Origin of the sequence: Streptomyces sp. NPDC090442, assembly GCF_044769405.1 — a bacterium.
Taxonomy (GTDB): Bacteria; Actinomycetota; Actinomycetes; order Streptomycetales; family Streptomycetaceae; genus Streptomyces.
Genome location: NZ_JBIVXW010000001.1, coordinates 57,672 through 284,050 on the forward strand (window position 1 = coordinate 57,672; position 226,379 = coordinate 284,050).

Genomic DNA, 226,379 nt, shown 5'->3' on the forward strand with positions numbered 1-226,379 from the left:
TCCAGGTCCGACAGGATGCCTCTCTCGGTGAACCGGGTCTTCAGCGCGGTGCCCAGATTGTTGAGCCCGCCAGCCCGTTCGGCAGAAGGTCTCACCGCCGCTTGGACTGCCAGTCGACCAGTCTCGATTGCATTGTCCAGGTCCGCCGCCATACCTGCATGAGTGAAACGCTCCATCAGCACACCTGACAGGTTGACCAGCATGACCGACCGGTTCAGGTGCCCCGTTGCCGTACTTTCCACCGCCTCCCACGCCGCGTCGATCGCCGCGTCCAGATCCGCCGGTTCGCCACCCATGTCGAAATGGGTTTTCAGGATGACGGCAAGATTGGACAGCGTTTCCGCGTGCTCGCTTTCGCCACGGGGGATAACGGCCGCGATACGCCGTAGGAGATCGGTCACCCTTGCGCGCAGCTCTGGGCTCGGCGAAGCGTACATTCCTTGCTGAATCTTCCAGACGAAGCCCAGCGCTTGCTGGGCTATATCCGGAAGTAGTTCGTCCGGCAAATCCTCCGCACCAGCGTCGCCGAACACGAAGCAGGGCGTGAACCTCGCGACGGCCTCCTCTCTGTCCCGCTGCCCAGTCCCTCCGAGAAGTGCCCGGTACCTGAAGATGTGCAACCAGCCGAGGGCGTAATGACCTTCCAGGTCGGACGCGTCGTTTCGGAGGATCGCTGCGAGTTGGCGGGACTCGGCCAATGCTTCCGGCTCCAGCACCACACCGATGTCTTGTTCGCGGGCCATCCGATCCAGCCGTAACCCCACTGCGGCAATCCGGTTCTCCAGTTCGAGTTGTCTTGCGAAGTCCTGCTCACGACCCTGCATGAACTGTCCTGTCACTTCTCGTTCTCGGGTAGATCAGGTGGCTGCACCATCCAGGTCCGCCGCGGCGAGCCTCTGAATTCGGCGAGCTCACGAAGCCGGTTCCACCGGCGCCGGGCTGCTGAGCCGTCGCATGACCGCACGACCGAGCGGTGGGCCCATCGGCTGTTCCTCGATGCGCATTTTGTCGGCCAGGTCCGACAGGTGAAGACGCACGGATGCCTCCAGCAGCGTGGCGTATGTATCCGAGGCGGCGCGGAGGCGACGTGCCGAAATGACCACCAGCGTGGCAGCGAGCGGCGCCGCGGGCCACCACCACCAGGCCAAAAGCAGGTAGAGCAGGGCCCATCCACTGAGGACGGCAGCTCGCGTCAACGCGGCGCGGGCCCTGCCGATATCACCGCGTATTTCTTCTGGCAGCACGAGCCAGAGGTGGGGCCAGACGGTGAGGAGATTGACGTATGCGTCTCGGTCCAGCCGGACCGCGGCGGCGTGGATCCGGTCACCGCTCCAGGTCGGCCGTTCAGGCCGCTCCACGGAAATGCGTTCGCACCTGTGAGTCGCACGGTGACGATCCCGTGGCCTGGGGCGGTCGGCCGGACGGGGAGCGCGTTCCCGGAGCCGCAGGGCTTCGTACTCCGCCCGTGCTGCGTCCCAACGACGCTGCCTGCGTGCCACATGGCGCTCGGCCAACTCGCCAAACGGCCACGGCCATGAGCCCCAGCCGGCGGCCAAGGCGACACGCTCGACAACGGACCCCAGGGACTGGGCTGCCAGCCCGGCGCCGGCCGCACCTGCCAGCACCGCAGCGAGCAGCAGGGCCTGGCCGCCTACCGCGGTTACCTGGGGAGCCCGGGCGGCCTCTGAGATCGCGTGAGCGAGCCGCCCCACGTCCAGGGCGGCACTCTGCCCGAGGGTGTGTCCGGCTACGGCGATCGCCAGGTAGAGGGCGCCTGGCAGTACGAGGAGGGTCAGCCATCGCTCGGCCAGCTTCTTGCCGAGTTCGCCGAGCAGCCCTCCCATTACGGGAGCCTCTCCCGGATCAGCGCCGTATCAGCGAGGGCTAAGCGGCAGTGTGGCACGTCGTCCACTTCGTGACCCGATCTGCCGATGCACAGCTGCAACGGACACCGGTACACGACGTCCAGATCAGCAACACCGGCCGGCATCACGCTACGGTCTGCTTCTCCGTACACCCCCGACGGGTCGCCTGCGCGTCGAACCGCTGCGTGCAAGGCGCCCAGAAGGGCCGTGAGTGAGCCGTCCTCCGCGGCCGGGCTGCCGACTGCGGTTTCGACAGCACGCAAGGTGGCGTCGTCCTCGTCGAGCAGCTCAGCAAGTTCATCCCGATGCCTACACACGTACGACAGTGCCTTGGCGACCTTCAGGCCGACTACTTCCCCCTGGCTCGTCATATAGAACTCCGCCCCCTGTGCCTTGTTGATCCCTATGACCCAGGCAGCCATTCTCGCTCCAGACGCGAAGGTGCACGCCCGGGTTCGGCGAACTCCTTCAGGCATTCCCGCTGCAGGAGCCCCAGCCACAGCCCAACTCTCATGCCGGTCGGCCGACGAATCTCGACTGCCCTCCTACCAGTACGAGAAGGCGCCTCAAGCAGAGGGAGGGAGGCGCGGCAGACCCTGAAAGGGCTGTTCAGCCGGTCCCCTCTGAGCGAGAGATGCCTAAGCGGATGGTGCACCACCGGCCACGCGGCCGCTGACACCGCACCGCGTCATACAAATTCGCCCGCGCAACGTGGGGCATCGATATGACCGTCGCGCTGCCGCTCCTCCGCTTGGGAGAAATCTGGGAGAAGACCTTCTCCCAGAGCCACTGCGACCCACGCCAGACCAACCCACGCCAACCCTCTGACCTGGGCAGATACCAGAACATGCAGGTAAGGATCTTGCCCGTACTCCATTCGGGACGAAGAGGTCGTGGGTTCGAAGCCAGCCCCCGTCGCCGTCAGCGCTCTGCCTCCTGACCGCCACCCAGGACCTGCTCTCCCTCTCCCGTTCATCACCGTTCCTCAGCGAAGGGTTCATCCACTGCGTAGGGGTGGACGTACCGGTCGTCGTTGAACGGCTGGAACCAACTCGCCAGCCTCATGGGCGCGATGCCGAGGTACTCACCTACCGGACTCTCGTCGATGCCGTCCTTCGAGTCGTCGTACAGCCACTCGTGGTCCATGTCCTCGTAGACCAGCTCGGTAAAGCACTCCAGAGCCGCCGAGACCCTCTCATCGAGGAGACCGAACGTTTCAAGGGACACCTCGGCCCGGTCGAGAAGGAGCCGCAGTACCAGCTCCTCCGCTACACAGCCCAGTTGCTGGAAGCTGCCCTCCGTAAAGCGTGTGGTCAGGGCAACGGCCGTCACCAGGAAGTGTCGGGCGAAACGGGCGTCGTACTGAAGGGCGTAGCGTGGCGGCAGTTCATCGAGCAGCCACATCGGCCGGTCGCACTCAGCGACGTTCGTCTCTTCCGCGGCCAACGCGTACGCGTCCTGGAACAGCTCGTCCAAAAGGACATCGGTCGCCCACACCAACGCCCCGGCCGCCAGCTCCACGTCTTCGACCGACACCCGGGAGCCGTAGTCGGCGACGTCGTCGTCCTTCTCCTCCTCATCGGGGGCGCCGAACATCTCCGGCCCGAAGGCCCGCAGCTGGCTGGCCATGGAGCGCATCCTGCGTTGAGCCGTCTCGGTATCAACGGCGTCGCTCATCGCGTCAACCGCGACATCGCCAGCAGCCGACTCGGTCAGTCGGGCTCGTCGCGAGGCAAGATCGTCCGGCGGGGCGTCCGGGCCGTCCGCCGCCTCCAGGCTCTCCTTCGCGAGGTCGGGATGCAGCTCGACCTCGCACCGCTCGATCGTCCAGTCGGCGAGCAACTCCGAGTGCTCCAGCAGTTCCTCTGCCAGCGCACGGACCGCCTCCTCGGCGAACTCCAGCGTCGGCGCATCCACGAACACCTTCAGCAACGCGCCACCGGGATGGACGCCCACCCACGTGTCGGCGATCTCGACTTCCACACCATCCGGACCGTCGATCGACTCGACCGAGTCGAAGCCCTGCTCCAGAAGCGCCCGGGCACCGACCCGATGCAGCTCGTCCATCTCCGAAGCACCGCTCGGGATCTGCGTATCCACTGTCACTGCGTACGTCACGACGCCCAGCCTTGCAGGACAAGCCATCGCTTGCCGCAGCAATGTCGACTTCGAACCGCCCTTGCGCACACCCGCCGAGCAAAGCCTCGGGGACAGCGCGAGCCCCTTCAGCGGCAAACCCACCCGCCGTGCCACTGTCGTGCCAGGCAGAGCGGTAAACGGCGGTCAGAGGGAGACGGAGCCGCACGTCCGCGTACAGCACGATGCGGAGTATCTTCGCAGGTCAGGCCGGCATTGACTGTCAGATGCCCCCTGATTCCCAAGCTCAGAGCGCGGGTTCGATTCCCGTCACCCGCTCCAGAGTTGAGGCCCAGGTCAGAGACCTGGGCCTTCTTTGTTGTCTAGGGCGCTTTAGGCGTGCGTGCCATTCGTGTGCGGTAAGAGGCCGTTGGCCGCATCGAGTTGGGCGACCACAAGTCTCGCGGGACGGGCCTTCACGGCGATCGTCTCGGATACCGAGACACACTGCGCGTGGCCTGCACCACAACAGGCGAACCAGGCGTCGGCTCGGGCTGGCGCAGGCCCCACCGGACGGTGGGGCCTGTCCGCTGGCGGCAGCGGCGGAAGCGACAACCGACGTTCAGCGGCGTGCCCGCCGGGTACGGATGCGGAGGTCCCGGATGACCCAGGCGGTGGTGGTTCCGCCGAGGACCAGGACGCCGGCCCCGAGCAGGAGCGGGATGGTGCTGTTGTCGCCTCCGGTGTGGGCGAGAGCAACGGGCCGGGAGCGCTTCGGTCGGGTGGTCGTGCCGTCACGGGTGGGGATGGTCCAGGTCTGGGCCGCGTTGCCGGGCGTGCAGGACTCGGTCCCGGGCCTGCCGTCGGGTGCGGCGGTGAGGCAGCGACCGGACCGCGCGTTCCTGAGGGTTCCCGAGGCCGTGTCATACGCCCAGCGCTTGGCTGGGTCGTCGACCTTGCCGTCCCCCGGAGCTCCGGCGCAGTCGCGGACGAACACGGAGGAATTCCGCTCTGTCAGGCAGTAGTTGGACGCCATGCGCAGTGTCTGGTCAGCGGCGTGTACCCAGGCCCGGTCGGTGGCAACGGTGCAACGGGACAGTGCAGTCGTGGCGTGGTTGCCGGGAGCCCGGGCGGTCAGGCACGCGTGACCGTTCCGCAGCGGGCCCCTTGCGGTGTTGCCGATGGCGTTGCGTTGCACGCTGCCTTCCTCGGTGACCTCGACCTTCACACCTGACGTGCAGGACGTGCCGGTGTCGGTCGAGTCGACAGCGGCGGTGACGGTGTCTCCGTTGCCCTTCGGCAGGCCGAAGGCTACGGCGGAGTTGGGCTGGTCGTAGCAGGTGGCTCGGGGGTCGTTCCACTCGAAGTACTCGGTCCAGTCGACCATGTTGTCCGGGGAGATGCCGGTAGCGGTGGTCTTGATGCTGCCGAGGTCGGTGGTGGTACCGCTCGTGGTGTCGGTGACGGTTGCACGGAACCAGCCCTGACCGGACGCGGCGACCGTGAACCGGTAGGTGTGGCCCGCCCGCCAGTCCAGGGACACCGAGCAGTGCTGGCCGCTGCCCTCACCGCCGAACGCCCCACAGCTGCCGGCGGGGTCGCCCGGCCGGGCCTCGGTGGTATCCCAGGCCGAGAACAGCAGCTTGCGTGGGGAGCCGCCGTTGCTCTGCATGCCGATGTAGCCGGTCTTGTGGTTGTCGAACTCGAACTGGTGGCTCCAGAAGACGTCCGAGGTGTAACCGGGGTCGTAGGCCGGGGTGGTCGTCCAGCTGACATCGCGCAGGGAGCTGGTGCCGTGGGGGAACGAGTAGTTGGTGTAGGTGCCGGGAGTGTGGCCGTTCTCGGCGGCGGCCGGTGACGTGGCCAAGGCGCTGCCGAGCCCGACGGCCAGGCCGAGGAAGAGCGCACCCGTCAGGAGGCGGCGGCGTGCCAGGTTCTTGTTCATCGGTCTTGCCTTCCTGTGGCTTCGGGCCGGAGGAAGGAACCACCGGCCGTACCAAGGGCGTTCGCGTGCCTGGTTCACGGCAGAAGCCGGGCAACTCGGCCACCGGCAGCGCGGAAGACGGGCGCGGCGACGGCGGGCAGCACGGTGGTGCCCGTGGGCGTGCTGGCGACTTCCGCAGCGGAGCGAGCTCTCAGCAAGTCGTCTCCGGCTTCACGGCCTTGAGGTCGACGAGGTAGCTGTCCACCGCATTGGTGACGCAGTCGCTGCCGCGCCCATAGGCGGTGTGGCCCAGGCCCTTGTAGGTGAGCAGCATGCCGCCGGGGAACTGTGCGGCGAGGCTCTGCGCGTCTTCGTACGGGGTCGCCGCGTCACCGGTGGTGCCCACCACCAGGACGGGCGGAAGGTCGTCGGCCCGGACCCGGTGCGGCTTGAGCGGACCGGACGGCCAGTTCCGGCAGTTCAGTTCGGTGAGCACTTCGGAGGAGCCGAACACTCCCAGCTCCTGGTGGGCGCGCTCCAACAGGTCCCAGTACGCCTGGGGGTCCTTGGGGTGCGGCGTGTCGAGGCAGTTGACGGCGGTCAGGATGTCGCCGGAGTTGTCGCGCGGGCGTGCATCCGCCCCGTCATGGCGGTCCGAAGCGGTGGATGCACCGGCATCGCCGCGGTCGTCGGCATCATCCGTGGCGCCCGAGCCGTCGTCCTGAAGGCCCTCGCCCTGGTTCGCGATCGCGGCCAGTTTCGTGCCGTCGCCCTCGCGCGCCGCGCTCAGGGCCTCGGAGAGCCGCTGCCATTGGGTGTCCGGCGTGTACATCGATGCGGTGATGGCGGAGTGCAGCATGGTCTGGTCGAGCCGGTCGGTGCTGTTCTTGATGGGCAGAGGGGTGTGGGCTGTTTCCGCAAACAGGTCGGTGATGAGCGTGCTTACCCCGTCCGGTGTGTCTGCGGGGCAGGCGTCCCCCACCACTTGGGCGCAGTTGTCGGCGTAGTCGTCGACCGCCTTACGGAAGGCCCTGCCGCTGCTCAGGGCCTGCTGAGCCCAGTCCTTCGAGGGGTCGAGGGCGCCGTCGAGGACCAAGGCGCGCACTCGCCGGGGGAACTGCTCGGCGTAGATGGTTCCCAGGTAGGTGCCGTAGGACCAGCCGAGGTAGGTGAGCTGGTCGTCGCCGAGCGCGGCGCGCAGCACGTCCATGTCGCGGGCCGCGTCGAGGGTGCCTATGTGGGGCAGGATCTCGCCGCTGCGCGCCTGGCACTGGGCTGCGGTGTGGTCGGCGTCCGCGAGCGCGGTCTGGCGCTCGGCATCGGTACGCGGATACAGCGGCCGCGCCGCGTCCGACCCGCTGTCGGCCTGGTCGGCCCCGTCTGTCGTGCCGTCCCGCGGGGAGCAGTCCACGGCGGGTTTGCTGCCGGCGACACCGCGCGGGTCGAACCCGACGATGTCGAAGTGTGCCCTGGCCTGTTTGCCGAAGGAGGCCACACCGTCCGACTTCAGTGTGTCCACACCGGAGGCACCCGGGCCGCCCGGGTCGAAGACCAGCGAGCCGATCCGCTGGCCCGGTTCGGTGGCGGCGGACTTGATCACGGGGAGGGCGAAAGTCTTCCCGTTGCTCGGGTGCGCGTAGTCCATGGGCACGGTCAGCGTGGCGCACTGCAGCTCGCCGCACCGGCTCCAGGCGAGTTTCTGCTGGTAGAAGGTACGCAGCGAGGGTTGGTCAGCTTGCTCCGCGGTGACCGGTGACGCCCGCACGCCCGACGGGTCCGAAGAGCAGCCGACGAGTTGGGCGGCGCCCAGTGCGGTCAGGGCCAGGACGAGGGCACCGCGCCGCCGGGGTATGCGGCGCAGTGCCCCCGCACCTCGGGCACCGGGGGCGCGGCCGAGGAATCGGAAGGTCGATGCGGCGGTGGGGCGGTCCACGGACTCGGCCTGGCCCTCCTCTGTGCCCGTGTTCCTGCTCTTCCGGGAGATGCGCTGCACGTCTTCGTTCCGTCCCTCGTCGGTCACCTGGTACGTCGCAGGAGCATCGCCAGGGCACCGTGAGGATTTGATGAGGGCAGCGATTACCCTTGGGCCGCGTGCGTGTACTGGTGATCGAGGACAACGACGACCTACGCTTCACCGTGGCCGCCGCGCTGCGCGCCGAGGGCTTGGCTGTCGACGAGGTGGCAGACCTGCCCGCCGCCGATGAGGCGCTGTTCGTCACCGAGTACGACTGCGCCGTCTTCGACCGAATGCTCCCCTCGGGCGACGCCCTCGACTACGTCCAAGACCTGCGCCGGGCCGGACGCACCGTGCCCGTGCTCTTCCTCACCTCCCGCGACCGGGTCGCCGACCGGGTCGACGGATTCGCCGCAGGAGGCGACGACTACCTGGTCAAGCCGTTCGCCGCGCCCGAGTTGGTCGCCCGGGTGCGCAGTCTGTGCCGCCGGGCCGGACACGTCCGCCCGCCCATTCACCGCCTCGCGGACCTGGAGATCGACACCGCTCGCCGGCAGGTGCGCCGGGACGGCGTACTGCTGATGCTGACGAGCAAGGAGTTCGCGCTGCTTGAGTTGTTGGCAACTCGCACGGACCAGGCCATACCCCGCGCCGAGCTGATCGAGAAGTGCTGGGACGAGATGGCCGAACCCAACTCCAACGTCGTCGACGTCCTCGTGTCACAGCTGCGCCGCAAGCTCGGCGACCCGCCGCTGATCCACACCGTCCGCGGTATCGGCTACCGACTGGCCACCGGCGAGGACGGGCGGTGAGTCCAGCACTCCGGCCTGCCCGGAAGACCTCCCACCGGACGGCGCCGACGCCCGCGGCGCGCCGGGCCCACAGACTCCGCTGGCGCCTGACCGCACTGTTCGCCCTCACGAGTGCGGTCGGCCTGATCGGCCTGGCGGCCTTCGCCGTCCACAACGACGACGCCTCGCGACGCCGCCAGACCGATGCCGACCTGAAGCTGGAGATCACCCAGGCCATTTCGGGCCTCGACTACGACGACAACGGCCAACTGGATACCCACGCCGTGGTCGACTACGTGGAGACCGCGTGCCCAGCACTGACAGTCCTGTCCGCCACTGACGGCAACGGCGGCAAGCTCCAGCCGGCCTTCACGCCGCACCAGCCCTGCGCGCACGCCCGCCCGGCCGACATCCAGGCCATCGCCGCAGCCTCGGCGCATCAGGAGACCAGGGTCCTCACCGACGCCCGCGGCACGGACGGGCGCCCGCTCCGCCTCGCGGCCGGCATCTTCACCGGACCTGACGGCCAGAGCATCGGCGGCGTGATCATCGCGGCCACCGACCTCACCGCCCAGCAGGCCAACCACCGCGAGCTGACCGGCCTGCTGGCCGCCGGCTGCGCCGTTCTGCTGGCCCTGTCCGCCCTCGTGGGCCACCTGCTCTCCGGACGCGCCATCAGGCCCGCCCTCACCGCACTGCAGCAGCAGGAAGCCTTCCTCGCCGACGCCGCCCACGACCTGCGCACCCCCGCCGCCTCGCTGCGCCTGCTCGCCGATACCACCCTGCGCGACGACACCTCACGCACCGCCGCGCTGGAGCGCACCGTGCGGTTGGCCACCCGCATGGGCGACCTCATCGACGGCCTGCTCACCCGCGCGCGCCTCACCGCCGGCGTCGCCACCCTCGCCCGCGAACCCCTGCGCCTCGACCAGCTCGTCGAAACCGTCGTCGACGACGCCCCCACCGACGGACACCACATCACCGTCGAAACCCGACCCGCCATCGTCAACGCAGACCCCGACCTGCTGCACCGCGCCGTCACCAACCTCTTCAACAACGCGCTCACGCACGGACACACGGCGGACCAGCCGGCCGAAATCAAACTCGCCGTCACCCCCGACGGAGTACTCACCATCGACGACGCAGGCCCCGGAATACCGCCCGACCTTGCCGACTCGCTCTTCGAACGCTTCCACAGCGGCGCCGGCTCCACCGGCCTCGGCCTGTCCATCGCCTCCTGGGTCGCCCAGGCCCACGGCGGCACCCTCACCGCGACCGGCAGCCCCCTCGGCGGCGCCCGCTTCACCCTCCGGCTACCCACACACAACAAGTAGAGGGCGGTCCGGACGACCGAGCGCCAGACCGGTCAAGAGCGGCCCGGCGCGATCAGCCCGGCGCGCGCTCGGGCGTCTCCGAACGCCGAAAGATTCCCGACACCGCGGGCCCGTGGCACGAGGGGAGAGCGCGTCGCGCCTTCCCGGTCATCGACTGCATCCCCCCACCTGCCATCGCCGCCACCCGCGCCGCGGGCGAGCTCGCCACCGGTCCGTCCCCCCTCCACGGTCAAGAGCCCAGCTCAGGGAGGCAACTCCCCGGCCGGGCTTTCTTGTCGTCCGGGGCGCTTCGGGGGCGGTGCGCCGTGGTGCGCGCCAACTCGGCTGTCCGGAGCGGCCGTTGATCGGGCGCGCCCGGTGGTGGGTGGGCGCGGCGCCGGGGGTCAGACGGACTTGGTGACGCGCAGCAGCTGCCAGATGGCGGCGAGGCTGGCGCGGCCGTGGAAGGCGAGGTACTCGGGGAGCACCAGGTCGGGGCCCCACTTCTCCTTGTAGGCGAGCTGGCTGGCCGAGGGGTAGACCTTCTCGCCGCGCTCGGCCATCAGGCGCATGAAGCGCGTGGTCAGGCCGCTGGCGCCGGTGACCTCGTGGTCGGCCGACAGGCCGACGAACGGGGTGAAGCCGAAGTGCAGCCACTCGGCGCCCTCGCCCCGGAAGGTCTCCATGGCGTGCTGGTTGAGGGCCTCCATCACCCCGGGCGGGGAGGTCGCCCGCCGGCGGCTGAGGTCGTGCAACCAACCGGGCCGCGCACCGTACGCCGGCGAGTAGGAGATGTAGCCGATCACCGTGCCCTCCAGGCGTCCCAGCAGCAGCCGGCGGTGCGGCTGCGCCGGGCCGCCGCGCTCGCCGACCAGGAACTCGATCTCCTTGACGTGGCGGCCCTTGGAGCGCAGCCATTCGCGGTCGATGTCGGCGAGCTCCGCGGCGACCTCCTCGTGCTCCGCCTCGGTCACCTCCAGACCGCTCCGCTTCGCCTTGGAGATCTTGTTGCGCAGCTTCATGAACCTGCTGCCGCGCAGCGTGTGATCGCGCAGCCGCACCGCGTACGAGGAACCGACCTGGTTCACGGTGAAGCCGCACCGGGCGTACAACTCCGCGTCGGAGCGCTGGAGTTGGACGGCGACCACCTTGCGCCGGGCGGCGCGGGCGAAGTCGAGGAAGGACCGCAGCAGGCCCTCCCGCTCCGCCCCGGGGGCGAAGGCGCCCCCGAGTTGGATCAGATAGCGGCCGGCCTCACGATAGGCGATCACCCCGTCCACCGACGGGTCGGTGAAGTAGGCGTTGCCGTCGTTGAGCGCGAGGAAGGCGCTGGGGTTGTCGGCGTGCTCCCGGAGGGCCGTGACCACTCCCTCGCGGTCGATCCTCTGGTGGACCGTGGTCATCGGATCCCCCTGTCGTCGGGAAAGCGGCGGCGAACTCCCGGCCGATGGTGGCGGGTTCCGCTCTCATCGGCCTGACACGTCGGTCTCAGGTCCGTCTCCGCGGTTTGTCAGGCCGTGCTGTGACAGTCGGAGGCGAGGCACCGACCTCGGACATTTCTTCCCGACCTCCGCGGTCGGGGGCGGGAGAGCGGAGGATCTGCGTGAGCAGTGCCCGTACGACGCCCCGGGCGTCGCACCATGAGGACGCCGTCGGCGCTGCGGCGGGCGGCGGTCTGCTGACCTACACCTCGCTGGTCGACGGCAAGAGCGTGCCGAGCGACCAGTGGGTGTACGTGGTCGACTCGGACGCGCTGCTGAAGGACGCGTTCTCAAGCCTGACCCTGAAACGGAAACTGGAGAGCGGCCGGCTGACCCCCGAGGAGGCCCCCGGGGACAGCATCGTCGGCCGGGTGGCGCGGGCCGATTCCGAGACCGTGGTGCAGGCCGTCGAGGCCGCGTCGCGCGCGAGCGTCGAGTGGAACGCGTTCCCGCTCGACGTGCGGCTGGACCGGTTCGGCGCCCTGCTGCACCGCCGGCTGGCCGAGCAGGCCGACCGCACCATCGAGATCCTGCTGCGCGAGGGCCACCCGCTGGAGCTGGCCCGCTGGCAGGTGTCCGGGGCGCTGGAGTGCTTCTCGCCGGAGTCGCTCGCCTTCTACCGCAGCCAGATGCTGCACGAGACCCGGCACGGGGACCGGCGGATCTCCGTGCGCCGCCGGCCGGACGGCGTGGTCTGCCTCAACCCCCCGCAGAACGCCCCGCTGTCGAGCGCCCTGCTCGGCGTCACCTCTCTCATGGCCGGCAACTCCCTGGTGGTCCGCGCCCCGCGCAGCGCCCCGTTGGGGGTGATGTACGTGCTGCACGAGGTGGTCGCCCCGGTCCTCGCGGAACTCGGCGCTCCCGGCGGCACGTTGAACGTGGTCTGCGGGGACCCGGCCCCGATGCTCTCGGCCTGGCTCGACAGTCCGCTCGTCGACGACGTCATGTACTTCGGCAGCAGCGAGGCCGGCGTCCGCTTCCAGGAGCGCTGCGTGGCGGCGGGCAAGAAGCCGATCCTCGAACTCGCGGGCAACGACGCGGTGGTGGTCTGGAAGGACGCCGACCTGGAGTACGCCGCCGAGGCGCTGACCGAGAGCTTCTACGGCTCCGGCCAGTTGTGCATGATCCCCAACCAGGTTGTCGTCCACCCGGACGTCGTGGAGCCGCTGGTGGCGCTGCTGGCCGAGAAGGCCGCGGGCGTCCGGGGCGGTTCGGTCCGGGAGGAGGGCGTGCTGCTCACCCCCGTGCTGCGCAACGAGAAGTTCTTCGCCTGCCTGGACGACGCCCTGGCCGGCGGCGCCGAACTGGTCTGCGGCGGCCACGCGATGCAGGACGACGGTACCCGCAACCCCACGGGCATCTTCCTGGAGCCCACGGTGGTCCTGGTCCGGGGGCTGGCCGGGGCCCGCGAGATCCAGGCGGTGCGCCACGAGACGTTCTTCCCCCTGCTGCCGGTGATCGCCGCCGAGCCGGCCCCCGACGCCGTCCTGCTGGACCGGTTCGTGGAGTTCGTCAACAGCAACGCCTACGGGCTGCGCAACTCGGTGTGGGCCCGTGACCCGGAGGTGGTCGACCAGTTCGTCACCCGGATCACCAAGGGCGGCCTGCTGAAGGTCAACGACTCCCACATCGGCTTCCTGCCGGGCCTGCCCACGCACGGCGGCACCGGACTGACCGGCGGCGTGTACGGCGAGGCCAACTACCCCATCCTGCGCACCTCGCACATCCAGGGCGTGAGCGTCTCCGGGGGCGGCATCCGTCCCCGGGACGCCGTGTTCGGCGCCTGGCACGCGATGCGCGCGGCGGCCGCGGGGACGCCGGAGGCCTGACACCGCCATCGGCCGCGTCGCCGGCGGACCGTCCGACGGACCACCGGCGACCGGCGGTGGCAGACGAGACAACTGACAGAGCAGAGAGAGACCATGCGCCCACTGGAAGCGGCACGTGCTGCTTGTGAATCCTTCCTGCCCGGCCTGCTCGACCGCCTCGCCGACGTTCCGCTGCCGGAGCTGGAGGCGCCGGGCAGCCCGGCCCTCGACCACTTCCGCGCGTGCGGCGGGCCCGCGCTGGTGATCCCCAAGGAGTACGGCGGGTACGGCGCCGACCCGTTGGAGGCGATGGCCGTGACCCGGGCGCTGGCCTCCCGCGCGCCGTCCCTGGCCGTGGCGACCACCATGCACCACTTCTCCGTGGCCACCCTGTTCAGCCTGGCGGCCAGCGTGCGCAGCAGCGGCATGGAGTGGGCGCTGCTCGAAGGGGTCGCGGAGCAACGGCTGTTGGTCGCCTCCGGGTTCGCCGAGGGGCGGCCCGGCCAGGGCATCCTGTCCCCGACCATGACGGCCCGGAAGGCCGAGGGCGGCTATCTGATCGACGGCGCCAAGAAGCCGTGCAGCCTCGCCCACTCCATGGACCTGCTCACCGCCAGCGCCGCCCTGCCCACCGACGACGGCGGCTCGCAGATGGCCGTGCTGCTGATCCCCCGGCAGACGGACGGGTTGACGGTGCACCCCTTCTGGGCGAGCCGGGCCCTGGCGGGCGCCGAGAGCGACGAGGTCCGGCTGACCGACGTCTTCGTGGACGAGCAGTTGCTGATGCCGAACACCGCGGACCCCGGTGAGCTGGACGACCTCCAGACCGTCGGCCTGATCTGGTTCGAACTGCTCATCTCCAGCTGCTACTTGGGCATGGTCAGCGCGCTGGTCGAGCGGGCCGTGGACGGGCGTCGGGGCGCCGAGTCGGACCGGGCACGGGCCCTGATCCGCCTGGAGACGGCGGCGCAGCTCCTGGAGGGCGTGGCCCGCCGGGTGCGGGACGGCGAGACCGGCAACGGGGCCCTCGCCCAGGCGCTGGCCGCCCGTTACGGCGCGCAGGACGCCCTGGGCGACGCCCGCGACCAGGCCGTGGAACTCCTCGGCGGCACCGCGTTCATGGGGTCCTCCGACATCTCCGTGCTGGCCGCCGCCTCCCACGGCATCGGCTTCCACCCGCCGTCCCGCACCAGCTTCACCGGCCCCTACCTGGAGCACGTGGCGGGCGCACCGCTGCGGCTGGCCTGAGGAGACCCCCATGACCGTCACCCCCAGCACCGCCACCACCCCGGCGCCCGCGGCCCGTTCGACGGGGACCGGGACCCGTCCCCTCCCCGGCCGGGAGGAGCTCGGTCGGCTGTACCGCGCGCACATGAACCAGGGCCGGGCCACGCTCGGCGAGATGTTCGGCGGCCACGTCGAGGTGGAGTCGCAGGGCGCCTGGGTCACCACGGCCGGCGGGGACCGCTTCCTCAACTGCGGTGGCTACGGCGTCTTCCTGGCCGGCGCCCGGCATCCCACGGTGATCCGGCACGTCACCGAGCAGTTGCACCGCCACCCGATCGCCACCCGGCTGTTCCTGGAGCCGCAGGCCGCGCTGGCCGCCGAGGCGCTGACCGCCGCCGCCCCGCCCGGGCTCTCGCGCGTCCACTTCGCCGGCTCCGGCGCCGAGGCGGCCGAGACCGCGCTGAAGATGGCGCGCACCAAGGGCCGCCACCGCCTGGTCGCCACCGTCAACGGCTACCACGGCAAGACGGCCGGCGCCCTCAGCCTCACCGGCAACGACGTCTTCCGCACCCCGTTCCAGCCGCTGCTGCCGGGGACCACGCACGTGCCGTTCGGCGACGCGGAGGCCCTGGAGGCGGTGCTCGCCGGGGCGCCCGGCGAGTGCTGCGTCTTCGTCGAGCCGGTGCAGGGCGAGGCCGGCGTGGTCCTCCCCCCGGACGGCTATCTGCGCGCCGTGCGGGACGCCTGCGACCGGCACGGCGCGCTCCTGGTGCTCGACGAGGTCCAGACCGGCCTCGGGCGGCTCGGCACCTGGTGGGGCGCGGACCGGGAGGGCGTCAGCCCCGACATCATGCTGGTCGGCAAGGGGCTCAGCGGTGGCGTCGTGCCGGTGTCGGCGGTGCTGGCGACCCGCGAGGCGTTCTCCGTCTTCGACCGCGACCCGTACCTGCACACCTCCACCTTCTCCGGTGCCCCGCTCGCGATGGCCGCCGCCCGCGGGGCGCTCGCGGCGATCCAGGAGGACGACCTCGTCACGCGGGCCCGCGAACTCGGCGACGAACTGCTGCCGGAGCTGCGCCGGATCGCCGTGGGGCACTTCGGGGACGTGGTGCGCGAGGTGCGCGGCCGGGGGCTGATGCTCGGCATCGAGTTCGCCGAGCCGGGCCCCGCCGGGGACCTGCTGATCGAGCTGATCGCCAACGGCGTGATCGCCAACCACTCCCTCAACTCCCACTTCGTGCTCCGCCTCACGCCGCCCGCCGTCCTGGTCCGCAGCGATCTGGACTTCCTCTACGAGGGCTTCGACCGGGCGTGCCGTGCACAGGCGGCCCGCTACCCATCCGCCGCAGGAGGCAGCCGAGACCATGCGTAACGCATCCGTAGTGCTGCGGATCGAGGGCATCGCCCCCGAGACCGTTTTCGAGCGCATCCACGACTTCGCCCGCTACCCGGAATTCACCGACGTGGTCCGGAACGTGACGGTCCATCAGGTCTCGGAGCGGGAGGAGACCAGCGACTGGGAGGTCTACTTCCGCAACGGCATCCTGCGCTGGACCGAGTCCGACCGCTTCGACCGGGCCGGCCTGGCCATCGCCTTCGAGCAGGTCGACGGCGACTTCGCGGAGTTCACCGGCTCCTGGCGGATCGGCACCGACGGGCCGGACAGCCTGGTCGACTTCTCCGCGGACTTCGACTTCGGCATCCCCAGCCTGGCCGGCATCCTGGACCCGGTGGCGCAGCGGGTCTTCAAGGAGACCATCACCCGGGTCGTGTTCGGCCTGTTCGAGGGCAGGGTGTCGGTGGTCGGTGACGACGCGGTGGCCCGGGCCGTCGCGGCGCCCACCGCACCCGTACCGAGCGCCAGGGTGCGGGGCTGATGGACGCCAAGAACTTCTTCGAGACGCCCACCACCTCCCGGCTGGTCCGTGCCGAGTACGGGCTCGGCCTGGTGGTGGCCGCCGCCTTCTTCTTCGCCCACCTCGGCGAGGTGCGCTGGCTGCCGGCGATCGGGCTCTTCGTCTACATCGACCTGATCGGGTACCTGCCCGGTGCGCTCGCCTACCACCGCAGCCCGGACAAGCAGGTCCCCAAGGTCTACTACGTCCTCTACAACGTGATGCACAGCCTGGTCACCCAGGGCCTGGTGGTCCTCGCCTGGATCTGGCTGTTCGGCGCGGAGTGGGCGCTTCTGACCGTCCCGATCCACCTCTTCGGGGACCGCGCCCTGTTCGGCAACTTCCTCAAGCCGTTCGGCGTGCGCTTCGAACCCGAGGCCCACCCGGCGTACGCCGCCTTCCGCGAACGCTACGAGCGGCCCGGTGCGCCCTCGCCCTCCGGCACGCCGGCCGGGGTGCCCGCCCACCACTGACCGCGCGCGCCGCCGCCCGCGCTCCCGCCACGGTCCGCACGGGCCGGCCGTACGACATCAAGGAGCCTGTCATGAGTAACGTCTACGACCGTCTGGTCAAGCTGATCGCCGAGGGGTTCGGGCTGGAGCCCGGCGAGCTCAACCCGGACGACACGCTGGGGGGGCTGGAGATGGACTCGCTCGCGCTGGTCGAGCTGACCGTCGCCGTCGAGGACGAGTTCGGGGTCGCGCTGACCAACGAAGAGGTCGGCCCGGACGCCACGTTGGCCCGGGCCGCCGAGTGCATCGAGCAGAAGATGGACCCGGCGTGACGGGGGAGCGGAGCGGGGGCCGCCGGCGGTTCGACGCGGCCATCACCGGGCTCGGCATGATGACCCCGGCCGGGAAGGGGACCGCCGCTTCCTGGGAGGGCATCAGGCGGGGCGCCGGCACGGAGGCCGTCCGGGCGCCCGAACTCGTCGGGATCGCCCCCGAGTTCGTCTGCCAGGTCCCCGACTTCGATCCGGTCGCCGTCGTGGGCCGGCGCCGGGCCGGGCAGTTCGACCGCTCCAGCCTGCTGCTGTTGGCCGCCGCGACGGAGGCGGTGGCCGACGCGGGCCTGGACCCGCAGACCTGGGACGGCACCCGGGTCGGCGTGGTGATCGGCAACGGGATCGGCGGCGCCGAGACCTGGGAGGCCCAGCACCGGCGGCTGCTGGAGCGGGGGCCGCGCCGGGTCTCCCCCCGGCTCATCCCCATGCTCTCGCCCAACATGGCCGCGGGCTATGTGTCGTTGGAGTTCGGCGCGCGCGGCCCGTCGCTGGTGACGGCGACCGCCTGCGCCTCGGGCACGACCGCCGTCGGGACGGCCCGTGAACTGCTGCGGTCCGGGGCCTGCGACGTGGTGATCACCGGGGGCGCGGAGGCTCCGCTGACGCCCTCGCTGGTCACCGGGTTCCAGCAGATGGGCGCGCTCTCCGGACGCGGCCACGACATCCGTGCCGCCTCGCGCCCCTTCGACGCCGACCGGGACGGCTTCGTCGCCGCCGAGGGCGCCGCCGTACTGGTCCTGGAGCGGGCCCGGGACGCCCGGGCCCGCGGCGCCCGGATCCGGGCGATGGTCAGCGGCTACGGCGCCTCCGCCGACGCCTACCACCCGACCGCCCCGGACCCGGAGTGCACCGGCGCCTCGCTCGCGCTGCGGGCCGCGCTCCGGGACGCCGGCGTCGGCCCGGACGAGGTGGACCACGTCAACGCGCACGGCACCGCGACCCGGATCAACGACGCCACCGAGGCCCGGCTGATCCGCCAGGTCCTCGGGGACCGGCCCCTGGTCACCTCCGTCAAGGGGGTCACCGGGCACTCGCTCTCCGCGGCCGGGGCGATCGAGGCGGCGGCGTCCGCGCTCACGCTGCAGGACTCCTTCGTCCCGCCGACCGCCAACCTGGAGAGCCTGGACCCGGAGATCGAGCTGGAGGTGGTGGCCAAGGAGGGCCGCTGGACGTCGGCCGAGGTGGTCGTCAGCAACTCCTTCGGCTTCGGCGGGCAGAACGCGGTGCTGCTGCTCACCCGGGCCTGACACCCGCCCGCCCCATCCGCCATGGTGTCCGTTGACACCACACCGCCACGACGGGCCGAACCCGACGCCGCGCAGCCGGGCCGGCGCGTGCTTCGTCCCAGGAGGGAGCCGATGGTTCCGGTGGAACGTCGCTGGGAGATCGAGGAGAGCGTCTTCATCGAGGCCGCTCCTGAACAGGTCTACGCCGCCGTGGCCGACGTGCGGTCGATGGGGCGGTGGAGCCCGGAGTGCCGGGCGGTGCGCGGGGTGCCGCCCGGCCCGGTCGCCGCCGGAGCCCGTTTCCTCGGCTTCAACCGCAAGGGCGCGTTCGTGTGGTTCACCTCGTGCCGGGTGACCGACGCCGAGCCGGGCGAGGCGTTCGCCTTCCGGGTGAGCGCCTTCGGGCTCCCGGTGGCCCTGTGGGGCTACCGGTTCACCGCGGAGGCCGACGGCGCCCGGGTGACCGAACACTGGCAGGACCTGCGCACCGGCCGGCGCGGCGCGCTCGCCGCGCTGCTCGGCCGGATCTTCACCGGCACCCGGCCCGACCGTCGCCACCTCGCCAACCGGGCCGGGATGCGCGCCACCCTCGGCCGGCTCAAGCAGACGCTGGAGGGCCGGGAGGGCCGGCTTCCCTAGCGCCGACTCCCGTGTTTCCGCGGCGCGTTCGGTCGCCCAGCGCCCGTACCACCGCCGCCGCCGTCACCGCGTGCCCCCGGCTGTTCAGCGCCGTACCGGTGCTGCCCCACACCTCGGCCCCCGCCTCCGGAGGGCCGGCCGAGAGGTCCACGTGCAGGGCCCCGTGCCGCAGGGCGAGGGTCCGCGACTGTTTGGTGCGGGCCCGCTGCCGGGCCCGCACCGCCGCCGTGTCCGCCCCCCGCGCCGCGGGCGAGTGCGCCAGGTCGAAGGGGTCCACCCACAGCACGTCGTAGCCGCGCTCACGCAACGGGGCGATGATCCGGACGAGTTCGGTCCGCACGGCGCCGGCGTCGAGACCGGGCCGCAGCAGATCGTGTCCGGTCAGATGGACCACCGCCAGGTCGCCGCCGAAGGCCAACGCCTCCGGCACCTGCCGCGAGCGCACCTCGGCGACCTGCCGCGCCGGGCCGCCCAGCAGATCGAGACAGGCCGCCCCGGGCGCCACCTCCCGCAACGCGCCCGCGACCCGCGCGGTCCACGGCGTCCCGTCGTAGCCGACGACCCGCTCCGGGCGCCGCCCCGCCCGGCCGTCGCCGAGCACCACCATCCGGCGCCAGCGCACTCCGGCCAGCAGCCGTCGCGCCTCGCCCGCACCGAGACAAGCGGGGTCGTCCCGCTCCCCCGTGACGGCAATCGGTGGTTCCAGCACCAGACTTCTCCCTCGTCGCGGCCGATCCGTGCGGCGTCGACCCACGGGTCGGCGCCGCGCTGCGCGACTCCCTCTTACTCCTGTCCCGACCGTTGATGCCAGTGATCCGGGCATCTCAGGACCGTCTCAGCGGAATGTCAGGGGGCCTCGGCAGAATCGTGTTCACCGGCGAGCGGGCAAGCAGTGCGCGGCTCGCCGAGAGGAGAGGTACCCGAAGCGGCCCAACGGGGTGCCGGGGCAACCTGGTTCGGGCGAAAGTCCTCGCAGGTTCGAATCCTGCCCTCTCCGCGTCGGCCCTCCGGGACGGACCGTCAAGGCCCCGTCCCGGAGGGCCGGAACGCGCCACGGTCCCGCCGCCGGCGCACCGGGACGACGACGGCCACGGGCCGGACCCGTCCGCCGGTGCCGTTGCCGGCCGGGAACCCCGGCGGCCCTTCTCGCGCCGTCGGCCAGGGACGCCTGCCAACCCGCAAGCCGCGAAGGGATCCCGGATGATCGGCTCGCTCCTGAAGAAACCCCTGGAAGTCGTCGAGGCGAACTTCCGGCAGCCCAACGGCACGGCCGGACAGCTCGTCGGCCACCTGATGACCCTCCAGCACCGCTCGTTGACGGTGTGGGCGATCGAGCACATGGACGTGCGCCGCTCCCAGCGGGTGCTGGACGTGGGATGCGGCGGCGGGATGGCGGTCCGGCTGCTGTCCGAGCGGACGCCGCGGGGCTTCGTCGCGGGCGTCGACTACTCGATGGACATGGTCAGTCAGGCCGTGCGGCGCAACGCGGACGCCATCGCCCGCAACCGCGTCGAGATCCGGCACGGCGACTCCGCCGCGCTGCCCTACGACGACGCCAGCTTCGACCACGTGAGCGCCGTCGAGACCTTCTACTTCTGGCCCGACCCGATGCGCGGCCTCGCCGAGGCCCACCGGGTGCTGCGGCCGGGCGGGCAGGTGGCGATCACCCTGGAGATGAGCCGGGAGGCGGCGGCCGACCCCTCGCTGCTCCAGCGGTTCTTCGGCCGGCGGTTCACCGAGCGCTCGGAGCGGGACGGACTGCACATCCTGTCCGGCTCCGAGCTGGCCGGGAAGCTGTCCGCGGCCGGGTTCAAGGACGTCCGGTTCGTCGCCGAGCCGCGTCGCTCGCTCGGCTGGGTCTGCGCCTTCGGGCGCAAGTGACGCGCGGGGAGAGGGCATTGGCGATGACATCGGGGCAACGACCCGACGGGCCCGCGCCGGAGGCCGGTGGCCTGCCGCTGCTGGGCAACGTCGTGGACTTCCGCAAGGACATCCTGGACGCCCTGCACCAGGGCTGGCAGGCACACGGCGACCTGGTCCGCTACCGGCTGGGAACCGTCGTCGTACACGGCGTCTCCAGCCCCGAGTTGGCCGGGGAGGTGCTCACCGACAGCGCGACCTACGGCAAGCTCGGCCCGGACAACCCGCTCCGGCTCATCCTCGGGGAGGGGCTGCTCACCAGCGACGACCACGAGAGCTGGATGCGCAACCGCCGCATGATGCAGCCGATCTACTCCAAGCAGGCGCTCTCGGGGATGTACCGCGCGATGGTGGACTCCGTCGCCGAGCAGCTCACGCACATGGCCCGGGCCTATCCGTCCGGGGCCGAGGTCGACGTGCACGGCGAGATGATGCGGGTCACCTTGGACATCGTCAGCCGCTGCATGTTCAGCACCGACGTCAGCCGTACCCGCGACAAGCTCAGCCCCGAGGCCGTGGACGTGGCCGTCAACTACGCCTTCGACCGGCTGCAGAACCCGTTCAGCCCGCCCACCGCCTGGCCCACCCCCCGCAACCGGCGCTTCCAGCGGGTGATGGAGGGCCTCGACGGGATGATGTACGGCCTCATCGAGGAGCGCCGGGCGGCCGGCGCCCCCGAGGGCGGCGCCAACGACCTGCTCGACATGCTGCTCGCCGCCCGGGACGCGGACACCGGGGAGGGGATGACCGACCGCGAGCTGCGCGACGAGATCATCACCACCTTCGCGGCCGGCCACGAGACCACGGCCGTCACCCTCACCTGGGCCTTCTACCTGCTCTCCCAACACCGGGAGGTGCTGCGCCGGGCGCAGGAGGAGGTGGACCGGGAACTCGGGGACCGGATGCCCTCGGTGGCGGACCTGCAGCGGATGCCGTACCTGCTGCAGATCTTCGAGGAGGCGCTGCGGATGTACCCCTCGGCGCCCATCGTGCCGCGGCTGACGCTCAGGGACACCGTGCTCGGCGGCCACCACGTGCCGAAGGGCTCCCGGATCATGGTCGACCTGTTCAACATCCACCGCCACCCGGGCCATTGGGCCGATCCGGAGCGCTTCGACCCCGACCACTTCACCGCGGCGAACAAGAAGGGCCGTTACCGCTTCGCGTACCTGCCCTTCGGTGCCGGCCCGCACCTGTGCATCGGCAAGCACTTCGCGCTGCTGGAGGCGCACCTGCTGCTGGCCGCGCTGATCCGGCGGTACGACTTCCGGCACATCCCGTCCCACCGGGTGGTGAACCACGCGACCATCACCCTGCGGCCCAAGTACGGAATGGCCATGACGCTGCACGAGCGCCACCGCGCCCGGCGGGCCGCGGGGGTACCGGCCACCGCGGGCACCACGACGGACTGACCGGCCGACCGACCGCCACATCTACCGTGTCCGCGCGCTGCGGCAGACCGGAGGAGACGGATCCATGCACATCGACTACACCACCGCCGACGCGAACACCCTCAACCGCACGTTCTACCGGCCCGGGCAGCGCGAGGGGCACTACGAGAGCTTCTACCAGCGCGGCAACCACCCCACGGAACCAAGGGCGTTCTGGATCCGGTACACCATCTTCAGCCCGACGGGCATGCCCGAGGCGGCCATCGGTGAGCTGTGGGCGATCTACTTCGACGGGGTCACCGGGGAGCACGTGGTCGCCAAGGAGGAGTACCCGATCGCCGAGTGCGCCTTCGACCGGGACACCTTCGGCGCCCGGATCGGCGACCGGGTGCTCGAACCGGGCGCGCTGCGCGGCGAGGCGGTGGGCACCAACGCCAGGATCGCCTGGGACCTGACGTACAAGGGCGACGAGCCGCCGCTCCTGCTGCTGTCGCCGAAGATGTACACCGGCGGCTTCCCCAAGGCCAAGAACCTGGTGGGGGTGCCGCTCGCGGAGTACGACGGCACCCTCACCGTGGACGGCCGGACCGTCGACATCGACGGCTGGACCGGCAGCCAGTGCCACAACTGGGGCAGCCGGCACACGGATTACTACGCCTTCGGTCAGGTCGCCGGCTTCGACGACGCCCCCGACAGCTTCCTGGAGATCGTCACCGGGCGCACCCGGATCGCCGGCCCGCTGACCACCCCGATGGTGACCTTCGCGGTCCTGCGCCACCAGGAGCGGGAGTACGCGCTGGTGTCGCTGCGTCAGGCGCTGGCGGCCAAGGCCGACTTCGGCTACTTCTACTGGAACTTCGCCGGCGGCGACGACACCGTCGCCATCCGCGGGCGCTTCGACGCCCGACCCGAGCAGTTCGTGGGGCTGAACTACTACAACCCGCCGGGCGGCATCAAGCACTGCCTCAACACCAAGATCGCCAGCTGTGAGTTGACGATCACCAACAAGATCACCGGGCGCACCGACCGGCTCCGGACGGGCCACCGCGCGTTGATGGAGATCCTCACCGACGACCGCACGCACGGAATCGCGCTGCGTGCATGACCCGGCCCGCGGACGCGCTCGGCGGCGGCCGAAGGTCCCGCGCCCGGCGAGAACCCCTGACGTCGAAAGAGGTGACGCGGTGCGTGAACCGACGGCCGGGCCCGCGGTGGCCGAACGGCTGACCGTCGAGGTGCCGCCCGAGACCGCCTGGGCGGCCGTCAGCGATGTGCGACGGATGGGCGAGTGGAGCCCGGAGTGCCGCGGGGCCTGGCTCCTCGGGGGCGGCGTCCCCTTGCGGCCGGGGGCCCGCTTCCTCGGCCGCAACCGCGCTTCCTGGCTGCCGTGGGTGACCCTGTGCCGGGTGGTCGCGGCCGTCCCCGGCGAGGTGTTCGCCTTCGACGTCAGCTTCTTCGGTGTCCCGCTCTCCCGGTGGACCTACCGCTTCACCGCGGTGCCCGTCGGGTGCGAGGTCACCGAGGAGTGGCACGACCGTCGGCGCGGGCTCCCCGGCCGGCTGCTCACGGCCACCGCCCCGCTGCTCACCGGAGTGGTACGGCGGCGCGACCGCAACCGGCTCACCTCCCGCGCCACCCTCGTCGCCCTGCGCACCGCGCTCGAAGCGGGGCGATGACCCCCAACGCCCCCGGCGCCGGCCCCCGGTGGCCCCCGCCGGACGGCCCGGCGAACGAGCGACCCCGAACCGGAACGCCACCTGACGGATTCCAGAAAGGAGCCCCGTGATGCGCCAGGCCACCGCCGGAGCACTGACCGGTGAGCCGACCGCGGCCGTGCCCGCCCCCCTCACCGAGGCGCCGGACGCCGGGGCGGCGGCCTGCCGGGACTTCTACGCCAAGCTGGCGTCCGGCGTGACGGTGGTGACCACGCGGGGCCCGGACGGACCGGCCGGCAGCACCGCCTCGGCGGTCACCTCGCTCTCCGCCGACCCGCCCCTGCTCCTGGTCTGCCTGGGCACCGGCTCGCGCACCCTGGCCGCGATCGAGGCGGAGGGCCGGTTCGCCGTCAACCTGCTACGCCAGTCGCAGCGGGCGCGCGCGGAACTCTTCGCGGACCCCCGGGCCGGCTCCGCCGAGCGGTTCGCCTCGGTGCGCCACCGGCGGGTGCTCACCGTGCCCGTGCTGGAGGACAGCCTCGGCTGGTCGGTCTGCCTGACGGAGGACCTGCGCCGCTACGGCGACCACTGCCTGGTGGTGGGCCGGCTCGCGGCGGTGGGCACGGCCGCCGGGCGCCCCCTGCTCTGGCACGGCCGGTCCTTCCACGCCCTCGCCGACCGGGGCGTGGCGCGCACCGCCGGGCCCGAGCACCGACCGCCCTTGGAGGAAGCATGACCAGGCCCCCGGCCGGCCGGCCCTGTTGGCCGGGCCCCGACCCCGACCCCACGGCGCCCCCCGGCGCGGAGCCGTCCCCGCCGCCCCGGGTGCGCGGCGTGGTCGACGCGGACGTGACCGTGGTCGGCGCCGGTCTCGCCGGGCTCTCCACCGCCTACCACCTGGCCGACCGCGACCCGTCGCTGGACATCCTGGTCGTCGACGCCGAGGGGCCCGCCGCGGGCGCGAGCGGACGCGGCACCGGGCTGCTCGGACCGCGGGTCGGCCCACCCGTCGACCGGGCGGTCGCGCGCTTCGGGCCAGACACCGCCCGCCGGATGCACCGGGCCAGCGTCGACGCGGTCGAGCAGGTCGTCGAGTTGTGCGCCCGGCTGGGGGTGACGACCACCGTCCGCACGGGCGAGCAGCTGGTGGCCACCCGCACCGCCGACGGACTGGCCGCGCTCGCCCGACAGTCCGCCGCCTACCGCGCGTTGGGCCTGGACGTGCCGGTCCTCTCCGCGGCGGAGATCCGCGACCGGCTGGACGTGCCGTACCACGCCGGACTCCAATACCGCGCCGCCGCCCTCGACCCGTCGGCGCTCACCGGGGCGCTGGCGCGCGCCTGCGCCGCCAAGGGCGTCCGCTTCCTGGGCAACAGCCGGCTGCTGGCCCTGCGGCCCGGCCGGACCGCGGCCGAGACCCAACTCGCCTTCCCCGGCGGCACGGTGCGCACCCGCAGGGCGGTGCTGGCCGTCAACGCGGCAGCGGGGGAGCTCAAGCTGCCCGTCGGAACGGTGCTGCCGCTGCTCGTCCACGCCGTCGCCACCGAGCCACTGCCGGAAGCGGCCCGTGCGGCGTTCGGCGGCCGGGGCGACTGCGCGCTGATCGACGCCCACGCGCTGGCGCCGTACTTCCGGCTCACCCCCGACGGGCGGCTGGTGCTCGGCGGCGGCAGACCGCTGCTCGCGCCGGTGGCCGACGACGCGGGCGCGGCGGCGGTGTGGGCCTGGTTGGAGAAGCGGCTGCGCCGGTTGCATCCGGCGCTCGCCGACGTCGAGGTGACCCACCGCTGGGCCGGGCAGATCGGGATGACCGCCGACGGGCTGCCGGTGGTCGGCCCGCTCACCGGCCACCCCGACGTCTGGTACGTGGGCGGCTGCTGCGGCCACGGCCTGGCCATGTCGGTGGCGCACGGCGCCCACGTGGCACGGGCGTTGACCGACGGCGCACCCGCGAGGTTGCCCTGGCACCGCTCCCGCGCTCCCCGGCTCCCCCTCCCCCGACCGGCCCGGCCGCTGCTGAGCGCCGCGCTGGGCCTGATGGACCGGGGCGCCCGCCGGGCGGCGGCCTGACCGCGTCGCTCCCGCCCCCGGGGCGGGGGCGGGAGCCCCGTCGCGTCCGCTCAGGCGTGCTTGCGCCAGACGAGGACCGCGGCCACCACGAGCAGCACGACGGCCGCGATGTCGATGCGGGCGACCCGCATCGTGGCGCCGTTGAGCGCGGGCGTGGCGTAGGCGAACAGCAGGAAGGTGCCCATGCTGACCCCGCCGGCGGTCATCGCGGGCACCCGCAGCGACGGGATGAACGCCGCGCACAGCAGGCCGATGCCGACCAGCGCCAGCAGCACCGCGCGGTGCCGCAGCAGCAGCACCAGGTCGGGACTGTCGCCGCCGTCGACGTCGACTCCGTAGGCGGTGCCGATCCGGGACGGGGCCACCGCCACGAAGCCGGGCAGCAGGTTGATCGCGCCCACGAGGAACAGCAGCGCGGCGGTGAGGCGTTCGGTCGTCATGACGTCGTCTTTTCCGTTCTCGGACGGTGCGCGGCCGGGGCCGTGCGGCGCGGCGGACAGGGGGATGACCTCAGCGGCTAGCATGCCCGCATGCGACCCGCGCCGCTTTCAGAAACGTGCTGCGACCAGGCCGCGTTGTGGCTGTGGCCGGGCCAAGCCCTCTATCTCGGGCCCGCGTTGGGACTCGGCTTCCACTCCGGTGCGGTGAGCTGCCTGGCGGTGGGCGTCGACGGGTACTTCACCGTCGAGCTGGAGCACGGCCCCCGACACCGGGCCCGTACGGCCCTGGTGGCGGCCCGGGTGCGGCACCGCATCGTCGCCGGGGAGACCCGGATGGCCTTCTGCTACCTCGACCCGGCGTCGGCACGGGAGCGGGCCTGCCGCCGGCTGATGGGCGGCGGCGCCGAACTGGCCCTGGGGCACGCGCGGGAAGCCGAACTGGCGCTGACGGCCGCGTCGTTGGCCGGGGGCGCGCCGCTCGGTCAGGTCCGGCGCTGGCTGGACCTGACCGGCCCGGACGGGCCGGACGGCACCCGGGACCCGCGCATCCTCGTGGCGACCGCCCGGCTGGACGGGCCGTTCGGACAGCGGGCCTCGGCCCGGGACCTGGCCGCCGAGGCCGGCCTCTCCGTCTCGGCGTTCCTGCGGCTGTTCCGCGCGCAGACCGGCACCACCCTCCGCCGCTACCGGCTGTGGGTCCGGATGCTGCGGGTGGCCGAACTGCTCGGCACCTGGCCCGACTTGAGCACCGCGGCCGTGGAGGCGGGGTTCGCCAGCCCGTCCCACTTCAGCAGCGCCTTCCACGCCATGTTCGGCCTGCGCCCCAGCACCCTGTTCTCCCGGCGCACGGTGATCAGCGCCGTCGGCCGGCCGGTCGACGAGTCGACCCCGTCCGCGGTCTGAGCGAGGGCCGGGCCGGCACCGGACGCGAAAGCGAAAACCACCGCCGATAAGTCGCACTCCCCGCGCGGCCCGCGACAAGTCGAAGACAAGAAACGTGGGACAAGATGCGTTCATCTATGTGCCACCGCTTCAGGGGGGAAGCTTGAGGGTCGGCACCCAGGATACTGACCAGTAACGCGTCGCGCGAGGCGCGACAATATCCCACGACACGATGAGCACTTGAGGCCAATGGTCGGCGAGCACCCGCCGCCCCGCTTCGGACACATTCTGTCGAGGACTTCTCTTCTCTTGCGTGGTTGGCTGGCAGTCTGCGCTTCATGAAGGAGAATTTCGTGGAAATCAAGCTCCTCGGCCCCTTAGAGGTATGCGAAGAAGGGGTGTTCCTCCGAATCCCCGGGGAGAAACTAAGGTCCGTCATCGCCGTCCTCGCCCTGTCGCCCGGGCGTCCGGTGTCCCGGCATGTCCTGATCGACGAATTGTGGGGGGAAACGCCGCCCAGAAACGCCGAGAATTCACTGCACGGTCACATCGCACGGCTCCGCCGCGTGCTCGCGGCCGGCAGCGGGAAGCCCGGACTACGGGACGTCATAGCGACCTCACCCTCCGGATACGCCCTGACCGGGACGGACATCGAGGTCGACGCCGTCCGCTTCGCGGAACTCGTCCGGCGGGCCGAATCCCTGGGCGACGGCAGACCGGAGGAGGCGGCCGCGCTGCTCACCGAAGCCACCGATCTGTGGCGCGGCCCGGCGCTGGTGGACACCGGACAGGGCGACACCTGCCGCATGGCCTTCAGTCGGCTCCAACAAACCCGGATCACCGCCGCCGAGAAGCTCTTCGACCTCAGGCTCCGACTGGGCCAACACCTCTCGATCCTCTCCGAGTTGGAGCACCTGCACGCCATGTACCCGTTCCACGAGCGGTTCTGCGCCCAGCTCATCACCGCGCTCTACCGCTCCGGCCGGCAGGCGGACGCGCTGGACGCCTACAGCCAGATGTCCGAGCGGCTCTCCCACAGCCTGGGCCTCGACCCCGGCCGCGACCTGCAGAGCAAGTTCTACGGGATTCTGCGCCAGGACCCGGCGCTGCTCTGAGGGACGGCCCTCGCCCGCGGGCGACGCCGACGGCCGCCGCCCGGCGCTCTGCCGCCGCGCGACGCGGCACGTTCGCAAGACCGTGGAAAACGACGCCCGTTCGGCATTGACCGGGAACCACATAACTATCGGGAGCGTCCGCGCGAGCGACTCGAAGTGGAGTACGTGAATTCTCTGGAGAAGGTGTGAATACCTGCGCTGCACGGAGCTAGCTCGATGCTTCAAAGATCTACTAGCATCTAGTCATCGACCTGAAATTCGCGCGACGTGATCGGGGGCCACGTGTCTACTTTCGAGTTCGGGCTGCTGGGACCGTTGGCCGCGCACTCTCGGGACGGGGTCCTGAGACTCGGCCCCCCGAAACGGCGTGCGCTTCTGATCCGGCTGTTACTCGGACGGGGACACGCTATTCCGCTGGAGTCCCTGTGCGAGGACCTGTGGCCCAACCGCCACACGCGGGGGGCCGTTTCCTCCGTCCACGCCCACATCAGCAGACTCCGCGACACGCTGGAGCCCGGGCGGGCCCGGCGGGGGGACGCGAGCGTGCTGGTCCGCGAGCCCGGAGGCTACGCCCTGCGGGTGCCCCCGGAATCCCTGGACGTCTTCCGCTTCGAGCGGAAGCTGGGGCACGCCCGGCGACGGCTGGACGAGGGCCAGGTCGCCGCGGCGCACCAGGAGGTCGTCACGGCACTCTCCCTGTGGCGGGGGGCGCCGCTCGCCGAGGCGGCGGACTACCCGTTCGCCTCGCAGGAGATCGCCCGGCTTGAGGAAGCGCACATGCTGGGGCGGGAGTTGATGGTGACGGTCCTGATCAGGGAGGGGAATCTGGAGGAGGCGGTCCTGTCGGCCGAGGAGCTCGCCGCGCGCACGCCCCTGCGCGAGGTCGCCTGGGAGCTGCTGATCTACGCGCTGTACCAGTCGGGCCGGCCCGCCGTGGCCCTGCACCGGTACGCGAAGCTGCGCGAGTTCCTCATGGACGAACTCGGCATCGCCCCCGGCCCGCGGTTGCAGCGACTGCAGTCCGTGATCCTGCGACAGGAGGACACCCCGCTGGACACCGCCTGCGCCCCGCCGCTCAGGCGCCAACTCCTGCCCTAGGGCACCCGGGAGAGACCCCGACCGGCCGTGCCCCTGCCAACACCGCCGCGCACGGCCCGACTTGGCGCGCCGCGGACGGGTCCCCGGCCCGCATCGCTCGGCGGCGGTGCGGGCCGGGGTCCGGCGGCATCGGGGGCCCGCCGGCCGAGTCGTTGCGTCCTCATGAGGAGTCGTACGCTGGGAGTGGCGCCGGAGCCCTCGGCTCCGGTGGTCGGTCGGGGCGCCGAGGAGCGGAGTGGGCACCCATGGCAGTGGCGTACGAGCGGATCGCGGACGAGCTCCGGGCGGCCATCCGGGCCGGGCAGCTGCGGCCCGGTGACCGGCTGCCGGCCGAGACCCGGCTCGCGGAGCGGTTCGGGCGCAGCGTGCCGACCGTCCGGGAGGCGCTGCGGGCACTACGGGACGAGGGGCTCATCGAGAAGCGACACGGCGTCGGCACCTTCGTCCGGCGTCCGCGGACCCCCGCCCGGCGCACCAACCTCCGGCACCAGTGGGAGAAGGACCGCGCCCGCGCGCCCCTGGAGCGGCGGGCCCGGACCGGCGCCACCGAGTACGACACCGGGCTCCGGGTCGACGACCTCGTCTTCCGCGCCCGTTACCGCGAGGTCGCGGCCGACGCGGAGCTCGCCGGGGCGTTCGGCGTCCCCGAGGGCACCGAGTTGGTGGAGCGCGGCTACCGGACCCGGTGCGCGGCCGAGAGCGCCCCGTTCGCCCTGGTGACCTCCTACCTCGTGCGCGCCGTGATCGCGGCCGACCCCGACCTCCTGGACGCCTCCAACGAGCCCTGGCCGGGCGGCTCGCAGAGCCAACTGCACGCCGTCGGGATCGAGCTGGACCGCGTCGAGGAACACGTCACCGCGCGCCCGCCGACGCCCGAGGAGGCGGCGGAGCTGGAGCTGCCGCCCGGGACGTCGGTGCTGGTGCTGCGGAAGGTCTCGTACGACACCGACGGGCGCGTCGTGGACGTCTCGGACGTCATCCTGCCCGGCGACCGCACGGAACTGCTGTTCGTTACTCCCTTGGAAAGGTGGTGAGCCGTGCCCCGGCGCATCAGCATCGTCACGGCCGTCCATGCCCCGTCCGCCCCGTTCCTGGCGGACGCCTACCGCTCGCTGAGGCAGCAGCAACTCCCCGAGGGGTGGGAGTGGCAGTGGGTCGTCCAGGAGGACGGGCGGAGCACGGAGGTCGCGGGGCAGCTGCCGGATGACGCGCGGGTGTCGTTCCGGCAGGGGCGACCGGGCGGGCCGGGCGTCGCGCGCACCATCGCGCTGGCGCGCGCGGAGGGCGAGTACGTCAAGGTGCTGGACGCCGACGACCAGTTGACGCCCGGCGCGCTCGCCCGCGACCTGGCCGCGCTGGAGGCCGACCACGGCCTCGGCTGGGCGACCTCGCGCGCCCTGGACCTGCTGCCCGACGGCTCCACGGTCGGCTTCGACGGGGACCCGGCGGCCGGCCCGGTCGAGCGGGGCACGGTCCTGGACTTCTGGGCAGCCCACGACTTCCGGGCACAGGTCCACCCGGCGACCCTCTTCGTCCGCCGCGAGCTGCTGCTCGCGCTCGGCGGCTGGATGGCGCTGCCGGCCTCCGAGGACACCGGCCTGCTGCTGGCGCTGAACACCACCAGCCGCGGCTGGTTCACCCCCGAGACGGGCCTGCTGTACCGGAAGTGGCCCGGCCAGGTGACCGGCCAGGCGTCGCACACCGAGGCGGCCGAGCGGGAGGCCCGCATGGCGGTGGTGCAGGCCCGGGCCCGCCAACTCGCCGCGCTCGGCTGGAAGTATCCGTCCCGACCCACCGACGACGGCCGGCCCGGGCCCGGTTCGAGCCCGTCCGACGGATCGGGGTCAGCAGCGCCCTAGGGCAGGCGCTCCGCATCGACGCGGGAGAAGACGAGGTCGCTCTCCTCCACCACGGGGGCGCGCCAGCGGACCGCGGCGGAGGCCGCCGAGGCGCGCAGGGACGCCGGATAGCCGCCGGCGGCATAGGAGTTGGGCAGCCGGTAGGTGTGGAAGCCGTGCCGGGCCATGGTGTCCAGGAGCTCGTCGAGCGAGTCGCCCAGGCGCGCCATCCGCTCGGGGGTGACCTCGACGGTGATCTCGGCGTCCGGCCGCAGCCGCGCGAGGAGCGGTTCCAGGCCGCGCACCACCGCGCCCTCCGCCCCCTCCACGTCGATCTTGACGACCCGGGCGGCGGCGATCTCCTCGGGCTTGACGAGGGCCAGCAGCGGCTGCGCCTCGACGTCGAGGGTGATCTCGGCCGGTCCGTCGTACGGGACGATGCTGGCGGCGCCCATGTTGCGGGAGCTGGCGAGGATGAACGTCAGCGTCCGCTGGGCGTCGGAGACGGCCGCGTTGACCGTGCGGACGTTGCCGAGGCCGTTGAGCGCGAGGTGCTGTTCGAGCCGGCGGTGGAAGGTCGGCATGGCCTCGATCGAGACCACCTTGCCCTCCGGGCCGACCAGGTGGGCGGCGAGCAGGCTGAAGTAGCCGATGTTGGCGCCGACGTCGATGAAGGCGTCGCCGGGCCGCAGCCGGCGGCGGAGCCAGTGCGACAGGTGCGGCTCCCAGAGGCCGAAGAGGTAGAGGTAGCGCTGGATGAGGTCCTGGGTGTCGACGGCCATCCGGGCGCCGAACCGCGTGGTGACCACCCGGCGCCGCGGATGGTCCCGCAGGTAGGGGTTGACCAGCCGTTCCGCCAGCGCGGCCTTGCCGCACAGGCCGGGCGCCTCGCGCAGGTAGCCGCGGCCCAGCGTGGCCAGGACCTCGGCCATGGTGTCGCTCATCCGATCGCCTCTCAGCGGGTTGGTGAACCGCCGTGCCGGGAGCCGGCGCCCCCGGCACCCCACCGCCGCGCGTGGTCGGCGCCGGCGGTGGTCACACGGCCGCTCGCGCACGGTCGAACGGCAGGTCCAGCATACGAATCGCGTTGCCGCGCAGGAGCTTGTAGGTCACCTCCTCGGACAGGTGGCCCACGTGGTCGGCGGCCACCTCCTTGGTGTGCGGCCAGGTCGAGTCGACGTGCGGGTAGTCGGTCTCGAAGGTGGCGTTGTCCACGCCCACGGTGTCGATCGCCGCGACGCCGTGCTTGTCGCGGAAGAAGCAGCAGAAGATCTGCCGGTAGTAGTACGTCGACGGCGGCTCCGGGATGAGGTCCTTGACCCCGCCCCAGGCGCGGTGCTCCTCCCAGACGTCGTCGGCCCGCTCCAGGGCGTACGGGATCCAGCCCATCTGCCCCTCGCTGTAGGCGAGTTTGAGCCGCGGGAACCGCACCAGCACCCCGCTGAAGAGGAAGTCCATCATCGAGGCCATGGCGTTGTTGAAGGAGAGCGACGCCTGGACGGCCGGCGGGGCGTCCGGGGAGGCCGCCGGCATCTGCGACGACGACCCAATGTGCATGTTGACCACCGTCCCGGTCTCCTCACAGGCGGCGAAGAACGGGTCCCAGTAGCCGGAGTGGATGGACGGCAGCCCCAGGTAGGTGGGGATCTCGCTGAAGGTGACCGCCCGCACGCCCCGCGCGGCGTTCCGCCGGATCTCGGCGACCGCGAGGTCGACGCCCCAGAGGGGGATCAGGCACAGCGGGATCAGCCGGCCGCCGCTGTCCCCGCACCACTCCTCCACCATCCAGTCGTTGTACGCCCGCACGCAGGCCAGCCCGACCTCCTTGTCCTCCGCCTCGGCGAAGGTCTGCCCGCAGAACCGCGGGAAGGTCGGGAAGCACAGCGACGCCTCGACGTGGTTGAGGTCCATGTCCGCCAGCCGGGCCCCGGGGTCCCAGCAGCCGCGCCGCATCTGGTCCCGGGTGATCCCGTCGAGCGTCATCTCGTCGCGGGAGAAGCCGACGGCCGCGATGATGCGCTTGTACGGGAACAGCAGCCCCTCGTACTCCCACCAGTCGGTGATCTGGCCCTCCGGGTCCGTGGTGAACCGGTACTTCCCGCCGACGTAGGCCAGTTCGCCGATGCCGGCGGTGAAGGGCTTCGGGCCGCGGTCCCGGTACTTCCGCGGGAGCCAGGTTCGGAAGAGGTGCGCCGGCTCGATCACGTGGTCGTCCACGCTGATGATCCTCGGAAGCTCCCCCGTACCGCTGTTGCCGCTGGTCACGTTGTACCCCCAACTGCCGCGCCGGTGGGTCACGCCGGTCCGATATCTGACGACCCATCAGTTCGGAGGTTAGGAGCTCGCCCCCGCAACCACAAGGGACGCCGGGAAACTCGACCCCTTGCGCGCTCGGGGCGCATCCGCTGAACTGACGCCTCGTCAGAATTCTGGAGGGCGGAGGGCGGTTCACATGCAGACGATCTGGCTCGGCGGCGCCGCGTGGTTGGCGGTGCTGCGCATCGGCCTCGGTCTGTGGTGGCTGGAGAGCTGGCGCCACAAGGACAAGAAGAGCTGGTTCGCCGGCGGCGGCATCACCTGGGCGGCCGGGATCGCCGACGCACACCGCTGGCCCGTGGTCCGCAGGGGCTTCGACCGCGTCGTACGGCCGCGGCCGCGGCTGATGGCGCACCTGGTCGCGCACGCGGAACTGGCGCTCGGACTCGGCCTGACCGTCGGCCTGTTGACGCCGATCGCCCTGGCCGCAGGGCTGCTGCTCAATCTGGTCTACCTGGTGCTGATGATCCACGACTGGGCGGAGCAGGGCCAGAACCTGATGATGGCGCTGGTCTCGGCGGTCGGGCTCGGCGCGATGTGCTGGCAGGGCTGGTCGCTGGACGCGGCGCTGGGATGGTTCGGCTGAGGGGGCGTTGGGGGCAGGGAACGTGGGAAGTGTGGGGAGCGCCGGCAGCGGAGAGGCGTTGGGGGCGGGGCCGGACCGCCGCGGTCAGCACGCGGCGATGGTCCGGCCCCCGCTCCCTCCCCCGCGCGCTCCCCGTCAGAGCGTGCGGAGGGCGCGGGCGGCGACGCCCGGGTCCTGGAGCGGCCGGAGCGCCAGGTGGACCAGGGCCCGGGGGCTGTCGTCGCCGGCGATGCGGTTGGTGCTCAACTCGCCGCAGGACAGGCACTGGTGGATGAGCAGCCACTCGCCGTCCGGCCGGACCGTCATCCCCAGGGCCGCCATCCGGCCGCCGCAGTCCGCGGCGCGGTCGCCCGGGACCCTGCGGTCGACATGGCGGCTGGCCAGGCAGTTCGGGCAGTGGTTGCGGTGCGCGGTCCCCGGTGCGTCCAGGGACACCTCCAGGCGGCAGCCCACGCAACGGAACGCGGGCGCCCGGTGGCCACCGGGGCCGTGCAGCACGGTCTTGTGCCGCTGCGGACGACGGTCCCGGCCGCGGCCACCGTCGCGGTTGGTGCGTCGGGGCATCTGCGGTCCCTCCTTCCGGGCGCGGTCAGAGGGTGCCGAACGCCTCTAGCGGGAACGGCGGTTGGGCCAGCGGGCGGACGGCCATCCGCATCAGGATGAGCTGGTTGTCGTCGGCGCAGACCGGGTTGGAGGTGAGCTCGTCGCAGCGCACGCAGCGGTGGATCACCCGCCAGTCGCCGGTGCGCAGGACCGCGATGGCGATCGGGGACATCCGGCCGTGACACGCGCTGGGGCCGCCCTCGACGTGGTCGAGGACGTGCCGGGAGTGCAGGCACGACGGGCAGTGGTTGCGCCGGGCACCGTCGGCGGCGCACGCGGAGACGGTCAGGCCGCACCACGCGCAGGCGAAGGTGTCGAGGGCGAGGGTGGAGGGAGTGGTGGTGTGGGACACCCGGAGCTCCTTGCTGAGAAGTGGTTCGGAACAGCAAGAGCAGGCCGAGCGGCCCCGCCTCGGGGCGGTACGAGAGCACCGGAGAACGCGTCCGGCGGCCGCGACGACGAGGTGCGACGCGGGGAAGGCGGACGGTTACGCGGTACGACGGGGCGCACTCGGCGCAAGCCGGAACATAAACACCTTTTCCAGGGCACAACGACCCAGAGCAGAACGAATGGAAGGGCACCAGCTAACCCGGGGGGCGCGGGGGGTGTCAACGGATTTATCGGCGGGCGAGAGGGCGGCAACGGGACAACGCGGGTGCCCGACCCCAGAGTTGGCGGACCCGACCGACGCCCGCCACCCTTCCCCGCCGCTCACCATTCGTGATCAACGGCACACATACTGCCCGGTAACAAGCGGGGGGCGGCGGGCCTAGAGTGTGCGCCGTTGGCCGGCTCCGGGTGGCGGGGCGGGTGGTGGGTGCGTTGGGAGGCAGGGTGCGCTCTCCGAAGGACTTTTTCCGTCCGTTGGCCGTGGGGGCTCCGGAGCCGGTCCGGGAGGTACCGTTCCGGCCGTCACGGATGATCCACTTCTTCGATCCGGGCAATCCGCGGATGGCGGCCAAGGTGCCGGCCATCGCGCCGGACGTCGACGTGCTGCTGGGCAACCTGGAGGACGCGGTCGCGGCGGACCGCAAGGAGGCGGCGCGGGCCGGGCTGGTCGAGGTCGCGCGCGGCACCGACTTCGGTGCCACGCAGCTGTGGACGCGGATCAACAGCCTTGATTCGCCCTGGGCGTTGGACGATCTGCTGACGCTGGTCACCGAGATCGGCGACAAGCTGGACGTGATCATGGTGCCGAAGGTGGAGGGCGCCGAGGACATCCACTACGTCGACCGGCTGGTGGCGCAGTTGGAGGCGAGGGCGGGGGTGCGGCGGCCGATCCTGCTGCACGCCATCCTGGAGACGCCGCGCGGGGTCGCCAACGTGGAGGAGATCGCCGGGGCCAGCCCGCGGATGCAGGGGATGTCCCTGGGGCCGGCGGACCTGGCGGCCAGCCGGCGGATGAAGACGACGCGGGTCGGCGGCGGCCACCCCGACTACCTGGTGCGGGAGGACCCCCGGCCGGGGGCGGCGGACGGGCCGCGGGCGGTGTTCCAGCAGGACCTGTGGCACTACACGATCGCGCGGATGGTCGACGCCTGCGCGGCGCACGGAATCCTGCCGTACTACGGGCCGTTCGGCGACATCAAGGACACCGTGGCCTGCGAGGACCAGTTCCGCAACGCGTTCCTGCTGGGGTGCGTGGGGGCATGGAGCCTGCACCCGGTGCAGATCGGGATCGCGAGGAAGGTGTTCTCGCCGGCGCCGGCGGAGGTCGCCTGGGCGCGCCGGGTCATCGCGGAGATGGGCGACGGCACCGGTGCGGTGATGATCGACGGGAAGATGCAGGACGACGCCACGGTCAAGCAGTGCCGGGTGGTGAGGGATCTCGCCGAGGCGCTGGCGGCGCGCGACCCCGAACTGCGGGACGCGTACGCGGCGGCGAGCGACGGAGATGGGGAGCAGGTCCGTGGGTGACGAGGGCTACGAGGACGCGGTGCGGGCGCGGCGGTCGGTGCTGTACATGCCGGGCGCCAACGAACGGGCGTTGGCGAAGGCGGCGTCGCTGCCGGCGGACGGGCTGATCCTGGACCTGGAGGACGCGGTCGCGCCGGACGCCAAGGAGGCGGCGCGGGAGCGGGTCGCGGCGGCGGTGGCCGCCGGCGGGTACGGCGGCCGGGAGGTCACGATCCGGGTCAACGGGCCGGGCACGCCCTGGTTCGCGGACGACCTGCGGGCGGCGGCCCAGGCCGGCCCGGACGCGGTGGTGGTGCCGAAGGTGGAGTCCGCTCAGACCGTGCGGGAGGTCGAGCGGCGGCTGGAGGAGGCCGGGGCGCCGGACCGCACGGCGATCTGGGCGATGGTGGAGACCCCGCGGGCGATGCTGGACGCCCGGGCGGTGGCCGGGGCGAGCGAGCGGCTGACGGTGCTGGTGATGGGCACCAACGACCTGGCCAAGGAGTTGCACGCGGCGCATGTGCCGGGCCGGGCACCGCTGTTGACGGGGCTGTCGCTGGCGCTGCTGGCGGCCCGCGAGGCGGGGAAGGCGATCCTGGACGGGGTGTTCAACGACGTCACGGACGCGGCCGGGTTCGAGGCGGAGTGCGTCCAGGGGCGGCAGTTCGGGTTCGACGGGAAGACGCTGATCCATCCGTCGCAGATCGAGCCGTGCAACCGGGCGTTCGCGCCGGCGGAGGCGGAGGTGGCCCGGGCCCGGCGGATCATCGACGCGTTCGAGGCCGCGAGCCGGGAGGGGCGCGGGGTGGTCACCGTAGACGGGCGGATGGTGGAGAACCTGCACGTGGAGGAGGCGCGGCGGGTGCTGGCACTGGCCGCGGCGGTGGCGGGCGCCGGGCGGTAGGCGAGCGGTGGCCGGGCCCAACGGGCCCGGTGGGCCGGGCGGTTCAGGCCGGCCGGAGGCTCAGGGCGGGTGCCGGGTCGAGGGCGAGGACGCCGGGGGCGAAACCGCGGGCGAGCCGGTCGAAGAGGGCGGCGAGCCAGCGGGCGTCCCCGGCACCGGCGTGGCGCAGCCGCATCCGACGGGTCTGGAAGGGGACGATCCGCAGCTCCACGAGGTGGCCGGTGTCCGGCTCCAGCACGGCGAGGTAGAGCGGGCGCAGGTCGTCGCGGTAGCGCTCGTAGCCGGTGATGCCCTCGTAGTCGTCGATGAAGTCGCCGCACCCGTGCAGGATGAGCTTGCCGGCGTAGAGCTCCAGGGGGCGCGGGTGGTGCGAGGAGTGGCCGTGGACGAGGTCCACGCCGGCGTCGACCAGGGCGTGTGCGCAGGCGGTCTGGGCGCGGGGGACCCCGTAGCCCCAGTTGGAGCCCCAGTGCACCGAGACCATCGCCAGATCGCCGGGGCGCCTGCGGGCGCGGAGCAGGGCGGCGGCCTCGGCGGCGGTGGCGGGCGAGGGGCCGGCCGCCCAGTGGACGCCGCCGTGCCCGGCGGTCGCGGCCCAGGTGCGGGGGACGCCGCTGGACGGCATGCCCAGGCCGAGGACGAGGAGGCGGCGGCCGTCGGGCAGCGGGACGACCGCGGGGGTGCGGGCCGCCTCGCCGTCGGCACCGGCGCCCGCCGTGCGCAGGCCGACCGCGGCCAGGCTGCGCAGGGTCTCGGCCAGCCCCTCGCGGCCGAAGTCCAGGACGTGGTTGTTGGACAGCACGCAGACGTCGGGGCGGGCGGCGGCCAGGCAGGGGAGGTTCGCCGGGTGCATCCGGTAGTGGATCTCCCGGCCGGGGGCGAAGGTGCCGTACCGGGTGACCGCGGTCTCCAGGTTGAGCACCCGGGCGGCGGGCGCGGCGGCGTCGAGCGCGGCCAGCGCGTCGCCCCAGGGGTAGCGGAAGCCGACGGGGCGGGGGATCGGGCCGCCCGCCGCCTCGGCCAGTCCGGCGTAGACCCGGGCGTCCTCGACATACGCCTCGCGCAGCTCGGGGGCGCCGGGGAAGGGCAGGATCTGGTCCACCCCGCGGCCGAGCATCACATCGCCGCAGAGTGCGAGCGTGACGGGATCAGCGGTCATCGACGCTCACCGGCTTCCCCTTCCAGGTTAGGGGTCGGGCGGCGGGCCCGTCGTACGGCCGTCCGGGCGGTGGTTCACGGGAAACGGCGTGTCTCACGGGGAACGGCGCGGTCTTCCGCACGCTCCGGTCCGAAGCGGCGGCGGTAGGCGGACGGGGTCAGCCCGGTCTCCCGGCGCATCAGGGCGCGCAGATGGGCCGCCGTGCCCAGGCCGCTGCGGTGGGCGACCACGTCGAGGCGGGCCTCGCCACGCTCGATCAACCGGCAGGCCAGGGCGATCCGTTCGGCGGTGAGCCAGGCCAGCGGGGTGGTGCCGAGCTGGGCGCGGAAGCGGCGGTGCAGGGTGGCCGGGCTGACCGCGGCGCGGGCGGCCAGGTCGGCCACCGACAGCGGGGCGTCGAGGCGCTGTTGGGCCCAGGCCAGGAGCGGGGCGAGCGACGCGTCGGGGACCCGGGGCACCGGGCGTTCCACGAACTGCCGCTGGCCGCCGTCCCGGTGGGCGGCGAAGACCAGTCGGCGGCTGACCGTATTGGCGATCTCCGCGCCGTGGTCGCGGCGGACCACGTGCAGCCCCAGGTCGAGCGCGGCCGCGCTGCCCGCCGCGGTGAGGATGTCGCCGTCGTCGACGAACAGCACGTCGGTCTCCAGGCGGACGGCGGGGAAGCGGGCCCGGAAGGCGTCCGCCCACTGCCAGTGGGTGGCGGCCCGCCGGCCGTCGAGGACGCCCGCCTCGGCGAGGGTGAAGGCGCCGGTGCAGAAGCTGAGCAGCCGGGCGCCGCGGGCGTGGGCCCGGCGGACGGCGTCGAGCAGCGCGGGGCGGCGGGGCACCTCGACGTCGGGGCGCTGCGGGACGATCACGGTGTCCGCGTCGTCGGCCGCGTCCAGCCCGGCGACCCCGGCGAGGGTGAAGACGCCGTCCCGCATCGCGGTCCGCGGGGAGGGCGCGCAGAGCGCGAAGTCGTAGAGCCGGTGGCCTATTTCGGGGCGTGGGAGGCCGAACACCTCGATGGCGCAGCCGACTTCGAAGGCGTTGGTGTTGTCGTCGACGAGGGCGACGACGCGGTGCGGACGGGACGGGCGGCCCGGGGCGCGGCGGGGGTGCGAGGATCGTTGCGGCATGTGCGATTCCTAGCACTCGTGGCGGCCGGCCCGGCGGGACAGGATCGCCCCATGAGCACACACCCCGACCGACCGCAGCAGCTCGCGGCGGCGCTGGCCTCCTTCGACGCGCTGTGGAGCCCCCGGATCGTCACCCGGGTCAACGACTACGACGTCCGGGTCGCCAAGGTCGCCGGCACGCACCTGTGGCACGCGCACGACGACACCGACGAGTTCTTCCTGGTGCTGGAGGGGGAGTTGTTCCTCTCGTTGCGGGAGGAAGCCGGGGAGCGGACCGTCCGGCTCCCCAAGGGCGCCGTCTTCACCGTCCCCCGGGGCGTCGAGCACAGGCCCCACTCCCCTTCTGGCGCCCACCTGCTGCTCTTCGAACCGACCGGCACCTCGACCGTCGGCGACCGGCACGAGGAGGTCCCCGACCACGTGGACGCGACCACCGGCCACCCCCTGGGGTGAGCCGCGCGCGCGGCCCGGCGGCGGATGCCGGGCCGTGCCCGCCCCCGACGACCGGCCCCGGCTCACCCGGCGCAGTACACGTCCCGCTGCGGGCGGCGGCCCGAGGAACGGCGTCGCCGGGTCCCGGAGGTTCTGCACCATCAGGATGTTGGCGGGGCCCCGCGCCCCCGGTAACTCGTCATGCCCCAGGGCTCGTTGCGCGGCTGGCACCCGCCCATCCGGCGGGCCGCCCTCTCCCGGTGGGGTTGTCCCCCGTATCCGCCGCGGCCGGGGCGGCGGGCTGCTGGGCCAGCCGGCTGAATGTGGCCCGCAAGCGTTTGGCTCCCTGCGGGTTGCCGAGCCGCCGTATGCCCCACCGCAGCACGATACGTCCGGGATCAACAGGCCGATCGGGCAGGTGGCGGCACCGAGCAGATCGACCAAGCCCGAAGTGCCGCCACCCGCCCGCGTTCACCCTGACCGCCCACCGGATTCACCATGACGGCCGCGCCTTCCGCTCAGCCCCGCAGGCGCAGTTGTTGACCCGGGTGAATGCGGTTCGCGCCTTGGGCGAGGCGGTCCTTGTTGAGGGTGTAGAGGGCGGAGGAGCCGCCGGGGACGTGGGTGCGGCGGGCGATCGCGGAGAGGCAGTCACCGGCGTGGACGATGTAGGTGGCGGTGCGGCGGGTGCCGGGGGCGCGCTGGGCCGAACGGCGGCCGTGTTGGCCGCAGTTGGGCCAGGGGGACAGGCCGAGGTCCTGGGCGATGCGCTCGCCGACGGCGATCTGCTCGTCGCGGGTGGCGAGGTCGGCGCGCGGGGCGTAGCGGTGGCCGCCGTAGGCACGCCAGGTGGACGGCGAGATCTGGAGGCCGCCGTGGTAGCCGTTGCCGGTGTTGGTGTGCCAGTCGCCGCTGCTCTCGCAGGCGGCGATCTGGTCCCAGTCGGTGCCCGTCGGCGGTGGGTCGGCGGCCGCGGGGCCGGCGACGCCCACCAGCGCCAGGAGGGAGGCCAGGGCGAGCAGGGCGGACGGGATGGGTCCGGTGGTGCGTCCGGCGAGCGGCGACGGCATGGGTACTTCCTCCTGCGCAAGCGGCGTCGCGGCGTCGTGCTCGCCACGACTCGAAGCACGCAACAGGTAACCCGTCAAGAGGCCCTACGGAAGTCCGGGCGGGCCAAGCGGATTGTTTTTCACCCGGGCGGGCCCCTGCCGGAGGATTGCCGGGTTGCGCAAACGAACTGTCGCGGCGCGCGGCGGGATTCCTTTTTCCGCCGGGGAGGCGGCGGAAAAAGGAAGGCGGCCGGCGCCGCGACGTCAGCGGAAGGAATAGGCGAAGGACGGGATGACGCAGGGCGGTTCGGGGGTGGCGACCGCGAACTCGTAAGCGGCCGAGAAGCGGAAGTTCCGTACGCGGACCGGGATTTCGCTGCCGCAGGGGCCGGGGACGGCGACCGTGCCGGTGTCGGAGGGGAAGCCGGCCTCGATCCGCTCCGGGGCGAGGGAGAGGCCGCTGCCGACGGCCTGGAGGGCGGCGTCCTTGCGGACCCAGTAACGGGTGATGAGGCGTTCGCGTTCGGCGGCCGGGCGGGCGGCGGCGGTGCGGGACTCGTGCGGGGTGAGGATCTCGTAGGGGGTGTGCAGCGGGGAGGACTCCCGGCGTACGTGGCGTACGGACTCGACCGAGAAGCCCATCTGGCGGGCGCCGTCGCCGCAGGCCACGACCAGGAGGCCGTGCGTTCCGTACAGTTCCCAGTGGGCGGCGGCGGTCATCGCGGTGCGCACCCGGGAGGGGAGTCGGGCGAGCAGCCAGCCGCGCGAGGCGGCGTCGAGGGTGGCTCTGGTATGGCCGTTGAGGCCCGGACAGCTCTCGGCGGTGAGCTCGCTCCCGGAGCCGGTGGGTGGGGCGGATCCTGCGGGGCCGGGGCCCACGGGGACCACGAAGACGGGCACCTGGTCGGTGCCGTCCTGGCCGGGGAGACCGTGGTCGGCGAGTTCCGGGGCGAGATCGAGAAGAGCGGCGTTCGTTTCCACGTACTTTCCGTCCTCCACAGTTGAGCGGCGGCTCGGCCGTTCCGGAAGGCGACGGCCGTCAATCGGTGGCGACTTCGGCCTCCCCCTTTTTCGCCTACATCGATCGATACAGTCAGGCCAAGGTTTGCATGTCCTCCGTAACCTTGGAGTCATCCCTCCTGCCGATGTCCGGCTACATACTTCGATGTACGGAACAGCGACCCAATTCGGCAGTCAGGGCAAGGCGTCCGCGCATGTCACGGACGTACTGTCCTGGTGTGTGGTTACGCCAATTCGCATCGCCCCGGCCACCCCGTACGCCGATACCGCTGCGCGATCTCCGGCTGGCCGTGGGGTTCTTCGCCGGCTGTCTGATCCTCTACGTGGTCGGCGGGGCCCGGGTCATGGGCGGGCAGGTCCCCGTGTGGCAGGCGGTGCTGCCGGTGGCGGTGTTGTGTGGCTCGACCGCCTTCCGCAGCGTCGCGCCGGGCCGGGCGGTGCTCGTCGGCACGGTCACCGTCACCCTGGAGGCGGCCGTCAGCGGCGGGTTGGGGCCGGTACTGATCTACACGGACCTGCTGTACGCGGCGGCGCTGTACGGGGCGCCGTGGCTGTGCCGGGCGCTCCAGTTCGGGACCGTCGCGGCCACCATGGCGGCCACCGTGGTCTTCCTCGTCATCGGCGACCGGTCGGAGGGGGTGACCACCGGGCTCATCGTGGCGCTGCTGCTCATCTCGCCCGTCTGGACCGGGGTGTTGATACGGAACCACAAAGAACAGGCGGACGCCGAACGGCAACGGGCGGCGCAGATCAACCGGCTGGCCGAACTGGACCGCAAGACGGTGCTCCAGACCGAACGCACCCGGATGGCCCGGGAGTTGCACGACCTGGTGGCCAACCACCTGAGCGCGATCGCCATCCACTCCAGCGCGGTGCTCTCGCTCCAGGAGGCCAAGGGCGCCGACGGGGCGGGGCCGGACGCCGACGACCCGGTGCTGCGGGCGCTGGCGGTGATCCGCGAGAACAGCGTGCAGGGACTGGCCGAAATGCGTCGCATGGTGGTGCTGTTGCGCTCCGACCGGGCGGTCGACGACGACTGGGACCGGCCACAACTGGGCGCGCTGCCCACGCTGGTGGAGCAGGCCCGGCCGGCGGCCGACGCGGCGGCGCTGACGTTGGTCACGGAGTTCCCCGAGCACTTCCCCGAGGTGTCGTCGGTGATCGAGGTGACCGCGTACCGCATCGTGCAGGAGGCGTTGACCAACTGCCTCAAGCACGCGGCGGCCGGGCGGGTGCGGATCCGCTGCGAGGCCGGCCCCGAGGAGCTGACCCTGTGGGTGGACAGCCCGTTGGCCCGCCCGGGCGGGCGGGGGCAGCAACGGCCCGGGGACCCCCCGACCACCGGGGCCGGCGCCGGGCTCGCCGGGATGTCGGAGCGCGCGGCGCTGGTGGGCGGGGTGTTCGACGCGGGCCCCGACCGCTCGGTCCCCGGACGGTGGCGGGTGAGGGCGGTGCTGCCGCTGGACCGGAACTCCTGAGAGGAAGGCCCGCGGGCGCGGGCCGATTCCACACCGGGCAGCGAGCGAGAAGGGGAAGCAGACAGTGGAGCGAGCGGCACAGCAGGCGGAGCAGGCGGCGGGACGGGCCGTGGAGGAGGTACGGGCGGCGGGCCCCGCGGGTACCGGGGAGGGCATCCGGGTGCTGGTCGCCGACGACCAGGCCGCGGTGCGGTCCGGGCTGGTGCTGGTGCTCCAGACCGACCCGGACCTGACGGTGGTGGGCGAGGCCGGCGACGGCGAGGCGGCGGTGCGGATGGCCGACGAACTCCGGCCCGACGTGGTCCTGATGGACGTGCAGATGCCGCTGCTCAACGGCGTCGCGGCCACCCGCCGGATCGTCGAGGGCGGGCTGGCGCAGGTGCTGGTGCTGACCACCTTCGACCTCAACGAGTACATCTTCGGGGCGCTGCGGGCCGGCGCGGGCGGCTTCATCCTCAAGAACGCCGAACCGGCCGTGCTGGTGCGGGCGGTGCGCGACGTGGCCCACGGGGACGGCTTCCTCACGCCGGCCATCGCCCGGCGGCTGATCGGCGAGTTCGCGCACCAGGCGCCGGTGCCGGCGGACGGGCCCGCGCTGCCCGACGGGGCGGCACAGGCGCTGGAGTCGCTCACCAAACGGGAGTTGGAGGTGCTGGCCTGCATCGCGCGCGGCCAGGCCAACAGCGCCATCGCCGAGACCCTCCACCTCGCGGAGGGCACGGTCAAGACGCACACCAGCCGGATCCTGTCGAAGCTGAACCTGCGCAGCCGGGTGCAGGCGGCGATCCTGGCGCAGCAGTACGGGCTGACGCCGCGCGGCTGAGCGGTCCGGGCGGGCCGCGCCCGCGCCGCGTCAGCCGCCGGTGAGCAGGCGGCGGGCGAGGGCGTCGGTCTGCCGCAGCGCCGTGGCGTTGGCGCCGGGCCGGGGGAACTGCGCCGGGCCGAGCACGAAGCGGTCCCGGTGGACGGTGCCGTCCGCGTCGACCGGGTGCAGCGCGGGGCCGTCCAGCCGGGGCAGCGCCGCGCCCTCGCCGCCGGGGCCCGGGACCAGTTCGCCGCGCTGCCACAGGGCGCGCAGCAGCGGATCGGCGAGGCGGTCGGGGGCCGGCATCGCCAGCCGGGCGTCCAGGAGGACGGCCGCCTCGTGGACGGTGCCGGGGACGGCGGGACTGGTGGCCCGGAAGGCGTCGCGGTCGGCCGTCACCCGCAGGTCGGGGCCGGTGAACGTGACGATGCCCGCCTCGGCCAGCGCGAGCAGTTGGGCGGCCCGCAGCGGCGGCGGTCCGGAGCTGAGGTAGGTGCCGAGCGCGAGCCGGCGCAGCGCGTCGGCGAGCGCGGTGCCGGCCAGGTCGCCGGCCCGCCACAGCTCCTCGACGACCTCGCCGGTGCGGCGCAGGGCGTCCACCAGGGCGCGTTCGGTGCCGGCGGCCGGGCCGGTGCGGCGGCGCAGGGTCGTCACCAGGTGGGCGCGCAGCCGGCGTTGGAGGTCGTCGGAGTCGGCGAAGGTGTGGCCGGCCAACGGGGCGGCCAGCCGGTCGAGGTCGAGCCGGTCGGCGGGGTCGGGGACCGCCGCGGCCGCCAGTTTGGCGAGCCGGCCGGGGTCGGTGACCAGTACGGCGTACTGGGCGTCGAAGTCCGGCCAGGTCATCCGGGTGCGCTCGGGGGCGGCGGCGAACAGGGCACGGTAGTGCCACCAGCCCAACTCGGCCCGGAACAGCGGCCACAGGTCGCGGTCGAAGTCCGCGCCGGGACGGTCGAGCGCGGCCCGGCAGGCGGCGGCGGTGGCGAAGCGCGCGACGTCCTCGGCGGCGGACGGGCCGGCCGGGTCCGGGGCCGGTTTCGGGGGGAGCGGGACGCCGCGCCGGGAGCCCGCGTACAGGCGCGGCTCGCGGCCGGAGGGGAGGTAGCGCAGCGGCCCCTCGGGCGTGCGGACGAAGCGGCCGCCGCGGCCCTCGGTCAGCAGTGCCAGGCAGTCGGTGAAGACCAGGCCGAGGCCGCGGGCGAGGACCGGCGCGCCGGGCGGGATGCGCTCCAGGGCGGCCGGGTCGGCCGGTCCGGGGCCGATTCGCAGCAGGCCGGGCGGGGCGGGCTCGGGAAGGACATCGGGGTGCCCCTGGGCAAGCACCACCCGGTCGGCGCGGACGGGCCGGCCGGAGTCGAGGAGCACCTCCTGGCGGCCGTCGTCGGTGCGCCGCAGGTCGACCGCGCGCGCCCGGTGCGGATGCAGCCGGACCGAGGCGGGCGCCGCGGCGGTCACCTCGGCGAAGAAGCGGCGCAGATAGCGGCCCTGGTCGCGGCGGGCGGCGTAGGCGCCGTCGTGCAGCGGACCGTCGAGCCAGGCGGCGGTGGTGGGGCCGGGGCGCGGCGGGCCGGCGCAGTCGACGGTCGCGTCGGGGTAGACGGTGACCTGGTCGGCGGCGGAGTTCATCCACAGCAGGCCGGGCTGGTCGGTGTGCCAGGTGCGTCCGGCGCCGGGCGGGTAGGGGTCGACGAGGTGCAGCGTGAGCGGCCGATCGCCGTACAGCGCGGGGACGTTGGCGAGGATCCGCTCGACGAGACTGGCGCCGCGGGGGCCGCAACCGATGACGCAGAGGGCGAGCGGTGCGCCGCCGTCCGCGGGGTGCTGCCCGGCCGTGTCCATCGTCGTCCTCCCCGTGCCGTCTGCCCTGGACCGTCCGCCGTCGGTCCGTTGGTGCCCGACGCGAGGGCCCGGTGACCCGCACCGCAGGGCGGGTCACCGGGCGCGATGTCAGCAGCCGGTGCTGACGGTGGAGCCGAGCGCCTGAGCCTCACGCTCGCCCGGCACCTCCAGGCCCTGAAGGTCCATGATGGTCATCGAAAACACCTCCCTTCCTAAGTCCCTTGCTACTGTGTACTGTTGACAGTTCCGGTGTTCCCGGACACCGGACGGTGCGTCAGCAGCCGGTGCTGACGGTGGAGCCGAGCGCCTGAGCCTCACGCTCGCCCGGCACCTCCAGGCCCTGAAGGTCCATGATGGTCATCGAGAACACCTCCCTCCGGGGGTGAGCAGGAGCGGTGGACAGCAGCGCTGATGCGTCGGGTGCCGTTGCGGGGCACCCCGTCCGGCGGGCCGTGTCACGACGGGACGCGGTCCGCCGGCGTCATTCAGCAGCCGGTGCTGACGGTGGAGCCGAGCGCCTGGGCCTCACGCTCGCCCGGCACCTCCAGGCCCTGAAGGTCCATGATGGTCATCGAGAACACCTCCCTTCCGCGTCTTCCGTGGGGCCCGCCGTCCCGGAGGGGACGGCGGGGGTCGCGGCACCTCGGGCGCCGCTGGCGCGCTCCGGGACGGCCGGGTTGACGGCCGCGGCGGACCGCGAGTCGGTGAGGAACGGCAGCAGCGGGGTGCCCCGTTCGGCGGTGGCGACGGCCAGCAGTACGCCGGCTCCACCGGTGGCCACGTCCATGGAGATCCGGGCCCGGCCGTCGCAGGGGAAGACCGTCGCGCCGTCCAGCGTCATGGCGTGGTGCTGAAGGTTGGTCAGATGGCGGGCGAGTTGCCGCTCGGCGGTCTCCGCGGGCTGCGGGACCAGCGCGCGCAGGGTGGCCAGGGTGCCGATCAGTCCGGCGCGACCGCCCCACAGGCCCGACTCGATGACGAAGTCGGAGGAGCAGGCCCGCAGCAGGGCCGGCAGCGCCTCGCGGATCCGGGCGTCCTCCCGGTACCGCAGGAGTTCGGCGGCGACCAGGGCGATGCCCGCGCTGCCGTTGTCCAGGTAGGGCAACAGCCGGAACCCCTCGTCCACTTGGAGGGTGTCCCCCGGACCGGAGGAACAGCGGTCCAGGTCGCGGTGGACGGCCCGCACCGCCTCGTCCAGCAGGCCCGGATCACCGGTGGCCCGGTGCGCGCGGAGCAGGAACAGCGCCGGTCCCGACCAGCCGTACATCAGGCCGGCGGCGTGCGCGGAGCCGGTGCGGCGGCGGTGCTCGACCGGTTCCCGGCGGGCGGCGGCCAGGGTGTCGGCGAGCCGGTCGGCCAGGTGCAGGGCGTGCTCGCGCGGGGCGGGGTCGTCCCAGGCGTCGGCGAAGTGCAGCAGGGTGAGGCCGGAGCCGGCCAGGCCGCGGTAGAGGCTGGGGCAGCGGCGGTTGGCCAGCTGGCCCCGGGCCCGGTCCAGGGACTCCAACGCCCCGTCCACGTCGCCGAGTTCCGCGAGGACGTAGGCGATGCCGTGGAGTCCGTCGTAGAAGCCGGTGCGTTCGGCCGGCACCCGGCGGGCGGCGGCCCGCAGCCAGGCGGTGTGCGCCTCGTCGCGGACGCCGAGCGCGGTGTGCCGGGCCCACAGGACGCCGGCCGCGCCGTGCGCGAACCCCGCGCCGCCCTCGGCGAACTGCGCGAAGTCACCGGGGAACAGCCGGTCCTCGCGGTCCGGGGTGGCGCTGGCGCGCAGCCCGCGGTCGAGCGAGGCGAGCAGGTCCGGGGGCGGGAACGGGCCGGGGGCGCTGGCCAGGGTGCGCGGCCGGGTGCCGTCGGCCGGTGCGGCCGGGGCGAGTTGGGCGGCCAGCCGGGCGACCAGCTCCTCGGGGAGGCGGAACCGGCGGGCCGCGATCTGGAGCAGCGCCGACGCCTTGTCGGGGGCCAGGCCGCAGAGCGCGGCGAGCGGCAGGAAGAGCCAGAGCGCGATGGCCGCGAGCGCGTAGTGGTCGCCGTCCGCGCCGGTGGCGTCGGCCCGGTGGAAACCGGGGGCGCCGAGGCTGCTGGGGGTGGCCAGGTCGATCGCGTCGGCGACCTCGAAGTCCAGCAGGACGGGGATGTCGCCGTCCTGGATGACGAAGTTGCCGGGGTGCAGGTCGCCGATCCGGACGCCGCGGGCGTGCACCGAGGCGATCAGCTTCTCGATCCGGCCGAACAGGGCCAGCGCGCGGTCCCGGTGGGCGAGCACCGCCGCCTCGTCCGGTTCCGGCACGGTCAGCGGGTAGCCGCCGGCGAGCCAGGACTGGAGGTCCTTGCCCTCGATCTCCTCCAGGACCAGGAACAGGTGGTCGCGGACCTGGAAGGTGCCGAAGGTGCGGGGGATGCCCGGGAGTCCGTCGAGCCGGCTGAGGATCTCGTGCTCGTGGGCGAGCCGGGCGACCGCGTCCCGTCCGACGCCGTCGGTGCCGGAGTGCGGCCGGCCCTCCTTGAGGACGACGGTGCGCTGGCCGGCGCCGAGGGCGTCGGGGCCGGTCGGCTCGGCGCGGTAGACGCCGCCGCCGTGCGAGAAGTGCAGCGCCCCGGTGATCCGGTAGGGGAAGGCGTCCACGGCCTGGCGGGCGGCCAGGGAGTCCTTGAGGACGTCCGGGAGGTCGACCCACTCGGGGGTGCGGAAGACGGGGGCGCGGCGGTCCGGTTCCCAGGTGCCGTCGGGCCGGCGGATCGCGGGCACGAGGTCGCCGTGGTCGTCCTCGGTGTGGTGGGTGCGGAAGCCGCCGTAGCGGACGTACAGCGGGCCCTCGCGAAAGCGCAGGTCGGTGAGGACGTACGGGCCGGGGCGGCCGCCGACGACGGCCTCCAGTCCGTCGAGGGTGCGGGCGAACTCGGCCTCGTCCACGGGGTAGACGGTCAGCAGCTTGCCCGCGGAGGAGCGCTGGGCGTACTTGCGGCTCAGCGCGCGCACGACGTTGGCGCTCTTGAGGTACTTGAAGTGCAGGCCGTGCGCCGTGCAGTAGGCGGCGACGTCGACGAGGGTGCGCTCGGCGTCCTCGGGGACCGCGGAGACGTGGATCTTCCAACCCTGGTCGGGGAGTTGGGGGCCGTCCCCGGTGGGCGGACGGCAGATCGTCCAGGTCTCGTTGTCGTCGCGGGTCCAGCCGTCGGGGAGCGGCGGGGCGGGGAAGCGGGTGGCCGCCAGGTCCCAGTTGCCGGGCCAGTCGAAGAAGACCCGGTCGGCCAGGGCGAAGCTCTCGGCGCCGTCTCTCATGCCGCACCCCGCCCGTCCTCGGCGGCGTCGCGCAGCGGGCGCGGGCCGGCCTCCTGGAGGAAGGCGGCGACGGCGCTGCGACCGGTCTCCGCCAGGTGCCCGGCGAGGATCTCGCGGGCCTGGGCCTTGTCCTCCTCGGGCACGAAGTCCTCCAGCCCGACGGCGAGGACACGGTTGGTCTCGCTGGGCTTGAGCGAGGCGTAGTGCTCGTCGCGGAGGATGCCCCACACGATCGCGTCGTGGTACTCGCCGTCCAGATAGCAGTGGTCCCGCAGGATGCCCTCGACCACGAACTGGGTCTTGGTCATCAGCCGGATGATGCCCTTGTTGTAGGCGGCGGTGGTCACCTGGACGCGGTGCGCGTTGAGTTGGTGGAAGAGGTAGTCGACGAGGAGGACGACGGCCTCCGCGCCGTAGCCGCGGCGCCAGAGCTCGGGGGTGCCGATCGCGCCGCCCACGGAGTAGCCGCCGATCCGGCCGGTGCGCTGGTAGCTGACGGTGCCGATGCGGTCCCCGTTGTGGGTGCGGATCACCATGTGGCTGACCCGCCCGGAGCGGTTGGCCGCCTCCACGTCGGCGGCGCCGAGCAGCTCCCAGTCGCCGCTGAGCACGGCCGCCGGCGAGCCGGGCCGCAGCCAGTCGGCGATCGCCGCCCAGTCGTCGTCGCCGGGCCATTCCAGGGTGACCAGTCGTCCCCGCATGGTGCGTCGCTCTCCTTCAGCCGGTGTAGCGGGTGAGTACGAGTACGGCGTTGTGGCCGCCGAAGCCGAACGAGTTGCTCAGGACCACGTCGCCGTCCCAGTCGCGGGGGCCCTTGGTGACCAGGTCGAGGTCGGGCTCGTCGGGGTGGTCGCAGTTGCGGATCGGCGGGACCACGCGGTCCCGTAGGGAGAGCACCGCGGCGGCGGCCTCGGCGGCGCCGGACGCGCCGAGCATGTGCCCGGTCATGCTCTTGACCGCGGTGACCGGGGTGCGGCGCAGGACGTCGGGGCCGAGCACCTCGCGCAACGCGGCCGCCTCGATGCGGTCGTTGAGCACGGTGCCGGTGCCGTGGGCGCTGATCTGCCCGACGTCCTCGGGGGCCCGTCCGGCGTCGGCGAGCGCGGCCCGCATGGCGCGGACGGCGCCGGCGCCGGTGGGGTCGGGGGCGGTGGCGTGGTGGGCGTCGGTGGTCGCGGCGTAGCCGGCCACCTCGGCGAGGATCGGCGCCCCCCGCCGCTCGGCGTGCCCGGCCTCCTCCAGGGTCAGCACGGTCGCGCCGACCGCCATGACGAAGCCGTCCCGGTCCCGGTCGAAGGGGCGGCTGGCGCCCTCGGGGTCGTCGTTGCGGCGGGAGAGGGCCTTGGCGTTGGCGGTGCCGGCCAGGTCGACGGCGGTGAGCGAGTCGTCGGTGCCGCCGGCCAGCGCCAGGTCGGCGCGGCCGTGCCGGATCAGTTCGACCGCCTCGCCGATGGCCACCGCGCCGGTCGCGCAGGCCGCGGAGACCGCGTGGCTGGGGCCGGCGATGCCGTGCTCGATGGAGAGCAGGCTGGTCGGGTGGTCGATCGCGGTGAGCACCGAGTGGTACGGCGAGACCCGGCGCGGGCCCTGCTCCTTGAGGATGTCGTACTGCTGCTGGATCGCGGGGGCGGCGCCGTAGCCGGAGCCGATCACCGCGGCGAAGCGGTGCGGGTCGACGTCGGCCGGCGGGTGCAGTCCGGCGGCGGCCAGGGCCTGGGCGGCGGCGACCGCGGCGTACTGGGTGAAGCGGTCGGTGCGCCGGGCCTGTTGGGGGGTGAGGACGCCGGTGGCGACCGGGTCGAAGTCGGTGACGTCGCCGCCGATCCGGACCGGCAGCTGGCCGGCGTCGAAGCGGGTGACGGCGCTGACGCCGCTGCGGCCGGCCAGGAGGGCGGCCCAGAAGTCCGCGGTGGTGTTCCCCAGCGGGGAGACCACGCCGCAGCCGGTGACGACGACGCGCCGCCGTTCTGCCGCCCGTAACTCCATGAGACCCTCCTACTTTTCTGCCCCTTGTCACGCTCAGGGCGTCCGCATGACTAGAAAGATGACAGTTGAGTCACTGAACTGTCAACAGTCTCATCGGAGTCAAACCGCAAGAGAGGGCCGGTCGGAGCCGCAAAGAAGGGCAGCTACCAGCGGAAACGTCGATCCGGGAATGACTACAAGAGTCACGAAATTTGACTGACGAGGCGTCGAAGCGATGCGGTACTGCCGACGGCGTGCCCGGCGCGCCCCGGGTACGCGCCCGTACGCCGACCCCCGGGGAGGGCCCGGCGTACATAGAAAGTGACAGGGGACGCCCGGCAAAGTGCCTACCTGCGGATGATCCGCGGCACCGGATCCGGACGGGACGCTGGAGCGGTCAACCTGCTCGACATCGGCAACAAGGGACGAGGGAACTCATGAAGGGCATTGCCGTCGGTATTTTCCTGGCGATCGTCGGCGTCATCCTGTGGCTCACGACCAAGGAAGTGGAGACGCCGTACGTCTCGCTCCACAAGGCCGGACTGGTCCTGGCGATCGTCGGCGGCGCGGAGGCGTTGTTCGCCCTCCTGGGATTGGGGAAGAAAGCGAATAAATAGCGACGCATTGGCGGCGCAATGACGGCAGCGCGGCATCGACCGCGCTTTTGGCCGTGGCCGCCACCAGGGCCCGGTGCGCCCGGCGGACGTCAGTTGTGCTTTTCGAGGAGGTCCGCCAGCCGTTCCCGGGCCCGGTCCGCGTGCCGGTACGCCTGGGCCCGCCGGAACAGTTCCGCGGAATACCGGAAGTGCCCGGCCGCCCTTTCCCGGTCCCCCAACCGCGCACAGGCCGCCGCGAGCTCCGAAAGCGCGGCGGCTTTCTCATGGCACCGCCCGGTATCGGGCAGCCCGGCCAGTTCCGCGCCCAGCGCGTAGACCCGGTCGCGGTCGCCGGCCGCCTCGGCGCAGACCGCCTCGGCGGTGGTCAGCCAGAGCGGGAAGTCCGGATCCTGCGTCACCGAGGCGACGACCAGCCCGCGCTCCACGATGCTCCGCGCCGCGCTCCGTTCGCCGCGGCCGAGCAGCAGCAGCGCATAGCGCCCGTTGACAGCCTCCCAGAGCCGGAAGCCGGCCGCGGGGGTCACCCGGCGGGCGGTCTCGGCCAGCAGCTCGGCGGCCCGGTCGGTCTCCCCCCGGTCCCACAGGTCCAGCGCCCGGTGCAGCGCGATCCGGGCGCGCGGCCCGGGCAGCACCCCGTCCGGCGAGCGCTTGTGGCCGGCGGCCTCCGGGGCCCAGTGCGCGCAGCCGCTCCAGTAGGCGCAGCGGGTCAGCACGTCGAGCACGAGCAGCGCGTGGAAGGCGCTGCCGGGCGCCTGGGCGGCGGCCACCTCCAGGGAGCCGGTGAGGGCGTGGCGCAGCCCGTCCTGGACCCGGCCAGCGGACTCCAACAGGTCGGCCAGGGCGGTCAGGGCGCGCAACCGGGCCTCGGCGAACGCGGCCGGGGCGAGCCCGTCCAGCATCCGCAGCAGGACGTCCGCGCCCTCGTCGGCGCGGCCCAGCGAGCCGAGTATTTCGGCCATGGCGAGTTGGGCCTCGGTGGATACGTCGTCCGGGCGGCCGCCCGTTTCGACACCGGCCAGCGCGCGGAATTCCTCCAACGCCCCTTCGGCGTCGCCGCCCTCCCATTGCCGACGGGCCGCGACCAATCGTCCGACCAGGTCGAGCCGGCGGACCCGGCCGGCAGATTCCGTCGACTCGGCGGCGCCGGATATTTCCGTGACGTCGACCCCGAGCCGTTCCGCCAGGATCTTCAGAGCACGTCCGCTGGGAATGCGCTTACCGCGTTCGACGAGGGAGATGTAGCTGGCGGACATTTCGGACCCGGCGAGTTCGTGCTGGGTCATTCCCGCGCTGACTCGTAGCTCTTTGATTCGCCGCCCGGTGTCCGCCGGCTCAGGCATTCGACTAACCCTCCGGATTCGAACGTTTTGAGGACTCCGGCCAGTTGTCCAAATCGCCGAGTCACAATGAGTGCTGGGCACTTTACCAACCAGTCAACTAGAAGTCGATACGGATTCCGTATTCTTCACTGCCCTTCACACTCCGGTGACACGGACATTTCGCTGGTGCCCGGAGCATTAAGACACGGGGCCGAGAGTGCGCCACCGGTACCCGTAAAACCGGGCGGCTGGTAGGACGAAGAACGGTGCCCGGAGGGTTGACTGCACCTTTCGATGTAGTACCGGACGCCGATGCCCGCACCCCGCGTGACGTGGTCGGATGGGGTGCACAAGGGGGGCACCCCGGCCCGCACCACTACCGCCCGACCAGCGGAGGCACACCCGATGACGCAACCCCAACGCCCGGATCTGCACAAGGAATTAGGGTCCGTTTCGGACGCGCCGAAGCAGGGTGCGATGCTGGCCTCGGACGCCGAGCGCGAGGAGATGATCGAGCGCCTGCGGGAGGCCACCGCGGAGGGCCGGCTCACCCTGGAGGAGCTGGCCGAGCGGTACGAGGCGGCCTATCTGGCGCGCACCCGCGAGGAGTTGGCCACCGTCGGCCGGGACCTGCCGACCGCGGCGCCCCCACCGGCCGCCGGCGGCGGTTCCCAACAGCGCGTCTTCAAGGCCCTGTTCGGCGACCTCACGGCCAACAGCCCGGCCCTGGACCAGGGCATCGAGGCCACCGCCGTCTTCGGCGACCTCCATCTCGACCTGTGCGCCTCCCCGGCCCCGCCGGACGGCGGGGTGACCATCACGGCCCGCGCCATCGTGGGCGATGTGCACCTCCTCCTCCCCGAAGGGGTGCGGGTCGAGTTGGCGTGCAGCAAGGTCTTCGGCGACCTGCGCGACCTGACCCGGCCGCCCTCCGGCCCGGAGTCCGCGACCCCGGTCGTCCGCGTCACCGGCTCGGCGGTCCTCGGCGACATCGTGCTCGCCCACCCCAGCAGCGACCGCCGCACGTACTGGCAGAAGTGGTTGGACGAGCGCCGGTCCTGAGCGCAGTGGCGCCACAGGCCGCGCACGGCAGAGGAGAGGGAGAAGAACCATGGCCATGTCCGAGGTGTTGCCGCACCCGGCGCCCCCCGTCCCGTCCGAGGACGAGCGCCGCCTGCCGCTCCGCTCCCACCTGCGGCACATCGGCGCGCTGTCCCGCCGCAGCCTCCTCCACATCCGGCAGAACCCGGAGTCGATGATCGACGCGCTGCTGATGCCGATCGTGCTGACGCTGCTCTTCGTCTTCGTCTTCGGCGGGGTGCTCGGCGCCGGCGGGTCCCGCCGGCAGTACACCGCGTTCCTGGTGCCCGGCCTGATGGTGATCCTCGGGATGACCGTCGCGATGGCCGTCGGCACCGGCGTCAACGACGACTTCCGCACCGGCCTGATGGACCGCTTCCGGGCGATGCCGGTGGCGCGCTCCTCGGTGCTGATCGCCAAGGTGGTGGTGGAGACCGGGCGGATGCTCCTCGCCCTCACGGTCCTGCTGGCCGTCGCCGCGCTGCTCGGCTTCGACGTCGTCGGCCACGGCCCCGGGGTGCTCGCCGCGATCGGTCTGACCACCGTGTTCGGCACCTCCCTGATCTGGGTCTTCATGCTGCTGGGGCTGACGCTGCGCAGCGCGCAGGCCATCCAGGGGCTGTCGGTGCTGGTCCTGACGCCGCTTCAGTTCGCCTCCTCGATCTTCGTGTCGCCGGCGACGATGCCCGACTGGCTCCAGGCCGTCACCCGCGTCAACCCCCTGACCCACATCGCCGACGCGGCCCGCGGACTGGCCCTGGGCACGGGCCCGGTGGCCGGCCCGGTGGCCTGGACGCTGCTGTGGTCGCTCGCCCTGACCGCGGTCACCGCCCCCCTGGCGCTGGCCAAGTTCACCACCAAGACCTGACCCGGACCCGTACGGAGCGCGGCAGCCCCCACACGCCACGGCGTGGCCCTCCTCCGTACGAAGAAGCCGTGCCCCGGCCCCGCCCGGTATTCCCCCGTGACCGGCGGGCCGGGGTACGCACCTCAACGGGTCCGGCGGGGACCGTCGTTGGGGCGGCCCCCGCCGGACCTGCACGGCAAACGGGCGGGCGCTCGCAAGAGCGCCCGCCCGCAGGGGTGTCAGGCCGGCTCAGCCGCCGTCGGTGCCCTCCCGCTCGGGGAAGTCGCCGGCCGCACCGGCCATCCCCGGTGGGGTGTCGGACAGCGCGACCGCCACCTCGACCACCGACGTGGTGCCGGAGGCGACCTCGCGCCAGGCGGCCGCCAGCGCGGCGTCCAGCTCCCCGGGGTCGGTCACCCGTCGGTGGCCCATCCCGTAGGCGGCCGCCAGCCCCTCGGTCCCGGTGGGGCGGGCGGCGGTGAAGGAGAAGCGCGAGCCGGTGCCGGAGACCCGGTCGAGGTTGGCCTGGAGCCAGCCGTAGCCGCCGTTGTCGAGCACCACGTAGAGCACCGCGACGCCGGCGTCCGCCAGGGAGGGCAGCTCGGCCCGGAAGAGGTGGAAGGCGCCGTCGCCGGCGAGCGCCACCACCGGGCGGTCGGCCGGCAGGGCCAGCCGGACGCCGGCCGCGGCGGCCGCGCCGAAGCCCAGCGGCGTCTGCTCGCTGGGCACCACGGACCCGCCGGCGGCGCCGAGCGTCCAGTGGGGGAAGTAGTACGACCACATGTCCTGGAGGCCGTTCTCCTGGACGAGCACCCGGCCGGCGGGGACCGCGCGGTCCAGGGAGGACAGCACCGCGGCCACCGGGACGGTGCCCGCCGGCGCGGCCTTCGCCGCCCGTTCGGCCCGGTCCGCGGCCCGCTCCCCCAGGGCGGCGCGCACCGCGCGCACCCGGTCCGCCCAGGCGTCGTCCGCCCGGTGGTCGGCGAGGAGTTCGGTCCAGCCGGCCACGATCCGGGCGGCGTCCCCGAGGACGTGGTCGCCGGGCCGTTCCAGCGCCAGGCCGTCCTCGCCCACTACGGCCTGGACGACCGGGAGTTGCTCCTTTGCTCCGTCCGGCCAGCCGAACGTCGCGGTCTCCTCCAGGCGGCTGCCGAGCGCGACGACCAAGTCCGCCTCCCGCCAGAGCGCGTCGGCCGGCGGGACCGCGTACAGGCCGCTGACGCCGCAGTACAGCGGGTGGTCCTCGGCGACCGTGCCGCGGCCCGAGGCGGTGGTGAACAGGCCCGCGCCGAGCCGTTCGGCCAGGCGCTCGATCCGGCCGTCGGGGTTGCGGTGCCGGGCGCCGCCGCCGACCAGCAGCAGCGGCCGGCGGGCCGCGGCGATCCGGCGGGCGGTGGCGTCCAGCGCGTCCGGGTCGGGCCCCGGGCGCTGCGGCGCGGCCGACCGCCACCGCCCGCTCCGCGGCACGGCGGCGTCCACCACCTGCTCGGCCAGCTCCAGGTAGACGGGCCCCGGCGTCCCGTTGACGGCACGCGCCGCGGCCGTCTCCAACAGGGCGGGCAGCCGCTCCGGGGTGTCCGCGCGGGCCGCCCACTTCACGTACGGGCGGATCGCGGTGAGTTGGTCCAGCTCCTGGAACGCGCCGGTGCCGAGGTGGTCGAGCCGGGTGCCGTCGGCGATCAGGATCAGCGGGACGGCGGCCGAGCGCGCCTCCAGGACGCCGGTGAGGGCGTTGGTCAGCGCCGGCCCCTTGCCGACCACGCACACCCCGGGGCGGCCCGCGGCGAGTGCGTGCCCGGTCGCCATGAAGACCGCGTTGCGCTGGTCGCGGCAGAGGACGACGCGGGTGTCGGTGCGCTCCAGTTCGCCGAGGAGGGCCATGTCGTCGCCCGGTAGCCCGAACACCGCGCGGGTGCCCAGGTGGTGGAGGTAGTCGGCGACCGCCGCCCACGCCGTCGGGTAGGGACGTGCGGTCACCGGGCGGCCCCCGGGCGGTGGGCGGCGACGGCCTTGGAGACCAGGACCGGTTCGGCGCGCACCTCGTGGCCGTCGAAGACGTAGTTGGCCATCCGGCCGTAGCCGCCGAACGGTGCGTTGCCGTCGTCGATGGAGAGCAGGGTGGTGTCGAGGGTGACCGTGGTGCGCCGGCGCAGCGCCTCGACCAGGGCCGGTGCGGCACCGTAGACGCTGGAGCCCAGGGCACGTTCGGTGAACATGCCGGTGGTCAGGGTGGCGGCCAGGGCCTCCTCGTCGCGCCAGGCGGCGACGTTGAAGATCGGGGCGAAGAACTCCGGTACGTGGGTGCGCGGGCTGAGGTCCTCGCCGACGACGACGGTCGGGTCCAGCCGCCGGGCGCGGAAGTCCACGTGCCCACCGTGGACGATGCCCTCCCGGTTGCGGGCCAGGAACTGCGCGGCCTCCTCCAGCGCCCCGTCGTAGAAGATCGGCCCGAAGTCGGCGTCCGGGTCGGTGTACGGGCCGTACCGCAGCCCCTTCAACTCGGCGACCAGCGCGTCGAGGAAGCCGTCCAGGAGGGAGTGGTGGACCGCGAACAGGTCGGGGCCCAGGCAGTCCTGACCCGTGTTGAGCGTCCGGATCTCGATGGCGTCACGGGCGGCCCGCTCGACGTCCGCCCCGGGGGCGACGACGAACGGGTTGACGCCCGAGCCGAGGAAGAGCAGCAGTTGCTCGGGGGAGAGCTGGGCACGGATCTGCTCGGCGTTGCGGTAGGCGCCGGTGAACACCACGACGTCCGCGGAGCGCACCTCCTCGCCGAGGAACTCCCGCTGGCTGGCGCCGCTGAGGGTGATCGGCAGGTCGTGCCGCTCGGCGAGCAGCTCGTGCAGCCGGCGCATCTGGTCCTTGACCCGGCTGGCCGGGCGGAAGACCAGCGCGTCCGTATAGAGCGCGGGGACCAGGAGGTAGAGGGCGTAGGAGTAGAGGATGACGTTGGACGGCATGAATGCGGCGAGCCGGGGGACCCGGCCGGGCCGGTGGGCGGCCACCTCGTCCAGCGCCCCGTCGAGGGTGGCGATGGTGGATTCGATCTCGTAGCGCGCGGCGCGGTGGGTGGAGATCTCGCACAGCACCTCGTGGACCGCTCCGCCGTCCTCGGCCAGGAAGTCCCGGACCCGGCGTAATGCCGTCGCGGCCCGGTGCTCGCTGCGGCCCGGGGTGCCGCTCTCCTCCTCCGACTCGGCGGCCACGGTCGGCGATGCGGGAGCGGAGCTCATATGTCCCTCCTCGGGGCGTAGTCCATGGAGGGTCAGCGTCAGCCAATTGTCATTTATTGTCAAGTAGAGTCATAGCATTCAACAGCCAGCCATGACAGTCGATCGGCTCGCAATGCCGACAAAGAGCCCTTGACGCCGCGGCCACAACCTGGCGACCAGGGTGGCTGCCGTACGCTGCTCGTGACAAAAAATGACTCACGCCGATCCTGCGAGCTTCCTACCCCGACCGCGTGCGGTTGTCCACAGGCCGCCCCCGCGCAGGGGGCCGGTGAGTACACTCAGCGTCACCGCGGAGTCCGACCCTCCCACCGGGCGTCCGCACCCCGTCACTGTCCGTCCCACCGACCCAACTGCGAGCGATTCCGTTGACGATTGAGCAGCCTGCCTTCGGGAAGCGAGTGCGGGAGGTCCGGCGCGCTCAGGGCCTGTCCCAGGGGGACCTCGCCGGGGACGACCTCTCCCCCAGCTACGTCTCGCTGGTCGAGAACGGCCGCCGGATCCCCGGCGCCAAGATCGCCCGCTCCATCGCGGAGCGGCTGGGCACCACCGTCGACGCGCTCAGCACCACCGACCGGCCCGCCGATCGGCTCGCCCAACGCCTCGGCCTGGTCGGCCAGTTGGTGGCCGCCCGCGCCAGCCAGCTGGCCGGTGACTGGCCCGATGCCCGGCGCCAGCTGGAGGCCGTGGTCGCGCAGGCCGAGGGAACCGACCACGACGAGGTCCGCTGGGAGGCGCACTGGGAGCTGGCCACCGTCCTCGGCCGGCTCGACGACCCCGCCCGCCACGAGACCGCGCTGCGCCGGCTGCTCGACGACCCGGTGACCCGCGCCGCGCCCGTGCTGCACGCCCGGGTCGCCATGGAGCTCGCCCAACTCCTGCGCGCCGCCGGCCGGCTGTCGGACGCGGTCCGCTCCGCCGAGGACGCCGTGCGGGTCACCGGCGAGCTGGCGGCCGGCCGCCCGGAGCGGGCCCAGGCCCAGGTGGCGCTGCTCTCCGCGTCCGTCGACAGCGGCGAGTGGAGCCGCGCCGACGAGCTCGGGGCGCAGGTGCGCGCGGAGGTCGGGCCGCTGCCCGCGGGCGAGTTGCGGGCCAGCGCCCTGTGGGCGGCGGCCGGCGCGCAGTACCTCACCGGCGACGCCACCGGCGCGCTGGAGCTGCTGGCCGAGGCCGAGGCCCTGATCGCGTCGACGGACGGGGTGCGCCTGCGGCTCCGACTGGCCCGCGCCCGGACGCTGTTGACGCTCACCGCCGGCTCCCCGGCCGACGCGGACGCCCTCCTGGCGCGCGCCCGCCAGGCCGCGGCGCTGGTGGACACCCCCTCGACGCGGACGTGGCTGGCTGTGCTGGAGACGGCCGGCGCGCTGCGGCACGGCGATGCCGCGGCCGCGGCCGAGCACGCCGCCGCGATCGACCCCGCGGCCGCCGAGCTCTCCCCGTTGGACCGCGCCCGCTGCCTGCTCTACGTGGCCCGCGCGCACCGCGCCGGCAAGCGCCCCGGGGACGCCGAGGAGTCCTTCAAGGCCGCCGCCGCGGGGTACGAGCGGGCCGGCGCCTTCCGGCTGGCCCTGGAGACCTGGCGCGAACTGAGCGCCGGCACCCGGGACACCGGGGGCCCGGACCCGCACGCGGTGGTCATGCCGTAGGGGGCCGCGACCGGCGAGCGGCCGTCAGGCGGCCGACCCTCCGGGGGCGTTGGCGCCCCAGAGCCGTAGGCCGCGCGCCGGGGTGGGGGTCGCCGCACAGGCCACCCATTCCGGGCCGGACGGCAGGTCCCGGACGTGCGCGACCGGGCCCAGAGCCCCGCCGGCGTCCGTCAGGGCGGGCGGCAGCCGCACCGTGCCGTCGTCGGCCGGTGCCCCGCTGAGCGCGTCGATCTCGTCGGCCGCGGCCAGCCCGCCCCGCCCGGCCAGCCGCAACACCGCCTCCTTGCGGGCCCAGAGCCGGGTCAACTGCCGGGCCCGGTCCGCCGCCGGAGCCCGGCGCAGGCTCTCGCGCTCCAACGGGGTGAAGGGGAGCAGCAGTTCACCGAGCGGGCCGCGGGGGACGGGGTGGACGCTGAGCGCCACCGGGAGGTCGCGGGCCAGCGCCAGCAGGCGGTGGTCCGGGTCGTCGCCGACGGCCAGGAAGAGCCCGGCGTCCGCGGGCCAGTCGGCGTCCGCGGGCGGCCGGACGGACACCGGGCGCCCGAAGTCGTCTCGGGTCAGGGAAATACCGTCCGCCGGGCAGTGCAGCAATGCGGCCAGGAAATCAAGTAAACCGGCCGGGTGCCGAATATCCGTGGTTTCCGCCGCGAAGATGTGCAGCCGGCCGTCGGCTAATTCGGTGGAACGCGCCGGCCCCCAACGCCCCTCTCCGCAAGGGATGTTGCCGGCTCCGGCGGTCTGGTTGAGCGTATGCGCGTCACAGAAAGACTCGTCCCCCCGCATAGGTCCCCTCGCACCACGGCTCCTTTCTCCGGACAGGTCACGCCCGGGAAAGCAGTGCATTGAGTCGTCTCTTAATTACCCTCCGGAGATCCTCAAGGTAACCCTGGCCTTTGCCTGAGTCAACAAGCGACGACAAGACATCGACTTTGGTTTACTGACCGGCATTACTACTTTTCGCCAAAGTGCCTCGCGCTATCGCTCGGCACCGTTTCCGCGGTCCGCGAGCGGCCGCGCCCGGCGGCGACGCGACGGCGGCGCCGCCCCGCCGCGACGGTGTGCTCCGGCCGGGCGGCCCGGCCCGTCCGGAGCACGCCGGCCGGCGCTCCGACTCAGGAGGCCAGCCGCTTCTCGACGCGGATCACCAGGTCCAGCACGGTGTGCAGATCGGTCATCTCCTCCTCGGGCAGTTCGATCCCGAAGCGCTCCTCGGCGATGACGATGACCTCGGCCATCGCCAGGGAGTCCACATCGAGCTCCTCGACCAGGGACTTCTCCGCGGTCACCTCGGCCGGCACCACGCCGGCCACCTCGTTCAGGATCTCGGCGAGCTGGCCGACGATCGCTTCTCTCGTCATGGCGGTCCCTTTCTCCACTGCGACTCCGCTGCGGGCGGGGGCGGGCGGCCGATCCTGGCAACGGACGGACCGGCGCGGTCACAAACGCCCAGTCAACCGATTGACTAAACTTGACTGTTGTAGTCAACTGGAGGTCGGATGCGATGTCAACGAGTTCTCTGACTACCTCTCAGACTGCAGTCATGGCGCCAGACTTGCCCGTCGGCTCCGGCGACGCTCGGTGACTCCATGGTCGGAAGCAAGTCAGGATGAGTCAGACGGAGGAGCGATGAGTGGGCTGCTCGACGGCAAGCGACTGCTGATCACCGGGGTGATCACGGAGCGCTCGATCGCCTACGCCGTGGCCCGGCTCGCCCAACAACAGGGCGCCCGGATCGTGTTGACCGCATACGGCCGGCCCACCCTGGTCGCCCGGCTCGCCCGGCGCCTGCCGGTCGAGCCCCCCGTCGTGGAACTGGACGTGACCGACCAGGAACACTTGGACAGCCTCGCCGACCGGGTCGGCGCCCACCTCGACGGGCTCGACGGCGTCCTGCACTCCGTCGCCCAGGCACCCGCCTCCTGCCTCGACGGCGGCTTCCTGACCGCCCCGTGGACCGACGTCGCCGGTGCCCTGCACACCTCCACCTACTCCCTGGTGGCGCTGGCCCGGGCCTGCCGCCCGCTGCTGCGCCCCGGCTCCGCCGTCGTCGGCCTGGACTTCGACGCCGCCCGCGCCTGGCCCGGATACGACTGGATGGGCGTCGCCAAGGCGGGACTTGAGGCGTGCTCCCGCTATCTGGCGCGCGAGCTCGGCGGCCACGGCGTCCGGGCCAACCTGGTCGCCGCGGGGCCGCTGCGGACCCTGGCCGCCAACGGCATCGGCGGGGACGGCCCGTCGTTCGAGGAGGAGTGGGCCGCCCGCGCCCCGCTCGGCTGGGACCCCAAGGACGCCGAACCGGTCGCCCGCACCTGCCTGGCGCTGCTCTCGGACTGGCTGCCCGCCACCACCGGCGAGATCGTGCACGCCGACGGTGGCCACCACGCGATCGGCGCCTGAGACCCGATGCCCGAGGAACCGGTGGGCCCGGCGCCCACCGTGACCCGCACGTACACCCTCGACCGGGACCACCTCGCCGCCTACGCCGCGGCGCTCGGCGGCACCCCACACCCCGCGCACACCGACCGGGCCGCCGCCCGCGCGCTCGGCCACCCCGACGTGATCGCACCACCCACCTACCTCGCCGTCCTGGCCGCCGGGGCGGAGGACCAACTCCTCGCCCGGCAGCCCGGGTTCACGCCCGAGGGCGCGATGCACCGGGAGCAGTCGGTGCGCCTGGCCCGCCCGGTCCACGCCGGGGAGACCCTGCGGGCCACCGTCCGGATCGCCGCCGCCGGCACCCTCGCCGGCCGCCCGCTGCTCACGGTGGAGTCCGCCTTCCACGCCCCCGACGGCACCTGGGTGGCCACCACCACCGCGTCGCTGCTGGCCCCCGCGGCACCGGAACCGGCCCGGCGCCCCCTCGACCCCACGGGATCGGAGCACCCATGACCGACACCATCGCGCCCGCCCCGCCGGTCGCCGCGGCCCACCTGCTCGACGGCGCCGCGGCCCCCGCCGACGGCACCGCCCGCCTCGGCGGCCCGGCCCTCGACCACCGGATCCACGCCGCAGCCCGCGCCCTACGGACCCTCGGCGTCCGCCCCGGCGACCGGGTCCTGGTCCAGGGCGACAACAGCGTCGACTACGTCGTGACGCTGCTGGCCCTGATGCACCTGGACACCTCCCTGGTCCCGCTGGACCACCGGCTCCCCAAGCCGGACGCCACCGCGGCCGCCCGCCAGTCCCGCGCCCGCTGGCAGGTCACCGCCGACCCCGCGGCGGCCCTCCCCGACCTCCCGGCCCACCGCGTCCTCCCCTACCCCCGCCCGGCCGCCGACACCCCGCCGCACCCCGACGACGCCGTCGACCTGAGCGCCTGGTTCCACCGCGAGGACGCGCTGGTGCTGTGGTCCTCGGGCACCACCGGGCGCCCCAAGGGCGTGGTCAAGCCCGGCGCCGCCGTGCTGGACAACTCGCTGCGCACCATCGAGGCGTTGGGCTACCGCCCGGACGACGTGATGGCCCCACTGCTGCCCTTCTCGCACCAGTACGGGCTCTCCGTCATCCTGCTCTGGTGGCTGTCCCGGTGCACCCTGCTGGTCACCCCCTACCAGCGGCTGGACGCGGCCGTCGGCCAGGCCGCGGCGCACGGCGCCACCGCCATCGACGCCGCCCCGTCCACCTACCACTCGCTGCTCGGCGTGCTGCGCCGCCGCCCCGAGGCGCGCGCCGCGCTCAGGCGGGTCCGCGTCTGGGGCGTCGGCGGCGCCCCGCTGCCCGCCCCGCTGGCCGAGTCGTTCCACGCGGCGCTGGGCCGCCCGCTCCTCGACGGCTACGGCCTGACCGAACTCGGCAATGTCGCGCTGGCCACGCCCGATGTGCCGCACGGCTGCGGGCGTCCACTGCCCGGCGTGCGGCTGCGCGTCATGCGTCCCGACGGCACGGTCGCCGATCCCGGCGAACTCGGCGCCATCGAGGCGCTTTCCCCCGGTCTGATGGCCGGTTACCTCAAGGAGGACGGCTCGCTCGCACCGGTAGACCGGGACGCCTGGTATCCGACGGCCGATCTCGGCAGCGTCGACACCGACGGCATCGTGCGGGTCGTGGGCCGCCACCAGGCGGTCCACCGGCTGGGCTTCACGCTCTACCCCGAGAGCCTGGAGCGCCGCGCCGAGACCTGCGGTCGGCCGGTCAAGGTGCTGGCCGTCCCCGACCAACGCCGGGGCAGTGCGCTGCACTTCGTCGTCGCGGACCCCGAGGGCGAGGCCCCGCTCCTCTGGCGCCGGCGGCTCGCCCCGCACCTGGCGGAGTACGAGCAACCCAACGCGGTCCATGTCGTCGACGACTTCCCGCTCACCGCGAACGGAAAGACCGACACCCGCGCACTCCGTGCCCGGTTGGGCCTGGCGCCGGGACCGATCCCCGGTTCCGGAGGCTGAACGGCCGCCCGCCACACGCGGTTTCACGTGAAACCACGGCTAGCGCGTGCCCGCCGACGTCGAACGCAACGTCACATCAAAGTCTGTGGGTACTGCTCTGGGTACTGCTGGGAGTCACTGCGGTCCGTCGTGCTCCGTACCGTGCTGCGCGGTGCTCTCCCGCGCGCTGTGCCGCCGATCGGTCCTGCTCGTCGTGCCGCTCGCGCGACGCTCTTGCCTCTCGCCGCCCACCAAGTGCCCGTCCCAACAGGTGACGTGGGACTGCAGGTGACCAACTCGTGTGCTCCGCGCCGTGACTGCCGGCGCGCAGGCGCGGACGCGGCTCAGGCGGCACCGGCGGTGGTGTGCGCACGGCGGCGGGCCGCCGGAATGACCGGGGCGGCGCCGGTGCACGGCGCGGTGGACAGCGGCTGGACTCCGGCGGCGCGGCTGTGGCGCGCGGTGGGGGAGGAGCCGTGTGCCTCGGCGCGGATCCGCTGCTTGATGGTCGGCGGCAGCGTCGGCAGCGGGAACCTGCGACGGACCAGGCCGTCCTGACCGTGCCAGGGCGCGGTGCGCGCGGCGGGCACGAACGGCCTGACGGACTCGTCGGCAGGCATCAACGGCCGTGGTTCGTGGTCCGGTTCGGCGCCCGCCGCCACCTCGGGGCGAGCCGGGTCGGGGGCGGTGGTGCCCAGGGTGCGCTGGTGGACGGCGGCCTCGCGGCGGGCCGCGGAGGCGGCGGCGGAGACGCCCAGTGATGCGAGCAGTTTGCCGAGCACCGCAAGGCACACCGCCCAGAACTTCATGACCTTGGTCGCAGCCATGGTCCCTCTCCTTCGGTCGGGATCCCTGGGAGGGATCCACGCGTTCCTTCTGTTGCGTTTTCTTATGATGAGTACGCAATGGGAGGATTCGCGGACCGACGCCCCCGGATCGGCGTTCTTCTGATGAACACCACTCGTCCGCAGTAGTCGCCCCCGCAAAACCGCAGGCCGAAGGCGGGCCGGGCGGCGGTGGGCGGCCCGTTCCACGGTGTTGCGGGTGGGTCGGGGCGGGCTCGGCGGATGCGCGCATCGGGTTCTGGGGGTATGCCGATGACCAACGGGGTGCGGGCGGGAGGTGACCCGGCGTCAGGCGGGCGCGGGCGTCCCCGTCCGCGCCATCTCCGCCATCGTCCGGACCGCCGCGGCCTCGGGCGTCGCGGGCGGGAGGAGCAACAGGTCCCAGCGGCCGTCGCCGGCGGCGACCAGGCAGAGGGTGTCCGGTCCCGGGCGGTTGGTGGTGCGGCGCAGGCGGACGACGTGGCCGGCGACCAGGATGTGGCCGGGCAGCGCGGACCAGCCGGTGCCGTTGACCGTGGCGTGGGTGATCCGGGGCCAGTCGAAGGGCAACGCGGCCAGCAGTTCCGGGAGTTCGGCGAGCAGGTCGGTGGAGCGCGGCCACCACACCCCGTCGATCCGCCGGGCCACCTCGGCGTGCGGTGCGATGGCCAGGCGGGCGACCGGGGGCGGTGCGTGGTGCCGCGCGGGGCGGGGGTGCGGGGAGCGGCCCTCGGGGGCGGTGGTCATGTGGCGCTCCTGACGCGACGGGCGACGACCGCTGCGGTCGCGGCCGTCGGCAACGGAAGGGGCCAGGCGGAGCCCGTCGTTGAGGGGCGTGGGGCCTCCCCTGCTCGAACGGAGGGGAGAGCTCGGGGAGGGGTAGGCGACGGGCGGGCGGTGCCGGGGACCGGGGTCACCGGTCGTCGTCCGGCTCCCCGGTGGGCGGGGCCGGGCCCGTCGTGCGCGCCTCCGGGCGGGCGTCGTGCACGTGCCTGTGCCGCCGCTGCCCGAACGACTCCTTCAGATGCGCGTACCGGTGCGGTGCTGGGCGGCCGGCCGTCTGGCCGTTGACCCGGACGATGAACAGCACGCCCATCGCCACCAGGGCCAGCAGCACGATCACGCTCAAGAAGGTCTGCATGGCGTTCACCCGCATACTCCCGGATGTCCCCTAAGCCGACACCACGGGCATTTGTGGAAATCCTTCGCCTTCCGGTGGTTTTTCCACCGTACTCCGGGCAGCGGGAACGTATCGCGCCAAAGCCGGCTATGCCGACGGGGGGTGGCATCAGCGCACCTTCTACGGGGCAGTAGATTTTACTTCTGCATGACCAAACGCATGCCTGAAGCATGCCCAGGGCTCGCCCTCCGCATGCTCGCCGCACGACCAGCCGAGGAGATCCAGATGGCGCTGTGGGACCGCATCAAGGAGTCCGCGACGACGATGCAGAGCCAGCTCGTCGCCAAGAAGAACGACCTCAAGAGCGGGGCCTTCCGCGACGCGAGCATGGCGATGTGCGCGCTGGTGGCCGCCGCCGACGGGGTCGTCGACCCGACCGAGCGGCGGCGGGTGGCGCAGTTGATCGCCACCAACGAGGTGCTCCAGAACTTCCCGGCCGAGGACCTCCGGGTCCGCTTCGAGGGCTGCCTGGACAAGTTGGCCGCCGACTTCGACTTCGGCAAGGTCGCGCTGATGCAGGAGATAGGGAAGGTGAAGAAGAAGCCGGTGGAGGCGCGGGCGGTGCTCCAGATCGGCGTCGTCATCGGCGGCGCGGACGGGGACTTCGACCCGACCGAGCGCGCGGTGGTGCGCGAGGTGTGCTTCGCGCTGGGCATCCCCCCGGCCGAGTTCGACCTCTGACAGCGCGGGCGGGGCGGGCCTCCGTGGCCCCGCCCCGCCCGTTGTGCCGTCCCGTGTGTCAGACGTTGACGCCGTAGTCCGCGGCGATGCCCGCCAGGCCGGAGGCGTAACCCTGGCCCACGGCGCGGAACTTCCACTCCGCGCCGTGCCGGTAGAGCTCGCCGAAGACCATCGCGGTCTCGGTCGAGGCGTCCTCGGTCAGGTCGTAGCGGGCGAGTTCGGCGCCGCCGGCCTGGTTGACGACGCGGATGTAGGCGTTGCGCACCTGGCCGAAGTTCTGGCCGCGGCCGGCGGCGTCGTGGATCGAGACCGGGAACACGATCTTGGTGATCTCGGCCGGCACCCCGCTCAGCGTGACGTTGAGGGTCTCGTCGTCGCCCTCGCCCTCACCGGTGAGGTTGTCGCCGGTGTGCTGGACCGAACCGTCCGGGCTGGTGAGGTTGTTGTAGAAGACGAAGTGCTGGTCGGAGGCGACCTTGCCGGCGTCGGTGCACAGCAGCGCGCTGGCGTCGAGGTCGTAGTCGGCGCCGGTGGTCGTGCGCACGTCCCAGCCGAGGCCGACCGAGACCGCGGTCAGGCCGGGCGCCTCCTTCGACAGCGAGACGTTGCCGCCCTTGGCGAGCGAGACTCCCATGCTTCCCTCCAGGTGATGGCCGGTGCCGGTTGCCGTTGGCGGTCCCCGGCGGTGAACTAGGACGTGGCGGAAAAACTACAGGACTGTAGAAGTTGGTGGCGGGGCGCGGCGCCGTCGGGGTGCACCCGGAAAAGCCCGCCGGAGCGCGGCGGCCACCGCCGTAAACTGCCCCGGCGTCCCAGCCCGCGGGACGCCCGGTGCGACGGGAGGCGACGACATGGGCACCACCCCCTTCGGCAAGGCCCTCGGCGGCAACGGGCGGGAGCGGGCCCGGCGCGGACAGGGCCAGTTGGAGGCCCAGGTGCTGGCCGCGCTGCACCACGCGCCCGGGCCGGCCACCGCCGCCTGGGTGCAGGAGCGGCTGGGCGACGACCTGGCCTACACCACCGTGATGACGATCCTGTCCCGGCTGCACGCCAAGGGCGCGGTCACCCGCGAACGCACCGGCCGGGCCTACGCCTGGACCCCCGCGGCCGACGAGGCCGGGCTCGCCGCGCTGCGGATGCGCCGCGTCCTGGACGGCGAACCGGACCGGGACGCCGTGCTGACCAGCTTCGTCTCCGCGCTCTCGGCGCACGACGAGGACGTGCTGCGCAGCCTCCTGGCCCGCGCCGAGGACGACGACGGCACCGCGGGCCGCGGCCCGGGCACCAGGTGCGCGGGCCGCTCGGACGAAGCACGCGGGGGGTGAGGAGGTGGGCGTCTTCGTCTTCCTGCCGCTGATCCTGCCGCTCACCGCGCTGCCGATCGCCCGGCTCGCGGAGCAGCACCTCCATCCCCGGGTCACCACCCGGCTGTTGACCCTGCTGGCCGCGGTCCTCGGCCTGTGCAGCACGCTCTGCCTGGCGCTGCTGGTGGTCGTCGGCACCGCCCAACTCCCCGGCAATCCGCTGCCGGACGGCTGGTCGGACCCGGAGGTGCGGGCCGCGGTCCCGTACGCCGAGGTGGCCGGCGTCGCGGCGATCTTCGCGCTGACCGGGGCGTTGGTGGTGGGCGGCGGCGCGCTGCGCCGGGACCGCCGGATCCGGGAGCGGGCGCACCGCGCGCTGGCCGTCCTGCCGACCGGCGCCGATCCGGTGGTGCTGCCGGACGACGAGCCCTACGCCTATGCCGTGCCCGGTACGCCCGCGCGGCCGGGACGACCGGCCCGGCCCGGCCGGATCGCGGTCTCCCAGGGGATGTTGCACAACCTGGACGACGACGAGCGACGGGCCCTGTTCGCCCACGAGCAGGCGCATCTGCGCTGCCGTCACCACCGCTCGCTGCTCGCCGTCCGGCTGGCCGGCTGCGTCAACCCGCTGCTGCTGCCGCTGCGTTCGGCGGTCGCCTTCAGCGCCGAACGCTGGGCGGACGAGGAGGCGGCGCGGGCGGTCGGCAACCGGCGGCTGACCGCGCGGGCGGTGGGGAAGGCGGCGTTGCTCTCGCGGCCCGCGCCGTATCCGTTGGTGACGCAGTTCGCGTCACCCGAACCGGGGCCGGTACCACGGCGGGTGGCGGCGCTGCTCGGGCCGGTGCCGTCGGCCCGCACCTGGCCGCCGGCGCTGACGCCGGCGGGGCTGGCCGCGCTGGTCGCGGCGGCCGGCACCGCGGCCTCCGCGCTCTCCTCGTTGAACGCCGCGGTAGCTCTGTTCCTCGTTCTGAAGGCAGCAACGCCGTGGTGAGTGCACACTGATCCCGGGCTCTCCAGGTCGCCATGCCACGGACATAGTCTGTGATCCGTAGCACACCAACCAACTTCTACAGCGTTGTAAAAGTTGCCGGTAGGGTTGCGGCTGACATGCGCAACGGGCGCTGCCGGAGGGGGAGATGGCGACGAGGTGCGGACCCCTGACCTGGGACAGCCCGCCTCCAGAGGCGGAGGTGCGATGGGTCTATCAGCCGGTCGAGGTCCAATATCCCGACGGTGCCTGGGAGTTGGGCCGGATCAGCGCGTGGTGGACGGACGACGCGGGCGAGACCTGGTGCCTGCTGCGCACCGTGCCCGGCGGCAGCAGTCCGCAGTGGCTCCGTTACGACCCGGAATCCGTCCGGCTGTTGCCCACCGAGGGCATCTGAGACACCGGTGCGGGCCGCCGCCCCACGGCCCGCTGCGTTCGCCGTTCCCGCCGTTCCCGGCATCCGGTGGCGCACCCTCCCCCGCACCCGCATTCACCTCCACCCGGCAAGACCAGTTCCAGAAGGACCATCGGCGTGCATGACAGGCAGACGCACAAGCAGGCGGCCCGGCGGGGCGACGGCAACCGGGGCGGCCGGGCCGCGGCGGAGGGCGGCCGCGCCGAGCGCCGGCGGTCGGGCCCCGGGCGGCGGGCCGGCGGCTCCCGCAAGGCCGGGAAGGCCCGGATGACCCGGCGCGGTCGGATCGTCGCCTGGGTCGGCGGGGTGCTCGGCGTCATCCTGCTGGGCACCCTCGGAGCCGGCGCCTGGGTGTACCAGCACCTCAACGGCAACATCCACGGCGCGGACGTGAACAGCGAACTGGGCACCGACCGGCCGGTCAACCTCAGCCCCGGCTCCAAGAACATCCTGGTCGTCGGCTCCGACAGCCGGGCCGGCACCGGCGACAAGTACGGCAGCGGCCTGACCACCATGCAGTCGGACACCCTGATGGTGCTGCACATCGCGGCGAACCATAAGTGGGCCACCGCGGTGTCCTTCCCGCGCGACTCCTGGGTGCGGATCCCGGAGTGCGACAAGGGCGACGGCGGAAAGTCCACGCCGCACCACTTCAAGATCAACGAGGCGTTCTCGATCGGCGGGCTCAGCGGCGACGTCCGCAAGGCAGCGGCGTGCAGCATCAAGACCGTCGAGAAGAACACCGGGCTGCGCATCGACCACTTCGTCTCGGTCGACTTCCAGGGCTTCAAGGGCATGGTCAACGCGCTGGACGGCATCGAGGTCTGCCCCAAGCAGGCCATCCACGACAAGAAGGCCCACCTCGACCTGGAGGCCGGGTGCCAGACCATCAAGGACGAGAAGGCGCTCGGCTACGTCCGCACCCGCTACAGCGTCGGCGACGGCTCCGACCTCGGACGGATCGGCCGCCAGCAGGAGTTCATGAAGGCGCTCGCGGCCAAGGCACAGTCCAAGCTGACCAGCCCGACCGACCTCTACGGCTTCCTGGACTCGGCGACCAAGTCCCTCACCACCGACCAGGACCTGGCCGGCATCAAGCCGCTCTACGACCTCGCCGCCACGGTCAAGGACATCCCCTCCGACCGCCTCACCTTCCTCACCGTGCCGACCTACCCGCGCGAGGCGGACGTCCCCACCGACAAGGCCAACGTCATCTGGCAGTACCCGCAGGCCGGCGAGTTGTTCGGCGACCTCGCCCACGACCGGGAGGTCGGTGCCGAGGGGAAGCAGAAGTTCGCGGAGGCCGCCAAGAACCCGATCACCGCGCACTCGGTCCGGGTGCGGGTGCTCAACGGCACCACCCAAACCGGCCTCGCCGGAGTGGGCGCGCAGAAGCTGCGCCAGCTCGGCTTCACCGTCGTCTTCACCGACAACGGCAAGCCCACCGACAAGACCACCATCACCTACCCGCCGGCCCTCAAGGCCCAGGCCGAGGTGCTCGCCGCGCGACTGCCGGGCGTCAAGGCGGTGGAGTCGGCGCAGGCGACACCGGGAGCCGTGACGCTGACGGTCGGCCCGGACATCTCCTCGATCGAGAGCTGACGCGCGGCGCCCGGGCGGGCCGGCCCCGTCGGCCACCGTCCGCCCGGGCGCCGCGCTCCCCTTTCGTCAGGCGTGCAGCCGCTCGACGGGGCGGGCGGTGTGCACCTCGATGTCGTGCGCGGCGCGGCTGAGGAGCTGATGGCTGAGGTCCGACAGCGCCCGCGCCACCGACAACTCGTCCCCGATGGCGGGGACGTTCTCGTCCGCCGGATTGCACTTGGCGGTTCCCTCGCCGACGATCTGCCCGCCCTCCTTGCCGCGCAGCCGGGCCTCGCACCGCACCTCGGTCCCGGCCTCGACGATGCTGATCTCGGCGTTCCACGTCTTCCTACGCTCACCCGTGCCGGTCACCGGAAGCCTCCTCCTACCGCAGGGGAACAGTCCCGACCACTTCAGCGTCGCACCGGCTCCCAGGGGTCGCACCCGGAAGCCCGCACCCGTCTCTTTGCGGGGGATAGCCCCATGGTCGGGCGGGCCGCGGGCTGCCTAGAGTCTTCGTCATCCAGCCCGGAGCGGCGGCCGGCACGCCGTCCACCCGGGCTCGGGACACGGGGCGACGGGCACCACCCGGAGCCGTGAACGGAACGGATTCCGGGGGGATTTCATGCACAGGAGCGTCCGCTTCATCGGGACGGCGGCGCTGGCCGGGGCCGGGGTACTGGCCCTCGGCGCGTGCAGTCTGGTGGCCGGCAAGACCTTCTCCGACGACGCCACGCTGTCGCAGAAGATCACGTCGGTACGCGTGGACACCGGCAACGGCGGCGTGACGCTGCACGGCGGCAAGGGCGGGGACGCCGTCGGCGTGCACCGCAAGGTCACCTACCCGGGCGACAAGCCGCAGGGGCCCACGCACAAGGTCGAGGGCGGGACGCTGGTGCTCGGCGGCTGCGGCGACGGCTGCTCGGTGGACTACACCGTCGACCTGCCCGGCACCGTCCCGGTGACCGGCGGGACCTCCAACGGCTCGCTGAGCCTGTCCAAGGTGGCCGCGGTGCGGGTGACCACCAGCAACGGGGAGATCGACCTGGACGGGGTGTCCGGGCCGGTGAACGTGCGCACCAGCAACGGCGCGATCACCGGAAAGGGCCTGGCGGGCAAGGGCGTCGAGGCCAGGACCAGCGACGGCGAGATCAACCTCACCACGACCGCCCCGCAGAACGTCCGGGCCGAGACGTCGAACGGCGCGCTCACGGTCACCGTGCCGGACACCCCCTACCGGGTGTCCGCGCAGACCGGCAACGGCGCCAAGCGGATCGGCGTCCATGACGACCCGGCCGGGCCGTACCGGCTCGATCTGAGCACCGACAACGGAGAGCTTCGCGCCCGGACCGCGGGAAGCTGAGGCCGGCCTTCGCCCAACGGCCCCAGCGGCAGGGAGAGTTGCGGAGCGGCCGCGCTCATCCGACGTGCGCGGGGCGGTGTTTCACGTGAAACACCGCCCCGTCGCTCCGTGCCGGACCGTCAGTCCTCGCCCTCCAACTCGCCCTCGGTCTCCAGGAAGGCTTCCCGCAGCGCCGCCAGCGTCTCCGCGTCCGGCTTCTCCCACATGCCGCGGGACTCCGCCTCCAGCAGCCGCTCGGCGATGCCGTGCAGCGCCCAGGGGTTGGCCTCCTGGAGGAAGGCGCGGTTCTCCGGATCCAGGACGTAGGTCTGGGCCAGCTTGTCGTACATCCAGTCGGCGACGACTCCGGTGGTGGCGTCGTAGCCGAACAAGTAGTCCACGGTGGCGGCGAGTTCGAAGGCGCCCTTGTAGCCGTGGCGGCGCATCGCCTCGATCCAGCGGGGGTTGACGACCCGGGCGCGGAAGACCCGGGAGGTCTCCTCCACCAGCGTCCGGGTGCGGACCGTCTCCGGGCGGGTCGAGTCGCCGATGTACGCCTCGGGGGCCTTGCCCTTGAGCGCCTTGACGGTGGCGACCATCCCGCCGTGGTACTGGAAGTAGTCGTCGGAGTCGGCGATGTCGTGCTCGCGGGTGTCGGTGTTCTTGGCGGCCACCGCGATGCGCTTGTAGGCGGTCTCCATCTCCTCCCGGGCCGGGCGGCCCTCCAGCCCGCGCCCGTAGGCGTAGCCGCCCCAGACCGTGTAGACCTCGGCGAGGTCGGCGTCGGTGCGCCAGTCACGGGAGTCGATGAGCTGGAGCAGGCCCGCGCCGTAGGTGCCGGGGCGGGAGCCGAAGATCCGGGTGGTGGCGCGGCGTTCGTCCCCGTGCGCGGCGAGGTCCGCCTGGGCGTGGGCCCGGACGAAGTTGCCCTCGGCGGGCTCGTCGAGGCCGGCGACGAGCCGCACCGCGTCGTCGAGCAGGCCGATGACGTGCGGGAACGCGTCGCGGAAGAAGCCGCTGATGCGGAGGGTGACATCGATGCGGGGACGGTCGAGCTCGTCGAGTGGGATGGCCTCCAGGCCGTTGACCCGGCGCGAGGCGTCGTCCCACACGGGGCGGACACCGAGCAGCGCCAGCGCCTCGGCGACGTCGTCGCCGGAGGTGCGCATCGCGCTGGTGCCCCACAGGGACAGGCCCACCGACTGCGGCCAGTCGCCGTTGTCGTCGCGGTAGCGGGCCAACAGCGAGTCGGCGAGCGCCTGTCCGGTCTCCCAGGCGAGCCGTGACGGCACCGCCTTGGGGTCGACGGAGTAGAAGTTGCGGCCGGTCGGCAGGACGTTGACCAGGCCACGCAGCGGCGAGCCGGACGGGCCGGCCGGGACGAAGCCGCCGTTCAACGCGTGGACCGCGTGGTCGAGTTCGGCGGTGGTGGCGGCCAGCCGCGGGACGACCTCCCGGGCGGCGAAGTCGAGGATCGCGGCGACCGCCTCCGGGTGGCCCTCGGCGACCCGGGAGACCGCGGCCCGGTCCCAGTCGACGTCCTCCATGGCCTGGACGAGGCCGCGGGCGACGGCCTCGGCGTCGTCGGCCGCGGTGCGGGTGGCGGCCGACTCGTCCAGCCCGAGCGCCTCGCGGAGCCCGGGCAGCGCGGAGGTGCCGCCCCAGATCTGCCGGGCGCGCAGGATGGCCAGGACGAGGTTGACCCGGGCCTCGCCGGCCGGGGCGGCGCCCAGCACGTGCAGGCCGTCGCGGATCTGCGCGTCCTTGACCTCGCAGAGCCAGCCGTCGACGTGCAGCAGGAAGTCGTCGAACCCGTCGTCCTCCGGGCGCTCCTCCAGGCCGAGGTCGTGGTCCAGCTTGGCGGCCTGGATCAGGGTCCAGATCTGCGCGCGGATGGCGGGCAGCTTGGCCGGGTCCATCGAGGAGATCGCGGCGTACTCGTCGAGCAGTTGCTCCAGGCGCGCGATGTCGCCGTAGGAGTCGGCGCGGGCCATCGGCGGGACGAGGTGGTCGACCAGGGTGGCGTGCACCCGGCGCTTGGCCTGGGTGCCCTCGCCCGGGTCGTTGACCAGGAACGGGTAGATCAGCGGCAGGTCGCCGAGGGCCGCGTCCGGGCCGCAGGCGGCGGACAGGCCGGCGTTCTTGCCGGGCAGCCACTCCAGGTTGCCGTGCTTGCCGAGGTGGACCATGGCGTCGGCGCCGAAGCCGCCGTCGGCGGCGGGTGTGGCGATCCAGCGGTAGGCCGCCAAGTAGTGGTGGGAGGGCGGGAGATCGGGGTCGTGGTAGATCGCGATCGGGTTCTCGCCGAAGCCGCGCGGCGGCTGGATGAGGATCAGCAGGTTGCCGCGGCGCAGGGCGGCCAGCACGATGTCGCCCTCGGGGTTCCGGCTGCGGTCGACGAACATCTCGCCGGGCGGCGGGCCCCAGTGCTCCTCCACGGAGTCGCGGAGCGCCTGCGGCAGCGTGGCGTACCAGCGGCGGTAGTCGGCGGCCGGTATCCGGACCGGGTTGCGGGCCAACTGCTCCTCGGTCAGCCACTCCTGGTCGTGGCCGCCGGCCTCGATGAGGGCGTAGATCAGCTCGTCGCCGTCGCCGGACGCCAGGCCCGGGACCGGCTCGGTGCCGAAGTCGTAGCCCTCGGACCGGAGGCGGCGCAGCAGCTCGACGGCGCTGGCCGGGGTGTCCAGGCCGACCGCGTTGCCGATCCGGGAGTGCTTGGTGGGGTACGCCGACAGCACCAGCGCCAGCCGCTTCTCGGCGGCCGGGATGTGCCGCAACCGGGCGTGCCGGACGGCGATCCCGGCGACCCGGGCGGCCCGTTCGGGGTCGGCGGCGTAGACCGGGAGGCCGTCCTCGTCGATCTCCTTGAACGAGAACGGCACGGTGATCAGCCGCCCGTCGAACTCGGGCACGGCGATCTGCGAGGCGGCGTCGAGCGGCGAGAGCCCCTCGTCGTTCGCCTCCCAGTCGGCCCGCGACCCGGTCAGGCAGAGCGCCTGGAGGATCGGCACGTCCAGGGCGGCCAGCGCGCCGGCGTCCCAGGACTCGTCGTCGCCGCCCGCGGACGCCTCGGCGGGCTTGGTGCCGCCGGCCGCCAGGACGGTGGTCACGATGGCGTCGACCCCGCGCAGCTCCTCGATCAACTCCGTCTCGGGGGCGCGCAACGAGGCGACGAAGAGCGGCGTCGGCCGGCCGCCGGCCCGCTCGATCTGGTCGCAGAGGTCGTGGACGAAGCGGGTGTTGCCGCTCATGTGGTGGGCGCGGTAGTAGAGCACGGCCACCCTCGGACCGGTCGCCTCCGAGGCGGGACGCTCCAGCGGGCCCCAGGACGGCGCGGCCGCGGGCGGCTCGAAGCCGTGGCCGGTGAGCAGCACGGTGTCGCTGAGGAACCGGGCCAGTTGGTCGAGGTTGGCCGGGCCGCCGTGCGCGAGGTAGGCGTGAGCCTCGGCCGCGATGCCGACCGGGACCGTGGACGCCTCCATCAACTGGGCGTCGGGGGCCTGTTCACCGGTGAGCACGACGACCGGGCGGTGCTGGTCCGCGGCCAGCAGCACGTCCAGGCCGTCCTCCCAGGCGCGGATGCCGCCGAGCAGGCGGACCACGACGAGGTCGGTGCCCTCCAGGAGCCCGGGGAGTTCGGCGACGTCGAGGCGGGCGGGGTTGGCGAGCCGGTACGGCACGGGCCCCGTGGCCGCGCGGGCGCTGAGCAGATCGGTGTCGGAGGTCGACAGCAGCAGGATCACGGCGCAGCCCTTCCTCGGGGATTCCACGCCCCGGGTGGTCGTATGGACGGCGGGAGTTCCTGGCTCACCCGGCGCTGGCCGGGTTCACAGTGGCGGGACCGCGCCGGATTCTCACCGGGCTTCCTCCCTTGGCGCCGTCGCTGGCGTCCGGCGGGTCAGCCGACCCGCCGACCTGCATAGTAAGGGCTGCGGCCGGGCCGCGGGAGCGCGCCTGGAGGGGCCGCCCGTACGCCCCCCTCGCCCCGGTTCCGGGATCCGACGCGTAGGTATGCTCGCCGCCATGCCGCCCTCCCCCTCTCGACGCCCCGACCGGGCCGGACCGCCCGTGCGGGACCGCGGTGACGCCTGCCCGGGAGCGCTGCGGCTGCACTCCGCCGCCGACGGCGAACTGGCCCGAGTCCGGCTGCCCGCAGGGGACTTGACGGCAGACCAGGCCCGCGCGCTGGCGGACGCCGCAGAGCGCCTCGGCGACGGTCACCTCTCGCTCACCTCCCGCGGCAACGTCGAACTCCGCGGCCTGCCCGACGACTGCGCCGACCGCCTGGCCGCCCTCCTCGCCGACGCCGGGCTGCTGCCGTCGGTACGTCATGAGCGGATCCGCAACGTACTGGCCTCGCCGCTGGCCGGGCTGGACCACCACACCCCCTCCGACGTGCGGTGGTGGGCCCGGAGCCTGGACGCGCTGCTGTGCGCGAGCGAGCCGGCGACGGCCCTTTCGGGCCGTTTCCTGTTCGCCCTCGACGACGGGCGGGGCGATGTGGCGGGGCTCGGCGGCGATGTGACCTTGCTCGCAGAATCCGGCCGACGGGCTCCGGCGGGCACCGCGTTCGCGCCGGGGGCCGCGTCCGGGCACGGGGCGTTGCTCCGCGTCGGTGCGGACCCGGCGGCGCTGCGGATCGCGGCGGACGACGTCCCGCGGGCGGCGCTGATCGCCGCCGAGACCTTCCTCTCCGCCGCGGCGGAGAGCGACAGCGGCGCCTGGCGGGTCACCGAACTCCCCGCCGCGCGCCCGCTCACCGTCCACGACGTGCGCGGCGCACTGCGGGCCGCGGGCATCACCGCCGAGCCCGCCACATACCCCGCGGCGCCCGGCCCGCGGCCGGCGGTGCCGTACGCCGATGCCACCGTCCCCGGCCCGGTCGAGGGCCCGGACGGCCGCCGCGCCCTGGTGGTCCTGGCGCCGCTCGGCCGGCTGACCGCGGCCCAGTGGCGGCTGCTGGCCGAGGTCGCCGCGGCGGACGGCTCCGGCGCGCTGCGCCTCACGCCCTGGCGCGGCATCGTCGTCCCCGGCCTGCCGGCGAGCGCGGCGGACCGACGGCTGGGCGAGCTCGCCGCCGCCGGTCTGGTCACCGACCCGGCCTCCCCGTGGCGCGGGGTCACCGCCTGCACCGGCCTCCCCGGCTGCGCCAAGTCCCTGACGGACGTGCGGGGGGATGCGTCGGCCGCCCTCGCCGCGGGCCGGCCCGTCCCGGCGGACGGGTCCACCCCGCCCGTCGGCCCGCCTGTCCACTGGTCGGGCTGTGCACGGCGCTGCGGGCATCCGCACGGCGCCTGGATCGACGTCCTGGCGACGCCCGACGGATACCGCACCACCGCCGTGCGCCCCAACTCCCCCGCCCCGACGGATGTTTCACGTGAAACGCCCCGACCGAGCGCCGTTTCACGTGAAACACCACAGGACCCGGCTTCCCGCGTACGGGCCGAACCGGCCGCGGACACACGGGACTTGGCACCCTCCGCCGACGCCCCACGCCCCCCTTCCACCCCTCAACCCACGACCCCGAGGCTCAAGTGACCGCGTTCGACTACGAAAAGGACGGGGCGGCCATCTACCGCCAGTCCTTCGCCACCATCCGCGCCGAGGCGGACCTGTCCGAACTGCCCGCCGATGTCAGCCGGGTCGCGGTCCGCATGATCCACGCCTGCGGCATGGTCGATCTCGTCCGCGATCTGGCCTTCACCCCGGGCGTCGTGGCCAGTGCCCGGGCCGCGCTGCGCGCCGGTGCGCCGATCCTGTGCGACGCCACCATGGTGGCCAGCGGCGTGACCCGCAGGCGACTGCCCGCGGACAACGAGGTGCTGTGCACCCTCGGCGATCCGGCCGTTCCGGAGCTGGCCGCCCGGATGGGCACCACGCGCAGCGCCGCCGCGCTCGAACTGTGGCGGGACCGGCTGGAGGGCGCCGTGGTCGCCTTCGGCAACGCCCCCACCGCCCTCTTCCGGTTCCTCGAAATGATCGAGGAGGGGGCGCCGCGCCCCGCCGCCGTCCTCGGCATCCCGGTCGGCTTCATAGGCGCGGCCGAGTCCAAGGACGCGCTGATCGGCCACCCGTCGAAGCTGGAGCACATCGTGGTGCGCGGGCGGCGCGGCGGCAGCGCCATGGCCGCGGCGGCGCTCAACGCCCTGGCGAGCGAGGAGGAGTGAGCGTGCGCGAGCAGCAGTCCCACAGCGGCGCGCCGGACCAGCCGGCCGCGCACTCCCCGCGGCACTCCGCCGGGCGCCTCTACGGCGTCGGCCTCGGCCCCGGCGACCCGTCCCTGATGACCGTGCGGGCGGTGGAGGTCATCGCCGAGGCCGATGTGGTGGCGTACCACAGCGCCCGGCACGGCCGCTCCATCGCGCGCTCCATCGCCGCCCGGCACCTCCGCCCGGACCACGTCGAGGAGGCCCTGGTCTACCCGGTCACCACCGAGTCGACCGACCACCCCGGCGGCTACCGCGGCGCCCTGGACGAGTTCTACGAGGCGGCGGCGGCGCGGCTCGCGGCCCATCTCGACGCCGGCCGCACGGTCGCGGTGCTCTCCGAGGGCGACCCGCTCTTCTACGGCTCGTACCAGCACATGCACAAGCGGCTGGCGCACCGCTACCCCACCGAGGTCGTGCCCGGCGTCACCTCCATCAACGCCGCCGCGGCCCGGCTGGGCACCCCCCTCACCGAGGCCGACGAGGTACTGACCGTCCTCCCCGGCACGCTGTCCGAGGAGGAGCTGACGGCCCGTCTGAGCGCCACCGACTCCGCGGTGGTGATGAAGCTGGGCCGCACCTTCCCCACCGTCCGCCGCGCCCTGGAGCGCTCCGGCCGGATGCCGGAGGCCCGCTACGTCGAGCGCGCCACGATGGCCGGGGAGCGCACCGGCGCGCTGTCCGACGTCGACGCCGACAGCGTTCCGTACTTCTCCGTCGCGGTCGTCCCCAGCCGCATCGCCACCGCGACCGAGGAGCCGGAGCCGGCCGCCACGGACGCCGGCGAGGTGGTCGTGGTGGGCACCGGGCCGGCCGGGCCGCGCTGGCTCACCCCGGAATCCCGCGGCGCCCTGGCCGCCGCCGCCGACCTCGTCGGCTACGCCACGTACCTGGACCGCGTCCCGGTGCGCCCGGGCCAGCGCCGGCACGCCTCCGACAACAAGGTCGAGTCCGAGCGCGCCGAGTTCGCCCTCGACCTGGCCCGCCGGGGCCGCCGGGTGGCGGTGGTCTCCGGCGGCGACCCGGGCATCTTCGCGATGGCCACCGCGGTCCTCGAAGTAGCGTCCCGGGAGCCCTACCGCTCCGTCCCGGTGCGGGTGCTGCCCGGTGTCACGGCCGCCAACGCCGCCGCCGCCCGCGCCGGCGCCCCCTTGGGCCACGACTACGCGGTGATCTCGCTCTCCGACCGGCTCAAGCCCTGGGAGGTGATCGCCGAACGGCTGCGCGCGGCGGCCGCCGCCGACCTGGCGCTGGCCCTCTACAACCCCGGTTCCCGCAGCCGCACTTGGCAGGTGGCCAAGGCCCGGGACGTCCTGCTGGAGCACCGCGCGCCGGACACCCCGGTCATGCTCGCCCGCGACATCGGCGGCCCCGAGGAGTCGCTGCGCACCGTCCCGCTCACCGACCTCGATCCCACCCAGGTCGACATGCGCACGATCCTGCTGGTCGGCTCGTCACAGACACAGCGGGTGCGGCGCGACGACGGCACGGAGGCGGTCTGGACGCCGCGGCGGTACCCGGAGCGCTGACCCCTCACGGGGCGTCAGCCGAGCAGCGCCCGCACCCACTCCACCGCCGCGTCCGGTTCCGCGGCCACCGGCACGCCCTCCGGGACCGGTGGCCGCTGGACGACCACCACCGGCACCCCTGCCTCCCGGGCGGCGGCCAGCTTGGGCGCGGTCGCCGCGGCGCCGCTGTCCTTCGTCACCAGGACGTCGATGCGGTGGCGGCGCAGCAACTCCCGTTCCCCGTCGAGGGTGAACGGGCCGCGGTCCAGGAGCGTGGTCATCCGGGGCGGGTGCGGGGGCTCGGGCGCGTCCACCGACCTGACCAGGAACCACTGGTCCGTGAGGTGGGCGAAGTGCGCCAGCCCCATCCGGCCGGTGGTCAGGAAGACCCGGCCGCCGAGCGCGGGCAGGACGGCGGCGGCCTCGGCGAGGGTGGGGACCGGGTGCCAGACGTCGCCGGGCTGCGCGCCCCAACCGGGGCGGCGGAGCGCCAACAGGGGAACATGGGCGCAGGCGGCAGCCCGGGCCGCATGGAAACTGATCGTGCCGGCGAAAGGATGGGTGGCGTCGATGAGCGCGTCCACCGCGTGCTCCCGCAGCCAGCGGGCCAGGCCCTCGGGGCCGCCGAACCCACCGATGCGCACCTCCCCGGCGGGCAGCCGCGGCGCCGCCACCCGACCGGCCAGTGAACTCGTCACCCGCACCCCCGGCTCCGCCGCCAACGCCGCGGCCAGCCGGCGGGCCTCCGTGGTGCCGCCGAGGATCAACGCATGGCGGACGGAGTCATGGACGGGTGCGGACGACATGAGCGGCGGGATCCTCCGTGGGTGAAACGCAACCGAAGGGTACGGGAGGCCGCAGCGCACAGCTCGCGCACACCGGGCTGCGGCACGGGTGGACCACCGGGGCGTGCGCGACCGCGGCCGGCACGGCCGCCTACACCGCGCTGCTGAGCGGCGAGTTCCCGGACCCGGTCACCATCACGCTGCCGAAGGGGCAGACGCCGGCCTTCGCACTCGCCGTCGAGGAACTGACCGCCGCCGGGCCGGAACCTGCCACCGCCATGGCCGGGGTGGTGAAGGACGCCGGGGACGATCCCGATGTGACGCACGGGGCGCTGGTGCGCGCCACGGTACGGGCGCTGCCGGCCGGGACCGGCGTGGTCTACCGGGCGGGCCCCGGCGTGGGCACGGTCACCCGCCCCGGACTCCCGCTGGACGTCGGCGAACCCGCCATCAATCCCGTACCGCGCCAACTGATCCGGGAGCATCTGACGCGGGTCGCGGAGGCGCACCGCGGACCCGGCGCGACCGCGGACGTCGAGGTCACGATCTCCGTCGACCACGGCGAGGAGATCGCACGCAGCACCTGGAACCCGCGCCTGGGCATCCTGGGCGGGCTGTCGATCCTGGGGACGACCGGGATCGTCGTGCCGTACTCCTGCTCGGCGTGGATCGACTCGATCCGGCGCGGGGTGGACGTGGCCCGGGCCGCGGGCCGGCGGCACGTCGCCGGCTGCACCGGCTCGACGTCGGAGAAGGTCGCGGTCGCCCTGCACCATCTGCCGGAGGACGCGCTGCTGGACATGGGGGACTTCGCGGGGGCGGTGCTCAAGTACATCCGCCGCCACCCCGTCGACCGGCTGACGATCTGCGGCGGCTTCGCCAAGCTCTCCAAGTTGGCGGCCGGGCACCTGGACCTGCACTCGGCACGGTCCCAGGTGGACAAGGGCTTCCTGGCCGAGCTGGCCCGGCGCGGCGGTGCCGACGAGGCGCTGGCGGAGGCGGTGGCCGGCGCCAACACCGGCCTCGCCGCACTCCAGTTGTGCACGGCGGCCGGCGTTCCGCTCGGCGACCTGGTGGCGGCCACGGCCCGGGACGAGTCGCTGGCCGTCCTGCGCGGCGCGCCGGTCGCGGTCGACGTCGTCTGCATCGACCGGGCGGGACTGGTGGTGGGCCGGGCGGAGCCGCGGGGGCCGGGTGCCTAGCGCGGCCGGCGCTGGAGGTTTCACGTGAAACCCACGCCGGCCGGCCAGGACCCGGCCCCCGCCGTACGCCGCTCGTCACATCCGCGGCAGCATCTCCCCGGTGCCCAGGCCGTCCTCACGGCCGGTGCCGCTGGAACGCCCCATCTCGTCCGCGCGCCCGGCGCCGCGACCGAGCTTGTCCTTACGCTGCCCCTTCCGGCGTTGGTCCTCGCGGGCCCGATCCATCCGGTCCCGCACACAGGTGGCGTCCCCGCCGGTGAGCGAGCCCAGTGCGGTCCCAAGGGCACAGGCGACCATCTGGATGGGGCTGTCCTTCAACCGGGGCTGGTTGTCCTTGCCGTTGGCACTGGCGACAGTGCTACCGGTGAGGGTCAGTAGGGTCGCGGCGACGACCGCGCCGGCGGCCATTCTGGTACGCATCGTGGACATGCTCCTTTAGCGTCGGATCCCCCTGGGTGTCGACGCTTCCTTACCGGCGTCCGAGGTCGGGAAAACAGACTTTCACCCCGATGCGGTCATACAATTCAGTCGGATAGGCCAGGTATGCGCGGCTCTTGACGCCTCCTCAGGCGCCCTCGCCGCAGGGTGCGTGCGGCCGCTCCCGCTCCGGCGAGTAGAGGTGGCTGTCGCGGAACTGCTCGGCCCCCAGGGTGCGGCCGACCATGATCACTGCGGTCCGGACCACCCCGGCGGCCTTCACCTGCCCGGCGATGTCGCCGAGCGTGCCGCGCAGGACGAGCTCCTCGGGCCGGGAGGCCATCGCCACGACGGCTGCCGGGCAGTCCGCGCCGTAGTGCGGCAGCAGTTCGTCCACGATCCGGTCGACGTACATCGCCGCGAGGTGCAGCACCAGCAGCGCCCCACTGCGGCCCAGGGTCGCCAGGTCCTCGCCGTCCGGCATGGGCGTGGCGCGCTGGGCGACGCGGGTGAGGACGACGGTCTGGCCGACGGTGGGCACCGTCAGTTCGCGCTTGAGGGCGGCCGCCGCCGCGGCGAACGCCGGCACGCCCGGCACGACCTCGTAGGGCACCCCCGCCGCGTCCAGCCGGCGCATCTGCTCGGCCACCGCGCTGAAGACGGACGGGTCACCGGAGTGCAGTCGGGCGACGTCGTGCCCCTCCTCGTGCGCCCGGACCAGCTCCGCGGTGATCGCGTCCAGGTCGAGCTGCGCGGTGTCGATCAGCCGGGCCCCGGGCGGGCATGCGGCGAGGAGTTCGCGCGGCACCAGGCTCCCCGCGTAGAGGCACACCCCGCAGGAGGCGAGGGTGCGGGCGCCGCGCAGGGTGATCAGGTCGGCGGCACCGGGGCCCGCGCCGATGAAGTGAACGGTCATGCTGTCGGTCTCCTGGGGAGGTTACGAAGGGTCCTGGGGACGGGACGGCGCGGCGGCCCCCCGCGGGCCGGGCTCCGGCGCACCGGGCCGCGCGGGCTTCGCCGCCGACCACTGGGTGACCGGCATCGCCTGCCGCCACCCCGTGAAGCCGCCGACCGGCACCGCGTGGGCGACCGCGAGCCGCACCAACTCGCCGCCGTGCCGCCGGTACCACTCGGTCAGCAGCGCCTCGGACTCCAGCGTCACGGTGTTCGCGACCAGCCGGCCGCCCGGGGGCAGCGCCTCCCAGCAGGCGTCCAGCAACCCCGGCGCGGTCAGCCCGCCACCGATGAACACCGCGTCCGGCGAGGGCAGTTCGGCCAGCGCGGCGGGCGCCGCCCCGTGCACCACCCGGAGGCCCGGGACGCCGAGCGCCCGCGCGTTGCGGTCGATCCGCGCCGCCCGCGCCGCGTCCCGTTCGACGCTGACCGCCCGGCAACTGCGGTGCGCGCGCAGCCATTCGACGGCGATGGAGCCGGAGCCGCCGCCGACGTCCCAGAGGAGTTCGCCGGGCGCGGGGGCGAGCGCGGCCAGCGTGGCCGCCCGGATGTGGCGCTTGGTCAACTGGCCGTCGTGCTCGTAGGCGTCGTCGGGGAGCCCGGGCACGACCGGCAGCCGCGGGGCGTCCGGCTCCCGCGTGCAGTCCAGCGCGATCACGTTGAGCGGGTCGCCGGCGGGTGCGTCCCACGCCCGCGCGGTGCCCTCGACCAACCGCTCGCGCGGGCCGCCGAGTTGCTCCCACACCCGCATCCGGCTCGGGCCGAAGCCCCGCGCCCGCAGCAGCGCCGCGACCTCGCCGGGCGTCCCGGCCCCGGCCGACAGCACCAGCACCCGCCGCCCGTCGTGCAGCGCCCGCACCAGGTTCTCCGCGGGCCGTCCGACGAGCGTGACGACCTCGGCGTCCTCCACCGCCCAGCCCAACCGGGCGCAGGCGTACGCCACCGACGACGGATGCGGCACCACCCGCAGCGGCCGCCGCACCGCGGGGTCCTCCGCCATCACCTCGGTCAGGGTCCGCCCGATCCCGTAGAACATCGGGTCCCCACTGGCCAGCACGCAGACCCGCCGTCTGGCGTGCGCCGCGAGCAGTTCGGGGACCGCGGGTCGCAGCGGCGAGGGCCACGCCACCCGCTCGCCCGTGCACGCGTCCGGCAGCAACGCCAACTGTCGCGCCCCGCCGATCAGTACCTCGGCCGCGCCCAACTCCCGCCGCGCGGCCGGCGCCAACCCGTCCCAGCCATCGGCCCCGATACCAACGACGGAGAGCGGAAGCGGGGGAGTCACGGCGGGGTACCTCGGGGCGCGAAGGGGCGGGTCTTGCGGAGCGGAGTCCCGTCGGGGGACGGGTGCCGAACTCTACTGACCGGCCGGGCCGTCGCGGCTTCCGGGGAGGTCCCCCGCGCCGCGGCACGTCCCGGTGCGCCCACCCCGCACCATCTTGCACGCGATGCGCAATTACTTGCTATTACTGTCCGGGGGCCCGGAACGAGGCGGGCCCGGCCATGGACCGGACAGCGCGCGAGGGGGATCCGCGCGCTGTCCTCTTTTCTCCCGCCCGGTCGCCACTGCCCGCCGTGAGACCGCACACATGTTTCACGTGAAACCGGGTGTCTCCCGCGAAACGCCGGACGCTCCGCTCCGTGACCGGATCCCGCCGCCGCCCGTGCGCTCCCGCAAGACACCGCTCTGACCAGGCACGATAGCCCGTTCGACGGTAATGACAACGGTCACCGATGCAGCCTTTGGATCTTTCGCCGAAGTGCGGTTTGCTTCGCAGCGACGAGCAAGGTGGAGCCGAGAAGGAGCGCGCCATGACCGAGCACGCCCACAGTGGGCACAGCCATGCACACAGCCACGCCCACGGGGTCTCCCCCGACGCCGACCGGCGCTGGCTGCGGGCCGCGCTCATCCTGCTGACCGCCTACATGGCGATCGAGGTCGTCATCGGTTTCCTGGCGCAGTCGCTGGCGCTGATCTCGGACGCGGCCCACATGCTGACCGACGCGGTCTCGATCGTGCTGGCCCTGGTGGCGATGCGCCTGGCCGCCAAGCCCGCGCGGGGCGGCTACACCTACGGCCTCAAACGCGCCGAGATCCTCTCCGCGCAGGCCAACGGCATCACCTTGCTGGTGCTCTCCCTCTGGCTGGCCTACGAGGCGGTCCAGCGGTTGATCTCGCCACCCGAGGTCACCGGCGGCCTGGTGGTGATCACCGCGCTGTCCGGTGTCGTGGTGAACCTGATCTGCACCTGGTTCCTGTCGAAGGCCAACCGCTCCAGCCTGAACGTCGAGGGCGCCTACCAGCACATCCTCACCGACCTGTTCGGCTTCATCGCCACCGCGATCTCCGGGCTGATCGTGCTGACCACGGGCTTCGCCCGGGCCGACGCGATCGCCTCGCTGGTCGTCGTCGCGCTGATGCTGAAGGCCGGCACGGGGCTGGTACGGGAGTCCGGCCGGATCTTCATGGAGGCCGCGCCGGCCGGGATCGACCCGGACGCGCTGGGCGACCACCTCGTCGCCGCCGAGCAGGTCGTGGAGGTGCACGACCTGCACATCTGGCAGATCACCTCCGGGCAGCCCGCGCTGTCCGCGCATATCCTCGTGGCCCCGGGCGGCGACTGCCACAAGGTCCGCCGCAGCCTCCAGGAGCTGTTGCGCACGGAGTACGGCATCACCCACGCCACCCTCCAGGTCGACCACCTCGGCGAACAGGACGAGGACGAGCTGCTCACCCTGGGCCCCGGGCCCGGCCCCGCGCAGCCGTCCGGCAGCCACTGCGACGACTCCCACGGCCCCGTCCACCGCCCCGGACCGCACCGGCACTGACCCCGCGCCCCGACGGTCCGGCTGAGCACCGCGCGAGCGCCGTGCCGCCGCACGTCCCCGCGGTCACCCGTTGGCACCGGCCCCGCTCGCGACCGCCCCCCGCACCGACTTGCCTGGAGGGTGGCAGCAACCGCCGGGGCAGGAAGGACTGCGACGCGATGTCAGCGAGTGCACCCGCACGCGCCGACGGCCGGGAGGCGGAGGCACGTTGCCCGCCGGGACGGCCGCGCCGGGCCCGCTCACTGGCCGGCGGAGCGCTGCTGGTGCTCGGAACGCTGCTGCTGCCGCTGAGCTTGGCCGCCGCCTGGGCCCGCACCGAACTCACCGACACCGACCGCTATGTGGCCACGGTCGCCCCGCTCGCCGACAACCCCGCCGTCCAGGACGCCATCGTCCACGACGTCACCAACGGCGTGATGCCGCACGTCCGGCTCGACGGACTGCTCAAGGTCGTCCCCTGCGCCGAACGACCCGCGCTACGACGGAAGTTCACCCTCGGCATCCGCGAGTTCGTGGACAAACAGGTGCGTCAGGTCGTCACCGCCCGCACGTTCCCCGCGCTCTGGACCGGGGTGCACCGCACCGCCCACCGGACCCTGGACGGCACCCTCACCACCTCCGGCAACGGCCCCGTCACCCTCGACCTCGCACCGGTCCTCGCCCGCGTGCGGCACCAACTCGCCGGCAACGGCCTGGGCATCGACATCGTTCGCCACGTGCCGCCCACCGGCACCTCGATCGTGCTGCTCAAGTCCCCCGACGTGCCCCGCCTCCGGACCGGCTTCCAGGCCGCGCGCACCGGTGCCCGGCTGCTGCCGCCGGCCGCCGCCCTCTGCCTCCTGGCCGGACTGCTGCTCGTCCGCCGCCGACGCCGCGCGCTGGTCGGCACCGCGCTCGGCTGCGCGCTGGCCTGCGCCCTGCTGTCCGCGGTGCTGGCGCTGCTCCGCACCCGCCTCCTGGACGCCCTGCCCACCGCGATCTCCCGCCCCGCCGCCGACGCCTACACCGACGCCCTGACCGCCTCCCTGCGCACCGGTGTGTGGACCACGATCGGCACGGCCGCGCTGGTCATCGCCCTCGCCACGGCCGGCCCGCTGGCCGCCCGCCTCCGCCGCACGACGGTGCCCAAGCATCGACCGCGGACGGTGCCGGGCCCCGAGGCGACGTCCCGGGCCGCCCGGCTCAGATCGCCAGGACGGTCTTCCCCTGCGCCCGCCCGGTGCGGCTGGCCGCCAGCGCCCCCGGGGCCTCCTCCAGGGGGACTTCGAGGCCCACCAGGACCGTGAGGCGCCCCGCGTCGAGGTGCCCGGCGAGGATCTCCAGGAGTTGGGGGGAGGGGCGGTTGACGAAGTTGAAGCCGCGCAGATTGTGTTCGGTCAGGACATCGGCGTCGGCGGCACCGATCAGCGAGACCGCCACCCCGCCGTCCCGCACGGCCCGGGTCATCTCGACGAAGCCCTTGGCGTCGCTGGTCATGTCGATCAGCACGTCCACCCCTTCCGGGTGGGCCGCGAGAACCTGGTCGGCGATCGGGCCCGCGGTGTGGTCGACGGTCTCCGCGGCGCCCAACGTACGCATCAACTCCGCCTTGGCGGGGCGGGCGGTGGCGATGACCTCGGCGCCGCGACCGGCCGCGATCTGGGTGGCGAAGGTGCCGACCCCGCCGGTCGCACCGACGATCAGTACCCGCCGCCCCTCACCGACCCGGGTCTCCTCGATGAGGTTGTATGCGGTCATCCCGGCCGTCGGCACGGCCGCCGAGGTCGCGTAGGTCACGCTGCGGGCGGCCAGCGCGATGTCGCCCTCCCGGGCCGCGGCGAACTCGGCGTAGGAACCGCCGCCCCGCTCGGGCCGCTGGAACTGGCCGAACACCGGGTCCCCCACGGTGAACCGCCGTACGCCACTTCCCACCGCGACCACCTCCCCCGCCCCGTCCGCTCCCAGCACCAGGGGGAAGGTGGCCTGCACGGCCTTCCCGAAGTGGCCGTCGGCCAGCTTCCAGTCGATCGGGTTAAGGCCGGCCGCGGCCAACCGCACCAGGACCTCACCGGGTCCCGGCTCAGGCTGCGGCAGCTCCATCAGCTGCGGGTCCTCACCGAAGGCGTTGATTGCTACGGCTCTCATGTGGCGTTCCCTTCCACCCTTCCGAGGAGGCGGCCGAAGTGGATCGTAAGCACGCCGAACGGGCCGGGCGCGGGAGGACGAGAGGCGGTGCCCCCGAAGCACTCGTACGGCCCCCGCCACCGTTCCGTTTCCCCACTCGATTGCCCGCATGACGGGAACGGCGACGGGGCGCGGGATTCAATGGCGCAATGATCCGGTTCGAGTCGGTCACCAAGCGCTATCCCGACGGGACGACGGCCGTCGACGACCTCTCCTTCGAGGTCGGCAAGGGCGAGTTGGTCACGCTGGTCGGCCCGTCCGGGTGCGGGAAGACGACGACCATGATGATGGTGAACCGGCTCATCGACCCCACCGAGGGCCGGATCCTCGTCGACGGTGCGGACGTCTCCGGAGTCGACCCGGTACGGCTCCGCCGCCGGATCGGCTACGTCATCCAACAAACCGGCCTCTTCCCGCACCGGACCGTCCTCGACAACACCGCGACGGTGCCGGTGCTGACCGGTTGGAAGCGGGCCAAGGCGCGGGAGCGGGCCGCCGAGCTCCTGGACCTGGTCGGCCTGGACCCGGCCGTCTACGGACCGCGCTACCCCGACCAGTTGTCCGGCGGGCAGCGCCAGCGGGTGGGGGTGGCCCGCGCGCTGGCGGCCGATCCGCCCGTGCTGCTCATGGACGAGCCGTTCGGCGCCGTCGACCCGGTCGTCCGGGACCGCCTCCAGAAGGAGTTCCTGCGGCTCCAGGCCGATATGCACAAGACGGTGCTGCTGGTCACCCACGACATCGAGGAGGCCATCCGGCTCGGCGACCGGATCGCGGTCTACGGTGCCGGCCGCATCGAGCAGTTCGACACCCCGGCGCGGGTGCTCGGCGCTCCCGCGACGCCCTATGTCGCCGAATTCGTGGGCGCGGACCGGGCGTTGAAGCAGCTCTCGGTGACCTCCATCGACCGCGACGACCTCGAACGACCGCCGTTCGCCCGGCTCGCCGAGCCGGCCGCGGAGGCGGTGACCCGGCTGCGGGGCGAGGAGGCCCGTTGGGCCGTGGTGCTGGACGCCGACGGTGCGCTGCACGGCTGGGTGGGCACGGAACGCCTGGCGGGCGCGGGCGGGACCGTCGCGGACCACGCCCGCCGCATGGAGGCGTGGATCCCGGTGACCGGGACGCTCAAGGACGCGTTCAGCGAGATGCTGAAGCACGACGCCGGGTGGATCGCGGTCCTGGACGGCCCACGGCTGGTGGGCGTCCTGACCCCGACGACCCTGCACGAGGCGCTGCGCCGCACCATCGCACCGGAGGTGCGGGGAGTGTCGCGGGGGCGGCCGGAGGTGGATTCCGTCCCTACGGAGTGAGGCGGGCGCGGGGCGGACGCGACGTTTCACGTGAAACGGCCTTCGCAGCGCGGTGTTTCACGTGAAACACCGGCTCGGGCGGTGTCAGCCTTTCCTCAACAGCCCTTTCTCCATGAGGTAGTTGTGGGCCACGTCGGCGGGGAGCCGGCGCCAGCTGTCGACCTGTTCGTTGAGCCGGGCCAAGTCCTCGGTGGTCAGCACCGTGTTGAGGCGGCTCAGCGCGGCGACCGGGCGGGCACCGCCGGCCCGTGCGTGGTTGACGACGGGGACGATGTAGTCGGCGTTCTGGAGCTTCCGGTCGTCGATGAGGACGACCAGTCCGAACTGGTCGAGGGTGGCGTCCGTGCTGGTGGTCAGCACCATCTGGTCCTGGCCGTTCTGCACGGCCTGTTTCGCCGGTGTGGTGCCGACGCCCTTCGGGTCCACGGCGGTGATGTCGATGCCGTAGGTCTTCCGCAACCCGGGTGCGCAGAAGGGCCGTTGGACACACTCGTCGCCGGCCGCCAGCCGCACCGGCAGCTTGGCGCGACCCAGGTCGCTGAGGGTGCGGAGGCCGTGCTCGGCGGCGTAGGAGGCGCGTACCGCGAAGGCGTTCTGGTCGACGGCGCGGCCCGGCGGGAGCACGGTCAGCCCGCGCGGCGCGGCGAGCCGGCGCAGCGCGGCCATGGTGACGTCCCGGTCGGGGGAGGCGACCGGGACCGCCTCGGGCCCGTGCTCCTTGGCGTTGAGCCAGTCCGCGAAGGTGGCGGCGTATTCGGGGACGACGTCGATCTGGCCGGCCTCCAGCGCCGGTTCGTACAGCTCGCGGTTGCCGACGGTGAGCAGGTGGGTTCGGTATCCGGCCTGCCGGAGCAGCGTCGCGTACATCTGGGCGAGCAGCTCGCTCTCGGTGAACCCGGCCGAGCCGACGGACAGTTCGTGGCTGTCGCCGGGCGCCGCGGTGATCGCCCCGCGGTGCTCCAACGACGGACCACCGACGCAGGAGGCCAGCCCGGCCAACACGGCCAGGGCCACCAACGCGGTCCGCGGACCACGGTGCGGGCGGCGGGTCGGACGGGCCACGCTCACGGGGTCCGTCCGCGTGCCCGGGCCGGCGCGTACCGCTGCACGAGCTCGAACACTCCCTCCATCAGCAGCGCGAACACCGCCACCACCACCGCACCGGCCACCACCTGCGGGGTGCTGGCCAGGTTGAAGCCCGCGGTGATGATCCGGCCGAGCCCACCGCCGCCCACCAGCGCGGCCAACGTGGCGGTGGCGACGAGCTGCACGGCGGCGATCCGCACGCCGGTCAGCACCAGCGGCAGCGCCAGCGGCGCCTCCACCCGCCACACCAGTTGGGCCCCGGTCATCCCCATGCCCCGCGCGGCCCGGACCACGTCCTGGTCCACCCCTCGCATCCCGACGTAGGCGTTGGTGAGCAGCGGCGGGATGGCGAACAGCACCAGCGCGATGATCGTCGGCCACTGCCCGTGCCGCCCGATCGGGGTCAGCAGGAGCAGCACGAGGACCGCGAAGGTCGGCACCGCGCGGCCGACGTTGGCCAGGTTGACCGCGAGCGCGCCGCCGCGGCCCAGGTGTCCCAGCGTCAGCGCCACCGGCAGCGCGATCAGGGCGCTGAGGACGAGGCAGGCGAAGGTGAGGACGACGTGTTGGGCGAGGCGGTGCCAAATACCGTTATCCCCCGACCAGTTGGCGGCGGTGGTCAGCCAGGCCCAGACCGCGGCGAGGGTGCTCATGCCCGCCGTCCGGAGGCCGCCGACAGCGCGCGCCCGCGGGCCGACCGGGGGCCCCGGTCGGCCCGCCGCCAGGGCGTGAGTAGCCGTTCCGCGCCGAGCAGCAGCAGGTCGAAGGCGACCGCGATGAGCACGCAGAGCACGGACGCGGTCAGCACCTGCGCCTTGAAATAGGAGTTCATCCCGGCGTAGATGAGGTTGCCCAGCCCGCCGTACCCGACGATCGCGCCGACGGTGGTCAGGGCGACCGCGGAGACCGTGGCGATGCGCAGCCCGGCCATCGCGGCGGGCACCGCCAACGGCAGCTCCACCGTCAGCAGTTGCCGCATCGGCCCGTACCCCATGCCCCGGGCGGCCTCCTTGGCCTCGACGGGGACTCCGCTCAGCCCCGCCAGGATGTTCCGGACGAGCAGGGTGAGGGAGTAGAGGGCGAGGCCGACCACGACGAGGGTGGCGGAGAGCCCGTAGGCCGGCAGCAGCAGGGAGAACATCGCCAGCGACGGGATCGTGTAGAGCACGGTGGTGAGGCCGAGCACCGGGCCGGCCGTCCAGCGCCGGCGACGGGCCAGCAGCGCCAGGGGGAGGGCGATCACCAACCCGAGCCCCACCGAGACCACCGTGAGCTGCACGTGCTGGCCGACCGCGTCGAGCAGGATCTGGCGGCGGGAGGTCAGGTAGTCGCCGCAGATCCAGTCGTTGCGGGCCAGGCAGTCGTCCGGCGGGGCGGTCACAGCAGAAGTCCACCGCGGGCGCGACGGGGTGTCGCGCGGAGTGCGCCCGATCGGGCTGTCGCCCGGGTCACACCGCCCTTCCCACACCTCTATACACATGGTGTGTACCTGGTCTGTATAGTCGCTGAAGTCCGTTCGACAGACGGTCGGCGCGCCGGGCCACGACTCCGTCCGCGCCCGTTTCGTCACACCCGGAAAAACGGGTCGCGAGCGCTCCCGGCCACCGCCGGCGAGCACCGGACCACGCGGAAGAGCGCCGAAAAAACCACAGCAGCCAGCGAACGACTCCAGGAAAGATCTCGCATGCCGAAGCAGATATCCGCGGCCCGCCGCTCGTCCACAGCCGGGCTGCTGACGGCCGCCTCCCTGGCCCTGGCCCTCAGCGGCTGCGCCTCCTACGACGTCACCGCGCCCGCCGACGCGCGGGCCGAGGCCGCGTCGTCCGACGCCAAGAACGCCAAGGCCGGGGACGCCGGCAGCGGCGACGTCGACTGCAGCAAGGCCAAGTGCGTGGCCCTGACCTTCGACGCGGGCCCGAGCGAGAACACCAACCGGCTGCTGGACATCCTCAAGGAGAACAAGGCCCACGCCACGTTCTTCATGCTCGGCAAGAACCACATCGCCGAGCGCCCCGCCGAGGTGAAGCGGATCGCCGCCGAGGGCCACGAGCTGGCCAACCACACCTGGTCCCACCAGATCCTCACCGACATCAAGCCGGACGAGGCCAAGCGCGAGATCTCCCGCGTCCAGGACGAGGTCCACAAGATCACCGGCAAGACGCCCACGCTGATGCGCCCGCCGCAGGGCCGGACCGACGAAGAGGTCTCCAAGATCAGCAAGGAGCTCGGCGTCGCCCAGATCCTGTGGAGCGTGACCGCCAAGGACTACCAGACCACCGACTCGGACCTGATCACCAAGCGGGTGCTCGACCAGACCAAGCGCGACGGCATCATCCTGCTGCACGACATCTACAAGGGCACCGTGCCGGCCGTCCCCGGCATCCTCAAGGAGCTGAGGAACCGCGGCTACACGGTCGTCACCGTGTCCCAGCTCCTCTCGCCCGCGAAGCCTGAACCGGGGATGGTCTACCGCCCCTGAGCCGGGGCCCGTTGGGGCGGGATCCCGACGAAGGGCGCGGGCGACAGTGGCCGGGAGCGGCATGCCACCCACGGCCGCACAACGAAGGGGGCGCCGGACCATCCCGGCGCCCCCTTCCGCGCGCCGCCGTCGCCGGCGGCGCTCACCTCACCCCTGGGGGTGCTCCGCCTCGACCCGCTTGTGGGACCGGTCCTCGGCGGGCGTCTGCGCCTTGGACACGCCCTTCGCCTGACCCGGCGTCGGCTTGTTCGGCTCGGTGTCCTGCGGGAACGTCAACTGCTGGCTCTGCCACTCCAGGGCCGGGACGACCTCCCGCCGCCAGGTCCCGAACTGGTGGCTACCGCGGGGCAGGATGATCGAGTCGACCCGCATCGGCGGCTTCACCGCGTGGATGAAGTCCATGGTGGCGCCGTAGTCCGACTCGCCCTGGCGGCTGCTGGCCACCAGCGCGGAGACCTGCGGCGCGGGCAGGTTCTTCAGCCGCCACTGGAGGTCGTGCTCGCGCTGGTGCTGGGCGCCGGTCGGCCCGGGGCCGAAGAGGCTGCCGGTGGTGAGGTCGTCCTTGATCGCGTAGTCGCCGGAGAGCGAGACCGCCGAGGTGTACGCCGTCGGGTTGCGCATCGCCAACTGGAGCGAGCAGGTGCCGCCCGAGGAGTACCCGAACGCGCCCCAGGCGCTGGGGTCGTGGCCCACCCGGTAGGCCGACTTCATGGCGTCCGGCAGGTCCTTGGTGAAGAACGTCTCGGCCTGCGGGCCGCCCGGCACGTCGACGCACTCGGTGTCGCGCGGCGGCGCGATGGTCGGCCGCACCATCACCAGCACGGTCGGCTGCATCTTGCCCTGCGCGATCAACCGGCCCGCGTTCTGCGGGATCTGGAGGTGCTGCGCGAGGTTCAGGATCCCGCCCGGGTAGCCGCTGATGACGACCATGACGGGGAACCGCTGCCGGTGGAACTGCTGTTGGAAGTACTGCGGCGGCAGATACACGAAGGCCGGGTTGATGGCCCGGGTGCGGCGGCCGATGATCCGTACGGACTCGACCTTGCCCACCTTGTCGGCGGGCCCCTTCGGCAGTCCGGTCACCCGGTCGAGCCCCTGCGGGCCGGCGGGTTGGACCAGTCCGCCCTTGATGTTGCCGACCGTGGCGTACTGCCCGTCCCCCTGACTCACCGCGGCCGGGGCCTGCTCGTTGTTGCCCAGCAACTCGTCCCAGTTGCCGTAGAACTCGAAGTTCGCGTTCACGGCGAGGGCGAGCGCGGACACGATCGAGAGCTGGGTGACCACGATGGCCCCCAACCTCCCCAGCACGTGGCGCCAGCCGTTGCGCGACAGCCGGGGCCAGAGCCACACCGTCGCGGCAACACAGGCCACCGCCAGCACGATCACTGTGATTTCGAGCGACTGACTGGTCAGCCCCATGCGCCCACATCTCCCGTCACCCTCGAAAGGGTTCTTGCCTTCTCACCGGCCACCCCCGAGGCACAACGGGCGGTCAGGACAATGGTCACCGGAGAAGACGGGCTCATCCGCGAATCGGATACCTGAGCGACTTACTTCTTACCGAGCTCTTGCCTGTTTGTTTCCCCCACGTGATGCGCGCGGGCGGGGCCGGTAGATCCCTCTCAACTGACGGAACCACGCGCATGTTTCACGTGAAACGAAGGGCCGGTGAACACCCGGCGACAAGACGCCCACGCGACCGTCGGAACACCCCGGGGCCGGGCAGCCTCCGACCCCTCCGTCACGAACTGGTCGGCGCATCGCGCGAGTTGGAGCCGCTGAGATGCGCGCCCCACACCACCACAACGACATCCCCGACACATTCGCTACCCCTCGCCGTGAATGCCCCATAGGGCACTTCCGCACCATCTATGAGGGCAAGATCCGCCAGGCAAGCGACCAAGTAGCCCCGCACAAACGAGCAATCGGGATTTTCCGCAAAGACCGCGCACGCGCTTTCCGGCAACGGAACGTCTCTTTCCGGACCGACGGGGCGTCGAGCGAAACCACCTCCACGCTCAACACCCCCGTATGGCCCAACCATCTGGGGCGCGGGTTCCCACGATCAGGCCGGTGCTGGCCGCTACCCTTACGTATCCGTCCTGGTCAGGGACATGTCCGCGCTTCACGGACATTCGCCGCACCCACCACACGCAAGAGAGGTCAGCCGATGGGCATTCGGAGTCTGCTGCGCAACGCTTTCGGTCGCTCAAAGGCGGCCCGCAACGAATCCCGCGACGCCCGGAAGAACACCGACAAGCCGGAGGCGGTGACGATCCCGGAGGCCCGCGAGGAATCCATCCCGGCTCCGGTCGCCCCGCCCACCGCGCCCCCGGAGGCCGAGGTCCCGGCCGCCCGCACGGCGCCCGCCGAGCCGGTGCCCACGTCGACCCCGAAGACCGCCTCACTTCCCGCCCAGAGCAGCCCGGTTGACCGTGCGCCGAAGCCCACGGCGAAGGCGCCGACCCCGGCGGCGGCCCCGGCGCCGACCCCGGCGGCGGACGAGGCTCCCGTACGGGACGAGCCGACGGCCGCCCCCGAGGCGCCGAAGCCGGCGGCCGACCCGACCGACGCGGCCGCGCCCAAGGAAGAGGCCGCCGCCAAGGGCCTCGATGCGCCGCGGCCGAGCGCCGCGGCCGACGCGCCCGCCGTGCCCGTCGCCCCCGACTCCGCGCCCGACTCCGCCGCCGACCTGGTCAGCCAGGCGTTCGACAACCCGGTCCCCGCCGCGGCGACCACCGCGGAGGACGACCCCGCGCCGAAGCCGGCGGCCCAGCCGGAGCGGGAGGAAGCGCAGGAGGAGAAGGAGACGGTAGCGGCGGCGGTGACGCCGGAGAAGGTGGTGGACGAAGCCCCGGCCGCGGCGGTGACCGAAGCACCGGCCCCCGAGGCCGCGCCGGACGTCCAGGCCGCCGAGCCCGCAGCACAGGAGCCGGCCAACGAGGCCCCGGCCCCCACCAACCAGGTCGCGGCGACCGCGCCCGCGCTCCTGCCGCTGCACGAGGCCGCACGCGCCACGTTGGAGAAGCACGGCCTCGCCGCCCAGCGCGCCACCGTCTACCTCGTGCTCGACCGCTCCGGCTCGATGCGCAACTACTACAAGGACGGCACGGTCCAGCACCTCGCCGAGCAGGCCCTCGGCCTCTCCGCGCACCTCGACGAGAAGGCCACCGTTCCGGTCGTCTTCTTCTCCACCGATGTGGACGGCACCGCCGACCTGGACCTCGCCAGCTACGAGGGCCGCATCGAGGAACTGCACTCCGGCCTCGGTCACATGGGCCGGACCAACTACCACTGGGCCATCGAGGCCGTCGTCACGCACTACACGAAGTCGGGCTCCACCGACCCCGCCTTCGTCATCTTCCAGACCGACGGCGCACCGACCTCCAAGCCCGCCGCCGAGCGCGCCCTGTGCCAGGCCGCCCAACTCCCCATCTTCTGGCAGTTCATCGGCTTCGGTGACCCCGACGCCAAGGGCTTCGACTTCCTCCGCAAGCTGGACGACCTGGCCATCCCGGAGAAGCGCGTCGTGGACAACGCCGGCTTCTTCCACGCCGGTCGCGCCCCCCGGAGCCTCTCCCACGAGGAGCTCTACCAGCAGTTGATGGTCGAGTTCCCGGAGTGGCTCACCGAGGCCCGCGCCGCCAAGGTCCTCAAGGACAGCTGAGCCACCGCCGCACCCCGCACGCACAGGCCGCGGCCGGACCCGATTCGGGTCCGGCCGCGGCCTGTGCCACGCGTCGGCGTTTCCCGCGGAAACGAGGGGAGCCCGGGCGTCGCGTGCGTGATGATGGAGGGCGTGGGCGGGGCACGTTTCACGTGGAACGAACGGGGCGCGACGCCCTCATCCGCCCGTTGCGGGCCGGAAAATACCCGCGCGGAGCCCCCCACCCCGTCCAGTACGATATTGACGTTGCGTAAAGCAAATCATCACTCACCGTAGCGACTTGGGAGCAGCCGGCAATGGCTCGACACCTCATCACCAGCGCCCTTCCGTACATCAACGGGATCAAGCACCTGGGCAACATGGTGGGGTCCATGCTCCCGGCCGACGTGTACTCCCGGTACCTGCGGCAGCGCGGTCACGACGTCCTCTACATCTGCGCGACCGACGAGCACGGCACGCCGGCCGAGCTGGCGGCGAAGGACGCCGGGCAGTCCGTCGCCGAGTTCTGCGCCGAGCAGCACGACAAGCAGAAGGCGATCTACGACGGCTTCGGGTTGCAGTTCGACCACTTCGGTCGAAGCTCCTCGCAGCAGAACGTCGCGCTGACCCAGCACTTCGCGCGCAAGCTGCAGGAGAACGGCTTCATCGAGCAGCGGGCCATCCGCCAGGTCTACTCCAACGCCGACGGCCGCTTCCTGCCGGACCGCTACATCGTCGGCACCTGCCCGCACTGCGGCTACGACAAGGCGCGCGGCGACCAGTGCGAGAACTGCACCCGCGTCCTGGACCCGACCGACCTGATCGACGCCCGCTCGGCGATCAGCGGCAGCGGTGACCTGGAGGTGCGCGAGACCAAGCACCTCTTCCTGCTCCAGTCCAAGCTCCAGCACGAGGTCGAGGGTTGGCTGGCGGGCAACGGCAGCAAGGAGTGGCCGACGCTGGCGTCGTCCATCGCCCACAAGTGGCTGACCGAGGGCCTCCAGGACCGGGCGATCACCCGCGACCTGGACTGGGGTGTGCCGGTGCCGGCCGACGTGTGGCCGGAGTTGGCCGCCGAGGGCAAGGTCTTCTACGTCTGGTTCGACGCCCCGATCGAGTACATCGGCTCGACGAAGGAGTGGGCGGACCAGGCGCCGGAGGAGCGCGACTGGAAGTCGTGGTGGTACGAGGCCGACAACGTCCGCTATACGGAGTTCATGGCCAAGGACAACGTGCCGTTCCACAGCGTGATGTTCCCGGCGACGCAGTTGGGCACCCGCGAGCCGTGGAAGCGGGTCGACTTCCTCAAGGCGTTCAACTGGCTCAACTACTACGGTGGGAAGTTCTCCACGTCGCAGAAGCGCGGCATCTTCACCGACGCGGCGCTGGAGCTGCTGCCGGCCGACTACTGGCGCTACTTCCTGATGGCGCACGCCCCGGAGTCCGACGACACCTCCTTCACCTGGGAGCTGTTCTCCTCCTCGGTCAACAAGGACCTGGCCGACACCCTCGGCAACTTCGTCAACCGCGTGCTCTCCTTCTCCCGGAAGCGGTTCGGCGACGAGGTGCCGGCCGGCGCCGAGGCCGGCGCCGCCGAGCAGAAGCTGGGCGAGGAGATCGCCCGGCTGCTCGCCGAGTACGAGGGCCACATGGAGGCGCTCCAGTTCCGCAAGGCCGCGGCCTCGCTGCGCGCCCTGTGGAGCGCGGGCAACTCCTACCTTGAGGAGAAGGCCCCCTGGCTGGAGATCAAGACGGACAAGGACGCGGCGGCGCTGACGCTGCGGACCGCGATGAACCTCATCCACCTCTACGCGGTGGTCTCCGAGCCGTTCATCCCGGCGTCGGCGAAGGCCATGCGGGGCGCGTTCGCGCTGGACGGCGACACGGCCACCTGGGTCTCGCCGGAGGAGGCGCAGGCGCTGGCCTCGGTGCCCGCCGGAACGTCGTTCACGGTCCCGCCGGTGCTCTTCGCGAAGATCACCGAGGACGATCTGGCGGCGTACCGGGAGCGGTTCGGCGGCGAAGAGGGCTGACCCCCGCCGCGTAGGCACGCACGAGGGCGCCCCCGGACCGGATCGGTCCGGGGGCGCCCTCGTGCGTGCCTACGCGGCGGTGCAACGGCCGTTCCCTGATTGCCGGATGTGCCAGGGCCCGGGACCGCGGCTTGCGGTCCCGGGCCCTCGTGCGCCCTACTTGGTCGGCTTGTACGGCGTCGGCTTCGCCGGGCCGGTGCGGATGCTCAGGTGGAGCTCCTTGAGCCGGGCCTCGTCGACCTCGGAGGGGGCGCCCATCAGGAGGTCCTGGGCGTTGCCGTTGAGCGGGAAGGCGATGGTCTCGCGGATGTTGGGCTCGTCGGCGAGCAGCATCACGATCCGGTCGACGCCCGGGGCGATGCCACCGTGCGGCGGGGCGCCGAACTTGAAGGCGCGGAGCATGCCGCCGAACTCGGCCTCGACGGTCTCCTTGTCGTAACCGGCGATCGCGAACGCCTTGTACATGACGTCCGGCTCGTGGTTCCGGATCGCGCCGGAGGAGAGCTCGGTGCCGTTGCAGACGATGTCGTACTGCCAGGCGAGGATGTCCAGCGGGTCCTTGGTCTCCAGCGCCTCCAGGCCGCCCTGCGGCATGGAGAACGGGTTGTGGGAGAACTCGATCTTGCCGGTGTCCGCGTCGCGCTCGAACATCGGGAAGTCGACGATCCAGCAGAAGCGGAACTCGTCCTCGACGAAGTGGCCGGCGCGCTTGGCGGCCTCGACGCGGACCGCGCCCATGATCTTGGAGACCTCGTCGAAGTCGCCGGCGCCGAAGAAGACGGCGTGGCCGGGCTTGAGGTCCAGGGCGGCGACCAGCGCCTTGACGTCGTCCTCGGTGAGGAACTTGGCGATCGGGCCGGCGAGCGCGTTCTCCTCACCGACGCGGACCCAGGCCAGGCCCTTGGCCCCCTGCGAGACGGCGAAGTCGCCGAGCTGGTCGAAGAACTTCCGCGGCTGGTCGGCGGTGTCCGGCACGGCCAGGGCCCGGACGTGCTTGCCGGCGAACGCCTTGAAGCCGGAGTTCGCGAAGACGTCGGAGACGTCCACCAGCTCCAGCTCGGCGCGCAGATCCGGCTTGTCGGAGCCGTACTTGAGCATCGCCTCGCGGAACGGGATGCGCGGGAACGGGGAGGTGACCGTGCGGCCGTTGCCGAACTCGGTGAAGAGCTCGGTCATCAGCCTCTCGACGGGCTGGAAGACGTCCTCCTGCTCGACGAAGCTCATCTCGATGTCGAGCTGGTAGAACTCGCCCGGCGAGCGGTCCGCGCGGGCGTCCTCGTCGCGGAAGCAGGGCGCGATCTGGAAGTACCGGTCGAAGCCGGCGATCATCAGCAACTGCTTGAACTGCTGCGGGGCCTGCGGCAGCGCGTAGAACCTGCCGGCGTGCAGACGGGACGGGACCAGGAAGTCGCGGGCGCCCTCGGGGGAGGTCGCGGACAGGATCGGGGTCGCCATCTCGTTGAAGCCGAGGGCCACCATCTTGTGCCGGATCGCGGAGATCACGGCGGTGCGCAGCATGATGTTGCGGTGCATGCGCTCACGGCGCAGGTCGAGGAAGCGGTACTCCAGGCGCTTCTCCTCGTTGACACCGTCCTCGGCGTTGATGGTGAAGGGGATCTGCTCGGCGGCGCCGAGCACCTCGACCTCGGTGACCTCGATCTCGATCTCGCCGGTCGGCAGGTCCGGGTTGACGTTGTCGGCGCCGCGGGCGCTGACCTTGCCGTCGATGCGGACGACGGTCTCCTTGGTCAGCGAGCCGAGGACCTCGTTGGCCGGGGTGCCGGGGCGGGCGACGAGCTGCACCAGGCCGTAGTGGTCGCGCAGATCGATGAAGAGGATGCCGCCCAGGTCACGTCGATTGTGCAGCCAGCCGCTGAGGCGAACGTCGGTGTTGACGTCCGCGGCTCGGAGCTCGCCGCAGTTATGGGACCGGTACCGATGCATCGCTCATCCAAGTCGTCGCGAGTCGAGGTGGGGAGCCGTCGGGCGAGCAGGGGGACACCGGGCCCACTGGCCCGATCACCGCGTGGATCGCCCGAAAGACCACCCCGGGAATGGCATAACCGCTCCAGGTTACCGTCCGGCCCCGACCTCCTGGTTGACATATCCCCCTCAGGCTCCCCCGACGCGGGGGCGGGCACCCGGGCTGGGACGATGGTCACGTCCGGCTCGCTGGTCGAGTCACTTCAAATCCACCTAAAGTGATGCAATGCGCACCAAGGACCTCCTGGCCGCCCTCGCGACCGGCCTGTGGCGCTGGGACAACGCATCGGGCCGGGTGACCCTCGACGCCGAGGCGGCCCGGCTGCTGGGGCTTCCCGCCGAGCCGGTCGAACTGACCGAGGCGGCCGTGCGCTCCCGTTTTCACCCCGTCGACTTCGCCGAGATCAACGGCGTGGTCCAGCTCGCGGTCTCCGAGGGAACGGTCGCCGAGGCCCGGCTGCGCATCGTCGACGAGCGCGGGCGGGTGCAGCGCATCGTCCGCTCCCGCACCCGGCCCCGGATCGTGGACGGCGACTTCGAGCTGGTCGGCACGCTTCAGGAGGTGCCCGAGCCGCAGCCCGGCACCTCGGCGGCGGTGACGCCGGTGACCGGCGACTGGCGCCGCTCGCGCGAGGCGTTCCTGTTGGACGCGGGCCGGGCGCTGGCCGAGGCGCGGTCCACGGCCGAGGTGCTGCGGGTCGCGGCCGGACTGTCGATGCCGGGCTTCATGCCGGACGGTCTGGCGGTCTTCGGCATCCAGGGCGACCGGCTCTCGGTGATCGGCCACCACGGCCACCGCCCCGGCGACGAGCTGCCGTTCTCCGAGATGATGCTGGACACCGACTACCCGGCCGCCGAGGTGGTGCGGAACGGCCGGGCCATCTACCTCCCCACGCCGGAGGAGTACCAGCGCCGCTACCCCGCCACCTGGCCACTGGCCGCCCCCTTCGACCGCACCTCCTGGGCGTTCCTGCCGTTGGTCAACGCCGGCCGGACGATCGGCGCCTGGATGGCCGGCTTCGCGCAGCCGGTCACCTTCACCCCGGACGAGCGCTCGGTGCTGACCACGGTCGCGCGGATGCTGGCCCAGGCGCTGGCCAGGGCCGGGATGCAGGAGTCCCAGCAGGAGCTGGCGGTGGGGCTGCAGCGGAGCATGATGCCGACGGTGCAGCCGGACATCCCGGGGATGGCGGTCGCCGCCCGCTATGTGCCGACCGGCGGCGGACTGGAGGTCGGCGGCGACTGGTACGACATGATCCCACTGCCGTCCGGGCGGATCGCGCTGGTCATCGGCGACGTCCAGGGCCATGACGTGCGGGCCGCGGGCCTGATGGGGCAGCTGAGGATCGCGCTGCGCGCCTACGCCTCCGAGGGCCACCATCCCGATGCGGTGCTCTCCCGCGCCTCCCGTTTCCTGGCCGGGATCAACGAGACCGAGTCCCGCGGCCACGGCGAGGACCAGCGCTTCGCGACCTGTCTGTACGTCGAGGTGGATCCGGCGACCGGCCTGCTGGACGTGGCGCGGGCCGGCCACCCCGACCCGGCGATCCGGATGGCCGACGGCGCCGTGATGGTCCGACCCACCGCCGGCGGGCTGCCGTTGGGCATCGACCCGGACACCGACTACCCCACCACCCGGATCGTCCTGGAGCCCGGCGAGACCATGTTGGTGTGCACCGACGGGCTGATCGAGACCGGTGGGCACGACCTGGAGACCGGCTGGGGGCGGCTGCGCGGCGTCTTCGAGGCGCACGGCGCCGAGGTGGACGGGGGCAGCGCGGAGAGCCTGGAGCGGCTGGCCGACTCCCTGGTCCAGGCCGTGCACGGGCCCTCGTCACACCACACCACCGGTCCGCTGGTGGACCGCCGCGAGGACGACATCGCGCTGCTACTGCTCTCCCGCGAGGGCGCGAGCTGCGGGCTGGGCGCCGGCGACCGGCTCGCCCGACGGCCCGGGCGGCGCACGGTGTTCTCCGTCGCGCAGGCCGAGCCGGAGCGGATCGCCGCGGCGCGCCGCCAGATACGCGATGTGCTGCACGACTGGACCGACCCGGACCAGGTGGACTCCGCCGTCCTGCTGGTCTCCGAGATCGTCACCAATGTGCTGATGCACACCGACGGGGACGCGCTGCTCGTGGCGGAGGTCTCCGGCGAGCGCGGCTCCCGGCGGCTGCGGGTCGAAGTGGCCGACGCCAGCGACGAGTTGCCGCACCGCCGCAGGCCCGGCGAGCTGGCATCCTCGGGGCGCGGCCTGGTCCTGCTGGAGCTGCTGGCCGGGGAGTGGGGCGTGGACCCGCGCGGGGACGGCAAGTCGACGTGGTTCGAGCTCTACGAGGACGCCGGGGCGGCGGGGGAGTCGCCCGGCCCGGCGTCGTCGGGACCGGAGGAGTCGCTGTCCGAGCCCGCGGCGTAGTGCCTGCGCAGTTCGTGGAGGACGCCGGAGGCGGCCGCGGTCAGCGGGACGGAGAGCAACATGCCGAGGATCCCGGCGACGCTCGCGCCCGCCGTGATCGCCAGCATCACGACGGCCGGGTGCATCTGCACGGTACGGCTCTGGATCATCGGCTGGAGCACATGGCCCTCCAGCACCTGGACGGCGACGACCACCGCGAGGGCCCAGAGCGCGATCACGAACCCCCGGTCCGCGAAGGCCACCAGGATCGCCACCGCACCGGAGATGAACGCGCCCAGGTAGGGGATGTAGGCGCCGACGAAGACCAGGGCGCCCAGCCCGAAGGCCCCCGGGACGTCCAGGACCACCAGGCCGACGGTGATACAGAGGGCGTCGATCAGCGCGATGAAGGTGGTGCCGCGCATGAAGCCCTCGATGGACTGGAAGCCGCGGCGGGCCATCCGTTCCAGGCGCGGCGCCGAGTCGCCGGGAGCCCAGTCGTGCAGGGCACGGACCGCCTTGTCCGAGTCGCGCAGGAAGAAGAACGTCAGCAGCAGGGCCAGCACCGCGGCGGCGATGAACTGCCCCACGATGCTCACCCCGGCGAGGACCCCGGAGGCCGCGGTGCTGCCGAACCTGGTGACCAACGTCTTGGCGTTGCCGGCCAGATCGGTGAGCGAGTTGCCGGCCACCCCGAAGCGCTGGGAGAGGTCCGCGGCCGCGTCCTTGAGAGAGGCGATGATCTGGTCGCCGGTGTCGACCAGCGCGCTGATCACGACGTACCCGGCCCCGCCGACCACGATCACCAGCACAGCACAGGTCAGTCCGGCCGCCAGTGAACGGTTGAACCGCATCGCCACCAGCCGCCGGTACATCGGCCCGAGCAGCGCGCTACCGAGCAGGGCCAGCAGGACGGGCGTGACCGCGGCGCTCAACTCGACGCAGAGCCAGATGCCGAGGGCCACCACCGTGGCGACCAGCAGCCCGACCGCGCACCAGGCCGCGGCGCGGCGAGCCTCGATCGGCAGCAGCGGCGCGGTGTGCGGCAGCCGGCCGGGCTCGGCACCGCTTCGGTCTTGATCCGAGTCGTTTCGCACCAAGACAGTCCACCACGGCAGAGATGCAGTTGAGGGGTATTGGACGGGCGCGACCACCGCGCGCGACCCGCCCGCCGACCCGGCGTTTCACGTGAAACATGTGTGCGGGGGCGGCGTTTCACAGGAAACGCCGCCCCCGCGGTGCCGCCGTCGGCGGCCGCTCACCGCGCGTCAGCGGGAATCGTGCCCAGGCGGCCGGCCTGGAAGTCCTCGAAGGCCTGGGCCAGTTCGGCGTGGGTGTTCATCACGAACGGGCCGTAGTGCATCATCGGCTCGCGGATCGGCAGCCCGCCCAGCAGCACCACCTCGAAGTTGGGGCTGCGCGACTCCTGGCTCTCGTCGGCCCGGATCGTCAGCGCGTCCCCCTCGCCGAAGACGACGGTCTGGCCCATGTGGAACGGGCGGCCCTCGTCGCCCGCCGTGCCGCTCCCGGCCAGGGCGTAGGCGAGGCCGTTGAAGTCCGTGCGCCAGGGCAGCGTGACCTGGGCGCCCGGGCTCACGGTCAGGTGCATCATCGTGATCGGGGTGTGGGTGATGCCGGGCCCCTCGTGGCCGTCGATGTCACCGGCGATCAGTCGCAACAGCGCACCGCCGTCCGCCGAGGTGAGCAGCTTGACCTGGCCGCCGCCGATGTCCTGGTAGCGCGGCGCCATCATCTTGTCGCTCTTGGGGAGGTTCACCCAGAGCTGGAGGCCGTGGAAGAGGCCGCCGGACATGACCAGCGACTCCGGCGGGGCCTCGATGTGCAGCAGCCCGGAACCCGCCGTCATCCACTGGGTGTCACCGTCGTTGATGACCCCGCCGCCACCGTGGGAGTCGCGGTGCACGAAGGTGCCGTCGAGCAGGTACGTCACGGTCTCGAAGCCGCGGTGCGGGTGCCACGGGGTGCCCTTGGGCTCTCCCGGCGCGTACTCCACCTCGCCCATCTGATCCATCATGATGAACGGGTCCAGGTACTTGTAGGCGATCCCGGCGAAGGCGCGGCGCACCGGGAAGCCCTCGCCCTCGAAACCGCTGGGGGCGGTGGTGACGGCCAGCACCGGACGGGTACGCGCGCCGGCGGACGCGGCCACCTTCGGCAGGGCCAGCGGGTTCTCAACGGTCACAGCGGGCATGACGACCTCCTCGATCGTTCGCGTTTCAATAAGTTAGTTGAAAGCTGAACGACTGACAAGGTGTGCGGCATTCCCCACCGCGCCACGCCCACGTTGCCGCAGGTCAGCGCAGAGCTCTTGAGGGGGAGGCAGGGGAGGGCGGGGCGGTCGCGGGCCGCCGCGGGGGAGTCGTCAGCCGTACATCCGGCGCATCGCGAAGTCGACCATCTGCTCCACGGCCTTGGCGTCGAAGACCATCCGGTGGTCGCCCTCCATGTCGAGGACGAATCCGTAGCCGGTCGGCAGCAGGTCGAGCACCTCGGCGCCGGTGATCACGAAGTACTTGGACTCCTTGCCGGCGTACCGGCGCAGTTCCTTGAGCGAGGTGAACATCGGGATGACCGGCTGCTGGGTGTTGTGCAGCGCCAGGAAACCGGGGTTGTCGCCGCGCGGGCAGTAGATCTTGGAGGTCGAGAAGATGCCCTGGAAGTCCTCGGCCGACATCGAGCCGGTGGTGAAGGCACGCACCGCGTCGGCGAGGGAGGGCGGCGACGGCTCGGGATACAGCGGCTGCTCGCCGTAGCCCCCGGGGGCCGGTTGCTGCGGCGGGGGCGGCGCTCCGTACTGCTGCCCGGCACCCGCGTTCTGGTCGTAGCCGTACATGCGGCACAGCGTACTGAGTCGAGGAGGGCGCGGGGGACGCTCGTCACAGATCGGCCGCAGGGGGTTGCCCTTTATTACCGATGGGTAGCATCATCGTAGCTACTTGCTGGTATTGCGTATCGAGGTCCCTTCCTCGCGTCGAGGTCTTCCTCGGACAGAGGTCCTCCCGAACCCTTAACGGAGCCGTACCCATGGGGCACTACAAGTCGAATCTCCGCGACATCGAGTTCAACCTCTTCGAGGTGTTCGGCCGTGACAGCGTGTACGGCACCGGACCGTTCGCGGAGATGGACGTCGACACCGCCAAGAGCGTGCTCTCCGAGATCGCCCGGCTGTCGGAGAACGAGCTGGCCGACTCCTACGCCGACGCCGACCGGAACCCCCCGGTCTTCGACCCGGACACCAACACCGCGCCGGTGCCGGACACCTTCAGGAAGAGCTACCAGGCGTACATGGACGCCGAGTGGTGGCGCCTGGGCATCCCGGAGGAGATCGGCGGCACCACCTCGCCGCGCTCGCTCCTGTGGGCCTTCGCCGAGACCATCCTGGGGTCGAACCCGGCCGTGTGGATGTACGCCTCCGGCCCGGCCTTCGCGGGCGTCCTCTTCGAGGAGGGCACCGAGCAGCAGAAGCACATCGCCAAGATCGCGGTGGACAAGGGCTGGGGCTCCACCATGGTGCTGACCGAGCCCGACGCCGGCTCGGACGTCGGCGCCGGCCGCACCAAGGCGGTCCAGCAGGAGGACGGCTCCTGGCACATCGAGGGCGTCAAGCGCTTCATCACGTCCGGTGAGCACGACATGGCGGACAACATCCTCCACTACGTCCTCGCCCGCCCCGAGGGCCACGGCCCGGGCACCAAGGGACTGTCGCTCTTCCTCGTGCCGAAGTACGAGTTCGACTTCGAGACCGGCGAGTTGGGCGAGCGCAACGGCGTCTACGCCACCAACGTCGAGCACAAGATGGGCCTGAAGGCGTCCAACACCTGCGAGATGACCTTCGGCGACCGCCACCCGGCCAAGGGCTGGCTGATCGGCGAGAAGCACGACGGCATCCGCCAGATGTTCCGGATCATCGAGTTCGCCCGGATGATGGTCGGCACCAAGGCGATAGCCACCCTCTCCACCGGCTACCTCAACGCCCTGGAGTACGCCAAGGAGCGCGTGCAGGGCCCGGACCTGGCGGCGTTCACCGACAAGGCCGCGCCGCGCGTGACGATCACCCACCACCCGGACGTGCGCCGCTCGCTGATGACGCAGAAGGCGTACGCCGAGGGCATGCGCGCCCTGGTGCTCTACACCGCGACCGTCCAGGACGAGATCCTCGTCAAGGAGACCGCCAGCGAGGACGCCTCCGCCGAGCACGCGCTGAACGACCTGCTGCTGCCGATCGTCAAGGGCTACGGCTCGGAGAAGTCCTACGAGCAGCTCACGCAGTCGCTGCAGACCTTCGGTGGCTCCGGCTACCTCCAGGAGTACCCGATCGAGCAGTACATCCGGGACTCCAAGATCGACACCCTCTACGAGGGCACCACCGCCATCCAGGGCCAGGACTTCTTCTTCCGGAAGATCGTCCGCAACCAGGGCGCGGCGCTGACCGGGCTCGCGGAGACCATCAAGAAGTTCCTGGCCGACGCCGAGGGCGGCGCCGAACTGGAGGGCGCGCGCGGCGAGCTGGCGAAGGCCGCCGAGGGCCTGGAGGCGATCGTCGGCGCCATGCTGACCGACCTCGCCGCCACCGAGAAGGACGTCAAGTCCATCTACAAGGTCGGGCTGAACACCACCCGCCTCCTGATGGCCTCCGGTGACGTCGTCGTCGGCTACCTGCTCCTCAAGGGCGCCGCGGTGGCCACCGAGAAGCTGGCCGGCGCCTCGTCGAAGGACAAGGCGTTCTACGCGGGCAAGATCGCCGCCGCGAAGTTCTTCGCGCACGACGTGCTGCCGGGCGTCGCGGTCCAGCGCACGCTGGCCGAGTCCGTCGACCAGTCCCTGATGGAGCTCGACGAAGCCGCGTTCTGAGGGTGCACCGGAGTGTGACGGTCCGGGCCCGTTCCAGGATCGTCATCCGGTTCTCACAAACCTCTCAGAATCAGTGCACACACTGACAACTGCCCGCCTCCTTCTCCCCCGAGGAGGCGGGCATCAGTGTGTCGGGACGGATGGTGCGGACGGGCCCGCCGAGGCACCTGCTACCGATCGGGACGGGATCCGGCCGGCACCGAGGGCGGTTCCGCTCCGGAATGCGAAAATCGTGGCCGGAAGGCAATGGAGTCGCGCCCTAGGACCACACGGAAGTGCGGAGTTGGCTCCTTATGCTGAATCCATGACCAACTCCGCCCGCTTCGACCGCGGCCACACCGACGACCTGATGTCCTTCCTCGCCGCCAGCCCCTCGCCGTACCACGCGGTGGCGAACGCGGCGGAGCGGCTGGAGAAGGCCGGCTTCCGTCAGGTGGCGGAGACCGACGCGTGGGACGGCCGGAGCGGCGGCGCCTATGTCCTGCGGGGCGGCGCGCTCATCGCCTGGTACGTCCCCGAGGGCGCGACCCCCGCCACTCCGTACCGCATCGTCGGGGCGCACACCGACTCCCCCAACCTCCGCGTGAAACCGATCCCGGACACCGGCGCCCACGGCTGGCGGCAGATCGCCGTCGAGATCTACGGCGGGACGCTGCTCAACACCTGGCTCGACCGCGATCTGGGGCTCAGCGGCCGAGTGACGTTGAGCGACGGCAGCGACCGGCTCGTCCACGTGGACCGACCACTGCTGCGCGTGCCGCAACTGGCCGTGCATCTGGACCGGTCGGTGAACGTCGAGGGTCTCAAACTGGACAAGCAGCGCCATATGACGCCTATTTGGGGCCTGGGCAAGGTCGCCGAGGGCGACCTGATCGCGTTCGTCGCCGATGAACTCGGGGTTCCGGCCGGGGACATCAAGGGCTGGGACCTGATGGTGCACAGCGTGGAGCCGCCCGCCTACCTCGGCCGCGACCGCGAACTGGTCGCCGGGCCGCGGATGGACAACCTGCTGTCCGTGCACGCCGGTACGGCCGCGCTGGTCGCCGCGGCCACCGCCGGCGACGAGTTGACCGCCATCCCGGTGCTGGCCGCCTTCGACCACGAGGAGAACGGCAGCCAGTCGGACACCGGCGCGGACGGCCCGCTGCTCGGCACGGTGCTGGAGCGTTCGGTCTTCGCGCGCGGCGGCACGTACGAGGACCGCGCGCGGGCCTTCGCCGGCACCATCTGCCTGTCGTCGGACACCGGGCACGCGGTCCACCCCAACTACGGCGACCGGCACGAGCCGGGGCACCACCCGCTGCCCAACGGCGGGCCGATCCTGAAGGTCAACGTCAACCAGCGGTACGCCACCGACGGCAGCGGGCGGGCGGTCTTCGCCGCGGCCTGCGAACGGGCCGGGGTGCCCTGGCAGACCTTCGTCTCCCACAACGCGATGCCGTGCGGCACCACGATCGGCCCGATCACCGCCGCGCGGCACGGCATCCGAACCGTCGACATCGGCGTCGCGATCCTGTCCATGCACTCGGCCCGCGAACTGTGCGGTGCCCAGGACCCGTATCTGCTCGCGAACGCCCTCACGGCCTTCCTGGAGAGCTGAGTTGGAATTCTCACTGCTCGGCCCGATCTCCGTGCTGAGCGGCTCCGCGGAGCTGCCGCTCGGGCCCGCCAAACGGCGCAGTGTGCTGGCGCTGCTGCTCCTCCAGCCCAACACCACTGTGCCGCTTGAGCAGTTGATCGACTCCCTGTGGGAGGACGAACCGCCCGAACACGCCCGCACGGTCGTGCAGGGGCACGTCTCGCGGCTGCGCGCCACGCTCGCCGCCGGCGGCGCCGAGGCGTACGGCATCGAGTTGGCCACCCACGGCTCGGCCTATCTGCTGCGGCTGCCGGAGGAGTTGATCGACGCCCACCGGTTCGGTGAACTGGTCGCGCTGGCCCGCCCGGAGGCCGCGCCGTCCGACGCGGTGCCGCTGCTGCGGGAGGCGCTGGGGCTGTGGCGCGGGCCCGCGCTGACCGGCACCGTCACCAGCCCGCCCTTCGCGGCCGCCGCGCACGCCCTGGAGGAGCGCAGGCTCTCCGCGGTGGAGGCGCTGGCCCGGGCGCACGGGGCGCTCGGCGACCACGAGCAGGCCGCGGCCGTCCTGTACTCCGCGGCCGTCAACCACCCCCTGCGGGAGGGGCTGATCGCCGCGCTGATGCGGGCGCTGTTCCGGACGGGACGGCAGTCCGACGCACTGGAGTGGTACCACCGCACCCGGGGGTTGCTCAGCGAGGAGTTGGGCGTCGATCCGGGGGAGCGGTTGCGCACCGCGTACGAGGAGATCCTCCGGGCCGAGGCGGACGGGGGCCGGAAGGCCGGCGCGCCGGCGGCCGCCCCCGTCGACCCGCGCACGTTTCACGTGAAACAGGACGGCGACGCGCCGACCCCCGCCAAGGGGGCCACGGCCGGCGGCGCCGGTCCGACGTCAGGCGCCGAGGCCGGCCGGAACAGGGCCGGTGCCGCCCCCCGGCTGCTGCCCAGGCCGCCGGCCCGCTTCCTGGGGCGCGAGGGGCAACTGGGCGCGCTGTCCGAGGCGTTGGCGGACCGCACGACCGGGGAGAGCCCGCTGGCGGTGGTCGTGGGCCCGGCCGGGGTCGGCAAGACCGCGTGCGCGGTGCAGTGGGCGCACCTGCATGCCGGCGCCTTCCCCGACGGCCAACTCTTCGCCGATCTCCGGGGGTTCGGGGAGGGCGACGAGGCCGCGCCGGCCGAGGTCCTGCGCGACTTCCTGCTGGCGCTCGGCACTCCGCCGGAGCGGGTGCCCGGCTCCGCGCAGGCCGCCTCGGCGCTGTTCCGCTCGCTGGTCGCCGAGCGCCGGCTGCTGGTCGTCCTGGACAACGCGCGGAGTTCGGCGCAGGTGCGCACGCTGCTGCCCGGCGGCCCGCACTGCGCCACGGTCGTCACCAGCCGCAGCCGGCTCGACGGGCTGGTGGCCACGGACTGCGCCCGACCGGTGGGCCTCCAGGCCATGGGGCACGAGGAGGGCACGGCGCTGCTCGGCGCCATGCTCGGGCCGGATCGGGTCGCGGAGGACCCGGCCGCGGCCCGCGAACTGGTGGACCTGTGCGACGGGTTGCCGCTGGCGCTGCGGGCCGCGGCCGCCCAGTTGACCGCCCGACCGCGCTGGCGGCTGGCCCGGCTGGCCTCGGCGCTGCGCGACGAACGGCGGCGGCTGGCGCTGCTGTCGGCGGAGGACACCGGCATCGCGGCGGCGCTGCGGATGTCCGTCGCCCGGCTGTCCGCGGACGACGCCCGGCTGCTGAGGGCGCTGGCGAACAGCCCCGACGGCCACCTCAACGCGTCGGCGGCCGCGGCGCTCGCCGGGTACGACCAGGAACGGACCCAGGACGCGCTCGAACGGCTCGCGGAGATGCACCTGGTGGACGAGGAGGCCACCGACGTCTACACGATCAGCGCGCTGACCCAGCTCTTCGCCCGGGACGCGAACGGGGAAGGCGGACAGCGGCGGGAGGGCGACGACGGGCCGGAGCCCGGCGGGCCGGGTGGACGTCCGGGCGGCGGGGCCGGCTGAGCCCGGCCGCAACGGGGGACGGGCGTTAGGCGGGCGTTAGTCGCACGGCAGCGGTGCTGGGCAGTCTTGTGGACAGACCACAGGACAGACCAGGCCGGGCCGAACAGGCAGGGCCGCACCGTGGGGCGCGCCACCGCCCCGTCGACCGGGGGAGACCGGATATGCCTCGCACCGACGCCACCACCGCCCGCGCGCCCCGTGCCGCCCGGCGCCGTGCGCTGCGGATCGCCGCGGCCGGGCTGACCGCGGTCGCCGCGCTCACGCTCACGGCCTGCGGCCAGGACAACCCGCTGAAGACCAGCGAAGCCAAGCCCTTCGACCCGGCCCCGCAGGACTCCAAGGACCCGGCGGCCAACGGCGCGCGGGGCGGGCAGGACGCCAACGCCTCGGTGAACACGGCCAACGGCGGTGCGGTGGGCAAGGGCGGCAGCCACGGCAGGGACGGTGCGGCGGGGGCCGGGACGCAGAAGGCGGCGGGCGGCGCCGCGCCGTCCGCCGCCGAGCAGGGCAAGGGCTCCGGCGGCCGGCGGACGAGTTGCGACGCCACCAAGATCCGCATCGTCGCGAAGCCGCTGACCCGCCCGATCAACCATCTGATGCTCCAGGCCACCAACACCTCCGGCGCCACCTGCGACCTCTACGCCACGCCCGTCCTGCAGTTCGACGAGGACCAGGCGGCCGTGGCCGAACTGCCGGACAGCAAGCCGCAGTCGGTGGTCACACTGGCACCGGGCGAGTCCGGCTACGCCGCGGTGCTGCTGTCGAGTGCCGACGGTGCCGGGCACGGCCGCAAGGCGACCTCGCTGTCCGTCAGCCTCGCCCGCCGCGACGGCCAGGGGAGCTTCGGCGGTGCCACGAAGGTGGCGCTGCCGGGCGGCTCGTCGTACATCGACGACAGTGCGCGGGTGACGTACTGGCAGACGGACCCGAACACGGCGGCCTCCTGGTGATCCGGGCCGCCACCCGGCAGGCGATCCGCCGCCCCTGAAGCAGGGCGCCCGCGACTCCCCCAGCGGGCGCCCTTTTCCTTTCGTCCGCACCCCGGACGACCTCCTCGTCCGCCCGCGGCCGTCCCGTCAGGTGTCCCGTCATGTCCCACCCGACCCCGCGCGGTGTCCCGGAATCGCCTGTCCCGTGGCGCGTCTTGGCAGGTCAGGGCCGTGTGGGAGGCGAAGTGCGTCCCATGGTGAGGTGGTTGGCGGCCGACGCCCCGCGTCCCGCCCCACCATGGTCTCCGTCGCGGCGAACGGAGCACCCGGACCGCACGGCGACCGACGTTTCGGAGGGGCATCGGCATGGACGGACACGGCACCACGCAACCGGGGGACGGCACAACCCCCGCGACGGGCACGGCCTGTGTGCCGCGTCGGCCGCTGCTGCGCCGGGCGGTTCCCGCGGTGGCCGCGGCCGGGCTGACGGTCACCGGGATCGCCGAGGTCGCGTACGGCTCCGAGGGCGGAACGCCGCAGGCCGCGGCGGACACCTTCCCGACCTGGGGCACGCGTTGGGTGGTGCACACCGCCGCCGACACCGGTTCCCCCGCCGTCGGGATGCTCAACACCTCGGGGCCGGGCCGGGACCGGATCACCGTCGACTACCAGGTCGACACCGGCCACCGGGTCTGCGAGGGCGACGCCTGCTCGACGTACATGGCGCACCTCACCGGTCCGGTGAACGGCTTCGTCACCGTGGTCGCGGTGGCCCTGCCCGAGGACCGGCTGCAGCGCGGCGGCCATGGCACCGACCACCGGAGCCTCACCTACGGACTGCCCGGCGGCGACGCCGAGTTCAAGCCCTACCGGCCGGTGGTCTTCGGCGACTGAAGGCGTCGAAGACCACCGGCCCATCCCTCGCATCCGGGCCGCGGCAACCGCGGTCAACGGCGCGCTGTTTCACGTGAAACGTCACTGAACGGTCCGCGTTCGTTCCGGATCGCGTAACGAGGGGCACTTCCGTCACAGGGGAGCGGAAGTGCCCCTCGCGCGCGCATGTCCGCTGTGCTGGAATGCCAGACGTGCCTGGCCACGAAAAACGCGTCACGAACATCCGCCGCAAGCCCCTGGCCCCACTCCCCGCAGAACTCGCCGGTCCCATACGGGACTTCGTCGCCGCCCTACGTCGCATGCACGGGGAACTCGGCTACAGCCTCCAGGAGTTGGCGAGCCGACTGCCGGCCAGCAGATCGTCCCTCTCGCGCTACCTCCGCGGTCAGAGCCTGCCCGACGAGCGGCTGCTGGTGCAGTGGTGCAAGCTCTCGTTCACGGGCGAGGACCGGCTGCCCGGGCTGGTGGAGCTGCTGCACCGTGCCCAGGAGGCGGCGGACGAGGCCCCGGAGCCCGCCTCGGCGTCCGGCGCCGAGGGCGCCCCGGGCGCCGACGACGCACGGGGCGCGGAGGAGCCGGCGCGGGTGGATCCGGCGGAGGCGGCGCCCGGGCGGCGTCGGCTGCGGCTGGCGCTCGCCGGGCTCGGCACCGTCGCCGTGCTCGCCGGGGCCGCGTTCACCGTGCTGGCGCTGACCGGCTCGGACGCCGGCGGTCAGGTGGACGCCGCCGGAGGCCCGGCCACCGGCTCCGCCCGGATCACCGTCAACAACGTCGAGCGGGCCTGCCAGCACAGCCGCACCGACTACTGCGCACTCGGGCTGGCGCGCGATCCCTATGCGCCGTATCTGCGGCCCAACATCGTGGGCCATGTGTGGCACGGCGACGCGCTGCACGCGGTCTGCAAGATCGCCGACGGGCTCACCGTCACCGACGAGGCGGGCGGGCACAGCAGCATCTGGTTCCGGGTGGACCACGACGGCGGCCCGGCCTGGATGCCGGGCATCCGCGTCCGGCCGGAGCAACTGGACAACGGGCTGCCGCGGTGCCGGACCTAGCGCGCTGCTGACGGATCACGGCCGCGGCCGCCCGTTTGTCCGTGGGCGTCGGGGAAAGGCGAGCCCGGGGCCGCGCGGACCGCGTCCCCGGCCCGGGGAGCGGCGGTCGCTATCGTGTCCGTGCCATGACATCTCCGCCTCACCGGTCGCAGGAACGTCTCTGGGGGAACTCCATGCCCGCACGCCCCGCCCGCCGCCGCTCCGCGTACGCCGCGCTGGCCCTCGGCCTGGCCGGCTCGCTGGCCCTGACCGGCTGCCACAGCGGCTCCTCGAAGTCACGGAAGAGCTCGTCCTCCGGCAGTTCCCGGAGCAAGAAACGCAAGATCATCGGTGGTGCGGCCGCCGGCGTGGGCGCGGGGGCCGCGCGCCGGCGCGGCACGATCAACTGCTCCCCCCACACCTCCCGGCTCGACTTCGCCCAGCAGACGGGACCGAAGGGGTATGTGACGGTGCGGTACACCAACCGCTCCGGCACGCTCAACTGCCGGCTCTACGGTGGCCCGTTGCTGTCCTTCGACGGAGCCAAGAGCCCGCTGCCGATGCTCCGGGCCGGCCGGGGCAACGGCGTCCGGCTCCGCCCCGGCGCCACCGCCTACGCGGTCGTCCCCACCAACACGCCGGCCGCCCTGGGCACCCGGCAGAAGACCGTCAGCGTCCGGTTCGCCGGCTCCTCCCAGGGCTCCACCACCGGCTCGCCGGTGACGTACGACCTGGTGGCGAAGCACACCACGCTCTCCGTCGGCCAGGGCAAGGTCAGCTTCTGGAACTCCACCCTCTCCTCGGCGAGGACCGAGGCCGGCGTCGGCAGTTGATGCCGCGCGCCGACCTCTCCTCGTCGCTCCGCGGTAGCCCCGGCCGCCCCGGTCGGGGCTACTGCGCGTCCAGCCCCGCCAGGACGAGCCCCAGCCGGGCCGCACCGTCCTCGGTGATCCGGACCGGAACGCCCCAGTCCTGCTGGTGCACATGGCAGGCCGGGTACTCGATGTCCGGGGCGTCGTCGCAGGACGCGGCCATCGCCGAGACGTGCAGCACGCCCTCTCTCACGCCGTCCGCCAGGACCAGGTCCCGCGCGAGATCGGTGCCCGCGCCGGCGCCGTCGGCGAGCAGCTCCGGCGGGGTGGCGCTGACCAGCAGCCGCGTCGAGGGACCGTAGCGGGTGTCCAGCTTCTGGCCGGCCGGAGCCTGGAAGACCACGTCCAGCCGGAGCGTGCCGGGGGCGATGCCGGTGGCGGCACGCTGGGTGCGGTGGGCCACCGCGGCGACCCGCACCGCCTCCTCGGGGAGCCGCAGCCGGGTCAGCCGGTGCCGCGCGGACTCCACCACCACGATGTCGTCGTCGACGAGGACCGCCGCGGAGGGCTCGCGCAGATCGGTCGCGAGCGTGGTCACCTCGCCGCTGGCCGGGTCGAAGCGGCGCAGCGCGTGGTTGTAGGTGTCGGCGACCGCGACCGAGCCGTCGGGCAGCGCGGTCACGCCCAACGGGTGCTGGAGCAGCGCCTGTTCGGCGGCGCCGTCGCGGTGCCCGAAGTCGAAGAGCCCGGTGCCGACGGCGGTACGGACCACATAGCCGTCGCCCGGGGCGTCGCCGTCGCCGCTCGCCTCCCGCTCGATCCAACGCACCGCGCTGGTCTCCGAGTCGGCGATCCACAGCCGGTCGCCGGCCGCCGCGAGCCCGGAGGGCTGGGCGAACCACGCCTCCGCCGCCGGGCCGTCGACCAGCCCCTCGTTGGTGGTGCCGGCCGCCACCGCGACCGTCCCGTCGGCCGGGTCGTAGGTCCAGATCTGGTGGACCCCGGCCATCGCGATCCACAGCCGGTCCTGCCACCAGGCGAGGTCCCACGGCGAGGAGAGGTCCACCTCGCGGGCCGGGCCGGAGGTCGGCGAGCCCTGCCACCACTGCTTGCCCGTGCCGGCCACGGTCTCCAGGGCACCGGTCGCGGGGTCGAGGACCCGGATGGCGTGGTTGACGGTGTCCGCGACGGCGACCCGGCCGTCGGGCAGCAGCGCCAGCCCCTGCGGCTCGTTGAAGGAGTCCGGGCCCAGCCCGCGCTCGCCGGACCCGATCCGCCGCACCACCTGCTCGCCGTCGGCCGCCAGTTCCACCAACTGGTGCCGGGTGGTGTCGGACACCAGGAAGGTGCCGCCGGGCAGCCGCACGGCCTTGCCGGGGAAGCGGAGGTCGGTGGCGACCGGCTCCGGGGGGACGTAGGGGCCGTCGCCGCGGCGCAGCGTGCCCTTCTCGGAGTGCTCGGCGATCAGCTCCTCGACCAGCCGCTCGATGGCGTGCGCATGGCCCTCGCCCGCGTGCTGGGCCACGACATAGCCCTCGGGATCGATCACCACCAGCGTCGGCCAGGCCCGCACCGCGTACTGCTTCCAGGTCGCGAGGTCGGGGTCGTCGAGCACGGGGTGCTCCACGCCGTACCGCTCGACGGCGTCCACCACCGCCTGGTGCTCGGCCTCGTGCACGAACTTCGGGGAGTGCACGCCGATGATCACGACCGAGTCGCGGTGGCGCTCCTCCAGCTCGCGCAGCTCGTCCAGAACGTGCAGACAGTTCACACAGCAGAACGTCCAGAAATCGAGGATGACAATGCGTCCTCGCAGGTCAGAGAGGTTGAGATCATTTCCGCCGGTGTTGAGCCAGCCGCCCTTGCCGATCAGCTCGGGGGCCCGGACGCGCGCACGTGAAGCCATGTGGACATTCAACGTCACTCCGCCGCACCCGCATTCCGCAGGGGCCGTGGGGAATGCGTCACCCCATGTCGCACTCCCACGGGGACCACTCCCCGCGCCCCCGCAAGTACTTCGTGCACGACCGGATCTTCGGCATCGGCGACGACTACTGGGTCGACGACGATCACGGCCGGCACGCCTTCCTCGTGGACGGGAAGGCGATGCGGCTGCGGGAGACCTTCGAGCTCAAGGACACCGAGCGGCGGGTGTTGGTCACCATCCGCAAGAAGATGTTCAGCCTGCGCGACGCGATGACCATCGAGCGCGAGGACCGGCCGCTGGCCACGATCAAGCGCAAGCGGCTGTCGCTGCTGCGCCACCACTACCGCGTCGAACTGGTCGACGGCACCGAGCTGGACGTCAGCGGCAAGATCCTGGACCGGGAGTTCGCGGTCGAGTACGACGGTGAGCTCCTCGCCGAGATCTCCCGGCGCTGGCTGACCGTCCGTCACACCTACGCGGTCAACGTCGTGCGGGAGGACGCGGACCCGGCGCTGCTGATCGCGGTGGCGGTGTCCGTGATCAGGATGGCGGAGCGGGAGCGCGAGGGCGAGTGAGGGCGCGTCGACGGCCGGCCAAGCCCCCTGCACCAGGAGCGAATTGACCGGTTTCGCCGGCTCCGCACCCATCAGGATCAACGAATCGCGCACAGTACCAGCGGCAGCACTTTCGAACGGCCCCGTCGTCAAACATCGGCCTACGATGGTCACCCGAAAGCACTGCAGGGGTGCCCGTGCGCAGCGTAACTTAACTGCCAGACAGCAGCCCGCGTACGAACCGTTCGAGGGGTCCCGTGACCGTCCATCCCAGCCTTCAGTCCTCCATCGACGCCTGGACGCATTCCATAGAAGCGATAACCGAGTTGGTGACGCCGCTCGTCGAGGGTGAGTGGAGCCGGGCGACGGACCTGCCAGGTTGGTCCGTGCGCGACATCGTCTCCCACGTCATCGGTCTGGAATGCGAGATGCTGGGCGACCCCCGGCCGATCCACACGCTGCCCCGCGACCTGTACCACGTGCGCAGCGAGTCGGCCCGTCGGATGGAGGTCCAGGTCGACGTCCGCCGGCACCACACCGCGCCGGAGATGCTCAGCGAGCTGGAGTACACCGTCATTCGACGCTCCCGACAACTGCGGAACGAGACCCGCCAGCCGGACACCGTGGTGCGCAGCGCGCTCGGCGAGGAACGCACCCTGGAATTCGTCCTGGAGCAGCGGGCGTTCGACGTCTGGGCGCACGAGCAGGACCTGCGCCGGGCGCTGGGCAAGCCGGGCAACCTCGACTCTCCCGGCGCGCTGGTAGCGCGCGATCTGCTGGTGCGGGCGCTGCCCGGCATCGTCACCAACCGCGCCGAGGCGCCGGCCCGTTCGACGGTGGTCTTCGACATCAGCGGTCCGGTGGAGTTCATGCGCACGGTCCGGGTGGACGCCGAGGGGAAGGCCACCGTCGACGGCAGCGTCTCGCTGGGCCCGACGGTGACGCTGACGATGGACTGGGACGCCTTCCACCGGCTGGCCTGCGGTCGGATCCGGCCGTCCACCCTCGGCGACCAGATCAAGATCGACGGCGACCATGAGCTGGCCCAGGCCATCCTCGACACCATCGCGGTGACGCCGTAACGAGCCCCCCCCCCCCCCCGGCGACGCGAGGACCCACTGAGCGCGGCCGCCTGCCACTCAAGTCTCCTGCGCGGAGCGCGAGTTAGCCGTTTCACGTGAAACGGTCCCTGGTTTCACGTGAAACACCCCGTTGTTTCACGTGAAACCGCGAACCTCGGCCTCCCCTGCCAACTGATCGGTGAACGCGGGAAGATGACCTCCCCGCCACCGGGAAGCAGTGGACGGGGATGTCACGCACGACGCCGGTGGCGACCGCCTCAGGCCGGGACGTGAACGGCCTCGACCCTGCTGACGACCAGCCGTTCCTGCTCGCGCTGCGCCGCCCGCCGACGCAGCCGGAGGATCTGCGAGACCCCGATGGCCTCCAGCACGAAGACCGAGGCGAAGGCGATCCGGTAGTTGTCGCCGGTGGAGTCGAGCAGGACGCCGATGGCGAGCAGCGTGGTCATCGAGGCGGTGAAGCCACCCATGTTGACGATGCCGGACGCGGTGCCCTGGCGCTCCGCCGGGTTGGCCGGCCGGGCGAAGTCGAAGCCGATCATCGAGGCGGGACCGCAGGCGCCCAGCACCACACAGAGCACGACCAGCAGCGCCATGGGCGCGTGGGCGGTGGGCCAGCACAGGGTGAGTGCCCACAGCAGCGCGGTGGCCGCGACCGTGCCCAGCGCCAGCGGCAGCCGGGCCGCGTGGTGGCGGGCGATGATCTGCCCGAAGACCAGGCCCACGGCCATGTTGGAGAGCACGACGAGGGTGAGCAGTTCGCCGGCGGTGCCGCGGGAGAGTCCTTGGGCCTCCACGAGGAACGGCAGGCCCCACAGCAGCAGGAAGACCATCGCCGGGAACTGGGTGGTGAAGTGCACCCACATGCCCAGCCGGGTGCCGGGCTCGCGCCAGGCGTCCAGGATCTGCCGGCGCACGAACGCGGCACCGTTGTGCTCGCGGGGCGCGGGCGGTGGGGCGAAGCCCTCGGGGTGGTCCTTGAGGAAGGCCAGCAGCAGGACCAGCACGACGATGCCGCCCAGGGCGCTGCTGGCGAACGTCGCGCTCCATCCGAAGGTGTGCAGCAGCCGCGCCAGCACGAGCGTGGAGACCAGGTTGCCGGCCATCCCGACCAGGGCGGCGATCTGCGCGATCATCGGGCCGCGCCGGGCCGGGAACCACCGGGAGCCCAGCCGCAGCACGCTGATGAAGGTCATCGCGTCACCGCAGCCCAGCAGCGCCCGCGAACCGAGCGCCATGCCGTACGAGTCCGAGAACGCGAAGCCGAACTGGCCCAAGGTGTAGAGGACCGCGCCGAGGGCGAGGACCTTCTTCGCGCCCAACCGGTCGACCAGCAGGCCGACGGGTATCTGCATGCCCGCGTAGACCAGCAGTTGCAGGATCGAGAAGGTGGACAGCGCCGAGGCGTTGATGTGGAAGCGGTGCGCGGCGTCCAGGCCGGCCACGCCGAGGCTGGTGCGGTAGGTGATCGCGACGAAGTAGACGGCGACGCCGATGCCCCAGACGGCAATGGCCTTGCGGCCGCCGGGCGGGTCCGAGGGCAGCAACCGGGCGCCGCCGCCCCCTATGCCGCTGCCGGTGGAACTCTCGCCTCCGGCGGCGCCCTCGGTACGGCCACTCATCGCTCGTCCCCCCGCGCGAGATTGCGGACCCAACTGACGTGCCGCTGCACGGCGTCGGTGGCCGCGTCGGCGTCACCGGCCCGCAGCGCGTCGAGGATCTCGGTGTGCTCGGTGATGTTCTTGGCGATCCGGTCGGGGTGGGAGTGCATCACCGCGACGCCCATCCGCAGTTGGCGGTCCCGCAGTTGCTCGTAGAGCCGGTCCAGGATCTGGTTGCCGGCGCTGCGCACGATGGCCGCGTGGAACGCCCGGTCGGTGGCCGACAGGGCGGCCAGGTCGCCCGCGGCGGCCTGCTCCCGCATCGTCTCGACCAGCGCGTCCAGCTCGTCGATCAGCGCCCCGCCGGCGGGCACGGCCTTGGCCGCCGCGTGCTTCTCCACCAGCAGCCGGGTCTCGACGACGTCGGCGATCTCCTGCGCGGAGACCGGCAGGACCAGCGCGCCCTTCTTCGGGTAGAGCTTGATCAGCCCCTCGACCTCAAGGCGCAGCAGCGCCTCGCGCACCGGGGTCCGGGAGACCCCCACGGCGTCGGCGAGCTCCCCCTCGGTGAGCAGCATCCCACCCTCGTAACGGCGGTCCAGGACGGCGTCCTTGATGTGGGAATAGACCCGCTCGGCGGCGGGCGGCGGTTTGGCGGTACCGGACTCCCTCGCGGGGGCGGTGGGCAGGGACGCTGATGGCATGCACACAGGATAGATACAACAGGTATGCGAACGGTGAACCATTCCGCGATGCGGACAATCAACGCGATGTTTGTCCTGGTAGGGGCGTTATGCGGGGTACCAGCCACCCGCAGCGGGGCCCCGGCCGGCCGTCAGCCCCGCATCCGCCCCTGCGCGATCAGCCGGTTCACCACCTGCCGGTGGGCGGGCGCGCAGCGCTCCCAGGACTCCGCGCGGTCGAACCACGCGTACTCGGCGATCTCCCGGCCCGGGGCGGGCTCGATGTCCTGCGGCCCGCCGACGAAGCAGGTCATGTGCAGCCGGCGACCGTTCTTGCCGTGCGCGACGTCGTGGATGACGAACTCCTCCGACAGCTCCTCGGCGGGGATGCGCAGTCCGAGTTCCTCGGAGAGCTCCCGCGAGAGCGCCTCCCGCGCGGTCTCCCCCAGTTCGTACTTGCCGCCCGGGAGGTAGAAGGTGTCGTTGCCCCGCGTCCGTACGCTCAGCAGCCGCCCGTCGCGGACATGCAGCCAGGACACCGACCGCAGCGGCGCCTCGCGTGCCGCGGCGATCAGCGGGTGGCCGGTCCGCTCGTCGATCCGCCGCCCGCGCTCCGTGAACCCCAGGTGCGCGCAGAACCGCCGGGCCCGGGCGCTGCCCTCGAAGACCTCCAGGGTCAGTGCCCCGTACCGGGCGGCCGCGTGCTCCACCAGCTCCCGGCCGACGCCCGCCCCCTGCGCCTCCGGCGCCACGAACAGCCCGCCGATCTCGGCACCGTCCCGCCCCTCGTCGCCGGCCAGGAGCCCGAGCAGCCCGACGACGGTCCGGTCGCGCTCGGCGACCCAGTTCTCGGCCCGGACCAGGTACACCTCGCGGAGGAGCCGGGCCCGTTCTCCCTCGCCCTCCCCCTCGATGAACGGATGCGCCTGCCGCGCCGCCCGGGACCACAGGTCGCACACCGCGTCCTGGTCCTCGTCCCGATAGCGGCGAATGATCGTGTGACTCCTCATTTCGCCGACCGTAAACAGCCCGGCCGACGGCGGCAAACCCTTTCCGACGGATGTCCGGCGCTGACGAAAGGGGGACCTCCGGGGGACCGGGGTCCACCTCAAGGCGTACGCGGATCCGTACCTGACGCGTAGGGAACGGCCCGGAATCCATGGGTGAATGGAGACAGGGAGCCGAGAGGCCCCGTCGGACAAGGGGAGTTGACATGCAGACCAGGACGCACACCGGCCGCCACACCCGCAACGCCACCGTGCTGGCGCTGATCGTCGCCGCCGTGTGGGCGGGCGCCGCGCTGACCCGTGGCGCCGCACAGGTCGACCCGTCCGCCCCGACCGGCCCGTTGGCGCACCTCAGCCGCGCGGTCGAGCTCATCCGGGGCTGAGTGGCCGGCCGGAGTCCGCCACCAACAACGAAGAACGGGGCGCCGTTTCACGTGAAACTCACCGACGGTTTCACGTGAAACGGCGCCCCTGTTGCCTATGCGGCTCAGCCCCAGGTGATCAGGCGCTTGGGACGCTCCAGCACCGCCGCGATGTCCGCGAGCAGCTTGGAGCCCAACTCGCCGTCGATCAGGCGGTGATCGAAGGAGAGCGCGAGCGTGGTGACCTGCCGCGGCTTGACCCTGCCCTTGTGGACCCACGGCTGGAGCTTGATCGCACCGAAGGCCAGGATCGCCGACTCCCCGGGGTTGAGGATCGGGGTGCCGGTGTCGACGCCGAAGACGCCGACGTTGGTGATGGTGACCGTGCCACCGGACATCGCCGCCGGGGTGGTCTTGCCCTCGCGGGCGGTGGCCACCAACTCGCCCAGTTCCGCGGCGAGCTGGGGCAGCGCCTTCGTGCCCGCGTCCTTGATGTTCGGGACGATCAGGCCGCGCGGGGTGGCCGCCGCGATCCCGAGGTTGATGTAGTCCTTGTAGACGATCTCCTGATTCGCCTCGTCCCAGGCGGCGTTGGCCTCCGGGTGGCGCTTGAGGGCGACCAGGAACGCCTTGGCGACCAGCAGCAGCGGGTTGACCCGCAGCCCGGCCAGGTCCGGGTCCTGCTTGAGCTCCTGGACGAGCTTCATCGTGCGGGTCACGTCGACGGTGATGAACTCCGTGACGTGCGGCGCGGTGAAGGCGCTGGCGACCATCGCCTGCGCGGTGGCCTTGCGCACGCCCTTGACGGGCACCCGACGCTCGCGGGCCGCGTCGAAGGCACCGACGGCGGCGGCCGCAGCCGGAACACCCACCGCGGGCGCGGTCGGGGCGACGGCAGGCGCCGCCTCGACCGGAGCCACCGCGGCGTGGACGTCGTCGCGGGTGATGACGCCACCCGGGCCGGTCGGGACGACCGTCGCCAGGTCGATGCCCAGGTCCTTGGCCAGCTTGCGGACCGGGGGCTTGGCCAGCGGCCGCCCGGTGGCCGGCACCGCGGCGGCGGGCACCGGGGGCGGCTCCGCGACGGCCACCGCGGTGGCGGCCGGAGCGGGCGCGCTCCGCCCGTTCAGCTCCGCCTGGAGCCCGGCGGTCACCGACTCCGACGGGGATCCAACGGACGCGCGCGGAACGCGCGTTGCGGGCTGCGCACCGGCGCCCGGCTGCGGCTTGCGCGCCCGGCGCTTGGTCGAGGACGGCGCGGCGCCGTAGCCGACCAGCACCGCCTGCCGGCCCTGCGGCTCGGCGTCCTCCTCCGCTGCGTCGGCGGGCACCTCGCCCGCACCGGGCTGCCCCTGGACGGGCCCGGCGCCCGGGTCGGTGTCCACGGCGATGATCACCGTGCCGACGTCGACGGTGGTGCCCTCGCCGAAGTTCACCGCATGCACCACCCCGTCGTAGGGGATGGGCAGTTCGACGGCGGCCTTGGCGGTCTCCACCTCGCAGACGACCTGGCCGTCGGTGACGGTGTCACCCGGCCCGACGTACCACTTGAGGATCTCGGCCTCGGTGAGGCCCTCGCCCACGTCGGGCATCTTGAACTCGCGGATGCGCTGCGCGTTCGCGGCGCCGGCGGTACCTGTAGTCATGGTCACGACTCCCCTCAACCCTCAGTACGCCAACGCGCGGTCAACGGCGTCGAGCACCCGGTCCAGCCCCGGAAGGTACTCGTCCTCCAGCCTGGACGGCGGATAAGGGGCGTGGAAGCCGCCGACCCGCAGCACCGGAGCCTCCAGATGGTAGAAGCAGCGCTCGGTGATCCGGGCGGCGATCTCCGCACCCGAACCGAAGAAGACCGGCGCCTCGTGGACGACGACCAGCCGGCCCGTCTTCTCCACCGAGGACTGCACGGTGTCGAAGTCGATCGGGGAGATCGAGCGCAGGTCGACGACCTCGACCGACTTGCCCTCCTCGGCCGCGACCTTGGCGACGTCCTCGCAGACCTTCACCATCGGGCCGTAGGCGGCCAGCGTGAGGTCGGAACCGGGCCGGGTGACCCGCGCCTTGTGCAGCGGGTCCGGGATCGACTCGGTGTCCAGGCGCGACTTGTCGTGGTAGCGGCGCTTGGGCTCGAAGTAGATGACCGGGTCGTCGCCGGCGATGGCCTGCTGGAGCATCCAGTAGGCGTCCGAGGAGTTCGACGGAGAGACGATCTTGAGCCCGGCGACGTGCGCGAACAGCGCCTCGGGCGACTCGGAGTGGTGCTCGACGGCGCCGATGCCGCCCGCGTACGGGATGCGGATGACGACCGGCACCTTGACCTTGCCCAGCGCCCGGGCGTGCATCTTGGCGAGCTGGGTGACGATCTGGTCGTAGGCGGGGAAGACGAAGCCGTCGAACTGGATCTCCACGACGGGGCGGTAGCCGCGCAGGGCCAGGCCGATCGCGGTGCCGACGATGCCGGACTCGGCGAGCGGGGTGTCGATCACCCGGTCCTCGCCGAAGTCCTTCTGGAGCCCGTCGGTGACGCGGAAGACGCCGCCCAACTTGCCGACGTCCTCGCCCATGACGAGGACCTTGGGGTCGGCCTCCATGGAGGCCCGCAACGACGCGTTGATCGCCTTGGCGATGGTGATCTTCTCGTGGACGGCCATGGTCAGTTCCCCTCCGCGGCGGCGTCGGCGTCGGCGAAGGACGCCTGGTAGGCGGCGAACTGCGCGCGCTCCTCATCGACGAGCGCATGCCCGTCGGCGTAGACGTTCTCGAAGATCGCCAGGTGGTCCGGGTCGGGCATCGCCCGTACGACGTCGCGGACCCGCTTGCCCAGGACGTCGCTCTCCTCCTCGATCGCGGCGAGGTAGGCGTCGTCGACGAACCCCGAAGCCTCCAGGTACTTCCGCAGCCGCAGGATCGGGTCCTTGGCCTCCCAGGCCAGCGTCTCCTCGTCGGGGCGGTACCGCGTCGGGTCGTCGGAGGTGGTGTGGGCACCCATTCGATAGGTGAACGCCTCGATGAGCATGGGGCCTTGGCCGGTGCGCGCCCGCTCCAGCGCCGCCTTGGTCACCGCGAGACAGGCCAGCACGTCGTTGCCGTCGACCCGGACGCCGGGGAAGCCGAAGCCCCGGGCGCGCTGGTAGAGGGGGACGCGGGTCTGCTTCTCGGTGCGCTCGGAGATCGCCCACTGGTTGTTCTGGCAGAAGAAGACGACCGGGGCGTTGTAGACCGCGGAGAAGGTGAAGGACTCGGCGACGTCGCCCTGGCTGGAGGCGCCGTCACCGAAATACGCGATGACCGCGGAATCGGCGCCGTCCTTCTGCACGCCCATCGCGTAGCCGGTCGCGTGCAGCGTCTGCGAGCCGATGACGATGGTGTAGAGGTGGAAGTTGTTGCTGTTGGGGTCCCAGCCGCCGTGGTTGACGCCGCGGAACATCCCCAGCAGGTTCGTCGGGTCGACGCCGCGGCACCAGGCCACGCCGTGCTCCCGGTAGGTGGGGAAGACGTAGTCGTCGTCCCGCAGCGCGCGGCCGGAGCCGATCTGGGCGGCCTCCTGGCCCAGCAGCGAGGCCCACAGGCCCAGTTCGCCCTGGCGCTGGAGAGTGGTCGCCTCGGCGTCGAACCGCCGGGTGAGCACCATGTCGCGGTAGAGCCCGCGCAGTTCCTCGGCGCTGAGGTCGATCGCGTAATCCGGGTGCTCGACCCGAATCCCTTCCGGGGTCAGGAGTTGTACGAGCTCGTCCTGCTCCGCCTGGTCCGGCCCGGCGCTGTTCCTGGCCCTGGACGGCGACGCCTTTTTCGTCGTCGCCTTTTTGGCGGTGGTGCGCTTGCTGCCGTCGCGGGCGGTTTTCCGCTCGGCAGTGCCTTCCACGGTCACGTGCTGCTCCTCCGTCTGTCCGGCCCCCGGGGTCCGCCGGTGGCCGTTTGCGGCTCACCCGGTATCCGATACGGCGCACGGGGTGTGTGCGAACGCGGCCGGATCCGGGTGGAACAAAGCGCCCCGGAGTGGCCTGCTCATTGCACGTTACCCATTGTCAAAGCCGAAGTGGAAATGGCGCTGACCTGCGATTTTGCTTGGATTTCCAAGTAAATCGCGAAGGCTGGGAACAACTCCTGGTCACAGCGTTGCAGGCCGCCGGGACAACGGCACGTTATATCGGTGACCTGGAGCACGGGAAGAGTTGATGTGTGAGACTGGGAAGGTGCGCGAAGACGGAAAAATCACGGTTTTCCTGCTCGATGACCACGAAGTGGTCCGGCGGGGTGTCCACGAAATGCTGTCGGTCGAGGAAGACATCGAGGTGGTCGGCGAGGCCGGCACCGCGGCCGATGCGCTGGTCAGGATCCCGGCGACGCGTCCGGACGTGGCCGTGCTCGACGTCCGGCTCCCGGACGGCAGCGGCGTCGAGGTCTGCCGCGAGGTCCGTTCGCAGAACGAGGACATCAAGTGCCTGATGCTCACCTCGTTCGCCGATGACGAGGCCCTCTTCGACGCGATCATGGCCGGTGCGTCCGGATATGTCCTCAAGGCGATCCGGGGCAGCGAACTCCTCTCCGCCGTCCGCGACGTGGCGGCCGGAAAGTCGCTGCTCGACCCGGTGGCCACCGCCCGTGTCCTGGAACGACTTCGCGACGGCAACGCCACCAAGAGCGACGACCGGCTGGCGAGCCTCACCGAACAGGAACGCAAGATCCTCGATCTGATCGGCGAGGGACTGACCAATCGCGCAATCGGCGAACGCCTTCACCTCGCCGAAAAGACGATCAAGAATTACGTTTCCAGCCTGCTTTCCAAGCTGGGCATGGAGCGCCGTTCGCAGGCCGCCGCCTATGTCGCGCGGCGGCAGGCGGAAAGGCGCTGAGCAGCGCACACGCCCGCCGGGCAGGGCCGCGGAGCCGACGATTCCGCGGCCGCCGGCAGGGACCAACGTCCCGTCGATCGGGGGCGGCCGTCCCTATCCGACGCCACCCCGGCCGGGCACCCTGGAGGCCATGCCCACCGACGTCTTCCGTGCCATCGAGCTGCTGAGCACGACCCCCTACGGCCGGGTGTCGGCCAGCCGGCGGGCGCTCCCCTTCACCACCGTGACCCGGCACCTCGTCGTCGACGGCCGGCTGCTCCTGCGGCTGCACCGCGGCTACGACTACCACCGGGCGCTGGACGGCAGCGTCGTCGCGTACGAGGCGGACAACGTCGGCGGCGCCCGCGACACCTGGTCCGTGCAGTGCACCGGGACCGCCCGGGTCATCGAACCGACCGCGGGCGAACGGGAGTTGTTCGGCCGCACCCCGCGGCTGGCCGACGGGGTACCGTACGATCCGGTCTACCTGCGGGTCGCGCCGGAGTTCGTGACGCTGCATCACCTCACGGACGTCCCGGTCTTCGGATTTGCACACCCTCTGTAAGGCTTTCCGGAGCACCCACTCCACTGGGCGATGTTGATCTAACATCTGGCGCGTGCTGCGCTCATCTGTAGTCCGGTCGGCGGCGATGCCCGACCGCGACACCCTCGGATCCCTGTTGCGCCACTACGACCGTGCCGGGGCGCCGCTGTCCTGCGAGCCCGTCGCCGAAGGACTGCTGAACCACGGCTACTTCCTGGCGACCACCGGCGGCCGCTACTTCCTCAAACACCACCTCGACGGCGACCGCGTCGCGCTCGCCCGCCAGCACCGCGCCACCCGCCGGCTGGCCGGCCACGGCCTGCCGGTCGCCCCGCCCGTCACCGGCGCCGACGGCCGGACCTTCACCGTCCTGGACGGCCGCTGCTACGCCCTGCACCCGTGGATCGAGGGCCGGCACCTCAGCGGCACCGCGCTGACCATTGGTCAGTCGCGCCGGCTCGGCGCCCTGCTCGGGCTCGTCCACACCACGTTGGAGCGGGTGATGGCCGACGAGCCGGCGCCGCCCCGGCCGCCCGGTACGGACGCCGCCGCCGACCCCGAGCGGACCTTCGAGACGATCGACGAACTGCTGGCGCTGGCCCGCGGCGCCCGCCCGCGCACCAGCTTCGACGAGCTCGCCGAGCACCGCCTCCTGGAACGCCGGGCCCTGCTGGAGCGGCAGGCGCACCGCCGGCCGGCCCCCGGCGCGGAGCCGGCGGCGGGCTGGGTGCACGGGGACTTCCACCCGCTGAACGTGCTCTACCGCGGCGCCGAACCGGCCGCGATCGTCGACTGGGACCGGCTGGGCGTGCAGCCCCGCGCCGAGGAGGCGGTGCGCGCCGCCGCGATCTTCTTCGTCCGCCCCTGCGGGACGCTGGACCTGACGAAGGTGGCCGCGTACGCCGACGCCTACCGGAGCGTGTGCGGGGCCGGCCCCGAGGAACTGGCCGCGGCCGTGCACCGGGTGTGGTGGGAGCGGTTGAACGACTTCTGGATGCTCACCTGGCGCTACCAGCTCGGCGACCGGCGCACCGATCCGCAGTTCCCCGCAGCGGCCGCGCTGGCGGTGTGGTGGACCCGTGAACTCCCCGCCGTGCGGCGGGCGTTCACGGGCTGACGCGCGGGGGCGTCAGCCCGTTCGCCGTCAGCCGGCGGTCGTTCCGCCCAGGGGCGTGCCGCCGGTGCCGCCGTTGGTGCCCGGGGTGCCGCCGGTGTTGGTACCACCGGTGTTGGTACCGCCCGTGTTGGTGCCGCCGGTGGTCTTCCCACCATCGGTGGACCCGCCGGTGGTGTCACCGCCGCTCGTGGTCCCGCCGGTGGTCTTCCCGCCGGTGGTACCGCCGTCGCTCGTCCCGCCGGTGGTGTCGGTCGGCGGCTCCGAGGACGGCGTCGGCGTGGTGGGCGGCGCGGACGACGGCGGGCTGCTGGGCTGGCGGCTCGGCCGGTGGGTGTAGCCGTTCCCGCCACCGCTGGTACCGCCCGAGTAGGTCTCGGGGGTGCTCGGCTCGTCCGACGGCGACTGGCTGGTCTCGTCCGACGGCGACGACGAGGGGGAATGGGAGGCCGGCTGCTTCGGCGGGGCGTGGGTGGAGCCGCCGCTGTTCTTCACCGCGAAGGCCACGCCCGCCGCGATGGCGACCAGCGCGAGCACCGCGATCAGCCAGATCTTGCCGCGGCCGCCCTTGGACTGCCGGTACCCGCCCTCGTAACCGCCGTCGTCGTCCCGCATCCCGCGCGTCAGGACCGGCTGCGCCGTGGTCTGCCCGGCGTCGGGGTGGGGGAGCACGGTGGTCTCGGCGGCACCGCCGCGCAGGGCCATGGTGTGGCCGCCCTCGGGCATCGCGACCGGGCCGGTGTTCCAGGTGCCGGTGTGGCCGCCCTGCTCGTGCAGCATCTGCAACGAGTACTGGACCAGACCGCGCATCTCCTCGGCGGTCTGGAAACGGTCGTCGGGGTCCTTGGCCAGCGACCGCATGACCAGGCCGTCCAGCTCCGGCGGCACCGACTCGGCGACCTGGGAGGGCGGCACCGGCATGTCCTGGACGTGCTGGTAGACGACCGAGAGCGGGGTCTCACCGGTGAACGGCGGCCGCTGCGCGAGGAGTTCGTACAGCAGGCAGCCGGTGGCGTAGAGGTCGGAGCGGGTGTCGACGGTCTTGCCGAGCGCCTGCTCCGGGGAGAGGTACTGCGGGGTGCCCATGACCATGCCGGTCTGAGTCATGGTCGACTGCGCGCCGTGCAGGGCGCGGGCGATGCCGAAGTCCATCACCTTCACGGCGCCGCTGTTGGTGATGATGACGTTGGCGGGCTTGATGTCGCGGTGCACGATGCCGTGCTGGTGGCTGTAGGCCAGCGCCTCCAGCACACCGGAGACGATGATCAGCGCCTGGTCCGGCGGCGGGGCGTCCGCGTTGAGCAGCAGATCGCGGATGGTGTGGCCCTCGACCAGCTCCATCACGATGTAGGGCACGGTGTTGCCGCCGACGAAGTCCTCGCCGGAGTCGTACACGGCCACGACCGCGTGGTGGTTCAGCCCGGCCACCGACTGTGCCTCGCGGGTGAAGCGGGCCTTGGACACCGGGTCCTCGGCGAGGTCGGCGCGCAGCAGCTTCACGGCGACGGTGCGGCCCAGGCGCACGTCCTCGGCGGCGAACACCTCCGCCATGCCGCCGCGGCCGAGCCGGTGCGTCAGGCGGTAGCGCCCGTCGCCGACCAGCCCGCCGTTGCCCCACATCTCCGGTGCGTCGGGGACATGCGAGCCGGTGGCGTCAGGATCGGACGGCCCTTCGGGGCGCTGCGTCGGTGCCATCGGTCCTCGCCGTCGAATCGATCCGCGTTACAGCGGTAAGGTCTCGGTCTTCGCTAGAGCACGCTACAGGTTCCGCGGCACCCACCGGTCCGTCGTGGACCGGCCATCAAACCTTCCGGATGCCAGGTGTGGCAAGTTCATCAGAGGTGACCGGGACCCCGAAACCCCCCGTATCCGTGTCCGGATCTTGCACATCTGGTCACGGAACGGGCACACAGCTTGACGTGTCCGCGGCCTGGGGCAGACTTGGCTGCGGAATTCTAGATTTCGATCGCTAGACACAGGGCCCTGCGCCCAGGGGGAAGCGGAACGATGAGCCAGGACGGCGCTCAGGGCCAATTCGGGGGCCGTTCGGTCGGCGGTGGACGTTACCAGCTTCGTGATCTTCTCGGCGCCGGCGGCATGGCCTCCGTGCACCTCGCCTACGACAGCGTGCTGGACCGCGAGGTCGCGATCAAGACGCTGCACACCGAGCTCGGCCGCGAACAGGCGTTCCGCGAGCGCTTCCGCCGCGAGGCGCAGTCAGTGGCGAAGCTCACGCACACCAACATCGTCTCGGTCTTCGACTCCGGCGAGGACGAGCTCGACGGCGGCATGGTGCCGTACATCATCATGGAGTACGTCTCCGGCCAGCCGCTGCGTTCTGCGCTCGACGCCGACATCGCCCAGCACGGCGCGATGCCGACCGACAAGGCCCTGAAGGTCACCGCCGACGTGCTCGCCGCGCTGGAGGCGAGCCACGAGATGGGCCTGGTCCACCGGGACATCAAGCCGGGCAACGTCATGATGACCAAGCGCAACGTCGTCAAGGTGATGGACTTCGGCATCGCCCGCGCCATGCAGTCCGGCGTGACGTCGATGACGCAGACCGGCATGGTCGTCGGCACCCCGCAGTACCTCTCGCCCGAACAGGCCCTGGGCCGCGGCGTGGACGCCCGCTCCGACCTGTACTCGGTCGGCATCATGCTCTTCGAGCTGCTGACCGGCCAGCTCCCGTTCGACGCGGACTCGCCGCTGGCCATCGCCTACGCCCACGTCCAGGAAGAGCCGCCGGTCCCGTCGAGCATCAACCGCTCGCTGCCGCCGGCGGTGGACGCACTGGTCGCCCGGGCGCTGAAGAAGAACCCCAACGATCGTTTCCCCACGGCCGAGGCGATGCGGGACGAGTGCCTGCGGATCGCCGGGTCCGGGCAGTCCGGGGCCACGCCGCTGATCATCAGCGAGGGGCCACGGGCCCGCACCAGCGGGGCCTCGGTCTCCTCCGCGGTGTTCCCCACCGCCTCCGGCAACCCGCAGACGCCGGTGCCGCCCCACGTCCAGCAGCCGTACCAGCCGACCCAGCCGGCCTTCGGCCCGTCGACGCCGCCGCCGGTGAACAACGCCTACCCGACGCCCGCCCCGGGTCCGGCCCCGACGCCGGCGCCGTTCGCCAACGCCGGCTTCCAGGCCCCGCCTCCGCCGTTCCCCGGGCCGCCCGCGCCCCCGGTGGCGAACGGGATGCCGCCGGCGCGTCCGCGGAAGAACAACAGCCCGGTGATCATCGTGGCGGCGGTGGTGGGGGTGATCGTGGTCACCGCGATAGCGGTCGGCATCGGTCTGAGCGCCGGATCCGACGGCGGCAGCGGCGGCACCGACAACCCGACGCCGGGGTACTCCTACTCCTCGCCCATGTCGAGCGTCCGCCCCGAGGACAAGACGGCGACGGTCCAGACGTCCGAGTGCACCAACCCGACGCCGAGCTACAGCGAGAAGGGCAAGGTGCTCTTCCCCAACTTCAAGTTCAAGAACCTGGAGTCGGTCAAGCAGTGCATCGAGGCCGCCGGTTGGAAGTACAAGGTGGTCAGGGAGGAGAACGACGGTATCTGGGGGAAGAACACCGTCACCGACCAGACCCCGGCCGCCGTCAGCTGGTGGAACCCGCGCAGCAACGACACCATCCGGCTGACCATCTCCACCGGTCGCAGCAACTGACGGCAGCGGCCTCCTGACAACGGAGAGGGGCCGGCACGCGGGATGCGTGCCGGCCCCTCGGCCGTTCCGGGCGCCGCGATCAGAGGTACGGGCCCGACCGGGCGCCGTCGTGACCGGGCTGCTCCGCGTGGCCCTCCGCGGCGGTGCCGGGCGGCAGCGCGCGGCGCATCTGCTCCAACTGGGCGCGGGCGGCCATCTGCTGGGCGAAGAGCGCGGTCTGGATGCCGTGGAAGAGGCCCTCCAGCCAACCGACCAACTGTGCCTGGGCGATCCGCAGTTCGGCGTCGGTGGGCACCGACTCGTCGGTGAAGGGCAGGGAGAGCCGCTCCAACTCCTCCACCAGCTCGGGTGCCAGCCCGTCCTCCAGCTCCTTGACCGAGCTGGCGTGGATCTCCTTGAGGCGCACCCGGCTCGCCTCGTCGAGGGGAGCCGCCTTCACCTCTTCCAGCAACTGCTTGATCATGCTGCCGATGCGCATGACCTTCGCAGGCTGCTCGACCATGTCCGTCACCGGAATCTCACGGGGTTCGTCGTCCCCGTCCCCGCCACCGGAGCCGGCGCTGCCGAGCGCCATGCCGTCCGGGCCGACGACCAGGACGTGCTGGTTCTCCTGCGACCGTTCGTTCATCGGCATATCCATGCCGCCATTCTCTCGTACGACGGGTCGGAACAGTGGTGCCCTTGGCAGAAGGTGATCCACCCGTATCCGGAGGGTGTCGTGCGCAGCGGACGGAACGCCGGCATACACACGGACACACGAGACTTTTGCCGCACCGCTGCGCACGACGCCGCGGGATGCCGACCGTTTCACGTGAAACGACGAGGCCCGACGGCGTTTCACGTGAAACGAGGACTCAGCGGCGCCGCAGCCGAAGTCCCAGGAACGCGAGCCCCAGACCCGTGAGCGTCATCCCCGCCCCCATCGGCAGGACCCGTTCGACCCGGGTTCCCGGGGCGTCGAGGGTGTAGGGGCTGGCTCCCGGTTCCGGACCGGCCGCGGTGTGGTCCGGTTCGGGTGCGGGCGCAGGCGCCCGGTGGCGGGCCGGAGCGGGGGCGTCGGCGAGGTCGCGGGGGCGCGCGGGGGACGGCCGGGTCGCCTCGCCCGCGGCCTGGCCGGAGCCCGACGGGGCCGGGGGCTCGTCGCGGGGCCGCGCCGGAGCGGGCCGGCGGGGCGCGTGCCGGACGGGGGCGGAAGCGGAAGCGGAAGCGCGGGGCGGGGCGGACGGCTCGGAGGCGTCCGCGGAGTCGTCCGTGGCGTACTCGTCGGCGTCCGGCGCCGGGTCCGAACGCCAGGGGAAGTACGGGCCGAAGAAGTGGTGCGGGTGGTGGTGCCGCGGCCGGTGGGCGAACGGCCCGCCGGGGGCGTGCGGGAAGTCCGGAAGGGAGCCGGAGAGCCCGAGGGGGATGTCCGGGAGGTCCCGGAAGTCGTCGGCACCGGGGAGGTCCGGCAACCGTTCCGGTAGGCCGGGGTACTGCTCCCCCAGGCGGTCCTCGGCCAGCGGGGGATCCGCCGCGAAGTCGTCCAGCGACTCATCGGGACGGGCGGCCGGGGTGGCGCGGAGGTCCGCGGCCGACGCGGGACCGGCGATCATGGAGACGGGCAGCGCGGTGGCGACCACCAGCAGGCTTGAGGCAATGCGCGTACGGAACCCTGGAGCGACCACGGTGCCCCTCCCGTGCCGAGCCGTCGAGTGACGTGCCCAGCGTCACACAGCGGTTCGACCGCGGCATCTCGGGCAGGTCGGCCGAGTGACCTGCCGGCACGGGGAGGGGCGGGGGCGATCAGCGGCCCCGGAGGCGACGGGCGGGGCGGCTCAGACCGTCAGGATGACCTTGCCGATGTGACCGCTGGCGTCCAGGACCCGGTGCGCCTCGGCGGCCTCCGCCATCGGCAGGGTCCGGTCCACGATCGGGCGGACCTGGCCGTTGCCGATCAGCGGCCAGACGTGCTCCCGGACGGCCGCGACGATGGCCGCCTTCTCGCTCACCGGACGGGCCCGCAGACCGGTGCCGGTGATCGCGGCGCGCTTGGAGATCAGCGCGGCGAGGTTGAGCTCGGCCTTCACGCCGCCCTGGAGCCCGATGATCGCCAGCCGGCCGGCGACCGCCAGCGCCTTGACGTTCCGCTGGAGGTACTTGGCGCCGATGATGTCGAGGATGACGTCCGCACCCTTGCCGTCGGTGGCCTTGCGGATCTCCTGGACGAAGTCCTGCTCGCGGTAGTCGATGAGGATGTCGGCGCCCAACTCGGCGCAGCGGGCCAGCTTTTCGGGGCCGCCCGCGGTGACCGCGACCCGGGCGCCGACCGCCTTGGCCAACTGGATCGCCATCGTGCCGATGCCGCTGGCGCCGCCGTGCACCAGCAGCGTCTCGCCGGGCCGCAGGTGCGCGATCATGAAGACGTTCGACCAGACCGTGCAGGCGACTTCGGGGAGCGAGGCGGCCGTGACGAGGTCGACGCCGGGCGGCAACGGCATCACCTGGCCGGCCGGGACAGCGACCTTCTCGGCGTAGCCGCCGCCGGCGAGCAGCGCGCACACCTCGTCGCCGACGGCCCAGCCGTGCACGCCGGGGCCGACCGCCGCGATCCGCCCCGAGCACTCCAGGCCGGGGTACGGGGAGGCACCGGGCGGCGGGTCGTAGAAGCCCTGGCGCTGGAGCAGGTCGGCGCGGTTCACGGCGCTGGCCGCGACCTCGATCAGGACCTCGCCCTCGGCGGGCTGCGGATCGGGCACTTCGGCCCAGACGAGGGCTTCGGGGCCACCGGGCTCGGGGATGGTGATCGCTCGCATGGGCGCGAGGCTACTCGCCGACCGGCCACGGGGCGAAAGGGCGGGGCGCGGGCACGTTCTCCGCGGAGTCCCCGGGATCCGACGCACGCCCGCCCCGCCGACGCTCCGTCAATCGTCCGCCGGACGCATCGGGGAGACCCCCGTGCCGGGCAACGTCGACTTGGCGGACGGCTTTCCGGGGACCTCGGACTCCTCCGCCGGCGCGGCGCGGACGATGGTGATCAGCCGGTCCGCGGTCTGCAACGGGCTGGCCTTCGGATCGTCGTAGCCCAGCAGCCGGTGGCCGCGCAGCACGGAGACGACCAGGTCGTCGGTCTCCCGGACGGACCTGCCGACCTCGGACTTGACCACCGGCCGCTCCACCAGGTCCAGCCCGCTGCCCTGTTGGATCAGGTCCTCCATGACGACGCCCGCGCTGGGGCTGTGCACCGACAGTCCCAGCAGCCGGCCGGCGGCACTGGCCGAGGTGATCACCGCGTCGGCGCCGGACTGGCGCAGCAGGGGCGCGTTCTCCTCCTCCCGCACGGCGGCGACGATGGTGGCGCGCTTGTTGAGCTGACGAGCGGTCAACGAGACCAGGACGGCGGTGTCATCGCGCTGGGTGGCGATGACCACCTGGTGCGCGCGCTGGATCTCGGCCCGCAACAGCACGTCGCTGCGCGTCGCATCGCCGACCACCCCCGCGAACCCCTCGGCCACCGCGGACTCGACCACCTTGCTGCTGGGGTCGACGATGACGATCCGCTCCCGGGGCAGTCCCGTGGCGCACAGGGTCTGCACGGCGGACCGGCCCTTGGTCCCGAAGCCGACGATGACGGTGTGGTCGCGCAAGGCGTTTCTCCAGCGTTTCAGTTGCCACTGTTCACGGGTGCGTTCGGTCAGCACCTCCAGCGTGGTGCCGACCAAGATGATCAGGAACAGCACGCGGAGCGGCGTGATGACCAGGATGTTGGTCAGCCGGGCGCCGGCGCTGTAGGGGACGATGTCGCCGTATCCCGTGGTGGAGAGCGTGACGGTGGCGTAGTAGAAGCAGTCGAGCAGGTCGAGGGTGCCGCCGGCGTTGTCGTGGTACCCCTCGCGGTCGATCCAGACGATGAAGACCGTGGCGACGAGGACCAGCAGGGCCATCAGCAGCCGGCGGGCGACCTGGCGTATCGGGGCCTTCGGGGCGCGGCGGGGCAGCAGCACCCGGTGGGAGCGGTCCTGGGGGACATCGCGCGCCGCGGCGTCGTGGGACGGGAGCTTCACGCGGGGCCTCCGGCGGGGGCTGCGGGATCGTACGAGGTGCCGGGGGTCGGCCAGCCGGCCGACCAGCCGGCGGGCCAGGGGAGTTCGAGGAGGTCCACCTCGGTGCCGCGCTCCGCGCCGCCCGGCGGGATGACCGCCAACGCGTCGGCGGCGGCGATCCCGCGCAGCATGGCGGGCCCGTGGAAGTGCAGCGACGCGGCCGTCTGCCCGTGCCGGGTGTCGTCGCGGTAGGCGACCGGGACGAGCCGGGTGTCGCGCGGGTGCCCCTGGGCGGCGGCGGCCAGCGGCAGGCGGCAGGGCGCGGCGGGGCAGCGGGCGGCGAGCGCGCGGAGCAGCGGTTCGGCGAGGGTGAGCAGACCGGAGACCGCGGCCAGCGGGTTGCCGGGGAGGCCGACGAGGTGTCGGCGCGGGGCGAGGCGGGCCAGCAGCATGGGGTGGCCGGGCCGCACCGCCACGCCGTCCACCAGCAGTTCCGCGCCGATCCTGCGGAGGGTGGGGTGCACGTGGTCGACCGGGCCGGACGCGGTGCCGCCGGTGGTGACGATCAGGTCGGCGGTGGAGGTGGCGAGGGCGTCGTGCAGCGCGTCGGCGTCGTCGCCGAGGTGCCGGGGGGCCGCCGCCTCGGCGCCCAGCGCCCGCAGCCACGGGACCAGCATCGGGCCGAGCGCATCGCGGATCCGGCCGCCCTCGGGCAGCCCGCTGCGCAGCAGTTCGTCGCCGAGGACGAGCACCTCGACGCGGGGCCGGGGGTGGACGGACAGCTCGTCGTAGCCGGCCGCGGCGGCCAGGCCGAGGACGGCGGGGGTCACCGGCGTGCCGGCGGCCAGCAGGTGGTCGCCGGCCCGGCACTCCTGGCCGCGCGGGCGGATGTCCTGCCCCGGGGGCACCGGCCGCGGCGCGTACAACCGGGCCCGGCCGTCGGGGAGTTCGAGGACCTCGCCGTGTTCGCTGCGCAGCACCGCGGTGGCGCCGGTCGGGATGCGGGCGCCGGTGGCGATGGGGACCGCATGGCCGTCGGGAAGCGCCATGGTGGTGGCGTGGCCGGCGAGGATGCCGGCGCCCGGGCCGGTGCCGGCGTCGTCGGACGGGGTGGCGTCGACGCGCCACGGGCCGGGGCCGGCGACCGCCCAGCCGTCCATCGCCGAGGTGTCGAACGACGGCAGGTCGGTGAGGGCGGTCAGGGGGGCGGCGAGCGTGCGGCCGAGCGCGTCGGCGAGGTCGGCCGTCCCGGGGGCGGGCGGCTGGCGCACCGCGCGTTCGGCCCGCTCCCGGGCCGCGCGCCAGGGCGTATGGAGGTGGCCCGCGGGCCGCTTGCCGGGGCGGGGCGGGGTGGCCGCGGACGGCGCGGTGTGCCCTGCCTCGTGGGGGCCGGTGAGGCACTCCGGGTCCGTGTCGCCGGCGGAGGCGCCGGGCGGCCGGTCGGCGGGGGCGGACCGCTGGTGGGCCACCGCGGTGTCATTGGCCAGCGCGAGCGCGTCGGCGAACTCGTCGCTGTACTCCCGTCCGGTCATTCCGCGGGCTTCGCTTCGTCGTCCGGGGCACCGGCGCCGGCCGCCCGGGCCTCCTCGGCCGCGGCCTCGGCGGCCCAGCGGTCGGCCAGCGCGGAGGCCCGCCGCGCCAGTTCCGCCACGTCGCCGCCCTGCCGGCCCGCCGCGTAACCGATCAGGAAGGTCGTCAGCGGCGCGGCCGGGCGGGCCACGCCGTGGGCCGCGTCCCGCGCGAGGTCGAGGAGTGCCGCCGTGTCGACATCGAGGTCGATGCCGAGTTCGGCCTTGACTGCCGTGATCCATTCGTCCAACACGTGTCCATGCTCCCTGATCCGGGCACGTGCCGTACCGATGTCCTCCCAGGTGTCGCAGTCGAAGGACGCGGCGGAGGAGGTGTCCGGGACGCGGGCGAGCGCCAGTGCGGACAGCAGGGGGCGCAGCGGCAGCCCGCCGAGGGTCCCGTCGTGGTCGGCACGTAGCCCGTCCAGCGCGCGGCGCAGCGGGGCCGAGCGGTAGGCGGCGACCAGCGGCTGGTCCCGTCCTTCCGCGTCGCGCAGCAGCGCGCCGTCGCGGTGCGAAGTGCCGCCGCCGGCCGCCGCGTTGAGGAGGTCGCGCACGGTCGCGGACGTCAGGAACGGCAGGTCGGCGGAGAGGACCAGCACCGTGGGGGCGGTGGTGTGCCGCAGCCCGGCGTCCAGCGCGGCGAGCGGGCCGCCGCCGGGGGGGTCTTCGAGCGCCTGGACCACCGGGCGGGCGGTCGGGCGCGCGGGGCCGACGACGACGGTGGTCGCGGCGTCGGGGCAGGCGGCCAGGACCCGGTCCAGGAGCGCCCGGCCGCCGACCGGCAGGGCGGGCTTGTCCGCCCCGCCGAGCCGCCGGGCCGCGCCGCCGGCCAGCACGATCGCGTCATAGTCGGTGTGGTCGCTCACCCTTTGAGTATTGCCGGGACGGCGGGCTCGTACCGCCGTCCCGTCGCCCGACGGTCACAGTGAGCGCAGCAGCAGGGCGGGACGCTCCACACAGTCGGCGACCTGGCGCAGGAAGCCGCCGGCGGTGCCGCCGTCGCACACCCGGTGGTCGAAGGTGAACGAGAGCTGGACCACCTGCCGCACCGCCAACTCGCCCTCGTGCACCCAGGGCTTGGCGGCTATGCGGCCGACGCCGAGCATCGCCGCCTCCGGGTGGTTGAGGATCGGGGTGGAGCCGTCGACGCCGAAGACGCCGTAGTTGTTCAGCGTGAACGTGCCGTGCGAGAGCTCGGCGGGGGACAGCTTCCCGGCGCGGGCGGCCTCGGTGAGCCGGACCATCTCGGCGGAGAGCTGCTCGACCGTGCGCTCCTGGGCGTCCCGCACCACCGGCACCACCAGGCCGCGGTCGGTCTGGGCGGCGAAGCCCAGATGGACGGCGGGGAGCCGGACGATCTCCTGGGCGGCGGTGTCGATGGTGGCGTTGAGCTCCGGATAGCGGGCGAGCGCGGCGGTGCAGATGCGGGCCAGCAGCGCCAGCAGCGACACCTTGGGGGCGCCGGGGACGTTCATCGCGGCGCGGGCGGCGAGGAGTTCGGTGGCATCGGCGTCCACCCAGCAGGTGGCGTCCGGGATCTCGCGGCGGCTGCGGCTGAACTTCTCGGCCGCGGCGCCGCGCAGCCCCTTGAGCGGGATCCGCTCCTCCCCGGGGACGGGGGCCGGCGCCGTACCCGTAGGGCGAGCGGGGCCGGCCGGCACTCCGGCCGTGGCGGGCTGCCGTTCGCCCAGGGTCCGGATCGCGGACTCCACGTCCGTACGGAGGATCAGGCCGTCCCGCCCGGTGCCCCGGATGGCGCGCAGGTCCAGGCCGTGCTCCCGGGCGATGCGGCGCACCAGCGGCGAAATGACCGCCGTGGCGCGGGCGTTGTCGCCCTGTGCGCCACGGGAGGGGCCGTCCGCCGTGGCGAGCGCGGGTGCGGCCGGCCGGGCCGCGGGGGCCTCCGGGCCCGCGGGCAGGATCCGGCGCCGCCGGCCGGTGGACTCGCTCGTCCCGTAGCCGACCAGGACGTTCCCCGAACCGGAGTCCGCTGTCGCGGCGCGCTCCGCCTCGGGGCCGGAGGGCGCCGGCGGCTGCGGGACGACGGCCGGGCCGCCGCCGGTGCCGTTCCCGCCGAGCTCGTCGGGTACCGCGCCGACCGCGACCGTCACCAGGGGCGCCCCCACGGGGACTTCGGCCCCCGCCTCGCCGAAGCGGGCGGTGACCACCCCGCCGTACGGGCACGGCACCTCGACCATCGCCTTGGCGGTCTCGACCTCCACCACCGGCTGATCCACGGCGACCACCTCGCCGACCTCGACCAGCCACTGCACGATCACCGCCTCGGTGAGGCCCTCCCCCAGGTCGGGCAGGGTGAACTCGCGTACCTCGGTCATCACGCACCACGCCCTTCGGTCCAGCGCGACTCCCACTGGAGGCGGGCGACGGTATCCAGGATCCGGTCCACGCCGGGGAGGTGGTGCCGCTCCAACATGGGCGGCGGATAAGGGATGTCGAAGCCGGCGACGCGCAGCACCGGCGCCTCCAGGTGGTGGAAGCAGCGCTCGGTGATCCGGGCGGCGATCTCGCCGCCGGGGCCGCCGAAGCCGTTGGACTCGTGCACGACCACGGCCCGCCCGGTGCGCCGCACGGACTCACACACCGTGTCGTCGTCGAACGGCACCAGCGTGCGCAGATCGAGGACCTCCAGGTCCCAGCCCTCGGCGCGGGCGGCCTCGGCGGCCTCCAGACAGACGGGCAGCGACGGGCCGTAGGTGAGGAGGGTGGCGCTGGTGCCGCGGCGGCGGATCTCGGCGCGGCCTATCGGGGCCACCGGCGTGGGCGCGTCCGGTGACCAGTCGGCCTTGCTCCAGTACAGGCGCTTGGGTTCGAGGAAGACCACCGGGTCGTCGGAGGCGATGGCGGCGCGCAGCAGCCCGTAGGCGTCCTCGACGGTCGCGGGGGTGACCACCTGGAGGCCGGGGGTGGCGAGGTAGTACGCCTCGGAGGAGTCGCTGTGGTGCTCGACGCCGCCGATGCCGCCGCCGTAGGGGATGCGGATGGTCAGCGGCATGGCGACCGCGCCGCGGGTGCGGTTGCGCATCTTGGCGACGTGGCTGGCCAGTTGCTCGAACGCCGGGTAGGCGAAGGCGTCGAACTGCATCTCCACGACCGGCCGCAGCCCGTACATCGCCATGCCGACGGCGGTGCCCAGGATGCCGGCCTCGGCGAGGGGGGTGTCGCTGCACCGGTCCTCGCCGAACTCCCGGGACAGGCCGTCGGTGACCCGGAAGACGCCGCCCAGGGCGCCGACGTCCTCGCCCATCACATGGACCGTGGGGTCCTCGGCCATGGCGTCGCGCAGCGCGCGGGTGAGCGCCTGGGCCATGGTGGCCGGCTTGCGCGCGGTCGGTGCGGCGGTGGTCGTCATGGCCTGGCCTCCTGGGCGGGCGTCGCGGCGCCGGCGGCGGTCTCGGGGTGTCCTTCGGCCTCGGCGTCCAACTCGGCACGCAACTGGGCGGCCTGCTCCCGCAGTTGGCCGGTCTGCCGGGTGAAGACGTGCTCGAAGAGGTCCATCGGGTCCAGCGGCGGGTCGGTGTGCATCCGCTCCCGGAGGGCGGCGGCGAGCTGCTCGGCGTCGTCCCGGGTGACGGCCGCGAACTCCTCGGTGAGCAGGCCGCGTTCGGTCAACGTGCGCTCCAGGAGGGCTATCGGGTCGTGCGCCCGCCAGCTCTCGACCTCGGAGTCGGTGCGGTAACGGGTGGCGTCGTCGGCGTTGGTGTGGGCATCGAGGCGGTAGGTGACGGCCTCGACGAGGGTGGGGCCGCCGCCCTCGCGGGCCCGGCGGACCGCGTCGGTGAGGACCTCGTGCAGCGCGGGGGCGTCGTTGCCGTCCACCAGGCGGCCGGGCATGCCGTAGCCGACCGCCTTGTGGGCGAGGGACGGGGCGGCGGTCTGCTTGTCCAGCGGCACGGAGATCGCGAAGCCGTTGTTCTGCACCAGGAAGACGACCGGGGCCTGCCAGACGGCGGCGAAGTTCAGCGCCTCGTGGAAGTCGCCCTCGCTCGTGCCGCCGTCGCCGACCAGCGCCAGCGCGACCACCTCGTCGCCCTTGAGGCGGGCGGCGTGTGCCAGGCCCACGGCGTGCGGGAGTTGGGTGGCCAGCGGGGTGCACAGGGGGGCGATGCGGTGCTCGTGCGGGTCGTAGCCGGTGTGCCAGTCGCCCCGCAGGAGGGTCAGTGCCTGCACGGGATCGAGGCCGCGGGCGACGGCGGCGAGGGTGTCGCGATAGCTGGGGAAGAGCCAGTCCCGCTCCTCCAGGGCGAGGGCCGCGGCAACCTGGCAGGCTTCCTGGCCCGTGGACGAGGGGTAGACCGCCAGGCGGCCCTGGCGCGTCAGGGCGGTGGCCTGGGTGTTGTACCGACGGCCGCGCACCAGCTCGGCGTAGAGCCGCTTCAGCAGGTGCGGGTCGAGCCGGGCGGCGGCGTCCGTGCCCAGCAGGCGGTAGGGCTCGGGGTCGGGCAGAAGGGGCGTGGGATCGACGCGCGGACGCCAGGCGGGCGGGCCGGTCGGGCCACTGGTGTGCCTGCTGCTGCCGGGCTGCTCAAGGACCGTCATGACGGGCACCTCCTCGTCATCGAAGGGGTGGCGCGATGCGCCTCACGGGCGGACTGGGCTGCCTCCCCGCGGTGTCCGGGGAGGTCGGGCATGGCGCAAATGTCGGGCGGGTGAGCCCTTCCCTACCGATTGTTCGGTCGCTGATGCATTTTGGCTACAGGCGGGTTCAGCCTGTGGACAAACGGTTCTCCACAGCTTCTGATGAAGGCAGAGAGTCCACGAAGGGGAGGCGGGACGACATGCCGGACGAACAGATGGTCAATCCGGGGGGACAGTCCCCGGCGACCCCCGTCCCCGCACCCCCGGCCGCCCGCCCCCTCGACACCATCGACCGCGCCATCCTCCGGCTGCTGCGGACCGACGGCCGGGCCTCGATACGCTCCGTCGCCGAGCAGGTGCACGTCTCCCGGGCGAACGCCTACGCACGGATCAACCGGCTGCTCGACGACGGCGTCATCCGCGGCTTCAGCGCCCTCGTCGACCAGGAAAGGGCCGGCCAAGGCGCTTCCGCCTACATCACGTTGAAGATCGTGCAGAACTCGTGGCGGACCGTGCGCAGGCAACTCACCGCGCTGCCCGGGGCCGCCCACATCGCGCTGGTCAGCGGCGACTTCGACGTGCTGCTCCTGGTGCACACCAAGGACAACCGTGAACTGCGCGAACTGGTCCTGACCCAGATCCAGTCCATACCGGAGGTGCTGAGCACCCGCACGCTGCTGGTCTTCGAGGAGACGGACCTGGGGCTGGAGGCGGAGGGGTGAGGTGGGGGTGGGGGCGGGGGCGGGGGTGGGGAGGCGGGGGCCCTGGGCTCGGCGGGGCCGGGGCTTTCCCCCGCCCCCTCCCCCCTCTCCCCCTTCGGGGGAGGGGGCGGGGGTGGGTTCGGGGGTGGGAGGGGGAGGCCGCCGCCGCGCAACCCCCCACCCAACAACCCCGCTTCAGCGCCCCAGCCCCTCAGACCTTCCGCAACCCCGCGAACGCCGTCTGCACCACGGCCTCCGCGACCTCGTCGCGGCTCGCGGCGCCGCCCCGTCCCGGCCGGTACCACTCGACGATCGAGTTGATCATGCCGAAGAGCAGCCGGGTGGCCAGCCGGACGTCCAGGTCGTCCCTGAGGTCGCCCTCGGCGGCGGCCTCCTTGAGCAAGTCGGCGACCCGGTTGTCGAACTCGCGGCGCCGCTCCATGGCCCACCGCTCGGTGTCGGTGTTCCCGCGCACCCGCAACAGCAGCGTCACATACGGCAGTTCGTCCATCAGCACCTCGGCCTCCCGCCGGGTGACGTACTCCAACCGCTCGATCGCCCGCCCCTCCTGGGCGCCCGGTTCCGCCAGCACGCCGAACAGCCCGTCCAGGGCGCGGCTTATCGCGCGGCGAAGCAGCTCTTCCTTGCTGCGCACGTGGTGGTAGATCGACGACTTGGAGATGCCGGCCGCTTTGGAGAGGTGCTCCATGGACGTGCCGTCGTAGCCGCGCTCGATGAACACCTCGACGGAGACCGCGAGCAGCGAATCGGGCGTGTAGGCGTCGCGCTTGGCCATGGTCATGATTAGAGCACCAATTCCTAGAGGTCCGCACGGCGCCGCAGCGCCCGGGACGGTACGTAACGTCCCCCGGCATTCTGGCCGTGCAGGGAGTCCAGCACCCCGCAGACCCAGGGGGCACCGAGTCGATCGGCCCATTCCATGGGGCCGCCGGGGTAGTTCACCCCGAGCCGCATCGCCGTGTCGATGTCCTCGGGGGTCGCGACGCCCCGGGCGGCGGCGTCCACAGCGAAGTCGATGACCATCACGACGGTCCGAGCGACGATCATGCCGGGGACGTCGTCGATCACGCTGACCCGTTTACCGAGCGCCTGGAAGAGGCCCGCGGCCTCGGCGAGATCCGCCGCGGAGGCGCGCGCCGAGGGGGCGAGCGCGACCCGGGTCGCGGCCCGGTAGTCGAGCGAGAGGTCGAAGCGGACGACCGCGCCCTCGCCCCGGACCGTGGCCGGGGCGCCGTTGGTCAACGCCAGACGGGCCCCGCCGGGCAACCGGAGGAAACCCTCGGGTGCCCCCGGCGTGCGGCCGTCGGTGACCTCGATGCCGGCCTCCTCGATCAGCTCGCGCAACACCGCCGCCGGGCCGGGGAGTTGGCCGTGCACGACCACCGAGGAGGGGACGGGGCCGGGACCGGCGGTGCTCGGCTCGGGCCGGCCGGCACCCTCGGCGTAGTCGAACCACCCGCGTCCCGTCTTGCGGCCGTGCAGACCGGACTCCACCAGCCGGCGCTGCGCCAGGGAGGGCGTGAACTTCGGGTCCTGGAAGAAGGCGGTCCACACCGAGTGGGTGACCGCTTCGTTCACGTCCTGCCCGATGAGGTCGGTGAGTTCGAAGGGGCCCATCCGGAAGCCGCTGCCCTCGCGCAGAACGGCGTCGATGGTGGCGGGGTCGGCCGCCCGCTCCTCGTAGGCGCGCAGGGCCTCGGCGTAGAAGGGGCGGGCGACGCGGTTGACGATGAAGCCGGGGGTGTCGGTGCAGCGGACGGGGGTCTTGCCCCAGGCCGCGGCGGTGTCGTGGGCGCTGACCGCGGCGGCCTCGTCGGTCGCGAAGCCGCTGACGATCTCGACCAGGGGGAGCAGCGGCGCGGGGTTGAAGAAGTGCACGCCCACGCAGCGGCCCGGATTCCGCAGGCCGCCGGCGACCGCGGTCACCGACAGCGAGGAGGTGTTGGTGGCCAACAGGCAGTCCGCCCGGACGACGTCCTCCAGGGCGCGGAACAGCTCCTGTTTGGCGGGAAGTTGCTCCAGGATCGCCTCGACCACCAGTGCGGCGTCGGCGAGTTCGGCGAGATCCTCGGCGGGGGAGAGGCGGGCGCCGGCGGCGTCCCGCTCGGCCGCCAGGATCCGGCCTTTCTCCACCAGCCGGTCCAGCCGCCGGACGATGGCCTCGGCGGCCTGCCCGGCGCGGCCCGGGGCGCTGTCATAGAGCCGTACGCGGTGCCCGGCGACCAGCGCCACCTGCGCGATCCCCTGCCCCATGGTGCCGGTGCCCACCACTGCCACGGTGCTGCCCGTGCCGATAGCCGTCATCGCAGCCGATCCTCCCCGAGCGAGTTTTCCACAGGTTGGCCGGGCCCCCTTGCCCCGACCGATCGTTCGGTTACTCTAACTCCGTTGCCGTGTGACTCCCAGTCCCCATCCACTTTCCGCGCAGTCGACGAGGAGTTGGTCATCGATGACCGCCGAAATGACCGCACCGCAGTTGATCGAGAAGCACCGCCCGACCCTCGACAAGGCGCTGGAAGCCATCCGCACCCGCGCGTACTGGTCCCCGCACCCCGAGCACCCCAAGGCGTACGGGGAGACCGGCGCCCAGGACGGCCTGGCCGCCTTCGAGGCGCTGCGCGGCGCCCGTTTCGCGCTCGACCAGCCCGGCACGGACGACTGGGTGGGCGAGGAAGTCTCGCCCTACGGGCCGGAGTTGGGCATCAGCTATCCGCACCCGGACGTCTCGGTTCTGCTGCCGGCCATGCAGGCCGCGATCCCGGTGTGGCGGGACGCCGGGCCGGAGGCGCGCGCCGCGGTGTGTCTGGAGATCCTGGCCCGGATCAGCGCCCGCACCCACGAGTTCGCCCAGGCGGTGATGCACACCAGCGGCCAGGCGTTCATGATGGCGTTCCAGGCCGGCGGCCCGCACGCCCAGGACCGCGGCCTGGAGGCGGTGACGTACGCCTACGAGGAGCAGACCCGCACCCCGGGGAAGGCGTCCTGGACCAAGCCGCAGGGCAAGCGGGACCCGTTGGAGCTGACCAAGACCTTCACGGCCGTGCCGCGCGGCGTGGCCCTGCTGATCGGCTGCAACACCTTCCCGACGTGGAACGGCTACCCCGGCCTCTTCGCCTCGCTGGCCACCGGCAATCCGGTACTGGTCAAGCCGCATCCGCGGGCCGTGCTGCCGCTGGCGCTGACGGTCCGGGTGGCCCGGGAGGTGCTCACCGAGGCCGGCTTCCCGGCCGACCTGGTGTGCCTGGCGGTGGACAGGCCGGGCGAGGGCCTGGCCAAGACGCTGGCGGTCCGCCCCGAGGTCCGCATCATCGACTACACCGGCTCGACCGCCTTCGGCGACTGGCTGGAGGCCAACGCCCGCCAGGCGCAGGTCTATACGGAGAAGGCCGGCGTCAACACCGTGGTCATCGAGTCCACGGACAACTACAAGGGCATGCTCAGCAACCTCGCCTTCTCGCTGTCGCTCTACAGCGGCCAGATGTGCACCACCCCGCAGAACCTGCTGATCCCCCGGGACGGCATCGCCACCGACGCGGGCCCGAAGACCTACGACGAGGTCGTCAGCGATCTGGCGGGCGCGGTCGGCGGTCTGCTGGGGGACGACGCGCGAGCCAACGCGCTGCTCGGGGCGATCGTCAATCCGCAGGTCAAGGAGCGGATCGAGGAGGCGGCCGGGCTCGGTGAGGTGGCGCTGGCCTCCCGCGCGGTGGAGAACCCGGAGTTCCCCGGGGCCACGGTCCGGACACCGGTGATCGTCAAGCAGGACGGCGCCAAGCCGGACTCCGAGGCGGCGTATCTGTCGGAGTGCTTCGGTCCGGTGTCCTTCGCGGTGGCGGTCGACTCCGCGGCCGACGCGGTGGCGCTGCTGCGCCGCACGGTCCGGGAGAAGGGCGCCATGACGGTCGGCGCGTACACCACCTCGGCCGAGGTGGCGCGGCTGGTCGAGGACGCCTGCCTGGAGGAGTGCGCCCAACTGTCACTGAATCTGACCGGCGGGGTGTACGTGAACCAGACCGCGGCGTTCTCCGACTTCCACGGCTCGGGCGGCAACCCGGCGGCCAACGCGGCGCTGTGCGACGGCGCGTTCGTGGCGCAGCGCTTCCGGACGGTGGAGGTGCGGCGGGAGGCGTGAGAGCCGGGGGCCCGGGCGGCGGTCCGGGCCCCGTCGTCCGGTACGGGTGAATCCCCGGCGAGGCGGTGGGTCAGAGGTCCTGGATCTGCGCGTGCCGCGCGATCCAGGCGTGCATCGCGATGGCCGCCGCCGCCCCGGCGTTGAGGGAGCGGGTCGAGCCGAACTGGGCGATCGAGCAGACCCGGGAGGCGTGCGCGCGGGCCTCCTCCGTCAGCCCCGGCCCCTCCTGCCCGAAGAGCAGCACGCAGCGGCGCGGCAGGACGGTGGTCTCCAGGGGCACCGAGCCGGGGAGGTTGTCGATCCCGATGATCGGCAGCTTCTCGGCGGCGGCCCATGCGGTCAGCGACTCGGTGTCCGGGTGGTGACGGACGTGCTGGTAGCGGTCGGTGACCATGGCGCCGCGGCGGTTCCAGCGGCGCTGCCCGACGATGTGGATCTCCTTGGCCAGAAAGGCGTTGGCGGTCCGGACGACCGAGCCGATGTTGAAGTCGTGGCTCCAGTTCTCGACGGCCACGTGGAAGTCGTGGCGGTGGGTGTCGAGGTCGGCGACGATCGCCTCCCGCGTCCAGTAGCGGTAGCGGTCGACGACGTTGCGGCGGTCGCCGTGGGCGAGCAGCTCGGGGTCGTAACGGTCGCCCTGCGGCCAGGGCTGCGGGTGCGGCCCGACGCCGATCTTGGGCGCGTACCCCTCGTCGTACTGGAGGGGCTCGGCGGGGGCGGTTTTCTCGCTGCTCACCCCACGAGCGTATGGCCATCGCCGCCGGAGCGGGCAACGGCCTCCGGACCACCGCCGTCCGGCGCCGCGCCCGGGCCCGGACCGCCGGTGCGCGGGAACAGCCGTCCGCGCAGGCGGGAGAGCCGGCCGCCGAGCCAGGTCAGGAAGTTGGTCGGCAGGAAGACGGCGTCGGCGGTGATCATCGCCAGGGAGAAGAACGGCAGGCCCAGCAGGAACGCGATCGAGAGGTGCTCGCAGATCATCACGACCAACAGCGCGTTCTTCAGGCGCCGGTTGGCGAGGGTGAACGGGAAGGCGACCTGGACGATCACGGTCCCGTAGGTGATCAGCATGACCATCAGGCCGTTGCTGCCCAGCATCTGGGACAGTCCCGGCCAGGGGGAGAAGTAGTCCAGGTGCATCGGGTAGAAGACGGCGGTGCCGTCCTGCCAGCGCGAGCCCTGGATCTTGTACCAGCCGGCGGTGGCGTAGACGAGGCAGACCTCGACCATGATCACCAACAGGGCGGCGTTGTGCGCCAGTTTGGCGAGGGTGTCGAGGACGATCCGGGGCTCCCCGGGGGCGTACCGCCGCACCGCCCACCACAGGCCGTGCGCCGCCCACAGTCCCCACAGGGCCAGGCTCCAGCCGAAGTGCGGGAACGGGCCGTGCCCGAACCAGGTGAGCCCGGGGGCGCCGGTCAGTTGGGCCACGGCGAGGGCGAGGCCGAGGGCCGCCCACAGGACGATGCCGGTCAGATCGCGGGGCGCGGTCCCGGTATCTCCCGCGAGGGCCGCCGTCTTCCGGGCGCGACGGGCGTCCAGCGACCACACCTGTCCGCAGCGGGTCAGCACGAGGTACATCGACATCAGGTGGATGACGTTGTCGCCGCCGTCCCCGATGAAGACGCTGCGGTTCTGGAGCGAGAGCACGCCCACCATGAACAGCACCGACATGGTGCGGGTGCGCCAGCCGAGCATCAGCAGCGCGCTGGCCACGATGGCGAGCAGGTAGACACACTCGAACCAGCCGCGGCCGTCGGACCACAACAGGACGGAGAAGCCGTGGTTGCTGTCGAGCAACTGGCGCGCCATGCCGAAGTCCCACGGGCCGCCGGGGCCGTAGAGCTGCCCCCTGTACGGCCATTCCCGCAGCAGGAACAGCAGCCAGGTGCCGGCGAAGCCGATGCGGATGACGGCGCTCTGGTACGGGGCCCGGGCCCGGTCGGTGACCCAGGCGAAGCCGCGACCGACGACGCGCTCGATACGGGTCTCCTGGTAGGCGGCGGGGGCCCCTTCCGGGGCTGCGGGGGCCTGGGGGGCGGTGTGCGGCTGCTGCGGCGTCGGTGACGTCACTTGTTCGTCGCCCCCTCGGGAAGGTCGTTCGCGGTGATCTGCCACCAGGGCAGCACGCGGTAGACGGGCTTGTCGCTGATCTTCTCCGTGCTCCACGGGGGCGGGGGGACGGCGGTGGTGCGCGAGCGGATCTGGACCTGCTCGATCCGGTCGCCGGCCTTGGTCCACTCACCGGACATCCGGAGCATCACGATCCGTCGGAGGTAGCGCGCGAACATCTCGCCGCGCTCGCCGGTGGGGCGGTTCTGCGCGTCGAGGGTGCTGGAGAGCAGCTCCCAGCCGCGGCGCAACTGGTTCTGCTGGGTGTGGCTGGGCAGCGGGTTGTGGAGGATGGCCTGCCCGTCGCGGGCGCTCAGATCGGTCCAGTCGGTGGTCCGCACCGCGCCGTCCCGGCCGCGCAGTTGCGCGCGGACCTGGACGTCGATGTTCTGCTGGAGGGGGTTGGGGGCGAACAGCTTCCAGTTCTGCTCGTACTCGGGATAGACGTAGTCGCTGATCAGGCCGGACTGCTGCTTGCTGAGCGTGTTCGCCGGCGCGACGTGCAGGAACATCATTCCGAGGTGGATCAGGACGGCGACCGCGATGCCGCTGGCCGCCGTTCCTATGACGATCCGCGAGGGCAGCGACAGCGCGGCCAGCGACCGCGATTCGTCCCCGTGTGACTGCATTCCCGCCCCGTTCCCCGTTCTCGTACGGTCGACCCCGCCCCGGAACGGTACCTAGCCGGCCGCCCCCGGCACACCCTCACCCGGTTATCCACAAGCTGCTTGACACCCGCGGCCCGCCCACCCACCATTGAACCGAACGATCGGTCGGTCGGGAGGAGGGGGCACCACATGACGACGATCGCGCCGGAGGACACGGGCCGGGAAGCCCTGTTCGACGCCACAATCGCCGCGGACGAGCGGATCGAACCACGGGACTGGATGCCGGACGACTACCGCGCCTCACTGGTGCGCCAGATCGCCCAGCACGCCCATTCCGAGATCATCGGGATGCAGCCGGAGGCCAACTGGATCACCAGGGCCCCGTCCCTGCGCCGCAAGGCGATCCTGATGGCCAAAGTGCAGGACGAAGCCGGCCACGGCCTGTATCTCTACAGCGCCGCCGAGACCCTCGGCACCAGCCGCGACGAGCTCCTCGACAAGCTCCACAGCGGCCGTCAGAAGTACTCCTCGATCTTCAACTACCCCACCCTGACCTGGGCCGACGTCGGTGCCATCGGCTGGCTCGTGGACGGCGCCGCGATCACCAACCAGGTCCCGCTGTGCCGCTGCTCCTACGGGCCCTACGCCCGCGCCATGGTCCGCGTCTGCAAGGAGGAGTCCTTCCACCAGCGCCAGGGATACGAGCTCCTGCTCGCCCTCAGCCGCGGCACCGAGGCCCAGCACGCCATGGCCCAGGACGCCGTCGACCGCTGGTGGTGGCCCTCCCTGATGATGTTCGGCCCGCCCGACGACGAGTCCGCGCACTCCGCGCAGTCCATGGCCTGGAAGATCAAGCGGCACTCCAACGACGAGCTGCGCCAGCGCTTCGTGGACATCTGCGTCCCCCAGGCCGAGGCCCTCGGCCTGACCCTCCCCGACCCCGACCTCCGGTGGAACGAGGAACGGCAGCACTGGGACTTCGGCCCCATCGACTGGTCCGAATTCCGCGAGGTCCTCAAGGGCAACGGCCCCTGCAACGACCAACGGATCAACCGCCGTCGCCGCGCCCACGAGGACGGCGCCTGGGTCCGCGAGGCCGCCGCCGCGCACGCCGCCAAGCACGCCACCCGCACGCCCCGCACCGGCACCCACCAGGAAGAGGCGGCCCGATGACGACACCACGCCCCGCCGAGGCCCCGGCCACGGCCGACGCCACCGCCGGCCCCGCCGACTGGCCCCTGTGGGAGGTCTTCGTCCGCAGCCGCCGCGGCCTGTCGCACACCCACGCCGGCAGCCTGCACGCCCCCGACGCCGCAATGGCCCTGCGCAACGCCCGCGACCTCTACACCCGCCGCTCCGAGGGCGTCTCCATCTGGGTCGTCCCCTCCGCCCAGATCACCGCCTCCTCCCCGGACGAGAAGGACACCTTCTTCGAACCGGCCGGCGACAAGCCCTACCGCCACCCCACCTTCTACGAGATCCCGGAGGGGGTGCACCACCTATGACGCCACTCACCACCACCCCCGCCCTGCCCCTCGGGGACGACGCGCTGATCCTCGCCCACCGCCTCGGCGAATGGGCCGGCAACGCCCCCGTCCTGGAAGAGGAGGTGGCCCTCGCCAACATCGCCCTGGACCTCCTCGGCCAGGCCCGGGTCCTGCTCTCCCTCGTCGGAGACGAGGACGAGCTGGCCTACCTCCGCGAGGAACGCCAGTTCCGCAACCTCCAACTCGTCGAGCAGCCCAACGGCGACTTCGCCCACACCATCGCCCGCCAACTGTATTTCTCCACCCACCAGGAGCTGCTCTACGGCCATCTGGCCACCACGGACGGCGAGTTGGCGCCGCTCGCCGCCAAGGCCGTCAAGGAGACCGCCTACCACCGCGACCACGCCACCCAGTGGACCCTGCGCCTCGGCGACGGCACCGACGAGAGCCACGCCCGGATGCAGTCCGCCCTGACCGCCCTCTGGCGGTACACCGGCGAACTCCTCGCCCCCGTCGAGGGGTTGGAGGACGTCCCCTGGCAGCCGCTCCGCGACGAGTGGACCGCCCGCATCACCAGCACCCTGGAGCGCGCCACCCTCACCGTCCCCGAGGGCCCCCAGCGCGGCGGCTGGACCGCCGGCGCCGGACGCCAGGGGCTGCACACCGAGCCCTTTGGCCGGATGCTCGCCGAAATGCAGCACCTCCACCGCAGCCACCCGGGGGCGACATGGTGACGTCCACCGCCCTGGAAGCGGAACTGCTGGCGCTCGCCGGCTCCGTTCCGGACCCCGAACTGCCCGTCCTCACCCTCGCCGAGCTCGGCGTCCTGCGCGACGTACGGCTCGCCGCCCCCGGCCACGTCGAGGTGACCCTCACCCCCACCTACACCGGCTGCCCCGCCATCGAGGCGATGTCCGCCGACATAGAGCGCGTCCTTCACGACCACGGCATACCCCGGGTCGAGGTCCGCACCGTCCTCAGCCCCCCGTGGACGACCGACGCCATCACCGACGAAGGCCGCCGGAAACTGGCCGAGTTCGGCATCGCACCGCCCCGCCCCACCGGGCCGGGCGGCGGCCCCGTCGCCCTCGACCTCACCATCCGCTGCCCGCACTGCGGCTCCACCGACACCACCCTGCTCAGCCGGTTCTCCTCCACGGCCTGCAAGGCCCTGCGTCGCTGCGAGTCCTGCCGCGAACCCTTCGACCACTTCAAGGAGTTGTGATGTTCCACCCGCTCCGCGTGCGGGAGATCGAGCGGCTCACGGACGACGCGGTGGCCGTCACCTTCACGGTCCCGCCCGAGCTCCGCACGGACTTCCGGCACACCCCCGGGCAGCACATCGCCGTGCGCAGAGCGGTCGACGGCCAGGAGATCCGCCGCACCTACTCCGTCTGCACCCCCGCCACCGACGCCCCCGTCCTGCGCGTGGGCATCCGCCTGGTCGAGGATGGCGCCTTCTCCACCTACGCCCTCAAGGAACTCGCCGTCGGCGACACCGTGGACGTCATGCCCCCGGCCGGCCGCTTCACCCTCGCCCCGCGCCCCGGCCAGTTCGTGGGCATCGTCGGCGGCAGCGGCATCACGCCGGTGCTCTCCATCGTCAGCACGCTGCTCGCCCGCGAACCCAAGGCCCGGTTCTGCCTGATCCGCAGCGACCGCACCACGGCCTCCACGATGTTCCTGGAGGAGGTGGCCGACCTCAAGGACCGCTACCCCGAACGCTTCCAGTTGGTCCCCGTCCTCTCCCGCGAAGACCGACAGACCGGCCTGCCTTCCGGGCGCCTCGACGAGGAGCGCCTGCGCACCCTGCTGCCCGCGCTGCTGCGCACCGACACCGTCGACGGCTGGTTCCTGTGCGGCCCCTACGGCCTCGTCCAGGGCGCCGAACGGACCCTGCGCGCCCTCGGCGTGCCACGCACCCGCATCCACGAAGAGATCTTCCACATAGACAACGGCGCCGCGGCCCCCGTCCCCGCCGCCACCGCGCCCGCGCACAGCACGGTGACCGCCACCCTCGACGGCCGCTCCGGCACCTGGCCGGTCCACGACGGCGAATCGCTCCTGGAAGCCGTGCTCCGCAACCGCCCGGACGCCCCCTACGCCTGCAAGGGCGGCGTCTGCGGCACCTGCCGCGCCTTCCTGGTCTCCGGCGACGTCCGGATGGACCGCAACTTCGCCCTGGAGGCCGAAGAGGTCGACTCCGGCTATGTGTTGGCGTGCCAGTCCCACCCCGGCACGGAACGGGTCGAGCTGGACTTCGACCGCTGAGCCCCGGCCGTCGCCGTCCACACCATTCCCAATTCCTGCAACTTGTTCTACCTTGACGCCTCGTCAGACATCGCTCTGTGAATTCCGGCGGCGCGCAGGAGGACGGACCAGTGGACTTCACCTTCACCGAAGAACAACAGGCCGCCCTCGAAGCGGCCCGGGCCGTCTTCGCCGACGTCGCCCCGGACGCCGTCCCCAGCCCGGCCCTCACCCACGGCCCCGTCGCCGACGACTTCGACCGCCCTCTGTGGCGCACGCTCGCCGGCGCCGACCTGCTCGGCCTGCCCGTCGCAGCCGAACACGGCGGCACGGGCCTCGACCCGATCGCCCTCTGTCTGGTGCTACGCGCCTCCGCCCAAGTGCTCGCCCGCGTCCCCCTCCTGGAGACCTACGCCGCCGCCCACACCCTCCAACGACACGCCCCCGCCGCCCTCCAGGCCGAGGTACTGCCACGGATCGCCACCGGCGAACTCGTCCTCACCGCCGCCTCCGCCGGCCGCACCGGCCACGACCCGGCCCAACTCGCCGTCAACGCCCGCCCGGACGGCACCACTTGGATACTCGACGGCGCCCAGACCGCCGTTCCCTGGGCCGCCACCGCCGACCGGATCCTGCTCCCCGCCCACACCCCCGACGGCCGCGCCGTCCTCGCGCTCGTCCCCCGGAGCAGCCCCGGCCTCACCCTCGACGACCAGACGTCCACCAGCGGCGAGCGCTACGCCGAGGTCCGCCTCGACTCCGTGCGCGTCGACGCCCGCGAAACACTCACCGCCCCGGCCGCCTGGGAGACCCTGCGCGACCTGCTCACCATCGGCACCTGCGCCCTCGCCCTGGGCCTCGGCGACCGCGTCCTCACCATGACCAGCGACTACACGGGAAAGCGCGAGCAGTTCGGCTTCCCCCTAGCCACCTTCCAGGCCGTCGCGGTGCAGACCGCCGACCGGTTCATCGACCTGCGCGCCATGGAGGCCACCCTCTGGCAGGCCGCCTGGCGCCTCACCACCGGCGCCGCGGGCCCCCTACCGCCCGCCGGGGACATCGCGGTCGCCAAGATCTGGGCCGCCGAGGGCGTCCGCCGCATCGTCCAGACCGCCCAGCATCTGCACGGCGGCTTCGGCGCCGACACCGACTACCCGCTGCACCGCTACCACGCCTGGGCCAAGCAGCTCGAACTCTCCCTGGGCCCCGCCGCCGCCCACGAGGAGGCCCTCGGCGAACTCCTCGCCGCGCACCCGCTGAGCTGACCCGCCGACGAGCCGGAAACGACACGGGGGCGTGATCGTCGGATCCGCCCCCGCGCGACGACCTAGATGACCGCCCCCGCGCCACCCCTGCCGTCCGTCACCGGCCGCCCGGCCGCCTCCCACGCCTGCATGCCGCCCGCGACGTTCACCGCGTCGAGGCCCTGCTGGACCAGGTACTGCGCCACCTGAGCCGACCGCCCGCCGACCCGGCACAGCACGTAGATCTTGCCGCCCTCGGGCGCCGCCTCGGTCAACTCCCCGTAACGGGCGACGAATTCACTCATCGGGATGTGCAGCGCACCCTCGGCGTGCCCGGCCGCCCACTCGTCGTCCTCCCGGACGTCCAGGAGGAAGGCCCCGGGCGTGAGGGCATCGACACCGACCGTGGGAACAGAACCAAATTGCATGCTTCCGACGCTACCCGACCAGCTGAGCGAGGTATGCCTCGCGCTCCCGGACATCGGCCAACAGCTTCTCGGCGATCTCGTCGAGCAGGCCGTCCGGATCGTCCGGGGCCATCCGGATCATCGCGCCGATCGCGCTGCCCTCCAGCTCCGCGACCATCGACGCCAGCATGTCCTTGCGCTCGGCCAGCCACTCCAGCCGGGCGTAGAGCTCCTCGCTCTCGCTCGGCCGCCGCTCGACGGGCACCGGACCGGCCTCCCACTCCCGGACCAGCGCCAGCAGCGCCGCCTCGTCGCCCCGCCCGTACGCGGCGTTGACCCGCGCGATGAACCCGTCCCGCCGGGCCCGCTCCGCATCGTCCCGCGCCAGATCCGGGTGCGCCCGACGCACCAGATCGCGGTAGATCCTGCGGGCCTCCTCGCTGGGCCGCACCTTCTGCGGCGGCTGCACCGGCTGGTCCGTGAGCATCGCCTGCGACTCGGGGAACAGTCCCTCCGACCCGAGCCAGCCGTGGAAGAGCTCCTCCACCTCCGGCATCGGCAGCACCGACGCCCGCGCCTCACGGGCCTTGCGGATGTCCTCGGGGTCGCCGGTGCGCGCCGCCACGGCCTCGGCGATCTGCGCGTCCAACTCGTCCAGCCGCGCGTACATGGGGCCGAGGCGCTGGTGGTGCAGCCGGGAGAAGTTCTCCACCTCCACCCGGAAGGTCTCGACCGCGATCTCGAACTCGATCAACGCCTGCTCCGCCGCCAGCACCGCCTTCGCCAACCGGCGGGTCGCCTCCTCGTCACGGGTGCCATCACCGTCGCCTGTGCCCTGTCGGCTCCCTCCCTGGGCAGCGGCACCCCCGCCGCTCTGCTCCGCGCCCGACGCCTCCCCACGGGCATCCGCCGCCCACGGGGCGCCCGGGTCGCCGGGCGCCCCCGGCACCTCCGATCGGTCCTGGCCGTCCTGCGCGTTCTCCGCCTGCGAGTTCGTCACCCGGTCAGCGTACGGGGCCCCACCGGGTCGGAGGGCCGGGGCGCGTCTGGGGGTGAGCGGGAGCGGCGCTGGGTCCGGGAGGGCCCGTGGGCTAGGGGGTCGGAGGCGGGTGGAGGTGAGGGGTGGGGTGGGGTGGGCGCGCCGGGGAGGCAGACGGTGGGCCGGGGGGCGACGGGCGACGGGCGACGGTACGCGAACCTCACGCCCCGGGGGCCCCTCCCCCCGCCCCTCCCCTCACCCCCGTGTCAGATCGCCCCCGCCAGCCGTCGCGCCCCCGTAGCCGTCACACCCCCGTCTCCGCGGCAATGCGTCCGCTGCGGATCGCCGCGACCAGGTCCGCGTGGTCCGCTTCCGTGCGCTCCGCGTAGGCCACCGCGAAGGCCGCTATCGCCTCGTCGAGCGCGTCCCCCTTCCCGCCGTAGCCGGCCACCACGCGTGGATCGGCGCTGTGGGCGTGAGCGCGGGCCAGGAGAGCGCCGGTCATCCGGGCATAGTCGTCGAGCTGCCCGCCGGACAGTTGGACCGGGTCCACACTGCCCTTGTGATTGCGGAACTGCCGCACCTGGAACGGCAGTCCGGTGCCCGCACCACCCGGCGCTCCCGAGCCACCCGGCCGACGACGCCGACCGGCTGTCCCCGGTATGCCGCCCGACTGCCCCTCACCTGTCGCTGCCGTCGCATGCCCGCCAGCGCCCCGTTTGCCATCCCCCCGTCCGCCTGCTCCTCTCCCGTGTTCGCCGTTCGCCATGTCCTCCTGCACCGTCGTCCATCCCAGCAGCGGGTCGCTGACCACCTGCATCCGCTGCTGGCCGAGCACCACGCGGCGCCCCTCGTGCCCCGTCGGAGGCGTCGGGAGGCCGACCTTCGCCAGATAGGACGCGAGTACCGAGCGCCGGGCCTCCTTCACCTGAAGGACCAGGGGCTCGCCCCGGTGATCCAGCAGCAGCACCACGTACGACCGCAGTCCGACACTGCCGGTCCCGACTATTCGGAAGGCCACGTCGTGCACCGCATATCTGGCCAGCAGCGGCAGACGGTCCTCGGGCAACGTGTGGAGATAGCCGGCAAGTGACGCGGCGACCGCCGCCGCCTCGTCGTCCGGCACCCGTCGCAGCACCGGCGGAGCGTCCACGAACCTCGGGTCGCCGTCCGGCCCGCGCTCGGTGGACCTGGCCGCGAACCGTGCGCTGGTGTTCTTGCGCGCCTGGGCCTCGGCCCGTTCCAGGGTGCCCAGCAGGTCCCGGGCGTCGCTGTGCGAGCCCAACTCCTCGTCGGCGAGGGCGTTCCACGCTTCGGTCACCGGGAGCTTCGCCAGCATCCTCATGGTGCGTCGATAGGTGCCGGCGGCGTCCCGGGCCGCGGTCCGGCAGTCCTGCTCGCTCGCCCCGGCCTCCCGGCCGGCCAGCACCAGCGAGGTCGCGAGCCGTTTGACATCCCACTCCCACGGGCCGTGGACGGTTTCGTCGAAGTCGTTGAGATCGATGACCAGTTCGCCGCGGGCATCACCGTAGAGGCCGAAGTTGGCTGCGTGCGCGTCCCCGCAGATCTGGGCCCCGACTCCCGTCACGGGACCTTCCGCCAGGTCGTGGGCCATGAGTCCGGCCGCCCCTCGGAGGAAGGCGAAGGGGCTGGCGGCCATCCGCCCGACGCGAATGGGTGTCAGCCCGGGCAGTCGCCCGGCGTTGGACGCCTCGACCGCCGCCACCGCGTCGGGGCGCCCGGCGACGATCCGCAGCACCGCCTGTTCCTCGCGCGGCAGTTGCTCCCGCAGGGCCCGGCCCACGGCCTTGGCCGACGGCCCCTCCTCGTCCGCCCTTGCGAACCCCGTTACGTATGGCACTCGCGTCATGGCGGGCCACCTCCCCCTTCACGCCCCTGGCTTGTTCTCTCACGCCCTTGTTTCACGCGACGGTTCAGGGATGCCCCACACTCCCGACTGCCCCCGCGCCCGTCGGCTCGCCGGTCCTTCCGGCTCGCTGGTCATTGACGTTACCGAGATCTGCCCGCGACCGACCGGGCCTGTGGATAACTTTCCGAGGCGGGACCCCTGCCACCCGGCACTCAACACACCGCTGAAAAGCACCACTTGAGCACATCACTCGACCGCCTAACCCGAGCACACCCAGCAGGCACCCAAACATCCTCCGGCCCACCTCACCCCGCCCCGCCTCCCCTCCTCGCTCACCCCACACCGCAGCGGAAGCGCGCCCCGAGCAGCTCGAAGACAACAGACAAGGCAAGAACGCAAGAACGCAAGGCAGGGCAGGACACAAAGCCCCGCCCCGCGCCCCCACCACCCTCTTACACCCCCACGGCCTCCTCCATCTCCTCCTCCGTCTCCAACTCCTCCTGCCCGCGCCCCCGTTCCGGCATGGCCGCTGCCACCGCGGCGGCCGCCACCGCACCGGCGTTGGCCACCGCTTCCGCCTCGGCCGCGCGCCGCCGCTTCTCGGTGAGGGCCGCCGCGCCGACCACCAGGAGGCCGACGAGCAGCCACGCCACCAGGGTCCAGACGTGCCCGGCGAGGCCGTGGCCGTCGAAGTAGACGTGGCTACGGGTGCCCTCCACGAAGCCGGCGCCGTTCCAGAAGGAGTGCAGGGAGGCGAAGAAGCCGTTCTGCATCTCGGGGCGGAAGATCCCGCCGGAGGAGGTGAAGTTGAGCATCACGAAGAGCGCCATGACGCCGAGGGTGGTCCAGCGCTTGAGGAAGGTGTGCAGGCCGGTGCCGATGAGGAGGATGCCCGCGGAGTACAGCCAGGCCATCCCCCACAGGGCCGCCAGTCCGTGGTCGACGAGGTGGAAGACCGGCCCGGCGAAGAGCACCCCGATGGCGCTGACCACGATGGAGGTGCCGATCGCCAGGGCCGCCCGGATACGCATGGGGAGGACGGCGCCGGCGCCGCCGATGACGGCGACCGAGGCATAGGAGCCGATGCTGAGGGCGACGAGCAGGAAGAAGATGCCCTGTCCGGTCGGGTCGTCCTTGGCGGTGGGGGCCACGTCGGTGACCTTCAGGGGCGCGCCCTGTTGGGCGGCGAGCGGGGTGAAGACCTTCTGGACGACGCTGGCGCTGGTGTCGGATCCGGCGGTTGCCACGAGCAGTTCGGGGGCACCCTGCCCGCCCTTACCGGGGACGACGGTGGCCTGACCGCTGGCAGCACCGCCCGTGGAAGCGCTGCCGTGGCCACCGGGTGCGTGGCCGCCGGCCAGGTAGGCGCCGAAGATCTCCTGCTTCTTGAGCTGGTCGATGCCGGTGGCCCGGTCGGGGACGGTGTGGACCTCCAGTTCGCCGTGGGCCCTGTCGTTGATCGTCTGGGCGAGCACCTGGGCCTGGGTGCCGTTGCCCACGACGGCGACGGGGAGGTGGTGCGGTGACGGGTTGGCGAACGCGCCGAGGTAGGCGAGCCCCATCCCGATGCACATCAGGAGCGGGGTGATCAGGTGCGTCACCACGTGGCGCAGCTCGCCCGGGCGGACGGCCCGGCGCTCGCTCCGGTGGTCGCTGCGGTGGTCGGGACGGTGGTCCGCGGTCATGGGCAAGGCTTCTCCGTGATCGTCCGGGGCGGGCCGGTGGGACGGCAGCCCGGTCGTGGTGCAGGTGTGGCCGGTGGGTGGCCGGGTTCCGGGCGGAGGTAGTAGTTGGCTATTACAACTCTCACACCGCGTTGTACTATACAACTACTTCACCGAAAGGCAACCCGTGACCCACCGCGACGACTCCGTCGAGACCATCCAGCAGGAGATGACCGCGTTCGCCCGGCGCGCCCGCGCGACCGCCGCCCGCATGCACCCCGAGCTCTCCCTGGTCTCCTACACCCTGCTCGCCCACCTCGACGACCAGCAGGGCTGCCGCGCCACCGACCTCGCGGCGCACTACTACCTGGACAAGTCCACGGTCAGCCGGCAGATCGCCGCCCTGGAGAAACTCGGCTTCGTGGAACGACGGATCGACCCGGACGACCATCGCGTCCAGGTACTGCACCCCACCGAGGCGGGCGCCCAGGTGCTCGCGAACGTGACCGCCAGCCGCCGCCAGGCGTTCCACGAGCGGCTCGCCGACTGGGACGAGGCGGACCTCGACCGCTTCGCCTCGTACCTGGTGCGCTACAACGCCGCCCAGGAGCGGCTCGGTTGATCCACCAGGACGCCGGCGCGCCCCGGATGTTCCGGGGCTACCTCCGGAAGCGCTCCGGACACTGCCCGCCGTCGGCGAGGTAGGTCTCGGCCCAGCGACCCAGCTCCTTGAGCGCGGGCTCCATGGCGCGGCCGGCCTCGGTGAGGCGGTAGGAGACGCGCAGCGGCGGTCCGGCGTCGACCTCGCGGACGACCAGCCCGGTCGCCGCCAGCTCCATCAGGCGGTCGGAGAGCATCCGCTCACTGATGCCGGGGATGGCCCGCCGCAGATCTGCGAAGTGGACAGGGCCGGGCATGAGAGTTGCCACGATCAGGCCCGTCCAGCGCTTCCCGAACAGTTCGAAGACGCGCGTCATGCCGCCGTCGACCTGCCTGCACATCGCCTCGCCGTGGTCCGCCATGCACCCAGGGTACCGCCCTCCCGTTGGCTACTGCAGAAAAGTAAGTTCCTGTGCTATGAATAGTGACGTACGGATTTCAATTAACCGGCCGGTTCCGCCCGGCCCGTAGCGAAGGACCGATCCATGGCCACGCTCCTGCTCATCGACTCCTCCGTCTTCCCCGAGGACGGCTCCGCCTCCCGTTCGGTGACCGCGGCCTTCCGCAAGTCCTGGGAGGAGCAGCACCCCGGCGGCACCGTGATCCACCGCGACCTGGCCGCCGAGCCGCTGCCGCACCTCGACGCCGTCGCCGCCTCCGCGGGCTTCTCCGACCCGGCCACGCACACCCCGGAACAGCAGGCCGCCTTCGCGCTGCGCACGCAGCTCGCCGAGGAGCTTGAGCAGGCCGACGCCATCGTCATAGGCGCGCCCATGTACAACTTCACGATCCCCTCGACCCTCAAGGCGTGGCTCGACCAGGCGATCATCATGGGCCGAACCGCCGGCGAGAACCCGTCGGCGAAGGGCAAGCCGGCCATCGTCGTCGCCAGCCGCGGCGGCTCCTACGCGCCGGGCACCCCGCGCGAGCCGTTCGAGTACGTCCAGAACTACCTGGAGGCCGTCCTGAACGGCGGCTTCGGCCTCGACGTGGAGTTCATCGTGCCGGAGCTGACCATGGCCCCCAGCAACCCGGCGATGGCCGAACTGATCCCGCTCTACGAGACCTCCCGCGCGCAGGCCCACGAGCAGGCCGAGACCAAGGCCAAGGAGCTGGTCGCGCGCTTCACCGCCTGAAGGGGGCGCGCGGTAGCGCACCGCCCCGGGGACGCGGGCGGACCCGCCGGCCCGTAGTCCCGCGCCCCGGGCGCGCACCCGTTCACCTCAGTGCGCCGCCGCGGCCTTCCGGGCCGGGGCCCTGCCCAGCGCCACGGTCAGCAGCGCCCCCACCGCGAGCGCGCCGCCCAGCCAGATCACGCCGCCGGTCCCCCAGCCGTCCGCGGCCTGCCCGCCGGCCAACGAGCCCGCCGCGATGGCCCCGTTGAACACCCCCACGAACAGCGCGGAGGCCGCCTCCCGCGCGTCCGGCACGGCCGTCATCAACCAGGTCTGCGTGCTCACCGACACGCCCCCGTAGGCTAGCCCCCACACCGCCACCAGGGCCGCGGCGCCCAGCACACCGGCGGTGCGCCCCATCGGGGGCAGCAACATCACCGCGCCCGCCAGGACCGCGCAGATCACCAGCAGCGTGGCCCGCGGGGAGCGCGCCGCGCCGGCGCCGGCCGCGAAGTTCCCCACCAGCCCGGCGATCCCGAAGGCCAACAGCACGGTGCTGATCTGGCCGGGCTGCGCGCCGGCCACCGCCTCCAGGACCGGCCGCACATAGGTGTACGCCGCGAAGTGCCCCGCCACCAGGAGCGCGACCAGGACCAGCCCGGTGCGCACCGGCGGCCGCCGCAGCAGCCCCAGCACCCCGCCCAGCCGAACGGCGCCGGGCGCGGGCAGCGGCGGCAGCAGCACGAGCAGGGCCACCATCACGACCGCGCACACCCCGGCCATCGCCGCGAACGCCGCCCGCCAGCCGCCCAGTTCACCCACCAGCGCGCCGGCCGGCACCCCCAGGACGGACGCCGCCGCGACCCCGCTGAATATCAGGGAGGTGGCCGCGGCCACCCGTCGCTCCGGCACCAGCCGCACCGCCAGCCCCGAGGCGATCGCCCACACTCCGCCCATCCCGAACCCCACCAACACCCGGGCCACCAGCAGCACCGCGACGTTCGGGGCGTACACGGCCAGGAGATTGGCCGCGGTCAACGTGGCCAACAGGGCGGCCAGTACGGTGCGGCGGTCCCGGCGCCCGATGAGCAGCGTCAGCACCGGTGCGGCGAGGGCCGCGACCACGCCCGTGACGGTCACCGTCAGCCCGGCCGTCCCGTCCGACACCCCCAGGTCCCGGCCGATCGGCGTGAGCAGCCCCACCGGCAGCATCTCCGACGTCACCACCGTGAACGTCCCCGCCGCCAACGCCCCGACGGCCGGCCAGCCACCACCCCGCCGCCTCAACTGACCACCACACACATCCGGTTGACGTTCACTCACATCCGCGACGGCTTCCACGGCGTCCCCCGCCCTCTCGCTCTTCGTCATGACTCCAGCCAACGCCCACCGCGGCAGGGGAACAACGGCGAACTCCTCACCCTTCTATGAGCAGGACTCATCGATCGACCACACCTGGAAGGGACTCATGAGCGGCCCGACCGCCCCCGCCGACCCCATCGGCGCCCTGGGCCTCGAACTCCGCGAGCTGGAGTGCTTCCTGGTGCTCTCCGAGGAGCTGCACTTCGGCCGCACCGGCGAGCGCCTCTACGTCTCGCAGAGCCGGGTCAGCCAACTGCTGCGCTCCCTGGAGTCCCGGATCGGTGCGCGGCTGGTGGACCGCACCAGCCGCCGGGTCGGCCTCACGCCCCTGGGGGAGGAGTTCCGCGCGTCCCTGCGCCCGGCCTACGACGCGCTGCGCGCCACGGTGGACAGCGCCCGCACCGCCGCCCGCGGCGTCGAGGGCCGGCTCACCGTCGGCTTCCAGGGGACCGCGGACGACCGGATCATGCGGGCCATCGACGCCTTCCACGCCCGGCATCCGCGGTGCGCCACCAGGGTCGTGGAGATCCCGCTCTGCGACCCGTTCGGTGCGCTGCGCAGCGGTGCGGTGGTGGACGTCGCGGTGGCGCTGCTCCCGGTGGCCGAGTCGGACCTCGTGCTGGGCCCGGTGTTCTCGGCCCAACAACAGACGGTGGCGCTGTCGGTACGGCATCCCCTGGCGTCCCGCGCGTCCGTGAGCGCCGAGGAGCTGGCGGGGCTGCCCCTGATTGCCCCGGACGGGCCGGCGCCGGTGTACTGGCGCACCGCACACGCGCCCGCCAGCACCCCCGGAGGCCGCCCGATTCCCGCCGGCCCCAGGGTCAGCACGCTGCAGGAGGGCCTGACGCTGACCGCGGCGGGCCGGGGCGGGATGCTGCTGTGCCGGCCGACGGCCGAGTACCACGGCCGCCGCGACGTCGTCTTCGTCCCGGTCACCGGCCTTCCGGACTCGGCGCTGGGCCTGGTGCACCACGCGGCCCGGGAGACCGCCCGGGTCCGGGCCTTCGCCGCCACGGCGCAGGATGTGACGGCAGTCACCTTCGCGGGCCCGCGAGCACCCCTCCCCGCACGCGATGTGACGTAGAACTCACGCCTCCCGGGTCACATGGCGGCCCTCACTTCGGAGTTGGCCCCGCGGACCGCCGAGACCCGTGATGACGGCGGGAGTTGAGGAAACAAACGAGAGACCCCCGGCCTTCCGGATTTCTCCGGAGACCGGGGGTCTCACTCTGTGCGCGAGGGGGGAGTTGAACCCCCACGCCCTTTCGGGCACTGGAACCTGAATCCAGCGCGTCTGCCTATTCCGCCACCCGCGCATGGGTGCTGCCGGTTTATCCTCTCACGCGATCCGGTCCGTTCGGTCCGGGTCTTGCGGGAGCGCCTTCCGACATCGAGAACACTAGCACGGTGTCGGGGGTGCCTTCACACGGCTTTCCCTGGTCCCCGACCTGCGGGGACCGCGGGGGCACTCCGGTGCGCTCCCGCGCGTTCGTCGGAGGGGTACGGGGGTGCTGGCCGGAGTCGGCCCCCGCGCCCGGATGCGGGTCCGCGGTTGCGGGACACTGGTAACGGGGCACATCTACGATCGCAGTGCACAACAAGCGGCATAAGGAGAGCGGCGGAAGGACGACGGTCACCGGGCAACCCTGTGGTGGGCGACACTCGTCCTCCAGGCCGGAAAGGGGAACCAGCCGATTTCCCGACGCGTGGATACGATCAGTAAGCAGTATCAGGACGACCCTGAAGAAGACTGAGGAAGGAGGTGCCCCGTGGGAGTACTGAAGCGTTTCGAGCAGCGACTCGAAGGTCTCGTCAACGGCACCTTCGCCAAGGTGTTCAAGTCCGAAGTGCAGCCCGTTGAGATCGCCGGTGCGCTGCAGCGCGAGTGCGACAACAACGCCAGCATCTGGAACCGCGACCGCACGGTCGTCCCCAATGACTTCATCGTCGAGCTGAGCACCCCGGACTACGAGCGGTTGAGCCCGTACAGCGGCCAGCTCGGCGACGAGTTGTCGGGCATGGTCCGCGACTACGCCAAGCAGCAGCGGTACACCTTCATGGGCCCGATCAAGGTGCACCTGGAGAAGGCCGAGGACCTCGACACCGGTCTGTACCGCGTCCGCAGCCGCACCCTCGCCTCCAGCACGTCCCAGGACCGGCCCGGGCAGGCCGCGGCCTCCCGCGCCACCGGGGCGCCGAGCCAGCCCGGCGGCCATGTGGCCCCGCCCATGCCGTCGTCCCCGCCGCCCGGGGCACCGCCCGCGGCGCGTTCGGGAGCGCCCGCTGCCGGGCCACAGCCCTACGCGCAGACCAGGCGCTGGATCGAGATCAACGGCACCCGCCACCAGATCTCCCGGCAGACCCTGGTGCTGGGGCGCAGCACCGACGCCGACGTGCGGATCGACGACCCGGGAGTCTCCCGGCGCCACTGTGAGATCCGGGTCGGAACGCCCCCCACGATCCAGGATCTGGGTTCCACCAACGGCATCGTGGTGGACGGGCAGCACACCACCCGCGCTAATCTCCGCGACGGCTCGCGGATCGTCGTGGGCAGTACCACCATCGTTTACCGGCAAGCCGAAGGGTGAAGCGGGGGCAATGTCAGAGCTGACCCTCACGGTCATGCGGTTGGGTTTCCTCGCCGTACTGTGGCTGTTCGTCATCGTGGCCGTCCAGGTCATCCGCAGCGATCTGTTCGGCACGCGCGTCACACAGCGCGGCGCCACCCGGCGCGGCGGGCCGGAACCACGCACCCAGCGCCAGGCCGCTCCGCAGCAACAGCAGCGCCGCCAGGACCGTCGTCAGGAAGGCGGCCGCGGCGGCGGCCGACAGCGGCGCGGGGCCCCCACCAAGTTGGTGGTCTCCGAAGGCACGCTGGCCGGCACGACCGTCGCCCTCCAGGGCCAGACGATCACCCTGGGGCGGGCACACGACTCCACCATCGTGCTGGACGACGACTACGCGTCGAGCCGGCATGCCAGGATCTACCCGGACCGTGACGGCCAGTGGATCGTCGAGGACCTCGGATCCACCAACGGCACGTACCTTGACCGGACCCGACTGACGACCGCGACTCCGATTCCCCTGGGAGCCCCGATCCGCATCGGCAAGACCGTCATCGAGCTGCGGAAGTAGTACGACATGAGCGAGCGGAGCGAGCGAGCCGTAACGGTCCACTCGGCGGACCCGGGCGTGCTCCCGACCGGAGGGTGGGCAGTGTGGCTCGTCGAGGAGACCGGCTGTACCCCGAGCCGACGGGTGAGGTGCGCATGAGTCTGTCGCTGCGCTTCGCCGCCGGATCGCACAAGGGCATGATCCGTGAGGGCAACGAGGACTCCGGTTACGCCGGTCCCCGACTGCTCGCCATCGCCGACGGCATGGGCGGCCAGGCCGCCGGCGAGGTCGCCTCGTCCGAGGTGATCTCCACGCTCGTCCAGCTCGACGACGACGTTCCCGGTTCCGACATCCTCACCTCCCTGGGCACCGCCGTGCAGCGGGCCAACGACCAGCTTCGGGTGCTGGTCGAGGAGGACCCCCAGCTGGAGGGCATGGGGACGACCCTGACCGCGCTGCTGTGGACGGGCCAGCGGCTCGGCCTGGTGCACGTCGGCGACTCGCGGGCGTATCTGCTCCGGGACGGCATGCTGACGCAGATCACGCAGGACCACACGTGGGTCCAGCGGCTGGTCGACGAGGGCCGGATCACCGAGGAGGAGGCCACCACCCATCCCCAGCGGTCGCTGCTGATGCGGGCGTTGGGCAGCGGCGACCACGTCGAGCCGGACCTGTCGATCCGCGAGGTGCGGGCCGGGGACCGGTACCTGATCTGCTCGGACGGGCTGTCCGGGGTGGTCAGCCACCAGACGCTGGAAGAGACCCTGGCCGGCTACCACGGGCCGCACGAGACGGTGCAGGAGCTGATCCAGCTCGCACTGCGCGGCGGTGGTCCGGACAACATCACCTGCATCGTCGCCGACGTGCTGGACGTGGACGGCACCGAGGCGGCGGCCGGGCAGCTCAACGACACCCCGGTCGTGGTCGGTGCGGTCGCCGAGAACCAGCACCAGCTCAACGACCCCAGCACGCTCCAGACGCCGGCGGCCCGCGCCGCCGAGCTGGGCCGCCGGGACGCCCCGGCTCCGGGGGGCGGCTTCGGGCCGCCCGGGAGCGGGGACATGGAGGTCGACGGGATGCCGCAGGGCTCCTTCGGCGCGTTCACGGACGAGGACTTCCTCAAGCCGCGGCGGCGCGGCAAGTGGCTCAAGGCATCGCTGTTCACCGTCCTCGCGCTGGGGGTGATCGGCGGCGGGCTCTACGCGGGCTACCAGTGGACGCAGACGCAGTACTTCGTCGGCGCCAAGGACGACCACGTCGCGCTGTACCGCGGCATCAGCCAGGACCTGGCCTGGATCAAGCTGAACTCGGTCGACGAGGACCATCCCGAGATCGAACTCAAGTACCTGCCGGTGTACCAGCGCAATCAGGTCAAGGAGACCATCGCGGTCGACAACCGCAACCAGGCCAGCGAGAAGGTCACCGAGCTCGGCAAGCAGGCCAACGCCTGCCTGGCCAAGGAGCAGCGGGAGGCCGCCGAGCGGGCCGAGGCGGCCAACAAGGGCAAGCCCGGTAAGCCCGGCACGCCCCCGACCGGCGGGAAGCCGGGCACGGCCGGTACCGGCACCGGCGTGGCCGGCGCGCTGTCGACCGCGGCAGGTTCCACCCCCACTCCCACCCCCACCCAGGCTCCCTCCGAGGAGCAGCAGAAGCTGGAGAAGAATTGCAGCACCCAGCAGTGAGGGCGTAGGGGGCCGGAGACTTCATGAGCAGTACCACGACCACGACGACCGTGGGTACGTTCACCGCCCCCAGCCGTCGCAACACCGAGCTGGCCCTGCTCGTCTTCGCGGTGCTGATCCCGGTGTTCGCGTACGTCAACGTCGGCCTGGCGAAGGACGGTTCGGTGCCGCCGGGGGCGCTGGGCTACACGCTGGGACTGGGACTGCTGGCCGGGGTGACGCATCTGGTGATGCGCAAGTGGGCCCCGTACGCGGACCCGTTGATGCTGCCCATCGCGACGCTGCTGAACGGCATCGGCCTGGTCTTCATCTGGCGGCTGGACCAGGAGCCCTCGCTGGGCCGGGCGATGGCGCCGAACCAGCTCATGTGGTCGACGCTGGGCGTCGGGCTGTTCCTCGCCATCCTGTTCTTCCTCAAGGACCACCGGGTCCTGCAGCGCTACACCTACATCTCGATGGTGATCGCGCTGGTGCTGCTGATCGCGCCGGCGTTCTTCCCGGGTGTGAACGGCGCGAAGATCTGGATCACCATCCCGGGGCTGGGGTCGCTCCAGCCGGGCGAGTTCGCCAAGATCATCATCGCGGTGTTCTTCGCCGGCTACCTGATGGTGAAGCGGGACGCGCTGGCACTGGCCAGCCGCCGCTTCATGGGGCTGTACCTGCCGCGCGGCCGGGACCTCGGGCCGATCCTGGTGGTCTGGGCGCTGAGCCTGATGATCCTGGTCTTCGAGACCGACCTGGGGACGTCGCTGCTCTTCTTCGGGCTCTTCGTGGTGATGCTGTACGTCGCCACCGAGCGCACCAGTTGGATCGTCTTCGGCCTGCTGCTCAGCGGCGGCGGCGCGGTCGCGGTGGCGATGTTCGAGCCGCACGTCCAGGTCCGGGTGCACAACTGGCTCCACCCGCTGGACCTGCTCAACGGCGGGGTCACCGAGACCGCCCAGGCAATGTACTCCTTCGGGTCCGGCGGGCTGCTGGGCTCCGGGCTCGGCCAGGGCTACTCCCGGCTGATCCAGGGCATCGCGCCGAAGAGCGACTACATTCTCGCCACCGTCGGCGAGGAGGTCGGCCTGGCCGGGCTGATGGGCCTCCTGCTGCTGTACGGTCTGCTGATCGAGCGCGGCATCCGCACGGCGCTGGGGGCCCGCGACCCGTTCGGGAAGCTGCTGGCCGTCGGCCTGTCGGGCGCCTTCGCGCTCCAGGTCTTCGTCGTCGCCGGCGGCGTGACCGGCCTGATCCCGCTGACCGGCATGACGATGCCGTTCCTGGCGCAGGGCGGTTCCTCCGTCATCGCCAACTGGGCGCTGGTGGCGATCCTGTTGCGGATCAGTGACACCGCGCGCCGTCCCGCCCCCACCCCCGCCCCGTCCACCGACGCTGAGATGACCCAGGTGGTCCGCCCGTGAACAAGCCCCTGCGACGGGTCGCGGTCTTCTGCGGCCTGCTCGTCCTCGCCCTGCTCATCCGCGTCAACTGGGTGCAGTTCGTCCAGAGCGACCAGCTCAAGAACGATCCGCACAACCGCCGGGTGGCGATCGAGCGGTACAGCACGCCGCGCGGCAACATCATCGTCGACGGCAAGGCCGTCACGGGCTCGACGACCACCGACATCGGTGACTTCAAGTACAAGCGCACGTACAAGAACGGCGCGATGTGGGCCCCGGTGACCGGCTACGCCTCGCAGGCGTTCGACTCCAACCAGTTGGAGAAGCTGAACGACGCGATCCTGACCGGCACCGACGACCGCCTCTTCTTCAGCCGCACCGTGGACATGTTCACCGGCGGCAAGCAGAAGGGCGGGAACGTGGTGACCACCCTCGACGCCAAGGCGCAGAAGGCGGCCTTCGACGGGCTCGGGAAGAGCAAGGGCGCCGTGGTGGCGCTCAACCCGGAGACCGGGGCGATCCTGGCGCTGGCGAGCACGCCGTCCTACGACCCGTCGACGTTCGCGGGCATGAGCAACAAGGACGCCGAGGCGTACAACGCGCTGCTGAAGAAGAACGACCCGGACGACCCGATGCTGAACCGGGCGCTGCGGCAGACGTACCCGCCGGGCTCGACGTTCAAGGTGGTGACCGCCGCGGCGGCGCTGGAGAACGGCCTCTACACCGACCCGGACGCCAAGACCAACTCGCCCGACCCGTACCTGCTGCCGGACACCACGGGCGTCCCGCTGCACAACGAGGGCAGCATCCCGTGCGAGAACGCGACGATGCGGGTGGCCCTCCAGTGGTCCTGCAACACCGTCTTCGGCAAGATCAGCGCGGACCTCGGCAACGCGAAGATGAAGGCCGAGGCGGAGAAGTTCGGCTTCAACAACGGGAAGATCGACACCCCGGTGCGGGCCGCGGAGAGCATCTTCCCCAAGGACAACCGGCCGCAGAACGCGCAGGCCGGCATCGGCCAGGCGTCGAACCGCGCCACGCCGCTCCAGATGGCGATGGTCGCCTCGGCGGTCGCCAACGGCGGCAAGCTGATGAAGCCGTACATGGTCGAGCAGTTGGTGGCGCCGAACCTCAACGTGGTGCAGCAGCACACGCCGCAGGAGCTGAGCCGGCCGCTGAAGCCGGAGAACGCGCAGAAGCTCCAGAGCATGATGGAGACCGTGGTCAAGGAGGGCACGGGCAAGACCGCGCAGATCGACGGGGTGACGGTCGGCGGCAAGACCGGTACCGCCCAGCACGGTGAGAACAACAAGGACAACCCCTACGCCTGGTTCATCTCGTACGCGAAGACCGCCAAGGGCACCCCGGTCGCGGTCGCCGTCGTGATCGAGGGGTCGGACACCCTCCGCGACGACATCGCCGGTGGCAAGCTGGCCGCCCCGATCGCGAAGAACGTGATGAAGGCGGTCATCGAAGGCGAGCGGTGAGACGGGTGAGGGCGGTACCGGTCACGTATCAGGTTGCGGCTCCGGTCCGGTCCGGTACGGCGTGCCGGGTACGGTATGCCCGGACAGCACACCGCCGGACCACACACGGGTGCGGTCGGGACTGACGGAGAGGGCTGGAGAAGCTTATGGAAGAGCCGCGTCGCCTCGGCGGCCGGTACGAGCTGGGCTCGGTGCTCGGCCGTGGTGGCATGGCGGAGGTCTACCTCGCGCATGACACCCGCCTGGGCCGCACCGTGGCGGTGAAGACGCTGCGGGTGGACCTCGCCCGCGATCCGTCCTTCCAGGCCCGGTTCCGCCGTGAGGCCCAGTCGGCCGCCTCGCTGAACCACCCGTCGATCGTCGCGGTCTACGACACCGGCGAGGACTACGTCGACGGGGTGTCGATCCCGTACATCGTCATGGAGTACGTGGACGGGTCCACGCTGCGTGAGCTGCTGCACTCCGGGCGGAAGCTGCTGCCCGAGCGGTCGTTGGAGATGACCACCGGTGTGCTGCAGGCGCTGGAGTACTCGCACCGCGCCGGGATCGTGCACCGCGACATCAAGCCGGCCAACGTGATGCTGACCCGCACCGGCCAGGTCAAGGTGATGGACTTCGGTATCGCCCGGGCCATGGGCGATGCCGGGATGACCATGACGCAGACCGCGGCGGTGATCGGTACCGCGCAGTACCTGTCGCCGGAGCAGGCCAAGGGCGAGCAGGTCGACGCCCGCTCCGACCTGTACTCGACGGGCTGCCTGCTCTACGAGCTGCTGACGGTGCGGCCGCCGTTCGTCGGGGACTCCCCGGTCGCGGTGGCCTACCAGCACGTGCGGGAGGAGCCGCAGCCGCCGAGCACCTTCGATCCGGAGATCTCCCCGGAGATGGACGCGATCGTCCTGAAGGCCCTGGTCAAGGACCCGGACTACCGCTACCAGTCGGCGGACGAGATGCGCGCCGACATCGAGGCGGCGCTGGACGGGCAGCCGGTCGCGGCGACCGCCGCGCTCGGCGCGGTCGGCTACGGCGAGCAGGACCAGCCGACGACGCTGCTGCGGGCGCAGGACCCGGGCGGCCCGAAGACGTCGATGATGCCGCCGATAAGCGCGGACGACGGCGGCTATGACGACCGCGGGGATCGGCGGCGCGGCGGCCAGAAGAAGAGCAACGTCTCGACGATCCTGCTGGTGCTGGCGGCGGTCCTGGTCCTGGTCGGCGCGATCTTCATCGGCAAGGCGATGTTCGGCGGCGGGGCCAAGAGCAACAGCATCACGGTGCCCAACCTTGAGGGCAAGACGCTGGCCGAGGCGCAGTCCTACGGCGAGAACAGCTCCTTCAAGGTCGTCAAGGGCGGCAGCAAGCAGTGCGAAAACGCCCAGAAGGGCCAGGTCACCGAGCAGGAACCGGCGGCCGACAGCAAGATCGACAAGGGGGGCACGGTCACCGTGACCATGTGCTCGGGCGCGGTGAAGGTCGCGGTGCCCGATGTGCGGGGCATGCCCTACGACGAGGCCGTGAAGCAGCTCAACGACAAGGGCTTCAAGAACGTCACCAAGACGGAAGAGGTGTCCGACCGGACGCCGAACGTCGTCACCAAACAGGACCCGAACGCCCAGTCCCAGTCGACCAAGGACACCCAGATCACGCTGACGGTGGCCAAGGCGGCGCCCAAGGCGACCGTCCCGGACGTCACGGGCCAGGACTACGACGCGGCGAAGAAGCAACTGGAGGACCAGGGCTTCACGGTCAACCGCGCCGACCAGAACGTGACCGACCCCTCGCAGAACAACAAGGTCATCTCGCAGTCCCCGACCGGCAACTCGCAGGCGGAGCAGAAGTCCGCGGTCACGCTGACGGTGGGCAAGGCGTCGCAGGCACAGGTGCCGAGCGTGATGGGCAAGAAGGTGAAGGACGCCAAGCAGGAGCTGCAGGCCGCCGGCTACACCAACATCCAGTTCGCCGACGGCAGTTCGCAGGACGACAACGCCATGGTCATCAGCCAGGACCCGTCCGCGGGGACCCAGGGCGACCCCGCGTCGACCACCGTGAAGCTGACCACCATGGGCGGCAACAACGGTGACAACGGCAACCAGAACGGCGGCGGCATCTTCGGCGGCCCGTTCGGCTGGGGCAAGAAGCACTAGCCCGGGACGGCCCCGTACGACGGAGCCCCGGCGGCCCTTGGAGGGCGGCCGGGGCTCCGTCGTGTGCGGACGGCCCTAGCGGAGTTCCTCGGGGGGCGTGCGGTCCGCGTTGACCTTCTGGGTGCGGACCAGTTCGCCCCAGACGATGTAGCGGTACTCCGAGGTGAAGACCGGGGTGCAGGTGGTGAGGGTGATGTAGCGGCCGGCCTGGTGCTTGCCGGATTCCGCGGGGACCCTGTCGAGGACGTCGACGTTGTACTTCGAGGTCTGCGGCAGCGTCGCGTAGACCTTGTAGACGTACCAGGTGTCCTTGGTCTCGAAGACGATCGGGTCGCCGACCTTGATCTTGTCGATGTTGTGGAACTTCGCGCCGTGGCCGTCGCGGTGCGCGGCGAGGGTGAAGTTGCCCTTCTTGTCCTGCGGCAGGGCGGACTTGACGGGCTTGGTGTAGTAGCCGGCCACGCCTTCGTTGAGGACGTCGGTGTCGGTGCCCTTCTTGACCAGCACCTCGCCGTTGTCCATCGCCGGGACGTGCAGGAAGCCGATGCCGTCCTTGGTGTCCAGCTCCCCCGGTCCCTTGGGTCCCGGTTTCGCCGCCCAGTGCTTGCGGACCTCGTCGCCCTGCTTGTTCGACTCCCGGTCCGCCAGGACGTTGGTCCACCACAGTGAGTAGGCGACGAAGAGGCCGAGGATCAGCCCGGCCGTGATGAGCAGTTCACCGACGACGCTGACGACGGAGGCGAAGATCCGCCACCCCCGACGCGGCTCCGGTGACGGCGCGGACCGTTCGGTCTCCTCGTCGATTCCGCTGGCAGTCACCGCGTCGCTCTCCTCCAGTTGTCCGCTCAGCCGCCGGCGAGCGCTTCCGGTTGGCCCTTGCTGCGCGGCCGTTCGTCGACCATCTTGCCCCAGACGATCAACCGATAGGTACTGGTGAACTCCGGCGTGCAGGTGGTCAGCGTGAGGTAGCGCCCGGGCTTGGTGAAGCCCGATCCGGGCGGCACCGGGCTGATCACGCCGGTGTTGCTCGGAGAGGTCTGCGGGAGGACGCTCTCCATCTCGTACGTGTAGTAGGCGCTCTGCGTCTCCACGACGATCTTGTCGCCCTTGGTGAGGCGGTTGATGTAGCGGAACGGCTCGCCGTGGGTGTTGCGGTGGGCGGCGACGGCGAAGTTGCCGGTGCGGTCCCAGGGCATCGCGGTGTTGATGCCGCTGTCGGCGTCGTAGTGGCCGACCATGCCGTGGTCGAGGACGGACATCTTGTCGACGCCCTGGGCGATCGGGGCCTTCACATCCAGCTTGGGGATGTACATGATTCCGAAGCGCTCGCCGGCCGCGAGGTTCTTCTTCTCGCCGCCGCCCTGCTCCCACTGGTGCTGGAGGTTGTTGGCTGCACCGCCGGCCTCCTCGCCGGCCCGGACGTTCGTCCACCACAGCTGGTAGGTGACGAACAGCAGCATCAGCACGCCGAGCGTGATGAAGACCTCGCCCAGCGCCCGGCTGGCGATCAGGCCGGGGCTGTCCTTGGCCGCGCGCTGGGCCCTACGGGCCTCGACGCGGGTCATGGGTCTGGACGGGTCGGCGACCGGCGCGGCGGCAGCGGAGGGGGCTCGGCGACGGCCGTGGCGCCCGCCGCGCTTGGCGGCCTCCTGGGCGGCCTTGCGGCGGGCCGCGCGCCCACCCGTCGCCGGGGCCGCGGGTGTTTCACGTGAAACGGCGGTGTCGTCGTCGGCGTCGGTTTCACGTGAAACAGCGCCCCCGCCGTGCCGGCCGGCCTGGCCGAGCGCCATGGTCCGCTCGTCCGGCCCCGGCGAGGCATCGGACGGTGCGGACCGCGGGGGCCCCGGGGACCGCGAGGGAAGCAGCGGGGGGATGGTGGGGAGGGGCGCCGTGAGGGCCTCCGTGATCCCCGAGGGCCCCGGTATCGGCTCGGTGGGCCGGGCGTAAGTGCCGTGGCCGAAGCCGCCGTTCACCTGGCCGTAGGCGTCGGCCTCGGGGCCGAAGCCGTGCGGCGGGCGGGGCGCGGAGGGTCTCCCGTCGGGGCCGGCGGGTCTGCGGTGCCGGGCCGGCGGACGCGGCTGGGCCGGCGCCTCCGACCGTGCGGCGGGCCCCGCCGGGTCCTGGCGGGGCCGGAACCACGGGGAGCCCTCCGCGGCCGCTCCCCCGTCGGCCCGGGCCGCCCGACCGCCCTGTACGTACGGGTCCGTGGCCGGGGCCTCCGGCCGGCCCGGGAGGGGGTCGTTCAGCGGGTCGCTGAGCCGTCCCACCGCCGCCTCGAACGCATCGTCCGGCCCGTAGGAGTCGGCGTCCGCCGCGTACGGCTCGTGCGGCGCGCGCGACTGCTCCCCGTACGGCTCGTGGGGCCGCCCTTCGCGCTCGGGGCGCAGCGCGGTCACGCCCCGGCCTTGCCGACCACCGGGGCAAGCCCCGCCGAACGCTCCACCGCTCCCTTGTCGCCGCACTCCACCAGCCAGTTGGCGAGCATCTGGTGGCCCCACTCCGTCAGCACCGACTCGGGGTGGAACTGCACGCCCTCCACGGGGAGTTCGCGGTGCCGCAGCCCCATGATGATCCGGCCGCCGGGGGCGTCGTCGGCCTCCGTCCAAGCGGTGACGGCCAGTTCGTCGGGGACGGTGTCCGGCTCGACGGCCAGCGAGTGGTAGCGGGTGGCGGTGAACGGCGAGGGCAGCCCGGCGAAGACGCCGACGCCCTCGTGGAGGACGGGCGAGGTCTTGCCGTGCAGCAGCTCGGGGGCCCGGTCCACCACCCCGCCGTAGGCGACCGCCATCGACTGGAGCCCCAGGCACACGCCGAAGACCGGGACGCCCGTGTTCGCGCAGTGCCGGACCATCTCGACGCAGATGCCGGCCTGTTCGGGCGTACCGGGGCCCGGGGAGAGCAGCACGCCGTCGAAACCGTCCTGGGCATGGCGCGGTGCGACCTCGTCGTTGCGCAGCACCTCGCACTCGGCGCCGAGTTGGTAGAGGTACTGGACGAGGTTGAAGACGAAGCTGTCGTAGTTGTCGACGACGAGAATCCGTGCGGTCATCGGGTGGCTGCCATCCCTTGGTCGACAGTGACGTCATTGAAGGGGAGCAGCGGCTCCGCCCACGGAAAGACCCACTGGAAGAGCACGAAGACCACCGCCAGGACGAGCACCGCGGAAATCAGCGCCTTCACCCACGTGGTGCCCGGCAGATGCCGCCAGATCCAGCCGTACATGCTGTCGCTGTCCCCTTGCCGATGCCGTTGACGATGTCGATTGCGACACCAGAGTACGGGGAGAGGCTGTGGGCGGGGGCTCAGCCGGTCAAAGCCGACGGCCTTCCCTGGGCGGCGGGTTGGGTGGAGTCGAGGTGGGCCCAGGCGATCAGGCGGTGGCTGTGGCCCCACTCCGGTTCACAGGTGGTCAGGGTGAGGTAGCGGCCGGGGCCGGTGAAGCCGGACTCGCGCGGGACCGGGTCGATCACGCCGATGTCGGTGGGCAGGGTCGTGTACGGGTGGTTGTCGATGCGGTAGGTGAACCAGGTGGTGCCGTCGGTGAGGATCACAGCGTCCCCGGGGCGGAGTCGGGGGAAGTCCTTGAAGGGGTCGCCGTAGGTGCGGCGGTGGCCGGCCACGGCGAAGTTGCCGGTCGCGCCGAGGCGGGCGGTGCCGTCGTAGTGGCCCAGGCCGCGCTGGAGGACGTCGGTGCCGGTGCCCTCCAGGACGGGCTTGGCCCAGTCCCGGCCGAAGCGCGGGACGTACATCACGGCGAAGGACCGGCCGGGCTCGTAACGGCGGGGCGGGGCGGTGGCCGTGGGGGCCGGATGGGCGGCGGCGACCGGGCCGGTGGACCACTGGTCCTGGAGCCTGCCGATCTCGCCGTCCATCGCGCTGTCGGCCCGGACGCCGGTCCAGTAGAGGAGGTAGACGACGAAGAGGACGATCAACGTCCCGGTGGTGAGGCAGATTTCGCTGAACGTGCGGACGATCCACCGCGCCGTCATCCGGCCGCCCCTCCCCGCCAGCCCGCGGGATGCGGGCTACGGCTTCACAGGCTGTGCGTAGTGGAGGTCCACTGTGCCGGAGTAGCCGGGCAGAGTCACCGCCTCGTGCTGGTCGACTTTCCAGCCGAGGCCGTAGGCGTTGACGTACTGGAGGTAGTTCTGGAGGGCGGGGGACGCGGTGAGCGCGCGGTTGAGCGCGTCCCGGTCGCCGACCGCGGTGATCTTGTAGGGCGGCGAGTAGACCTGCCCCTGGAGGATCAGGGTGTTGCCGACGCAGCGCACCGCGCTGGTGGAGATCAGCCGCTGGTCCATGACCTTGATGCCCTTGGCGCCGCCGTGCCAGAGGGCGTTGACGACGGCCTGGAGGTCCTGTTGGTGGATGACCAGGTCGTTGGGCTGCGGCTCGGGGATGCCGGGGATCTTGGCGGTGGCGTTCGGCGGGGCGTCGGTGAGCGTGACGGTCAGGCCCGGGCCGGACAGCGCCTTGGTGCTGGCGCTCGTCTCCAGCCCCTTGAGCTTGGTCTCGTCCCCGGAAGAGGAGCTGTTGTCGCGGTGGGCGAGGGCGTCGACCTCCGCGCGCAGGCCGGCGTTGCTGTCGCCCTGGGCGCCGTTCTTGTGGCTGCGCTCCTGGATCAGGTCGGAGAGCCGGAGCATCGAGTCGTCGGAGCGGAGGTTGGTGCCGCGGGCGGTGTCGAAGCTCAGCCAGAACAGCAGACCGGCGAGGGCGAAGACGAGGAGGGTGAGGAGCCGGACGGGTCGCAACCGGGGCCGCGGCGGGCGCCCGGAGGAGCCGGCGGATGTGCTCAACGTACCCTTACTCCTTACGACGCCGCGGAAGCACTACGCTAACGGACGCCGGGAAGGAAATCCGTTCCCCTGTGTCCGTACCCTGGCTCCCGACCCGCGCCACCTCCATGCGGAGGGGGACCGCCCGCTCACCGTGGAGAGCGGGGGAGCAGCACATCGACAGGAGAGTTCCTCGTGCCGAAGTCACGGATCCGCAAGAAGGACGACTTCACGCCGCCGCCGGCGAAGACCACCAGCTTGAAGATGAGTTCCGGCCGCGGCTGGGTCGCACCATTGATGCTGGCGATGTTCGTGATCGGACTGGCGTGGATCGTGCTGTTCTACGTGTCCGAGGGCGATCTGCCGATCAAGGCGATGGGCAACTGGAACATCGTCTGCGGCTTCGGCTTCATCGCGGTGGGCTTCGGCGTCTCCACGCAGTGGAAGTAGCGGCAGCCAGCGGAGCGCGCCCGCTTTCCCGGCGGAGTTAGCGCAAGCCCTGCCCAAGGCCATCCACACAGTTATCCACAGCCGGGGAAAACTTCAGAAGATCTGTGGATAACCCTCGGGAGGTTGACGCCGGTGTGACCGGCGGTGACCCTCGCCACCGGCCCTCGCTCCCGCCCCTTCCTGCGGAAACGTCGATCGACGGGGCGCGGGGGCCGGTTTCTGCACAGCATGCACAAGATCCTTCACGGACTGTGGACAACGTGCTGCGCGGAGCGTCGCGGGGCCGTCAGCCCAGCAGTTGGACGGTCCGTACCCACACCACCACGACGATCGCGAGCAGCGTCACCGCGCACGTCCCGACGTGCACCAGCGTCCGGTGCTGCCGCGGCGCGTGCACCATCCCGAACGCCACCGCGGCGCCCACGACCAGCCCGCCGACGTGCGCCTGCCAGGCGATGTTCGGCCACAGGAACGTGAAGGCCAGGTTGATGCCGAGCAGGATCAGCACCGGCTTCATGTCGTACTGGAGCCGGCGCATCAGCACGGCCGTGGCGCCCAGCAGCCCGAAGATCGCGCCGGACGCCCCGAGCGAGGGCTGGTTCTGCGCGGTGACGAGGTAGGACAGGGCGCTGCCGCCCAGACCGGCGAGCAGGTAGAGCGCGGTGTAGCGGAGCCTGCCGAGCGCCGCCTCCAGCGGCGGGCCCAGCCACCACAGCGAGAGCATGTTGAAGCCGATGTGCGCGAACTGCTGGTGCAGGAAGACCGCGGTCAGCAGGCGGTACCACTCGCCGTGCGCGACGCCGACCAGTTGGAGTTGGCCGGGGTCGAAGGCGAGGCCGAGCATGTCGAGCCGTTCGACCAACCAACCGCCGGAATACTTCTCGTTGAGCAGCACCGCGACGAAGACCGCGACGTTGAGGCCCAGCAGGATCTTGGTGACCAGCCGGGGATCGGCGGTCACGGTGCCGCCGACTATCGTGCGCGGCGCGCTGGCCCTCGGCGCCGGGCCGCTGCCGCCGCCGGTGCGCACGCAGTCCGGGCACTGGAAGCCGACCGAGGCGCTGATCATGCACTCCGGGCAGATCGGCCGGTCGCAGCGGGTACAGCGGATGCCGGTCGAGCGGTCCGGGTGGCGGTGGCAGTTGGGCAGGCCATCGTGGCCGTGCGCCTGCTGCGGCTCCTGCGGGCTGCCTGGCTGGTCCATCGGTCCCCTCGTCCTCGTCTCACCGGGGCGCCTGTGCGAACGGACCGCCCCTCCGCGCCCGGCGCCTCGACCGGCCGCGCGCCCTCCAGCCCGCCTCGAACGAGCCTCGCGCCCCGTCTCAATCTACGACTGGACGGGGCGCGATGGTTCCCCGGATCGGACCGGGGCACGAGATCCGGGTCAGCGGGTCTCGATGACGACCGACTCGATGACGACGTCCTGCACCGGGCGGTCGGTGCGCGGGTTGGTCTGCGTCTCGGCGATCGCGTCCACGACCTTCTTGCTGGCCTCGTTGGTGACCTCACCGAAGATGGTGTGCTTGCCGGTCAGCCAGGCCGTCGGGGAGACGGTGATGAAGAACTGCGAGCCGTTGGTGCCCGGGCCGGCGTTGGCCATGGCCAGCAGGTACGGCTTGTTGAACGCCAGGTCGGGGTGGAACTCGTCGGCGAACTGGTAGCCGGGGCCACCGGTGCCGTTGCCCAGCGGGTCGCCGCCCTGGAGCATGAAGCCGCTGATCACCCGGTGGAAGACCGTGCCGTCGTAGAGCGGGGCCTGGGTCGGCTGGCCGGTCTTCGGGTCGGTCCACTCCCGCTCGCCCTTGGCGAGCTCGACGAAGTTCTTCACCGTCTTCGGAGCGTGGTTCGGCAGAAGCCGAAGTTCGATGTCGCCCTGGTTCGTCTTCAGGGTGGCGTAGAGCTGCTCAGCCACGATCTACCTTCCATAAGTCTTCACTGACGGTCCCCGATCCTCGCACGAAGCGGCCGCCGGGCGCCGGGCCGCCACCTCTTGACGGGACTTCGTACGCATTTCCCGCGCGGGCGGGGCCGTCGCATGGCATCGTCGTCACGAGGGCCCCGGAAAGTCCCGGATGACCCGGATGCCCGCGCGCACATGCCGTGCGCACGGCGAGCGGGCATGCTCGTCAATCGGGTGGACAGGCGACACAGCAGAGGTGGGGGAGCAGCCCCCAGACCCGGACCCCACCGAGGAGGAGGATCCCCGTGACCCGCAAGGACAGCGTGCGCGCCGCGACCCATTCGGCCAAGGACGGCGTGCGGCACGCAGCGGAGGTGGTGGCTCCTTACGCCGGTACGGCAAAGGACACCGCTGTCCACTACACCCAGGAGGCGCGCGCCCGGCTCGCTCCCAGGGTCGCCGGGGCGGCCCAGCAGGCCCGGGCCCAGTACGACACCCGTCTTCAGCCGCGGATCGAGCACGCCCGCGGGTCGCTGCCGCCCAAGGTGGACGCGGCCGCGACCCGGGCCGCCGTCCGCACCCGCCAGGCCGCCCGGCAGGCCGCCGACTACACCAGCCCACGGCTGGAGAGCGCCGTGGTCAACGCCCGTGCGGCGGCCGAGCCGATGCGCGAGGAGGCACTCGCCCGGGGCGCCGCGGCGCTGGCCGCGCTGCGCGGGCAGGTGACGGCCGCGGAGATCGAGAAGCTGCAGAGGAAGCAGTGCCGCCGGGCCGCCTGCGGCAAGGCCGCCAAGCGGCTGGCGCTGCTGGGCGTCGTGGTGGCCGGCGCGGTCGCCGCCTGGAAGTGGTGGGACAAGCAGGCCAACCCGGACTGGCTGGTCGAGCCGCCGGCGCCCACCGAGGTCGGCGACCGCGGCCACCTGAGCTCCGTCGAGGGCGGCCCGCTCGACCCCGAGGTCCGGGCCAAGCAGACCGAGGCCGACTCCGACGATCGGCGCGGCGACAACGCCTGATCCCCAACCGCCCCGCCCCCGGGCCGCGCTCCTCCACCAGGGCGCGGCCCGGCCGCGTGTCGGGGGAGGAACGGCGTCCTGCGTCCAATGCGTGGGGAGGGAAGGGGAGTTCGGCGGTCGAGCGCCGAGCGTGCCGGGCTCGCCGCGGCGGATCTCTTGCGGGACGGGCCCCGGCGCCGAAGGACCGCCGTCGTCGTCACCGCCGGCCGCAGGCCCGTCCACGGCCGTACGGAAGCGGACACAAAAAAATCCCCTCCGACTACGTTTCCGCAGGTCGGAGGGGGGATTGAAGTGGAGCCTAGGGGAGTCGAACCCCTGACATCTGCCATGCAAAGACAGCGCTCTACCAACTGAGCTAAGGCCCCTTCGCCGAACAGGGTACCCGGTGTCGGGCCCCTTTCCCGACCGGGTATCGCCGCACACCGTCGCTCTCCGTAGGATGCTTCGCGAGATTCGCGGCAGCGAAGCGCGATCGGGGAGACAGGGGAGACGGCATGGATGCAGCACAGCAGGAAGCCACCGCACGGGCCCGGGAGCTCCAGCGCAGTTGGTACGGGGAACCTCTGGGCGCGCTGTTCCGCCGTCTCATCGACGACCTCGGGCTGAACCAGGCCCGGCTGGCCGCGGTGCTCGGTCTGTCCGCGCCGATGCTGTCGCAGCTCATGAGCGGGCAGCGCGCGAAGATAGGCAACCCCGCCGTGGTCCAGCGGGTGCAGGCGCTCCAGGAGTTGGCCGGTCAGGTCGCGGACGGCAGCGTCAGCGCCGCCGAGGCCACCGACCGGATGGAGGAGATCAAGAAGACGGCGGGCGGCTCGGTCCTGAACAACACCGCGCAGACCACGTCGTCGACGGGGGCCACCACCGTGCGCCGGGTCGTGCGGGAGATCCAGTCGCTGCTGCGGTCGGTCTCCGACGCCGGCGAGATCATCGACGCGGCGAACAGCCTCACCGCCAGCCACCCCGAACTCGCGGAGTTCCTGAGGGTCTACGGCGCCGGCCGCACCTCCGACGCGGTCGCCCACTACGAGGCGCACCAGAGCTAGCCAAGCGCGGTCGGCCACCGGGGAGTTGGCCTCAGGAGTCGTGATCCAGCAGCGGACGGGGCGCAATGGGTGAGATCTTCGCCGGCCGGTACGAGCTCGTGGACCCGATCGGCCGGGGTGGCGTGGGCGCGGTCTGGCGGGCCTGGGACCACCGGCGCCGCCGTTACGTGGCAGCCAAGGTGCTGCAACAGAGCGACGCGCACACGCTGTTGAGGTTCGTCCGCGAGCAGGCGCTGCGGATCGACCATCCGCACGTGCTGGCCCCGGCGAGCTGGGCCGCGGACGACGACCAGGTGCTGTTCACCATGGACCTGGTGCACGGCGGCTCGCTGGCCCATCTGACCGGTGACTACGGCCCGTTGCCGGCGCGGATGGTGTGCACGCTGATGGACCAGTTGCTGGCCGGGCTGACCGCCGTGCACGCCGAGGGCGTGGTGCACCGGGACATCAAGCCGGCCAACATCCTGCTGGAGGCCACCGGCACCGGCCGCCCGCACCTGCGGCTGTCCGACTTCGGCATCGCGATGCGCAAGGGCGAGCCGCGGCTGACCGAGGCCAACTACGTGGTGGGGACGCCGGGTTACTTCGCGCCGGAGCAGATGCTGGGCGCCGAGCCGGACTTCCCCGCGGACCTGTTCGCCGCCGGGCTGGTCGCGCTGAGCCTGATCACCGGGGCCAAGCCGGACGCCGAGGCGCTGATCCGGCGGTTCGCGGAGCAGGGCATACCGCCGGCGCCCGAGGACGTTCCGGAGCCGCTGTGGCAGGTGCTGGCGTCGCTGCTGCACCCGGATCCGGAGGCCCGCTTCAAGACCGCGACGGGGGCGCGGAAGGCGCTGCTGGCGGCCGCCGAGCTGCTGCCGGAGGCGACGCTTGAGGACGAGGTCATCGAGGTCTTCGACCACATCGGCCCGCTGCCGTCCGGGTTCGGCCCGGACGGGCCGCTGCACGCGTCGAAGGGCCGGCACGGAGCCGCCCCCGGGTCATCGGCGGCCGGGAGCGGTGGTGCGGCTCCGGGCCCCTCGTCCATGTCGGACACCGGCAGCTTCCACCTCGCACCGCCGACCCCGGCGACGCCACCCATTCCGCCGCCACCGAGCACCCCGCCGGCGATCCCGCCGGCCGGCCCGCCGTTGGGCACCCCGCCGCGCGGCGCCGTCCCGGCCCCGCCGGCCACCCCGCCCCGGACGCCTCTCCCGGAACCCATCGAGCCGACGGACATCGTGCCGACCTCCTCGGTGCGCCCGCAGGCGGCCGCGACCCGCCCGTACACCTCCGGTCAGCCCCCGCTGTCGGCGCAGCCCCCGACCGGCGGCGGCCCCGGAGCGCCGGCGGTGCCGCCCCCGGCCGCCCCGATACGCGCACCGGGACCGCCCCCGAAGGTCGCGGTCCCGGTCCTGGTCGTGGCGCTGCTGTGCATCGCCGTCGGGGTGTGGGCGCTGCTCGCCGGCTGAACCGGCCGCCACAGCCCGGCACCCTGGCGCCCGCACCACGGCGGCGCTACCGCCCGGTGGCACCCTCGCTCACCGCGCGCCTCCCCCGGTGTCCGCGCCCCGCGACCACGGCCGCCGGCCGGCCCGTGCGTACGCCGTCCCCAACCCGGCCAGCAGCAGGACGCCCACCGCGCCGACGGAGACCCCGGCGATCCGGATCGCGGGCCAGTGGCCACCCCCGGTGCCGGTGGCGCCGGAGCCCGAACCGCCGCCGGACGCCTCGTCCTTGACGGACATCGCATCGGCCTCCGGCCCGGCCTTCGCCCGGCCGAGGACGGCGACCCGCAGCACCACGCCGATCCGCGGGTTCTCCGTGATCTGCGCGGCCCGGGCCCCGAGGGTGACCGCGATGTAGAAGTCGCCGTTGGCGTGGACGGGGATGACGTTGGGGTGGGTCTCGTAGCGGTTGGTCCAGGAGACCGGGACCGTTCCCATGCTCAGCGAGGCCGATCGCCCGGTGTACGGCACCTGCGGGGTGAACTCGCCGGTCCCGCTGCCGACCGGGGCGCGGAACGGCGTATAGACCTGGGTGCTGCCGAACGAGACGTGGGAGGCGGCCCCGGACCGTGGTGCGGGGCCGAACTGGACGTCGTAGCGGAGCTGTTGGCCCCAACTGACCGGCACCTTGTACCAACGGGTCTGCGCGGGAAGGACCGTGTCCCGCCAGGCGCCGGTGCCCAGCTCGCGGGCATCGTTGAAGCCGGTGCCGCCAAAGACGTCCTTGGGCGCGGTGTTGGGCAGCGTGGCGTCCTTGCCGCCGGCACCGTACTGCGGGGTCGCCTGCGCGGGGGCGACGCCTTTCTTCAGCGGATGTTCCACGTGAAACATCAGCTCGACCGGCCAGCGCGCGGCGTCCGAGCCGGTGGCGGCGCGGCGTTCGACGGCCAGCCAGTACCGGCCCGCCTTGTCGCAGCGGGCGGTGCCGCCGCGCGACGGGATGCGGCTGACGCTGGCGGTGAGCGGGGTGGCGCCCTCCCGCTGGCCGAAGCGCGCGGTCGAGGACTGGCAACTGCCGTCCGTACCCTGGACGATGCGGGCGCTGACGGTGTCGAGCAGGTCCACCGAGGCGCCGGACGGGGGCACCGCGGTGGCCGAGAAGTCGGCGGTCGAGGCCGCGTCCAGATCGGTGGCGTAGTAGCGCACCTCGTTGGGGCCGATGCTGTCCAGGTACTGCCCGGGGACGAGGGCGGGCGCGCCCTTCTGGTCGTCGGTGCCGTGGATCGGGGTGCCCCGGAACCGGTAGCTGTCCGCGGCGAGTTGACCGGCGCGCTGCACCTGGCGGGAGAGCGACGCGGCGTCAGGAGCGTCGTAGTACTGGCCGTTGCCGGACTGGGCGATGCACTGGAGCTGGGGGCGGTCCTTGGCGGCGGCGTGGAAGCCGACGACGTCGATGTGCAGATCGGCGCCGGAGGAGGCGAGTTGGGCGGCGACCTGGCAGGGCGGCGGGGTCCGGCAGGTGCTCTGGCCGTCAGAGATCAGCAGGATGGTGCGCTTGCCAGGGGTGCCGGCCGCGGCCCTGGGGAGGTCCTGGGCGGCCTTGGTCAGCGAGAGCCCCATGGGGGCGTCGCCCTGGGGCGTGAGGCTCGCCACGGCCCGCGTGAGGCCGCCGCGGTCCAACGGGCCGACGGGCTGCGCAAGACGGGTGTCGTCGCAGCCCTTGGGCCTGTCCGCGCCGTAGACCCGCAGACCGGTGGGATAGCCCTCGGGCAGGGCGTCCGCGACACCGCCGACGGCCTTGCGGGCGGCGGCGATGAGGGTGCCGCCGGCGCCGTCGCTCCCGGCCATCGCGCGCGAGGAGTCGAGGACCATCACCAGTCCGCTGCCGTCGGCCGCCGGCGTCGCCCGCGGGGCCGCCGAGGCCGGCAGCACCGCCGCGGTCAGCGCCAGTAACACCGTCCCCCAAGTCCCCCGGGCTCTCCACTTCGTTCGCGCCTCGGAGGCCCCCGCCTCCGGCGCCGCCGCCCGCCTGCGTGGTGGTCGTGCCATCTCTCGTCCCCCTCGCGTCCCACCGGTCACCACCCGGTCATCGGCCTCACGACCAGCGGATTTGCCACTGCAATCCATGGGTGTGCGATAGCAAAATCAGGAGCCCCTCTGCCCACCCCCGACACGTACGAAACCCCGGCCGCCCTTGGGGCAACCGGGGTCCATACGAACTGTGCTGTGCGTGTGGTCTCACACACCGGAACCTGCGGGCACGGAGTCGGTCGCCTCCGTCCACAGATCCTGCTCGGCGCGATCCGCCTGGATCTGGCGGTACACGAGGAGCCCGCCGATGGCGGCCAGTGCGACCAGGATCAGCTTCTTCACCGCGCGACCTCGTCTTTCATTGACGTAGGGGACCTCTATGTCGGCCGATGATACACACCGGCCGATATCGATCGGTTATCTAGCCCGTACTCGGCAACACCCCGTCCGGAGGCGCCGAGGGAGCCCAACTCCCGTGTCTTCACAACGCATCGCGCCCGGCTTCGGTTCCCGGGCCAGGGAAGTGTCGACAAAGGCATCGGCCCGGCCGGAGAAATCTCCGACCGGGCCGATACTGCGGTGCGGCTACCAGGACTTGAACCTGGGGCCTCTTCCTTATCAGGGAAGCGCTCTAACCGTCTGAGCTATAGCCGCTCGCTCGCTGCACCAGAAGATTAGCGCACTTCAGAGGCGTTCCCAAAATCGGTTCCGGAGGCCCTCGGAACGCCCGGTGCAGACCGCCCGCCAGGAGCTCTCACTCGTCCTCCGCGAGCGTCAGCTCCACACCGCCGACGAAGCCCGCCGACAGGTTGTAGATGAAGGAGCCGAGGGTGGCCAGCGCGGTCGCCAGCACCACGTCGATCACCGCGATGACGGAGGTGAACAGCAGCACCCGCGGCAGCGAGAGGAACGACTGGAGGTCGAAGCCACCGCCCTCGGCGGAGCCGGTCGCCTCGCTGATCGTCTTGCCGACGGTGGAGAAGACGCCCATCGCGTCCATCACCATCCACAGCACCGCCACCGCCACCACGGTGCAGATGCCCAGCGCGACGGAGAGCAGGAAGCTGACCTTCATCACCGACCAGGGGTCGGTGCGCGCCACCCGGAGGCGGGCCTTGCGGGTCCGCGGTGCCGTGCTGGCGCCCGTACGCGGCTTGCGCACGGCCTGTTCGGCACCGGGACCCCCGGCGCCCGTGTGGTACGCCTGGGGCGGCTGGTAGGGCTGCTGGGCGCCGCCCTGCGGCTGTCCCTGGCCGGCGGCCTTCGCCTGCGGCGGGGACTGAGGTTGCGGCTGGGGTTGCGGCTGACGGGTGTTGCTCACGGTTCCCCCCTCGTGGGCGCCCTTCTCCCGGGCGCCGTCGGACGCGACGGAGCCACGGGCGCTGCGTTCCTTGGTTGCGGGCTCCGCCGCGGAGTCCGAGGTGACTCCCGCCTTGCCCGTCGCAGCGCCCGTGGCTCCCCTCACGACCTACTCCTCGTGTTACTCCGCCGCGGGCTGCTCGCCCTCGACTGCGGTGGACCCGGACTCCTCGGCCGCGCCGGTCTCCTCGGCCCCGTCGGGCCCGTCGACCTCCTCGGCCTCCCGGCCGGCCTCGGCGTTCCGCGCGATGCCCACGACGGCATCTCGCTTGCCCAGGTTGATCAGTTGGACGCCCATGGTGTCACGGCCGGTCTCCCGGACCTCGCTCACCCGGGTGCGGATCACGCCACCGCTGAGCGTGATCGCGAGGATCTCGTCGGCCTCCTCGACGATCAACGCGCCGACCAGCGAACCGCGGTCCTCGACGATCTTCGCGGCCTTGATGCCGAGGCCGCCGCGGCCCTGGACGCGGTACTCGTCGACCGCGGTGCGCTTGGCGTAGCCGCCGTCGGTCGCGGTGAAGACGAAGGTGCCCGCGCGGACCACGTTCAGCGAGAGCAGCTCGTCACCCTCGCGGAAGCTCATGCCCTTGACACCGGAGGTGGCCCGGCCCATCGGGCGCAGCGCATCGTCGGTCGCCGTGAAGCGGATCGACTGGGCCTTCTTGCTGATCAGCAGCAGGTCGTCGGTCTCCGAGACCAACTCGGCGCCGATCAGCTCGTCATCGCTGCCGTCCGCCTGCTCCCGCAGGTTGATCGCGATCACGCCGCCGGAACGGGGCGAGTCGTAGTCCTTGAGCGGGGTCTTCTTCACCAGACCGGCCTTGGTGGCGAGGACCAGGTAGGGCGCCGCCTCGTAGTCGCGGATCGCCAGGATCTGCGCGATCTGCTCGTCCGGCTGGAAGGCCAGGAGGTTGGCGACGTGCTGACCGCGCGCATCCCGTCCCGCGTCGGGGAGTTCGTACGCCTTGGCGCGGTAGACCCGGCCCTTGTTGGTGAAGAACAGCAGCCAGTGGTGGGTGGTGGAGACGAAGAAGTGGTCGACGATGTCGTCTTCCTTGAGCTTGGTGCCCCGTACGCCCTTGCCGCCGCGCTTCTGCGAGCGGTAGTCGTCGGTCTTCGTCCGCTTCACATAGCCGCCACGGCTGATGGTGACGACGATGTCCTCTTCGGCGATCAGGTCCTCGATGGACATGTCGCCCTCGAACGGCACCAGCTTGCTGCGCCGGTCGTCGCCGAACTTCTCGACGATCGCGGCCAGTTCCTCGCTGATGATCTGGCGCTGGCGCTCCGGGGAGGCCAGGATCGCGTTGTACTCACTGATCTTGCGCTGGAGTTCGTCGTGCTCGGCGGTGATCTTCTGGCGCTCCAGGGCGGCCAGCCGGCGGAGCTGCATCTCCAGGATCGCGTTGGCCTGGATCTCGTCGATCCGCAGCAGGCCCATCAGGCCCTCGCGGGCCACCTCGACCGTCTCGCTGCGCCGGATCAGCGCGATGACCTCGTCGATCGCGTCCAGCGCCTTGAGCAGGCCGCGCAGGATGTGGGCGCGCTCCTCGGCCTTGCGCAGCCGGTACTTCGTCCGGCGGACGATGACCTCGACCTGGTGCGTGACCCAGTTCCGGATGAAGGCGTCCAGGGAGAGGGTGCGCGGCACGCCGTCGACCAGCGCGAGCATGTTCGCGCCGAAGTTGGTCTGCAGATCGGTGTGCTTGTAGAGGTTGTTGAGGACGACCTTGGCGACCGCGTCCCGCTTGAGGACGATGACCAGCCGCTGGCCGGTGCGCGAGGAGGTCTCGTCGCGGACGTCCGCGATGCCGCCGATCCTGCCGTCCTTGACCAGGTCGGCGATCTTCTGCGCGAGGTTGTCCGGGTTGACCTGGTAGGGGAGTTCGGTGACCACCAGGCACTGGCGGTTCTGGATCTCCTCGACCTCGACGACCGCGCGCATCGTGATGGAGCCGCGGCCGGTGCGGTACGCCTCCTCGATGCCCTTGCGGCCCACCACCAGCGCGCCGGTGGGGAAGTCGGGGCCCTTGATCCGCTCGATCAGCGCGTCCAGCAGCTCCTCGCTGGACGCCTCCGGGTGCGCCAGCGCCCACTGCGCGCCCTCGGCGACCTCGCGGAGGTTGTGCGGCGGGATGTTGGTCGCCATGCCGACCGCGATGCCGGCCGAGCCGTTGATCAACAGGTTGGGGAAACGGGCCGGCAGGACCGTCGGCTCCTGGTTCCGGCCGTCGTAGTTGTCCTGGAAGTCGACGGTCTCCTCGTCGATGTCCCGGAGCATCTCCATCGACAGCGGCGCCATCTTGCACTCGGTGTACCGCATGGCGGCGGCCGGGTCGTTGCCCGGAGAGCCGAAGTTGCCGTTGGAGTCGACCAGCGGCATCCGCATCGACCACGGCTGCGCGAGGCGGACCAGCGCGTCGTAGATGGAGGTGTCACCGTGCGGGTGGTACGTACCCATGACGTCGCCGACGACGCGGGCGCACTTGTAGAAGCCCTTCTCGGGGCGGTAGCCGCCGTCGTACATCGCGTACAGCACGCGGCGGTGCACCGGCTTGAGGCCGTCGCGGATGTCGGGCAGCGCACGCGAGACGATGACGGACATCGCGTAGTCGAGGTAGGAGCGCTGCATCTCCGTTTCGAGCCCGACGGGCTCGACGCGCATTCCAACGCCTTCGATGGTGGCGGGCGCGCCCTCGGCGGTCACGCCGTCCGGGGTCACAGGGGGGTTCTCGTCGGCCATGGTGGTTCAAAGTCCTTTCGAGCTGCGGCTGTTGTGCGGGCCGACAGGGCTCAGATGTCGAGGAAGCGGACGTCCTTGGCGTTCCGCTGGATGAACGAGCGGCGCGCCTCGACGTCCTCGCCCATGAGGACGGAGAACAGGTCGTCCGCGCGGGCCGCGTCGTCCAACGAGACCTGGCCGAGCACCCGGTGGTCGGCGTCCATGGTCGTCACGCGCAGCTCCTCGGCGTTCATCTCGCCGAGACCCTTGAACCGCTGGATGGAGTCCTCGCGGATCCGCTTGCCGTTCTGCTTGCCGCGCTCCAGCAGCACGTCCCGCTCCGGGTCGGAGTAGGCGTACTCGAAGTCGTCCCGGCCCCACTTGATCTTGTACAGCGGCGGGCGGGAGAGGTAGACGTGGCCGGCCTCGACCAGCGGGCGCATGAAGCGGAACAGGAAGGTCAGCAGCAGGGTGTTGATGTGCTGACCGTCGACGTCGGCGTCCGCCATCAAGATGATCTTGTGGTACCGGAGCTTCTCGATGTCGAAGTCCTCGTGCACGCCCGTGCCGAAGGCCGAGATCAGCGCCTGGACCTCGTTGTTCTGCAGGATCTTGTCGACCCGGGCCTTCTCGACGTTGAGGATCTTGCCGCGGATCGGGAGGATCGCCTGGTACTCCGGGTTACGGCCGGACTTGGCCGAGCCACCGGCGGAGTCACCCTCGACGATGAAGATCTCGCACTTGGTGGGGTCGTTGGACTGGCAGTCGCTGAGCTTGCCCGGCAGCGACGCGGTCTCCAACAGGCCCTTGCGGCGCGTCAGATCGCGCGCCTTGCGGGCCGCGACCCGGGCGGTGGCCGCCTGGATGCCCTTGCGGATGATGTCCGCGGCCTCGTTGGGGTTGCGGTCCAGCCAGTCGTTGAGGTGCTCGTGGACGACCTTCTGGACGAAGGTCTTCACCTCCGTGTTGCCCAGCTTGGTCTTGGTCTGGCCCTCGAACTGCGGCTCGGCGAGCTTGACCGAGATGATCGCCGTCAGACCCTCGCGGATGTCCTCGCCCGTGAGGTTGTCGTCCTTCTCCCGCAGCAGCTTCTTCTCGCGCGCGTAACGGTTGATCAGACCCGTCAGCGCGGCGCGGAAGCCCTCCTCGTGGGTACCGCCCTCGTGGGTGTGGATGATGTTCGCGAAGCTGTAGACACCCTCGCTGTACTGGGTGTTCCACTGCATCGCGAGGTCGACGGAGAGGTTCCGCTCCTTGTCCTCGGCCTCGACCGAGACGACCGTCGGGTGAACCAGCTCCCCCTTGCGGGAGTTGAGGTACTTCACGAAGTCGACGATGCCGCCCTCGTAGTGGTACCGCACCGAGAGCGGCTTGCCCTCCTCGTCCACGTGATCCGGGCGCTCGTCCTTGAGCGAGATGGTCAGCCCCTTGTTGAGGAACGCCATCTCCTGGAAGCGCCGCGACAGCGTCTCGAAGCTGTACGTGGTGGTCTCGAAGATCTCGGGGTCGGCCCAGAAGGTGACCGAGGTGCCGTGCTCGTCGGTGGCCTCGTGCTTGGCCAGCGGGGCCGTCGGCACGCCCTGCTTGTAATCCTGCGTCCAGCGGTAGCCGTCCGTGCGGATCTCGACGGCGACCCGGGTCGACAGGGCGTTCACGACGGAGACACCCACGCCGTGCAGACCACCGGAGACCGCGTACCCACCGCCGCCGAACTTGCCACCGGCGTGCAGCACGGTCAGCACGACCTCGACGGCCGGCTTGTTCTCGGACGGCACGATGCCGACGGGGATACCGCGACCGTTGTCGACGACCTGCACACCGCCGTCGGCGAGGATCGTCACCTCGATGGTGTCGGCGTGACCGGCCAGCGCCTCGTCGACGGAGTTGTCGACGACCTCCTGCACGAGGTGGTGCAGACCGCGCTCGCCCGTGGAGCCGATGTACATGCCGGGGCGCTTACGAACCGCGTCCAAGCCCTCAAGGACGGTGATCGCGCTGGCGTCATACGACTTCTCCACCGAGGAGTCGCCCACGGCGCCGGCCGAACCCCCCTCTTCGGTAGAAGCCATGTTGTTCTCGTTGAGGTCGCCGGAGTCGGCCACGAAGCGCCCTTTCTGGCACAGCACGAGCCCTTCCACACCTGTTGCGATCTCCCCGCGAAGAACAGATGGGAGCGGCTCGTCATTCGACTTGTTCCGCGAGTGGGCGGGATTGCTACCAGTCTACCGGTAGCGCCGACACTCATGGGGGTTTGCAGGCGCCTGAGTCGTCATGTGCCGCCCTGAACCAGCATCCGCCGACTCCCCATATGCGAGACGGGGCCCCAGGACGCTCACGCAGGCACTCAGCGCTTCGGGATGTCAACCGGCGGCGACCGCCTGTGAAGTCTCATGCGTCACACGTGTTTACACGGCTCGTACGGACGTGCGTTGTTTCACGTGAAACCGTCCGTGACTGGCCACGGACGTGCGATGGGGGTGGTGTTTCACGTGAAACACCACCCCCATCGGCGGGATTCTCGATCGCGTGGCGACCCTCACCCGTAGGTGTCGCCGGGCCCCTTGCTGCCCGGCGCGCGCAGGGCTCCGTACCGACGCCCCGGGCCGCCCGGCCCCAGCACCTTGATCATCTTCACCGTGCCGTGGCCCAGGTCCTCGTTGAGGCGGGCCACCAGCTGCGGTGCCAGCAGCCGCAGTTGGGTCGCCCAGGCCGTCGAGTCGCACTGGACCGTCAGGATGCGGGCGTCCTCGTCGTACCGCTGCGGCTCGCAGTGCTGCGCCACCTCGGGCCCCACCAACTGCGGCCAACGGCCCATCACCCCGCCGACCGCCGCCGGGGTCTCCCAGCCGCGCTCGGTGATCAGGCGGTTGATCGCGGCGCCCAACGGCAGCGGATCCCGGCCGTCGGCCCGCGCGCCCGAGCGCAGTCCGCCGCGGCGGGCCTGCTTCTTCTGCTGCACGGCCGCGCCCCGGGCGCGCGCCTGTTCCTTGGCGGCCACCAGCGCCTGCCGGGCCAGGTCCACCCCGGACAGCTCGGGGGTTCTGGGCTGTTCCGACTGCGGTTCGGTCACCGTTCCACCCTCTCCACGGTGCCGCCGGAGACCGCGTACCGCGCCCCGGCCAGCACGCCCGGCACGTCGTCGTCCACCGCCGCGGTCACCAGGACCTGCTCGCCCGGCGCGACCAGCTCCGCCAGCCGCTCCCGGCGCCGGCTGTCCAACTCGGCGAAGACGTCGTCCAGCACCAGCACCGGTTCGTTGCCCTCGGCGCGCAGCAGTTCGTACGAGGCCAGCCGCAGGGCCAGCGCGTACGACCAGGACTCGCCGTGGCTCGCATAGCCCTTGGCCGGCAACTGCCCCAGCTTCAGCAGCAGTTCGTCGCGGTGCGGACCGACGAGCGTCACCCCGCGCTCGATCTCGTTCTTGCGGGCCTCGCCGAGCGCCGCCAGCAGCGCGCCGTACAGCTCCTCACGGTTCGCTGCGGCGGCCATCGCCTCGCCCGCCGAACCGCGGTACTCCAGCCCCAACGGGCCGCCGCCCGGCGCCAGTTGCTCGTACGCCTTGTCCGCCAGCGGCCGCAGCGTGGCGATCAGGTCGAGCCGCTGGGCCAGGAGTTCGGCGCCGGCGCGGGCCAGATGCTGGTCCCAGACGTCCAGCGTCGACAGGTCCATCTGCCGGCCGCCGTGCCGGCGAGCCAGCGCCGCCGTCTTCAGGAGGGTGTTGCGCTGCTTGAGGACGCGGTCGTAGTCCGCGCGCACCCCCGCCATCCGCGGCGAACGGGCGGTGACCAACTCGTCGAGGAACCGCCGGCGCTCACCGGGGTCGCCCTTGACCAGCGCCAGGTCCTCGGGCGCGAACAGCACCGTCCGCACGATCCCCAGCACATCGCGCGGCCTGACCTGCGACGACCTGTTGATCCGGGCGCGGTTCGCCCTGCCCGGATTGAGCTCCAGCTCGATCAGTTGCTGCCGCTCGCCCTGGGCGACCGCGGCCCGGACGATGGCCCGGTCGGCGCCCATCCGCACCAGGGGGGCGTCCGAGGAGACCCGGTGGCTGCCGAGCGTGGCCAGATAACCGATCGCCTCGACGAGGTTGGTCTTGCCCTGACCGTTGGGCCCTACAAACGCCGTGACGCCCGGGTCGAGCGGGACCTCGACCCGAGCGTACGAGCGGAAGTCGGCGAGCGACAGATGCGTGACATGCATGGTTCCGCGCCGACCTCCCCCGGCTGCTGTGCTGGTGGTGCTTACTACTTGCTCTCGACCGCGTGGCCACCGAACTGGTTGCGCAGCGCGGCGATCATCTTCATCTGCGGCGAGTCGTCCTGGCGGGACGCGAAGCGGGCGAAGAGCGACGCGGTGATCGCCGGCAGCGGCACGGCGTTGTCGATCGCGGCCTCGACCGTCCAGCGGCCCTCACCGGAGTCGGCGGCGTAACCGCGCAGCTTCCCCAGGTGCTCGTCCTCGTCGAGGGCGTTGACCGCCAGGTCCAGCAGCCAGGAGCGGATGACCGTGCCCTCCTGCCAGGAGCGGAAGATCTCGCGGACGTTCTCCACGGAGTCGACCTTCTCCAGCAGCTCCCAGCCCTCGGCGTAGGCCTGCATCATCGCGTACTCGATGCCGTTGTGGACCATCTTCGCGAAGTGGCCCGCGCCCACCTTGCCGGCGTGCACGGAGCCGAACTCGCCCTCGGGCTTGAGGGCGTCGAAGATCGGCTGCACCTTGGCGACGTTCTCCTTGTCGCCGCCGTACATCAGCGCGTAGCCGTTCTCCAGGCCCCAGACGCCGCCGGAGACGCCGCAGTCCACGAAGCCGATGCCCTTGGCGGCCAGCTCCTCGGCGTGCTTCTCGTCGTCGGTCCAGCGGGAGTTGCCGCCGTCCACGACGAGGTCGCCGGGCGAGAGCAGCTCGGCCAGCTCGTCGATCGTCGCCTGGGTGGCGGCGCCAGCCGGGACCATGACCCAGACCACCCGCGGACCCTTGAGGCTGTCCACAAGCCCCTTGAGGCTGTCCACATCGGCCAGGTCCGGGTTGCGGTCGTATCCGATGACGGTGTGGCCGGCGCGGCGAATGCGCTCGCGCATGTTGCCGCCCATCTTGCCGAGACCGACGAGACCGAGCTCCATCAGAGACCCTCTTTGCACATAGTCGTTGCTGTTCGTACCCGAGTCCGAGCCTACGCCCGGGACCCCGTGCACAGCTGTGGGCTCAGCCGCTCATCGGGAGGCCGTCAGCCAGTCGCCGCAAGGGCCCCGGCAGATGGCCGGGGCCCGGTCGGTACGAGGTCGGTCGCCCGCGTCAGCCCGAGAGGCGGACGGGCATGATCAGGTACTTGTACGCGTCGTCGGCCTCGGCGTCCTTGGCCGGGCGGCCGCTGAGCAGCGCGGGCTTGGTCGAGGTGGTGAAGGACAGCTGGGCCACCGGGGAGTCGATGGCCGACAGGCCCTCCAGCAGGAAGCCCGGGTTGAAGGCGATCGAGATGTCGTCGCCCTCCAGGTCGGCGTCGACCCTTTCCACAGCCTGTGCATCGTCGCTGGAGCCGGCCTCCAGGATCAGCACGCCCTGCTCGAAGCTCAGCCGCACCGGGGTGTTCCGCTCGGCGACCAGCGCCACGCGCTTGACGGCCTCGACGAACGGGGCGGTCTCGATCACGGCGACGGAGTTGAACTCGGTCGGGAAGAGCGTCCGGTACTTCGGCAGGTCGCCCTCGAGAAGGCGGGTCGTGGTCCGGCGGCCGGCGCCCTCGAAACCGATGAGGCCCTCGCCCTGCCCGGAGCCGGACAGTGCCAGGGTGACGGTGTCGCCGCCGCTCAGAGACTTGGCGGTGTCCAGAAGGGTCTTGGCGGGCACCAGGGCGACCGCGGAGGCGTCCGGGCTCTCCGGCTTCCACAGGAACTCGCGGACCGCGAAGCGGTAGCGGTCGGTGGAGGCGAGGGTGACGGTGTCGCCCTCGATCTCGATCCGCACACCGGTCAGCACCGGCAGGGTGTCGTCGCGACCGGCGGCGATCGCCACCTGGGCGGCCGCCGCGGCGAAGACCTCACCGGGGACGGTGCCGGTGGCGGTGGGCATCGTCGGCAGGGACGGGTACTCCTCCACAGGCAGGGTGTGGAGGGTGAAGCGGGAGGAGCCGCAGACCACGGTCACCCGTACACCGTCGGTGGAAATCTCCACCGGGCGGTTGGGCAGCGCGCGGCAGATGTCGGCGAGCAGCCGGCCGGAGACGAGGACGGTGCCCTCCTCCTCCACCTCGGCGTCCACCGAGACCCGCGCGGAGACCTCGTAATCGAAGCCGGACAGGCTCAGCGCGCCGTCGTCCGCCTTCAGGAGCAGGCCCGCGAGGACGGGCACCGGCGGACGGGCCGGGAGGCTCTTGGCCGCCCAGGCCACTGCCTCCGCGAGTACATCGCGCTCCACCCGGATCTTCACCGGAAACCGCCTCCTGCTGTTGCTGGCTCTCGCCCTGCTGGCTCTTCGTCGTCGGCTGAGTTGCCGGAGACCAGTCTGACGCACACCACCGACAGTCGGTGCGGCTCGGGGTCAAGTCGACTCGACCGGAGCGACGGGCTCCCGAGCCGAGTTGTGCACAGGGCCCGTTTCGAAGCGAGTTCCCCGGTAGATATGCGTGGTCGTAGTAGTAGGCCCTGTGGAAACCGTGGACAACTGACTTTGCGCAGGTCAACGCCGATTTTTTGTCCACCGCGCCTGTGGGTGGCGGCCGTGGATAAGCGGCTCCGGCTGTGGACCGCGTGAAGTTCTGCACACCCCATGCACAGGGCTGAGGCACTTCTCCCCAGTGCCATCCCCAGCTTTACCCCTGTTCCCCACAGCCCAACCCCGCACCTTGGTGTGACCGCTTTCACTCGGCGTGGTGAGGGTGGGTGTTGCGTTGCCGAACAGTGGACAGCGGTGTGGAGAAGCTGGTGATCACTGGGGACAACCCCGCTGTACCTGTGGGCGGCCGGTGGACAAGCTCGCGCGACGCCTGTGGACGAAAACTCTGTCCACAGGCTGTGGATTTCGTTTGGCCACAATTCCACATGCGGCTGACCTCGCCCGATGGTCCGTCAGCAGGCCGGCCTGTGGATCTCACAGGGATAACTTTCCTCTCCCCAGGCTGTGGACGGAAGATTCTTGCCCAATCTGTGGAGAGAGGCCGTGACCAGGCCCGGAATCGAACAGCGCCGGTGCACTCCACAGGTTTGGGACGACGACCGGCGGCCTACGGAACCCACCGACCGACCCGTCCACCACCCCGGAACGCCCCTCCCGGACCGCCCCGCGAGCCCCGCAGACAGGACCCGACGACGGCACCGGACGACGTTCTCCCTCCCCCAACCCCGCACACGACGAAGGGCGCTCCGGGAGCAGGTCCCGGAGCGCCCTGGTGGCGGTCGCGGCCGGTGGTGACCGCCCGTCAGCCGTTCTTGATGCGGTTGGTCAGCTCGGTGACCTGGTTGTAGATGGAGCGCCGCTCGGCCATCAACGCGCGGATCTTGCGATCGGCGTGCATCACCGTCGTGTGGTCGCGGCCGCCGAACTGCGCGCCGATCTTCGGCAACGAGAGGTCGGTGAGCTCCCGGCACAGGTACATCGCGATCTGGCGGGCCGTCACCAGCACCCGGCTGCGCGAGGATCCGCACAGATCGTCCACGGTCAGCCCGAAGTAGTCCGCGGTCGACGCCATGATCGCGGTCGCGGTGATCTCCGGCGCGGTGTCCTCGCCGCCGGGGATCAGGTCCTTCAGCACGATCTCGGTGAGCCCCAGGTCCACCGGCTGCCGGTTGAGCGACGCGAACGCGGTGACCCGGATCAGCGCGCCCTCCAACTCGCGGATGTTGCGCGAGATCCGGGACGCGATGAACTCCAGCACCTCCGGCGGCGCGTTCAACTGCTCCTGCACGGCCTTCTTGCGGAGGATCGCGATCCGGGTCTCCAGCTCCGGCGGCTGGACGTCGGTGATCAACCCCCACTCGAAGCGGTTGCGCAGTCGGTCCTCCAGGGTGACCAGCTGCTTCGGCGGCCGGTCACTGGAGAGCACGATCTGCTTGTTCGCGTTGTGCAGGGTGTTGAAGGTGTGGAAGAACTCCTCCTGCGTCGACTCCTTGCTCGCCAGGAACTGGATGTCGTCGACGAGCAGGATGTCCATGTCCCGGTAGCGCTTGCGGAACGCGTCCGCCTTGCCGTCCCGGATGGAGTTGATGAACTCGTTGGTGAACTCCTCGGAGCTCACGTACCGCACCCGGGTGCCCGGGTAGAGGCTGCGGGCGTAGTGCCCGATGGCGTGCAGCAGGTGGGTCTTGCCCAGACCCGACTCCCCGTAGATGAAGAGGGGGTTGTACGCCTTGGCCGGCGCCTCGGCGACCGCGACCGCCGCGGCGTGCGCGAAGCGGTTGGAGGCACCGATGACGAAGGTGTCGAAGAGGTACTTGGGGTTCAGCCGCGCGGTCGGCTCGCCGGGACCGGTCGCCGGCGCGGGCTGCGCGGCGAGCGGACTGGGCGCACCGCTGGGCGCCGGCAAAGGGGAACCGGGACCACCCGGCCGGCCAGCAGGACCGGGCGGGGGGAAGTCGGAGCGGTCGCGCCGCTGCTGCTCGTACCCCGGGCGCGGACCGTCCGAGGGGCGCGGCCCGCTGCGGTCGGGGCCCTGCGGGCGGTAGTCGTTCTGGTGCTGCTGGAGGTGGGCGGGCGACGGGGCGCCGTACGGTTCGCGCCACTGCTCCGTGGAGGTCTCGCGGTCGGGGTAGCCGCCCAGGGGCTGCTGCTGCCAGCCGTACTCCTCGCGCGGGCCGACCGCGTCGGTGACGGCGTGCTGGGGCCACGCCCCGGGCTCGTGCCGCGGCTGCGGGTAATCCGGGTACGCGGGGCGGACGCTGGGCAGATCGTCGCCCTGGTGTCCGTAGCCCTGCCGGGAGTCGCGCCGCCCGTCGTAGCCGTCGTACACGTCGTGCTGCGCCGGCTGGTGTTGCGCCTGCGGATGCTGTGCCGGCTGGTGCTGAGTGTGCTGCTGCGGAGGCGCGGGCGGCTGGGGCGCGGGCTCCTCGGAGGAGTCGTCGACAGTGATCGCGATCCGGATCGGCCGTCCGCACTCATGGCTGAGCGCTTCCCCGATCAGCGGCGCCAGCCGTCCTTCGAGGACACCCTTGGCGAACTCGTTGGGCACGGCGAGCAGTGCGGTGTCCGCGACCAGCGCCAGGGGCTGGGTCCGCTTGAGCCAGTCCTGGTCCTTGGGCTTCAGGCCGTCGGCCTCGGCCCGCAAGAGGTGATCGAGTACACGTGGCCACACTGCGGCAAGATCGGCAGGTACATCAGCCACAGGGCACGCTCTCTCACAGTCCCACGAATGTGTGATTCTCAGGACGGGCGGGAAGGAAATGAAGTTCAGCCACGGTAGTCAGGGCGGGCCTGGGGATTCAAGTTGTTGTCCACAGGCTGTGCATAGTGTGTCCTGGTCGAGGCTCTCCGCGCTCTCACGGAGCCGGTTTGACCGGATGGCGTAGTCCCGCGTACCGTGCACAGGTCGAGTTGTCGATGGCTGCTGCCGCCTGCCTCCGATGGGCAAAGATCGCGCTCTCGTGATCGTGTAGCGGTGCACTCGGGCGTGGCGAGCTACTCGTGGGCGCACGGTGACAGCCAGTCGACGCCCCACAATCTGTCTCCCGAGACAGCAAGAATTCCTGGAGCCCCCGAGTGAGCAAGCGCACCTTCCAGCCGAACAACCGCCGTCGCGCGAAGACCCACGGCTTCCGTCTGCGCATGCGGACCCGTGCCGGCCGCGCGATTCTCGCGTCGCGCCGCAGCAAGGGTCGCGCCCGCCTGTCCGCCTGAGCAGCCCGACCTAGGTCCATGACGTGCTGCCTACCGAAAATCGGCTGAGGCGGCGCGAGGACTTCGCGACCGCGGTACGCCGGGGACGCAGGGCCGGGCGCCCGCTCCTCGTCGTGCACTGTCGTAGCGGCGTAACGGACCCGCACGCAGCGGGGGGAAGTGTTCCCCCGACGCGTGCGGGTTTCGTCGTCAGCAAGGCCGTTGGCATTGCAGTCGTCCGCAACAAGGTCAAGCGGAGACTTCGCCATCTCATGCGCGACCGGCTGGACCGGCTGCCCGCCGGTAGCCTGGTTGTCGTACGGGCCCTGCCCGGCGCGGGCGCGGCGGAGTACGACCAACTGGCCCGCGACCTGGACGCTGCTCTCCAGCGGCTGCTGGGAGGGGCGCCGAAAGGCAGCAATCCCACCGGGGCCGCAACCGGCGGCGACGCCGCAGGCCCCCGGGCTCCCGGACGGGACCCGGGAGGGAGCGCACAGTGAAGTACCCGCTGCTGCTTTTGATCAAGATCTACCAGTGGACCATCAGCCCGCTGTTGGGCCCGGTCTGCAAGTACTACCCGTCGTGCTCGCACTATGGCTACACCGCCATCGATCGACACGGCGCGGTGAAGGGGACTGCGCTGACCGCTTGGCGCATCCTGCGGTGCAATCCGTGGTCGCTCGGTGGCGTCGACCACGTCCCTCCCCGGAAGCGTCCGGTTTGGCATCAGCGGCTGAGGAGCCGCCTGGGCGGGCCTGCCGTCCCTGAGCCTGTCGCCCAGCCCGAGACTCAGCCCAACGCCCAAGGAGCCTGATTCGTGGACACGATCCTCAAACCCCTTTATTACGCAGTTTCCTGGATCATCGTCCAGTTCCACTCGTTCTTCAGCCTGATCTTCGATCCGAACAGTGGCGCGGCTTGGGGCCTGTCCATCGTCTCGCTGGTGGTGCTGATCCGCATCTGCCTGATCCCGCTCTTCGTGAAGCAGATCAAGGCGACGCGGAACATGCAGGCGCTCCAGCCGAAGATGAAGGCGATCCAGGAGCGTTACAAGAGCGACAAGCAGCGCCAGTCCGAAGAGATGATGAAGCTCTACAAGGAGTCGGGCACCAACCCGCTCTCGAGCTGTCTCCCGATCCTGGCGCAGTCCCCGTTCTTCATCTCCCTGTACCAGGTCCTCAGCCACATCGCGCAGAACAAGACCGTCGGCGTCATCGACCCGACGTTGCTGGCGAGCGCGCAGAAGGCGCACATCTTCGGTGCGCCGCTCGCGGCGAAGTTCATGGACACCGCCTCGAAGATCCAGTCCCTGGGTGCCTCGGTGACCGACGTCCGCGTGGTCACGGTCATCATGATCGTCCTGATGTCGGCGTCGCAGTTCTACACCCAGCGTCAGCTCATGACGAAGAACGTCGACCTGACGGTGAAGACGCCGTTCATGCAGCAGCAGAAGATGCTGATGTACGTCTTCCCGGTCATGTTCGCCGTCTTCGGCATCAACTTCCCGGTCGGTGTCCTCGTCTACTGGCTGACCACCAACGTGTGGACCATGGGCCAGCAGATGTACGTCATCCGCCGCAACCCCACCCCGGGCAGCAAGGCGTTCACCGAGCGCCAGGAGCGGCTGCGCGCCAGCGGCAAGCTGGTGGAGAGCCCCGCCGAGGTCGAGGCGAAGAAGGCCGCCGAGGAGGCGCGCCAGAACCGCCAGCAGCCCAAGCGGCAGACGAAGGCCAAGCGTCAGACCGGCGCCGGCACCGGAGCCGCCGCGCCGAGCGGTGCCACGCGGAACCGCACGCGCGCGAGTTCGTCGTCGGACAGTGCTGCGGCCTCGCAGGACAGCACGGCCACGCAGGACGAGGGGAAGGGTGGTACGCCCGCCAAGGGTGGCGCCGCCTCCGGATCCCGTAACACCAAGTCCGGGCAGCGCAAGGGCCAGCAGCGCCCCAAGCACCCGTCCAAGAAGTAAGAAGGAGTCCTTACGTGACGGACACGACCCCTGGCACCAAGGGCGCCGACACCCTGACCCGCCTGGAGCAGGAAGGCGAGATCGCGGCCGACTACCTGGAGGGTCTGCTGGACATCGCGGACCTCGACGGTGACATCGACATGGACGTCGAGGCGGACCGCGCCTCGGTGTCGATCGTCGGTGACTCGACCAGCCGCGATCTGCAGAAGCTGGTCGGCCGCGACGGTGAGGTGCTGGAGGCGCTGCAGGAGCTGACGCGGCTGGCGGTGCACCGGGAGACCGGCGACCGCAGCCGTCTGATGCTCGACATCGCCGGCTTCCGGGCGCGTAAGCGCGAGGAGCTCGCCAAGGTCGGCGCCAGCGCCGCGGCGGAGGCCAAGAGCACCGGTCAGCCGGTGAAGCTCGATCCGATGACGCCGTTCGAGCGCAAGGTCGTGCACGACGCGGTGGCTGCGGCCGGACTGCAGAGCGAGTCCGAGGGCGAGGAGCCGCAGCGCCGCGTGGTGGTCCTCCCGGCCTGACGCTTCGCGCTCAGTCTTCTTTGGCCCCGTCTGCTCGCAGGCGGGGCCAAAACTTCTCAGCCTTCTGTGTTATCCCCGGTCGTAACGCCGGGATCCCGGCAGGAAAAGCAGTCCAGAGGAAGGGCGGTTCCCGTGACGGAGGCATCAGCGGAGCTCCCTCCTGCGCCGAAAACGGCGCAGGAGGTTTTCGGCGAGCGCTTTCCGGAGGCCGTACGGTACGCCGAACTGCTCGCCGACGCGGGCGTGAAGCGCGGACTGATCGGTCCGCGGGAGGTGCCACGGCTGTGGGAGCGGCATCTGCTGAACTGTGCGGTGCTCTCTGAGGTGGTCCCCGAGGGCGTCTCGGTGTGTGACGTGGGTTCGGGAGCCGGGCTGCCCGGTATTCCGCTGGCGCTGGTGCGTCCGGATCTCAAGATCACGCTTCTGGAGCCGCTGCTGCGGCGGACGAACTTCCTCCAGGAGGTCGTCGAACTGCTCGGGCTGGACCACGTCACCGTCGTCCGAGGCCGTGCCGAAGAGGTCATGGGCAAGCTCCCGCAGGTGCACGTGGTGACCGCGCGGGCGGTCGCGCCGCTCGACCGGCTGGCCGGCTGGGGGGTGCCGCTGCTGCGTCCTTACGGAGAGATGCTGGCCCTCAAGGGCGACACCGCGGAGGAAGAACTCAAGGCGGCCCGGGCCGCGCTGAGCAAGCTGGGCGTGGTGGACACGTCGATCGTGCATGTCGGTGCGGGCGTGGTGGATCCGCTGTCGACCGTGGTGCGCGTCGAGGTGGGCGAGAGCCCCGGTGGGGTGCGCTTCGCCGCCAAGCGGGCGAAGGCGGCCCGTACGAGCCGGGCGACTAGGGGGCGTCGGCGCTGATGCCGGGACGCCGGAGGAATCCGGCACGGCTTCTTGGCGGCGAGCATAACCGTCCGCGGAATAGCGGATAGGGCAAATTGTGCGAGCGCTATAAAAAGCCACAAGACGGAGTGTCGCGGCTTAATCGGACGCGGCGCTGGCATCGTGTTTCACGTGAAACGTCGTTCTCTGCTGCAAGGGATCATCGGCCGCGGTCGTGCGGCTGCCGAGCCGCACGACCGGAAACCCACACGGGTCACGAAAGTATCCACAGAAGTGGGTTCATCCACAGGAGAACGGACCTCACTGGTTCGCGATACCGAAAGCATGGCAGGCTCTCACCATCGTGAGCCTGATGTCGAGGAGAGTGAATCCTTGCGGTCCGACGCCAACATCGCGGGACCGATGACCGATCCGGTCCCCGGTCCCCGCAACGAGTCGTTCGGGGACGACGTTTCACGTGAAACGCCGCCCCTGATGGACAACACACCGGTAGGTCGCGCAGCGCAGTTCGCGGTAGGGGCAATGGGCCGCGCAGGCGAGGGGATGCCCCGTCCTGAAGAGACCCGGGTCATCGTGGTCGCCAATCAGAAGGGCGGAGTCGGCAAGACCACCACCACGGTGAACCTTGCGGCTTCGCTGGCACTGCACGGGTCCCGGGTGCTGGTGATTGACCTCGACCCGCAGGGGAATGCGTCCACGGCCCTGGGGATCGACCATCACGCCGAAGTGCCGTCCATCTACGACGTGCTGGTCGAGAGCAAGCCACTCTCTGACGTCGTGCAGCCAGTGGTGGAGGTGGAGGGGCTCTTCTGCGCGCCCGCCACCATCGACCTGGCCGGTGCCGAAATCGAGCTGGTCTCTCTGGTGGCGCGCGAGAGCCGGCTGGACCGCGCCATCAAGGCGTATGAACAGCCGCTGGACTACATCCTCATCGACTGCCCGCCCTCGCTTGGTCTGCTGACCGTCAACGCCTTGGTCGCCAGTGCCGAGGTGCTGATCCCGATCCAGTGCGAGTACTACGCGCTGGAAGGACTGGGCCAGTTGCTGCGAAACGTCGACCTGGTGCGGGGACATCTGAACCCCAAGCTCCACGTCTCGACGATCCTGCTCACCATGTACGACGGACGTACCCGCCTGGCCTCGCAGGTCGCCGATGAGGTGCGCAGTCACTTCGGCAACGAGGTGCTCCGGACGAGCATCCCCCGTTCGGTACGCATCTCGGAGGCCCCCAGCTACGGGCAGACGGTGCTTACCTACGACCCGGGTTCCACCGGTGCGCTCTCCTATCTCGAAGCGGCGAAAGAGATCGCGTTGCGGGGGGCGGCACAACCCGGGGAGCAGGGCCTGAGCGTGAACTACCAAGCACAGCACAGCGTCTCGGAGGGGACCCAGTGAGCGAACGACGTAGAGGGCTGGGCCGTGGGCTTGGCGCGCTGATCCCCGCAGCACCGCAGAGCAAGGATGCTTCCGGGCCTGCGGCGGGAAGGGGAGCGGCGTCGCCCTCGTCCGCACCGGTTTTGGCCCCGGACCGTGGAGTGGCGGCCGCCAAGGTGGCCTCGCTGCCGACGCCCGGTGTTTCACGTGAAACCGAAGCATCGGCCGCGGCGGAGAACAGCATCACACCGGAGGTGGCGGGTGCCCACTTCGCCGAGGTGTCGCTGGATGAGATCAGGCCGAACCCGCGGCAGCCGCGGGAGGTCTTCGACGAGGACGCCCTCGCCGAACTGGTCACTTCCATCAAGGAGGTCGGCCTGCTTCAGCCGGTGGTGGTCCGTCAGACCGCGCCCGGGCGCTACGAGCTCATCATGGGCGAGCGGCGCTGGCGAGCCTGCCGTGAGGCTGGGCTGGAGAAGATCCCCGCGATCGTGCGGGCTACGGAAGACGAACGTCTGCTGCTCGACGCGCTTCTGGAGAACCTCCACCGTGCCCAGCTGAACCCGCTGGAAGAGGCCGCCGCCTACGACCAGTTGCTGGAGGACTTCAAGTGCACGCATGACGAACTGGCCGACCGGATCGGACGTTCGCGTCCGCAGGTCACCAACACGCTGCGGCTGTTGAAGCTCTCGCCGTCCGTGCAGAAGCGGCTCGCCGTGGGGGTGCTCTCCGCTGGTCATGCGCGGGCGCTGCTGTCCGTGGAGGATCCCGAGGAGCAGGACAACCTGGCACGACGAATCGTGGCGGAAGGGCTGTCGGTCCGTTCGGTCGAGGAGATCGTGACGCTCATGGGGTCGGACCCCAAGGGCACAGGCAAGGGTAAGAAACCGCGGGCGGGTGCTCGGGTGTCCCCCGCACTCACCGGTCTTGCTACCCGGCTTTCCGACCGCTTCGAAACCCGGGTGAAGGTCGATCTCGGTCAGAAGAAGGGAAAGATCGTCGTCGAATTCGCTTCGATGGAAGACCTGGAGCGCATTCTCGGCACACTTGCTCCGGGCGAGGGGCGTGTCCTGGGGAAGTCACTGGCCGAGGGCGGCGACGAAGAAGGCTGAGCCGACGTATGCGGCTCGTGGGCGAGCTGTGTTCCGGAGCCGATACCGGAACACGGCTCGCCCTTTGCTTTCTGGCAGTACCCGCGCCCGGAAAGGGCGGATACGATGCGATCGGGTATGGCACGCATCCACATGGAGAGACCTCGCATCGAGGAGAGGGCCATGCGATCAGTGAGCCGCACCGGACTACTGGCAGCGGGGTTCGGCCTCGCAGCCCTCGGAGGGTTCGTTGGTGGTCTGCTTAGAGAGCAGGCGGCGCTGACAGCGCTGCGCGGTGCGGCAGGCGAGGGAAGCGAGGACCTGGTTCCATGGGCCGTCGGCTCGTACCGCTCACGCTGGACAACCTTCCGGATCTCCCGAAGCGCTGCCGTTCCTGCGTCTTCTGGGAGCTCGACCCCGTCAGTGGCGAGGCCGCGGTAAAGGCGGGGCGTCCCGAACTGGAGAAGGAAGCCTGGATCTCGGCGGTTCTGTTGGAGTGGGGATCCTGCGGGCGGGTTGTCTATGTGGACGACGTGCCGGCCGGGTTCGTCATGTACGCCCCGCCGGCTTATGTACCGCGTTCGACGGCCTTTCCCACCAGCCCGGTGTCGCCGGATGCCGTGCAGCTCTTGACGGCATGGCTGACGCCTGGTTACCAGGGGCAGGGGCTGGGGCGAGTGATGGTCCAGACGGTTGCCAAGGACCTCATCCAACGTGGCTTCAAGGCCATCGAAGCCTTCGGCGATGCGCGCTGGTCCGAGCCGGCGTGTGTATTGCCCGCCGACCACCTCCTCGCGGTCGGCTTCAAGACGGTCCGCCCTCATCCTCGCTTCCCGCGGTTGCGGCTTGAGCTGCGGACGACGATTTCGTGGAAAGAAGACGTGGAGCTAGCGCTGGATCGACTGCTGGGAGCCGTCCAAAAGGAGCCTGCGCTCAGGCCGTTGTAGACGGACCGCCCGGTGTTTCACGTGAAACACCGCCTTGGTTTCACGTGAAACAGGCTCGCCCCCCATGAGGGGCGAGCCTGTTCACGTGAAACGTATGGGCGTTCCTCAGGCGAGGTAGTCCGCGAGGTCACGCTCGATGGCGGCCTTCGGCTTGGCGCCGACGATCGTCTTCACGACCTCGCCGTCCTTGTAGACGTTCATGGTCGGGATCGACATGACGCCGTACTTGGCGGTGGTCGCCGGGTTCTCGTCGGTGTTCAGCTTCGCGATGACGATCTCGTCGTGCTCGGCGGCAATGGCTTCCAGGGACGGGGCGATCTGGCGGCACGGGCCGCACCAGGTGGCCCAGAAGTCCACGAGGACGGGCTTGTCGCTCTTGAGGACGACCTCTTCGAAGTTGGCGTCCGTCACGGTCACCGTGGCACCGGCCATGGCAATCTCCTTACTGGGTGGGTGGTGGGAAAGCGGGGTGCGCGGGTCAGGCGGAAGCGGTCTTCTCCGGCTCGGCCGCGGCCTCGCCGTCAGAGAGCGCCGCGAGGAACCGCTCGGCGTCGAGGGCGGCGGAGCAGCCGGTGCCGGCGGCGGTGATGGCCTGGCGGTAGGTGTGGTCGACGACGTCGCCGGCGGCGAAGACGCCCGACAGGTTGGTCCGGGTGCTCGGCGCGTCGACGGTGAGGTAGCCCTCGTCGTCGAGGGTGAGCTGGCCCTTGAACAACTCGGTGCGCGGGTCGTGGCCGATCGCGATGAACAGGCCGGTGACCGGGAGCTCGGAGGTCTGGCCGGTGGTGACGTTGCGCAGTGTCAGGCCGGAGAGCTTGGTGTCGCCGTGGATCTCGGCGACCTCGCTGTCCCAGACGAAACGGATCTTCGGGTCGGCGAAGGCGCGTTCCTGCATGGCCTTGCTGGCGCGGAGGGTGCCGCGGCGGTGGACGACGGTGACGGTCTTGGCGAAGCGGGAGAGGAAGGTGGCCTCTTCCATGGCGGTGTCGCCGCCGCCGATCACGGCGATGTCCTGGTCCTTGAAGAAGAATCCGTCGCAGGTGGCGCACCAGGAGACGCCGCGGCCGGAGAGCTCGTCCTCGCGGGGCAGGCCGAGCTTGCGGTGCTGGGAGCCGGTGGTGACGATGACGGCCTTGGCGCGGTGGACCGTGCCGGCGGTGTCGGTGACGGTCTTGATCTCCTCGGTCAGGTCGACGGAGACGATGTCGTCGGGGACCAGTTCGGCGCCGAAGCGTTCGGCCTGGGCGCGCATGTTGTCCATGAGGTCGGGGCCCATGATGCCGTCGCGGAAGCCGGGGAAGTTTTCCACGTCGGTGGTGTTCATCAGGGCGCCGCCGGCCGTGACGGCGCCTTCGAAGACCAGGGGCTTGAGGGATGCGCGGGCGGTGTAGAGCGCTGCGGTGTAGCCCGCGGGCCCGGAGCCGATGATGATCACGTTGCGGACGTCGCTCACGGGTGTCTTCCTTGTCTCTGCCGACGGCTTGCTGGGGTCTCGGAACTCTCACCCCACCCAACGGATCCTAAGGGGCAAGCATTCCCGGAGTGCCACAGCGCACAGACCGGGGCTCAGTCTCGCCGATACGAGTGGGTCAGCAAAACCTTCCCAGGCGCCGGCGGAGCGGCGGACACACACGAGGCGGTGACGACGTAGGCCGAGACGCTCTTGGGGTCGGCGGGGTGCGGGAGCACGACCAGGAAGGCGTCCTTGCCCTCGAAGGTGCTGCGAGTCGAGGCCAGTGGCTGCTCGGTGCGGCCGATGCCCTGGCGCACACATGACGGAACGGCGTCCGTCTTACCCCGTAGCGGGGTCTCGGGCGAGCTGCGTGTGCCGATCTCCGGAGCTGGGTGCGCCTTTTTCTCGGCGAGCAACCTGTGGACGTCCGCCCCGAGTGTCGCGGCGCTCAAGCCCGACGGGGCTCCTGCGCCGGAGGAAGCGGAGGCTTCCGGCTTGGTGGCCTGGACGCCGCTGGTGCCGGCGCTCTGGAGGAGGAGGCCGCCGACTCCAAGAACCGCCGCGGCCGCGGCGGAGCCGAGCAGGATCCGGGGCCACCGTCGCGAGCGTGACGAACGTCGTCCCGGAGCTTGGCGACCTGGCCGGGAGGTACCGCGGGCTCGCCCGGGCGGAGGTGCGGCCGCGGCAGCACGTGGTGGCGCTTGCACGTTGGTTTCACGCGAAACGGAGCGAGGCGCGGCCGATGTTTCACGTGGAACCGAAGCGGGACCGAGCGATGTTTCACGTGGAACAGTGCCCGCGGAAGGCGGTGTTTCACGTGAAACACCAGGCTCGCCCTCGGCCGCGGCGGAGTCCAGCAGTACCTCCGCGGCGAGTGCTGCATCAATGCGCTCGGCGACGTCGGCGGGCATCCGCGGAGGGCCGGGCAGTGTACCGAGGAGCCCACGGATCTCTTCCAAGGATGCGTAGACGTCTTCACACACCCCGCAGCCGGCGAGATGATCCCGCAGGTCTGCCGTGCGTGAGGGGGAGAGCAGCCCATCCGTGAGATCGGAAATCTCAGCGACCTCTGGGTGCTCGCCCGCGCCGGTCATCGACGTCACGCTCGCCCACCTCCGCCCTTCACGGCACCTGTGCCCTTCGGTCCTGCCGTCGGTGGGACGGATGTCCCCTGCGCCCGGTTCCTTCCCCGGCTCTCGGGATCGCTATCCCCGCCTTCGTCGCGCAGATGGGTGACCAACGGCAGCAGTCGCGCGCGCCCACGCGAGCAGCGGCTTTTCACCGTGCCGGTCGGAACGTCGAGGACCGCGGCAGCCTCCGCGACGGAATACCCCTGCATATCGACGAGGACGAGCGCGGCGCGCTGTTCCTCGGGGAGAGTGCGCAGCGCGACGAGCAGTTCGCGGTGCACGTCCTGGCGCTCGGCCGGGAGGGCAGCGGACTCTTCGGGTTCGAGGAGCTGCTCCAGGCGCTCGGTCTCGGCGACCGGAGAGGTGCGTCGGGACGCGGCCTTGCGGGCCCGGTCCAGGCAGGCGTTGACCGTGATGCGGTGCAGCCAGGTTGTCACGGCCGACTGGCCGCGGAAGGTGTGGGCGGCGCGATAGGCGGAGACCAGTGCGTCCTGCACGGCGTCGGCGGCTTCCTCGCGATCACCGAGGGTGCGTAAGGCCACAGCCCAGAGCCGGTCGCGGTGACGGCGGACGATCTCTCCGAACGCATCGGGGTCGCCCTTTACGTGCAGCGCAAGGAGATCGGCGTCGGTTGGTGTCGAAGCCTTGTCGCTGTCGGTGGACACGGGCCCCCCGGCCGTAGCTGCCTGATCTCGGTCCCATTGAAGCCGGCCGGATGACGAAAGTAAATGCTGGGAAAGGCACCTTGCCGACCGGAAATGATCTCGATAGACGGAGGGGTGTGGATAGGGGAACGAACCCCGTACCCACGCCCCTCTCGAAGGCGAGCGTGCTCAGCCGGTGAAGGAGACCTCGGTCACGCCCTGCTTGTAGCCGGCCTTGCTGTAGGACTCGGGGTCGGCCTCCGAGTAGGGCATCGCTGTCATCCACACGACGACGTACCGCGCCTTCGTCGGTGACTTCAGCGAGACCTTGACGGTGGTTCCCGACGTCTTGGCTGTACCGAGCTCCCGCATGGAGCTCAGCGGTTCGGACGGTGAGAGGGAGTGGGCGGCGTAGAGCGTCACCGTCGTGTGGTTGCCGCCGTAGCGCAGCCCGATCGACGCGGTGCTCACCTGCTGCTCCGAGCCGAGGTCGTAGACCAGACCGACGCCCTTCTTGTAGGCCGGGTTCAGGTCGGGGCCTTCAAGGAAGCTCTTGCTGCGCCAGAAGGTCGAGGGGTCTCCGTCGTAGGTGGCCCTCGCCTGCTCGGGGTGCTGCGGCTGGCCGTCCGGGTAGTACTCGGCGCCGTCCTCGATCTTGATCGGCTTCCCGGTCGGCTTCTTGGCGGCTCCGCCGGCGCTCTGCGAGTTCCCAGGGGCGTCCTGGTCGCCCTCGCGCTTCAGCAGGGTGTCCGCCAACTGCCAACTGCCCAGGCCCAGCGCCGCGATCAACAGCGCGGAGACCGACCACTTCAGGGCCTTGCCGGTGCGGCTCTGGAGCGGGGGCGGTGGCGCGACGACGGGCTGCGTCACCCCTGCGGGTTGACCGTTGCGGGTCGCCGGCTGTCCGTAGGAGCCCTGCTGGTAGCCCGTGCGCTGGTATGGCGGGGGTGTCGAGAACGCCGTCTCCGGAGGACGGATGCGCGGCATCGCCGCGACGGCCTTGGCAAGCTCCTCCGGGGTGGTGCACGGCGGCTCCTGACGGGACGCGGTGGCCCCGTCGTTGACCAGCGCACGCATGGCGAGCTCGGACAGCCCGCGGTGGACGCCCGCGCGCACCTGGTCGGGCGCGATCAGGCCGACGCCCTTGGGGAGGCCGGCGAGGCCGTAGGCGTCGTTCTCGTACGGCCAGCGCTGGGTGAGGGCGGCGTACAGGAGGGCGCCGATGGCTTCGGTGTCCGTGCGCTGCGGGTGCTCGCAGGTGATGCCGCGGAGCGCCGCCATGACGGCGAGGCCGCGGATGCGGTACTGCCCGGATTCCGTGCGCAGCACCGAGCTCGGGGTGAGTCGCAGATGGGCCAGGCCCTCGCGGTGGGCGGCGGTCATGGCCTGCGAGACCTGGCTGACGAGTTGGTAGGCGTCGTGGGGTTCGAGCGGGCCGTTGGCCAGGACTGTGGCCAGCTCGGTGGCGTCCGGCAGCCACTCGTGGACGACGTAGACGAGGTCGCTGTCCTCGACGGCGTCGAGGACCTGCACGAAACGTGGATCGCCGAGGAGCGCGGAGGCCCGGGCGGCAGAGAGCACCGGACGGGCGCGGGGGTGGTCGGCGGGCAGCACGTGCACGCCGACGGCCCGGCGGAGCTTCTCGTCGACGGCGCGCCAGCTACTGAATCCGTCCAGACGGGTGACGCACTCTTCGAGGCGGTAACGTCTCGCCAGCTTGTGACCGCTGTGGAGTTCCGGTGGCTTGGAATCGGTTGCCTGGGCACCCTTCTCGTCGGTGCGTGCGGTGTCCTTTTCCTTGCCGGATACCTTCTCGGCCTTTGCACCGTCGTCCGTGGCCCGCCCCGCCTTGGCGGTCAGCGGCTCCTCGCCGCTCGTGTCGGCCACGTCGACGGCAGCCGTGCTCCGTTCCGCCACCGTCGTTCCTGCCTCCCCATCCGTTGCAGGCTCAATGAGCCAAGACAATTGTGCCCACAGTCCGCCACTATGCACGACACACGGTGGCAGTCGATGGTTGTGCCCGGTCAGCGTCCCAGCTTGGACCTGACCATGCCCACCAGGGCGTTGAGCTCCTCGATCCGCATTTTCCGGGCGGCGAGGTAGAAGACGGCCAGAAGTGCGGCGGCGCCGGCGATGAGCGCGGCGAGCGAGCCGACGAAGCCGGTGCCGAGCGCCTGCATCAGCACGTACACCAGCGCGCCGGAAACGATCGTGGCCGGGATGCTGGCGCCGGCCAGCCGCGCGTAGGTCCGCACGACGTGCGGGGTGTCCAGGTCGCCGCCCATCCGCTTGCTCAGGCGGCGCCAGGCGACGCCGACGCCGATGACGTAGGCGAGTCCGTAGGACGCCGCCATGCCCACCACGGCCCAGCGGGCGGGCAGGACCAGGAAGCAGAGGGCGGAGGCCGCGGCGTTGACGCCGGCGACGATCACCGTGTTGTAGAAGGGGGTGCGGGTGTCCTCGTACGCGTAGAAGGCGCGCAGGACGACGTACTGCACCGAGAACGGGATCAGGCCCACGCCGAAGGCCATCAGCATGTAGCCCATGGGGATACCGGCGCCGGACGAGCCGTAGACCAGAGTGCAGAGCGGGATGCCGAGCGAGAGGAACCCGAACGAGATCGGGACGATGGCCACGGCCGAGGTGCGCAGGCCCTGCGACATGTCGTCCCGGACCGCGCCGGTGTCGCCGTCGTGGGCGGAGCGCGCCAGCCGGGGCAGCAGTGCGGCCATGACGGAGACGGTGATGATCGCCTGCGGCATGTTCCAGATCAGCTGGGCGCTGGCGTAGGAGATGAAGCCGGTGCCCGGGTGGCCCTGGTGGTCGGCGGTCTTGCCGGCCCAGGTGGAGAGCTGGGTGACGACCAGCACGCCCGCCTGGTTGGCGAGGACGAACAGCACCGTCCACTTGGCCAGCTTGGCGGCCTTGCCCAGGCCGTGGCCGCGCCAGTCGAAGCGGAGGCGGAGCTTGAAGTCGGCGTCGCGCAGGTACGGGATCATCGCCAGCGCCTGGACCACCAGGCCGAGGAGCGTGCCGATGCCGAGCAGTCGGATGCCCGCGTCGGGGATGGTGGTGACGCCGATCTGGGAGGTCTTCGCCGTGCCGTAGACCCAGATGAAGAGGCCGAAGGTGGCGATCATGACGATGTTGTTGAGGACCGGGGTCCACATCATCGCGCCGAAGCGGCCGCGGGCGTTGAGGATCTGGCCCATGACGACGTGCAGGCCCATGAAGAAGATCGTGGGCACGCAGTAGCGGGTGAAGGCGACCGCGACCTCGTTGGCCGCCGGGTCGCGGGAGATGTCGAACGAGACCAGCTTGACCAGCAGGGGTGCGGCGAAGACCGCCAGTATCGTCAGCACGCCCAGGACGACGACGACGAGGGTGAGCAGCCGGTTGGCATACGCCTCGCCGCCGTCCTCGTCCTCCTTCATCGCGCGGACGAGCTGCGGGACGAAGACGGAGTTCAGGCCGCCGCCAATGGTCAGGATGAAGATCATCGTCGGTAGCTGGTAGGCGACCTGCCAGGAGTCACCGAGCACCGCGCCGCCGAGCGCCGCGACGATCAGCGCGGAGCGGACGAAGCCGGTGAGCCGGGACACCATCGTGCCGGCGGCCATCACCGCGCTGGACTTCAGCAGGCCGGACGCGCGGCCGCCGGACTGCTTGCCGGCCGCCGCGACCGGGGCGGGCTCGGGTTCGGCTTCTTCGACGGCCTGTTGGGCCATCGGCTCCGGGCCGGGAGCCGCCGCCGGCGCCTGCTGGGCCACGGGGGCCGGCGCGGGGCGCGGCGGCTGGTACGGCTGCTGCTGGTCCCGGAAGAGGTGCGCGAACGCATCCCGCTCGGGGCGCTCGTCGGCGCCCTGGGCCATCAGCGCATCGCCGCCGGCGAACTGCACCGTCGCGTCGGGGTCGCCCTGCGACAGGTCCTGGACCGGCCCCTGCGGCTGCGCCGGCGCGGGCCACTGCTGCGGGCCGGGCGGCTGCTGGTAGAGCGGGTTCGCGGGCGGTCCCGAGGGGGCCGGGCGCGCGGCGTGGTCATACGGCGCCGCGCCGGCCGGGTCCTGGGCCGTCGGGGCCGGTGCCTGCTGCGGGTCGTTGCGGTAGGCGTCCTGGACATAGGGGTCCTGGTCCGCGGGCAACGGCGGCGTCGGAGGGACCGCCCCCGAGGGATCGCCATGCGAGCCCCGGCCGCGGCCACCGTCATACGGCGCATTCATCGCTGCCCCACCTCATCCGTCGCCGGCCATCCGGCCCCGTCGTCTATCAACGGTCCACTTTCTCACCTGAGGCGGAGGGCCCGGACTTCTCCGAACCGGTGTCCGGCGTGCGGTCACTCGGCTGCTCGGGGCTGTCGCCGCCGGGGTTGCCGCTGTCGCCGCCCTCACCATCGGCGGTGGCACCGCCGTTGTCCTCGCCGTTCTCCTCGTCCCCGGCGTCCTCGGCGGCCGCCCGCTTGCGCTGGAGGTAGATCCGCACGCCGGCCAGCACGAGCAGCAGGACACCGCCGGCGATGACGAGCATCACAGTGGCGGTGATCTCCGTGACGTTCACCCGGAACGTCATGGGCTCACCGTAGGGCGTGCCGTTCGCGGTGTAGAGCTGGGCGGTCACCAAGGCGAGACCGTTGGCGTTCGCCGTGGTCTCGAACTTGAACGACTGGCTGTGCCCGCCGTCCACCTTGATCTCCTGGGACTTCCCGACGTCCAGTCGGTTGGGCTGCGACGAGGTCAGCCGCAGCGTCATGCCCTGGACGCCTTGGAGGAGGTTGTTCTGCACCGTCACCGGGATCGTGGCGCTGCGCCCGGAGAGCGTCGCCTCGGTCTTCGGGATCAGGCGGACCTTCTTGGTCAGGCCGTCGAGGTAGTCGCGCACCGAGGTGCGGAAGGCGGTGGCGCCCTCGGAGTCGCCCCGCCACGACGTCGACATCTCGCGCATTATGGCGTTGCCGAACGGCGTGACCACGCGCTCGGGGTGGGCCAGAACCACCTTGAAGTCGTCCAGCGCGGCCTGGGTGTCCTCGATCTGCCGGAAGGCGTCGGTGGGGAGCTCCTGCTGGCGCAGCGCCGACGGGTACGAGGAGCGGCCGGGGATCTGACGGTTGGCGGCCGGGTCGGGCTTCGCCTTCGCCGCGTCCCCCAGCTTCGTCGACTGGACCCAGCCGGCCTGCTCCAGGTTCCGCAGCGCGCCGGCCATCGCCTGGGCCTGGGTCGCCGAGGGCATGCGCTGCGGCGCGACGACGATGCTGCGCTGCTGCTCGGGGTTCTCCAGGCCGATCATCTGGGCCTCGGCGAGGAACTCCTGGATCGCCAGGCTGGCGTTCCCCGACTTCGACATGTCGCCCTCGAAGGCCCGGGAGAGCTGGGCGTCGGTGACGATGGCGGTGTTGCCGCCGCCGATGGGCCGGGCCGCGGTCGGGGTGTACGGCAGGTCGTTGTCCCGCAGGCTGTCGCTGCGGGTGATGACGTTGTGGGCGCCGGCCGAGGTGGCGACGTCGACGATCGAGGAGTCGATGGCGCCGTCCACGGGCCAGGTGAAGTCGGTGCGCGGCTTCACGCCGAGGATGGTGTCGACGGCCTTCGAGGCGAGTTCGGTGGCCGGGCCGAGGTGGCCGAGCGAGCTGGGCACGCTCTTGCCGTGGTGCGCGAGCGAGGCCAGGTCAGGGTCGCCGAAGGGCAGGGCGACGACCTCGTGGCCCTTCACGGCGTTCTGTAGATCGTTGAGCCACTGCTTGGCGACGGCCTGGTTCTTGCCGACTGGCCCGTCCGGGTCGTGCACGTGGTACGGCTTGGTCATCGCCTCGACGGTCGCGAGCAGGTCGGGGTCGACGACGAAGGTCACCGGGAGATTCTTGCCGAGCTCGACCATCTTCTGGAGCCGGCCGCCGGGGGCGATCTCCGACGCGAGGCCGTCGTTGCGGAAGACCGGCGTCTGCTGGGCGTCGGCGCCGGTCTCGGCCGTGAGGTGGGTGGTGGAGATCAGCGGCCACAGGTAGGTGAGCTGGGTCTTCTTCGACGGCGCGGCGCCCTGCCAGGGCAGCAGGGTCCGGTCGATGCCCAGGACCTGGTCGTACGACGCGCTCGGGCCGTGACCGGACAGGGTCACGCCGAGCGGGTAGACCCCGTCGCTGCTGAGGCCGAGGTCCTTGACCGGGACGTTGAGGGTGAAGGTCCGGCTGGTGCCCGGGTCGAGCCGGTCGATCTTCTCGGTGTGGCCGCCGATCTCCTTGCCGTCGGCGTCCGGCAGATAGCCGGTGCGTTTGGTCACGGCCTGGACGGAGCTGCGGTCGTTGAGCGCCGCGCCGCGGTGCAGCCCGACGTGGGCGTCGGTGATCGCGCTCTTGGTGTCGTTGGTCAGCGTGCCGGAGACGGTGACCGTGTCGTCCTTGCCGGGGGCGACCGGGGACATCGCGTTGATCGTCACGTTGACCGGGTGCGAGGCGGCCCGAGCCTCGGGGGCGTGGGTGACCTGCAGCGTCCCCACGAGCAGGGGTACTCCGGTGAGCAGCGTCACGGTCCTTCGCAGCCATCGGCCACGCGGCCGTTCAGTCGCCTGGAACCCTGCCGCATCGGCCACGCGCTCGCCCGTCCCTCGTCGTCGTCAGTGGTCGTCGGAATGTGCGTCCACGAATGGTAACGAGGCCCGGCGCGCCGTAGTGCCGGGGACTGCGCCACATGATCATGACGGCGGGGTCTGGGGGCCGCTGTCCCCTTTATTAACGTGACGCCGCGGGCCGCGCGGCAACGTACCCTTTTCTGTTGTGCCGAACGCCAACAATGACTTCCCCACCACGCGGTCCGAGCAGACTCCGCAGTCGACGAACGCGCTGAACCACGTGCAGCGCCGTGCCGTGAGCGAGCTGCTGCGGGTTTCCCCCGTCGCGGACGACCTGGCCCGTCGCTTCCAGGAGGCCGGGTTCACGCTTGCCCTGGTCGGCGGGTCGGTCCGGGACGCGCTGCTCGGCCGGCTCGGTAACGACCTGGACTTCACCACTGACGCCCGGCCTGAGGACGTGCTGAAGATCGTCCGGCCGTGGGCGGACGCGGTCTGGGAGGTCGGCATCGCCTTCGGCACGGTCGGCTGCAAGAAGGACGCGTTCGACATCGAGGTCACGACCTACCGTTCGGAGGCGTACGACCGCACCTCGCGCAAGCCCGAGGTGTCCTACGGCGACTCGATCGAGGACGATCTGATCCGCCGGGACTTCACGGTCAACGCCATGGCAGTGCTGCTTCCGCAGAAGGAGTTCGTCGACCCGCACAACGGCCTGGAGGACCTGGCGGCCCGCGTGCTGCGGACTCCGGGGACGCCGCAGGAGTCGTTCTCCGACGACCCGCTGCGGATGATGCGGGCGGCCCGCTTCGCCGCGCAGCTGGACTTCACGGTGGCGCCCGAGGTCGTCGAGGCGATGACGGCGATGGCGGAGCGCATCGAGATCGTCTCCGCGGAGCGGGTGCGCGACGAGCTCAACAAGCTGATCCTGGCGCCGCATCCGCGCAAGGGCCTGCGGCTGCTGGTCGATTCCGGGATCGCGGACCGGGTGCTGCCGGAGCTGCCCGCGCTGCGCCTGGAGAGCGACGAGCACCACCGCCACAAGGACGTCTACGAGCACACGCTGACGGTGCTGGAGCAGGCCATCGACCTTGAGGACGACGGGCCCGACCTGGTGCTGCGGCTGGCGGCGCTGCTGCACGACATCGGCAAGCCCAAGACGCGGCGCTTCGAGAGCGACGGTCGGGTCTCCTTCCACCACCACGAGGTGGTCGGGGCGAAGATGACCAAGAAGCGCATGACCGCCCTGAAGTACTCAAACGACATGATCAAGGACGTTGCGCGCCTGGTGGAGCTGCATCTGCGGTTCCACGGGTACGGCACGGGCGAGTGGACGGACTCCGCGGTCCGCCGCTACGTCCGGGACGCCGGCCCGCAACTGGACCGTCTGCACAAGCTGACCCGCTCGGACTGCACCACGCGCAACAAGCGCAAGGCTGCCGCGCTCTCGCGGGCCTATAACGGGCTGGAGGAGCGCATCGACCTGCTCCAGGAGCAGGAGGAGCTGGACGCGATCCGCCCGGACCTGAACGGCAACGAGATCATGGAGATCCTCGACGTCGGCCCCGGCCCGCAGATCGGCAAGGCGTACAAGCACCTGCTGGAGCTGCGGCTGGAGCACGGTCCGATGGGCCGCGAGGCCGCGGTGGCCGCTCTCAAGGAGTGGTGGGCGACGCAGAGTTGAGGCGCCGGGCCCCGTGGCGACCGTGAAACCGGCGATGTTTCACGTGAAACCGGGCGAGGTGCGACGGGGCGGTGTTTCACGTGAAACACGGCGGCAGAGGCTCTGCCGTTTCACGTGAAACACCGCCCCGCGGTGCAAGTACGCTGATTCCGTGGCTACTTGACGTTCTGGAGGCAGAGTACGAACCGGGTGTCGGAGGCCCGGCGGCGGTGCTGGACCTCCGAGTAGGCGTTGGTGTCGCTCGGGCAGAGCGAGGTGTCCGTGGTGTCGGTGTGGACGGCCGTCACCTTGTACTTGGCCTCCGCCGTGCCGCAGTCCACCACCTTGAGATCCGGCTTGATCTCGTTGCCCTCGTTCTTCATGCAGTCGCCGGCCTTGGCGGTATCGGCGTCGTGCCAGCTACTCACCCAGGCCACCCCGATGACGATCAGGCCCACGACCACGACGATGCCCTTCAGGATCGCCTTGGGCGACCGTCCCTGGCGGGCCGACGGTGGGGGGACGGGAGCCCCGCCCTGCGGGAAGGGCTGCTGTGGCGCCTGCGGATAACCCTGCGGCGGCTGCTGTCCGTACGGCGGTTGCGGTTGCTGGGGATAGGCGTATCCGCCCTGGGGCGGGGGCCCGCCCTGCGGCTGCCCGCCCGGGGGCGGACCGTAGGCGGCCTGCGGCGGCTGGGGTGGCTGCGGGTAGGGCGGCTGGCCGTACGGCTGCTGCCCGTACGGAGGTTGGCCGTACGGGTTCTGCCCCTGCGGAGGCGTGGTCATGGGAAGTTCCCCCGAAATCTGGTGTGCCCGGACGTGCGGTGTCCGGGCGCGTGAAGTACGCCCGTAAGGTATCTGCTCCGCTGCAGGTGTCGGGGTGCCGGGGGCGGGCGCTCAGCGGCGCACGAAGCGGACCAGGGCCGCGGCGACCACCGCGTAGAGCGCGGCCACCACGACGATCAGGACCGCGGAGCGGCCGTCGGGCGGCAGCATCAGGGCGGCGACCGCGGCCGCGCCGACGAACGCGACGTTGAACAGCACGTCGTAGACGGCGAAGATGCGGCCGCGGAAGGCGTCGTCGACCGAGGACTGGACCACCGTGTCCGTGGAGATCTTGGTTCCCTGGGTGCCCAGGCCGAGGACGAAGGCGGCCACCAGCATCGGCGCCGGGCGGAAGAACAGCCCCAGTGCGGGCGCCAGGACCGCGCCCGCCGCGGCACAACAGGCCATCCAACCGAAGGCACCGAGCCGTTCGACCGCCCAGGGAGTGACCACCGCGGCCGCGAAGAAGCCGGCTCCCGAGACGGCGACGGTCACGCCCAGCAGCGCCAACCCCTCGGACGTGGTGCTGGACCAGGCGTACCGGCACAGCATCAGCACCATCACCGTCAGCGCGCCGTAGCAGAAGCGGACCACCGTCATGACGGTGAGCGCGCCGGCCGGGGTGGGACGGGCGGCGAGATGGCGCAGGCCCTCCACGAGCCCGCGCACGGTGCTCAACAAGGCGTCCTTGAGGTGTGGTTGGAGCGCCGAGGGGTCCGGCCCGAGGAGTTGCGGAGTCATCCGCAGGGCGGTGAGGGCGGAGCAGAGGTAGAGCACGGCGGCCAGCAGCACCACGAGCCCGTCCACGTCCGTGCCGGCCAGCCGGAGCGCGAAGGCCAGCCCGCCGCCGGCCGTCATGGCGAGCGTTCCCGCCGTGGGGGAAAGGGCGTTGGCCATCACGAGCTGGTGCCGGCCGTCGACCACGCGGGGCAGCGCGGCCGAAAGCCCCGCCAGGACAAAGCGGTTCACGGCGGTCACGCACAGCGCGGAGACGTAGAAGAGCCAGTCGGGGACCCGCATCGCGATCAGCACCGCGGTGAGCGCGGCGAGCAGGGTGCGCAGCAGATTGCCGTGGAGCAGGACCTGCCGCCGGCGCCAACGGTCGAGCAACACCCCGGTGAACGGCCCGAGAAGGGAGTACGGCAGCAGCAGGATCGCCATGGCCGAGGCGATCGCCTCGGGTGACGCCTGCTTCTCGGGCGAGAAGATGACGAAGGTGGCGAGCGCCGCCTGGAACACCCCGTCGGCGGCCTGCGAGAGGAGCCGCACGGCCAGGAGCGAACGAAAGTCGCGCAGCCGGAGTAATACGCGGAGATCGCGCGCAGCATGCATGAGGCACAGCCTCACACAGCCCGTCGGCCTCCGGGAGGATTAATCCGGAGGCCGACGGCGGGAGGGGGGAGCGCTTAGCGCTCGACCTCGCCGCGGATGAACTTCTCGACGTTCTCCCGCGCCTCGTCGTCGAAGTACTGCACCGGCGGCGACTTCATGAAGTAGGAGGAGGCGGAGAGGATCGGGCCGCCGATGCCCCGGTCCTTGGCGATCTTGGCGGCACGGAGCGCGTCGATGATGACGCCCGCGGAGTTCGGGGAGTCCCAGACCTCCAGCTTGTATTCGAGGTTCAGCGGGACGTCGCCGAAGGCGCGACCCTCAAGGCGGACGTAGGCCCACTTGCGGTCGTCCAGCCAGGCCACGTAGTCGGACGGGCCGATGTGGACGTTCTTCTCGCCCAGCTCGCGGTCGGGGATCTGGGAGGTGACCGCCTGCGTCTTGGAGATCTTCTTGGACTCCAGGCGCTCGCGCTCCAGCATGTTCTTGAAGTCCATGTTGCCGCCGACGTTGAGCTGCATCGTGCGGTCCAGGACGACGCCCCGGTCCTCGAAGAGCTTGGCCAGCACGCGGTGCGTGATGGTGGCGCCGACCTGGGACTTGATGTCGTCACCGACGATCGGGACGCCGGCCTCGGTGAACTTGTCCGCCCACTCCTTGGTGCCGGCGATGAAGACCGGGAGGGCGTTGACGAAGGCGACCTTGGCGTCGATGGCGCACTGCGCGTAGTACTTCGCCGCGTCCTCGGAGCCGACGGGGAGGTAGCAGACCAGGACGTCGACCTGCCGGCCCTTGAGCACCTGGACGATGTCGACCGGGGCCTCGGCGGACTCCTCGATCGTCTCGCGGTAGTACTTGCCCAGGCCGTCGAGGGTGTGGCCGCGCTGGACCTGGACACCGGTGTTCGGCACGTCGCAGATCTTGACGGTGTTGTTCTCGCTGGCGCCGATGGCGTCGGAGAGGTCGAGGCCGACCTTCTTGGCGTCAACGTCGAAGGCGGCCACGAACTCGACGTCGCGGACGTGGTATTCGCCGAACTGCACGTGCATGAGGCCGGGCACGCGGCTGTTCGGGTCGGTGTCCTTGTAGTACTCGACGCCCTGTACCAGCGAGGCGGCGCAGTTGCCCACGCCGACAATGGCTACGCGAACCGAACCCATTCCGGTTGCTCCCTGTGATCTCGATGAGGACCTGTAGGGCAGGGCCTCATGTGGTGGTGTCATTCGGACGGGTCCGGCCGGGAACCACCCCGGTGCCGGGGCAGGCCGCCCGTGTCTCCTGACTGGTTGTTCTTGTCCTGCGCTGTGGAGTCCTCCGGTGCGCGCTGTGCGCGCCCGGTGCGCTCGCTCTCGATGAGCTCGTTGAGCCAACGGACCTCGCGCTCCACGGACTCCATGCCGTGCCGCTGCAGTTCGAGGGTGTAGTCGTCCAGTCGCTCGCGGGTCCTGGCCAGGGAGGTGCGCATCTTCTCCAGGCGCTCCTCCAGCCGGCTGCGGCGGCCTTCCAGCACGCGCATCCGCACGTCCCGCGACGTCTGGCCGAAGAACGCGAAGCGAACACCGAAGTGTTCGTCCTCCCAGGCGTCCGGCCCGGAGTGGCTGAGCAGCTCCTCGAAGTGCTCTTTGCCCGCCGGGGTCAGCCGGTAGACGATCTTGGCCCGGCGTCCGGTGAGTGCCGTGGCGGGAACGCCCTCCGGGGCGCCACCCGTTTCCTCGACGAGCCAGCCGTTCGCGACCAGCGACTTGAGGCAGGGGTAGAGCGTGCCGTAGCTGAAGGCGCGGAAGACCCCGAGCGAGGTGTTGAGCCGCTTGCGCAACTCGTAACCGTGCATCGGGGATTCCCGGAGCAGGCCGAGGACGGCGAATTCGAGGATGCCGGAACGCCTGCTCATCCTCCGCCTCCTAGGCCCTGTGCGGTCTTTATCTCGATCTGATGTATCGAGTCGATACATCCAGACGATAGATCGGCGCCCTGAGCGGAACAAGAGGGTCGACGGTGAACGGCGTCACATCACTTATTCGTGCGACGCAACCTGACTGTTTTGGAGTGAATTTCAACACTGGGCAGGTTTTGGCCGTGCGTAGTCTGTGCGGCATGCAGACTGCCGGGAACCGTGGGCCTATACGTGGCGTCCCTGACCTCGGTGTAGTGCGGCCCGCGCGTCAGGAGCGGGCCGTGCACTGGGGGGACCTGAAGCCAACTGCCGCCTTCAGGCGACGAGAGAGCGCGCCTGTCCGAGGAGTATTCGTTCCATGAGCGAGCACCGTCGCAAACCACCCCAGCCGCAAGGTGGCGGGCGTGCCGCTGCCAGACGCGCCGCACAGCCTTCCGGACGCCGCGCTGCTCCGTCGCGCGGCGCTGATGCCACCCCTCCGCCGCCCCAACCCCGGCCGGGTGGCCGCGCCGAGGCCCGTCGGGCTGCCCAACGGGGCGGCCGGCGCAAGGCGTTCGACTCCGCAGCCATGGCGTCCGGCGGTGGCGTCGGCCAGGGCGGCGGTCGCCGCGGTGGTGGCGGCGGTGGCGGTGAAGGGGGGCGTGGACGAGGCCGTGGCGGCGGAAAGCCGCCCAGGAAGCGCTTCATTGACTACCCGCGTGCCAACCACACCGGTTGGCGACGGTGGATGCCGTCCTGGAAACAGGTGGCCAGCATCTGCGTCGGGACCGCCGCGCTGGTTGTCGGCGCGGCCGGCGTCGGGCTCGCGATGGTGCAGGTACCCAACGTGAACCAGGCGGCCAAGTCGCAGAACAACGTCTACCTTTGGTCCAACGGCAAGATCATGGCCCGCGACGGCGAGACCAACCGTCAGGTGGTCGGGATCAGCGAGATCCCGAAGTCCATGCAGTACGCGGTGATTTCCGCCGAGAACGCCTCGTTCGAGACCGACCACGGCGTCGACCCCATGGGCATCCTCCGGGCCCTGGTCAACATGGCCCGGGGCGGTGACACCCAGGGCGGTTCGACCATCACTCAGCAGTACGTCAAGAACGCGATGCTGAGTCAGGAACAGACCATTGACCGGAAGTTCAAGGAACTGTTCATCTCGGTCAAGGTCGGCTGGAAGCAGACCAAGCCCGAGATCCTCCAGGGCTACCTGAACACCAGCTACTTCGGTCGCGGTGCCTACGGGATCCAGGCCGCGGCACAGGCGTACTACGGCAAGGACGCCTCCAAGCTGGACCCGAGCGAGAGCGCCTTCCTGGCCTCCGTGCTCAAGGGCGCCAACCTCTACGACCCTGCGGGCGGCATCGGCGCGAGCGCCACGCCGGCCGCGAACACCGCGCGGGCCAAGGAGCGTTGGGCCTGGATCCTCGACCGCATGGTCGCCAACAACCACCTGCCGCAGGCGGACGAGGCCAAGTACAAGGCCAAGGGCTTCCCCACCCCGCTGAAGCCCAGGCCGGTGGCGAGCAAGGGTGGCCAGATCGGCTACCTGATCGACGTCGCCAAGAAGTACGTCCTCAAGAACTCGGACATCAGTGAGGCGCGCTTCGACAAGGGCGGCTACACGGTCCAGACGACCTTCGACGAGAAGAAGACCAAGGAACTCGCCGCCGCGGTGCAGAAGGTCAACGACCGCTACATCGACCCGAAGAAGCGGCCGGACAAGGACAAGTACGTCCAGTTCGGCGGTGCTTCGGTGGTGCCGGGTGACGGCCGGATCGTGGCCCTGTACGGCGGCGAGGGCTACGACAAGGGGCACTTCAGCAACAACGCCGACACCTTCGGCGTGCCGGTCGGCTCGACCTGGAAGCCGTTCGTCCTGTCCGCGGCGATGAAGTACGGGAAGGCCGGCAGCGGTCAGCCGCTCTCGCCGGAGAGCAAGTACAACGGCGACGACCACCTCAAGGTGAAGAACTCGGACGGCTCGTACGTGCTGAAGAAGGACGGTTCGCCCTTCTACCAGGTGAACGAGAGCAACTACCCCTGGGGCTACATCTCCTTGCGGAAGGCGATGGAGCAGTCGGTCAACACCCCGTTCGTCCAACTCGGCATGGACGTCGGCATGGACAAGGTGCGGTCCATGGCGCAGGCCGCGGGCATCTCGAAGTCCAGCTTCGACAGGAACCTCAACCCGTCGTTCGCACTGGGTACTTCGACGCCGAGCGCGATCCGCATGGCGGACGCCTACGCCACCTTCGCCGCCTCCGGTACGCAGGCGGAGCCCTACTCGGTGACCAAGGTGGTCTCCGAGGGCAAGGAGCTGCCGGGCTTCGAGAAGCCGGCTCCGAAGCCGAACGCCATCGACGCGAACATCGCCAACAACGTCACCGACGTGCTCCAGAACGTGATCAAGAACGGCACCGGCAAGAACGCCCTGAAGCTGGGCATGCCGGCCGCGGGCAAGACGGGTACCACGGACGAGAACAAGTCGGCCTGGTTCGTTGGCTACACCAAGCAGTTGTCGACCGCCATCGCCATGTTCCGCGAGGACGCCCAGAATCCACGCCAGCTGTCGATGAACGGCGTCGGTGGCTTCGACTCGATCCACGGTGGCGCGCTGCCGACCGAGGTGTGGACGCAGTACATGATGCAGGCGATGTCCGGGATGACTGCGCAGCAGTTCCCGGAGGCCCAGCCGATCGGGCAGGTCATCAACGAGCCCGGCATGCCCTCCCCCACGCCGACGCCCACGCCGAGCATCACGCAGTCGCCGAGCCCGACTGCCACGCCCAGCCAGACGGCCACCCCGACGGGCAGCGGCAGCCCGACGCCAACCAAGAGCTGCTCGCCCTGGGACCTGCACTGCAAGGACCACGGAAGCAACGCAGGGACCACCGGCGGCGGCCCGGGCGGACCGGGTGGTAACACCGGCGGGGCGTCTCCCGGCACACCCGACCCGACCAGTGGTGGGGGCACCGGCGGAGGCATCTTCGGCGGGCCCACCGGAGGTGAGACGGGCTGAGCGTTTCCCGTGAAACGTTGACGCGTTTCACGTGAAACATGGCTCGACGAAGCCCCCGACCCGGCGCGACCGGGCGGGGGCTTCGTCGCGTTCGTCCCCGGCTCGTACGGCAGGATGGGGCCATGACGAGCCTGCGACAGGACGAGCCCGTTCGGCCGACGAAACGGGATGAGGTGGCCGCGGCCGGCAGCGAGCTGATCGGCGGGCCGATCGGCCGGCGTGCCCTGCTCGGGGTGCACCGGCTGACTCCGGTACGGGTGGTCGCGCTCGTCGCCCTCGGC

General features: G+C 71.9%; 202 protein-coding genes, 4 tRNA genes, 2 pseudogenes and 1 riboswitch (2 of these 209 cut by a window edge). Of the genes and pseudogenes, 100 read left to right on the plus strand and 108 right to left on the minus strand.

All coding sequences use genetic code 11. The features are described 5' to 3' along the window. The 6 genes from ACIQU6_RS00245 to ACIQU6_RS00270 form a co-directional block, all read right to left on the minus strand. On the minus strand, positions 1-824 hold the beginning of the coding sequence (locus tag ACIQU6_RS00245) for a CHAT domain-containing protein (RefSeq protein ID WP_403479367.1). 2,983 nt of this gene lie to the left of the window's left edge; the window shows 824 of its 3,807 coding nt (coding positions 1-824); it begins with the start codon at positions 822-824; its stop codon lies off the left edge, out of view. 87 nt (positions 825-911) lie between these two features. Beyond that, complete coding sequence (locus ACIQU6_RS00250; protein WP_403479368.1) at positions 912-1,844, minus strand: hypothetical protein; 933 nt, start codon at positions 1,842-1,844, stop codon at positions 912-914. Continuing rightward, the gene (locus ACIQU6_RS00255) at positions 1,844-2,287 is read right to left on the minus strand and encodes a hypothetical protein (protein WP_403479369.1); all 444 of its coding nucleotides are present in this window, start codon (positions 2,285-2,287) and stop codon (positions 1,844-1,846) included. Before ACIQU6_RS00255 ends, ACIQU6_RS00250 begins: the two co-directional genes overlap by 1 nt. 553 nt (positions 2,288-2,840) lie before the next feature. Beyond that, positions 2,841-3,983 carry a hypothetical protein gene (locus tag ACIQU6_RS00260; RefSeq protein ID WP_403479370.1) on the minus strand — a complete coding sequence of 381 codons (1,143 nt, stop codon included), beginning with the start codon at positions 3,981-3,983 and terminating at the stop codon, positions 2,841-2,843. Positions 3,984-4,563: 580 nt separating this feature from the next. Further along, a complete protein-coding gene (locus tag ACIQU6_RS00265) occupies positions 4,564-5,886 on the minus strand; it encodes a DUF3472 domain-containing protein (RefSeq protein WP_403479371.1) in 1,323 nt (440 codons plus the stop codon). A gap of 190 nt (positions 5,887-6,076) precedes the next feature. Beyond that, complete coding sequence (locus tag ACIQU6_RS00270) at positions 6,077-7,858, minus strand: alpha/beta hydrolase (protein WP_403479372.1); 1,782 nt, start codon at positions 7,856-7,858, stop codon at positions 6,077-6,079. A gap of 98 nt (positions 7,859-7,956) precedes the next feature. Between ACIQU6_RS00270 and ACIQU6_RS00275 the strand changes: the two genes are divergently transcribed. Together ACIQU6_RS00275 and ACIQU6_RS00280 are read left to right on the plus strand one after the other, a co-directional pair. Then, positions 7,957-8,631, plus strand: coding sequence for a response regulator transcription factor (locus ACIQU6_RS00275; protein ID WP_403479373.1), 675 nt, complete (start codon positions 7,957-7,959; stop codon positions 8,629-8,631). Then, positions 8,628-9,944, plus strand: coding sequence for a sensor histidine kinase (locus ACIQU6_RS00280; protein ID WP_403479374.1), 1,317 nt, complete (start codon positions 8,628-8,630; stop codon positions 9,942-9,944). Before ACIQU6_RS00275 ends, ACIQU6_RS00280 begins: the two co-directional genes overlap by 4 nt. A gap of 383 nt (positions 9,945-10,327) precedes the next feature. Here ACIQU6_RS00280 and ACIQU6_RS00285 read toward each other — a convergent pair whose 3' ends face one another. Further along, entirely contained in the window at positions 10,328-11,326 is a 999-nt protein-coding gene (locus ACIQU6_RS00285) for a bifunctional lysylphosphatidylglycerol flippase/synthetase MprF (protein ID WP_403479375.1), read from the minus strand. Between the two features lie 200 nt (positions 11,327-11,526). Here ACIQU6_RS00285 and ACIQU6_RS00290 point away from each other — a divergent pair, with 200 nt between their 5' ends. From ACIQU6_RS00290 to ACIQU6_RS00325, 8 genes are all read left to right on the plus strand, one after another. Then, complete coding sequence (locus tag ACIQU6_RS00290; protein WP_403479376.1) at positions 11,527-13,233, plus strand: aldehyde dehydrogenase family protein; 1,707 nt, start codon at positions 11,527-11,529, stop codon at positions 13,231-13,233. A 93-nt stretch (positions 13,234-13,326) separates the two neighbouring features. Continuing rightward, a complete protein-coding gene (locus ACIQU6_RS00295) occupies positions 13,327-14,460 on the plus strand; it encodes an acyl-CoA dehydrogenase family protein (protein WP_403479377.1) in 1,134 nt (377 codons plus the stop codon). Positions 14,461-14,470: 10 nt separating this feature from the next. Beyond that, complete coding sequence (locus ACIQU6_RS00300) at positions 14,471-15,811, plus strand: aspartate aminotransferase family protein (RefSeq protein WP_403479378.1); 1,341 nt, start codon at positions 14,471-14,473, stop codon at positions 15,809-15,811. Next, a complete protein-coding gene (locus ACIQU6_RS00305) occupies positions 15,804-16,316 on the plus strand; it encodes a type II toxin-antitoxin system RatA family toxin (RefSeq protein WP_403479379.1) in 513 nt (170 codons plus the stop codon). Before ACIQU6_RS00300 ends, ACIQU6_RS00305 begins: the two co-directional genes overlap by 8 nt. Continuing rightward, complete coding sequence (locus ACIQU6_RS00310; protein ID WP_403479380.1) at positions 16,316-16,807, plus strand: hypothetical protein; 492 nt, start codon at positions 16,316-16,318, stop codon at positions 16,805-16,807. The genes ACIQU6_RS00305 and ACIQU6_RS00310 overlap by 1 nt, the downstream gene beginning before the upstream one ends. 71 nt (positions 16,808-16,878) lie before the next feature. Then, a complete protein-coding gene (locus tag ACIQU6_RS00315) occupies positions 16,879-17,118 on the plus strand; it encodes an acyl carrier protein (RefSeq protein WP_274914816.1) in 240 nt (79 codons plus the stop codon). Continuing rightward, positions 17,115-18,365: a beta-ketoacyl-[acyl-carrier-protein] synthase family protein gene (locus ACIQU6_RS00320; RefSeq protein WP_403479381.1), complete on the plus strand. Its 1,251-nt coding sequence runs from the start codon at positions 17,115-17,117 to the stop codon at positions 18,363-18,365. The genes ACIQU6_RS00315 and ACIQU6_RS00320 overlap by 4 nt, the downstream gene beginning before the upstream one ends. 111 nt (positions 18,366-18,476) lie before the next feature. Further along, complete coding sequence (locus ACIQU6_RS00325) at positions 18,477-18,983, plus strand: SRPBCC family protein (RefSeq protein WP_403479382.1); 507 nt, start codon at positions 18,477-18,479, stop codon at positions 18,981-18,983. Here ACIQU6_RS00325 and ACIQU6_RS00330 read toward each other — a convergent pair. Further along, positions 18,943-19,692, minus strand: a complete 750-nt coding sequence (locus ACIQU6_RS00330; protein WP_403479383.1) for a hypothetical protein — start codon at positions 19,690-19,692, stop codon at positions 18,943-18,945. The genes ACIQU6_RS00325 and ACIQU6_RS00330 overlap by 41 nt on opposite strands. Positions 19,693-19,893: 201 nt before the next feature. On the opposite strand from ACIQU6_RS00330, the gene ACIQU6_RS00335 reads away from it, so the two are divergent. The 7 genes from ACIQU6_RS00335 (at position 19,894) to ACIQU6_RS00365 (ending at position 26,019) form a co-directional block, all read left to right on the plus strand. Further along, positions 19,894-19,980, plus strand: a tRNA-Cys gene (locus tag ACIQU6_RS00335). A 203-nt stretch (positions 19,981-20,183) separates the two neighbouring features. Beyond that, positions 20,184-20,864, plus strand: a complete 681-nt coding sequence (locus tag ACIQU6_RS00340) for a class I SAM-dependent methyltransferase (RefSeq protein ID WP_403479384.1) — start codon at positions 20,184-20,186, stop codon at positions 20,862-20,864. Between the two features lie 23 nt (positions 20,865-20,887). Continuing rightward, complete coding sequence (locus ACIQU6_RS00345) at positions 20,888-22,315, plus strand: cytochrome P450 (protein ID WP_403479385.1); 1,428 nt, start codon at positions 20,888-20,890, stop codon at positions 22,313-22,315. A gap of 64 nt (positions 22,316-22,379) precedes the next feature. Next, complete coding sequence (locus tag ACIQU6_RS00350; protein WP_403479386.1) at positions 22,380-23,399, plus strand: hypothetical protein; 1,020 nt, start codon at positions 22,380-22,382, stop codon at positions 23,397-23,399. A 79-nt stretch (positions 23,400-23,478) separates the two neighbouring features. After that, positions 23,479-23,970 (plus strand): SRPBCC family protein, encoded by a 492-nt coding sequence (locus ACIQU6_RS00355; protein ID WP_403479387.1) that lies wholly within the window; start codon positions 23,479-23,481, stop codon positions 23,968-23,970. 109 nt (positions 23,971-24,079) lie between these two features. Continuing rightward, positions 24,080-24,685, plus strand: a complete 606-nt coding sequence (locus tag ACIQU6_RS00360) for a flavin reductase family protein (protein ID WP_403479388.1) — start codon at positions 24,080-24,082, stop codon at positions 24,683-24,685. Beyond that, positions 24,682-26,019, plus strand: a complete 1,338-nt coding sequence (locus tag ACIQU6_RS00365; protein ID WP_403479389.1) for an NAD(P)/FAD-dependent oxidoreductase — start codon at positions 24,682-24,684, stop codon at positions 26,017-26,019. Before ACIQU6_RS00360 ends, ACIQU6_RS00365 begins: the two co-directional genes overlap by 4 nt. Positions 26,020-26,069: 50 nt before the next feature. Here the strand turns inward: ACIQU6_RS00365 and ACIQU6_RS00370 are convergent, their stop codons facing one another. After that, positions 26,070-26,543 carry a hypothetical protein gene (locus ACIQU6_RS00370; RefSeq protein ID WP_403479390.1) on the minus strand — a complete coding sequence of 158 codons (474 nt, stop codon included), beginning with the start codon at positions 26,541-26,543 and terminating at the stop codon, positions 26,070-26,072. Positions 26,544-26,549: 6 nt separating this feature from the next. On the opposite strand from ACIQU6_RS00370, the gene ACIQU6_RS00375 reads away from it, so the two are divergent. The 6 genes and pseudogenes from ACIQU6_RS00375 (at position 26,550) to ACIQU6_RS00400 (ending at position 31,413) form a co-directional block, all read left to right on the plus strand. Then, entirely contained in the window at positions 26,550-27,362 is an 813-nt protein-coding gene (locus tag ACIQU6_RS00375; RefSeq protein WP_403479391.1) for a helix-turn-helix domain-containing protein, read from the plus strand. Positions 27,363-27,694: 332 nt separating this feature from the next. Continuing rightward, positions 27,695-28,456: a BTAD domain-containing putative transcriptional regulator gene (locus tag ACIQU6_RS00380; protein ID WP_403479392.1), complete on the plus strand. Its 762-nt coding sequence runs from the start codon at positions 27,695-27,697 to the stop codon at positions 28,454-28,456. Positions 28,457-28,738: 282 nt separating this feature from the next. Further along, positions 28,739-28,966 (plus strand): annotated as a pseudogene (locus tag ACIQU6_RS00385) (transcriptional regulator); the annotation flags it as partial. Between the two features lie 33 nt (positions 28,967-28,999). Then, positions 29,000-29,554 (plus strand): BTAD domain-containing putative transcriptional regulator, encoded by a 555-nt coding sequence (locus tag ACIQU6_RS00390; RefSeq protein ID WP_403479638.1) that lies wholly within the window; start codon positions 29,000-29,002, stop codon positions 29,552-29,554. A 245-nt stretch (positions 29,555-29,799) separates the two neighbouring features. Next, positions 29,800-30,588: a GntR family transcriptional regulator gene (locus tag ACIQU6_RS00395; RefSeq protein ID WP_403479393.1), complete on the plus strand. Its 789-nt coding sequence runs from the start codon at positions 29,800-29,802 to the stop codon at positions 30,586-30,588. A 3-nt stretch (positions 30,589-30,591) separates the two neighbouring features. Further along, the gene (locus ACIQU6_RS00400; RefSeq protein WP_403479394.1) at positions 30,592-31,413 is read left to right on the plus strand and encodes a glycosyltransferase family 2 protein; all 822 of its coding nucleotides are present in this window, start codon (positions 30,592-30,594) and stop codon (positions 31,411-31,413) included. On the opposite strand, the gene ACIQU6_RS00405 is transcribed toward ACIQU6_RS00400, so the two are convergent. Together ACIQU6_RS00405 and ACIQU6_RS00410 are read right to left on the minus strand one after the other, a co-directional pair. Next, positions 31,410-32,336, minus strand: coding sequence for an FkbM family methyltransferase (locus ACIQU6_RS00405; protein ID WP_403479395.1), 927 nt, complete (start codon positions 32,334-32,336; stop codon positions 31,410-31,412). The two genes, ACIQU6_RS00400 and ACIQU6_RS00405, sit on opposite strands and share 4 nt — an antisense overlap. A gap of 91 nt (positions 32,337-32,427) precedes the next feature. Then, positions 32,428-33,657, minus strand: a complete 1,230-nt coding sequence (locus ACIQU6_RS00410; RefSeq protein WP_403479639.1) for an amidohydrolase family protein — start codon at positions 33,655-33,657, stop codon at positions 32,428-32,430. Positions 33,658-33,844: 187 nt separating this feature from the next. On the opposite strand from ACIQU6_RS00410, the gene ACIQU6_RS00415 reads away from it, so the two are divergent. Next, the gene (locus ACIQU6_RS00415; protein WP_403479396.1) at positions 33,845-34,294 is read left to right on the plus strand and encodes a DoxX family protein; all 450 of its coding nucleotides are present in this window, start codon (positions 33,845-33,847) and stop codon (positions 34,292-34,294) included. A gap of 135 nt (positions 34,295-34,429) precedes the next feature. Here ACIQU6_RS00415 and ACIQU6_RS00420 read toward each other — a convergent pair whose 3' ends face one another. Further along, on the minus strand, positions 34,430-34,858 hold the full coding sequence (locus tag ACIQU6_RS00420) for an RNHCP domain-containing protein (RefSeq protein WP_403479397.1): 429 nt from the start codon (positions 34,856-34,858) through the stop codon (positions 34,430-34,432). 25 nt (positions 34,859-34,883) lie between these two features. Continuing rightward, entirely contained in the window at positions 34,884-35,249 is a 366-nt protein-coding gene (locus ACIQU6_RS00425; protein WP_403479398.1) for an RNHCP domain-containing protein, read from the minus strand. 482 nt (positions 35,250-35,731) lie between these two features. Between ACIQU6_RS00425 and ACIQU6_RS00430 the strand changes: the two genes are divergently transcribed. Next, entirely contained in the window at positions 35,732-36,814 is a 1,083-nt protein-coding gene (locus tag ACIQU6_RS00430; RefSeq protein WP_403479399.1) for an HpcH/HpaI aldolase/citrate lyase family protein, read from the plus strand. Continuing rightward, positions 36,807-37,697 (plus strand): HpcH/HpaI aldolase/citrate lyase family protein, encoded by an 891-nt coding sequence (locus ACIQU6_RS00435; protein ID WP_403479400.1) that lies wholly within the window; start codon positions 36,807-36,809, stop codon positions 37,695-37,697. Before ACIQU6_RS00430 ends, ACIQU6_RS00435 begins: the two co-directional genes overlap by 8 nt. A gap of 43 nt (positions 37,698-37,740) precedes the next feature. Here the strand turns inward: ACIQU6_RS00435 and ACIQU6_RS00440 are convergent, their stop codons facing one another. Next, positions 37,741-38,856: a CapA family protein gene (locus ACIQU6_RS00440; RefSeq protein ID WP_403479401.1), complete on the minus strand. Its 1,116-nt coding sequence runs from the start codon at positions 38,854-38,856 to the stop codon at positions 37,741-37,743. A 74-nt stretch (positions 38,857-38,930) separates the two neighbouring features. Beyond that, positions 38,931-39,974: a helix-turn-helix domain-containing protein gene (locus ACIQU6_RS00445; protein ID WP_403479402.1), complete on the minus strand. Its 1,044-nt coding sequence runs from the start codon at positions 39,972-39,974 to the stop codon at positions 38,931-38,933. Positions 39,975-40,025: 51 nt separating this feature from the next. Here ACIQU6_RS00445 and ACIQU6_RS00450 point away from each other — a divergent pair, with 51 nt between their 5' ends. Then, a complete protein-coding gene (locus ACIQU6_RS00450; RefSeq protein WP_403479403.1) occupies positions 40,026-40,427 on the plus strand; it encodes a cupin domain-containing protein in 402 nt (133 codons plus the stop codon). 497 nt (positions 40,428-40,924) lie between these two features. On the opposite strand, the gene ACIQU6_RS00455 is transcribed toward ACIQU6_RS00450, so the two are convergent. Then, positions 40,925-41,476: a transglycosylase family protein gene (locus ACIQU6_RS00455; RefSeq protein ID WP_403479404.1), complete on the minus strand. Its 552-nt coding sequence runs from the start codon at positions 41,474-41,476 to the stop codon at positions 40,925-40,927. A gap of 243 nt (positions 41,477-41,719) precedes the next feature. Then, positions 41,720-42,436 carry a hypothetical protein gene (locus ACIQU6_RS00460; protein WP_403479405.1) on the minus strand — a complete coding sequence of 239 codons (717 nt, stop codon included), beginning with the start codon at positions 42,434-42,436 and terminating at the stop codon, positions 41,720-41,722. A gap of 257 nt (positions 42,437-42,693) precedes the next feature. On the opposite strand from ACIQU6_RS00460, the gene ACIQU6_RS00465 reads away from it, so the two are divergent. Together ACIQU6_RS00465 and ACIQU6_RS00470 are read left to right on the plus strand one after the other, a co-directional pair. Continuing rightward, a complete protein-coding gene (locus tag ACIQU6_RS00465; RefSeq protein ID WP_403479406.1) occupies positions 42,694-43,953 on the plus strand; it encodes a sensor histidine kinase in 1,260 nt (419 codons plus the stop codon). Positions 43,954-44,062: 109 nt separating this feature from the next. Continuing rightward, complete coding sequence (locus tag ACIQU6_RS00470; RefSeq protein WP_403479640.1) at positions 44,063-44,776, plus strand: response regulator; 714 nt, start codon at positions 44,063-44,065, stop codon at positions 44,774-44,776. Between the two features lie 30 nt (positions 44,777-44,806). Here ACIQU6_RS00470 and ACIQU6_RS00475 read toward each other — a convergent pair whose 3' ends face one another. From ACIQU6_RS00475 to ACIQU6_RS00505, 7 genes are all read right to left on the minus strand, one after another. Beyond that, a complete protein-coding gene (locus ACIQU6_RS00475) occupies positions 44,807-46,594 on the minus strand; it encodes an FAD/NAD(P)-binding protein (protein ID WP_403479407.1) in 1,788 nt (595 codons plus the stop codon). 108 nt (positions 46,595-46,702) lie between these two features. Next, positions 46,703-46,789: a class III lanthipeptide gene (locus ACIQU6_RS00480; protein ID WP_199812551.1), complete on the minus strand. Its 87-nt coding sequence runs from the start codon at positions 46,787-46,789 to the stop codon at positions 46,703-46,705. A gap of 79 nt (positions 46,790-46,868) precedes the next feature. Next, complete coding sequence (locus tag ACIQU6_RS00485) at positions 46,869-46,955, minus strand: class III lanthipeptide (protein WP_199812551.1); 87 nt, start codon at positions 46,953-46,955, stop codon at positions 46,869-46,871. 124 nt (positions 46,956-47,079) lie between these two features. Next, positions 47,080-47,175: a class III lanthipeptide gene (locus ACIQU6_RS00490; protein ID WP_274914774.1), complete on the minus strand. Its 96-nt coding sequence runs from the start codon at positions 47,173-47,175 to the stop codon at positions 47,080-47,082. Next, the gene (lanKC, locus tag ACIQU6_RS00495; protein WP_403479408.1) at positions 47,163-49,871 is read right to left on the minus strand and encodes a class III lanthionine synthetase LanKC; all 2,709 of its coding nucleotides are present in this window, start codon (positions 49,869-49,871) and stop codon (positions 47,163-47,165) included. The genes ACIQU6_RS00490 and lanKC overlap by 13 nt, the downstream gene beginning before the upstream one ends. After that, the gene (locus ACIQU6_RS00500) at positions 49,868-50,572 is read right to left on the minus strand and encodes a GNAT family N-acetyltransferase (RefSeq protein WP_403479409.1); all 705 of its coding nucleotides are present in this window, start codon (positions 50,570-50,572) and stop codon (positions 49,868-49,870) included. The genes lanKC and ACIQU6_RS00500 overlap by 4 nt, the downstream gene beginning before the upstream one ends. Positions 50,573-50,588: 16 nt before the next feature. Further along, a complete protein-coding gene (locus ACIQU6_RS00505) occupies positions 50,589-51,857 on the minus strand; it encodes a beta-ketoacyl-[acyl-carrier-protein] synthase family protein (RefSeq protein WP_403479410.1) in 1,269 nt (422 codons plus the stop codon). Positions 51,858-52,273: 416 nt separating this feature from the next. Between ACIQU6_RS00505 and ACIQU6_RS00510 the strand changes: the two genes are divergently transcribed. Continuing rightward, complete coding sequence (locus tag ACIQU6_RS00510; protein ID WP_274914770.1) at positions 52,274-52,453, plus strand: DUF5708 family protein; 180 nt, start codon at positions 52,274-52,276, stop codon at positions 52,451-52,453. An 89-nt stretch (positions 52,454-52,542) separates the two neighbouring features. On the opposite strand, the gene ACIQU6_RS00515 is transcribed toward ACIQU6_RS00510, so the two are convergent. Beyond that, positions 52,543-53,793 (minus strand): helix-turn-helix domain-containing protein, encoded by a 1,251-nt coding sequence (locus ACIQU6_RS00515; protein ID WP_403479411.1) that lies wholly within the window; start codon positions 53,791-53,793, stop codon positions 52,543-52,545. A gap of 384 nt (positions 53,794-54,177) precedes the next feature. On the opposite strand from ACIQU6_RS00515, the gene ACIQU6_RS00520 reads away from it, so the two are divergent. Next, a complete protein-coding gene (locus tag ACIQU6_RS00520; RefSeq protein WP_403479412.1) occupies positions 54,178-54,834 on the plus strand; it encodes a DUF1707 domain-containing protein in 657 nt (218 codons plus the stop codon). Positions 54,835-54,883: 49 nt separating this feature from the next. Next, entirely contained in the window at positions 54,884-55,720 is an 837-nt protein-coding gene (locus tag ACIQU6_RS00525) for an ABC transporter permease (RefSeq protein ID WP_403479413.1), read from the plus strand. A gap of 228 nt (positions 55,721-55,948) precedes the next feature. Here the strand turns inward: ACIQU6_RS00525 and ACIQU6_RS00530 are convergent, their stop codons facing one another. Beyond that, entirely contained in the window at positions 55,949-57,676 is a 1,728-nt protein-coding gene (locus ACIQU6_RS00530; RefSeq protein WP_403479414.1) for a thiamine pyrophosphate-binding protein, read from the minus strand. After that, positions 57,673-58,932: an aldehyde dehydrogenase family protein gene (locus ACIQU6_RS00535; protein ID WP_403479415.1), complete on the minus strand. Its 1,260-nt coding sequence runs from the start codon at positions 58,930-58,932 to the stop codon at positions 57,673-57,675. The genes ACIQU6_RS00530 and ACIQU6_RS00535 overlap by 4 nt, the downstream gene beginning before the upstream one ends. A gap of 365 nt (positions 58,933-59,297) precedes the next feature. Between ACIQU6_RS00535 and ACIQU6_RS00540 the strand changes: the two genes are divergently transcribed. After that, positions 59,298-60,575, plus strand: a complete 1,278-nt coding sequence (locus ACIQU6_RS00540; protein WP_403479416.1) for a helix-turn-helix domain-containing protein — start codon at positions 59,298-59,300, stop codon at positions 60,573-60,575. A gap of 24 nt (positions 60,576-60,599) precedes the next feature. Here ACIQU6_RS00540 and ACIQU6_RS00545 read toward each other — a convergent pair whose 3' ends face one another. Beyond that, the gene (locus ACIQU6_RS00545; protein ID WP_403479417.1) at positions 60,600-61,166 is read right to left on the minus strand and encodes a 4'-phosphopantetheinyl transferase superfamily protein; all 567 of its coding nucleotides are present in this window, start codon (positions 61,164-61,166) and stop codon (positions 60,600-60,602) included. Positions 61,167-61,687: 521 nt separating this feature from the next. Continuing rightward, entirely contained in the window at positions 61,688-61,933 is a 246-nt protein-coding gene (locus ACIQU6_RS00550) for an acyl carrier protein (protein ID WP_403479418.1), read from the minus strand. Positions 61,934-62,201: 268 nt separating this feature from the next. On the opposite strand from ACIQU6_RS00550, the gene fabI reads away from it, so the two are divergent. Genes fabI through ACIQU6_RS00565 form a run of 3 tightly spaced genes read left to right on the plus strand, consistent with a single transcriptional unit; the run spans position 62,202 to position 64,954 of the window. Continuing rightward, a complete protein-coding gene (gene fabI / locus ACIQU6_RS00555) occupies positions 62,202-62,972 on the plus strand; it encodes an enoyl-ACP reductase FabI (protein WP_403479419.1) in 771 nt (256 codons plus the stop codon). A 6-nt stretch (positions 62,973-62,978) separates the two neighbouring features. After that, a complete protein-coding gene (locus tag ACIQU6_RS00560) occupies positions 62,979-63,464 on the plus strand; it encodes a MaoC family dehydratase (RefSeq protein WP_403479420.1) in 486 nt (161 codons plus the stop codon). Continuing rightward, positions 63,461-64,954, plus strand: a complete 1,494-nt coding sequence (locus ACIQU6_RS00565) for a class I adenylate-forming enzyme family protein (RefSeq protein ID WP_403479421.1) — start codon at positions 63,461-63,463, stop codon at positions 64,952-64,954. The genes ACIQU6_RS00560 and ACIQU6_RS00565 overlap by 4 nt, the downstream gene beginning before the upstream one ends. Positions 64,955-65,277: 323 nt before the next feature. Here the strand turns inward: ACIQU6_RS00565 and ACIQU6_RS00570 are convergent, their stop codons facing one another. From ACIQU6_RS00570 to ACIQU6_RS00580, 3 genes are all read right to left on the minus strand, one after another. Beyond that, on the minus strand, positions 65,278-65,760 hold the full coding sequence (locus ACIQU6_RS00570) for a DUF6344 domain-containing protein (RefSeq protein ID WP_403479422.1): 483 nt from the start codon (positions 65,758-65,760) through the stop codon (positions 65,278-65,280). A gap of 306 nt (positions 65,761-66,066) precedes the next feature. Beyond that, entirely contained in the window at positions 66,067-66,504 is a 438-nt protein-coding gene (locus tag ACIQU6_RS00575; protein ID WP_403479423.1) for a DUF5994 family protein, read from the minus strand. Positions 66,505-66,670: 166 nt separating this feature from the next. Then, positions 66,671-66,913: a hypothetical protein gene (locus tag ACIQU6_RS00580; protein WP_403479424.1), complete on the minus strand. Its 243-nt coding sequence runs from the start codon at positions 66,911-66,913 to the stop codon at positions 66,671-66,673. 249 nt (positions 66,914-67,162) lie between these two features. Here ACIQU6_RS00580 and ACIQU6_RS00585 point away from each other — a divergent pair, with 249 nt between their 5' ends. Then, a complete protein-coding gene (locus ACIQU6_RS00585) occupies positions 67,163-67,618 on the plus strand; it encodes a tellurite resistance TerB family protein (protein WP_403479641.1) in 456 nt (151 codons plus the stop codon). Positions 67,619-67,676: 58 nt separating this feature from the next. Here ACIQU6_RS00585 and ACIQU6_RS00590 read toward each other — a convergent pair whose 3' ends face one another. Beyond that, the gene (locus ACIQU6_RS00590; protein ID WP_383409696.1) at positions 67,677-68,252 is read right to left on the minus strand and encodes a TerD family protein; all 576 of its coding nucleotides are present in this window, start codon (positions 68,250-68,252) and stop codon (positions 67,677-67,679) included. Between the two features lie 217 nt (positions 68,253-68,469). On the opposite strand from ACIQU6_RS00590, the gene ACIQU6_RS00595 reads away from it, so the two are divergent. From ACIQU6_RS00595 to ACIQU6_RS00610, 4 genes are all read left to right on the plus strand, one after another. Beyond that, on the plus strand, positions 68,470-68,943 hold the full coding sequence (locus tag ACIQU6_RS00595; RefSeq protein ID WP_403479425.1) for a BlaI/MecI/CopY family transcriptional regulator: 474 nt from the start codon (positions 68,470-68,472) through the stop codon (positions 68,941-68,943). Between the two features lie 4 nt (positions 68,944-68,947). Then, positions 68,948-69,913: a M56 family metallopeptidase gene (locus ACIQU6_RS00600; RefSeq protein ID WP_403479426.1), complete on the plus strand. Its 966-nt coding sequence runs from the start codon at positions 68,948-68,950 to the stop codon at positions 69,911-69,913. 199 nt (positions 69,914-70,112) lie between these two features. Beyond that, positions 70,113-70,307 carry a hypothetical protein gene (locus ACIQU6_RS00605; RefSeq protein ID WP_403479427.1) on the plus strand — a complete coding sequence of 65 codons (195 nt, stop codon included), beginning with the start codon at positions 70,113-70,115 and terminating at the stop codon, positions 70,305-70,307. Between the two features lie 285 nt (positions 70,308-70,592). Next, positions 70,593-71,927 carry an LCP family protein gene (locus ACIQU6_RS00610; protein ID WP_403479642.1) on the plus strand — a complete coding sequence of 445 codons (1,335 nt, stop codon included), beginning with the start codon at positions 70,593-70,595 and terminating at the stop codon, positions 71,925-71,927. A gap of 66 nt (positions 71,928-71,993) precedes the next feature. Here the strand turns inward: ACIQU6_RS00610 and ACIQU6_RS00615 are convergent, their stop codons facing one another. Next, positions 71,994-72,278 (minus strand): DUF1876 domain-containing protein, encoded by a 285-nt coding sequence (locus tag ACIQU6_RS00615; protein ID WP_403479428.1) that lies wholly within the window; start codon positions 72,276-72,278, stop codon positions 71,994-71,996. 253 nt (positions 72,279-72,531) lie between these two features. Here ACIQU6_RS00615 and ACIQU6_RS00620 point away from each other — a divergent pair, with 253 nt between their 5' ends. Next, the gene (locus ACIQU6_RS00620; protein ID WP_403479429.1) at positions 72,532-73,269 is read left to right on the plus strand and encodes a DUF4097 family beta strand repeat-containing protein; all 738 of its coding nucleotides are present in this window, start codon (positions 72,532-72,534) and stop codon (positions 73,267-73,269) included. A gap of 119 nt (positions 73,270-73,388) precedes the next feature. On the opposite strand, the gene cobN is transcribed toward ACIQU6_RS00620, so the two are convergent. Next, positions 73,389-76,991 carry a cobaltochelatase subunit CobN gene (gene cobN / locus ACIQU6_RS00625; RefSeq protein ID WP_403479643.1) on the minus strand — a complete coding sequence of 1,201 codons (3,603 nt, stop codon included), beginning with the start codon at positions 76,989-76,991 and terminating at the stop codon, positions 73,389-73,391. A gap of 32 nt (positions 76,992-77,023) precedes the next feature. Further along, positions 77,024-77,176: riboswitch (cobalamin riboswitch) on the minus strand. Between the two features lie 83 nt (positions 77,177-77,259). Between cobN and cobG the strand changes: the two genes are divergently transcribed. From cobG to ACIQU6_RS00640, 3 genes are read left to right on the plus strand one after another with little or no spacing between them, the layout of a single operon-like run. After that, positions 77,260-78,786: a precorrin-3B synthase gene (gene cobG / locus ACIQU6_RS00630; protein WP_403479430.1), complete on the plus strand. Its 1,527-nt coding sequence runs from the start codon at positions 77,260-77,262 to the stop codon at positions 78,784-78,786. Continuing rightward, on the plus strand, positions 78,783-79,415 hold the full coding sequence (locus tag ACIQU6_RS00635; protein WP_403479431.1) for a precorrin-8X methylmutase: 633 nt from the start codon (positions 78,783-78,785) through the stop codon (positions 79,413-79,415). Before cobG ends, ACIQU6_RS00635 begins: the two co-directional genes overlap by 4 nt. Beyond that, complete coding sequence (locus ACIQU6_RS00640) at positions 79,412-80,983, plus strand: precorrin-2 C(20)-methyltransferase (RefSeq protein WP_403479432.1); 1,572 nt, start codon at positions 79,412-79,414, stop codon at positions 80,981-80,983. Before ACIQU6_RS00635 ends, ACIQU6_RS00640 begins: the two co-directional genes overlap by 4 nt. A gap of 14 nt (positions 80,984-80,997) precedes the next feature. Here the strand turns inward: ACIQU6_RS00640 and ACIQU6_RS00645 are convergent, their stop codons facing one another. Next, positions 80,998-81,768 carry a cobalt-precorrin-6A reductase gene (locus ACIQU6_RS00645; protein WP_403479433.1) on the minus strand — a complete coding sequence of 257 codons (771 nt, stop codon included), beginning with the start codon at positions 81,766-81,768 and terminating at the stop codon, positions 80,998-81,000. Positions 81,769-81,785: 17 nt separating this feature from the next. On the opposite strand from ACIQU6_RS00645, the gene ACIQU6_RS00650 reads away from it, so the two are divergent. Further along, entirely contained in the window at positions 81,786-82,949 is a 1,164-nt protein-coding gene (locus ACIQU6_RS00650; RefSeq protein WP_403479434.1) for a cobalt-precorrin-5B (C(1))-methyltransferase, read from the plus strand. A 75-nt stretch (positions 82,950-83,024) separates the two neighbouring features. On the opposite strand, the gene ACIQU6_RS00655 is transcribed toward ACIQU6_RS00650, so the two are convergent. The 3 genes from ACIQU6_RS00655 to cbiE form a co-directional block, all read right to left on the minus strand. Next, the gene (locus ACIQU6_RS00655; protein WP_403479435.1) at positions 83,025-83,369 is read right to left on the minus strand and encodes a hypothetical protein; all 345 of its coding nucleotides are present in this window, start codon (positions 83,367-83,369) and stop codon (positions 83,025-83,027) included. 145 nt (positions 83,370-83,514) lie between these two features. Further along, a complete protein-coding gene (cobM, locus tag ACIQU6_RS00660; RefSeq protein WP_403479436.1) occupies positions 83,515-84,282 on the minus strand; it encodes a precorrin-4 C(11)-methyltransferase in 768 nt (255 codons plus the stop codon). Between the two features lie 21 nt (positions 84,283-84,303). After that, a complete protein-coding gene (gene cbiE / locus ACIQU6_RS00665; protein WP_403479437.1) occupies positions 84,304-85,605 on the minus strand; it encodes a precorrin-6y C5,15-methyltransferase (decarboxylating) subunit CbiE in 1,302 nt (433 codons plus the stop codon). Between the two features lie 527 nt (positions 85,606-86,132). On the opposite strand from cbiE, the gene ACIQU6_RS00670 reads away from it, so the two are divergent. Both ACIQU6_RS00670 and ACIQU6_RS00675 read left to right on the plus strand, forming a co-directional pair. Then, positions 86,133-87,149 (plus strand): cation diffusion facilitator family transporter, encoded by a 1,017-nt coding sequence (locus ACIQU6_RS00670; protein WP_403479438.1) that lies wholly within the window; start codon positions 86,133-86,135, stop codon positions 87,147-87,149. A gap of 158 nt (positions 87,150-87,307) precedes the next feature. Next, positions 87,308-88,435 carry a hypothetical protein gene (locus ACIQU6_RS00675; protein WP_403479439.1) on the plus strand — a complete coding sequence of 376 codons (1,128 nt, stop codon included), beginning with the start codon at positions 87,308-87,310 and terminating at the stop codon, positions 88,433-88,435. On the opposite strand, the gene ACIQU6_RS00680 is transcribed toward ACIQU6_RS00675, so the two are convergent. Further along, positions 88,332-89,273, minus strand: a complete 942-nt coding sequence (locus ACIQU6_RS00680) for an NADP-dependent oxidoreductase (protein ID WP_403479440.1) — start codon at positions 89,271-89,273, stop codon at positions 88,332-88,334. The two genes, ACIQU6_RS00675 and ACIQU6_RS00680, sit on opposite strands and share 104 nt — an antisense overlap. A gap of 188 nt (positions 89,274-89,461) precedes the next feature. Here ACIQU6_RS00680 and ACIQU6_RS00685 point away from each other — a divergent pair, with 188 nt between their 5' ends. Then, positions 89,462-90,619: a betaine/proline/choline family ABC transporter ATP-binding protein gene (locus ACIQU6_RS00685; protein ID WP_403479441.1), complete on the plus strand. Its 1,158-nt coding sequence runs from the start codon at positions 89,462-89,464 to the stop codon at positions 90,617-90,619. An 84-nt stretch (positions 90,620-90,703) separates the two neighbouring features. On the opposite strand, the gene ACIQU6_RS00690 is transcribed toward ACIQU6_RS00685, so the two are convergent. The 3 genes from ACIQU6_RS00690 to ACIQU6_RS00700 are packed head-to-tail and all read right to left on the minus strand — an operon-like array spanning position 90,704 to position 93,086. Beyond that, positions 90,704-91,681 carry an ABC transporter substrate-binding protein gene (locus ACIQU6_RS00690; RefSeq protein ID WP_403479442.1) on the minus strand — a complete coding sequence of 326 codons (978 nt, stop codon included), beginning with the start codon at positions 91,679-91,681 and terminating at the stop codon, positions 90,704-90,706. Between the two features lie 2 nt (positions 91,682-91,683). Continuing rightward, entirely contained in the window at positions 91,684-92,358 is a 675-nt protein-coding gene (locus ACIQU6_RS00695) for an ABC transporter permease (protein WP_403479443.1), read from the minus strand. Continuing rightward, positions 92,355-93,086, minus strand: a complete 732-nt coding sequence (locus ACIQU6_RS00700; RefSeq protein ID WP_403479444.1) for an ABC transporter permease — start codon at positions 93,084-93,086, stop codon at positions 92,355-92,357. Before ACIQU6_RS00700 ends, ACIQU6_RS00695 begins: the two co-directional genes overlap by 4 nt. Before the next feature lie 303 nt (positions 93,087-93,389). Here ACIQU6_RS00700 and ACIQU6_RS00705 point away from each other — a divergent pair, with 303 nt between their 5' ends. Beyond that, entirely contained in the window at positions 93,390-94,184 is a 795-nt protein-coding gene (locus tag ACIQU6_RS00705; protein ID WP_403479445.1) for a polysaccharide deacetylase family protein, read from the plus strand. 147 nt (positions 94,185-94,331) lie between these two features. On the opposite strand, the gene ACIQU6_RS00710 is transcribed toward ACIQU6_RS00705, so the two are convergent. After that, on the minus strand, positions 94,332-95,603 hold the full coding sequence (locus tag ACIQU6_RS00710; RefSeq protein ID WP_403479446.1) for an alpha/beta hydrolase: 1,272 nt from the start codon (positions 95,601-95,603) through the stop codon (positions 94,332-94,334). A 751-nt stretch (positions 95,604-96,354) separates the two neighbouring features. On the opposite strand from ACIQU6_RS00710, the gene ACIQU6_RS00715 reads away from it, so the two are divergent. Beyond that, the gene (locus ACIQU6_RS00715) at positions 96,355-97,851 is read left to right on the plus strand and encodes a VWA domain-containing protein (protein ID WP_403479447.1); all 1,497 of its coding nucleotides are present in this window, start codon (positions 96,355-96,357) and stop codon (positions 97,849-97,851) included. A gap of 296 nt (positions 97,852-98,147) precedes the next feature. Then, a complete protein-coding gene (gene metG / locus ACIQU6_RS00720; RefSeq protein ID WP_403479448.1) occupies positions 98,148-99,863 on the plus strand; it encodes a methionine--tRNA ligase in 1,716 nt (571 codons plus the stop codon). A 156-nt stretch (positions 99,864-100,019) separates the two neighbouring features. Here metG and aspS read toward each other — a convergent pair whose 3' ends face one another. Further along, a complete protein-coding gene (aspS, locus tag ACIQU6_RS00725; RefSeq protein WP_403479449.1) occupies positions 100,020-101,807 on the minus strand; it encodes an aspartate--tRNA ligase in 1,788 nt (595 codons plus the stop codon). Between the two features lie 265 nt (positions 101,808-102,072). On the opposite strand from aspS, the gene ACIQU6_RS00730 reads away from it, so the two are divergent. Continuing rightward, positions 102,073-104,259: a SpoIIE family protein phosphatase gene (locus ACIQU6_RS00730; protein ID WP_403479450.1), complete on the plus strand. Its 2,187-nt coding sequence runs from the start codon at positions 102,073-102,075 to the stop codon at positions 104,257-104,259. Here the strand turns inward: ACIQU6_RS00730 and ACIQU6_RS00735 are convergent. The 3 genes from ACIQU6_RS00735 to ACIQU6_RS00745 form a co-directional block, all read right to left on the minus strand. Then, positions 104,175-105,335, minus strand: a complete 1,161-nt coding sequence (locus tag ACIQU6_RS00735; protein ID WP_403479451.1) for an AI-2E family transporter — start codon at positions 105,333-105,335, stop codon at positions 104,175-104,177. The genes ACIQU6_RS00730 and ACIQU6_RS00735 overlap by 85 nt on opposite strands. Positions 105,336-105,496: 161 nt before the next feature. Then, complete coding sequence (locus ACIQU6_RS00740; protein ID WP_403479452.1) at positions 105,497-106,450, minus strand: pirin family protein; 954 nt, start codon at positions 106,448-106,450, stop codon at positions 105,497-105,499. Positions 106,451-106,621: 171 nt separating this feature from the next. Continuing rightward, complete coding sequence (locus ACIQU6_RS00745; protein WP_274914726.1) at positions 106,622-107,092, minus strand: SseB family protein; 471 nt, start codon at positions 107,090-107,092, stop codon at positions 106,622-106,624. A 191-nt stretch (positions 107,093-107,283) separates the two neighbouring features. On the opposite strand from ACIQU6_RS00745, the gene ACIQU6_RS00750 reads away from it, so the two are divergent. The 7 genes from ACIQU6_RS00750 to ACIQU6_RS00780 all read left to right on the plus strand — a co-directional run bounded on the left by ACIQU6_RS00750 (position 107,284) and on the right by ACIQU6_RS00780 (position 116,375). After that, entirely contained in the window at positions 107,284-109,110 is a 1,827-nt protein-coding gene (locus tag ACIQU6_RS00750; protein WP_403479453.1) for an acyl-CoA dehydrogenase, read from the plus strand. A gap of 304 nt (positions 109,111-109,414) precedes the next feature. Continuing rightward, positions 109,415-110,710, plus strand: a complete 1,296-nt coding sequence (locus ACIQU6_RS00755; RefSeq protein WP_403479454.1) for a M18 family aminopeptidase — start codon at positions 109,415-109,417, stop codon at positions 110,708-110,710. A 1-nt stretch (position 110,711) separates the two neighbouring features. Then, positions 110,712-112,685, plus strand: coding sequence for a BTAD domain-containing putative transcriptional regulator (locus ACIQU6_RS00760; protein ID WP_403479455.1), 1,974 nt, complete (start codon positions 110,712-110,714; stop codon positions 112,683-112,685). A gap of 161 nt (positions 112,686-112,846) precedes the next feature. After that, positions 112,847-113,635 (plus strand): DUF4232 domain-containing protein, encoded by a 789-nt coding sequence (locus ACIQU6_RS00765; protein ID WP_403479456.1) that lies wholly within the window; start codon positions 112,847-112,849, stop codon positions 113,633-113,635. A gap of 345 nt (positions 113,636-113,980) precedes the next feature. Next, complete coding sequence (locus ACIQU6_RS00770) at positions 113,981-114,508, plus strand: hypothetical protein (protein ID WP_403479457.1); 528 nt, start codon at positions 113,981-113,983, stop codon at positions 114,506-114,508. A 182-nt stretch (positions 114,509-114,690) separates the two neighbouring features. Further along, on the plus strand, positions 114,691-115,563 hold the full coding sequence (locus tag ACIQU6_RS00775; protein ID WP_403479458.1) for a helix-turn-helix domain-containing protein: 873 nt from the start codon (positions 114,691-114,693) through the stop codon (positions 115,561-115,563). A gap of 173 nt (positions 115,564-115,736) precedes the next feature. Beyond that, complete coding sequence (locus ACIQU6_RS00780) at positions 115,737-116,375, plus strand: DUF4232 domain-containing protein (protein WP_403479459.1); 639 nt, start codon at positions 115,737-115,739, stop codon at positions 116,373-116,375. Positions 116,376-116,433: 58 nt separating this feature from the next. Here ACIQU6_RS00780 and ACIQU6_RS00785 read toward each other — a convergent pair whose 3' ends face one another. Beyond that, positions 116,434-118,260 (minus strand): NHL domain-containing thioredoxin family protein, encoded by a 1,827-nt coding sequence (locus ACIQU6_RS00785; protein WP_403479460.1) that lies wholly within the window; start codon positions 118,258-118,260, stop codon positions 116,434-116,436. A gap of 65 nt (positions 118,261-118,325) precedes the next feature. Between ACIQU6_RS00785 and ACIQU6_RS00790 the strand changes: the two genes are divergently transcribed. Together ACIQU6_RS00790 and ACIQU6_RS00795 are read left to right on the plus strand one after the other, a co-directional pair. Beyond that, positions 118,326-118,856 carry an LURP-one-related/scramblase family protein gene (locus tag ACIQU6_RS00790; protein ID WP_403479461.1) on the plus strand — a complete coding sequence of 177 codons (531 nt, stop codon included), beginning with the start codon at positions 118,326-118,328 and terminating at the stop codon, positions 118,854-118,856. Positions 118,857-119,092: 236 nt separating this feature from the next. After that, entirely contained in the window at positions 119,093-119,917 is an 825-nt protein-coding gene (locus ACIQU6_RS00795; RefSeq protein WP_403479462.1) for a maleylpyruvate isomerase family mycothiol-dependent enzyme, read from the plus strand. 257 nt (positions 119,918-120,174) lie between these two features. Here ACIQU6_RS00795 and ACIQU6_RS00800 read toward each other — a convergent pair whose 3' ends face one another. From ACIQU6_RS00800 to ACIQU6_RS00810, 3 genes are all read right to left on the minus strand, one after another. Further along, on the minus strand, positions 120,175-121,428 hold the full coding sequence (locus ACIQU6_RS00800; RefSeq protein WP_403479644.1) for a nitrate/nitrite transporter: 1,254 nt from the start codon (positions 121,426-121,428) through the stop codon (positions 120,175-120,177). 107 nt (positions 121,429-121,535) lie between these two features. Continuing rightward, positions 121,536-122,222, minus strand: a complete 687-nt coding sequence (locus tag ACIQU6_RS00805) for a GntR family transcriptional regulator (RefSeq protein ID WP_403479463.1) — start codon at positions 122,220-122,222, stop codon at positions 121,536-121,538. A gap of 131 nt (positions 122,223-122,353) precedes the next feature. Further along, entirely contained in the window at positions 122,354-123,211 is an 858-nt protein-coding gene (locus ACIQU6_RS00810; protein WP_403479464.1) for a GNAT family N-acetyltransferase, read from the minus strand. Positions 123,212-123,414: 203 nt separating this feature from the next. On the opposite strand from ACIQU6_RS00810, the gene ACIQU6_RS00815 reads away from it, so the two are divergent. Beyond that, positions 123,415-123,591 carry a hypothetical protein gene (locus tag ACIQU6_RS00815; protein ID WP_403479465.1) on the plus strand — a complete coding sequence of 59 codons (177 nt, stop codon included), beginning with the start codon at positions 123,415-123,417 and terminating at the stop codon, positions 123,589-123,591. A 104-nt stretch (positions 123,592-123,695) separates the two neighbouring features. Here the strand turns inward: ACIQU6_RS00815 and ACIQU6_RS00820 are convergent, their stop codons facing one another. Genes ACIQU6_RS00820 through pdhA (ACIQU6_RS00830) form a run of 3 tightly spaced genes read right to left on the minus strand, consistent with a single transcriptional unit; the run spans position 123,696 to position 127,438 of the window. Beyond that, positions 123,696-125,216 (minus strand): dihydrolipoamide acetyltransferase family protein, encoded by a 1,521-nt coding sequence (locus ACIQU6_RS00820; RefSeq protein ID WP_403479466.1) that lies wholly within the window; start codon positions 125,214-125,216, stop codon positions 123,696-123,698. A gap of 21 nt (positions 125,217-125,237) precedes the next feature. Continuing rightward, positions 125,238-126,221 (minus strand): alpha-ketoacid dehydrogenase subunit beta, encoded by a 984-nt coding sequence (locus tag ACIQU6_RS00825; RefSeq protein ID WP_403479467.1) that lies wholly within the window; start codon positions 126,219-126,221, stop codon positions 125,238-125,240. Between the two features lie 2 nt (positions 126,222-126,223). Beyond that, positions 126,224-127,438: a pyruvate dehydrogenase (acetyl-transferring) E1 component subunit alpha gene (gene pdhA / locus ACIQU6_RS00830; RefSeq protein ID WP_403479468.1), complete on the minus strand. Its 1,215-nt coding sequence runs from the start codon at positions 127,436-127,438 to the stop codon at positions 126,224-126,226. Positions 127,439-127,763: 325 nt separating this feature from the next. On the opposite strand from pdhA (ACIQU6_RS00830), the gene ACIQU6_RS00835 reads away from it, so the two are divergent. From ACIQU6_RS00835 to ACIQU6_RS00845, 3 genes are all read left to right on the plus strand, one after another. Beyond that, the gene (locus tag ACIQU6_RS00835; RefSeq protein ID WP_274914710.1) at positions 127,764-128,423 is read left to right on the plus strand and encodes a response regulator transcription factor; all 660 of its coding nucleotides are present in this window, start codon (positions 127,764-127,766) and stop codon (positions 128,421-128,423) included. A 130-nt stretch (positions 128,424-128,553) separates the two neighbouring features. Next, positions 128,554-128,967 carry a pyridoxamine 5'-phosphate oxidase family protein gene (locus ACIQU6_RS00840; RefSeq protein ID WP_403479469.1) on the plus strand — a complete coding sequence of 138 codons (414 nt, stop codon included), beginning with the start codon at positions 128,554-128,556 and terminating at the stop codon, positions 128,965-128,967. A gap of 52 nt (positions 128,968-129,019) precedes the next feature. Then, positions 129,020-130,063 (plus strand): phosphotransferase, encoded by a 1,044-nt coding sequence (locus ACIQU6_RS00845; RefSeq protein ID WP_403479470.1) that lies wholly within the window; start codon positions 129,020-129,022, stop codon positions 130,061-130,063. A 27-nt stretch (positions 130,064-130,090) separates the two neighbouring features. On the opposite strand, the gene ACIQU6_RS00850 is transcribed toward ACIQU6_RS00845, so the two are convergent. Then, positions 130,091-131,755, minus strand: coding sequence for a protein kinase (locus tag ACIQU6_RS00850; protein ID WP_403479471.1), 1,665 nt, complete (start codon positions 131,753-131,755; stop codon positions 130,091-130,093). 312 nt (positions 131,756-132,067) lie between these two features. Between ACIQU6_RS00850 and ACIQU6_RS00855 the strand changes: the two genes are divergently transcribed. Further along, positions 132,068-133,726, plus strand: a complete 1,659-nt coding sequence (locus ACIQU6_RS00855; RefSeq protein WP_403479472.1) for a protein kinase — start codon at positions 132,068-132,070, stop codon at positions 133,724-133,726. A 79-nt stretch (positions 133,727-133,805) separates the two neighbouring features. Here the strand turns inward: ACIQU6_RS00855 and ACIQU6_RS00860 are convergent, their stop codons facing one another. The 9 genes from ACIQU6_RS00860 to pdhA (ACIQU6_RS00900) form a co-directional block, all read right to left on the minus strand. Continuing rightward, positions 133,806-134,366: a bacterial proteasome activator family protein gene (locus ACIQU6_RS00860; protein ID WP_403479473.1), complete on the minus strand. Its 561-nt coding sequence runs from the start codon at positions 134,364-134,366 to the stop codon at positions 133,806-133,808. A 214-nt stretch (positions 134,367-134,580) separates the two neighbouring features. Beyond that, positions 134,581-135,390: a hypothetical protein gene (locus tag ACIQU6_RS00865; protein ID WP_403479474.1), complete on the minus strand. Its 810-nt coding sequence runs from the start codon at positions 135,388-135,390 to the stop codon at positions 134,581-134,583. 150 nt (positions 135,391-135,540) lie between these two features. Continuing rightward, complete coding sequence (locus ACIQU6_RS00870; RefSeq protein ID WP_274914703.1) at positions 135,541-136,518, minus strand: NAD(P)H-quinone oxidoreductase; 978 nt, start codon at positions 136,516-136,518, stop codon at positions 135,541-135,543. Between the two features lie 108 nt (positions 136,519-136,626). After that, the gene (locus tag ACIQU6_RS00875; RefSeq protein ID WP_403479475.1) at positions 136,627-137,766 is read right to left on the minus strand and encodes a potassium channel family protein; all 1,140 of its coding nucleotides are present in this window, start codon (positions 137,764-137,766) and stop codon (positions 136,627-136,629) included. Further along, a complete protein-coding gene (locus ACIQU6_RS00880) occupies positions 137,763-139,277 on the minus strand; it encodes a molybdopterin molybdotransferase MoeA (protein WP_403479476.1) in 1,515 nt (504 codons plus the stop codon). The genes ACIQU6_RS00875 and ACIQU6_RS00880 overlap by 4 nt, the downstream gene beginning before the upstream one ends. Beyond that, positions 139,274-140,182, minus strand: a complete 909-nt coding sequence (locus tag ACIQU6_RS00885) for an NTP transferase domain-containing protein (protein WP_403479477.1) — start codon at positions 140,180-140,182, stop codon at positions 139,274-139,276. Before ACIQU6_RS00885 ends, ACIQU6_RS00880 begins: the two co-directional genes overlap by 4 nt. A gap of 54 nt (positions 140,183-140,236) precedes the next feature. After that, positions 140,237-141,652: a dihydrolipoamide acetyltransferase family protein gene (locus ACIQU6_RS00890; protein ID WP_403479478.1), complete on the minus strand. Its 1,416-nt coding sequence runs from the start codon at positions 141,650-141,652 to the stop codon at positions 140,237-140,239. Beyond that, positions 141,652-142,686: an alpha-ketoacid dehydrogenase subunit beta gene (locus ACIQU6_RS00895; protein ID WP_403479479.1), complete on the minus strand. Its 1,035-nt coding sequence runs from the start codon at positions 142,684-142,686 to the stop codon at positions 141,652-141,654. The genes ACIQU6_RS00890 and ACIQU6_RS00895 overlap by 1 nt, the downstream gene beginning before the upstream one ends. Beyond that, the gene (gene pdhA, locus ACIQU6_RS00900; protein ID WP_403479480.1) at positions 142,683-143,873 is read right to left on the minus strand and encodes a pyruvate dehydrogenase (acetyl-transferring) E1 component subunit alpha; all 1,191 of its coding nucleotides are present in this window, start codon (positions 143,871-143,873) and stop codon (positions 142,683-142,685) included. The genes ACIQU6_RS00895 and pdhA (ACIQU6_RS00900) overlap by 4 nt, the downstream gene beginning before the upstream one ends. A 239-nt stretch (positions 143,874-144,112) precedes the next feature. On the opposite strand from pdhA (ACIQU6_RS00900), the gene ACIQU6_RS00905 reads away from it, so the two are divergent. Next, the gene (locus ACIQU6_RS00905) at positions 144,113-144,634 is read left to right on the plus strand and encodes an Lrp/AsnC family transcriptional regulator (protein ID WP_403479481.1); all 522 of its coding nucleotides are present in this window, start codon (positions 144,113-144,115) and stop codon (positions 144,632-144,634) included. A gap of 190 nt (positions 144,635-144,824) precedes the next feature. Here ACIQU6_RS00905 and ACIQU6_RS00910 read toward each other — a convergent pair whose 3' ends face one another. Together ACIQU6_RS00910 and ACIQU6_RS00915 are read right to left on the minus strand one after the other, a co-directional pair. Further along, positions 144,825-145,415 (minus strand): TetR/AcrR family transcriptional regulator, encoded by a 591-nt coding sequence (locus ACIQU6_RS00910; protein WP_403479482.1) that lies wholly within the window; start codon positions 145,413-145,415, stop codon positions 144,825-144,827. A gap of 17 nt (positions 145,416-145,432) precedes the next feature. Next, positions 145,433-146,938, minus strand: a complete 1,506-nt coding sequence (locus ACIQU6_RS00915; protein ID WP_403479483.1) for a 3-hydroxyacyl-CoA dehydrogenase — start codon at positions 146,936-146,938, stop codon at positions 145,433-145,435. 145 nt (positions 146,939-147,083) lie between these two features. Between ACIQU6_RS00915 and paaN the strand changes: the two genes are divergently transcribed. After that, on the plus strand, positions 147,084-148,766 hold the full coding sequence (gene paaN, locus ACIQU6_RS00920) for a phenylacetic acid degradation protein PaaN (protein ID WP_403479484.1): 1,683 nt from the start codon (positions 147,084-147,086) through the stop codon (positions 148,764-148,766). A gap of 70 nt (positions 148,767-148,836) precedes the next feature. On the opposite strand, the gene ACIQU6_RS00925 is transcribed toward paaN, so the two are convergent. The 3 genes from ACIQU6_RS00925 to ACIQU6_RS00935 are packed head-to-tail and all read right to left on the minus strand — an operon-like array spanning position 148,837 to position 151,504. Continuing rightward, positions 148,837-149,502 carry a TrmH family RNA methyltransferase gene (locus ACIQU6_RS00925; protein WP_403479485.1) on the minus strand — a complete coding sequence of 222 codons (666 nt, stop codon included), beginning with the start codon at positions 149,500-149,502 and terminating at the stop codon, positions 148,837-148,839. Next, positions 149,499-150,836 (minus strand): HTTM domain-containing protein, encoded by a 1,338-nt coding sequence (locus ACIQU6_RS00930; protein WP_403479486.1) that lies wholly within the window; start codon positions 150,834-150,836, stop codon positions 149,499-149,501. Before ACIQU6_RS00930 ends, ACIQU6_RS00925 begins: the two co-directional genes overlap by 4 nt. Beyond that, on the minus strand, positions 150,833-151,504 hold the full coding sequence (locus tag ACIQU6_RS00935) for a DUF5819 family protein (RefSeq protein ID WP_403479487.1): 672 nt from the start codon (positions 151,502-151,504) through the stop codon (positions 150,833-150,835). The genes ACIQU6_RS00930 and ACIQU6_RS00935 overlap by 4 nt, the downstream gene beginning before the upstream one ends. Before the next feature lie 168 nt (positions 151,505-151,672). On the opposite strand from ACIQU6_RS00935, the gene paaA reads away from it, so the two are divergent. The 6 genes from paaA to ACIQU6_RS00965 all read left to right on the plus strand — a co-directional run bounded on the left by paaA (position 151,673) and on the right by ACIQU6_RS00965 (position 156,485). After that, positions 151,673-152,656 carry a 1,2-phenylacetyl-CoA epoxidase subunit PaaA gene (gene paaA / locus ACIQU6_RS00940; protein WP_403479488.1) on the plus strand — a complete coding sequence of 328 codons (984 nt, stop codon included), beginning with the start codon at positions 151,673-151,675 and terminating at the stop codon, positions 152,654-152,656. Continuing rightward, complete coding sequence (paaB, locus tag ACIQU6_RS00945) at positions 152,653-152,988, plus strand: 1,2-phenylacetyl-CoA epoxidase subunit PaaB (protein ID WP_403479489.1); 336 nt, start codon at positions 152,653-152,655, stop codon at positions 152,986-152,988. The genes paaA and paaB overlap by 4 nt, the downstream gene beginning before the upstream one ends. Continuing rightward, complete coding sequence (gene paaC, locus ACIQU6_RS00950; RefSeq protein ID WP_403479490.1) at positions 152,985-153,704, plus strand: 1,2-phenylacetyl-CoA epoxidase subunit PaaC; 720 nt, start codon at positions 152,985-152,987, stop codon at positions 153,702-153,704. Before paaB ends, paaC begins: the two co-directional genes overlap by 4 nt. Next, complete coding sequence (gene paaD, locus ACIQU6_RS00955) at positions 153,698-154,195, plus strand: 1,2-phenylacetyl-CoA epoxidase subunit PaaD (RefSeq protein ID WP_403479491.1); 498 nt, start codon at positions 153,698-153,700, stop codon at positions 154,193-154,195. Before paaC ends, paaD begins: the two co-directional genes overlap by 7 nt. After that, on the plus strand, positions 154,195-155,241 hold the full coding sequence (locus tag ACIQU6_RS00960; protein WP_403479492.1) for a 2Fe-2S iron-sulfur cluster-binding protein: 1,047 nt from the start codon (positions 154,195-154,197) through the stop codon (positions 155,239-155,241). Before paaD ends, ACIQU6_RS00960 begins: the two co-directional genes overlap by 1 nt. Before the next feature lie 110 nt (positions 155,242-155,351). Next, entirely contained in the window at positions 155,352-156,485 is a 1,134-nt protein-coding gene (locus ACIQU6_RS00965; RefSeq protein ID WP_403479493.1) for an acyl-CoA dehydrogenase family protein, read from the plus strand. 62 nt (positions 156,486-156,547) lie between these two features. Here the strand turns inward: ACIQU6_RS00965 and ACIQU6_RS00970 are convergent, their stop codons facing one another. From ACIQU6_RS00970 to ACIQU6_RS00985, 4 genes are all read right to left on the minus strand, one after another. Beyond that, a complete protein-coding gene (locus ACIQU6_RS00970; protein ID WP_403479494.1) occupies positions 156,548-156,892 on the minus strand; it encodes a rhodanese-like domain-containing protein in 345 nt (114 codons plus the stop codon). A gap of 10 nt (positions 156,893-156,902) precedes the next feature. After that, on the minus strand, positions 156,903-157,871 hold the full coding sequence (locus tag ACIQU6_RS00975) for a hypothetical protein (protein WP_403479495.1): 969 nt from the start codon (positions 157,869-157,871) through the stop codon (positions 156,903-156,905). A 283-nt stretch (positions 157,872-158,154) separates the two neighbouring features. Further along, positions 158,155-159,720 (minus strand): DUF2252 domain-containing protein, encoded by a 1,566-nt coding sequence (locus ACIQU6_RS00980; protein WP_403479496.1) that lies wholly within the window; start codon positions 159,718-159,720, stop codon positions 158,155-158,157. 452 nt (positions 159,721-160,172) lie between these two features. After that, positions 160,173-161,405, minus strand: coding sequence for an ABC transporter permease (locus ACIQU6_RS00985; RefSeq protein WP_403479497.1), 1,233 nt, complete (start codon positions 161,403-161,405; stop codon positions 160,173-160,175). A 166-nt stretch (positions 161,406-161,571) separates the two neighbouring features. On the opposite strand from ACIQU6_RS00985, the gene ACIQU6_RS00990 reads away from it, so the two are divergent. Beyond that, the gene (locus ACIQU6_RS00990; RefSeq protein WP_403479498.1) at positions 161,572-162,006 is read left to right on the plus strand and encodes a MarR family winged helix-turn-helix transcriptional regulator; all 435 of its coding nucleotides are present in this window, start codon (positions 161,572-161,574) and stop codon (positions 162,004-162,006) included. Between the two features lie 37 nt (positions 162,007-162,043). On the opposite strand, the gene ACIQU6_RS00995 is transcribed toward ACIQU6_RS00990, so the two are convergent. After that, positions 162,044-162,406 (minus strand): winged helix-turn-helix transcriptional regulator, encoded by a 363-nt coding sequence (locus tag ACIQU6_RS00995; RefSeq protein WP_403479499.1) that lies wholly within the window; start codon positions 162,404-162,406, stop codon positions 162,044-162,046. 123 nt (positions 162,407-162,529) lie between these two features. Between ACIQU6_RS00995 and ACIQU6_RS01000 the strand changes: the two genes are divergently transcribed. Next, positions 162,530-163,180 carry an FMN-dependent NADH-azoreductase gene (locus tag ACIQU6_RS01000; RefSeq protein WP_403479500.1) on the plus strand — a complete coding sequence of 217 codons (651 nt, stop codon included), beginning with the start codon at positions 162,530-162,532 and terminating at the stop codon, positions 163,178-163,180. A gap of 87 nt (positions 163,181-163,267) precedes the next feature. Here ACIQU6_RS01000 and ACIQU6_RS01005 read toward each other — a convergent pair whose 3' ends face one another. After that, positions 163,268-164,530: an MFS transporter gene (locus ACIQU6_RS01005; protein WP_403479501.1), complete on the minus strand. Its 1,263-nt coding sequence runs from the start codon at positions 164,528-164,530 to the stop codon at positions 163,268-163,270. Positions 164,531-164,627: 97 nt separating this feature from the next. Here ACIQU6_RS01005 and ACIQU6_RS01010 point away from each other — a divergent pair, with 97 nt between their 5' ends. Then, positions 164,628-165,605, plus strand: a complete 978-nt coding sequence (locus ACIQU6_RS01010) for a LysR family transcriptional regulator (protein WP_403479502.1) — start codon at positions 164,628-164,630, stop codon at positions 165,603-165,605. Between the two features lie 148 nt (positions 165,606-165,753). On the opposite strand, the gene ACIQU6_RS01015 is transcribed toward ACIQU6_RS01010, so the two are convergent. Next, positions 165,754-165,837, minus strand: a tRNA-Leu gene (locus tag ACIQU6_RS01015). Between the two features lie 453 nt (positions 165,838-166,290). Between ACIQU6_RS01015 and ACIQU6_RS01020 the strand changes: the two genes are divergently transcribed. The 6 genes from ACIQU6_RS01020 (at position 166,291) to pknB (ending at position 174,333) form a co-directional block, all read left to right on the plus strand. After that, a complete protein-coding gene (locus tag ACIQU6_RS01020; RefSeq protein ID WP_403479503.1) occupies positions 166,291-167,109 on the plus strand; it encodes an FhaA domain-containing protein in 819 nt (272 codons plus the stop codon). Between the two features lie 10 nt (positions 167,110-167,119). Beyond that, positions 167,120-167,656 (plus strand): FHA domain-containing protein, encoded by a 537-nt coding sequence (locus ACIQU6_RS01025; RefSeq protein WP_274914667.1) that lies wholly within the window; start codon positions 167,120-167,122, stop codon positions 167,654-167,656. A gap of 134 nt (positions 167,657-167,790) precedes the next feature. Then, positions 167,791-169,317 carry a PP2C family protein-serine/threonine phosphatase gene (locus ACIQU6_RS01030; protein ID WP_403479645.1) on the plus strand — a complete coding sequence of 509 codons (1,527 nt, stop codon included), beginning with the start codon at positions 167,791-167,793 and terminating at the stop codon, positions 169,315-169,317. 23 nt (positions 169,318-169,340) lie between these two features. Continuing rightward, positions 169,341-170,723: an FtsW/RodA/SpoVE family cell cycle protein gene (locus ACIQU6_RS01035; RefSeq protein WP_403479504.1), complete on the plus strand. Its 1,383-nt coding sequence runs from the start codon at positions 169,341-169,343 to the stop codon at positions 170,721-170,723. Beyond that, positions 170,720-172,189 carry a peptidoglycan D,D-transpeptidase FtsI family protein gene (locus ACIQU6_RS01040; protein ID WP_403479505.1) on the plus strand — a complete coding sequence of 490 codons (1,470 nt, stop codon included), beginning with the start codon at positions 170,720-170,722 and terminating at the stop codon, positions 172,187-172,189. Before ACIQU6_RS01035 ends, ACIQU6_RS01040 begins: the two co-directional genes overlap by 4 nt. A gap of 146 nt (positions 172,190-172,335) precedes the next feature. Then, complete coding sequence (pknB, locus tag ACIQU6_RS01045) at positions 172,336-174,333, plus strand: Stk1 family PASTA domain-containing Ser/Thr kinase (RefSeq protein ID WP_403479506.1); 1,998 nt, start codon at positions 172,336-172,338, stop codon at positions 174,331-174,333. A gap of 75 nt (positions 174,334-174,408) precedes the next feature. Here the strand turns inward: pknB and ACIQU6_RS01050 are convergent, their stop codons facing one another. The 6 genes from ACIQU6_RS01050 to ACIQU6_RS01075 form a co-directional block, all read right to left on the minus strand. Then, positions 174,409-175,152 (minus strand): class E sortase, encoded by a 744-nt coding sequence (locus ACIQU6_RS01050; RefSeq protein WP_403479507.1) that lies wholly within the window; start codon positions 175,150-175,152, stop codon positions 174,409-174,411. Positions 175,153-175,178: 26 nt separating this feature from the next. Beyond that, positions 175,179-176,729 (minus strand): class E sortase, encoded by a 1,551-nt coding sequence (locus ACIQU6_RS01055; RefSeq protein ID WP_403479508.1) that lies wholly within the window; start codon positions 176,727-176,729, stop codon positions 175,179-175,181. After that, positions 176,726-177,382: an aminodeoxychorismate/anthranilate synthase component II gene (locus tag ACIQU6_RS01060; RefSeq protein ID WP_403479509.1), complete on the minus strand. Its 657-nt coding sequence runs from the start codon at positions 177,380-177,382 to the stop codon at positions 176,726-176,728. The genes ACIQU6_RS01055 and ACIQU6_RS01060 overlap by 4 nt, the downstream gene beginning before the upstream one ends. Then, the gene (locus ACIQU6_RS01065) at positions 177,379-177,555 is read right to left on the minus strand and encodes a hypothetical protein (protein WP_274914659.1); all 177 of its coding nucleotides are present in this window, start codon (positions 177,553-177,555) and stop codon (positions 177,379-177,381) included. The genes ACIQU6_RS01060 and ACIQU6_RS01065 overlap by 4 nt, the downstream gene beginning before the upstream one ends. An 80-nt stretch (positions 177,556-177,635) precedes the next feature. Continuing rightward, positions 177,636-178,322 carry a class E sortase gene (locus ACIQU6_RS01070; RefSeq protein WP_403479510.1) on the minus strand — a complete coding sequence of 229 codons (687 nt, stop codon included), beginning with the start codon at positions 178,320-178,322 and terminating at the stop codon, positions 177,636-177,638. A 36-nt stretch (positions 178,323-178,358) separates the two neighbouring features. Continuing rightward, positions 178,359-179,129, minus strand: a complete 771-nt coding sequence (locus ACIQU6_RS01075; protein ID WP_403479511.1) for a DUF881 domain-containing protein — start codon at positions 179,127-179,129, stop codon at positions 178,359-178,361. A 174-nt stretch (positions 179,130-179,303) separates the two neighbouring features. On the opposite strand from ACIQU6_RS01075, the gene crgA reads away from it, so the two are divergent. Then, on the plus strand, positions 179,304-179,558 hold the full coding sequence (gene crgA / locus ACIQU6_RS01080; RefSeq protein WP_274914656.1) for a cell division protein CrgA: 255 nt from the start codon (positions 179,304-179,306) through the stop codon (positions 179,556-179,558). A 286-nt stretch (positions 179,559-179,844) separates the two neighbouring features. On the opposite strand, the gene ACIQU6_RS01085 is transcribed toward crgA, so the two are convergent. Together ACIQU6_RS01085 and ACIQU6_RS01090 are read right to left on the minus strand one after the other, a co-directional pair. Further along, entirely contained in the window at positions 179,845-180,762 is a 918-nt protein-coding gene (locus tag ACIQU6_RS01085; RefSeq protein WP_403479512.1) for a rhomboid family intramembrane serine protease, read from the minus strand. Positions 180,763-180,942: 180 nt separating this feature from the next. Continuing rightward, positions 180,943-181,470: a peptidylprolyl isomerase gene (locus tag ACIQU6_RS01090; protein WP_274914654.1), complete on the minus strand. Its 528-nt coding sequence runs from the start codon at positions 181,468-181,470 to the stop codon at positions 180,943-180,945. Positions 181,471-181,763: 293 nt separating this feature from the next. On the opposite strand from ACIQU6_RS01090, the gene ACIQU6_RS01095 reads away from it, so the two are divergent. Then, positions 181,764-182,471: a DUF5324 family protein gene (locus tag ACIQU6_RS01095; RefSeq protein ID WP_403479513.1), complete on the plus strand. Its 708-nt coding sequence runs from the start codon at positions 181,764-181,766 to the stop codon at positions 182,469-182,471. Positions 182,472-182,763: 292 nt separating this feature from the next. Here the strand turns inward: ACIQU6_RS01095 and ACIQU6_RS01100 are convergent. Then, a tRNA-Ala gene (locus ACIQU6_RS01100) sits at positions 182,764-182,836 on the minus strand. Positions 182,837-182,965: 129 nt separating this feature from the next. Here ACIQU6_RS01100 and ACIQU6_RS01105 point away from each other — a divergent pair. Beyond that, a complete protein-coding gene (locus ACIQU6_RS01105; protein WP_403479514.1) occupies positions 182,966-183,514 on the plus strand; it encodes a helix-turn-helix domain-containing protein in 549 nt (182 codons plus the stop codon). Positions 183,515-183,579: 65 nt separating this feature from the next. Beyond that, a complete protein-coding gene (locus ACIQU6_RS01110; RefSeq protein ID WP_403479515.1) occupies positions 183,580-184,965 on the plus strand; it encodes a serine/threonine-protein kinase in 1,386 nt (461 codons plus the stop codon). A 69-nt stretch (positions 184,966-185,034) separates the two neighbouring features. Here the strand turns inward: ACIQU6_RS01110 and ACIQU6_RS01115 are convergent, their stop codons facing one another. From ACIQU6_RS01115 to dnaA, 11 genes are all read right to left on the minus strand, one after another. Further along, positions 185,035-186,990: a hypothetical protein gene (locus ACIQU6_RS01115; RefSeq protein ID WP_403479516.1), complete on the minus strand. Its 1,956-nt coding sequence runs from the start codon at positions 186,988-186,990 to the stop codon at positions 185,035-185,037. Positions 186,991-187,179: 189 nt separating this feature from the next. Then, positions 187,180-187,314, minus strand: coding sequence for a DLW-39 family protein (locus ACIQU6_RS01120; protein ID WP_016472047.1), 135 nt, complete (start codon positions 187,312-187,314; stop codon positions 187,180-187,182). A gap of 238 nt (positions 187,315-187,552) precedes the next feature. Further along, a tRNA-Ile gene (locus ACIQU6_RS01125) sits at positions 187,553-187,626 on the minus strand. Between the two features lie 100 nt (positions 187,627-187,726). Next, complete coding sequence (locus ACIQU6_RS01130) at positions 187,727-188,437, minus strand: DUF3566 domain-containing protein (protein WP_403479517.1); 711 nt, start codon at positions 188,435-188,437, stop codon at positions 187,727-187,729. A gap of 15 nt (positions 188,438-188,452) precedes the next feature. Next, on the minus strand, positions 188,453-191,077 hold the full coding sequence (gene gyrA, locus ACIQU6_RS01135) for a DNA gyrase subunit A (protein WP_403479518.1): 2,625 nt from the start codon (positions 191,075-191,077) through the stop codon (positions 188,453-188,455). Positions 191,078-191,127: 50 nt separating this feature from the next. Next, a complete protein-coding gene (gene gyrB / locus ACIQU6_RS01140; RefSeq protein ID WP_403479519.1) occupies positions 191,128-193,182 on the minus strand; it encodes a DNA topoisomerase (ATP-hydrolyzing) subunit B in 2,055 nt (684 codons plus the stop codon). Between the two features lie 410 nt (positions 193,183-193,592). Further along, positions 193,593-194,126: a DUF721 domain-containing protein gene (locus ACIQU6_RS01145; protein ID WP_403479520.1), complete on the minus strand. Its 534-nt coding sequence runs from the start codon at positions 194,124-194,126 to the stop codon at positions 193,593-193,595. Further along, complete coding sequence (gene recF / locus ACIQU6_RS01150; protein ID WP_403479521.1) at positions 194,123-195,259, minus strand: DNA replication/repair protein RecF; 1,137 nt, start codon at positions 195,257-195,259, stop codon at positions 194,123-194,125. The genes ACIQU6_RS01145 and recF overlap by 4 nt, the downstream gene beginning before the upstream one ends. A 44-nt stretch (positions 195,260-195,303) precedes the next feature. Further along, entirely contained in the window at positions 195,304-196,179 is an 876-nt protein-coding gene (gnd, locus tag ACIQU6_RS01155) for a phosphogluconate dehydrogenase (NAD(+)-dependent, decarboxylating) (RefSeq protein ID WP_403479522.1), read from the minus strand. Positions 196,180-196,351: 172 nt separating this feature from the next. Then, on the minus strand, positions 196,352-197,482 hold the full coding sequence (dnaN, locus tag ACIQU6_RS01160) for a DNA polymerase III subunit beta (RefSeq protein WP_403479523.1): 1,131 nt from the start codon (positions 197,480-197,482) through the stop codon (positions 196,352-196,354). Between the two features lie 988 nt (positions 197,483-198,470). Next, positions 198,471-200,369, minus strand: coding sequence for a chromosomal replication initiator protein DnaA (gene dnaA / locus ACIQU6_RS01165; RefSeq protein WP_403479524.1), 1,899 nt, complete (start codon positions 200,367-200,369; stop codon positions 198,471-198,473). A 374-nt stretch (positions 200,370-200,743) separates the two neighbouring features. Here dnaA and rpmH point away from each other — a divergent pair, with 374 nt between their 5' ends. The 9 genes and pseudogenes from rpmH (at position 200,744) to ACIQU6_RS01210 (ending at position 207,599) form a co-directional block, all read left to right on the plus strand. Next, the gene (gene rpmH / locus ACIQU6_RS01170) at positions 200,744-200,881 is read left to right on the plus strand and encodes a 50S ribosomal protein L34 (RefSeq protein WP_003956500.1); all 138 of its coding nucleotides are present in this window, start codon (positions 200,744-200,746) and stop codon (positions 200,879-200,881) included. 23 nt (positions 200,882-200,904) lie between these two features. Further along, a pseudogene (gene rnpA / locus ACIQU6_RS01175) lies at positions 200,905-201,273 on the plus strand (ribonuclease P protein component); the annotation flags it as partial. A gap of 83 nt (positions 201,274-201,356) precedes the next feature. Beyond that, positions 201,357-201,674, plus strand: a complete 318-nt coding sequence (gene yidD, locus ACIQU6_RS01180; RefSeq protein ID WP_248012778.1) for a membrane protein insertion efficiency factor YidD — start codon at positions 201,357-201,359, stop codon at positions 201,672-201,674. A 3-nt stretch (positions 201,675-201,677) separates the two neighbouring features. After that, on the plus strand, positions 201,678-202,826 hold the full coding sequence (gene yidC / locus ACIQU6_RS01185; protein WP_403479525.1) for a membrane protein insertase YidC: 1,149 nt from the start codon (positions 201,678-201,680) through the stop codon (positions 202,824-202,826). Positions 202,827-202,840: 14 nt separating this feature from the next. Then, entirely contained in the window at positions 202,841-203,347 is a 507-nt protein-coding gene (locus ACIQU6_RS01190) for a protein jag (protein ID WP_403479526.1), read from the plus strand. 132 nt (positions 203,348-203,479) lie between these two features. Further along, the gene (rsmG, locus tag ACIQU6_RS01195; protein WP_403479527.1) at positions 203,480-204,205 is read left to right on the plus strand and encodes a 16S rRNA (guanine(527)-N(7))-methyltransferase RsmG; all 726 of its coding nucleotides are present in this window, start codon (positions 203,480-203,482) and stop codon (positions 204,203-204,205) included. Positions 204,206-204,511: 306 nt separating this feature from the next. After that, complete coding sequence (locus ACIQU6_RS01200) at positions 204,512-205,582, plus strand: ParA family protein (protein WP_403479646.1); 1,071 nt, start codon at positions 204,512-204,514, stop codon at positions 205,580-205,582. Further along, positions 205,579-206,673, plus strand: a complete 1,095-nt coding sequence (locus ACIQU6_RS01205; protein WP_403479528.1) for a ParB/RepB/Spo0J family partition protein — start codon at positions 205,579-205,581, stop codon at positions 206,671-206,673. Before ACIQU6_RS01200 ends, ACIQU6_RS01205 begins: the two co-directional genes overlap by 4 nt. A gap of 308 nt (positions 206,674-206,981) precedes the next feature. Further along, on the plus strand, positions 206,982-207,599 hold the full coding sequence (locus ACIQU6_RS01210) for a GNAT family N-acetyltransferase (protein ID WP_383414817.1): 618 nt from the start codon (positions 206,982-206,984) through the stop codon (positions 207,597-207,599). A gap of 105 nt (positions 207,600-207,704) precedes the next feature. On the opposite strand, the gene trxA is transcribed toward ACIQU6_RS01210, so the two are convergent. From trxA to ACIQU6_RS01245, 7 genes are all read right to left on the minus strand, one after another. Then, positions 207,705-208,031, minus strand: a complete 327-nt coding sequence (gene trxA / locus ACIQU6_RS01215; protein ID WP_403479529.1) for a thioredoxin — start codon at positions 208,029-208,031, stop codon at positions 207,705-207,707. Positions 208,032-208,077: 46 nt separating this feature from the next. After that, positions 208,078-209,052 carry a thioredoxin-disulfide reductase gene (trxB, locus tag ACIQU6_RS01220; protein WP_403479530.1) on the minus strand — a complete coding sequence of 325 codons (975 nt, stop codon included), beginning with the start codon at positions 209,050-209,052 and terminating at the stop codon, positions 208,078-208,080. Between the two features lie 113 nt (positions 209,053-209,165). Then, entirely contained in the window at positions 209,166-209,504 is a 339-nt protein-coding gene (locus ACIQU6_RS01225; protein ID WP_403479531.1) for a hypothetical protein, read from the minus strand. Positions 209,505-210,151: 647 nt separating this feature from the next. Next, a complete protein-coding gene (gene sigM / locus ACIQU6_RS01230; protein ID WP_403479532.1) occupies positions 210,152-210,847 on the minus strand; it encodes an RNA polymerase sigma factor SigM in 696 nt (231 codons plus the stop codon). A 168-nt stretch (positions 210,848-211,015) separates the two neighbouring features. Next, complete coding sequence (locus tag ACIQU6_RS01235) at positions 211,016-212,743, minus strand: serine/threonine protein kinase (RefSeq protein ID WP_403479533.1); 1,728 nt, start codon at positions 212,741-212,743, stop codon at positions 211,016-211,018. Between the two features lie 107 nt (positions 212,744-212,850). Continuing rightward, a complete protein-coding gene (gene murJ / locus ACIQU6_RS01240) occupies positions 212,851-215,046 on the minus strand; it encodes a murein biosynthesis integral membrane protein MurJ (RefSeq protein WP_403479534.1) in 2,196 nt (731 codons plus the stop codon). 46 nt (positions 215,047-215,092) lie between these two features. Then, positions 215,093-217,339 (minus strand): DUF6049 family protein, encoded by a 2,247-nt coding sequence (locus ACIQU6_RS01245; protein WP_403479535.1) that lies wholly within the window; start codon positions 217,337-217,339, stop codon positions 215,093-215,095. Between the two features lie 247 nt (positions 217,340-217,586). Here ACIQU6_RS01245 and ACIQU6_RS01250 point away from each other — a divergent pair, with 247 nt between their 5' ends. After that, on the plus strand, positions 217,587-219,062 hold the full coding sequence (locus ACIQU6_RS01250; RefSeq protein WP_403479536.1) for a CCA tRNA nucleotidyltransferase: 1,476 nt from the start codon (positions 217,587-217,589) through the stop codon (positions 219,060-219,062). Between the two features lie 155 nt (positions 219,063-219,217). Here ACIQU6_RS01250 and ACIQU6_RS01255 read toward each other — a convergent pair whose 3' ends face one another. From ACIQU6_RS01255 to ACIQU6_RS01270, 4 genes are all read right to left on the minus strand, one after another. Then, a complete protein-coding gene (locus ACIQU6_RS01255) occupies positions 219,218-219,826 on the minus strand; it encodes a hypothetical protein (RefSeq protein WP_403479537.1) in 609 nt (202 codons plus the stop codon). 111 nt (positions 219,827-219,937) lie between these two features. Next, positions 219,938-221,197 carry an MFS transporter gene (locus ACIQU6_RS01260; RefSeq protein WP_403479538.1) on the minus strand — a complete coding sequence of 420 codons (1,260 nt, stop codon included), beginning with the start codon at positions 221,195-221,197 and terminating at the stop codon, positions 219,938-219,940. A 74-nt stretch (positions 221,198-221,271) separates the two neighbouring features. After that, positions 221,272-222,354 (minus strand): inositol-3-phosphate synthase, encoded by a 1,083-nt coding sequence (locus tag ACIQU6_RS01265; protein ID WP_403479539.1) that lies wholly within the window; start codon positions 222,352-222,354, stop codon positions 221,272-221,274. Between the two features lie 59 nt (positions 222,355-222,413). After that, positions 222,414-223,085 carry a helix-turn-helix transcriptional regulator gene (locus ACIQU6_RS01270; RefSeq protein WP_403479540.1) on the minus strand — a complete coding sequence of 224 codons (672 nt, stop codon included), beginning with the start codon at positions 223,083-223,085 and terminating at the stop codon, positions 222,414-222,416. A gap of 361 nt (positions 223,086-223,446) precedes the next feature. Between ACIQU6_RS01270 and ACIQU6_RS01275 the strand changes: the two genes are divergently transcribed. Both ACIQU6_RS01275 and ACIQU6_RS01280 read left to right on the plus strand, forming a co-directional pair. Then, positions 223,447-226,098, plus strand: a complete 2,652-nt coding sequence (locus tag ACIQU6_RS01275) for a transglycosylase domain-containing protein (protein ID WP_403479541.1) — start codon at positions 223,447-223,449, stop codon at positions 226,096-226,098. Positions 226,099-226,220: 122 nt separating this feature from the next. Further along, a protein-coding gene (locus ACIQU6_RS01280; RefSeq protein ID WP_403479542.1) for a glycosyltransferase family 87 protein crosses the window boundary here: on the plus strand, positions 226,221-226,379 show its beginning. It continues 1,323 nt past the right edge of the window; only the first 159 of its 1,482 coding nucleotides appear in the window; it begins with the start codon at positions 226,221-226,223; its stop codon lies beyond the right edge, outside the window.

Bases quoted from the DNA above. Each gene is read 5' to 3' on its own strand.
- ACIQU6_RS00250 (WP_403479368.1), bottom strand. From the start codon at position 1,844: ATGGGAGGGCTGCTCGGCGAACTCGGCAAGAAGCTGGCCGAGCGATGG.
- ACIQU6_RS00255 (WP_403479369.1), bottom strand. From the start codon at position 2,287: ATGGCTGCCTGGGTCATAGGGATCAACAAGGCACAGGGGGCGGAGTTC.
- ACIQU6_RS00265 (WP_403479371.1), bottom strand. From the start codon at position 5,886: ATGAACAAGAACCTGGCACGCCGCCGCCTCCTGACGGGTGCGCTCTTC.
- ACIQU6_RS00285 (WP_403479375.1), bottom strand. From the start codon at position 11,326: ATGACCACGGTCCACCAGAGGATCGACCGCGAGGGAGTGGTCACGGCC.
- ACIQU6_RS00295 (WP_403479377.1), top strand. From the start codon at position 13,327: ATGCGCCCACTGGAAGCGGCACGTGCTGCTTGTGAATCCTTCCTGCCC.
- ACIQU6_RS00300 (WP_403479378.1), top strand. From the start codon at position 14,471: ATGACCGTCACCCCCAGCACCGCCACCACCCCGGCGCCCGCGGCCCGT.
- ACIQU6_RS00305 (WP_403479379.1), top strand. From the start codon at position 15,804: ATGCGTAACGCATCCGTAGTGCTGCGGATCGAGGGCATCGCCCCCGAG.
- ACIQU6_RS00310 (WP_403479380.1), top strand. From the start codon at position 16,316: ATGGACGCCAAGAACTTCTTCGAGACGCCCACCACCTCCCGGCTGGTC.
- ACIQU6_RS00315 (WP_274914816.1), top strand. From the start codon at position 16,879: ATGAGTAACGTCTACGACCGTCTGGTCAAGCTGATCGCCGAGGGGTTC.
- ACIQU6_RS00325 (WP_403479382.1), top strand. From the start codon at position 18,477: ATGGTTCCGGTGGAACGTCGCTGGGAGATCGAGGAGAGCGTCTTCATC.
- ACIQU6_RS00340 (WP_403479384.1), top strand. From the start codon at position 20,184: ATGATCGGCTCGCTCCTGAAGAAACCCCTGGAAGTCGTCGAGGCGAAC.
- ACIQU6_RS00345 (WP_403479385.1), top strand. From the start codon at position 20,888: ATGACATCGGGGCAACGACCCGACGGGCCCGCGCCGGAGGCCGGTGGC.
- ACIQU6_RS00350 (WP_403479386.1), top strand. From the start codon at position 22,380: ATGCACATCGACTACACCACCGCCGACGCGAACACCCTCAACCGCACG.
- ACIQU6_RS00360 (WP_403479388.1), top strand. From the start codon at position 24,080: ATGCGCCAGGCCACCGCCGGAGCACTGACCGGTGAGCCGACCGCGGCC.
- ACIQU6_RS00365 (WP_403479389.1), top strand. From the start codon at position 24,682: ATGACCAGGCCCCCGGCCGGCCGGCCCTGTTGGCCGGGCCCCGACCCC.
- ACIQU6_RS00370 (WP_403479390.1), bottom strand. From the start codon at position 26,543: ATGCTAGCCGCTGAGGTCATCCCCCTGTCCGCCGCGCCGCACGGCCCC.
- ACIQU6_RS00375 (WP_403479391.1), top strand. From the start codon at position 26,550: ATGCGACCCGCGCCGCTTTCAGAAACGTGCTGCGACCAGGCCGCGTTG.
- ACIQU6_RS00395 (WP_403479393.1), top strand. From the start codon at position 29,800: ATGGCAGTGGCGTACGAGCGGATCGCGGACGAGCTCCGGGCGGCCATC.
- ACIQU6_RS00405 (WP_403479395.1), bottom strand. From the start codon at position 32,336: ATGAGCGACACCATGGCCGAGGTCCTGGCCACGCTGGGCCGCGGCTAC.
- ACIQU6_RS00415 (WP_403479396.1), top strand. From the start codon at position 33,845: ATGCAGACGATCTGGCTCGGCGGCGCCGCGTGGTTGGCGGTGCTGCGC.
- ACIQU6_RS00420 (WP_403479397.1), bottom strand. From the start codon at position 34,858: ATGCCCCGACGCACCAACCGCGACGGTGGCCGCGGCCGGGACCGTCGT.
- ACIQU6_RS00440 (WP_403479401.1), bottom strand. From the start codon at position 38,856: ATGACCGCTGATCCCGTCACGCTCGCACTCTGCGGCGATGTGATGCTC.
- ACIQU6_RS00445 (WP_403479402.1), bottom strand. From the start codon at position 39,974: ATGCCGCAACGATCCTCGCACCCCCGCCGCGCCCCGGGCCGCCCGTCC.
- ACIQU6_RS00450 (WP_403479403.1), top strand. From the start codon at position 40,026: ATGAGCACACACCCCGACCGACCGCAGCAGCTCGCGGCGGCGCTGGCC.
- ACIQU6_RS00455 (WP_403479404.1), bottom strand. From the start codon at position 41,476: ATGCCGTCGCCGCTCGCCGGACGCACCACCGGACCCATCCCGTCCGCC.
- ACIQU6_RS00475 (WP_403479407.1), bottom strand. From the start codon at position 46,594: ATGGACACGGCCGGGCAGCACCCCGCGGACGGCGGCGCACCGCTCGCC.
- ACIQU6_RS00480 (WP_199812551.1), bottom strand. From the start codon at position 46,789: ATGACCATCATGGACCTTCAGGGCCTGGAGGTGCCGGGCGAGCGTGAG.
- ACIQU6_RS00485 (WP_199812551.1), bottom strand. From the start codon at position 46,955: ATGACCATCATGGACCTTCAGGGCCTGGAGGTGCCGGGCGAGCGTGAG.
- lanKC (WP_403479408.1), bottom strand. From the start codon at position 49,871: ATGAGAGACGGCGCCGAGAGCTTCGCCCTGGCCGACCGGGTCTTCTTC.
- ACIQU6_RS00500 (WP_403479409.1), bottom strand. From the start codon at position 50,572: ATGCGGGGACGACTGGTCACCCTGGAATGGCCCGGCGACGACGACTGG.
- ACIQU6_RS00505 (WP_403479410.1), bottom strand. From the start codon at position 51,857: ATGGAGTTACGGGCGGCAGAACGGCGGCGCGTCGTCGTCACCGGCTGC.
- ACIQU6_RS00510 (WP_274914770.1), top strand. From the start codon at position 52,274: ATGAAGGGCATTGCCGTCGGTATTTTCCTGGCGATCGTCGGCGTCATC.
- ACIQU6_RS00515 (WP_403479411.1), bottom strand. From the start codon at position 53,793: ATGCCTGAGCCGGCGGACACCGGGCGGCGAATCAAAGAGCTACGAGTC.
- ACIQU6_RS00520 (WP_403479412.1), top strand. From the start codon at position 54,178: ATGACGCAACCCCAACGCCCGGATCTGCACAAGGAATTAGGGTCCGTT.
- ACIQU6_RS00525 (WP_403479413.1), top strand. From the start codon at position 54,884: ATGGCCATGTCCGAGGTGTTGCCGCACCCGGCGCCCCCCGTCCCGTCC.
- ACIQU6_RS00535 (WP_403479415.1), bottom strand. From the start codon at position 58,932: ATGAGCTCCGCTCCCGCATCGCCGACCGTGGCCGCCGAGTCGGAGGAG.
- ACIQU6_RS00550 (WP_403479418.1), bottom strand. From the start codon at position 61,933: ATGACGAGAGAAGCGATCGTCGGCCAGCTCGCCGAGATCCTGAACGAG.
- fabI (WP_403479419.1), top strand. From the start codon at position 62,202: ATGAGTGGGCTGCTCGACGGCAAGCGACTGCTGATCACCGGGGTGATC.
- ACIQU6_RS00560 (WP_403479420.1), top strand. From the start codon at position 62,979: ATGCCCGAGGAACCGGTGGGCCCGGCGCCCACCGTGACCCGCACGTAC.
- ACIQU6_RS00565 (WP_403479421.1), top strand. From the start codon at position 63,461: ATGACCGACACCATCGCGCCCGCCCCGCCGGTCGCCGCGGCCCACCTG.
- ACIQU6_RS00570 (WP_403479422.1), bottom strand. From the start codon at position 65,760: ATGGCTGCGACCAAGGTCATGAAGTTCTGGGCGGTGTGCCTTGCGGTG.
- ACIQU6_RS00575 (WP_403479423.1), bottom strand. From the start codon at position 66,504: ATGACCACCGCCCCCGAGGGCCGCTCCCCGCACCCCCGCCCCGCGCGG.
- ACIQU6_RS00580 (WP_403479424.1), bottom strand. From the start codon at position 66,913: ATGCGGGTGAACGCCATGCAGACCTTCTTGAGCGTGATCGTGCTGCTG.
- ACIQU6_RS00585 (WP_403479641.1), top strand. From the start codon at position 67,163: ATGGCGCTGTGGGACCGCATCAAGGAGTCCGCGACGACGATGCAGAGC.
- ACIQU6_RS00590 (WP_383409696.1), bottom strand. From the start codon at position 68,252: ATGGGAGTCTCGCTCGCCAAGGGCGGCAACGTCTCGCTGTCGAAGGAG.
- ACIQU6_RS00595 (WP_403479425.1), top strand. From the start codon at position 68,470: ATGGGCACCACCCCCTTCGGCAAGGCCCTCGGCGGCAACGGGCGGGAG.
- ACIQU6_RS00610 (WP_403479642.1), top strand. From the start codon at position 70,593: ATGACCCGGCGCGGTCGGATCGTCGCCTGGGTCGGCGGGGTGCTCGGC.
- ACIQU6_RS00620 (WP_403479429.1), top strand. From the start codon at position 72,532: ATGCACAGGAGCGTCCGCTTCATCGGGACGGCGGCGCTGGCCGGGGCC.
- cobG (WP_403479430.1), top strand. From the start codon at position 77,260: ATGCTCGCCGCCATGCCGCCCTCCCCCTCTCGACGCCCCGACCGGGCC.
- ACIQU6_RS00645 (WP_403479433.1), bottom strand. From the start codon at position 81,768: ATGTCGTCCGCACCCGTCCATGACTCCGTCCGCCATGCGTTGATCCTC.
- ACIQU6_RS00655 (WP_403479435.1), bottom strand. From the start codon at position 83,369: ATGCGTACCAGAATGGCCGCCGGCGCGGTCGTCGCCGCGACCCTACTG.
- cobM (WP_403479436.1), bottom strand. From the start codon at position 84,282: ATGACCGTTCACTTCATCGGCGCGGGCCCCGGTGCCGCCGACCTGATC.
- ACIQU6_RS00670 (WP_403479438.1), top strand. From the start codon at position 86,133: ATGACCGAGCACGCCCACAGTGGGCACAGCCATGCACACAGCCACGCC.
- ACIQU6_RS00675 (WP_403479439.1), top strand. From the start codon at position 87,308: ATGTCAGCGAGTGCACCCGCACGCGCCGACGGCCGGGAGGCGGAGGCA.
- ACIQU6_RS00680 (WP_403479440.1), bottom strand. From the start codon at position 89,273: ATGAGAGCCGTAGCAATCAACGCCTTCGGTGAGGACCCGCAGCTGATG.
- ACIQU6_RS00685 (WP_403479441.1), top strand. From the start codon at position 89,462: ATGATCCGGTTCGAGTCGGTCACCAAGCGCTATCCCGACGGGACGACG.
- ACIQU6_RS00695 (WP_403479443.1), bottom strand. From the start codon at position 92,358: ATGAGCACCCTCGCCGCGGTCTGGGCCTGGCTGACCACCGCCGCCAAC.
- ACIQU6_RS00705 (WP_403479445.1), top strand. From the start codon at position 93,390: ATGCCGAAGCAGATATCCGCGGCCCGCCGCTCGTCCACAGCCGGGCTG.
- ACIQU6_RS00710 (WP_403479446.1), bottom strand. From the start codon at position 95,603: ATGGGGCTGACCAGTCAGTCGCTCGAAATCACAGTGATCGTGCTGGCG.
- ACIQU6_RS00715 (WP_403479447.1), top strand. From the start codon at position 96,355: ATGGGCATTCGGAGTCTGCTGCGCAACGCTTTCGGTCGCTCAAAGGCG.
- metG (WP_403479448.1), top strand. From the start codon at position 98,148: ATGGCTCGACACCTCATCACCAGCGCCCTTCCGTACATCAACGGGATC.
- aspS (WP_403479449.1), bottom strand. From the start codon at position 101,807: ATGCATCGGTACCGGTCCCATAACTGCGGCGAGCTCCGAGCCGCGGAC.
- ACIQU6_RS00730 (WP_403479450.1), top strand. From the start codon at position 102,073: ATGCGCACCAAGGACCTCCTGGCCGCCCTCGCGACCGGCCTGTGGCGC.
- ACIQU6_RS00740 (WP_403479452.1), bottom strand. From the start codon at position 106,450: ATGCCCGCTGTGACCGTTGAGAACCCGCTGGCCCTGCCGAAGGTGGCC.
- ACIQU6_RS00745 (WP_274914726.1), bottom strand. From the start codon at position 107,092: ATGTACGGCTACGACCAGAACGCGGGTGCCGGGCAGCAGTACGGAGCG.
- ACIQU6_RS00750 (WP_403479453.1), top strand. From the start codon at position 107,284: ATGGGGCACTACAAGTCGAATCTCCGCGACATCGAGTTCAACCTCTTC.
- ACIQU6_RS00755 (WP_403479454.1), top strand. From the start codon at position 109,415: ATGACCAACTCCGCCCGCTTCGACCGCGGCCACACCGACGACCTGATG.
- ACIQU6_RS00765 (WP_403479456.1), top strand. From the start codon at position 112,847: ATGCCTCGCACCGACGCCACCACCGCCCGCGCGCCCCGTGCCGCCCGG.
- ACIQU6_RS00770 (WP_403479457.1), top strand. From the start codon at position 113,981: ATGGACGGACACGGCACCACGCAACCGGGGGACGGCACAACCCCCGCG.
- ACIQU6_RS00775 (WP_403479458.1), top strand. From the start codon at position 114,691: ATGCCAGACGTGCCTGGCCACGAAAAACGCGTCACGAACATCCGCCGC.
- ACIQU6_RS00780 (WP_403479459.1), top strand. From the start codon at position 115,737: ATGCCCGCACGCCCCGCCCGCCGCCGCTCCGCGTACGCCGCGCTGGCC.
- ACIQU6_RS00785 (WP_403479460.1), bottom strand. From the start codon at position 118,260: ATGGCTTCACGTGCGCGCGTCCGGGCCCCCGAGCTGATCGGCAAGGGC.
- ACIQU6_RS00790 (WP_403479461.1), top strand. From the start codon at position 118,326: ATGTCGCACTCCCACGGGGACCACTCCCCGCGCCCCCGCAAGTACTTC.
- ACIQU6_RS00805 (WP_403479463.1), bottom strand. From the start codon at position 122,222: ATGCCATCAGCGTCCCTGCCCACCGCCCCCGCGAGGGAGTCCGGTACC.
- ACIQU6_RS00810 (WP_403479464.1), bottom strand. From the start codon at position 123,211: ATGAGGAGTCACACGATCATTCGCCGCTATCGGGACGAGGACCAGGAC.
- ACIQU6_RS00815 (WP_403479465.1), top strand. From the start codon at position 123,415: ATGCAGACCAGGACGCACACCGGCCGCCACACCCGCAACGCCACCGTG.
- ACIQU6_RS00820 (WP_403479466.1), bottom strand. From the start codon at position 125,216: ATGACTACAGGTACCGCCGGCGCCGCGAACGCGCAGCGCATCCGCGAG.
- ACIQU6_RS00825 (WP_403479467.1), bottom strand. From the start codon at position 126,221: ATGGCCGTCCACGAGAAGATCACCATCGCCAAGGCGATCAACGCGTCG.
- ACIQU6_RS00840 (WP_403479469.1), top strand. From the start codon at position 128,554: ATGCCCACCGACGTCTTCCGTGCCATCGAGCTGCTGAGCACGACCCCC.
- ACIQU6_RS00850 (WP_403479471.1), bottom strand. From the start codon at position 131,755: ATGGCACCGACGCAGCGCCCCGAAGGGCCGTCCGATCCTGACGCCACC.
- ACIQU6_RS00855 (WP_403479472.1), top strand. From the start codon at position 132,068: ATGAGCCAGGACGGCGCTCAGGGCCAATTCGGGGGCCGTTCGGTCGGC.
- ACIQU6_RS00860 (WP_403479473.1), bottom strand. From the start codon at position 134,366: ATGGATATGCCGATGAACGAACGGTCGCAGGAGAACCAGCACGTCCTG.
- ACIQU6_RS00870 (WP_274914703.1), bottom strand. From the start codon at position 136,518: ATGCGAGCGATCACCATCCCCGAGCCCGGTGGCCCCGAAGCCCTCGTC.
- ACIQU6_RS00880 (WP_403479476.1), bottom strand. From the start codon at position 139,277: ATGACCGGACGGGAGTACAGCGACGAGTTCGCCGACGCGCTCGCGCTG.
- ACIQU6_RS00890 (WP_403479478.1), bottom strand. From the start codon at position 141,652: ATGACCGAGGTACGCGAGTTCACCCTGCCCGACCTGGGGGAGGGCCTC.
- ACIQU6_RS00895 (WP_403479479.1), bottom strand. From the start codon at position 142,686: ATGACGACCACCGCCGCACCGACCGCGCGCAAGCCGGCCACCATGGCC.
- pdhA (WP_403479480.1), bottom strand. From the start codon at position 143,873: ATGACGGTCCTTGAGCAGCCCGGCAGCAGCAGGCACACCAGTGGCCCG.
- ACIQU6_RS00905 (WP_403479481.1), top strand. From the start codon at position 144,113: ATGCCGGACGAACAGATGGTCAATCCGGGGGGACAGTCCCCGGCGACC.
- ACIQU6_RS00910 (WP_403479482.1), bottom strand. From the start codon at position 145,415: ATGACCATGGCCAAGCGCGACGCCTACACGCCCGATTCGCTGCTCGCG.
- ACIQU6_RS00915 (WP_403479483.1), bottom strand. From the start codon at position 146,938: ATGACGGCTATCGGCACGGGCAGCACCGTGGCAGTGGTGGGCACCGGC.
- paaN (WP_403479484.1), top strand. From the start codon at position 147,084: ATGACCGCCGAAATGACCGCACCGCAGTTGATCGAGAAGCACCGCCCG.
- ACIQU6_RS00935 (WP_403479487.1), bottom strand. From the start codon at position 151,504: ATGCAGTCACACGGGGACGAATCGCGGTCGCTGGCCGCGCTGTCGCTG.
- paaA (WP_403479488.1), top strand. From the start codon at position 151,673: ATGACGACGATCGCGCCGGAGGACACGGGCCGGGAAGCCCTGTTCGAC.
- paaB (WP_403479489.1), top strand. From the start codon at position 152,653: ATGACGACACCACGCCCCGCCGAGGCCCCGGCCACGGCCGACGCCACC.
- paaC (WP_403479490.1), top strand. From the start codon at position 152,985: ATGACGCCACTCACCACCACCCCCGCCCTGCCCCTCGGGGACGACGCG.
- paaD (WP_403479491.1), top strand. From the start codon at position 153,698: ATGGTGACGTCCACCGCCCTGGAAGCGGAACTGCTGGCGCTCGCCGGC.
- ACIQU6_RS00960 (WP_403479492.1), top strand. From the start codon at position 154,195: ATGTTCCACCCGCTCCGCGTGCGGGAGATCGAGCGGCTCACGGACGAC.
- ACIQU6_RS00970 (WP_403479494.1), bottom strand. From the start codon at position 156,892: ATGCAATTTGGTTCTGTTCCCACGGTCGGTGTCGATGCCCTCACGCCC.
- ACIQU6_RS00980 (WP_403479496.1), bottom strand. From the start codon at position 159,720: ATGACGCGAGTGCCATACGTAACGGGGTTCGCAAGGGCGGACGAGGAG.
- ACIQU6_RS00985 (WP_403479497.1), bottom strand. From the start codon at position 161,405: ATGACCGCGGACCACCGTCCCGACCACCGCAGCGACCACCGGAGCGAG.
- ACIQU6_RS00995 (WP_403479499.1), bottom strand. From the start codon at position 162,406: ATGGCGGACCACGGCGAGGCGATGTGCAGGCAGGTCGACGGCGGCATG.
- ACIQU6_RS01000 (WP_403479500.1), top strand. From the start codon at position 162,530: ATGGCCACGCTCCTGCTCATCGACTCCTCCGTCTTCCCCGAGGACGGC.
- ACIQU6_RS01005 (WP_403479501.1), bottom strand. From the start codon at position 164,530: ATGACGAAGAGCGAGAGGGCGGGGGACGCCGTGGAAGCCGTCGCGGAT.
- ACIQU6_RS01010 (WP_403479502.1), top strand. From the start codon at position 164,628: ATGAGCGGCCCGACCGCCCCCGCCGACCCCATCGGCGCCCTGGGCCTC.
- ACIQU6_RS01025 (WP_274914667.1), top strand. From the start codon at position 167,120: ATGTCAGAGCTGACCCTCACGGTCATGCGGTTGGGTTTCCTCGCCGTA.
- ACIQU6_RS01030 (WP_403479645.1), top strand. From the start codon at position 167,791: ATGAGTCTGTCGCTGCGCTTCGCCGCCGGATCGCACAAGGGCATGATC.
- ACIQU6_RS01035 (WP_403479504.1), top strand. From the start codon at position 169,341: ATGAGCAGTACCACGACCACGACGACCGTGGGTACGTTCACCGCCCCC.
- pknB (WP_403479506.1), top strand. From the start codon at position 172,336: ATGGAAGAGCCGCGTCGCCTCGGCGGCCGGTACGAGCTGGGCTCGGTG.
- ACIQU6_RS01060 (WP_403479509.1), bottom strand. From the start codon at position 177,382: ATGACCGCACGGATTCTCGTCGTCGACAACTACGACAGCTTCGTCTTC.
- ACIQU6_RS01065 (WP_274914659.1), bottom strand. From the start codon at position 177,555: ATGTACGGCTGGATCTGGCGGCATCTGCCGGGCACCACGTGGGTGAAG.
- ACIQU6_RS01070 (WP_403479510.1), bottom strand. From the start codon at position 178,322: ATGACGGCGCGGTGGATCGTCCGCACGTTCAGCGAAATCTGCCTCACC.
- ACIQU6_RS01085 (WP_403479512.1), bottom strand. From the start codon at position 180,762: ATGGACCAGCCAGGCAGCCCGCAGGAGCCGCAGCAGGCGCACGGCCAC.
- ACIQU6_RS01105 (WP_403479514.1), top strand. From the start codon at position 182,966: ATGGATGCAGCACAGCAGGAAGCCACCGCACGGGCCCGGGAGCTCCAG.
- ACIQU6_RS01110 (WP_403479515.1), top strand. From the start codon at position 183,580: ATGGGTGAGATCTTCGCCGGCCGGTACGAGCTCGTGGACCCGATCGGC.
- ACIQU6_RS01115 (WP_403479516.1), bottom strand. From the start codon at position 186,990: ATGGCACGACCACCACGCAGGCGGGCGGCGGCGCCGGAGGCGGGGGCC.
- gyrA (WP_403479518.1), bottom strand. From the start codon at position 191,077: ATGGCCGACGAGAACCCCCCTGTGACCCCGGACGGCGTGACCGCCGAG.
- recF (WP_403479521.1), bottom strand. From the start codon at position 195,259: ATGCATGTCACGCATCTGTCGCTCGCCGACTTCCGCTCGTACGCTCGG.
- gnd (WP_403479522.1), bottom strand. From the start codon at position 196,179: ATGGAGCTCGGTCTCGTCGGTCTCGGCAAGATGGGCGGCAACATGCGC.
- ACIQU6_RS01200 (WP_403479646.1), top strand. From the start codon at position 204,512: ATGGCAGGCTCTCACCATCGTGAGCCTGATGTCGAGGAGAGTGAATCC.
- ACIQU6_RS01210 (WP_383414817.1), top strand. From the start codon at position 206,982: ATGGGCCGTCGGCTCGTACCGCTCACGCTGGACAACCTTCCGGATCTC.
- trxA (WP_403479529.1), bottom strand. From the start codon at position 208,031: ATGGCCGGTGCCACGGTGACCGTGACGGACGCCAACTTCGAAGAGGTC.
- murJ (WP_403479534.1), bottom strand. From the start codon at position 215,046: ATGAATGCGCCGTATGACGGTGGCCGCGGCCGGGGCTCGCATGGCGAT.
- ACIQU6_RS01255 (WP_403479537.1), bottom strand. From the start codon at position 219,826: ATGACCACGCCTCCGCAGGGGCAGAACCCGTACGGCCAACCTCCGTAC.
- ACIQU6_RS01260 (WP_403479538.1), bottom strand. From the start codon at position 221,197: ATGCATGCTGCGCGCGATCTCCGCGTATTACTCCGGCTGCGCGACTTT.
- ACIQU6_RS01265 (WP_403479539.1), bottom strand. From the start codon at position 222,354: ATGGGTTCGGTTCGCGTAGCCATTGTCGGCGTGGGCAACTGCGCCGCC.
- ACIQU6_RS01270 (WP_403479540.1), bottom strand. From the start codon at position 223,085: ATGAGCAGGCGTTCCGGCATCCTCGAATTCGCCGTCCTCGGCCTGCTC.
- ACIQU6_RS01275 (WP_403479541.1), top strand. From the start codon at position 223,447: ATGAGCGAGCACCGTCGCAAACCACCCCAGCCGCAAGGTGGCGGGCGT.